At 71.9% G+C, this 198,109-nt stretch carries 181 protein-coding genes, 1 tRNA gene, 4 pseudogenes and 1 riboswitch; of the genes and pseudogenes, 82 read left to right on the top strand and 104 right to left on the bottom strand.

The features are described 5' to 3' along the window. Window positions 1-399: 399 nt before the first annotated feature. Genes AB0G84_RS22870 through AB0G84_RS22835 form a run of 8 tightly spaced genes read right to left on the bottom strand, consistent with a single transcriptional unit; the run spans window position 400 to window position 10,654 of the window. On the bottom strand, window positions 400-1,032 hold the full coding sequence (locus AB0G84_RS22870) for a TetR/AcrR family transcriptional regulator (RefSeq protein ID WP_361323649.1): 633 nt from the start codon (window positions 1,030-1,032) through the stop codon (window positions 400-402). After that, window positions 1,020-1,784: an enoyl-CoA hydratase family protein gene (locus tag AB0G84_RS22865; RefSeq protein ID WP_361323646.1), complete on the bottom strand. Its 765-nt coding sequence runs from the start codon at window positions 1,782-1,784 to the stop codon at window positions 1,020-1,022. The genes AB0G84_RS22870 and AB0G84_RS22865 overlap by 13 nt, the downstream gene beginning before the upstream one ends. Next, the gene (locus tag AB0G84_RS22860) at window positions 1,781-3,385 is read right to left on the bottom strand and encodes an AMP-binding protein (protein ID WP_361323643.1); all 1,605 of its coding nucleotides are present in this window, start codon (window positions 3,383-3,385) and stop codon (window positions 1,781-1,783) included. The genes AB0G84_RS22865 and AB0G84_RS22860 overlap by 4 nt, the downstream gene beginning before the upstream one ends. 52 nt (window positions 3,386-3,437) lie before the next feature. Further along, window positions 3,438-4,601, bottom strand: coding sequence for an acyl-CoA dehydrogenase (locus AB0G84_RS22855; protein WP_361323640.1), 1,164 nt, complete (start codon window positions 4,599-4,601; stop codon window positions 3,438-3,440). Between the two features lie 47 nt (window positions 4,602-4,648). After that, entirely contained in the window at window positions 4,649-6,490 is a 1,842-nt protein-coding gene (locus AB0G84_RS22850; RefSeq protein ID WP_361323637.1) for a biotin carboxylase N-terminal domain-containing protein, read from the bottom strand. Window positions 6,491-6,501: 11 nt separating this feature from the next. Then, window positions 6,502-8,100 (bottom strand): carboxyl transferase domain-containing protein, encoded by a 1,599-nt coding sequence (locus AB0G84_RS22845; protein ID WP_361323634.1) that lies wholly within the window; start codon window positions 8,098-8,100, stop codon window positions 6,502-6,504. Beyond that, on the bottom strand, window positions 8,097-9,797 hold the full coding sequence (locus AB0G84_RS22840; RefSeq protein ID WP_361323631.1) for an acyclic terpene utilization AtuA family protein: 1,701 nt from the start codon (window positions 9,795-9,797) through the stop codon (window positions 8,097-8,099). The genes AB0G84_RS22845 and AB0G84_RS22840 overlap by 4 nt, the downstream gene beginning before the upstream one ends. Further along, window positions 9,794-10,654 (bottom strand): TIGR03084 family metal-binding protein, encoded by an 861-nt coding sequence (locus AB0G84_RS22835; RefSeq protein ID WP_361323628.1) that lies wholly within the window; start codon window positions 10,652-10,654, stop codon window positions 9,794-9,796. Before AB0G84_RS22835 ends, AB0G84_RS22840 begins: the two co-directional genes overlap by 4 nt. A gap of 346 nt (window positions 10,655-11,000) precedes the next feature. Here AB0G84_RS22835 and AB0G84_RS22830 point away from each other — a divergent pair, with 346 nt between their 5' ends. Next, a complete protein-coding gene (locus AB0G84_RS22830; protein WP_361323625.1) occupies window positions 11,001-11,354 on the top strand; it encodes an SH3 domain-containing protein in 354 nt (117 codons plus the stop codon). A gap of 46 nt (window positions 11,355-11,400) precedes the next feature. Here AB0G84_RS22830 and AB0G84_RS22825 read toward each other — a convergent pair whose 3' ends face one another. After that, the gene (locus tag AB0G84_RS22825; RefSeq protein ID WP_361323672.1) at window positions 11,401-12,210 is read right to left on the bottom strand and encodes an EamA family transporter; all 810 of its coding nucleotides are present in this window, start codon (window positions 12,208-12,210) and stop codon (window positions 11,401-11,403) included. 276 nt (window positions 12,211-12,486) lie between these two features. On the opposite strand from AB0G84_RS22825, the gene AB0G84_RS22820 reads away from it, so the two are divergent. Further along, window positions 12,487-13,356 (top strand): LysR family transcriptional regulator, encoded by an 870-nt coding sequence (locus AB0G84_RS22820; protein ID WP_361323622.1) that lies wholly within the window; start codon window positions 12,487-12,489, stop codon window positions 13,354-13,356. A 176-nt stretch (window positions 13,357-13,532) separates the two neighbouring features. Here AB0G84_RS22820 and AB0G84_RS22815 read toward each other — a convergent pair whose 3' ends face one another. After that, on the bottom strand, window positions 13,533-13,940 hold the full coding sequence (locus AB0G84_RS22815; RefSeq protein ID WP_361323619.1) for a hypothetical protein: 408 nt from the start codon (window positions 13,938-13,940) through the stop codon (window positions 13,533-13,535). A gap of 802 nt (window positions 13,941-14,742) precedes the next feature. On the opposite strand from AB0G84_RS22815, the gene AB0G84_RS22810 reads away from it, so the two are divergent. From AB0G84_RS22810 to AB0G84_RS22800, 3 genes and pseudogenes are all read left to right on the top strand, one after another. After that, complete coding sequence (locus AB0G84_RS22810) at window positions 14,743-15,495, top strand: DUF6879 family protein (RefSeq protein WP_361323616.1); 753 nt, start codon at window positions 14,743-14,745, stop codon at window positions 15,493-15,495. Window positions 15,496-15,508: 13 nt separating this feature from the next. Continuing rightward, the gene (locus AB0G84_RS22805) at window positions 15,509-16,360 is read left to right on the top strand and encodes a helix-turn-helix transcriptional regulator (RefSeq protein ID WP_361323613.1); all 852 of its coding nucleotides are present in this window, start codon (window positions 15,509-15,511) and stop codon (window positions 16,358-16,360) included. 38 nt (window positions 16,361-16,398) lie between these two features. Then, window positions 16,399-17,010, top strand: a pseudogene (locus AB0G84_RS22800) (DUF5753 domain-containing protein); the annotation flags it as partial. A gap of 108 nt (window positions 17,011-17,118) precedes the next feature. On the opposite strand, the gene AB0G84_RS22795 reads toward AB0G84_RS22800, so the two are convergent. Further along, entirely contained in the window at window positions 17,119-17,313 is a 195-nt protein-coding gene (locus AB0G84_RS22795) for a DUF397 domain-containing protein (protein WP_361323610.1), read from the bottom strand. Further along, entirely contained in the window at window positions 17,310-18,194 is an 885-nt protein-coding gene (locus tag AB0G84_RS22790; protein ID WP_361323608.1) for a helix-turn-helix transcriptional regulator, read from the bottom strand. Before AB0G84_RS22790 ends, AB0G84_RS22795 begins: the two co-directional genes overlap by 4 nt. A gap of 208 nt (window positions 18,195-18,402) precedes the next feature. On the opposite strand from AB0G84_RS22790, the gene AB0G84_RS22785 reads away from it, so the two are divergent. Next, the gene (locus AB0G84_RS22785; RefSeq protein ID WP_361323605.1) at window positions 18,403-18,879 is read left to right on the top strand and encodes an ATP-binding protein; all 477 of its coding nucleotides are present in this window, start codon (window positions 18,403-18,405) and stop codon (window positions 18,877-18,879) included. Between the two features lie 367 nt (window positions 18,880-19,246). Further along, window positions 19,247-19,795, top strand: a complete 549-nt coding sequence (locus AB0G84_RS22780) for a hypothetical protein (RefSeq protein WP_361323602.1) — start codon at window positions 19,247-19,249, stop codon at window positions 19,793-19,795. A gap of 10 nt (window positions 19,796-19,805) precedes the next feature. On the opposite strand, the gene AB0G84_RS22775 is transcribed toward AB0G84_RS22780, so the two are convergent. Then, window positions 19,806-20,519 carry a GDSL-type esterase/lipase family protein gene (locus AB0G84_RS22775; protein ID WP_361323599.1) on the bottom strand — a complete coding sequence of 238 codons (714 nt, stop codon included), beginning with the start codon at window positions 20,517-20,519 and terminating at the stop codon, window positions 19,806-19,808. Between the two features lie 90 nt (window positions 20,520-20,609). On the opposite strand from AB0G84_RS22775, the gene AB0G84_RS22770 reads away from it, so the two are divergent. Next, window positions 20,610-21,608, top strand: coding sequence for a hypothetical protein (locus AB0G84_RS22770; protein ID WP_361323596.1), 999 nt, complete (start codon window positions 20,610-20,612; stop codon window positions 21,606-21,608). 227 nt (window positions 21,609-21,835) lie between these two features. Next, window positions 21,836-22,231 (top strand): hypothetical protein, encoded by a 396-nt coding sequence (locus tag AB0G84_RS22765; RefSeq protein ID WP_361323592.1) that lies wholly within the window; start codon window positions 21,836-21,838, stop codon window positions 22,229-22,231. Window positions 22,232-22,282: 51 nt separating this feature from the next. Here the strand turns inward: AB0G84_RS22765 and AB0G84_RS22760 are convergent, their stop codons facing one another. The 3 genes from AB0G84_RS22760 to AB0G84_RS22750 form a co-directional block, all read right to left on the bottom strand. Beyond that, window positions 22,283-22,705, bottom strand: a complete 423-nt coding sequence (locus tag AB0G84_RS22760; protein ID WP_361323589.1) for a PPOX class F420-dependent oxidoreductase — start codon at window positions 22,703-22,705, stop codon at window positions 22,283-22,285. A gap of 237 nt (window positions 22,706-22,942) precedes the next feature. Next, the gene (serC, locus tag AB0G84_RS22755; protein ID WP_361323586.1) at window positions 22,943-24,061 is read right to left on the bottom strand and encodes a phosphoserine transaminase; all 1,119 of its coding nucleotides are present in this window, start codon (window positions 24,059-24,061) and stop codon (window positions 22,943-22,945) included. Window positions 24,062-24,154: 93 nt separating this feature from the next. Continuing rightward, window positions 24,155-25,213: a WYL domain-containing protein gene (locus AB0G84_RS22750; RefSeq protein WP_361323583.1), complete on the bottom strand. Its 1,059-nt coding sequence runs from the start codon at window positions 25,211-25,213 to the stop codon at window positions 24,155-24,157. A gap of 54 nt (window positions 25,214-25,267) precedes the next feature. Between AB0G84_RS22750 and AB0G84_RS22745 the strand changes: the two genes are divergently transcribed. Continuing rightward, window positions 25,268-26,734, top strand: coding sequence for an FAD-binding oxidoreductase (locus tag AB0G84_RS22745; protein WP_361323580.1), 1,467 nt, complete (start codon window positions 25,268-25,270; stop codon window positions 26,732-26,734). 50 nt (window positions 26,735-26,784) lie between these two features. Further along, the gene (locus AB0G84_RS22740) at window positions 26,785-29,721 is read left to right on the top strand and encodes an FAD-binding and (Fe-S)-binding domain-containing protein (RefSeq protein ID WP_361323577.1); all 2,937 of its coding nucleotides are present in this window, start codon (window positions 26,785-26,787) and stop codon (window positions 29,719-29,721) included. A gap of 40 nt (window positions 29,722-29,761) precedes the next feature. Here AB0G84_RS22740 and AB0G84_RS22735 read toward each other — a convergent pair whose 3' ends face one another. After that, window positions 29,762-30,208, bottom strand: coding sequence for a hypothetical protein (locus AB0G84_RS22735; protein ID WP_361323574.1), 447 nt, complete (start codon window positions 30,206-30,208; stop codon window positions 29,762-29,764). Window positions 30,209-30,226: 18 nt separating this feature from the next. On the opposite strand from AB0G84_RS22735, the gene AB0G84_RS22730 reads away from it, so the two are divergent. Continuing rightward, the gene (locus AB0G84_RS22730) at window positions 30,227-31,225 is read left to right on the top strand and encodes an aldo/keto reductase (protein WP_361323571.1); all 999 of its coding nucleotides are present in this window, start codon (window positions 30,227-30,229) and stop codon (window positions 31,223-31,225) included. 201 nt (window positions 31,226-31,426) lie between these two features. Here AB0G84_RS22730 and thpR read toward each other — a convergent pair whose 3' ends face one another. The 3 genes from thpR to AB0G84_RS22715 all read right to left on the bottom strand — a co-directional run bounded on the left by thpR (window position 31,427) and on the right by AB0G84_RS22715 (window position 34,079). Continuing rightward, window positions 31,427-32,008, bottom strand: a complete 582-nt coding sequence (gene thpR / locus AB0G84_RS22725) for an RNA 2',3'-cyclic phosphodiesterase (protein ID WP_361323568.1) — start codon at window positions 32,006-32,008, stop codon at window positions 31,427-31,429. A gap of 118 nt (window positions 32,009-32,126) precedes the next feature. Further along, window positions 32,127-33,584 carry an MFS transporter gene (locus AB0G84_RS22720; RefSeq protein ID WP_361323565.1) on the bottom strand — a complete coding sequence of 486 codons (1,458 nt, stop codon included), beginning with the start codon at window positions 33,582-33,584 and terminating at the stop codon, window positions 32,127-32,129. 30 nt (window positions 33,585-33,614) lie between these two features. Continuing rightward, entirely contained in the window at window positions 33,615-34,079 is a 465-nt protein-coding gene (locus AB0G84_RS22715) for a MarR family transcriptional regulator (RefSeq protein WP_361323562.1), read from the bottom strand. A 156-nt stretch (window positions 34,080-34,235) separates the two neighbouring features. On the opposite strand from AB0G84_RS22715, the gene AB0G84_RS22710 reads away from it, so the two are divergent. After that, window positions 34,236-34,427 (top strand): ribbon-helix-helix protein, CopG family, encoded by a 192-nt coding sequence (locus AB0G84_RS22710; protein WP_361323559.1) that lies wholly within the window; start codon window positions 34,236-34,238, stop codon window positions 34,425-34,427. Between the two features lie 31 nt (window positions 34,428-34,458). Here AB0G84_RS22710 and AB0G84_RS22705 read toward each other — a convergent pair whose 3' ends face one another. Continuing rightward, window positions 34,459-35,928, bottom strand: coding sequence for an NCS2 family permease (locus tag AB0G84_RS22705; RefSeq protein ID WP_361323557.1), 1,470 nt, complete (start codon window positions 35,926-35,928; stop codon window positions 34,459-34,461). A gap of 372 nt (window positions 35,929-36,300) precedes the next feature. Between AB0G84_RS22705 and AB0G84_RS22700 the strand changes: the two genes are divergently transcribed. Further along, window positions 36,301-36,558 (top strand): DUF2530 domain-containing protein, encoded by a 258-nt coding sequence (locus AB0G84_RS22700; RefSeq protein WP_361323554.1) that lies wholly within the window; start codon window positions 36,301-36,303, stop codon window positions 36,556-36,558. A gap of 89 nt (window positions 36,559-36,647) precedes the next feature. Next, window positions 36,648-39,290, top strand: a complete 2,643-nt coding sequence (locus AB0G84_RS22695) for an HAD-IC family P-type ATPase (protein ID WP_361323552.1) — start codon at window positions 36,648-36,650, stop codon at window positions 39,288-39,290. A 251-nt stretch (window positions 39,291-39,541) separates the two neighbouring features. On the opposite strand, the gene AB0G84_RS22690 is transcribed toward AB0G84_RS22695, so the two are convergent. Further along, on the bottom strand, window positions 39,542-40,192 hold the full coding sequence (locus AB0G84_RS22690) for a hypothetical protein (RefSeq protein ID WP_361323549.1): 651 nt from the start codon (window positions 40,190-40,192) through the stop codon (window positions 39,542-39,544). Window positions 40,193-40,620: 428 nt separating this feature from the next. On the opposite strand from AB0G84_RS22690, the gene AB0G84_RS22685 reads away from it, so the two are divergent. Continuing rightward, a complete protein-coding gene (locus tag AB0G84_RS22685; protein ID WP_361323546.1) occupies window positions 40,621-40,806 on the top strand; it encodes a hypothetical protein in 186 nt (61 codons plus the stop codon). A gap of 139 nt (window positions 40,807-40,945) precedes the next feature. Here AB0G84_RS22685 and AB0G84_RS22680 read toward each other — a convergent pair whose 3' ends face one another. Continuing rightward, the gene (locus AB0G84_RS22680) at window positions 40,946-44,236 is read right to left on the bottom strand and encodes a molecular chaperone Hsp90 (RefSeq protein ID WP_361323543.1); all 3,291 of its coding nucleotides are present in this window, start codon (window positions 44,234-44,236) and stop codon (window positions 40,946-40,948) included. A 306-nt stretch (window positions 44,237-44,542) separates the two neighbouring features. Continuing rightward, complete coding sequence (locus AB0G84_RS22675) at window positions 44,543-45,448, bottom strand: DUF3027 domain-containing protein (protein ID WP_361323540.1); 906 nt, start codon at window positions 45,446-45,448, stop codon at window positions 44,543-44,545. Between the two features lie 464 nt (window positions 45,449-45,912). On the opposite strand from AB0G84_RS22675, the gene AB0G84_RS22670 reads away from it, so the two are divergent. From AB0G84_RS22670 to AB0G84_RS22655, 4 genes are all read left to right on the top strand, one after another. Beyond that, window positions 45,913-47,301 (top strand): MFS transporter, encoded by a 1,389-nt coding sequence (locus AB0G84_RS22670; protein ID WP_361323669.1) that lies wholly within the window; start codon window positions 45,913-45,915, stop codon window positions 47,299-47,301. A gap of 90 nt (window positions 47,302-47,391) precedes the next feature. Then, window positions 47,392-47,895 carry a hypothetical protein gene (locus tag AB0G84_RS22665; protein ID WP_361323537.1) on the top strand — a complete coding sequence of 168 codons (504 nt, stop codon included), beginning with the start codon at window positions 47,392-47,394 and terminating at the stop codon, window positions 47,893-47,895. A 37-nt stretch (window positions 47,896-47,932) separates the two neighbouring features. Continuing rightward, entirely contained in the window at window positions 47,933-48,715 is a 783-nt protein-coding gene (locus AB0G84_RS22660) for a futalosine hydrolase (protein WP_361323535.1), read from the top strand. Beyond that, a complete protein-coding gene (locus tag AB0G84_RS22655) occupies window positions 48,712-49,563 on the top strand; it encodes a 1,4-dihydroxy-6-naphthoate synthase (RefSeq protein ID WP_361323532.1) in 852 nt (283 codons plus the stop codon). The genes AB0G84_RS22660 and AB0G84_RS22655 overlap by 4 nt, the downstream gene beginning before the upstream one ends. Window positions 49,564-49,680: 117 nt before the next feature. Here the strand turns inward: AB0G84_RS22655 and AB0G84_RS22650 are convergent, their stop codons facing one another. Beyond that, a complete protein-coding gene (locus tag AB0G84_RS22650) occupies window positions 49,681-50,064 on the bottom strand; it encodes a cold-shock protein (protein ID WP_033266409.1) in 384 nt (127 codons plus the stop codon). A 223-nt stretch (window positions 50,065-50,287) separates the two neighbouring features. On the opposite strand from AB0G84_RS22650, the gene AB0G84_RS22645 reads away from it, so the two are divergent. Next, on the top strand, window positions 50,288-50,563 hold the full coding sequence (locus AB0G84_RS22645) for a hypothetical protein (protein ID WP_361323529.1): 276 nt from the start codon (window positions 50,288-50,290) through the stop codon (window positions 50,561-50,563). Here the strand turns inward: AB0G84_RS22645 and AB0G84_RS22640 are convergent. Then, window positions 50,503-51,165, bottom strand: coding sequence for a haloacid dehalogenase-like hydrolase (locus AB0G84_RS22640; RefSeq protein WP_361323527.1), 663 nt, complete (start codon window positions 51,163-51,165; stop codon window positions 50,503-50,505). The two genes, AB0G84_RS22645 and AB0G84_RS22640, sit on opposite strands and share 61 nt — an antisense overlap. Before the next feature lie 266 nt (window positions 51,166-51,431). Beyond that, window positions 51,432-52,682 (bottom strand): hypothetical protein, encoded by a 1,251-nt coding sequence (locus tag AB0G84_RS22635; RefSeq protein WP_361323524.1) that lies wholly within the window; start codon window positions 52,680-52,682, stop codon window positions 51,432-51,434. A 198-nt stretch (window positions 52,683-52,880) separates the two neighbouring features. Between AB0G84_RS22635 and AB0G84_RS22630 the strand changes: the two genes are divergently transcribed. Then, the gene (locus AB0G84_RS22630; RefSeq protein WP_361323521.1) at window positions 52,881-55,523 is read left to right on the top strand and encodes a helicase C-terminal domain-containing protein; all 2,643 of its coding nucleotides are present in this window, start codon (window positions 52,881-52,883) and stop codon (window positions 55,521-55,523) included. A gap of 171 nt (window positions 55,524-55,694) precedes the next feature. Beyond that, on the top strand, window positions 55,695-57,347 hold the full coding sequence (locus AB0G84_RS22625; protein WP_361323518.1) for a DNA repair helicase XPB: 1,653 nt from the start codon (window positions 55,695-55,697) through the stop codon (window positions 57,345-57,347). A gap of 160 nt (window positions 57,348-57,507) precedes the next feature. Here AB0G84_RS22625 and AB0G84_RS22620 read toward each other — a convergent pair whose 3' ends face one another. Both AB0G84_RS22620 and AB0G84_RS22615 read right to left on the bottom strand, forming a co-directional pair. Next, window positions 57,508-58,797: a glycosyltransferase 87 family protein gene (locus AB0G84_RS22620; protein ID WP_361323515.1), complete on the bottom strand. Its 1,290-nt coding sequence runs from the start codon at window positions 58,795-58,797 to the stop codon at window positions 57,508-57,510. Window positions 58,798-59,308: 511 nt separating this feature from the next. Next, on the bottom strand, window positions 59,309-59,581 hold the full coding sequence (locus tag AB0G84_RS22615; RefSeq protein WP_361323512.1) for a hypothetical protein: 273 nt from the start codon (window positions 59,579-59,581) through the stop codon (window positions 59,309-59,311). Window positions 59,582-60,100: 519 nt separating this feature from the next. Between AB0G84_RS22615 and AB0G84_RS22610 the strand changes: the two genes are divergently transcribed. Then, window positions 60,101-62,143 (top strand): AAA family ATPase, encoded by a 2,043-nt coding sequence (locus AB0G84_RS22610; protein WP_361323666.1) that lies wholly within the window; start codon window positions 60,101-60,103, stop codon window positions 62,141-62,143. A gap of 98 nt (window positions 62,144-62,241) precedes the next feature. On the opposite strand, the gene AB0G84_RS22605 is transcribed toward AB0G84_RS22610, so the two are convergent. Beyond that, window positions 62,242-62,853 (bottom strand): hypothetical protein, encoded by a 612-nt coding sequence (locus tag AB0G84_RS22605; RefSeq protein WP_361323508.1) that lies wholly within the window; start codon window positions 62,851-62,853, stop codon window positions 62,242-62,244. Window positions 62,854-63,164: 311 nt separating this feature from the next. Between AB0G84_RS22605 and AB0G84_RS22600 the strand changes: the two genes are divergently transcribed. Next, the gene (locus tag AB0G84_RS22600; protein WP_361323505.1) at window positions 63,165-63,731 is read left to right on the top strand and encodes a TetR family transcriptional regulator; all 567 of its coding nucleotides are present in this window, start codon (window positions 63,165-63,167) and stop codon (window positions 63,729-63,731) included. A gap of 141 nt (window positions 63,732-63,872) precedes the next feature. Here the strand turns inward: AB0G84_RS22600 and AB0G84_RS22595 are convergent, their stop codons facing one another. Next, window positions 63,873-64,613, bottom strand: coding sequence for a copper homeostasis protein CutC (locus AB0G84_RS22595; RefSeq protein WP_361323502.1), 741 nt, complete (start codon window positions 64,611-64,613; stop codon window positions 63,873-63,875). 119 nt (window positions 64,614-64,732) lie between these two features. Between AB0G84_RS22595 and AB0G84_RS22590 the strand changes: the two genes are divergently transcribed. Beyond that, window positions 64,733-65,431 (top strand): hypothetical protein, encoded by a 699-nt coding sequence (locus tag AB0G84_RS22590; protein WP_361323499.1) that lies wholly within the window; start codon window positions 64,733-64,735, stop codon window positions 65,429-65,431. 138 nt (window positions 65,432-65,569) lie between these two features. After that, entirely contained in the window at window positions 65,570-66,856 is a 1,287-nt protein-coding gene (locus AB0G84_RS22585) for a Cmx/CmrA family chloramphenicol efflux MFS transporter (protein WP_361323496.1), read from the top strand. A gap of 212 nt (window positions 66,857-67,068) precedes the next feature. Here the strand turns inward: AB0G84_RS22585 and AB0G84_RS22580 are convergent, their stop codons facing one another. The 3 genes from AB0G84_RS22580 to AB0G84_RS22570 all read right to left on the bottom strand — a co-directional run bounded on the left by AB0G84_RS22580 (window position 67,069) and on the right by AB0G84_RS22570 (window position 68,473). After that, window positions 67,069-67,614 carry a pyridoxamine 5'-phosphate oxidase family protein gene (locus AB0G84_RS22580; RefSeq protein ID WP_361323493.1) on the bottom strand — a complete coding sequence of 182 codons (546 nt, stop codon included), beginning with the start codon at window positions 67,612-67,614 and terminating at the stop codon, window positions 67,069-67,071. Between the two features lie 170 nt (window positions 67,615-67,784). Next, on the bottom strand, window positions 67,785-68,060 hold the full coding sequence (locus AB0G84_RS22575) for a DUF4031 domain-containing protein (protein ID WP_361323490.1): 276 nt from the start codon (window positions 68,058-68,060) through the stop codon (window positions 67,785-67,787). Window positions 68,061-68,110: 50 nt separating this feature from the next. Continuing rightward, window positions 68,111-68,473, bottom strand: coding sequence for a hypothetical protein (locus AB0G84_RS22570; RefSeq protein WP_361323487.1), 363 nt, complete (start codon window positions 68,471-68,473; stop codon window positions 68,111-68,113). Window positions 68,474-68,637: 164 nt separating this feature from the next. On the opposite strand from AB0G84_RS22570, the gene AB0G84_RS22565 reads away from it, so the two are divergent. The 3 genes from AB0G84_RS22565 to AB0G84_RS22555 all read left to right on the top strand — a co-directional run bounded on the left by AB0G84_RS22565 (window position 68,638) and on the right by AB0G84_RS22555 (window position 72,549). After that, window positions 68,638-69,537 carry a MurR/RpiR family transcriptional regulator gene (locus tag AB0G84_RS22565; protein WP_361323485.1) on the top strand — a complete coding sequence of 300 codons (900 nt, stop codon included), beginning with the start codon at window positions 68,638-68,640 and terminating at the stop codon, window positions 69,535-69,537. Between the two features lie 167 nt (window positions 69,538-69,704). Beyond that, a complete protein-coding gene (gene murQ / locus AB0G84_RS22560; protein ID WP_361323482.1) occupies window positions 69,705-70,667 on the top strand; it encodes an N-acetylmuramic acid 6-phosphate etherase in 963 nt (320 codons plus the stop codon). Window positions 70,668-70,842: 175 nt separating this feature from the next. Next, window positions 70,843-72,549: a PTS transporter subunit EIIC gene (locus AB0G84_RS22555; protein ID WP_361323479.1), complete on the top strand. Its 1,707-nt coding sequence runs from the start codon at window positions 70,843-70,845 to the stop codon at window positions 72,547-72,549. Window positions 72,550-72,774: 225 nt separating this feature from the next. Here AB0G84_RS22555 and AB0G84_RS22550 read toward each other — a convergent pair whose 3' ends face one another. Next, window positions 72,775-73,026, bottom strand: coding sequence for a hypothetical protein (locus AB0G84_RS22550; RefSeq protein ID WP_361323476.1), 252 nt, complete (start codon window positions 73,024-73,026; stop codon window positions 72,775-72,777). 119 nt (window positions 73,027-73,145) lie between these two features. Between AB0G84_RS22550 and AB0G84_RS22545 the strand changes: the two genes are divergently transcribed. Genes AB0G84_RS22545 through AB0G84_RS22535 form a run of 3 tightly spaced genes read left to right on the top strand, consistent with a single transcriptional unit; the run spans window position 73,146 to window position 74,621 of the window. Then, complete coding sequence (locus AB0G84_RS22545; protein ID WP_361323474.1) at window positions 73,146-73,985, top strand: helix-turn-helix transcriptional regulator; 840 nt, start codon at window positions 73,146-73,148, stop codon at window positions 73,983-73,985. Then, on the top strand, window positions 73,969-74,238 hold the full coding sequence (locus AB0G84_RS22540; protein WP_361323471.1) for a DUF397 domain-containing protein: 270 nt from the start codon (window positions 73,969-73,971) through the stop codon (window positions 74,236-74,238). Before AB0G84_RS22545 ends, AB0G84_RS22540 begins: the two co-directional genes overlap by 17 nt. Before the next feature lie 56 nt (window positions 74,239-74,294). Beyond that, entirely contained in the window at window positions 74,295-74,621 is a 327-nt protein-coding gene (locus AB0G84_RS22535) for a DUF397 domain-containing protein (protein WP_361323468.1), read from the top strand. Window positions 74,622-74,670: 49 nt separating this feature from the next. Here AB0G84_RS22535 and AB0G84_RS22530 read toward each other — a convergent pair whose 3' ends face one another. After that, a complete protein-coding gene (locus tag AB0G84_RS22530) occupies window positions 74,671-75,447 on the bottom strand; it encodes a DUF998 domain-containing protein (protein WP_361323465.1) in 777 nt (258 codons plus the stop codon). Between the two features lie 444 nt (window positions 75,448-75,891). Here AB0G84_RS22530 and AB0G84_RS22525 point away from each other — a divergent pair, with 444 nt between their 5' ends. Both AB0G84_RS22525 and AB0G84_RS22520 read left to right on the top strand, forming a co-directional pair. Continuing rightward, on the top strand, window positions 75,892-76,608 hold the full coding sequence (locus tag AB0G84_RS22525) for a response regulator transcription factor (protein ID WP_361323462.1): 717 nt from the start codon (window positions 75,892-75,894) through the stop codon (window positions 76,606-76,608). Next, complete coding sequence (locus AB0G84_RS22520; protein WP_361323460.1) at window positions 76,605-78,524, top strand: HAMP domain-containing sensor histidine kinase; 1,920 nt, start codon at window positions 76,605-76,607, stop codon at window positions 78,522-78,524. Before AB0G84_RS22525 ends, AB0G84_RS22520 begins: the two co-directional genes overlap by 4 nt. 181 nt (window positions 78,525-78,705) lie before the next feature. Here the strand turns inward: AB0G84_RS22520 and AB0G84_RS22515 are convergent, their stop codons facing one another. Beyond that, window positions 78,706-79,152 carry a hypothetical protein gene (locus tag AB0G84_RS22515; RefSeq protein ID WP_361323457.1) on the bottom strand — a complete coding sequence of 149 codons (447 nt, stop codon included), beginning with the start codon at window positions 79,150-79,152 and terminating at the stop codon, window positions 78,706-78,708. 472 nt (window positions 79,153-79,624) lie between these two features. On the opposite strand from AB0G84_RS22515, the gene AB0G84_RS22510 reads away from it, so the two are divergent. Then, on the top strand, window positions 79,625-80,077 hold the full coding sequence (locus AB0G84_RS22510; RefSeq protein ID WP_361323454.1) for a hypothetical protein: 453 nt from the start codon (window positions 79,625-79,627) through the stop codon (window positions 80,075-80,077). Further along, window positions 80,074-80,379 carry a hypothetical protein gene (locus AB0G84_RS22505; RefSeq protein WP_361323451.1) on the top strand — a complete coding sequence of 102 codons (306 nt, stop codon included), beginning with the start codon at window positions 80,074-80,076 and terminating at the stop codon, window positions 80,377-80,379. Before AB0G84_RS22510 ends, AB0G84_RS22505 begins: the two co-directional genes overlap by 4 nt. A gap of 230 nt (window positions 80,380-80,609) precedes the next feature. Here AB0G84_RS22505 and groL read toward each other — a convergent pair whose 3' ends face one another. The 4 genes from groL to thrC all read right to left on the bottom strand — a co-directional run bounded on the left by groL (window position 80,610) and on the right by thrC (window position 84,897). After that, complete coding sequence (gene groL / locus AB0G84_RS22500) at window positions 80,610-82,235, bottom strand: chaperonin GroEL (RefSeq protein WP_361323448.1); 1,626 nt, start codon at window positions 82,233-82,235, stop codon at window positions 80,610-80,612. A 349-nt stretch (window positions 82,236-82,584) separates the two neighbouring features. Further along, entirely contained in the window at window positions 82,585-82,788 is a 204-nt protein-coding gene (locus AB0G84_RS22495; RefSeq protein WP_003986833.1) for a cold-shock protein, read from the bottom strand. Window positions 82,789-83,274: 486 nt separating this feature from the next. Next, window positions 83,275-83,553: a MoaD/ThiS family protein gene (locus AB0G84_RS22490; RefSeq protein ID WP_361323445.1), complete on the bottom strand. Its 279-nt coding sequence runs from the start codon at window positions 83,551-83,553 to the stop codon at window positions 83,275-83,277. A 51-nt stretch (window positions 83,554-83,604) separates the two neighbouring features. Beyond that, entirely contained in the window at window positions 83,605-84,897 is a 1,293-nt protein-coding gene (gene thrC, locus AB0G84_RS22485; RefSeq protein WP_361323442.1) for a threonine synthase, read from the bottom strand. A gap of 17 nt (window positions 84,898-84,914) precedes the next feature. After that, window positions 84,915-85,059, bottom strand: a riboswitch (SAM riboswitch). A gap of 184 nt (window positions 85,060-85,243) precedes the next feature. Here thrC and AB0G84_RS22480 point away from each other — a divergent pair. After that, on the top strand, window positions 85,244-86,209 hold the full coding sequence (locus AB0G84_RS22480) for a glucosyl-3-phosphoglycerate synthase (protein ID WP_361323439.1): 966 nt from the start codon (window positions 85,244-85,246) through the stop codon (window positions 86,207-86,209). A 7-nt stretch (window positions 86,210-86,216) separates the two neighbouring features. Here the strand turns inward: AB0G84_RS22480 and AB0G84_RS22475 are convergent, their stop codons facing one another. Then, window positions 86,217-86,972: a GntR family transcriptional regulator gene (locus tag AB0G84_RS22475; protein WP_361323436.1), complete on the bottom strand. Its 756-nt coding sequence runs from the start codon at window positions 86,970-86,972 to the stop codon at window positions 86,217-86,219. Between the two features lie 247 nt (window positions 86,973-87,219). On the opposite strand from AB0G84_RS22475, the gene AB0G84_RS22470 reads away from it, so the two are divergent. Together AB0G84_RS22470 and AB0G84_RS22465 are read left to right on the top strand one after the other, a co-directional pair. Then, window positions 87,220-87,417 (top strand): hypothetical protein, encoded by a 198-nt coding sequence (locus AB0G84_RS22470; RefSeq protein ID WP_361323433.1) that lies wholly within the window; start codon window positions 87,220-87,222, stop codon window positions 87,415-87,417. 46 nt (window positions 87,418-87,463) lie between these two features. Continuing rightward, window positions 87,464-88,954, top strand: coding sequence for a trehalose-6-phosphate synthase (locus AB0G84_RS22465; protein ID WP_361323430.1), 1,491 nt, complete (start codon window positions 87,464-87,466; stop codon window positions 88,952-88,954). Between the two features lie 96 nt (window positions 88,955-89,050). Here the strand turns inward: AB0G84_RS22465 and otsB are convergent, their stop codons facing one another. The 3 genes from otsB to AB0G84_RS22450 form a co-directional block, all read right to left on the bottom strand. After that, window positions 89,051-89,965 carry a trehalose-phosphatase gene (gene otsB / locus AB0G84_RS22460; RefSeq protein ID WP_361323427.1) on the bottom strand — a complete coding sequence of 305 codons (915 nt, stop codon included), beginning with the start codon at window positions 89,963-89,965 and terminating at the stop codon, window positions 89,051-89,053. Window positions 89,966-90,172: 207 nt separating this feature from the next. Further along, a complete protein-coding gene (locus tag AB0G84_RS22455) occupies window positions 90,173-90,475 on the bottom strand; it encodes a DUF3263 domain-containing protein (RefSeq protein WP_361323424.1) in 303 nt (100 codons plus the stop codon). Window positions 90,476-90,533: 58 nt separating this feature from the next. Next, the gene (locus AB0G84_RS22450; RefSeq protein WP_361323421.1) at window positions 90,534-91,754 is read right to left on the bottom strand and encodes an extracellular solute-binding protein; all 1,221 of its coding nucleotides are present in this window, start codon (window positions 91,752-91,754) and stop codon (window positions 90,534-90,536) included. A gap of 279 nt (window positions 91,755-92,033) precedes the next feature. On the opposite strand from AB0G84_RS22450, the gene AB0G84_RS22445 reads away from it, so the two are divergent. From AB0G84_RS22445 to AB0G84_RS22435, 3 genes are all read left to right on the top strand, one after another. After that, window positions 92,034-92,990 carry an ROK family protein gene (locus AB0G84_RS22445; RefSeq protein WP_361323418.1) on the top strand — a complete coding sequence of 319 codons (957 nt, stop codon included), beginning with the start codon at window positions 92,034-92,036 and terminating at the stop codon, window positions 92,988-92,990. After that, entirely contained in the window at window positions 92,990-94,201 is a 1,212-nt protein-coding gene (nagA, locus tag AB0G84_RS22440; RefSeq protein WP_361323415.1) for an N-acetylglucosamine-6-phosphate deacetylase, read from the top strand. The genes AB0G84_RS22445 and nagA overlap by 1 nt, the downstream gene beginning before the upstream one ends. Window positions 94,202-94,396: 195 nt before the next feature. Next, on the top strand, window positions 94,397-95,323 hold the full coding sequence (locus tag AB0G84_RS22435; protein WP_361323412.1) for a 1-phosphofructokinase family hexose kinase: 927 nt from the start codon (window positions 94,397-94,399) through the stop codon (window positions 95,321-95,323). A gap of 75 nt (window positions 95,324-95,398) precedes the next feature. Here the strand turns inward: AB0G84_RS22435 and AB0G84_RS22430 are convergent, their stop codons facing one another. After that, window positions 95,399-96,310, bottom strand: a complete 912-nt coding sequence (locus AB0G84_RS22430) for a carbohydrate-binding protein (protein WP_361323409.1) — start codon at window positions 96,308-96,310, stop codon at window positions 95,399-95,401. A 275-nt stretch (window positions 96,311-96,585) separates the two neighbouring features. Beyond that, on the bottom strand, window positions 96,586-98,253 hold the full coding sequence (gene cdgB / locus AB0G84_RS22425) for a diguanylate cyclase CdgB (RefSeq protein WP_361323406.1): 1,668 nt from the start codon (window positions 98,251-98,253) through the stop codon (window positions 96,586-96,588). A 399-nt stretch (window positions 98,254-98,652) separates the two neighbouring features. Here cdgB and AB0G84_RS22420 point away from each other — a divergent pair, with 399 nt between their 5' ends. Further along, on the top strand, window positions 98,653-99,189 hold the full coding sequence (locus AB0G84_RS22420; RefSeq protein WP_361323663.1) for a flavin reductase family protein: 537 nt from the start codon (window positions 98,653-98,655) through the stop codon (window positions 99,187-99,189). 128 nt (window positions 99,190-99,317) lie between these two features. Here AB0G84_RS22420 and arfB read toward each other — a convergent pair whose 3' ends face one another. Then, complete coding sequence (arfB, locus tag AB0G84_RS22415) at window positions 99,318-99,746, bottom strand: alternative ribosome rescue aminoacyl-tRNA hydrolase ArfB (protein WP_361323403.1); 429 nt, start codon at window positions 99,744-99,746, stop codon at window positions 99,318-99,320. A gap of 343 nt (window positions 99,747-100,089) precedes the next feature. Between arfB and AB0G84_RS22410 the strand changes: the two genes are divergently transcribed. Next, a complete protein-coding gene (locus tag AB0G84_RS22410; RefSeq protein ID WP_361323400.1) occupies window positions 100,090-100,665 on the top strand; it encodes a TerD family protein in 576 nt (191 codons plus the stop codon). 489 nt (window positions 100,666-101,154) lie between these two features. Here the strand turns inward: AB0G84_RS22410 and AB0G84_RS22405 are convergent, their stop codons facing one another. Beyond that, a complete protein-coding gene (locus AB0G84_RS22405; RefSeq protein WP_361323397.1) occupies window positions 101,155-101,427 on the bottom strand; it encodes a helix-turn-helix transcriptional regulator in 273 nt (90 codons plus the stop codon). A 162-nt stretch (window positions 101,428-101,589) separates the two neighbouring features. Between AB0G84_RS22405 and map the strand changes: the two genes are divergently transcribed. From map to AB0G84_RS22385, 4 genes and pseudogenes are all read left to right on the top strand, one after another. Further along, a complete protein-coding gene (gene map, locus AB0G84_RS22400; protein ID WP_361323394.1) occupies window positions 101,590-102,357 on the top strand; it encodes a type I methionyl aminopeptidase in 768 nt (255 codons plus the stop codon). A gap of 370 nt (window positions 102,358-102,727) precedes the next feature. Further along, window positions 102,728-102,871, top strand: a pseudogene (locus AB0G84_RS22395) (sensor histidine kinase); the annotation flags it as partial. Next, the gene (locus AB0G84_RS22390; RefSeq protein ID WP_361323391.1) at window positions 102,868-103,560 is read left to right on the top strand and encodes a response regulator transcription factor; all 693 of its coding nucleotides are present in this window, start codon (window positions 102,868-102,870) and stop codon (window positions 103,558-103,560) included. The pseudogene AB0G84_RS22395 and the gene AB0G84_RS22390, both read left to right, overlap by 4 nt. Before the next feature lie 313 nt (window positions 103,561-103,873). Next, window positions 103,874-104,371: a hypothetical protein gene (locus tag AB0G84_RS22385; RefSeq protein ID WP_361323388.1), complete on the top strand. Its 498-nt coding sequence runs from the start codon at window positions 103,874-103,876 to the stop codon at window positions 104,369-104,371. A 42-nt stretch (window positions 104,372-104,413) separates the two neighbouring features. Here the strand turns inward: AB0G84_RS22385 and AB0G84_RS22380 are convergent, their stop codons facing one another. Next, window positions 104,414-105,058, bottom strand: coding sequence for a pentapeptide repeat-containing protein (locus AB0G84_RS22380; RefSeq protein WP_361323660.1), 645 nt, complete (start codon window positions 105,056-105,058; stop codon window positions 104,414-104,416). Between the two features lie 331 nt (window positions 105,059-105,389). Continuing rightward, window positions 105,390-106,493, bottom strand: a complete 1,104-nt coding sequence (locus AB0G84_RS22375) for an aminopeptidase P family protein (RefSeq protein ID WP_361323385.1) — start codon at window positions 106,491-106,493, stop codon at window positions 105,390-105,392. A gap of 340 nt (window positions 106,494-106,833) precedes the next feature. Between AB0G84_RS22375 and AB0G84_RS22370 the strand changes: the two genes are divergently transcribed. After that, on the top strand, window positions 106,834-107,814 hold the full coding sequence (locus AB0G84_RS22370) for an AsnC family transcriptional regulator (RefSeq protein WP_361323382.1): 981 nt from the start codon (window positions 106,834-106,836) through the stop codon (window positions 107,812-107,814). A gap of 122 nt (window positions 107,815-107,936) precedes the next feature. Beyond that, entirely contained in the window at window positions 107,937-109,034 is a 1,098-nt protein-coding gene (locus AB0G84_RS22365; protein WP_361323379.1) for an alkene reductase, read from the top strand. A gap of 496 nt (window positions 109,035-109,530) precedes the next feature. On the opposite strand, the gene AB0G84_RS22360 is transcribed toward AB0G84_RS22365, so the two are convergent. The 6 genes from AB0G84_RS22360 to AB0G84_RS22335 form a co-directional block, all read right to left on the bottom strand. Next, a complete protein-coding gene (locus tag AB0G84_RS22360; RefSeq protein WP_361323376.1) occupies window positions 109,531-110,595 on the bottom strand; it encodes a cytochrome P450 in 1,065 nt (354 codons plus the stop codon). Window positions 110,596-110,826: 231 nt separating this feature from the next. After that, window positions 110,827-111,567: an FAD-dependent oxidoreductase gene (locus AB0G84_RS22355; protein ID WP_361323373.1), complete on the bottom strand. Its 741-nt coding sequence runs from the start codon at window positions 111,565-111,567 to the stop codon at window positions 110,827-110,829. Next, on the bottom strand, window positions 111,558-111,998 hold the full coding sequence (locus tag AB0G84_RS22350; protein WP_361323370.1) for an FAD-dependent oxidoreductase: 441 nt from the start codon (window positions 111,996-111,998) through the stop codon (window positions 111,558-111,560). Before AB0G84_RS22350 ends, AB0G84_RS22355 begins: the two co-directional genes overlap by 10 nt. A 4-nt stretch (window positions 111,999-112,002) precedes the next feature. Then, on the bottom strand, window positions 112,003-112,197 hold the full coding sequence (locus AB0G84_RS22345; protein WP_361323367.1) for a ferredoxin: 195 nt from the start codon (window positions 112,195-112,197) through the stop codon (window positions 112,003-112,005). A gap of 47 nt (window positions 112,198-112,244) precedes the next feature. After that, the gene (locus tag AB0G84_RS22340; protein WP_361323365.1) at window positions 112,245-113,447 is read right to left on the bottom strand and encodes a cytochrome P450; all 1,203 of its coding nucleotides are present in this window, start codon (window positions 113,445-113,447) and stop codon (window positions 112,245-112,247) included. After that, window positions 113,447-114,172, bottom strand: coding sequence for a DUF3159 domain-containing protein (locus AB0G84_RS22335; protein ID WP_361323362.1), 726 nt, complete (start codon window positions 114,170-114,172; stop codon window positions 113,447-113,449). Before AB0G84_RS22335 ends, AB0G84_RS22340 begins: the two co-directional genes overlap by 1 nt. 432 nt (window positions 114,173-114,604) lie before the next feature. Between AB0G84_RS22335 and AB0G84_RS22330 the strand changes: the two genes are divergently transcribed. From AB0G84_RS22330 to AB0G84_RS22315, 4 genes are all read left to right on the top strand, one after another. Next, the gene (locus AB0G84_RS22330) at window positions 114,605-114,979 is read left to right on the top strand and encodes a tyrosine-type recombinase/integrase (RefSeq protein WP_361323359.1); all 375 of its coding nucleotides are present in this window, start codon (window positions 114,605-114,607) and stop codon (window positions 114,977-114,979) included. Window positions 114,980-115,440: 461 nt separating this feature from the next. Next, a complete protein-coding gene (locus AB0G84_RS22325; protein WP_361323356.1) occupies window positions 115,441-116,259 on the top strand; it encodes a nuclease-related domain-containing protein in 819 nt (272 codons plus the stop codon). Between the two features lie 175 nt (window positions 116,260-116,434). Further along, the gene (locus tag AB0G84_RS22320; protein WP_361323353.1) at window positions 116,435-120,964 is read left to right on the top strand and encodes an AAA domain-containing protein; all 4,530 of its coding nucleotides are present in this window, start codon (window positions 116,435-116,437) and stop codon (window positions 120,962-120,964) included. Window position 120,965: 1 nt separating this feature from the next. Then, window positions 120,966-121,925, top strand: a complete 960-nt coding sequence (locus AB0G84_RS22315; RefSeq protein ID WP_361323350.1) for a hypothetical protein — start codon at window positions 120,966-120,968, stop codon at window positions 121,923-121,925. Between the two features lie 91 nt (window positions 121,926-122,016). On the opposite strand, the gene AB0G84_RS22310 is transcribed toward AB0G84_RS22315, so the two are convergent. The 9 genes from AB0G84_RS22310 to AB0G84_RS22270 all read right to left on the bottom strand — a co-directional run bounded on the left by AB0G84_RS22310 (window position 122,017) and on the right by AB0G84_RS22270 (window position 131,002). Next, on the bottom strand, window positions 122,017-123,369 hold the full coding sequence (locus tag AB0G84_RS22310) for a hypothetical protein (RefSeq protein WP_361323347.1): 1,353 nt from the start codon (window positions 123,367-123,369) through the stop codon (window positions 122,017-122,019). A gap of 216 nt (window positions 123,370-123,585) precedes the next feature. Then, window positions 123,586-124,365 carry an aminoglycoside phosphotransferase family protein gene (locus tag AB0G84_RS22305; protein WP_361323344.1) on the bottom strand — a complete coding sequence of 260 codons (780 nt, stop codon included), beginning with the start codon at window positions 124,363-124,365 and terminating at the stop codon, window positions 123,586-123,588. A 7-nt stretch (window positions 124,366-124,372) separates the two neighbouring features. Further along, window positions 124,373-124,855 carry an NUDIX domain-containing protein gene (locus AB0G84_RS22300; RefSeq protein ID WP_361323341.1) on the bottom strand — a complete coding sequence of 161 codons (483 nt, stop codon included), beginning with the start codon at window positions 124,853-124,855 and terminating at the stop codon, window positions 124,373-124,375. Window positions 124,856-124,893: 38 nt separating this feature from the next. Continuing rightward, a complete protein-coding gene (locus AB0G84_RS22295) occupies window positions 124,894-126,486 on the bottom strand; it encodes a hypothetical protein (RefSeq protein WP_361323339.1) in 1,593 nt (530 codons plus the stop codon). Further along, the gene (locus AB0G84_RS22290; protein WP_361323336.1) at window positions 126,483-127,517 is read right to left on the bottom strand and encodes a glycosyltransferase; all 1,035 of its coding nucleotides are present in this window, start codon (window positions 127,515-127,517) and stop codon (window positions 126,483-126,485) included. The genes AB0G84_RS22295 and AB0G84_RS22290 overlap by 4 nt, the downstream gene beginning before the upstream one ends. Beyond that, window positions 127,502-127,999: a hypothetical protein gene (locus AB0G84_RS22285; protein WP_361323334.1), complete on the bottom strand. Its 498-nt coding sequence runs from the start codon at window positions 127,997-127,999 to the stop codon at window positions 127,502-127,504. Before AB0G84_RS22285 ends, AB0G84_RS22290 begins: the two co-directional genes overlap by 16 nt. A 74-nt stretch (window positions 128,000-128,073) precedes the next feature. Next, window positions 128,074-129,159 (bottom strand): hypothetical protein, encoded by a 1,086-nt coding sequence (locus AB0G84_RS22280; protein ID WP_361323331.1) that lies wholly within the window; start codon window positions 129,157-129,159, stop codon window positions 128,074-128,076. Continuing rightward, window positions 129,156-130,571, bottom strand: coding sequence for an FAD-dependent oxidoreductase (locus AB0G84_RS22275; RefSeq protein WP_361323328.1), 1,416 nt, complete (start codon window positions 130,569-130,571; stop codon window positions 129,156-129,158). The genes AB0G84_RS22280 and AB0G84_RS22275 overlap by 4 nt, the downstream gene beginning before the upstream one ends. 56 nt (window positions 130,572-130,627) lie before the next feature. Beyond that, window positions 130,628-131,002 (bottom strand): ATP-binding protein, encoded by a 375-nt coding sequence (locus AB0G84_RS22270; protein ID WP_361323325.1) that lies wholly within the window; start codon window positions 131,000-131,002, stop codon window positions 130,628-130,630. Between the two features lie 432 nt (window positions 131,003-131,434). Here AB0G84_RS22270 and AB0G84_RS22265 point away from each other — a divergent pair, with 432 nt between their 5' ends. Together AB0G84_RS22265 and AB0G84_RS22260 are read left to right on the top strand one after the other, a co-directional pair. Next, window positions 131,435-132,820: a hypothetical protein gene (locus AB0G84_RS22265; protein WP_361323323.1), complete on the top strand. Its 1,386-nt coding sequence runs from the start codon at window positions 131,435-131,437 to the stop codon at window positions 132,818-132,820. Between the two features lie 26 nt (window positions 132,821-132,846). Continuing rightward, a complete protein-coding gene (locus AB0G84_RS22260; RefSeq protein ID WP_361323320.1) occupies window positions 132,847-133,419 on the top strand; it encodes a GNAT family protein in 573 nt (190 codons plus the stop codon). 286 nt (window positions 133,420-133,705) lie between these two features. On the opposite strand, the gene AB0G84_RS22255 is transcribed toward AB0G84_RS22260, so the two are convergent. From AB0G84_RS22255 to AB0G84_RS22245, 3 genes are read right to left on the bottom strand one after another with little or no spacing between them, the layout of a single operon-like run. Beyond that, window positions 133,706-134,113, bottom strand: a complete 408-nt coding sequence (locus AB0G84_RS22255) for a hypothetical protein (RefSeq protein ID WP_361323317.1) — start codon at window positions 134,111-134,113, stop codon at window positions 133,706-133,708. An 18-nt stretch (window positions 134,114-134,131) separates the two neighbouring features. Then, window positions 134,132-135,418 carry a WXG100 family type VII secretion target gene (locus AB0G84_RS22250; RefSeq protein WP_361323314.1) on the bottom strand — a complete coding sequence of 429 codons (1,287 nt, stop codon included), beginning with the start codon at window positions 135,416-135,418 and terminating at the stop codon, window positions 134,132-134,134. Then, window positions 135,418-135,735, bottom strand: a complete 318-nt coding sequence (locus tag AB0G84_RS22245) for a WXG100 family type VII secretion target (protein WP_361323311.1) — start codon at window positions 135,733-135,735, stop codon at window positions 135,418-135,420. The genes AB0G84_RS22250 and AB0G84_RS22245 overlap by 1 nt, the downstream gene beginning before the upstream one ends. A 105-nt stretch (window positions 135,736-135,840) precedes the next feature. Between AB0G84_RS22245 and AB0G84_RS22240 the strand changes: the two genes are divergently transcribed. Then, window positions 135,841-135,981 carry a hypothetical protein gene (locus AB0G84_RS22240; RefSeq protein ID WP_361323308.1) on the top strand — a complete coding sequence of 47 codons (141 nt, stop codon included), beginning with the start codon at window positions 135,841-135,843 and terminating at the stop codon, window positions 135,979-135,981. A gap of 30 nt (window positions 135,982-136,011) precedes the next feature. On the opposite strand, the gene AB0G84_RS22235 is transcribed toward AB0G84_RS22240, so the two are convergent. From AB0G84_RS22235 to AB0G84_RS22215, 5 genes are all read right to left on the bottom strand, one after another. Then, a complete protein-coding gene (locus AB0G84_RS22235; protein ID WP_361323305.1) occupies window positions 136,012-137,718 on the bottom strand; it encodes a relaxase/mobilization nuclease domain-containing protein in 1,707 nt (568 codons plus the stop codon). Next, window positions 137,715-138,275 carry a MobC family plasmid mobilization relaxosome protein gene (locus AB0G84_RS22230; RefSeq protein WP_361323303.1) on the bottom strand — a complete coding sequence of 187 codons (561 nt, stop codon included), beginning with the start codon at window positions 138,273-138,275 and terminating at the stop codon, window positions 137,715-137,717. The genes AB0G84_RS22235 and AB0G84_RS22230 overlap by 4 nt, the downstream gene beginning before the upstream one ends. A 344-nt stretch (window positions 138,276-138,619) precedes the next feature. Further along, window positions 138,620-139,390, bottom strand: coding sequence for a DUF2637 domain-containing protein (locus AB0G84_RS22225; RefSeq protein WP_266734486.1), 771 nt, complete (start codon window positions 139,388-139,390; stop codon window positions 138,620-138,622). 471 nt (window positions 139,391-139,861) lie between these two features. Further along, window positions 139,862-141,151, bottom strand: coding sequence for a DUF3631 domain-containing protein (locus AB0G84_RS22220; RefSeq protein ID WP_361323300.1), 1,290 nt, complete (start codon window positions 141,149-141,151; stop codon window positions 139,862-139,864). Window positions 141,152-141,376: 225 nt separating this feature from the next. After that, entirely contained in the window at window positions 141,377-141,607 is a 231-nt protein-coding gene (locus tag AB0G84_RS22215) for a hypothetical protein (protein ID WP_361323297.1), read from the bottom strand. Window positions 141,608-141,699: 92 nt separating this feature from the next. On the opposite strand from AB0G84_RS22215, the gene AB0G84_RS22210 reads away from it, so the two are divergent. Both AB0G84_RS22210 and AB0G84_RS22205 read left to right on the top strand, forming a co-directional pair. Next, window positions 141,700-142,395, top strand: a complete 696-nt coding sequence (locus AB0G84_RS22210; protein WP_361323294.1) for a helix-turn-helix transcriptional regulator — start codon at window positions 141,700-141,702, stop codon at window positions 142,393-142,395. Continuing rightward, window positions 142,392-144,065 carry a tyrosine-type recombinase/integrase gene (locus AB0G84_RS22205; RefSeq protein ID WP_361323291.1) on the top strand — a complete coding sequence of 558 codons (1,674 nt, stop codon included), beginning with the start codon at window positions 142,392-142,394 and terminating at the stop codon, window positions 144,063-144,065. Before AB0G84_RS22210 ends, AB0G84_RS22205 begins: the two co-directional genes overlap by 4 nt. Window positions 144,066-144,110: 45 nt before the next feature. Here AB0G84_RS22205 and AB0G84_RS22200 read toward each other — a convergent pair. Then, window positions 144,111-144,184 (bottom strand) — tRNA-Thr (locus AB0G84_RS22200). A 181-nt stretch (window positions 144,185-144,365) separates the two neighbouring features. On the opposite strand from AB0G84_RS22200, the gene ugpC reads away from it, so the two are divergent. The 3 genes from ugpC to AB0G84_RS22185 all read left to right on the top strand — a co-directional run bounded on the left by ugpC (window position 144,366) and on the right by AB0G84_RS22185 (window position 146,922). Further along, complete coding sequence (ugpC, locus tag AB0G84_RS22195; RefSeq protein ID WP_361323289.1) at window positions 144,366-145,502, top strand: sn-glycerol-3-phosphate ABC transporter ATP-binding protein UgpC; 1,137 nt, start codon at window positions 144,366-144,368, stop codon at window positions 145,500-145,502. A 241-nt stretch (window positions 145,503-145,743) separates the two neighbouring features. After that, window positions 145,744-146,163 carry a hypothetical protein gene (locus tag AB0G84_RS22190; protein WP_361323286.1) on the top strand — a complete coding sequence of 140 codons (420 nt, stop codon included), beginning with the start codon at window positions 145,744-145,746 and terminating at the stop codon, window positions 146,161-146,163. Between the two features lie 30 nt (window positions 146,164-146,193). Further along, a complete protein-coding gene (locus AB0G84_RS22185) occupies window positions 146,194-146,922 on the top strand; it encodes a nucleotidyltransferase family protein (RefSeq protein ID WP_361323283.1) in 729 nt (242 codons plus the stop codon). Window positions 146,923-147,382: 460 nt separating this feature from the next. Here AB0G84_RS22185 and AB0G84_RS22180 read toward each other — a convergent pair whose 3' ends face one another. The 7 genes from AB0G84_RS22180 to AB0G84_RS22150 all read right to left on the bottom strand — a co-directional run bounded on the left by AB0G84_RS22180 (window position 147,383) and on the right by AB0G84_RS22150 (window position 154,584). Continuing rightward, window positions 147,383-149,005: a DoxX family membrane protein gene (locus AB0G84_RS22180; protein WP_361323657.1), complete on the bottom strand. Its 1,623-nt coding sequence runs from the start codon at window positions 149,003-149,005 to the stop codon at window positions 147,383-147,385. Between the two features lie 172 nt (window positions 149,006-149,177). Beyond that, entirely contained in the window at window positions 149,178-150,131 is a 954-nt protein-coding gene (rlmB, locus tag AB0G84_RS22175; protein WP_361323280.1) for a 23S rRNA (guanosine(2251)-2'-O)-methyltransferase RlmB, read from the bottom strand. 128 nt (window positions 150,132-150,259) lie between these two features. Further along, window positions 150,260-151,654, bottom strand: a complete 1,395-nt coding sequence (gene cysS, locus AB0G84_RS22170) for a cysteine--tRNA ligase (protein ID WP_361323277.1) — start codon at window positions 151,652-151,654, stop codon at window positions 150,260-150,262. A gap of 224 nt (window positions 151,655-151,878) precedes the next feature. Continuing rightward, window positions 151,879-152,283 carry a PPOX class F420-dependent oxidoreductase gene (locus AB0G84_RS22165; RefSeq protein ID WP_361323274.1) on the bottom strand — a complete coding sequence of 135 codons (405 nt, stop codon included), beginning with the start codon at window positions 152,281-152,283 and terminating at the stop codon, window positions 151,879-151,881. 181 nt (window positions 152,284-152,464) lie between these two features. Further along, window positions 152,465-153,016: a 2-C-methyl-D-erythritol 2,4-cyclodiphosphate synthase gene (gene ispF / locus AB0G84_RS22160; RefSeq protein ID WP_361323271.1), complete on the bottom strand. Its 552-nt coding sequence runs from the start codon at window positions 153,014-153,016 to the stop codon at window positions 152,465-152,467. Continuing rightward, window positions 153,003-153,749, bottom strand: a complete 747-nt coding sequence (gene ispD / locus AB0G84_RS22155; RefSeq protein ID WP_361323268.1) for a 2-C-methyl-D-erythritol 4-phosphate cytidylyltransferase — start codon at window positions 153,747-153,749, stop codon at window positions 153,003-153,005. Before ispD ends, ispF begins: the two co-directional genes overlap by 14 nt. Before the next feature lie 352 nt (window positions 153,750-154,101). Further along, on the bottom strand, window positions 154,102-154,584 hold the full coding sequence (locus AB0G84_RS22150) for a CarD family transcriptional regulator (RefSeq protein WP_003953493.1): 483 nt from the start codon (window positions 154,582-154,584) through the stop codon (window positions 154,102-154,104). 926 nt (window positions 154,585-155,510) lie between these two features. Here AB0G84_RS22150 and AB0G84_RS22145 point away from each other — a divergent pair. Continuing rightward, on the top strand, window positions 155,511-156,176 hold the full coding sequence (locus AB0G84_RS22145; protein ID WP_361323266.1) for a DUF461 domain-containing protein: 666 nt from the start codon (window positions 155,511-155,513) through the stop codon (window positions 156,174-156,176). Between the two features lie 109 nt (window positions 156,177-156,285). On the opposite strand, the gene AB0G84_RS22140 is transcribed toward AB0G84_RS22145, so the two are convergent. Both AB0G84_RS22140 and AB0G84_RS22135 read right to left on the bottom strand, forming a co-directional pair. After that, entirely contained in the window at window positions 156,286-156,966 is a 681-nt protein-coding gene (locus AB0G84_RS22140) for a response regulator transcription factor (RefSeq protein WP_033266349.1), read from the bottom strand. After that, on the bottom strand, window positions 156,963-158,231 hold the full coding sequence (locus AB0G84_RS22135) for an ATP-binding protein (protein ID WP_361323263.1): 1,269 nt from the start codon (window positions 158,229-158,231) through the stop codon (window positions 156,963-156,965). The genes AB0G84_RS22140 and AB0G84_RS22135 overlap by 4 nt, the downstream gene beginning before the upstream one ends. 593 nt (window positions 158,232-158,824) lie before the next feature. Between AB0G84_RS22135 and phoU the strand changes: the two genes are divergently transcribed. Together phoU and AB0G84_RS22125 are read left to right on the top strand one after the other, a co-directional pair. Further along, window positions 158,825-159,502: a phosphate signaling complex protein PhoU gene (gene phoU / locus AB0G84_RS22130; RefSeq protein ID WP_361323260.1), complete on the top strand. Its 678-nt coding sequence runs from the start codon at window positions 158,825-158,827 to the stop codon at window positions 159,500-159,502. Window positions 159,503-159,748: 246 nt separating this feature from the next. After that, the gene (locus AB0G84_RS22125) at window positions 159,749-159,907 is read left to right on the top strand and encodes a hypothetical protein (protein ID WP_361323257.1); all 159 of its coding nucleotides are present in this window, start codon (window positions 159,749-159,751) and stop codon (window positions 159,905-159,907) included. Window positions 159,908-160,204: 297 nt separating this feature from the next. Here AB0G84_RS22125 and AB0G84_RS22120 read toward each other — a convergent pair whose 3' ends face one another. Beyond that, a complete protein-coding gene (locus AB0G84_RS22120; protein ID WP_361323254.1) occupies window positions 160,205-160,453 on the bottom strand; it encodes an SCO4226 family nickel-binding protein in 249 nt (82 codons plus the stop codon). Window positions 160,454-160,600: 147 nt separating this feature from the next. Between AB0G84_RS22120 and AB0G84_RS22115 the strand changes: the two genes are divergently transcribed. Together AB0G84_RS22115 and AB0G84_RS22110 are read left to right on the top strand one after the other, a co-directional pair. Beyond that, window positions 160,601-161,038, top strand: coding sequence for a hypothetical protein (locus AB0G84_RS22115; RefSeq protein WP_361323251.1), 438 nt, complete (start codon window positions 160,601-160,603; stop codon window positions 161,036-161,038). Window positions 161,039-161,574: 536 nt separating this feature from the next. Continuing rightward, window positions 161,575-161,943, top strand: coding sequence for a hypothetical protein (locus AB0G84_RS22110; protein ID WP_361323249.1), 369 nt, complete (start codon window positions 161,575-161,577; stop codon window positions 161,941-161,943). Between the two features lie 189 nt (window positions 161,944-162,132). Here the strand turns inward: AB0G84_RS22110 and AB0G84_RS22105 are convergent, their stop codons facing one another. Further along, window positions 162,133-162,894 carry a phosphoglyceromutase gene (locus tag AB0G84_RS22105; RefSeq protein WP_361323246.1) on the bottom strand — a complete coding sequence of 254 codons (762 nt, stop codon included), beginning with the start codon at window positions 162,892-162,894 and terminating at the stop codon, window positions 162,133-162,135. A gap of 246 nt (window positions 162,895-163,140) precedes the next feature. On the opposite strand from AB0G84_RS22105, the gene AB0G84_RS22100 reads away from it, so the two are divergent. Next, a complete protein-coding gene (locus tag AB0G84_RS22100; RefSeq protein WP_361323243.1) occupies window positions 163,141-164,607 on the top strand; it encodes an MFS transporter in 1,467 nt (488 codons plus the stop codon). A gap of 269 nt (window positions 164,608-164,876) precedes the next feature. Here AB0G84_RS22100 and AB0G84_RS22095 read toward each other — a convergent pair whose 3' ends face one another. Continuing rightward, window positions 164,877-165,419, bottom strand: coding sequence for a putative immunity protein (locus AB0G84_RS22095; RefSeq protein WP_361323240.1), 543 nt, complete (start codon window positions 165,417-165,419; stop codon window positions 164,877-164,879). Here AB0G84_RS22095 and AB0G84_RS22090 point away from each other — a divergent pair. The 5 genes from AB0G84_RS22090 to AB0G84_RS22070 all read left to right on the top strand — a co-directional run bounded on the left by AB0G84_RS22090 (window position 165,418) and on the right by AB0G84_RS22070 (window position 169,908). Further along, a complete protein-coding gene (locus AB0G84_RS22090) occupies window positions 165,418-165,675 on the top strand; it encodes a hypothetical protein (protein WP_361323238.1) in 258 nt (85 codons plus the stop codon). The genes AB0G84_RS22095 and AB0G84_RS22090 overlap by 2 nt on opposite strands. Window positions 165,676-165,809: 134 nt before the next feature. Further along, complete coding sequence (locus AB0G84_RS22085; protein WP_361323235.1) at window positions 165,810-166,319, top strand: hypothetical protein; 510 nt, start codon at window positions 165,810-165,812, stop codon at window positions 166,317-166,319. 58 nt (window positions 166,320-166,377) lie between these two features. Continuing rightward, window positions 166,378-167,595, top strand: a complete 1,218-nt coding sequence (locus AB0G84_RS22080) for a helix-turn-helix transcriptional regulator (protein WP_361323233.1) — start codon at window positions 166,378-166,380, stop codon at window positions 167,593-167,595. Window positions 167,596-167,774: 179 nt separating this feature from the next. After that, entirely contained in the window at window positions 167,775-168,119 is a 345-nt protein-coding gene (locus tag AB0G84_RS22075) for a hypothetical protein (RefSeq protein WP_361323230.1), read from the top strand. 361 nt (window positions 168,120-168,480) lie between these two features. After that, window positions 168,481-169,908: a hydrolase gene (locus tag AB0G84_RS22070; protein ID WP_361323227.1), complete on the top strand. Its 1,428-nt coding sequence runs from the start codon at window positions 168,481-168,483 to the stop codon at window positions 169,906-169,908. Window positions 169,909-170,116: 208 nt separating this feature from the next. Here AB0G84_RS22070 and AB0G84_RS22065 read toward each other — a convergent pair whose 3' ends face one another. The 3 genes from AB0G84_RS22065 to mshA all read right to left on the bottom strand — a co-directional run bounded on the left by AB0G84_RS22065 (window position 170,117) and on the right by mshA (window position 173,135). Further along, complete coding sequence (locus tag AB0G84_RS22065; RefSeq protein ID WP_361323224.1) at window positions 170,117-171,067, bottom strand: methyltransferase domain-containing protein; 951 nt, start codon at window positions 171,065-171,067, stop codon at window positions 170,117-170,119. 159 nt (window positions 171,068-171,226) lie between these two features. Continuing rightward, a complete protein-coding gene (locus AB0G84_RS22060) occupies window positions 171,227-171,784 on the bottom strand; it encodes a YbjN domain-containing protein (RefSeq protein ID WP_361323222.1) in 558 nt (185 codons plus the stop codon). Further along, complete coding sequence (gene mshA, locus AB0G84_RS22055) at window positions 171,777-173,135, bottom strand: D-inositol-3-phosphate glycosyltransferase (RefSeq protein WP_361323654.1); 1,359 nt, start codon at window positions 173,133-173,135, stop codon at window positions 171,777-171,779. Before mshA ends, AB0G84_RS22060 begins: the two co-directional genes overlap by 8 nt. 329 nt (window positions 173,136-173,464) lie before the next feature. Here mshA and AB0G84_RS22050 point away from each other — a divergent pair, with 329 nt between their 5' ends. Then, window positions 173,465-174,289, top strand: coding sequence for a class I SAM-dependent methyltransferase (locus AB0G84_RS22050; RefSeq protein WP_361323219.1), 825 nt, complete (start codon window positions 173,465-173,467; stop codon window positions 174,287-174,289). 222 nt (window positions 174,290-174,511) lie between these two features. Here the strand turns inward: AB0G84_RS22050 and AB0G84_RS22045 are convergent, their stop codons facing one another. After that, on the bottom strand, window positions 174,512-175,420 hold the full coding sequence (locus tag AB0G84_RS22045; RefSeq protein WP_361323216.1) for a helix-turn-helix transcriptional regulator: 909 nt from the start codon (window positions 175,418-175,420) through the stop codon (window positions 174,512-174,514). 59 nt (window positions 175,421-175,479) lie between these two features. Here AB0G84_RS22045 and AB0G84_RS22040 point away from each other — a divergent pair. The 3 genes and pseudogenes from AB0G84_RS22040 to AB0G84_RS22030 form a co-directional block, all read left to right on the top strand. Then, window positions 175,480-175,557 (top strand): annotated as a pseudogene (locus AB0G84_RS22040) (aldo/keto reductase); the annotation flags it as partial. Between the two features lie 2 nt (window positions 175,558-175,559). After that, window positions 175,560-175,721: pseudogene (locus AB0G84_RS22035) on the top strand (Uma2 family endonuclease); the annotation flags it as partial. Between the two features lie 310 nt (window positions 175,722-176,031). Further along, complete coding sequence (locus AB0G84_RS22030; protein WP_361323214.1) at window positions 176,032-176,430, top strand: hypothetical protein; 399 nt, start codon at window positions 176,032-176,034, stop codon at window positions 176,428-176,430. Window positions 176,431-176,590: 160 nt separating this feature from the next. Here AB0G84_RS22030 and AB0G84_RS22025 read toward each other — a convergent pair whose 3' ends face one another. The 4 genes from AB0G84_RS22025 to AB0G84_RS22010 all read right to left on the bottom strand — a co-directional run bounded on the left by AB0G84_RS22025 (window position 176,591) and on the right by AB0G84_RS22010 (window position 181,668). Next, window positions 176,591-176,998: an NUDIX hydrolase gene (locus AB0G84_RS22025; RefSeq protein ID WP_361323211.1), complete on the bottom strand. Its 408-nt coding sequence runs from the start codon at window positions 176,996-176,998 to the stop codon at window positions 176,591-176,593. A 54-nt stretch (window positions 176,999-177,052) separates the two neighbouring features. Next, entirely contained in the window at window positions 177,053-178,099 is a 1,047-nt protein-coding gene (locus AB0G84_RS22020) for a CHAD domain-containing protein (protein ID WP_361323652.1), read from the bottom strand. A gap of 196 nt (window positions 178,100-178,295) precedes the next feature. Next, window positions 178,296-180,578, bottom strand: a complete 2,283-nt coding sequence (locus AB0G84_RS22015; RefSeq protein ID WP_361323208.1) for an RNA degradosome polyphosphate kinase — start codon at window positions 180,576-180,578, stop codon at window positions 178,296-178,298. 409 nt (window positions 180,579-180,987) lie between these two features. Further along, window positions 180,988-181,668 carry a LysE family translocator gene (locus AB0G84_RS22010; protein ID WP_361323205.1) on the bottom strand — a complete coding sequence of 227 codons (681 nt, stop codon included), beginning with the start codon at window positions 181,666-181,668 and terminating at the stop codon, window positions 180,988-180,990. Between the two features lie 82 nt (window positions 181,669-181,750). On the opposite strand from AB0G84_RS22010, the gene AB0G84_RS22005 reads away from it, so the two are divergent. Continuing rightward, on the top strand, window positions 181,751-182,464 hold the full coding sequence (locus tag AB0G84_RS22005) for an MOSC N-terminal beta barrel domain-containing protein (RefSeq protein ID WP_361323203.1): 714 nt from the start codon (window positions 181,751-181,753) through the stop codon (window positions 182,462-182,464). Window positions 182,465-182,502: 38 nt separating this feature from the next. On the opposite strand, the gene AB0G84_RS22000 is transcribed toward AB0G84_RS22005, so the two are convergent. Both AB0G84_RS22000 and AB0G84_RS21995 read right to left on the bottom strand, forming a co-directional pair. Further along, complete coding sequence (locus AB0G84_RS22000; protein WP_361323200.1) at window positions 182,503-183,564, bottom strand: ABC transporter permease; 1,062 nt, start codon at window positions 183,562-183,564, stop codon at window positions 182,503-182,505. Continuing rightward, window positions 183,561-184,649, bottom strand: a complete 1,089-nt coding sequence (locus AB0G84_RS21995; RefSeq protein WP_361323197.1) for an ATP-binding cassette domain-containing protein — start codon at window positions 184,647-184,649, stop codon at window positions 183,561-183,563. Before AB0G84_RS21995 ends, AB0G84_RS22000 begins: the two co-directional genes overlap by 4 nt. Window positions 184,650-184,752: 103 nt before the next feature. On the opposite strand from AB0G84_RS21995, the gene AB0G84_RS21990 reads away from it, so the two are divergent. Continuing rightward, window positions 184,753-185,361 (top strand): GNAT family protein, encoded by a 609-nt coding sequence (locus AB0G84_RS21990; RefSeq protein ID WP_361323194.1) that lies wholly within the window; start codon window positions 184,753-184,755, stop codon window positions 185,359-185,361. Window positions 185,362-185,627: 266 nt separating this feature from the next. Here the strand turns inward: AB0G84_RS21990 and mshD are convergent, their stop codons facing one another. Beyond that, the gene (gene mshD, locus AB0G84_RS21985; protein ID WP_361323191.1) at window positions 185,628-186,575 is read right to left on the bottom strand and encodes a mycothiol synthase; all 948 of its coding nucleotides are present in this window, start codon (window positions 186,573-186,575) and stop codon (window positions 185,628-185,630) included. A 166-nt stretch (window positions 186,576-186,741) separates the two neighbouring features. Here mshD and AB0G84_RS21980 point away from each other — a divergent pair, with 166 nt between their 5' ends. Further along, complete coding sequence (locus tag AB0G84_RS21980) at window positions 186,742-188,553, top strand: bifunctional metallophosphatase/5'-nucleotidase (protein ID WP_361323188.1); 1,812 nt, start codon at window positions 186,742-186,744, stop codon at window positions 188,551-188,553. Between the two features lie 142 nt (window positions 188,554-188,695). Here AB0G84_RS21980 and AB0G84_RS21975 read toward each other — a convergent pair whose 3' ends face one another. Further along, window positions 188,696-189,553, bottom strand: coding sequence for an NAD(P)H-binding protein (locus AB0G84_RS21975; protein WP_361323185.1), 858 nt, complete (start codon window positions 189,551-189,553; stop codon window positions 188,696-188,698). A 314-nt stretch (window positions 189,554-189,867) separates the two neighbouring features. Between AB0G84_RS21975 and AB0G84_RS21970 the strand changes: the two genes are divergently transcribed. Beyond that, complete coding sequence (locus AB0G84_RS21970; protein ID WP_361323182.1) at window positions 189,868-191,238, top strand: DUF2993 domain-containing protein; 1,371 nt, start codon at window positions 189,868-189,870, stop codon at window positions 191,236-191,238. A 241-nt stretch (window positions 191,239-191,479) separates the two neighbouring features. Here the strand turns inward: AB0G84_RS21970 and AB0G84_RS21965 are convergent, their stop codons facing one another. The 5 genes from AB0G84_RS21965 to AB0G84_RS21945 all read right to left on the bottom strand — a co-directional run bounded on the left by AB0G84_RS21965 (window position 191,480) and on the right by AB0G84_RS21945 (window position 197,085). Then, entirely contained in the window at window positions 191,480-192,916 is a 1,437-nt protein-coding gene (locus AB0G84_RS21965) for a HAMP domain-containing sensor histidine kinase (RefSeq protein ID WP_361323179.1), read from the bottom strand. A gap of 98 nt (window positions 192,917-193,014) precedes the next feature. Further along, the gene (locus AB0G84_RS21960; RefSeq protein ID WP_361323176.1) at window positions 193,015-193,752 is read right to left on the bottom strand and encodes a response regulator transcription factor; all 738 of its coding nucleotides are present in this window, start codon (window positions 193,750-193,752) and stop codon (window positions 193,015-193,017) included. A 78-nt stretch (window positions 193,753-193,830) separates the two neighbouring features. Then, window positions 193,831-194,931, bottom strand: coding sequence for a trypsin-like peptidase domain-containing protein (locus AB0G84_RS21955; RefSeq protein WP_361323174.1), 1,101 nt, complete (start codon window positions 194,929-194,931; stop codon window positions 193,831-193,833). A 255-nt stretch (window positions 194,932-195,186) separates the two neighbouring features. After that, complete coding sequence (locus AB0G84_RS21950; RefSeq protein ID WP_361323171.1) at window positions 195,187-196,212, bottom strand: LacI family DNA-binding transcriptional regulator; 1,026 nt, start codon at window positions 196,210-196,212, stop codon at window positions 195,187-195,189. Between the two features lie 33 nt (window positions 196,213-196,245). Continuing rightward, window positions 196,246-197,085 (bottom strand): response regulator transcription factor, encoded by an 840-nt coding sequence (locus tag AB0G84_RS21945; RefSeq protein ID WP_361323168.1) that lies wholly within the window; start codon window positions 197,083-197,085, stop codon window positions 196,246-196,248. Window positions 197,086-198,109: the final 1,024 nt, after the last annotated feature.

Here is a 198,109-nt window from a genome sequence, read left to right as displayed (position 1 = left end):
CTGGACACCCACCCCCGCAGGCCCACCCCCTCCCGTGGAAGGGAGAGAAAAACGGTGAGTGGGGGTGAGCGTGAGTGGTCGTCGACCGGTAGTCGAAAGACGGGCCCCGGCCCCCACCGGCCTTTGGTCTTTTCACCACCCACCAACGGGAGGGGGCGGGCCGGAGGGGCCTGGTGTGTGGACGTAAAGCGAAGCAGTCCACACACCAGACCCCGCAGGCCCGTCACCGCACCCAACAGCCCCGCGCAGCGGCACCGCCCGCCGCAGGCGCAACGGCGCGAAAGTCGACAATGCACGGGCCGCCGGCCCACCGGCGAACAACCCCCACGGCGGGACAGCCGAAGGCGTACGGGCCCGCCGGCCGCCCAGGCCACGGCGGGAAAGCCGACAACGTGGGAATCAAGCCGCCCGGCGCCTGAGCTCCGTGTCGATGATTTTGGCCCATTGTTCGACGACCCGGTCGCGGCGGGCGGAGTCGTCCGTTAGGAGGTTGGCCAGGCCCAGGCCGCGGGCCATGTCGAGCAGGCCCTGCACGGTCTCCCGTACGCCGGGCACGGACTCGTCGGCGTCCAGGAGGGACACCGCCGTGCGGTGTGCCTCGCGGCCGACCCTGGCTTCCAGGGCGGTCACCCGCTCGCGGAGCTGCTCCTCGTCGGAGGCGGCCACCCACAGGTGCAGCGCGGCCCGGAACAGCCGTCCCGTGTAGAGGCCGACCAGCTCCTCGACGATGATCCAGGTGCGGGCGATGGATCCGGCCGGGGGCAGGTTGTGGGCGACCGCCTGCACGGCGCCCTGGCGCTTGTCCGCGACGTGTTCGACGGCGGCGGTGAACAGGTCCTCGCGGGTGGGGAAGTGGTGCTGGGCGGCGCCCCTAGAGACGCCCGCCCGTTCGGCGACGACGGAGACGGTGCTGCCGCTCCAGCCGCGCTCCGCCAGGCATGCCACGGCGGCCTCCAGCAGCTTCAGCCGGGTGGCCCGGCTGCGTTCCTGCTGTGGCCCCTTGGCGCCCCGGGGCGGGGTCAGCGCGCCCATGCCGGGGACCGCCGCTCCAGGAACGCGGTCATGCCCTCGCGGGCCTCGTCGGAGGCGAACAGCGCGGCGGAGTGCTCGGCGAGTGCCTCGGTGTCGCGGTCGAAGGCGGCCAACACCTCGGCGGTGGCCAGCTTCTTGGACGCCGCCAGGCCCTGGGGCGAGCCCTTGCGCAGGCCCTCCAGTACGGGGGTGAGGCCGGCGTCGACGTCGTTGGCGGCCAGCGTCACCAGCCCGATCCGGGCGGCTTCGGCCGCGTCGAACTTCTCGCCGGTCAGGTAGTAGCGGCCGACCGCCCGCGGGTCGAGCCGCGGCAGCAGCGGCAGGGAGATGACCGCGGGTGCCAGGCCGAGGCGGGCCTCGGTGAAGGCGAAGGTGGTCTCCGGGCCGGCCACCGAGATGTCGCAGGCGCCCAGCAGCCCCAGGCCGCCGGCCCGTACATGGCCGGTGACCCGGGCGACGACCGGCAGCGGGAGCTCCACCAGGGTGCGCAGCAGCCGGGCCAGTTCCAGCGGTCCGCGGGTCGGTGGGCCGGAGGTGGCTTCGGACAGGTCCGCGCCGGCGCAGAAGGTGCCGCCGGTGTGGGTCAGGACCACGGCCCGGGTGGCCTCGTCGGCCGCGGCGTCCGCGAGCGCGCCGTGCAGCTCGGCCATCAGCCGGGCGGAGAGCGCGTTGCGGTTGTGCGGGGAGTCCAGGGTGAGGGTGGTGATGCCGCGCTCGTGGGAGCGCCGCACCAGCGGGGGTGCTTGGGTCATCGGTCCGTGGAGCTCCTTTCCCTGGCGCGCAGTTCACGCCGCAGGATCTTTCCGGTGGGGGCGCGCGGCACGCTGTCCACGAACTCCACCCGGCGCACCTTCTTGTAGGGGGCGACCTTCCCGGCAACGTACGCGATGACCTCGTCGGCGGTGAGCCGGGCCCCCTCCGCGCGCACCACGAACGCCTTGGGGACCTCGTTTCCGTCGTCGTCGAGGACGCCGATGACCGCGGCGTCGGCGATCGCGTCATGGCGGAGGAGCAGCGCTTCGAGGTCGGCGGGGGCGACCTGGTAGCCGTTGTACTTGACCAACTCCTTGACGCGGTCGACGACATGGAGCCAACCGTCGGAGTCCACCCGGCCGATGTCGCCGGTGTGCAGCCAGCCGTCGGGGTCGATCATCGCGGCGGTCTCCGCGGGCCGCCCCAGGTAGCCCTGCATGACCTGCGGGCCGCGGATGAGGATCTCCCCGGGTTCGCCGGGGCGGGTGAGGTCGGTGCCGGTGTCCGGGCAGACCAGGCGCATCTCGGTGCCGGGGATCAGCTTGCCGACGGTGCCCGGCGGCGGGTCGGCCGCCCCCAGGGGGACGACGTGGGTGCCCGGGCTCAGTTCGGTCATGCCGTAGGCCTGGAGGACCGGTGGCAGGCCGAGCCGGCGCGAACAGGCCGCCGCCAGGCCGGCGTCCAGCGGGGCCGCGGCGGAGACCACGTACCGCAGGGAGGACAGGTCGTAGGCGTCCACCAGCGGGTGTTTGGCGAGGGCGAGCACGATCGGGGGCGCGACGTAGACGGCCGTGATGCGGTGGGTGTCGATCGCGGTGAGGAACTGCCGCAGGTCGAAGCGGGGCAGCACCACCACGGTGGCGCCGTTCCGCAGCGGGGCGTTCATCAGGGCGGTCATGCCGTAGATGTGGAAGAACGGCAGCACCGCCAGCACCCGGTCGTCCGGCCCGTTGGAGATCAGCGGCTCCAACTGGGCGAGGTTGGTGGCGAGGTTGCGGTGGGTGAGCAGCACGCCCTTGGGGGTGCCGGTGGTGCCGGAGGAGTACGGCAGCACGGCCACGTCCCGGGCCGGGTCGAGGGTGACGGCCGGCTCGGGGGCGGTGGCATCGGCGGCCAGGTCGAGGACCGAGCGGTGGCCGGGGGCGCGGTCGCAGACCAGGATCTCGGCGACGCCGCCGGCCCGCCGTGCGGCGCCGCGGGCGGTCTCCAGCAGTGCGGCGACGGTGACCAGCCAGCGGGCCCCGGAGTCCGTCAGCTGCCGGGCGCACTCGTCCTCGGTGGCCAGCGGGGGGACGGTGGTGACCGCCGCCCCACAGCGCGAGGCGGCGTAGCAGACCACCGGGAAGAGCACGCTGTTCGGGCTGTGCAGGGCCAGTACGTCGCCCCGGGCGAGGCCGGCCGCGGCCAGGGCGGCGGCGAGCCGGCGGCTGAGCCGGTCCAGTTCGGCGTAGCCGAGGGTGGTGCCGTCGAGGCCGTCGATCAGGGCCGGCCGGTCGCCGCGCTCCGCCGCGCGCCCGAGGACGGCCTGGTGGATCGGCAGTTCTACGGGGGCGACGTCGTCGTACTCGCTGTGGAAGACGGGAGACCCGTCGAACGCCATGCTCTTCCCTTCGCCGGTGGGTGTGCGGCTGCATGCGGGAGTGCGGCGGGGCTCAGTACGACTTGGGCAGGCCCAGCGACTGGTGCGAGACGAAGTTGAGGATCATCTCGCGGCTGACCGGCGCGATCCGGGCCACCCGGGCGGCGGTGACCAGCGAGGCCAGGCCGTACTCCTGGGTGAGGCCGTTGCCGCCGAGGGTGTGCACGGCCCGGTCGACGGCGTGCACCGCGGCCTCGGCGGCGGCGTACTTGGCCATGTTGGCGGCTTCCCCCGCGGCCAGGTCGTCGCCCGCGTCGTAGAGGTGCGCCGCCTTCTGCATCATCAGCCGGGCGAGTTCCAGCTCGATGTGGGACTCGGCGAGCGGGTGGGCGATGGCTTGGTGGGCGCCGATGGGCTCCTTCCACACCTGGCGGGTGCCGGCGTAGTCGACGGCCCGGTCCAGCGCGTAGCGGCCCATGCCGAGGGCGAAGGCGGCGGTCATGATGCGTTCGGGGTTGAGGCCGGCGAACAGCTGGAGCAGCCCGGCGTCCTCGTCGCCGACCAGGGCGTCGGCGGGCAGCCGCACCTCGTCCAGGGTCAGTTCGAACTGCTTCTCCGGCGCGGACAGGTCCATCGGGATGGGGCGGTGGCCGAAGCCGGGGGTGTCGCGCTCCACGATGAACAGGCAGGGCTTGAGGCGGCCGGTGCGGGCGTCCTCGGTCCGGCCGACGATCAGCGTCGCCTCGGCGATGTCGACGCCCGAGATGAATACCTTGCGGCCGTTGAGGACCCAGTCGGTGCCGTCCTTGCGGGCGGTGGTGGTGATGCGGTGGGAGTTGGAGCCGGCGTCCGGTTCGGTGATGCCGAAGGCCATCTTGCGGGAGCCGTCGGCGAGGCCCGGCAGCCAGCGGCGCTTCTGCTCCTCGGTGCCGAACCGGGCGATGACGGTGCCGCAGATCGCCGGGGAGACCACCAGCATCAGCAGCGGGCAGCCGGCCGCGCCCAGCTCCTCCAGGACGAGGGAGAGTTCGGCGATGCCGCCGCCCCCGCCGCCGTACTCCTCGGGGAGGTTGACGCCCAGGTAGCCGAGCTTGGCGGCCTCGGCCCACAGGTCGTCGGTGTGCCGGCCCTCGGCAACGGCGGTGGTGAAGTACGCGCGGCCGTAGCGCCGGGCGAGGGCGGCCACGGAGGCGCGGAGTGCGCGGTGTTCCTCGGACTCGGTCACAGGGGCGTGCATGGCGGCTCCTTGTGTGCGGGGAGTGAGGTGCGGACGGGCGGCGCGGTTCAGTCGGTGACGACCGCCAGCAGGGTGCCCACCTCGACCTGCTGGCCGGTGCGGACGGGCAGGGAGGTGAGGGTGCCGGCGGACGGGGCGGTGATCTTGTGTTCCATCTTCATCGCCTCCAGCCAGAGCAGCGGCTGCCCCGGCTCGACCCGGTCGCCCTCGGCGAGCCCGTCGGCGATCCGGACGACGGTGCCGGGCATCGGGGCGAGCAGTGAGCCGGGTTCGATGCGGGCGGTGGGGTCGGGGAAGCGGGGCAGGGCGGTCAGGGCGGTGCCGTTGACGTACACCCGGTCGCCGTACCGGGCGATGTCGAACTTCCGCCGTACGCCGCCCACTTCGAGGACGACCAGGCCGGGGTCGGCGCGTACCACCTGCACCCCGTCGGCGGCCGGGCCGGTCCTGGTGTGGTGGTAGCGGACCTCGTGCTCGGTGCCGTCGGGTTCGGTGCGGTAGCGCTTGGTCTGCGGCTGGGACGGCAGGTTGCGGAAGCCGCCGAAGCGGGACCGGCCGTGCGCGTCGGCGAGGGCAGCGGCGAGCGGGGCGTAGGGGTCGGCGGCGGGCTCGGTGAGGGCGTCCAGGTGCCGTTCGTAGAAGCCGGTGTCCAGGTGGCCGCCGGCGAACTCGGGGTGCCGCAGGGAGCGGACGAGGAGGTCGCGGTTGGTGACCGGGCCGTGTACGGCGGCCCGCTCCAGCGCCCCGGCGAGCCGGCGCACGGCCTCGGCCCGGGTGGGGGCGTGCGCGACGGCCTTGGCGAGCATCGCGTCGTAGTGCACCCCGACCGGGTCGCCGTCGGTGTAGCCGGTGTCGAGCCGGACGCCGGGGACGTCGAGGCGGTGCAGGGTGCCGGTCTGCGGGGCCCAGCCGGCGGCCGGGTCCTCGGCGTAGAGGCGGGCCTCGACGGCGTGCCCGCACGGGGCCGGCGGCGCGGGCTCCAGGGGGCCGCCCTCGGCGACCTTGATCTGGAACGCGACCAGGTCGACCCCGAACACCGCCTCGGTGACGGGGTGTTCGACCTGGAGGCGGGTGTTCATCTCCAGGAAGTGGGCCCGGCCGTCGGCGACCAGGAACTCCACGGTGCCGGCGCCGGTGTAGCCGGTGACCCGGGCGGCGCGCTCGGCCATCTCGTACAGGGAGGCGGTGAGTCCGGGCGACAGGCCCGGTGCGGGCGCCTCCTCGATGACCTTCTGGTGGCGGCGCTGGAGCGAGCAGTCCCGGGTGCCGAGCACCCAGACGGTGCCGTGCGCGTCGGCGAGCAGCTGCACCTCGACGTGCCGGCCGCCCTCGACGTACGGCTCGATGAACACCTCGTCGTCACCGAACGCACTGCGCGCCTCGGCCCGGGCCGCGGTCAGCTCCCCGTCGAGGTCGTCCAGGTGCCGTACCACCCGCATGCCGCGCCCGCCGCCGCCGGCCGCGGCCTTGACCAGGACGGGCAGGTCGTCGGCGGTGACCGAGGTCAGGGAGGTGATGCCCATGAGCTCCTTGGCGCGGGTCTTGGAGGCCATCGCCTCGATCGCCTCGGGGGGCGGCCCGATCCAGGTCAGTCCGGCGTCGGTGACGGCCCGCGCGAAGTCGGCGTTCTCGGAGAGGAATCCGTAGCCGGGGTGCACCGCGTCGGCGCCCGCGTCCAGGGCGGCCTTCACCAGCAGGTCAGCACGCAGATAGGTCTCGGCGGGCGTCGCCCCCGGGAGCCGTACGCAGCTGTCGGCCAGGCGGGTGTGGCGGGCGCCCTCGTCGGCGTCGGAGTGCACGGCGACGGTGTGGATGCCCAGCTCGTGGCAGGTACGGAAGACCCGGCAGGCGATCTCGCCGCGGTTGGCGACCAGTACAGAGGTGATCATGTGCGGGGACCTCACATCCGGAAGACGCCGAATCCACCGCGCGCCCCTTCCACGGGCGCGGTGTGGATCGCGGACAGGCACAGGCCGAGGACGGTACGGGTGTCGCGGGGGTCGATGACGCCATCGTCGTAGAGCCGCCCGGACAGGAACATCGGCAGCGACTCGGCCTCGATCTGCTGCTCGACCATCGCCCGCAGCCCGGCGTCCGCCTCGTCGTCGTAGGGCTGCCCCTTGGCCTCGGCGGCGGCGCGGGCGACGATCGACAGCACTCCGGCGAGCTGCTGGGGCCCCATGACGGCGGACTTGGCGCTCGGCCAGGCGAACAGGAAGCGGGGGTCGTAGGCGCGGCCGCACATGCCGTAGTGGCCGGCGCCGTAGGAGGCGCCCATCAGGACCGACAGGTGCGGCACCGTGGAGTTGGACACCGCATTGATCATCATCGCGCCGTGCTTGATGATGCCGCCCTGCTCGTACTCCTTGCCGACCATGTAGCCGGTGGTGTTGTGCAGGAAGAGCAGCGGGATGTCGCGCTGGTTGGCCAACTGGATGAACTGGGCGGCCTTCTGGGACTCCGCACTGAACAGCACGCCCTGGGCGTTGGCGAGCACGCCGACGGGGTAGCCGTGCAGCGCGGCCCAGCCGGTCACCAGGCTCGGCCCGTAGAGCGGTTTGAACTCGTCGAAGTCCGAGCCGTCCACGATCCGGGCGATGACCTCGCGCGGGTCGAAGGGCGCCTTGAGGTCGCCGGGGACGATGCCGAGCAGCTCCTCCGGGTCGTACTTCGGGGGCGCGGCGGGGGCCGGATCGGGGTGTGCCTTGCGCCGGTTGAGGCGGGCGACGACCCGCCGGGCCTGGCGCAGCGCGTCCGGCTCGTCCAGCGCGAAGTGGTCGGCGAGCCCGGAGGTGCGGGCGTGCATCTCGGCGCCGCCCAGCGACTCGTCGTCGCTCTCCTCGCCGGTGGCCATCTTCACCAGCGGGGGGCCGCCCAGGAAGACCTTGGCGCGCTCCTTGACCATGATGGTGTGGTCGGACATCCCGGGGACGTAGGCGCCGCCGGCGGTGGAGTTGCCGAAGACCACCGCGACGGTCGGGATGCCGGCGGCGGAGAGCCGGGTGAGGTCCTTGAACAGCGCCCCGCCGGGGATGAAGATCTCCTTCTGGCTGGGCAGGTCGGCGCCGCCGGACTCGACCAGGGAGATCAGCGGCAGCCGGTTGGCCAGCGCGATCTCGTTGGCCCGCAGCGCCTTCTTCAGCGTCCAGGGGTTGGAGGCCCCGCCGCGTACGGTCGGGTCGTTGGCGGTGACCATGCACTCCACGCCCTCGATCACCCCGATGCCGGTGACCAGGGAGGCGCCGACCTGATAGTCGCTGCCCCAGGCCGCCAGCGGCGACAGCTCCAGGAACGGGGTGTCGGGGTCGAGCAGCAGCTCGATCCGCTCCCGGGCGAGCAGCTTGCCGCGCTTGCGGTGCCGGGCGAGGTACTTCTCGCCGCCGCCCGCGAGCGCCTTGGCGTGCTCGGCCTCGACCTCCGTCAGCCGGTCCAGCATCGCCGCCCGGCGCCCGGCGTACTCCTCGCCGGCCGGGTCGAGCCCGGTTGCGAGCACGGTCACCACAACACCTCCGGTATCTCCATGTGCCGCGCGCGCAGCCACTCCCCCACGGCCTTGGCCTGCGGGTCGAACCGGGCCTGGGCGGCCACGCCCGCGCCCAGCAGCCCGTCGACGACGAAGTTGAGCGCGCGCAGATTCGGCAGTACATGCCGCTCGACGGGCCGGTCGGCGGTCTCCGGCAGCAGGTGGCGGAAGGTCTCGACGGTCAACTCATGCGCCAGCCACCGCCAGCCGTCGTCGGTGGTGGCCCACACCCCGACGTTCGCCGCGCCGCCCTTGTCGCCGCTGCGGGCCCCGGCGATCCGGCCGAGCGGCCCCGACCGGGTGGGGCCGGGCGGCAGCGGCTCGGGCAGCGGCGGGTCCGGCAGCCGCACCGGCTCGCGGGTGGCCGCGGGCGGTGCGACGGCGATCCGTTCGCCGTCCGGGAGGACGGCCGTGTGCGGCACCCCGGCCGCCTCGACGGCCACCGCCTCGAAGACCCCGTAGGGGCTGCCCTTCCCGGGCGGGGCGGTGACGTGGAAGCCGGGGTAACTGGCCAGCGCCAGCTCGACGGCGGCGCCGCTGACCACCCGGCCCACCGCCTCCTGGTCGGCGTCCCGCACCACCAGCCGCAGCAGCGCGCTCGCCTCCTCCTGGACGTCGGCGTCCGCCCGGTCTGTGCGCACCAGCGTCCAGCGCACCTCGGCGGGCCGGCGCCCGGCGGCGTCGAACGCCTCCTCCATCTGCGTCCGCACCAGCGCGGCCTTGGCCGGCACATCGAGCCCGGTCAGCACGAAGGTGACCTCGTTGCGCCAGCCGCCGAGGCGGGTGAGCCCGGTCTTGAGGGTCGGCGGCGGCGCCTCGCCGCGCACGCCCGCGATCCGCACCCGGTCCGGGCCGTCCTGGGTGAGCCGTACGGTGTCCAGCCGGGCGGTCACATCGGGGCCGAGGTAGCGGGCGCCGGCGGTCTCGTAGAGCAGTTGGGCGGTGACCGTGCCGGTGTCGACCACCCCGCCGGTCCCCGGGTGCTTGGTGATCACCGCGGAGCCGTCCTCGGCGATCTCGGCGAGCGGGAAGCCGGGGTGCCGCACGTCGTGCGCGCCGAAGAAGGCGTAGTTGCCGCCGGTGGCCTGGGTGCCGCACTCCAGGACGTGCCCGGCGACCACCGCGCCGGCCAGCCGGTCCAGGTCCTGCGGGCCCCAGCCGAAGTGCGCCTGGGCCGCGCCGCTGACCAGCGCGGCGTCGATGACCCGCCCGGTGACCACCACATCGGCACCGCCGCGCAGGCAGGCGGCGATGCCCCCGCCGCCGAGGTACGCGTTGGCGGTGAGCACCCCCGTGTCCCACCCCCCGCGCGCCAGCAGGTCGTCGCCCTCGACATGCGCGACCCGTACGGGGACCCCGACCTTGTCCGCCAACTCCCGTACGGCGTCGGCGAGTCCGGCCGGGTTGAGCCCGCCGGCGTTGGTGACGATCCGCACCCCGCGCTCGGCGGCCAGCCCCAGACCCTCCTCCAGTTGCCGCAGGAAGGTCCGGGCGTAGCCGCGGGCGGGGTCCTTCAGCCGGTCCCGGCCGAGGATCAGCATGGTCAGCTCGGCGAGGTAGTCGCCGGTCAGCACGTCCAGGGGGCCGCCGGTGAGCATCTCGCGCAGCGCGTCGAAGCGGTCGCCGTAGAACCCCGAGGCATTGCCGATGCGCAGCGGCGCGCGGGCGCTCACGCGGGCGCTCCACCGGACGCGGACCCACCACCGGGCTCCGTTACGCCGCTCCCCTCCCCGGGCTCGCTCCCCTCCCCCGGCGCGCGTCCCTTCCCCGGCGGGCCCGCGAAGGCCTGGGCGATCCCCAACCACCGCTGCGCCTGTGCCCCTTCGGCCCGGAGGGTCGGCAGGTCGTCGAGGTGCGCCCGCTGGGTGACCAGCAGGCAGAACTCCAGCGCACTGCCGGTCACCCGCTCCCCGGCACCGGCCGGCCCGTACTCCCACACCGACCCGTCCGGCGCCGTCAGCTCGACCCGGAACTCCTCCTCGGGCGGCGTGATCCGGTGGGTGGCGAAGGCGAAGTCACGGGTCCGTACGCCGATCCGGGCGATGTGCCGCAGCCGTGCGGTGGGCACCCGGGTGACCCCCAGCGCGTCCGCCACGTCCTGGCCGTGCGCCCAGGTCTCCATCAGCCGTGCGGTGGCCATCGAGGCGACGCTCATCGGCGGTCCGTACCAGGGCAGTTTCCCGCCCGCCGGATGCGCGGCGAGCGCCCGCGCCAACACCTCCCGGCCGGCGCGCCAGTTGGCGAGCAGCGCCTCGGGCGGGGCCGCGGCCCCCGCCTCGGCGGCCTCGTCGACGAAGGTCAGCGGCGTGGCGAGCGCCTCCTGTGCGGCGCGGGCGAAGCCGTCGGGGTCGGTGGCGGAGAGCAGCGCCTGCTGGTCGGTCCACGCCAGGTGGGCGATCTGGTGGGCGACGGTCCAGCCCTCGGCGGGTGTCGGCGACGCCCAGCGCTCGGCCGGGAGCCCAGCGACCAGCGCGTCCAACTCCTCGCTCTCCGCCCTGAGATCGGCCAGTACGGGGCCGGGATCGGACACGCGACGCTCCCCTCGTCGGCCCAACTTCCGTGCGGACCGGGATCGTTGGCGTACGGGCGCGAGCCATGCGAGGCACTACGGCCGTACGGGTGCGGTGTGGTGCGGGTGCCCTTCGAGGGTGGCAGCGCGGGCAGAAACAATCAAGCACGCCTGCATGATTTCTGTCCCCACCTCCTCCCGACACCTCCGGTGAGCGGGGGAGGCAGCTGGTACCTGAGGAGGATGCCTGGCCACACCCGGTGACAGAGGGTGGAACGGTCCCGTCCGCGGGGGAGGTTGACGGTACGTCACACCACGGAAGTCCCCGCGGACGGACGCGAGTCGTTCCGTTCGAAAGGTTCTCCAGATGCGCACTTCGCCGAAGCGCAGCCTCCTGGCCGGGGCGGCTGCCACCGGCGTCCTCGTCGCCTGCGGCGGGGTGGCCATCGCGACACCGTCCGGAGCGGCCACCGACCCGGCGGCGCCCTCCCGCAACCTGTCGGTCGCCAGCGTCCACGGCGCCGGGGTCTACGCCAAGCCGTCGTCCTCGGCGCACAAGCTCCGGACCTACCCGTACGGCACCAGGCTGCGGATCGAGTGCCGGACGGACAAGACCCCCTCGGGGCACCTCTGGTACCGGCTGCACACCACCATGCCCACCGCGTGGGTCCCCTCGGGGAACGTCGTCTCCCCGGCGCACCCGCCCAAGGACTGCTCCTGACGGACGGCCGCGGCCGGCCCACGGCACCGCCGCGGACCCGCGCCGCTCAGGAGTGGGCGCCCGCGCTCCGCACCGCGCCCACACTGGCGGCGACCACCAGCCCGATCGCCAGCACCTCGGCCCACCCCAGCGCCTGGCCCAGGACCAGGAAGCCCGCGGTGGCCGCGGCGGCCGGCTCCAGGCTCATCATCACCGCGAAGCCGGAGGCCGGCAGCTTCCGCAGGGCGAGCAGCTCCAGCGTGTAGGGCAGCACCGAGGACATCAGGGCGACCGCGGCGCCCAGGCCCAGGGTGACCGGGTCGATCAGTGCACCGCCCGCGCTGACGATGCCGAACGGCAGGCTGAGCAGCGCCGCCACGGTCATCGCCAGCGCCAACCCGTCCGCCTGCGGGAAGCGCTGCCCGGTCCGCGCCGAGAGCAGGATGTACGCGGCCCACAGGCCGCCGGCGGCCAGCGCGAACGCGGCCCCGGTGAGGTTGAGCCCGTCGAACCCCTCGCGTCCCAGCAGCACCACGCCCCCCAACGCCAACGCCGCCCACAGCAGGCTGAGCAGCCGGCGGGAGGTCGCCACCGACAGGATCAGCGGCCCGAGGAACTCCAGGGTGACCGCGGCGCCCAGCGGGATGCGGTCGATGGCCTGATAGAAGAGCGTGTTCATACCGGCCAGGGCGACGCCGAAGGCGAGCACCGTCGCCCAGTCGCCGCGGGAGTGCCCGCGCAGCTTGGGGCGGCAGAAGAGCAGCAGCACCAGGGAGGCGACGACCAGCCGCAGGGTGACCACGCCCAGCGCACCGGCCCGCGGGAAGAGCAGCACCGCGACCGACGAGCCGAACTGGAGCGAGACGATCCCGCCCATCACCAGCGCCACCGACGCGATCCGGCCCCGGGCGCCCGCGGCCCCGGCCGAGGCCTGCGCCGAGCGCACCTCGGGCGAGGGCGGCACCGGCTGCGGTACGCCCACGGCCGCGTCGGCAGTGGCCGGGGGGAAGGCAGGGGCGGTGGAGGCCGGACGGGCGGAAGTGGCGGGATTCGACCTCTCGGGGCCGGTCGGCGAAGCGTTCACCCCACCACGCTACGGCCCGCCCGCCAGGTCCGTGAAATGCCTTTTCCCCTGTTGTTATGCTCCGCGCGCATGAGCATCGAGCTGCGTCATTTCCGTTGCTTTCTGGCCATCGCCGACACCCTGAGCGTGACCCGCGCCGCCGAGCGCCTGCACCTGACCCAGCCGGCGGTCTCCCGTACGCTCCGCCAGCTCGAACAGGAGCTGGGCCTCCGCCTCGTCGACCGCTCCACCCACCACCTCGCCCTCACCCCCGACGGCCTCGCCTTCCGCGACCAGGCCGCCATCGCGGTGACCGCCTTCGACCGCGCCCTGCGGCACACCCACCACGCCGTCTGGCCGCTGCGCCTGGGGCACGCCTGGTCCGCCGCCGGCACCGACACCACCGCCCTGCTGCGCCGCTGGCACGAGGCCCACCCCGACACCCCGCTGGAACTCCTCCGCATCGACGACCGCACGGCCGGCCTGGCCCGCGGCGACGTGGACGCCGCCCTGCTACGCGGCGAGATCCGCACCCCGGGCCTGGTCACCCAGCAGCTCACCACCGAGCCGCGGGTCGCCGGCCTGCCCGCCGACGACCCCCTGGCGCACCGCACCGCCCTCTCCCTCACCGAACTGGCCGACCGCACTATCGCCCTCAACATCGTCTCCGGCACCACCACCCTCGACCTGTGGCCACCGGCCGCCCGCCCGACCTCCACCCTCACCATCGGCAACACCGACGACTGGATCGCCGCCATCACCGGCGGCCGGGCCGTGGGCGTCACCACCTCCGCGACCGCCGAGATGCACCCGCACCCCGCCATGTCCTACGTCCCGCTCACCGACGCCCCACCGGTCCCCGTCATCCTCGCCTGGCGCACCGGCCCCGGCCATCCCCGCATCCCCGACCTGGTCGCACTGGCCCGGGAGGTGATGGGCCACGAGCGACCGGGGACGTGACCGGCTGGGGATGTGAGCGGTCGGGGACGTGACGCGTCGGGGAACTGACCGGCCGGGGCGTGGCCAGCCAGGGAAGGGACCGGCCGGGGGCGTGACCAGCTGGGGAAGTGCCCGTCTCGCGAACCTAGCCGACCGGAGGGCTCACCGACCCGGTCCCCACGCCCGTCTCCCACAGGTCACCGCAGCGGACACGCATACTCCCTCCGCACCCGATGCGGGCTGCAGGCAATCAGATTCAGCGACAGAAACCGCCCCTGGGTCACCCACCAGCCACCCACCCTGTCCTCCCCGGCGGACAGGATCCGCACGGTGTCCTCGTACGCGGGGTCCACCGCGTACGAGCCGGTGAACAGGTCGGCGTACTGGGCGAGTTGCCCCGCGTACCACTCCGCCCCGCGCCTCGGTTCGTGGAACGTCGCCTCGACCCGCGAGGCCGGCTTCAGCAGCCAGTCCGCGCACTCCAGCGGCATCACCTGAGCGGAGCGGAATTCCGGGTGGTCCGGGCGCCGGTGAGCATCGCCCGGCTTCACCAGGACATCGCCGTGGCCGAGCCACAGATACGCGTGGTGGTGGGGTCTGTCCATCTCTCTCCCTGCTGCGAAGTGAACGGCCCGAAGCGGCGGCCCACGCCCGGGTGGGGCGGGGCCGCCTGGGTTCACTGCGAATTACTGGCGACCGCAGCCCTGACCGTCGCCGCAGCCTCCATTGGGGTTGCCACCGTTGTTGTCGTCCTCGTCGCCGCCGTACTTGACCGGGTCGAGGCGGTATCGCATGGTGATCTCCTCGGGTGCCATGTCGGCGCGCGGCCTGTCCACGCGCCGTCGTCGTGCACGTGCCTGGGCCCCCTTGCGGGCCCGCCCGCTCCGGCCGTGTCCTGCCAGGGAATGACGGCCGGAGCGGGAGTCTTGGTGGGGCGTCCGCCGCCGTCTACGACTCCACCGCGTGCGTCATCCGATGCCGGACGATCAGCACGTTGAAGTCCGTCACCCGACTGAGATCTCGCTGCGCTTCGGCCCGCTTCCGGGCTCGCTCAAGGTCCTGGCACTCGGAGCATCGGTCTGGTGTACGCGGGAGTTCCGTCGCGGCTGCGCGAGTGCTCATTGGGAAGCCTTCGTGGGGATGCCTTCATTGGGGGTCGTCCGACCCGAGCGCGGCTTGTACGGGAGAGGGCGCGGCCGACGCTGCTTCGGTCATCGCGACAGTGCCCGTCCAGTACCCGTCCACCGCTACGCGCTTGGTGCGGTCATGAGCAGGACGTTAGGAAGCGGGAGAAGGCATCGCCACGCAATGTTCTCGCCTGTTCTCACACGAGAGAGTGCAAGCTGTGGTGCGGGGCTCCACGGTGCGGTGATGCTGGAGGCACACGCCTCACTCAGGAGGAAAGCCATGGCGCGGCGACTGCGTTTCAACGGCACGGACAGCAAGACAGGAGGCTGTCCAGCTCTCCACGAGGACATCGACACAGGCCAGTGGGTCGTGCAAGGTCCGCCGCTCACCGAACCCCAGGATCTCGACCAGCTTCAGCACTTCAATGACGGAGAAGTCGCGGTCGTCGTGACGCGGGAGCTGCTCGTCGACTTCGGCCCGAAGGAGATCAACCGCGTGCCCGAGATCATCGATCAGGACGAATTCGCCAACCTTTTCAAACAGTTCAGGTATACGGCCTGGCATCTGGAGTGTCGTCGCGGCTACGCCTCCGACCGCGAAGACGAGTCATATTCCGAATTCGTCGAGACGGGGAAACTCACGTGGGACCTCAACAGTGAGTGGTCCACGAACATCAAGGCGCAGACAGCGTCGGGTAAGCACGTCGGCCGTGTGCGTATCGTCGACGACCCACCGACAACCGGCCAGCTCTTCCTCCTAGCCTACGCGCAGTGCAACGCAGCCACGGGCGAGGACGTGCGCAACCTATGGCGTGCGGATGCCGAGCGACTGCGCTTGCTGCCCGAAGACTTCTGGATCTTCGACTCACGCCTGGTCGCGCTGTTGAACTTCGACGAAGCGGACACGCTCCGCAACGTTGAATTAATCACAGAGCCCGCAGAAGTGGTGCGCTACTGCCAGGCGCGAGACGCTGCAATGCATCAAGCCATCCCCTACGACCAGTTCGCGGCACAGGTGAACGCGACCGCGTAATGAGGCTCAGCCAGTGACCACGGACTACCAGCAAGCCCGTATCGCCCTCGGCGTGCGCCTGCGCGAACTCCGTAACTCGCGCCCTGGAGGACGGCTCACTGGTACGCAGCTGGCACGAAAGCTGGGCTGGACACACTCCAAGATCTACAAGCTGGAGAACGGGAAGCAGACCGCCACCACAGAAGATCTACGAGCGTGGGCAGCTGCCACCGAGCAGCCCGAGGCATTCGGCGAACTAGACGCCCGCCTGAAGGGGTTCGAGTCCCAGATCCGGTCGTGGCGACGCCAACTCGCCTCGGGCCATCGCCCAGTACAGGAGAACTGGAACGCCGAAATCGCACGGACCAAGGTCTTCTACGCATGGGAAGAATCCGTCATTGAGGGCATGCTTCAGACGGCCGATTACGCGCGACATATCTTCATCCGCTACACGGAACTCATGAACTCCCCACAAGACACGGACGAGGCTGTACGAGCCAGACTGAAGCGCCAGGAACTGCTGTACCAACCCGGCAGGAAGTTCCGCATCATCATGTGGGAGGCAGTGCTTCATGCTCGGGTCTGCCCACCCTCTGTGCTCGCTGCCCAGCTCGACCGTCTCACAGGGATCATTGGCCTGGATACGGTCGAACTGGGAATAGTACCCTTCGATGCCCCCTTGAGAATCCCGACAGCGAACGCTTTCTACATCCTGGACGACCGAATTGCAGTCACCGAGGACTGGCACGCGGAACTGTGGCTGGACGATGCGGACACCGTCGCCACGTACATAAAGGTCTGGAACACGCTCCGAAAGTCTGCCGCCTACGGCACCGAAGCACGGAACGTGATCAACAGGGCCCGGCGGTCACTCTGCCCCCTATGACACCTTTACCGGATGACAAGGAAGCACCAATGCCGCACAACGCCGAACACACATACACCGAATGGCGCCACCAAGTGCGCAATGGCCTGAAACCACTCCAGGAAACCCTGATTCCGTTATTCCGCGAGACCCATCTGTTCCGTGTCTACTCCTCCACCCTCGTGCCCGGTCTCCTACAGACCGAGGGCTACGCGGCCGCGGTGCTGAAAGCGGTCGCCAACTTTCGTGAACTTCCCTGCGACGACAGCGCGGAGGCCGCGCGAGCGCGAGTCGAGCGATCTCGCATCATCCATGAACCAGAGCGCCAATTCGTGCTACTCATCGAGGAATCAGTGCTGCACTGCCAGATCGGAAACACCGACACGATGGCCGCCCAGCTGAGCTACCTGCTCACGGCCGGCGATCTGCCGTCCGTGTCCCTCGGCGTCGTCCCGGCGGCTACACGCGAGCGGGCTCAGTGGCCACGCGAGACGTTCCACGTGTACGACAACAGGCTCGCGTCGGTCGAACTGGTATCAGCCAGCGTGGAGGTCAATCAGCCGTCCGAGATCGCACTGTATCTCAAGACATTCGAGCAGCTGAAAGGCATGGCCGTATACGGCGAGGGCGCCAAGCAGCTCATCCAGAAGGCGCATGAGGCCTTGCGCTGAACCACGTGTGACGGATGCGCCCTGGACCAGGTACCTCATCCCGGGCGCACCTACCTGCCGTCGCGTGGTGCGCTCCCCTCCATGACGCCGAGACCAGCGCGCGTGATCTCAGGAGCTCGCGGAGTCACCGGCCTTCAACCCCGCTATGAACGAGGCCCATGCGCCCACGCCGAGGACAAGGTGCGGGCCGTCGGGGTTCTTGCTGTCGCGTACGGCCGTGACCCCAGGGACGTTGTGGGCCACTTCCACGCACTCTCCCTGAGAACTGCTGTAGCTGGACTTGTGAAACTCGAATGCGATCACCGGATCTCCTTGATCAAGCTTGCCAGTCGGGCACGTGTGTCTTCGGGGGACAGCGCGATCCTGCGAACGCTATCGAACAACCTTCGATACCTGTTCGCGTCATCCTCACGCTCCAGCCAGAGCTTTGATCCAGCGGTGTCCAGGTAGACGACGTCCAGAGAAGCCGGTTCCTCAAAGCCCACAATCACGAACGGGCCGCTCATTGCCGCGTGGGCCGGAGCCTCAAAGGGCCATACCTGAAGCTTGACGTTGAACATCGAAGACGCCTGAAGCAGACGTTCCAGCTGCGCCCGCATGACCCCCGGGCCCCCGACCTGCTGCCGTAGGACAGCCTCGGAGAGAACCGCCCAGAGCTCCAGCGGCTGGTCGTCGGTGAGTCGAGCCTGCCTGCTGATCCGTGCAGCCACGAACTGGTCGACTTCGTCCGGGTCTTCCCATACGTCATCCGCCACGGCCACCGCGCGGGCATACTCCGGTGTTTGCAGCAGCCCAGGGACCAACTGGTTCTGGAACGTCCGGATTCTCGAGGCTCCCGCTTCGAGCTGGATGTACTCGACCAGGTCGCCCAGGTCTGTGTACTCCTCCCACCAGCCTTTCGCCCGGCGGCGTTCACGGTCGGTCTTGGCCAGGGCGATCAGGCGTTCCCTCTCAGGCCCTGTGCGATCCAGCCCGTACAGATCACACAGGGCATGAAGATCGGGATCACGCACCGGCGAGAACCCGCGCTCCATCTTGGCGATCTTTGTTTGCGTAGCAGTGAGATGCCGCGCGGCCTGCGGCTGAGTCAGCCCCTTGGCATCGCGGAGCCGCAGTAGCTCCCCGCCGAGCTTCCTGCCCAGGACGGTGGACTTCCGCCCGTCACCCACCCGTTGGCTCGTCACCTGTGACCTCCCGTAAACGGCGGGCTCAGTCTCCAGTTGCCGAACTCGACATCGCAACTTGCGACTTGAGGTCATCACTCTCGGGAATTAATTCCCGAGAACAACTTGCGAAGCGATTCGACGCGATGTCACGCTGAGTTCCAGCCCGTAACGCTGCGACGTTGCTCGACCGTGAGGGCTCTCCAGTCGCGCTCCCCAGGGGATAGCCATGTCCACACGCGCCCGACCAGCAGCAACACGACTGACCGCCAGCCAATCGCGCGCCGCCGCCCACCGTTTCCCCAGCGACGGCCGTAGTGCGGGCCGAGCCCGCGCGATACTCCGCCGTCAGCTCCTGACCTGGCGGATCGGAGGCGAAGCGGCCCACTCCGCAGCGCTGTTGCTCTCCGAGCTGGTCACCAATGCGGTCACGGCACAAGCACCCCCTGCCCCCGACATCGGCGTCCGGTTCGCGCTATCGGACGGCCGGCTGCGGCTGGAGGTGCGGGACACGAGCGATGCACTGCCTGAGATGAAGCAAGCCGAGGAGGACGAAGAATGTGGACGTGGGCTGGTACTGGTGAACGCCTTGGCAAGTGGCTGGGGCATCGACAGGGACGGCACCGGAAAGATCGTGTGGGCGGAGTTGGCCATCTCCTCCACCGCACCGGAAGCCCACGAGACACCACCACGACGACTGCCGTAAGAGGTCAGAGGACCGCGGCCTCGACGCACCTGTCCTTCCGGGTCACAGCAGAGGCGCGTTGTCCCGATGGAGCCGTGGTCGGCCTCGGCTGCTGGCTGTCGCACTCGCCTCACCGTGCGCTCGGCTGGCTCCGGAAGCGAGCGGAAGATGTCGCGCAGCAGTTAGGTGCGCCCTACGACCGCCCGGTGCACGCGTGGCTGGACGACGCGACCGCATGCCGCTGGGCCGCGCACGGACTCGCCGCTGGGATTCCCTTCACCCTCAGGGCCGTTGACGCGGAGGGGTGCACCTACGCACTCGCCGTCCGCCCCGACGCCGGTGCTCGCACGGCGGTGCCTCGCAGCGTCGGCTTTGGTCAGGGGGCGGCATGACACCCAGCGAACGGCAGTCGCCCACGCTCACCGCGCACGGAATCTGGTGCGAGCGGTTCGTGTACCGCTCGTCGTCCGCGGATGACCTGCTCTCCTGGACGGCCGTCGCCGCCTACGACCCGGTACGGGCGGTTCGGCTCATCGGCTCCGACGCGCGGAGGATGGCCTCCCGGCTCCCGGAGCCCGTGCGAGACCCCAAGCTGAGGTGGCTGGACGCCCAGGGGCAGGTAGGCGCGATGGCGGCACTCGCCCGCGGGGAGGCCTGCGGCCTTTCCCTCAACTGTTCTGGATGGTGGGTGGAGTGGGTGGCCCGGCCGGTCACCTTCCTCCCCCTCGTCCATGGCATGGAGCCGTCTGGCCCCTGTCGAGCTGATCTCGCGCAGGACGTCAACGAGTCGTGGCACCGTCACCCGACACAACGGGAGCTGGACGAGCGGGTAGAACGCCTCTCGCGCCACTTCCCGCAGGGGTGGACGACGTCGTTGGGGGATCTCCTGGCCGGGTTCCGGCGGCTCCGTGAGGCGCTGGCGAGAGGTGAGAGGTGAGTCCGCAACCTCACCCCGCCAGGACGGCCCGCGTCGCCCGCTCTTCGACGCGGTACGGCCCCCCGACCTCCCACCCCTGTTCCATCGCGTCCGCGAAGGCGCCCGCCAGCAGGTGTTCGCCGAGCTCCGAGGGGTGGGTGCCGTCGTACGTGGCGGTGTCGAGGTACCAGCCGGCGGGCTCGGAGGCCAGCAGCAGCGGTGACGCCGGGGTGTCGAGGTCGGCGACGGTCTTGGCGAGGAGTTCGTTGAAGTGCCCGCACTGGCCGGCGAATTCGGGGTCGCCGGCGGCCCGGACGTTGGGGATGACCGGCATCAGGACGGCGCGGAGGTGCGGTGCCGCGGCGCGGGCCCGGGCGAAGAACTCCCGTACGTTCTCCGCGGTCTGCTCGGCGTCGGTGTAGAAGCCGAGGTCTATCAGGCCGAGGGAGATCAGCAGGGTGTCGGCCCGGTGGCGGCGCACCGCGTCGCCGATCAGGGGGGCCATGTGCAGCCAGCCCTCGCCCCAGCCGGCGAGATGGCACCGCGCCGCGTCGGGGAAGTCCGGGTCGGCGTAGGCGTGTGAGGTGGCGGCGTCCTCGGCGGGCTCGTGGAGGGTCCGGCGCGGGCCGACGATGCGGTACGGGCCGCCGTACGTCGCGTTCAGGTGCTGCCACATCCGGTAGCGCCAGGTGAAGTCGCCGGCGCTGCCGATCGTCATGGAGTCGCCGACGAACATGATCCTCATCCGGACATGATGACCGAGAACCTTTACCGGCCGGTACGTGACGCTGGCCACGCCGCAGCGGTCGGCGCCCCGGGATGGCAGTCTGTGCCCATGCGTTCGCTTCTGTGCGCGGCCGGTGCCGCGGGGCTCCTGTGGGTGGCGGCGGCCGGGCCCGCCGCCGCCGATGAGCCCGACGGCTTCACCATCAGCGATTCCCGGATCACCGAGTCCAGCGGCCTGGCCGCCAGCCGGGCCCACCCGGGGATCTACTGGACCCACAACGACAGCGACGACGGCCCGTACGTCTACGCCGTCGACGGCTCCTCCGGCCGTACGGTCGCCAGGATCACGCTGCGCGGCATCGGTGCGCCGCGGGACGTGGAGGCGATCTCGGTCGGCCCGGACGGCAACGTCTACCTCGGCGACATCGGCGACAACCTCGGCGGGTCGTGGGACCACGTGTGGATCTACCGCTTCCCCGAGCCGAAGAAGCTGCACGACGCCACCGTCACCGCCACCCAGTTCAGCGTGCGGTACGCGGACGGCCCGCGGGACGCCGAGTCGCTGATGGTGCACCCCAAGACCGGGCGGGTCTATATCGCCAGCAAGAAGCAGGACGGCACCGGCGCGCTCTACGAGGGCCCCCAGCGCCTGGCCACCGGCGGCATCAACACCTTCCGCAAGGTCGCGCCGATCGAGCTGTGGGCGACCGACGGGGCGTTCTCCCCGGACGGCACGCGCCTGGTGATGCGCAGCTACTTCGGCGCCCGGATCTACCGCTGGCAGGACGGCCGCCCCAAGGACCTCGGCAGCGTGGGCGTCCCGATCCAGCAGCAGGGCGAGTCGGTCACCTTCACTCACGACGGCCGGACCCTGATGTACGGCTCGGAGGGTGCGGACAGCGAGGTCAAGCCGGTCGGTCTGAGCGACGACCAGCTGCCGGACTCGTCGAAGGACGATTCCGCGAACGGCGACGGTGCCAACGGCCATGGCGAGAAGGGGAGTTCGGGCGCCGACGAGCTGGATCCTTCCTTCGTCAAGGGCGCCATGGTCCTCGCCGTGGCCACGGCGCTGGTCGTCGGGCTGCGCAGGCTGCTGCGCCGCCGATGACGGTGAGAGCCGGGGCCTGACCGGGTGCCGGGTACCGGGTGCCGGTCCCGCCGCGACCGGTCCGTCCGGCCTGGTCGCGGCGGCTCAACCCGCGTCCGCTACACCTCCGTTGACAACACACCCGGCCAACGATCTGAAGATCCAATGAAAATGATCTAGTGTCGTCGCCGTCCCTTTCCGACGCGGTGTCTCCCCGCGGGGATGCACCGTGAGCACAGAGAAAACATGTGAGGAACGTGCGAAACAAGAAGGCCATAGTCGCGGGGCTCGCGCTCCTGGCCGTCGGCGCTCTGCAGACGCCGGCTTTTGCCACCGGCCACTCGTCCAGCCGGGGCGAGACCATCACCGTCCGCGGCAGCGGCACCTATGTGTCCTCGGTGACGACGACGCGGACGCCGCACGCCTTCAAGGACAAGGCGCACCTGATCCTGAGGGACAGCAGCAACCACTACCGCCAGGAACTGCGCGGCTGGACGGACACCAACAACTACCAGAACAAGGACTACCGCACCTGGTCGATCAAGCAGCACGTCCCGAACGGCTGGCGGGTGTGCGCCGAGTGGTGGGGCTACGGCTACAAGCACCCCTTCAAGGGCATGCCCTGCGTGATCGTCCACAAGTGACCGGGCCGTTCGCCGTCATGGCGGACTAGTTCCTCCAAGGCGGCGGCACGCCTATCCCTCGCCCGTTCCTCCCGCGCCCTCGGCCAGCCGCAGTTCGTAGTGGAGGGTCCGCTGCTTCTTCAGCCGGTGGGCGAGCGGCACCAGGAGGCCGTGGATCAGCGGGTACTTGCGGGTCAGCGAGCGCTCGGCCCGCCGGTACTCGCGGGTCTGCGGGTCCAGCAGCCGGGCCCGCGCCCTGACCGCGGGTCCGGTGGGGCGGCCCCGCCAGGTGGCGGGGCGGATCTCCACTTCGGGGAAGTTCCGCATCCGCTTGACCTTCCAGGCGCCGCTGTAGGTGCGGATGTACGCATGGTCGCCGTCGACGGCGATGTTGACGGGGGTGCCGACGCCGCTGCCGTCCCGCTTGTACGTGGTCAGCAAGACCGCTCCTTGCCGCTCGAAGGGGGCGAGGCCAGGGCTGGGGGGAGTCGTCATGTCTCCCATGGAGGCATATCCGGCCCGGTCCGGCATGCTCCGGGCCGGTCCGGCACGCCCTGGTGCGTCCTTTCGGAGGAGCCGGTGAGGACCTGGTGAGGAGCCGGTGAGGGGTCGGTGGCAAGGCGCGCCAGGTTCGGCGCGGGGCCCCGTAACGGCGACGGGCCCCGGCGGTCGTCCGCCGGGGCCCGTCGTCAGGGCGTGCCGCCGTGGCCGGCGTACGCTCCGCGGCCGTCGTTACAGCTGGCCGATGACGTGGTCGATGCAGCGGGTCAGCGCCTCGACGTCCGCCGGGTCGATCGCCGGGAACATCGCGATCCGCAGCTGGTTGCGGCCGAGCTTGCGGTACGGCTCGGTGTCCACGATGCCGTTGGCGCGCAGCGCCTTGGCGACCGCCGCCGCGTCGATGTCCTCGTTGAAGTCGATGGTGCCGATGACCTGCGACCGCTTGGCCGGGTCGATGACGAACGGGGTGGCGTACTTGGAGTCCTCGGCCCAGCCGTAGAGGGTGCGCGCGGAGGTGGCGGTGCGGCGGACCGCCCAGTCCAGGCCGCCCTGGCCGTTGAGCCACTCCAGCTGCTCGTTGAGCAGGAAGAGGGTGGACAGCGCCGGGGTGTTGTAAGTCTGGTTCTTGCGGGAGTTGTCGATCGCCGTGGGGAGCGAGAAGAACTCCGGGATGTGGCGGCCGGAGGCGTGGATGCGCTCGGCGCGCTCGATCGCGGCCGGCGAGAACACGCCGATCCACAGCCCGCCGTCGGAGGCGAAGGACTTCTGCGGGGCGAAGTAGTAGACGTCGGTCTCGGCGATGTCCACGGGGAGGCCGCCGGCGCCGGAGGTGGCGTCGACCAGCACCAGGGAGCCGGCGTCCGCGCCCGCGACCCGGCGGAGCGGGGCGGCGACACCGGTGGAGGTCTCGTTGTGGGTGAAGGCGTAGACGTCCACGCCCTCCTCGGCCTGCGGGTCCGGGTGGCTGCCCGGGTCGGCGGAGACGACGGTGGGCTCGGCCAGCCACGGCGCCAGCTTGGCGGCCTTGGCGAACTTCGAGGAGAACTCGCCGAAGGAGAGGTGCTGGGACTTGGTGTCGATCAGGCCGTGCGTCGCGATGTCCCAGAACGCGGTGGAGCCGCCGTTGCCGAGGACAACCTCGTAGCCCTCGGGGAGCTGGAAGAGGTCGCGCACCCCCTCGCGCACCTTGCCGACCAGGTTCTTGACCGGGGCCTGGCGGTGGGACGTGCCGAGCAGGGAGCTGCCGGTGGCGGCGAGGGCGTCGAGCGCCTCCGTACGCACCTTGGAGGGGCCCGCGCCGAAGCGTCCGTCGGCGGGCTTGATGTCAGCGGGAATCTGGATATCAGCCACGGGGGAAGCCTAATCCGTCGGGCTGCGCGGCTCGGCGGCACGTCCAGCGGGTGAGATGACGGTGGACCGTACGGTGGACGGCCGGTCGGAGCCTCAGGCGGGCGGAGTGTCCCCGGCGTAGAGGGCGGTGAGGTCGGCGGCGGCGTCGGCCAGCACCCGCCGGGCCTCGGGCGGGTCGAGCACCTCCAGGGAGTCGCCGAACTGCAGCAGCTGGCGGACCGCCCGGACCACGGGGTAGGCCAGCTCGATGACGGCCCAGCTGTCCTCCTCGGTGCCGCCGCTGCCCTCCCCTCCCGCGTCGCTGCCGTTCTCCCCCGCGTCGCCGCCGTCCCCCTCGCCCACACCCTCGCCGTCGCCCGTACGGGGCGGTCCGGTCAGCGCCGGGCCCAGGATCCGTACGGCCAGGTCCAGCCGCTCCCGGCGGATCCTGGCGGTGACCCGTACGCCGGCCGGCCGGTCCTCCACCTGGCGCCGCAGCTGCCGCCAGACGTCGCCGAGCTCCACGCCCGGGCGGCGCCGCACCGGGGCGTCGGTGAGCACCGCGGACGCCACCCGGTCGGCGCGGAACAGCTGCGGACGGCCGCGCCGGTCCGCGACGAGGTACCAGGTGCCGGCCTTGGCCACCAGCCCGTACGGGTCGACGGTGTAGGTGCGCAGCCGGGTCTCGCCGCCGTGGCGGTAGCGGATGCGCAGCCGGAGGTCGGTGTAGACCGCGGCGTGCAGGTCGTCCAGGTCGGCCGCGGGGCGGGGGCCGCTCAGCCAGCGGTCCGGGTCGACCAGGATGCGGCGGCCGGTCAGCTCCGCGGCCGGGCGGTGCGGTGCGGGCAACGCGGCCATCACCTTGCGCAGCGCCGAGCCGAGCGCGTCGTCCAGGCCGAGCGCGGTGTGCGCGCCCTGGGCGGCCAGGACGAACAGGGCGCGCGCCTCGTCGGTGGTCAGGCCGGTGACATCGGTGCGGAAGCCGGGCAGCAGGGCGATCCCGCCGTGCCGGCCGCGCTCGGCGTAGACCGGTACCCCGGCCGCGGAGAGCGCCTCGATGTCGCGGTAGACGGTGCGGGTGGAGACCTCCAGCCGCGCGGCGAGTTCGCTCGCGGGGACCCGGCCGCGGGTCTGGAGGAGCAGCAGGATCGAGAGCAGGCGGTCCGACTTCACAGCCCGATTTATATATGACGGCGGATGTCAAGTTATCGCTGGAGAGTGCCGGGCATGGAGAGCATCGACCTCGTACCGCAGACCGACCCCGCTTCCGCCCTCGACCCGGCCGCCGTCGCGGCCCTCGTCCGCCGGGTGCGGGGCCCCGTCCTCCTCCCCGGCGACGACGGGTACGACGCCGAGCGGTCCGGGTTCCAACTGGCCCGCCGGCACCGGCCGGCCGTCATCGTGGGCGCCCGGTCCGCGGACGACGTGGCCGCCGCGGTGGCCTTCGCCGGGGACCAGGGGCTGCCGGTCGCCGTCCAGGCCACCGGGCACGGGCTGTCCGCGGTCACCGACGGCGGGCTGCTGATCAGCACCCGGCGGATGTCCGGGGTGCGGGTGGACGCGGCGGCGGGCACCGCCCGGGTCGAGGCGGGCGCGGTGTGGGGCCGGGTCGTCGAGGCGGCCGCCCCGCACGGACTGGCGCCGCTGAACGGCTCCTCCCCGGGCGTCGGCGTCGTCTCGTACACCCTCGGTGGCGGGGTGGGGGTGCTGGCTCGGACGTACGGCTTCGCCGCGGACCGGGTGCGGTCGGTCGACCTGGTGACCGCCGACGCCCGGCAGCTGCACGTGACGGCGGAGGGCGACCCCGAGCTGTTCGGGGCGCTGCTCGGCGGGGGCCACGGCCTGGGGGTGGTGACCGCGATGGAGTTCGCGCTGGTGCCGGTGGCCCGGCTCTACGGCGGGCAACTGGTCTTCGCCGGCGAGCAGCTCGACCGGGTGCTGGAGGCGTACCTGACCTGGACGGACGCCGTCCCGGACGAGCTGACGTCGTCGGTGGCGCTGATCGCCTACCCCGACCTGCCGCAGCTGCCCGAGGCGCTGCGCGGCCGCTATCTGGTGCAGATCCGGATCGCGTACACCGGGAGCGCCGAGGAAGGCGAGCGCCTGGTGGCGCCGCTGCGCGCGGTGGGCCCGCGGGTGAGCGACGACCTGCGGGAGATGCCGTACGCCGAGTCGGGCACCATCCACCGCGACCCCAGCGACCCGCACGCCTACGACGGCGACAACGCGCTGCTCGGCGGGCTGGACGCGGCGGCGCTGCGCCGGGTGGCGGCGCTGACCGGGCCGGCGGCACCGGTGATGACCGTGGTGCAGCTCAACCACCTGGGCGGCGCGCTGGCCCGGGGCGGCGGTGCGGTCGGCCACCGCGACGCCCGGTGGGCGCTGCGGCTGCTGTCCCCGCTGACGGGCGACGACGCCGACGCCGCGCTGGCGACCGTACGGGCGCTGCACGCCGAGGCGCTGGCGGCGGTCGCGCCCTGGCGGCTGGGCCGGAGCGTGAACTTCCTCTTCGGCAGCCACGGGCAGCGGCCGGACGCGGAAGACGTGGCGCGCAGCGTCCACGACGCCGAGGAGCACCGGCGGCTGACGGAGCTCAAGGCCGCGCACGACCCGGAGAACCTCTTCCGCTTCCACCCGGCCGCGGCCGCCGACCGCGCACCGGCCACCACTGCCGTCCCTGCCGTAACGCACTGATCGGCACGCCGGGGTATCCATCCGGCCGTCGAAGTGGGCAGGCTGGGGGCATGGCTGATCGCACGGAGTCGGAGCAGCGGGACCTGGCGGAGGAGTTGGCGGCCGCGGTGCGGGGGGAGGTGTCCTTCGCCGCGGGGGACCGGGCGCTGATGACGATGGACGCCTCCAACTACCGGCGGGTGCCCCGGGCGGTGGTCGCGCCCCGGGACGCCGAGGACGTCGCGGCGGCGCTGCGGGTGTGCCGCGCCCACGGCGTACCGGTGGTGCCGCGCGGCGGCGGGACGAGCATCGCCGGGCAGGCGACCGGCGTCGGGGTGGTGCTGGACTTCACCCGGCACATGCGGCGGATCGTGTCGCTGGACCCGGCCGCCCGTACCGCCGTCGTCCAGCCGGGCCTGGTCCTGGACGACCTGCGGGCGGCGGCCGGCCGGCACGGGCTGACGTTCGGCCCCGATCCGTCCACCCACAGCCGCTGCACCCTCGGCGGCATGATCGGCAACAACTCCTGCGGTTCGCACTCGGTGGCCTGGGGCACCACCGCCGACCACGTCCGGACACTGGAGCTGCTGACGTACGGCGGGGAGCGGGTGAGCGCCGGCCGCGGCGCCGACGCCCAGGGCGCCCCCACCGGGCTGCCGCCCCGCCTCCGGGACGGGGTGAAGGCCCTGGTCGACCGGGAGTTGGCGCTGCTGCGCACCGGCTACCCCGACCTCCCCCGGCGGATCTCCGGCTACGCCCTGGACGCGCTGCTGCCAGAGGCCGGCACCGACCTCGCCCGCGCCCTGACCGGCAGCGAGGGCACCCTCGGCGTGCTGACCGAGGCGACCGTACGGCTGGTGGAGACCCCCGCGGCCCGGGTGCTGGCCGTCCTCGCCTACCCCGACGAGAGCGCCGCGGCGGAGGCCGCGCACACCCTGCTGCCGCACCGTCCGATGACCGTCGAGGGGATGGCCGCCGACCTGGTGGCCGGGGCGAGCGGGCTGCCGGAGGGCGGCGCCTGGCTGTTCGTGGAGATGGGAGGGGAAAGCCCGGCGGAGGCGACGGCCCGCGCCGAGGCACTCTGCCGGGCGGCCGCGGACGGCACCACCGGGCACGCGGTGGTCACCGACCCGGCCGGCCAGCGGGCGCTGTGGCGGATCCGGGAGGACGCCTCGGGCACCGCGACCCGGATGCCCGATGGCAGTGAGGCCTGGCCCGGTTGGGAGGACTGTGCCGTGCCGCCGGCCCGACTGGGCCCGTACCTGCGGGACTTTCGGGCCCTGCTCACCCAGTACGGGCTGCGCGGCACCCCCTACGGCCACTTCGGCGACGGCTGCATCCACGTCCGGATCGACTTCGACCTGCTCACGCCGCCGGGCATCCGCCGCTTCCGGGAGTTCTCCGGCGACCTGGCCGACCTGGTGGTCGCGCACGGCGGTTCGCTCTCCGGCGAGCACGGCGACGGCCAGGCCCGCGCCGAGCTGCTGCCCCGGATGTACGGGCCGGAGCTGGTCGGCCTGTTCGGGCGGTTCAAGGACCTCTTCGACCCGTCCGCCGGCCTCAACCCGGGCATGCTGGTGCGCCCCGACCGGCTCGACGAGAACCTGCGCTTCGCCCCGCTGCCCACCGGCCCGGTCCCGGTCGCCTTCGGCTATCCGGACGACGACGGCGACTTCTCCGCCGCCGTCCGCCGCTGCGTCGGCGTCGCCAAGTGCCGTAACGCCACGCTGCCGACGGGCTCCTCCGACGTGATGTGCCCGTCTTTCCGGGCCACCGGCGAGGAGCAGCACTCCACCCGCGGCCGGGCCCGGCTGCTGCACGAGATGCTCGCCGGCGAGGTGATCACCGACGGCTGGCGGTCGCCCGAGGTGCGCGACGCGCTGGACCTCTGCCTGTCCTGCAAGGGCTGCCGCAGCGACTGCCCGGTCGGCGTCGACATGGCCACCTACAAGGCGGAGTTCCTCCACCACCACTACGCGGGCCGGGTGCGCCCCGCCGCCCACTACTCGATGGGCCGCCTCCCGGAGTGGCTGCGCGCCGCCGCCCCGGCGGCCCCCGCGTTCAACGCCCTGGCCCGCACGCCGCTGGCCACCGTCGCCAAGCGCCTGGGCGGGATCGCGCCCGAGCGCCCGATCCCCCGCCTGGCCACCGAGACCCTCACCCGCTGGTGGTGGCGCCGCCGGAAGACGGCGGCTCCCGGGGCAGCGGCCGGCCGCACCGTCGTGCTGTGGCCCGACACCTTCACCAACCACCTCTCCCCCGAGGTCGGCCGCGCCGCGGTACGCGTCCTGGAGGCCGCCGGCCTGCGCCCCCTGCTGCCGCCCACCGCCCCGCCGCGCCCGGCCGGTGCCGCCCCGCTGCCGCGCCGGCACCGCCCGCTGTGCTGTGGCCTGACGTACGTCTCCACCGGCCAACTGGACCGGGCGCGGGCGGTGATGCGCCGCACCGTCGAGGTCCTGGCCCCGCTGGTACGCGCCGGCCGCCCGCTGGTGGTCCTCGAACCCAGCTGCGCCGCCGCGCTCCGCACCGACCTGCCCGAGCTGCTCGCCGACGACCCCCGCGCGGCCCAACTGGCCGCCTCCGTCAAGACGTTCGCCGAGGCCCTGGAAGAGCTGGCCCCCGACTGGCGGCCCCCGCGCCTGGACCGCCCCGTCGCCGGCCAGACCCACTGCCACCAGCACGCCGTCCTCGGCGACGCCGCCGACCGCCGCCTGCGCGAACGCGCCGGCCTCACCGGCGACCTGAGCGGCGGCTGCTGCGGCCTGGCCGGCAACTTCGGCTTCGAACGCGGCCACTACGACACCTCGGTGGCCTGCGCCGAGGACCAACTGCTGCCGTCCGTCCGCCAGTCGCCCCCCGGCACCGAGATCCTCGCCGACGGCTTCTCCTGCCGCACCCAGCTGGACCACCTCGGCGACCGCCCGGGCCGGCACCTCGCAGAGGTCCTGGCGGAGGCGCTGGACGCGCAGGAGGAGGCAGGAACACCCGAGGGGGGTGAGGGCGGCTGAGCCGTCAGACCAGTGGGGCGTCCCGGTCCCGCGGGACCGCTCAGGCGTTGAGGTCCAGCACGCGGACCGGTTCGCCGTCCCACCGCTTCGGCTCGGTGGTGGCGACGATCGCGCCGTCGGGACGGTCCGGTGTGGGCTGCGCCGCGTACTGGCAGTGAGCCGCGGCCCAGGTCTCCTGTTGGGCGACGGCCAAGGCAGTGGGCAGGCCCAGGTCCAGGACGGTGATGCCGGGCAGCGCGGCCAGCTGCTCCGCGGTGCCGGGCCGCCCACGGTCCGCCTCTGCGGGCCCTGGACGTGGGACTTCCCGAGCCCGGCCGAGATCGAGGCCGGACAGCGCGCACGCACAGCGTGGATGATCCGGTTGGCCGGGCTGATGGCCGCCGGCAACCCGGCCGACGCCGAGCCCGTGCAGGCTGAGCTGAACGGCCCACGGGTCCGGGGCCGCTTCGCCCGCCGCCCCGCGGTCCTTGCTTCGAGCACACTCCAAGGCGTTGGCTGGACGACCATGAAGTACACGCAGCTCGGACGCACCGGACTCAAGGTCAGCCGACTCGTCCTCGGCACGATGAACTTCGGACCCCAGACCGACGAGGCGGAGAGCCACACCATCATGGACGCGGCGCTCGGCGCGGGCGTCAACCTCGTCGACACCGCCAATGTCTACGGCTGGGGCGCCAACAAGGGCCGCACCGAGGAGATCGTCGGCTCGTGGTTCGCCAAGGGCGGCGGCCGGCGTGACAAGACCGTGCTGGCCACCAAGCTCTACGCGAACATGGCGCCGGACGACGGCAAGGTCTGGCCCAATCACGACAAGCTCTCCGCGCTCAACATCCGGCGCTCGGTGGACGCCAGCCTGAAGCGGCTGGGCACCGACTACATCGACCTCTACCAGTTCCACCACGTCGACCGGGACACGCCGTGGGAGGAGATCTGGCAGGCCATGGACGTGCTCGTCCAGCAGGGCAAGATCCTCTACGTCGGGTCGTCCAACCACGCCGGCTGGCACCTCGCCCGCGCCAATGAGACCGCCGCCCGCCGCGGCAGTTACGGCCTGGTCAGCGAGCAGTGCCTGTACAACCTCGCGGAGCGGCGGGCCGAGATGGAGGTCATCCCGGCCGCCCGGGACTACGGCCTGGGCGTCATCCCCTGGTCCCCGCTGCACGGCGGGCTGCTGGGCGGCGCGCTGCGCAAGGAGCGGGAGGGCGGCGGGGCCCGTACGGCGGGTGGCCGCTCGGCCGACTCGCTGGCGAACTCCACCATCCGCTCCCAGGTCCAGTCCTACGAGGACCTGGTGGACCGGCACGGCCTGGAGCCCGGCGAGGTCGCGCTCGCCTGGCTGCTCACCCGGCCCGGTGTCACCGGGCCGATCGTCGGCCCCCGCACCCTGGAGCAGCTCACCTCCGCGCTGCGCGCCGTGGACCTGGACCTGTCGCAGGAGCTGCTGGCGTCGCTCGACGAGATCTTCCCCGGACCGGGACCGTCGCCGGAGGCGTTCGCCTGGTGAGGCGGGGCCGCGCTGCGCCGGGGCGGCGGGGTCGCACCGCCGTCGGTGCACCGCCTCAGCGCACGGCCGCCGCCACGATCACGACGACGAGCAGCACGGCGAACAGGCCGGACATGATCCGGTTACGGGTTTTGGGATCCACCCTCGAAGCGTAACCGGGCCGGGCCGGAGGACCGCACCGGCCCGGGTCTGGGCCGCACCTTAGGACGGCACCCGGCCCGCCAGCGGCCAGGAGGCGATCTCCTCGTAGCGCGGATGGCTGCCCGCAGCACCCGGCCGCGGCAGGTGGCTGCGCATCAGTGAGAGCGACCCGACCGTCCAGGGGGAGCCGGTGAAGTCCTTCAGGGCGGTGGCGTACGGGGCGAGGCGTACGGAGGGGACGCGGTTGCGGGCGAGGGTGAGGTGGGGGGTGTACGGGCGGTGCTCGTCGGCCATGGCGACGCCGGCCCGGCGGGCCGCGGCCGTCGCCGCGTCGGCGAGCCGGCGCATGGCGGGGCGGTCGCCGTCGGCCCCGGCCCACACCACCCGGTCCGAGAACCGGCCGCCGCCGGAGAGCCACAGCTCGTACGGGTCCCGGCGGCGGGCCGCCCGCGCCAGGCGTTCCTGGAGTTCGGGGACGGTGTCGTCGGGGACCTCGCCGTAGAAGGCGAGGGTGAAGTGCCAGCCGTCCGGCCCGGTCCAGCGCAGCCGGTCGGCGGCCGGCAGCTCCTTCAGCAGCGCCACCTCGGCGGCCAGTTCCCTCAGTACGGGGGCGGGGGGCAGAACGGCGGCGAAGAGTCTCATGGGGCAGGCGTACGCCGTGCTGCCGCCGGCGTCAATTTCGGCGGGAAGTGCGCGCCGGGGGCCGGCCGCCGCGCTGGCGGCCGGGCCCCGTACGGAGCGGACCGGGGTGTCCGGTGCCCTAGACCGCCGGCGCCAGTTCCGCGTCCGCGGGCGGCGCCGGCTGCGGCGTCCTCGGTACGAACGCGATGTGCCGGCGGCCCCGCCGCAGGTCGATCTGGAGGCGGAGGCCGCCCATCCGGGCCAGGACCAGGCCGATCAGGCCGGCCGCGGTGAGCGAGATCACGCCGCCCGTCAGGAAGCCGATCCGGGCGCCGAAGGCGTCGGTGACCCAGCCGACGATGGGCGCACCGAGCGGGGTGCCGCCCATGAACACCATCATGAACAGGCTCATCACCCGGCCGCGCATCGCCGGGTCGGTGGCCATCTGGACGCTGGAGTTGGCGGTGACGTTGATGGTCAGGCCGACCATGCCGATCGGCGCCAGCAGGGCCGCGAAGATCCAGAAGGACGGGGCCAGCGCGGCGGTGATCTCCAGCCCGCCGAAGACCATCGCGGCGCCCACCAGCAGGCGGAGTCGGGAGCTGGCGCGGCGGGCCGCGAGCAGCGCGCCGATCAGCGAGCCGGCCGCCATCAGGCCGTTGAACAGGGCGTAGGTGCCGGCGCCCTGGTGGAAGACGTGGTAGACGAACGCGGTCAGCCAGATCGGGAAGTTGAAGCCGAAGGTGCCGATGAAGCCCACCAGGACGATCGGCCAGATCAGGTCGGGGCGGTCGGAGACATAGCGCAGGCCCTCGCGCAGCTGGCCCTTGCGCCGCGGGACCGGGTCGGCCTTGTGGAGTTCGGAGGTCCGCATCATCAGCAGGCCGGCGAGCGGGGCGATGAAGGACAGGCCGTTGAAAAGGAAGGCCCAGCCGCTGCCGAAGGCGGTGATCAGTACGCCGGCGAGGGCGGGGCCGATCAGGCGGGCGGACTGGAAATTGGCGGAGTTGAGGCTGACGGCGTTGCGCAGGTCGCCCTGACCGACCATCTCGGAGACGAACGCCTGCCGGGCCGGGTTGTCGACGACGGTGACCAGGCCGAGGAGGAAGGCGACGAGGTAGACGTGCCAGACCTGCACCTGGCCGCTGAGCGTGAGCACGGCGAGGGCCAGGCCGGTCAGCCCCATGGCGGACTGGGTCACCAGCAGCAGCCGGTGCTTGGGGAAGCGGTCGGCGATCACACCGCCGTAGAGCCCCAGCAGCAGCATCGGCAGGAACTGCAGCGCGGTGGTGATGCCGACCGCGGCCGAGGAGCCGGTGAGGCTGAGCACCAGCCAGTCCTGGGCGATGCGCTGCATCCAGGTGCCGGTGTTGGACACCACCTGGCCGGTGGCGAAGAGTCGGTAGTTCCGTATGCGGAGCGAGCTGAACATGCCCTGGCGCGGTGTGGCGGCGGGGCCGGGGGCGGCCGGTGCGCCCGCCGGGCCTGCGGCGAGGCCCGGGGCGGTGGCCCCTGTGGTCGCGGTCGCGTCGTCGGAAACCGTGTCGTGGTGGGAGTTCGGTGCGGGGGCGGAGGGTGCTCCGGATCCCGTACTCAAAGTGGGTTCGCCTCCTCGGGCTTGGCGTTTCTACAACTGGGCGAGCTTCTCCAGTACCGGCGCGGCGGCGCGCACCTTCGCCCACTCGTCCTCGTCCAGCCCGGAGGCCAGCTCGGCGAGCCAGGCGTTGCGCTTGCGGCGGCTCTCCTCAAGCATCGCCTCGGCCTGTTCGGTCTGGGTGACGACCTTCTGGCGGCGGTCCTCGGGGTGCGGTTCGAGCCGGACCAGCCCCTTGGCCTCCAGCATGGCCACGATGCGGGTCATCGACGGCGGCTGGACGTGCTCCTTGCGGGCCAGCTCCCCCGGAGTGGCGCTGCCGCAGCGGAAGAGGGTGCCGAGCACCGACATCTCGGTGGGGCTCAGCGACTCGTCCACCCGCTGGTGCTTGAGGCGGCGCGACAGGCGCATCACGGCTGACCGCAGCGCATTGACCGCGGCCGCGTCATCTGGGGTGCCCTCCCGGCCGTCGGGCTGGGGGCGGGACAGTTCCGGCATGGTCTTTAGCGTAACTCATTACCCTCCCTAAGGACAGCCGTGGGGTGACCCCCGGGAGGCGTCACCTGTAGGCGTCACCCGTCGGCATCACCCGTACGAGTGGGGACGCGGCGGAAAGTGACACGCCTGACCGCACGGGGACGGGACCGTGTCCGTATGGGATCGCGAGTGCTCAGCCTGCGCGTGGACGGGGAGCTGCTGGAGCGCCTCCAGCAGCACGCCGCGAAGCGCGGAATGAGCGTCCAGGACTATGTGGTCCGGACGCTCGTCCGCGAGGACTTCGACGAGCGGTTCAAGACGTCGGTGGACGAAAACGAACGGCTCGGGATCTGGGGCACCGCCACCTGATCCCGAGCCGCCCGGCCGCGCGCCCCGCCCGCTACTTGACCCCGAGGGCCATCTCGATCGGGTGCAGCAGGAAGTAGATCAGGAAGCAGAGGCCGACGACGTCCAGCAGCCAGGGGATCTGCTTGAAGCGGCCGGTGGCGGTGCGCAGCAGAATGAAGGCGAGGACGCCGATGCCGATGCCGTTGGTGATGCTGTAGGTGAACGGCATCGAGATGATCGTCAGGAACGCGGGGATGCCGACGGTGAAGTCGCCCCAGTCGATGTCCTTGACGTTGGCGGCCATGATCAGGAAGCCGACGACCAGCAGTGCGGGCGTCGCGGCCTGCGAGGGGACGACCGTCGCCAGCGGCGTGAAGACCAGCGCGAGCAGGAAGAGCCCGCCGGTCATCAGGTTCGCCAGGCCCGTCCGGGCGCCCTCGCCGACACCGGCGGTGGACTCCACGAAGCAGGTGTTGGCCGAGGCGGAGCCGAAGCCGCCGCCCGCGACCGCGATGCCGTCGACCATCAGGATCCGGCCCATGCCCGGCAGGTTGCCGTCCTTGTCGGTCAGGCCGGCCTCCTCGCCGACGCCGATGATGGTGCCCATCGCGTCGAAGAAGCCGGACAGCAGCACGGTGAAGACGAAGAGGCAGCCGGTCAGCACGCCGACTTCCTTGAAGCCGCCGAAGAGGCTGATGTGCCCGATCAGGCCGAAGTCCGGGACGTCAATGATCTTGGAGGGCACGTTGGGGACCGCCAGGCCCCAGGCCGCGTCCGGGGTGTTGGTGACCGCGTTGAGGACGATCGCGACCACCGCCATGGAGACCATGCCGATCAGGATCGCGCCCTTGACCTTCCGCACCACCAGCACGAACATCAGCGCCAGCCCGATGACGAAGATCAGCACCGGCCAGCCCTTGAGCTGACCGCCCTGCCCCAGCCCCATCGGGACGGTGGTGTGCGCGGCGTCGGGGTTACGGCTGACGAAGCCGGAGTCGACCAGGCCGATCAGCGAGATGAACAGGCCGATGCCGATGGCGATGGCCCGCCGCAGCCCGTTGGGGATCGCGTCCATCACCCGCTGCCGCAGGCCCGAGGCGACCAGGATCATCAGCACCAGACCGGCGAGCACGACCATGCCCATCGCGTCCGGCCAGCTCATCTTGGGGGCGAGCTGGAGCGAGACCACCGCGTTGATACCGAGGCCGGCCGCGATGGCGATCGGGACGTTGCCGACGACACCCATCAGGACCGTGCTCAGACCGGCCATCAGGGCGGTGGCGGTGACCAGTTGGCCGTTGTCGAGGTGGTGGCCGAACTTATCGACTCCGGAGCCGAGGATGATCGGGTTCAGCACGATGATGTACGCCATCGCGAAGAACGTCGCCAGGCCGCCACGGAGTTCGCGGCCAACCGTCGACCCCCGCTCGGAGATCTTGAAGAAGCGGTCGAAACCGTTCTTGGGCGGCATCGGAGCCGGGTTCTCAAGGGTGTCGACCGGCGTGGTGGCCGAGGGGGACATGCGGGGACCTCAGTCGTACGGGCCTGGGGAGGCGCGGGGGCCCGAGGGCCCGGAACACAACGGATCATGAATATCCGGATCACATTGGATGAATCGACGATTCAATCCGGTCAGATCCAGAAAGGTTCAGTATGAATAAACAAGCCAGTGATCGCTATCTCCGCGCGTAGACCCTTGGCGGGCCAGGCCGGGAAGCCGGCCGCTGCGGCCGTGGGCTCCCCCATCCGGCCGTACGCCGCACTCCCCGGACGTCCCGGCCCCGCCTCGGACCGCCCGGCCCCACCTCGCAGGGCCCTGGACCACCCCGCACCACCCCACACCACCCCGGACCGCCCCGGACCCGCCCGGACCGCCCCCGTAAGCTTGGGCACCATGTGGAAGAAGTCCGAACTGCGCGAGGCCCCCGCGCCGCTGGAGGGCCCGGTCGTCGGCACGGTCATCGGCGGCACCGTCATCTGGTTCGTGCTCTTCCTCGGCCAGCTGCCCTTCTACGGCTGGTATGCCGACCACGGCCACGCCTGGTGGGTGTGGACCTGCCTGGCCGGCGGCGGCCTGGGACTGGTGGGCATCTGGTACGTCCGCCGGCGCGACGCCGCCATCAAGCGCGCCGCGGCCGCCGCCGACTCCTGAACCACCCGGCGAACCGCCCGTTCCCGCCCCGGAACCACGCCGCCGCACCCAGCGGGTGAAGTGCGCCGTCCGCCCGTAACGTCGGGGGCATGACGGAGCGGGCGCCGACCGGTGCCGAACCCCCCGGCCCGGACCGGGCGCCGGCCGGCCGCAGTGCGCAGCAGCCGGTCCACCCCGGTCTGACCGCCGCCGAGGTCGCGGAGCGGGTGGCCCGGGGAGAGGTCAACGACGTCCCGGTACGGTCCTCCCGCTCCACCGCCGACATCGTCCGTGCCAATGTCTTCACCCGCTTCAACGCCATCATCGGCGTGCTCTTCGCAATCATCCTGGTCATCGGGCCCCTCCAGGACGGCCTCTTCGGCTTTGTGATCGTCGCCAACACCGGCATCGGCATCGTCCAGGAGCTGCGCGCCAAGAAGACCCTGGACAAGCTGGCGGTCATCGGCGAGGCGCGGCCGACCGTCCGGCGGGGCGGCACCGCCGACCGAATCCCCACCTCCGAGGTCGTCCTGGGCGACCTCATCGAGCTCGGCCCCGGCGACAAGGCCGTCGTCGACGGCGAGGTCCTGGAGTCCGACGGGCTGGAGATCGACGAGTCGCTGCTGACCGGCGAGGCCGACCCGGTCCTGAAGAAGCCCGGCGAACCGGTGCTCTCGGGCAGCTTCGTGGTCGCCGGCGGCGGCGCCTTCACCGCCACCAAGGTCGGCCGCGAGGCGTACGCCGCCCAGCTCGCGGAGGAGGCCAGCCGCTTCACCCTGGTCCACTCCGAACTGCGCAGCGGCATCAGCCGGATCCTCAAGTACGTGACGTGGATGATGATCCCGACGGCGCTCGGCCTGATCCTCAGCCATCTGCTCACCCTGGGGCTGCCCGGCGACGAGGCGATCCGCCGGATGGTCGCCGGGATCGTGCCGATGATCCCCGAGGGGCTGGTGCTGCTCACCTCCGTCGCCTTCGCCATCGGCGTCATCCGCCTGGGCCGCAAGCAGTGCCTGGTCCAGGAGTTGCCCGCGATCGAGGGCCTGGCCCGGGTCGATGTGGTCTGCCTGGACAAGACCGGGACGCTCACCGAGGGGGGGATGGACGTCCACGGGCTGCGGCCGATCGGCCCCGAGGGCGCCGGGGCGGACGACGGGATGGACGGCGGAACAAGCGACGGGGCGCCGGAACGCGGCACCCCGGAAACGGAGGGCCGGACCGCGGCGCCCGGCACAAGCCCAGTCACAGTCCCCGACACCGGCACCGGCAGCGGCAGCGGCACCGGCAGCGGCACCGGCACCGGCACCGGCAGCGACACGGGCCCTGGCACCGGCACCGGCACCGGCACCGGCCCTGGCACCGGCACGGCCCACCTCCGGCAGGTCCTCGGCGCCCTCGGCGCGTCCGACCCGCACCCCAACGCCTCCCTCCAGGCCGTCATCGACGCCTACCCCGCCGACGGTGGCTGGCGCGCTCTGCGGTCGCTGCCGTTCTCCTCCGCCCGCAAATACAGCGGCGCCCTGCTGGAGGGCCCCGACGGCACCCGTACGGCCTGGCTGCTCGGCGCCCCCGATGTGCTGCTGCCGCCCGACGACCCCCGCCTGCGCGAGATCGACGGCCTCAACGCCCGGGGGTTGCGCGTCCTGTTGCTCGCCCGCACCGGACGGGAGCTGGACGACCCCGACCCCTCGCGGGACGTCCGCCCGGCCGCCCTGGTCGTCCTGGAGCAGCGGCTGCGGCCCGACGCCCCCGACACCCTGCGCTACTTCGCCGAGCAGGGCGTGGCCGCCAAGGTGATCTCCGGCGACAACGCGGTCTCGGTCGGCGCGGTCGCCGCCGAGTTGGGCCTGCCCGGCGCCGACGCACCGGTCGACGCCCGCCGGCTGCCGCCCGAGCCCGACGCCACGGCCGATGTCCTCGACGCGGGTGCGGTCTTCGGCCGGGTCACCCCGCAGCAGAAGCGGGACATGGTCGCCGCCCTCCAGTCCCGCGGCCACACCGTCGCGATGACCGGCGACGGCGTCAACGACGTACTGGCCCTGAAGGACGCCGACATCGGCGTCGCCATGGGCTCCGGCTCCGAGGCCACCCGCGCGGTCGCCCAGATCGTGCTGCTCAACAACAGTTTCGCCACACTGCCCTCGGTGGTCGCAGAGGGCCGGCGGGTCATCGGCAACATCACCCGCGTCGCCACCCTCTTCCTCACCAAGACGGTCTACTCCGTCCTGCTGGCGATCCTGGTGGCCTGCTGGCAGATCCCCTACCCGTACCTGCCCCGCCACCTCACCCTGCTGTCCACCCTGACCATCGGCGTCCCGGCGTTCTTCCTCGCCCTCGCCCCCAACAGGGAGCGCGCCCGGCCGCACTTCGTCCGCCGGGTGATGCGGTACGCCATCCCCTCCGGCCTGATCACCGGCCTCGCCGCCTTCGCTACCTACCTCCTCGCCCGCGCCTACTACACCGGCCCGGACGCGCTGTCCGCCGAGACCAGCGCCGCGACCCTGACCCTCTTCCTCGCCGCCCTGTGGGTCCTGGTGATCATCGCCCGCCCCTACACCTGGTGGCGGATCGTCCTGGTCGCGGCGATGGGCCTGGCCTTCCTGGTCGTCCTGGTGACGCCGGGGCTCCAGGACTTCTTCGACCTGCGGCTGGTCGGTACGACGCTGCCGTCGGCCGCGGTGGCCCTCGCGGCGGTGGCGGCGGTGCTGCTGGAACTGGCCTGGCGCTGGGTGGCCAGGAGATTCCCGGCCTGAGGCTCGGAGGTTCCCGGCCTGCGGGCGGAGGCTCCCCTTAAGAGGGCCGGAGTTCCCGGTTCCAGGCCGGAGGGCGGGCCGGCGGGTGTCCCTGCCCGACGGCCAACCGGCCGGACGTCCCTGCCCGACGGCCAAACGGGCGGGTGTCCCGGCGCCGTCCCCGTGCATCCGGGGTTATGCGGGGGATGCACGGGGCGGCGCCGGGACGGGGAAGCCGCTGGTGAGGGAGTACAGCGGCCGGGCCTTCCGCGTCAGCAGTCGGGGACCGCCGGCGGATTGGCACCGCAGTTGTTCGGCGAGTTGAAGATGATCGGGCTCGCCAGCAGCGAGACGCTGCCGTTGTCGTTGAAGATGCCGCCGCCGTCGGTGGCGGCGGTGTTGTTGCGCACCGTGGTGGCGGTGAGCGACAGCGCGCTGTCGGTGTAGATCCCGCCGCCCTGGTCGGCCGCGTTGTCCCGGACCAGGCTGGCGGTGAGGATCACATGGCCGCCGAAGTTGGCGATGCCGCCGCCCACGCCATCGCCGGCGTCACCGCCGCGGACGGTGACCGTGGTGAGGGTCAACTTGCCCCGGCCGGACGGCTCGTGCTCCGGACCATCGACCTCGATGATCCGGAAGGGGTCGGCTTCGTCGTCCCGGGTGATCACGGTGCCCAGCCCGGTCAGCGAGATCGGGCTGGTGATGTTCGGCAGCCCCGTCGGGCCGTCGCCGTCGCCACCGTGCGCGCTGGTCAGCCGGTAGGTACAGAACGGCGCCAGGATCAGCGTGCCGCCGCCGGCGTCGTTCGCCGCGTCGATCGCGCTCACCAGCGCGTCCTCGCTGCACGGAACGATGGTCGGGCTCGCGGCCTGCGCGGTCGGAGCGGTGGCCGCGCACAGCGCCAGAGCACCGGCCACGGACATCAATCGGAGAATTCGGATGGCTCGCACTACGCCTCCTCGGAGGGTTTCTGAGCTACCCGCACCAGCCGGTCTCCTGCGAAACCCGGCGCTGATGCCACCTCCGGCAAGGCGCGATCGCGCACCGCGAACGGGGCCCCGGGGGGCCCTGGTGGCTGCCACACTGCACTCCCTGACGGAGGGATGGGCAGCCCACCTGGTCGGACACCGAAAGTAAGGCATCCGGGTGACATCGGCGGCAACCCCGCGGAACCAAGGCCACTCTTTCGGCGGAGCGCGCATGACCCTCACCACCCGCCCCCACGGGCCCTCGGGCCCGTGCCCCCCGCATGCCCCGGCCCCGACGGGCCCCGAGTACGCGCCCTAACGGCCCGGTCACGGAAGGTTTCCAGCCATGGCGTCCCCCGCCCGGTCCCCCTACCCTCCGCCCCATGAAGCTGATTCCGGGGGACCTCGCACACCAGGTGCTGGCCAGCACGCGGCACCACTACCAGCACCACTACCACTCCGACAGCGGCTCCTACGGGAGCGGCATCGACGGGTGGGAGTGGCTGATCGTGCTCGCCGTCGCGGCCGTGGTGATCTGGGCGCTGGTCAAGAAGTTCAGCGCGGACTGAACCACCCGTCGGCGGCCCGCCCCTCCTCCCCCGCGGCGGTCCGCACACCCCGGCTCTCGCGATCGCCCCGGCCCCCGTCACCCACCGACGGGGGCCGGACGCGTGCGTTACCCACCGACGGGGGCCGGACCCGTGCCGCTCAGTCGAACCAGCGCGCCCGCGCCAACTCCTCGACCCGTTCCGGGTCCTCCAGGAGGGCGGCGACCTCGAAGCGGCGGGGCCACTGGCCGGCGGACCAGGCCAGGCCGGCTGCCACGCCCTCCAGGGTGGCCGCGTGCAAGGTGCCGTCCGGGGTGCGGCGCCAGTCGAGTTCGGCGGGGCCGTCCGGGCCGTCGACCAGCAGCTCCTCGTGCTCCAGGTACGAGGTGGGGGTGGCGGCGCCGAGCAGTGCCCGTACCGCCTCCGGGACGTCGTGGCGGACGCCCTCGGAGCGCACTTCGGCGGCGACCGTTTCGCTCAGCCGGCGGACCTGCAGCAGCTCGGCCAGGGCGGCGGCGCGCACCGGGCGTACCGGCAGCACCGGTAGGTGTGCCGCCAGCGGCATCAGGTCGGGGGCGTCGGCGACCACGACGTCCGCCGCGTCCACCACCGTGGCCTCCTCGCCGAGCACCGCACGCAGCTCGTCGGGCAGCGTCACCTGCTCGGGGTCCAGGTCGGCCAGCATGCCGTAGAGCGCGTGGAGTTGGACGGTGGTCACCGGCAGCTCGGGGTCGGCCAGGCGGGCCAGCAGCTCCGCCGCACCGCCCGGTTCGTCCAGCAGGGCGGCCACCGAGGTCCGCACGCCGAGGGCCCGCAGCACCTGGGCGTCGACGTCGCCGGCGTCCGCGGACTCGTACAGCCCGGCGAGCAGCGGATCGCCGCCCGCCGACCGCAGCCCGGCCGGCCGCCGGCCGTCCAGGACCGGGTGGCCGCGCAGCCACCAGGCGGTGTAGGGGCGCACCGACTCGGTGGTGCCGTCCGGCAGCAGGACCCGCACCGGCGCGGTCAGGGCGTCGCGCAGCGGCGGCCGGGACAGCATTTCCAGCACCTGCGGCCAGGCGTCGTCGTCGACCAGGTCGAGGTCGCGGACCGCGACCAGCTCCGTCACGACCGGCGGGACCGGGGTCTCGGGGAGGGCGTCGAGGATGTCCTCGCACCACACGTCGACCGCGTCCAACAGGCCGACGTCGTCCGGCTCGGCGAAGTCGCCGTCCCGCGGCTCCATCTCGTCCGGGTCGAGCACCACATCGGTGGCCCGTACGAGGGCGAAGCCGGCCAGTACGCCGACCGCGGTCAGCGGCTCTTCGCCCCACCGCTCGGTCAGTTCCGCGTCGCACGCGGCGAGTTCGCCCTCCCGGATGACGCGTTCGAAGTCGCTGCCGGGGTAGACCAGTTCACCCGCCGGGGCCAGCTCGCCGTCCTCGTCCGGCAGCGCCAGCGCGCCGAGCCAGGGCTCGTCGCCCGGCGCGAGGCGGGCGTCCCGGACCAGGCCGAGCACCGTCTCTGCCAGCTCCTCCGCGTCCAGCGGGGCCCCGGGGCCGCCGCCGGCGAAGTCGTCGTCGAACAGGTCGTAGGCGTCCTCGTCCGCGTCCAGCGAGTGCGCAACGGCCGCCCGTACCTGGGGCGTTGTCAGCACCGCGCGGGGCGCGGCCGGGGTGGCGCCGAGCTTCTCCAGCAGCGGGTGCACCGCGTCGGGGTGAGCCACCTTCAGCCCGAGCCGGGCGAGCGTACGGTGCCGGGCCGTGGCCTCCTCGCCGTCGTCCGGGCCGCCGCCGGGCAGCGGCAGCAGCACCTGGCGCGGCCCGATGGTGGTGCGCGCCGTGCCCTCACCGGGGCCCTGGCCGGCGGTGCCCGCGAGCGGCACCGGCAGCCCGCTGAGCCGGTCGGGGTCGGTGCCCGCCAGGGCGTCGTAGAGCCGCCACCACCAGCCGGGCGACCGCTCGACGCCGGCCAGCCGGTCGACCATCTCGCCCAGCGGCACCCGGGCCACGCCCAGGGCCCGCAGCTCAGGGCGGCGTTCCAGTCCGGCCGGCAGCAGGCTGGGGAACAGCTCGGCCAGCACCGTCACGGTCGCGGCGCCGGCGCCCTCGACCAGTTCGGCGTCGACGGGGCGCAGCACCCGGTGGTCGGCGGTGTCCGTGCCCTCGTCCCAGGCGCCGGGCGCCGGCGCCGCGGGCTCGGCCGGCGGCTCCGTGCCCGCACCCGCGCCCGCGCTCGGCAGGAAGCGCACCCGCGGCAGCAGCTCCAGCACCTGCCGGCGCAGCTCACCGTCCAGGCCGCCCTTGCCCAGCGGGCCCGGCACCAGGTCGAGGGTGCCGACCGACACCGGCTGCCACTCGCCCAGCAGGGCCGCGTAGGTCGCCGCCGCCCGGCCGGCCAGGAAGTCCGCGAGCGGGCCCGGGGCGACATGGCGCCGGGTCGGTTCCAGCGGGAACGACGCGATCAGCAGCGCGGGCAGCCCCAGCGGCTCGTCCGTGGGCGTCGGCGCGTGGACTACCGGCGCGGTCGCCGGGCGGGCCGGTGCGCCGGCGTCGTCCACCGGCACCGCCCAGGTCACCGACCAGTGGGGGCGCAGCCGCTCCTCGACGGGCCGGTCGGCGAGCAGCGCCGGGTCCAGCGGCCCGGCGTCGGTCGCCACCCGCCACCGGGTGGCGCCCCGGGCACTGTCCTCGATCAGGACGTACGGGCCGTCCTGGCGGCGCCTCAACTCCCGTACGCCCTCGGGGGTCTCGACGATCACCTCGGCCAGGCCCGGCAGCGTCAGCAGCAGCGCCGCGTCGATGCCGTCCAGCAGCCGCTCGGCGAGGTCCTGCGCCGCGACGTCGCGCAGCGGCAGCACCACCGCGGTGTCGTACCCGTCCGGCGCGGTGCCCTCCGCAGGCAGCGGCAGCCGCAGCAGCGGTACGTGCCCGTCCCGGCGGCGCAACTCCCCGCCCAGACCGGGGCTGTGCGCCGCGACCTCCTGGGTCATCGCCCGGGCCTCGGCGAGCGACCAGCGCACTCCGCCGGTGCGTCCCACCAGCGCCGGCTCGTCGCTGACCGACAGCACGGCGGCGAAGCCGACACCGAACCGGCCCACCGCGCCTGCCGCGATGCTCGGTTCCCGCTTGGCAGAGGCCCGCAGCGTGGAGAGGGACTCCACGCCGGTGGCGTCCAGCGGGGCACCGGTGTTGGAGGCGACGAGTACGGCGGGGGCGCCGCCGTCGGCCGGGTGCAGGGTCAGCCGCAGCCGCCCGGGGACGCCGGCGCGGGCCGCCGCGTCCGCCGCGTTCTGCGCCAGCTCCACGGCGAGCCGGTCACGGTAGCCGCCGAGCGCGAGGTCCTCCTCCGCGTTGGCGTCCTCACGGAACCGGGCCGGCGAGGCGGCCCAGGCGTCCAACACGCCGCGCCGCAGCCGGGCCGTCCCGAACGGGTCTCCCGCGGCACCCCACACCCACGACGTTGCGGTCACGTCTCTCGTCTCCCTCGGTATGTCGATGCTCCAGACGGTATCGCCCTGCGTCGGCGGGCGCGGAGCCGCGGCCCCCCGGCCGTCCGCCGCCCGCTTCCGGCGGGTACGGGGGCGTTGCGTGCCGGTGGAGCGGGACTGGCGTGGCGGTGTCGTGGGAGGGGGAGGGAGAGGGGGCGCGACCCGGGGGGGGCGAGCGGGCCGGAACGAGCGGACGCCCGGCCGCGCCGGACGCGGCCGGGCGTGCACCGGCAGTGCGGGGCCGGACCGTTCACCGGCGGTGCGGGCCGGGCCGCCGCCCGGCGCCGGTCAGCTGTGGCCGAGCTCCTCGGCCGGCCCGGTGTCCTCGACCGAACCGCCGTCCCGTTCGGGGCGGAGCGACAGCGGCTCGATCACCGTCTCGTCCACCACCGGCTCGGCCGGCCGGGGCGGCTTGGGCATCACGGCGGCCTCGGAGTGCGCACCACAGCCGTACGACAGGGACACCACCCGGCCGTCGGCGGGGGCGAACTCATTGGCGCAGACGCCGAAGGCCTGGCGCAGGGAGCCGGTCAGCGGGGTGAGGAAACCGCAGGTCAGGCAGGTGGCGGGGGCCGCCTGGGCCATGGGGGTGCGGGCGCCGAAGGCCTCTTCCCAGCGGTCCGCTGCGGCGTGCAGGCCGTAGCGGGACAGCACCCGGGCGCGGCGCATGCCCAGTTCCTCGGCGACCTCCGCGATACCGCCCCGGGCGGGCGCGGGCTGGATCGCCGGCGAGCCCGGGAGGACGTCGGCCTCCTCGGTGTCCGCGACCTCGGCGGCCATGCCCTCGGCGACGGTGGAGTCCGCCGCCGGCGCCTCCTCCCCGGAGTAGCCGGGCTCCAGACGCAGGTCCTCGGCGTCGGTGGGCAGCAGGTCACCGGGGCCCATGTCGCCGGGACGCAGCCGCTCGCTCCAGGGCACCCACTCGGGCGCGAGCAGTGCGTCCGGGCCGGGCAGCAGTGCCGTCTCGTCGAGCGTGACGACCTTGGCGCGGGAGGCCCGGGCGACCGTCACGGCCCAGCGCCAGCCGCGGTAGCCGGGGTCGTTGGCGGCGAAGAGATGGGTGACGACGCGGTCCCCGTCGGCGACCGCACCGAGGTGCTCACCGACCATGCCGGGCAGGGCCGCTTCTTCCGCAGCGACTCGGGCAAGGTCAACCGCCTCGGCGCACAAGCGGTCCGGGGTACGGCTTCGCATCGCAGCACTCACAAGAATCGATTCTCTCTTCCACGCCGTCTCACGAGTGCGCCAGCCGGAGCTGTCCTGGTCCTGTCCGGACGACCGGCGGGGCCGGGGCGGGCGGAGCGGACCAGGGGACCGCGTCGACGTCCGCGCCCGATCGGTTCGGTCGAGCGCACCTCTTACGACCCATTCTGCGGGATCGCGGATCGCAATGAGACACGCGGCCATGTCCGACCGCCGGTGGCGCGCTACACACGCTACCCCTTCAACGGTGTACGACTCCTCGGTGGGAGCGGCAAATGTCCGCGGCGGCGACCGCGGAGCGGCGCATCCCGCGCGGCGGAGGGGAGAAAGTGCCCGCTCCTGGGCGAGTTGGGGCACTATGGCCGGGTGGCTGCTGCCGCACGGGCGCCGAGGTGACGAAGGTGGCGAAGGCATCGCGGAAGTCGTCGAGAGGCTCGTCGCGCGGGCCGTCCCGGGTGTCCCGGGCCGCCACCCGGGGCGGACCGGGAGCCGGCCGGGCGCGGCGGACGGGTCGGGCGGTGGGGCGGGCGTTGCGCCGGCCGTTCAGCGGCGCGGTCCGACGGGTGCGGCGCGCCACCCATGCGCACGGCGCCGGCGAGTCCGGGCTGGCCAAGCTGATCGAGCTGCACGCGGTGAACTCCGCCGGCGACGTGCTGATCACCGTGGCGCTGGCCTCGACGGTGTTCTTCTCGGTGCCCACGAACGAGGCGCGGGGCCGGGTGGCGCTCTATCTGGCGGTCACCATGGCGCCGTTCGCGCTGCTGGCACCGGTGGTGGGGCCGCTGCTGGACCGGGTGCCGCACGGCCGGCGGGCGGCGATGGCCGGCGCGATGCTGGCCCGGGCGCTGCTGGCGCTGACGATGTCCGGGGCGGTGGCGACCGGCGGTCTGCAGCTGTACCCGGCGGCGCTCGGGGTGCTGGTGGCGTCCAAGGCGTACGGCGTGGTCCGCAGTGCGGTGGTGCCGCGGCTGCTGCCCCCGCGGATCTCGCTGGTCAAGGCCAATTCGCGGGTGACGCTCGCGGGGCTGCTGGCGACCGGGCTGGCGGCGCCGGCCGGGGCCGGGCTGCACCTGATCGGGCCGGCCTGGCCGCTGTACGGGGCGTTCGTGGTGTTCGTGACGGGGACGGCGCTGTCGCTCTCGCTGCCGCACAAGGTCGACTCGGCGAAGGGCGAGACCCGGGCCCGGCTGGCGTCCCGGGAGGCGGCGGGGTCCGGCGGTGACCGGCCGCCGAAGCCGGGGCTGCGGACGGTGGGGCCGTCGGTGCTGCACGGGTTGCAGGCGAACGCCGCGCTGCGGGCGCTCTCCGGCTTCCTGACGTTCTTCCTGGCCTTCCTGCTGCGGGAGCACCCGCTGGGCGGGCTGGGCCCGGCGGCCTCGCTGGGGCTGGTGGCGGTGGCGGCCGGGACCGGCAATGCGCTGGGGACCGCGGTCGGGGCGTGGTTGAAGGCCCGCGGGCCGGAACCGATCATCGCGGGGGTGCTGGCGCTGGCACTGGGGGCGACGGTGCTGGCCGCGGTGTTCTACGACGTGGTGGCGGTGGTGGTGGTCACCGCCGCGGCGGCCACCGCGGGCCTGTGCCAGGCGCTGGCGAAGCTGTCGCTGGACGCGATGATCCAGCGCGATGTGCCGGAGGGGGTGCGGACCTCGGCGTTCGCCCGTTCGGAGACCGCGCTGCAGCTGTCGTGGGTGCTGGGCGGCGCGGTGGGCATCTCACTGCCGCTGGTCGGCGTGCTGGGGATGTCGGTGGCCGCCGGGCTGGTGGCGCTGGGTACGGCGCTGTCCGTACGGGGGCTGCTGGGCGCGTCCCGGCGGGGCGGTACGGCGTCGCCGCGGGTGGCCTGAGGGCGGGCCGGGGCGGACCGGCCGGGACGGGCGGCGCGGCACGCCGTACCCGGGCGTGGCGCGGGCAGGAGGGCCAGATAGCCTGCCCGTATGACCGCTGCGTTGATCTCCTGGGGCAAGGGCCGCCGTGCCGCTGCCGCCATCGGTGCCGTGTCCCTGGGTCTTGTCACCCTCTCCGCCTGCGAGAAGCCGTCCTCGCTCGCGACCGTGACCGTCGGTTCGTCGACGGTGACGGCCGAGGCCACCCCCGGCTGCGACGGCAAGGGCGAGGACCTGTCGCGGAAGGCCGTGACCGCCTGCATCACCAAGAAGGGCGGCAAGTCGCTGACCGTCCACCCCGGTGACAAGGTGCGCGTGGGCGTGGACCCGGCCGTGGCCAAGTCCGGCTGGATCGTCATCGGCGCCGGCCCGGTCATGCGGGAGCCCAGCAAGCAGACGTACCGGACCTTCGACGCGGACACGCTGTTCATGCAGCAGAACCCGCAGACCGGCCAGACGACCTACACCAAGGACGTCACCCTGCAGGTCGCGGAGATCGGCAAGGGCGAGGGCCCCACCACCATGTGGCACTTCACCCTGAAGCAGGAGAACTGAGCGACCGGCTCCGGTAGCGGGCAGTGAGGGCTGAGTGATGCGGGTCCTGATCGTCACGGCGGTGGCCGCCGAGCGCGACGCGGTGTGCGCCGCGGCGGCGGACGGCGCCACGGAGGTCCCGCTGCCCGGCGGCCACCGGCTGCACCGCGCCGGCGGGCGGCCGGTGACGCTCGACGTACTGGCCGCCGGGGTCGGCCCGGCCGCCGCGGCCGCCGGCACCGCCACCGCGCTGACCGCCGCCGCGCTCGCCGGCACCCCGTACGGGCTGGTGGTCTCGACCGGTATCGGCGGGGGCTTCGCGCCCGGCGCGCCGCTGGGCTCGGTGGTGGTCGCGGACGCGATCGTCGCGGCGGACCTGGGCGCCGAGACCGCCGAGGGCTTCACCCCGGTCACCGAACTCGGCTTCGGGACGGTGGCGCACCACCCCGACCCGGCCCTGGTCTCGGCCGTCGCAGCGGCGGCCGGCGGGGCCACCGGCACCGTCATCACGGTCTCCACGGTCACCGGCAGCGCGGACCGCGCCACCGAGCTGGCACGGCGTCACCCGGGGGTGCTGGCGGAGGCGATGGAGGGCTTCGGGGTCGCCGAGGCGGCCGCCGCGCACGGCGTACCCGTCCTGGAGCTCCGTACGATCTCCAACCCCGTCGGGCCCCGCGACCGCGCCGCCTGGCGCATCGGCGACGCCCTCGCCGCGCTCACCGGCGCCTTCCGTACGCTCCCTGGAGCCCTGGCGGCCGCCACCGGTCCGGCTCCGGAAGCTCCCCCACGCTCGACTTCGCTCACGCGGGGGGACCCCCACGTCCCTGAGGAGGACCCGTGACCCGGCCGCTGGACATCGCGTACTCGCCGTGCCCGAACGACACCTTCGTCTTCGACGCGCTGGCGCACGGCCGGGTGCCGGACGCGCCGGAGCTCGCGGTCACCTTCGCCGACATCGACATCACCAACGGTATGGCCGAGCGCGGTGAGTTCGATGTGCTGAAGGTGTCGTACGCGGTGCTGCCGTGGGTGCTCCAGGAGTACGCGCTGCTGCCCTGCGGCGGCGCGCTGGGGCGCGGCTGCGGACCGCTGGTGTTGACCCGTCAGCAGGGCGGCGCCGCCGACCTGGCCGGCCGGACGGTCGCGGTGCCCAGTGAGCGGTCCACCGCCTACCTGCTGTTCCGGCTGTGGGCGGCGGCCGAGGTGCCGGGCGGTGTCGGGGAGATCGTGGTGCTGCCGTTCCACGAGATCATGCCGGCGGTCCGCGACGGCAAGGTGGACGCCGGCCTGGTCATCCACGAGGCGCGCTTCACCTATCAGGACTACGGCCTGACCTGCCTGGCCGACATGGGCGAGCACTGGGAGCTGACCACCGGTCTGCCGATCCCGCTCGGCGCGATCATCGCCAAGCGGTCGCTGGGCGAGCGCGCGCTGCGCGGACTGGCCGCCGCCGTCCGGACGTCGGTGCGGATGGCTTGGGACGACCCGGAGGCCTCCCGGCCGTATGTGCGCGAGCACGCCCAGGAGATGGACCCGAAGGTGGCGGACCAGCACATCGGGCTGTACGTGAACGAGTTCACCGCCGACCTCGGCGAGGACGGCTACGCCGCGGTGCGCGGGCTGCTCACCCGCGCCGCGGCCGAGGGGCTGGTACCGCCCCTCGGCCGCGATGCGCTGCGCTTCGTGTGAGGTCCGACGCGCGCGGTCGGACGCGGGTCGTCAGATGCCGCCGGTCGTCTGAGGCGTGCGGTCGGACGCCTGTCGTGGGACGCGTGCGGTCGGACGCGGGTCGTCGGACGCGTGCGGTCAGACGTCCAACTGGTCGGCGACCGCCCGCAGCATGCCGGCGATCTTCGCGCCGTGCGCCTTGTCGGGGTAGCGCCCGCGCTCCAGCTGCTGGGTGACGTTCTCCAGCAGCGTGGTCAGGTCCTGGACGATCGAGGCGAGCTCGTCGGGCTTGCGGCGCTGGGCGGCGGCAACCGACGGGGCGGGATCGAGGAGTGTCACGGTCAGCGCCTGGTCGCCGCGCTGACCCGCGACGACGCCGAACTCAACGCGCTGGCCAGGCTTGAGTGCGGCCACGCCGTCGGGCAGCACCGACGAGTGCACGAAGACGTCACCGCCGTCATCGCGGGAGAGAAAGCCGAAGCCCTTCTCACTGTTGAACCACTTGACCTTGCCGGTAGGCACGTCTGTCCTCGTCCTCGTACTCGTCGGGAAAATCCGGGTTGGCTGATGCTGGACCTGCGGAGTGGGGTCCCCCGCTCGGACGGGGCCGAGGGCGGAGAGGGTCCGGACAACATTGCGGCGGGCCGCAGGACCCGCCACCACCAAGGCTAATGGTCCCAAGGCCGGTGACAAGACGCCGCCGGGTGGATCCTCGGTGCTCCTGGCCCCGACTTACCCTGGTCAGGTGTCTGACGAAACTCCCCGGGACGGGGATCTGCTGGTCCGAATCGGCGCGATCATGTTCCTTGTTGGCGCAGTGGCCACTCTCGCCACGGTGACGCCGCTGTTCATCGGAGCCCATCCGCTGCCGTCCGTCTTCTACTGGCTGTGCATGCTGATGGGCCTGGGCTTCCTGTTCGCCGCGGGCGGAGTGGTGCGTTCCGCCCGCGCGCAGCGCCGTCAGGCCGGGGCGGCCGCCGGAGCCTCCGGGGCGTCGCCGTCCGCGCCCTCCGCGCCGTAGCGCGCCAGCCACGCCGGGAAGGCCGTCAGGTCGGCGAGCAGCACATCGGCGCCGGCCTCCCGCAGCGCACGCTCGTCGCACGGCCCGGTGACCACGGCGACCGACAGTGCGCCGGCGGTGCGCGCCCCGCGGACGTCGCCGGTGTGGTCGCCGACGTAGATCTGGGCGCCGTGTGCGCGCAGCGCCTCGGCCTTGGCCTCCGCCCACAGGGAGCCGATGACCGCGTCCGGCTCGATGCCCAGGTGCGTCAGGTGCAGCTTGGCGTTCGGCTCGTACTTGGCGGTGACCACGATCGCCCGACCGCCCGCCGCCCGTACCGCGGCGATGGCCTCCCGCGCGCCCGGCAGGGCCGGCGAACCGGCGACCGCGTGCTCCGGGTACAGCTCGCGGTAGAGGGCGCTGATCTCGGCCACCCGCTCCTCGGGGAACCAGCGGCGGACCTCCTCCTCCAGCGGCGGCCCCAGCCGGGTCACCGCGGCGTCGGCATCGATGAAGGTGCCGGTCCGGGCGGCCAGCTCCTGGTAGGCGGCCTTGATGCCGGGACGGGAGTCGATCAGCGTCATATCGAGGTCGAATCCGACCGTCAGGGGGTTCGCAGCCATGCCGGCCATTGTGCCGGGAGGCCGGGGAGCGGCCGGAGGGGGACGGCGGGCGGCGGGGACGGAGGACGGAGGGGGACAGCTGGAGGGGGCGGGGCACCCGGGTGCCGTGCGTGCCGCGGTCGGCGGACATGTGCCGCGGCCGGCGGCCCGGTGCCGCGGTCGGCTGTCGGCTGTCGGCTGTCGGCTGTCGGCTGTCGGCTGTCGGCTGTCGGCTGTCGGCTGTCGGCTGTCGGCTGAGCGCACTGTCCGTCGCGGCCGGCAACCGCTCAGCGCACTGTCCGCCGCATCCGCCACACCAGGTACAGCGCGGAGGCGACGGCCGCGACCCGGGCCATGATCGGCAGGCCGTCGAGCAGCTCCTGGCCCAGCCGGCCCTGGGCGATCGGCTCGCCCCAGCGGCCGTCGAAGCGGCCCCACAGCCACACCACCATCCCGCCGGCGACCGTCCCCGGCACCCCGAGCGCGGCGAACTTGGCCTCCGTACGGGTCAGCGTCCGGGAGACATAGGCCAGCGCCCAGCCGCCGGCCAGCGCGAGCCACGAGCCGAGCACCGCGCCAGCCAGCAGGAGCAGCACTGCCAGCGTGGGAACGGGCCGCAGCCAGGCCCGCAGCGGGACGCCCCGCACGGCACCCTCGACCACCGCCCCGTCCGTACCCCCCACGGTGTCCGCCGCCTTCGCGGAAGCCGGTGGCAGGGCGTCCTCGGCGGCCCCGGCGTCCGGGCCGCGCTTCCTCAGCAACAGCGGGCCGAGCACACCCCGCCGCCCTCGCCCGGCCTTCGATCCCGGCCCGCCGCCCTCGGCCGCCCCGGTCGCCCCGCCCTCCTCGCCCTCCGCGTTCTCCTCATCCGTCTCGTCCGCTCCGCCCGGCCGCTTCCACATCTCCGGGATCTCGATGCCGCCGACGAATCCGGGCACCGACTCCCCCGCGCCGAACGGCGCCGGCTCCACCCGCCACCAGTCCGGTGCCTCGTCCGCATCGCCCAGCTCGTCCGCGCCGGCCAGGTGCGGGGGCAGACCCACGGAGGGCGGGCCGGACTCGGTGCCGCCGGGGCGCGGACCCGGGATCCGGCCGCCGTTCCCGGAGGACGCGCCGTCCAGGGGGACCACCGGGCCGGTGGGCGGGGCGGCGGCCGGGCCGCGGCGCCGGGCCAGGCCGGTGAGTTTGTCCAGAGCGGTGTGTTTGTCCAGCCCGGCGAGCTTGTCCCGGCCGGCGAGTCGGTCCAGGCCGGCGAGTTTGCCCAGTGTGGTGGGGCGGCGTGCCGGCGGTGCGGCGTCCGCTTCCGGCTGCCCCGGTGGTGGGGCACCGCCCTCCGCCGCGACCACCGCCTCCGGCGTCCCCAGCCGTGCCAGCTTCTTCCTGACCCCGGACACCGAATCGGCCTGTTGCCCGTCCAGCTCGGCCCGGAGCCGGGTCACCAGCCGCATCCGCGCGGCGGCGGGCAGGCCCCGCTGCTGGGCCAGGTCGCCCACCCGGCTCAGATAGTCGAATACGAGCTGCTCACTCTCGATTCCCACGAAATCCCCTGCGGCGTCCGCTGGTTGCTGCCCGCCCCGACGGTACCGCCTCGGGCCCCGGCCCGTCCGCCCGCCGCGGGCGGACGGCACGCGGCACCGCAACGGGGCGCGCCGCACCGGGTTGTGTCACACCGGGCCGGGCGGCGCCGGGCCGCCACTCCCTGCCCCCGCGGAGCTCGCCCCGCTAACGTAGGACGAATGACCGACACCCCCCGCACCCTCGCCGAGGAGCTCCGCACCCGCACCGACAGCGGGCTCGTCGGGCTGCTGCGGGCGCGGCCCGACCTGCTCAATCCGGTGCCGGGTGACGTCACCCAGCTGGCGACCCGGGCCGGGACCCGGGGGTCGGTGGTGCGGGCGGTGGAGCGGCTGGACCGGTTCGCCCTGCAGACCGCCGAGGCGCTGGCAGTGGCGCCCGACCCGTGCCCGTACGACACGCTGGCCGCGCTGATGGCCGGGGACGCGGGGGACGGGGCGGTCGCCGCCGAGCTGCCCCGGGCGGTGGCGGAGCTGCGGGCGCAGGCGCTGGTGTGGGGGCCGGACGACCGGCTGCGGCTGGTGCGCACCGCCCGGGAACTGCTGGCGCCCGGCCCCGCGCACCCCTCGCCGACCGGCCTCGGCCCGACCGTCGCCGAGGCCACCTCGGGGATGTCGCCGGGGCGGCTGCAGGAGATCCTGACCGCGGCCGGGCTGCCCACCACCCATGACCCGGTCTCCGCGGTGGCGGCGCTGACCGCGCTGTTCTCCGACCGCGCCCGGATGGCGGCGCTGTTGGACCGTGCGCCGGCCGAGGCCGTGGCCGTCCTCGACAAGCTGTTGTGGGGCCCGCCCTACGGCGGGGTCACCGACCGCCCGGCGCCGCATCTGCAGTGGCTGCTGGACCGGGGGCTGCTGCTGCCGGCCGGCGCCCGCAACGTGGTGCTGCCGCGGGAGGCCGCGCTCCACCTGCGCGGCGGGCGGGCGCACCACAGCCCCGAACCGGTGCCGCCCGCCCTCGCGCCGACCACCGAACGCGATCCACAGCTTGTGGACAACGCCGCGGCGGGCCAGGCCTTCACCGCGCTGGCGACCGTGGAGGAGCTGCTCAAGGAGTGGGACCTGGGCGGGCCGTCGGTCCTGCGCGCCGGCGGCCTGAGCGTCCGCGACCTCAAGCGGACCGCCACCGCCCTGGACACCACCGAGCAGCTCGCCGCCTTCTGGCTCGAACTGGCCTACGCGGCCGGGCTGATCGCCTCCGACGGCGAGGCCGACGAGCGGTACGCGGCCACACCGGCCGCCGAGGAGTGGCTGCAGCTGCCCGATCACGAGCGCTGGGCGGTGCTGGTGGCCGGCTGGCTGCCGTCGACCCGTACCCCGGGCGTGGTCGGCAGCGCCGACGCCAAGGGGCGCGCGCTGGCCGCCCTCGGCCCGCACCTGGACCGGTCGCCCGCGCCCGAGGTCCGCCGGCGGGCCCTGACCCTCCTCGCCGACCTGCCGCCGGGCACCTCCGTACCGGCGACGGCCGTCCTGTCCCGGCTGCGGTGGGAGCGCCCCCTGCGGGGCGGGGGCGCCGGCACGGTCACCGGGGCAGCCACCGGATCAGCCACCGGAACGAGGCCGCCCATGGCTGCCGCCGCCACGACCACGGGCCCGGCCGCCACCCCTGCCACCCCTGCCACTCCCGCCGCCGGCAACGCACCGGGCGCCCCGGAGTCCACCTCCGCCGGTGACGACCTCCGTTCGCGGCTGGCCCAAGAGGCGCTGACCGAGGCCGAGTTGCTGGGAGTGACCGGACGGGGCGCGCTCTCCTCGCACGGCCGCGCCCTGCTCGGCACGGAGCCCGGGACGACCGGAGCGGCGCCGGGAACGAGCGGTTCGGCGCCCGGGCCGGCCGGCACCACCGCCGAGGTGGCCGGCACCGCGGCCCGCGCCGCCGCCCTGCTCGCCCCGCTCCTCCCCGAGCCCCTCGACCACCTCCTGCTCCAGGCCGACCTCACCGCGGTCGCCCCGGGTCCGCTGGAGCGCCCGCTCGCCGAGGCGCTGGACGTCCTGGCCGACGTCGAGTCCAAGGGCGGCGCCACGGTCTACCGCTTCACCCCGGCCTCGGTACGCCGCGCCCTGGACGCCGGCCGCTCCGCCGCCGAACTACAGGAGTTCCTGCGCACCCACTCCCGTACGCCGGTGCCGCAGCCGCTCTCCTACCTGATCGACGATGTGGCCCGCCGGCACGGCCAGTTGCGGGTCGGCGCGGCCACCGCGTACGTCCGCTGCGACGACGACGCCCTGCTCTCGGAGATCCTCGCCGACCGCCGCGCCGCCACGCTCCGACTGCGCCGCCTCGCCCCGACGGTGCTCGCCGCCCAGGCGTCCCCCGAGCAACTCCTCGACGGGCTACGGGCCATGGGCTACGCCCCGGCCGCCGAGTCCGCCGCCGGCGACGTACTGATCGCCCGCGCCGACTCGTACCGCACCCCGCCGCGCAGCGCCCCCACCCCGGTGCCGGACGGCCCGCCGGCGCCGGACGGCACCCTGCTGCAGGCCGCGGTGCGCGCCATCCGCGCCGGCGACCTCGCCGCCACCGCGGAGCGCAAGCCGGTCCCCGCCCCGACCCCGGTCGCCGGCGGCTTGCCGCGCACCACCTCCGCCGAGACCCTGGCCACCATGCAGGCCGCGGTGCTGACCAACTCGGCGCTGTGGATCGGCTACGTCAACGCGGACGGCGCCGCCAGCCAGCGGGTGATCGCCCCGGTACGGGTCGAGGGCGGCTTCGTCACCGCCTACGACCACACCGCCGACGAGGTCCGCACCTACCCGCTGCACCGGATCACGGGCGTGGCAGAACTCGCCGACGACACGGTCTGAGCCCGCGGGAGGACGCCGGGTGGGCACCAGGAGAGCCCGCGGGAAGGGCCGCGAACGTCCCGGTCCTCCCGGCGCCCGCCTCGGCTTCCCCGCGAATGCGGCACACTGGAGGTTTGGCCCTACGGGACACTCCCGCGGCGGCCGGGTGTCCGAGCGGAAAGGGCCAGGCGCGTGAACGGACCTCTCATCGTCCAGAGCGACAAGACGCTGCTGCTGGAGGTGGACCACGAGCTGGCGGACGCCTGCCGGCGGGCCATCGCGCCGTTCGCCGAGCTGGAGCGGGCGCCGGAGCACATCCATACGTACCGGGTGACGCCGCTCGGTCTGTGGAACGCCCGGGCCGCCGGGCACGACGCCGAGCAGGTCGTGGACGCGCTGGTGCAGTTCTCCCGGTACCCGGTGCCGCATGCGCTGCTGGTCGACATCGCCGAGACGATGTCGCGCTACGGGCGGCTGACGCTGGTCAAGCACCCGGCGCACGGGCTGGTGCTGAGCACCACCGACCGCCCGGTACTGGAGGAGATTCTCCGGTCGAAGAAGGTGCAGCCGCTGGTCGGGGCGCGGATCGAACCGGACAGCGTGATCGTCCACCCCTCCGAGCGCGGGCAGATCAAGCAGACGCTGCTGAAGCTGGGCTGGCCCGCCGAGGACCTGGCCGGCTATGTGGACGGTGAGGCGCATCCGATCGAGCTGCGCGAGGACGGTTGGGCGCTGCGGCCCTACCAGCAGCATGCCGTGGAGGGGTTCTGGCACGGCGGCTCGGGCGTCGTCGTACTGCCCTGTGGGGCGGGAAAGACGCTGGTGGGGGCCGGTGCGATGGCCCAGGCGAAGGCCACCACGCTGATCCTGGTGACCAACACGGTCTCGGCCCGGCAGTGGAAGCACGAGCTGGTGCGGCGGACCTCGCTGACCGAGGACGAGATCGGCGAGTACAGCGGGACCCGCAAGGAGATCCGGCCGGTCACCATCGCCACGTACCAGGTGCTGACGACCAAGCGGAAGGGCGTCTACCCGCATCTGGAGCTCTTCGACTCCCGTGACTGGGGCCTGATCGTCTACGACGAGGTGCATCTGCTGCCCGCGCCGGTCTTCAAGTTCACCGCCGACCTCCAGGCGCGGCGGCGGCTGGGGCTGACCGCGACGCTGGTGCGGGAGGACGGCCGGGAGTCGGACGTCTTCTCGCTCATCGGCCCGAAGCGCTTCGACGCGCCCTGGAAGGAGATCGAGTCGCAGGGGTACATCGCGCCCGCCGACTGCGTCGAGGTCCGGGTCAATCTGACCGAGTCGGAGCGGCTGGCGTACGCGACGGCGGAGGCCGAGGAGAAGTACCGCTTCTGTGCCACCACCGACAGCAAGCGCGATGTGACCGAGGCGCTGGTCCGCCGGCACCAGGGCCAGCAGACCCTGGTCATCGGGCAGTACATCGACCAGCTGGACGAGCTGGGTGAGCACCTCGACGCGCCGGTGATCAAGGGCGAGACCACCAACGCCCAGCGGGAGAAGCTCTTCGACGCGTTCCGGGAGGGCGAGATCTCGGTGCTCGTCGTCTCGAAGGTCGCGAACTTCTCGATCGACCTTCCCGAGGCGACGGTGGCCATCCAGGTCTCCGGCACCTTCGGCTCCCGGCAGGAGGAGGCCCAGCGGCTGGGCCGGGTGCTGCGCCCCAAGGCGGACGGGCACGAGGCACGGTTCTACTCGGTCGTCGCCCGCGACACCATCGACCAGGACTTCGCGGCCCACCGCCAGCGCTTCCTGGCCGAGCAGGGCTATGCGTACCGGATCGTGGACGCGGACGAGCTGCTGGCGGCCGACGAGGACGTCTGAGCGGCGGCTGCGCGTGCGCGCCGGCGGGCGGCGGACAGCGGACAGCGCAGGGCGGCGGGCGGCGCGGGGGACAGACAGGCGGCGGGCGGCGTGGGCGGGGGCCCCGGCGCGGGCAGGGGGACGGTCGGGCTTGCGGGCAGGTCCGCGTGGTTCCCCGCCGTCACGCCGCGCGGGTGTGCGCGGGCTGCTCCTGGTCGGCGCGCGGTGATGGTATGCGGCTTCCGGGGGCGCCCGGAGCTCCGGGGAGACCGCCGGACCGCCGCGTCCACCACAGCAGGGCGGCCAGCAGCCCGAGCCCGAGGAGCGAGTAGGGCGCCGCGAGCGGCTGCTGCCACCAGGAGACGTGCAGATCGAGGTCGCCGGTGTGCGGCACGATCCACATCGTGCGCGCGGTGAAGACGACGGTGACGACGGCCAGCAGCACCCGGCGCCAGCGGCTGGTCCGGGTGTGCGCGGCGAGTGCGATCAGCAGCGGCACACACCAGACCCAGTGGTGGGACCAGCTGATCGGCGAGACCAGCAGCGCCGTGACGGCGGTGGCCAGCAGGCCCCAGGTGTCCAGGCCGCGGCGCAGACACACCCGGCGGGCGGCGTAGAGGCCGGCGGCCGCGGTCAGCGCGGCCGGCACCGCCCACAGCAGTCCCGGCTCGGGGTCGTGCAGAACGCGGCTGATCAGACCCTGGAGGGACTGGTTGTCGACGATCCAGACCTTGCCGACCCGGTCGGTCTCGAACATCCGCCGCGTCCAGTACTCAACGCTGGCATCGGGCAGCACCAGCCACCCCAGCACCGCCGAGGCGAGGAACCCGGCGAGGCAGCTGACGGCGGCCTTCACCCGGCCGGTGATCAGGAGGTAGACCCCGAAGATCGCCGGGGTGAGCTTGATGCCGGCCGCGATGCCGGTGGCCAGCCCCTTGCCGCGCGCCCCGTCCGGGCGTGCGAGGTCCCACAGGACCAGGCAGGTCAGCGCCAGGTTGACCTGGCCGAAGACGAAGGTCTGGAACACCGGCTCCAGCCAGAGGCCGAGGGCGGTGGCGGCGAGGATGGTGGGGGCGGTGTGCGCGGACTGCCGCAGGCCGGCCGCCTTGCAGGAGAGATGGACCAGCAGGGCGAGGAGGGCGGCGTTGACCAGGACGCAGACGACCTTGAGGGTGCTGAGCGAGAGCCAGGTCGTCGGGATGAACAGCAGCGCGGCGAACGGCGGGTAGGTGGCCGGGAGGTTCCATTTGGTGACCGTGAAGCCGTAGAGGTCACCGCCGGACGCCGCGGCCTCCCCCTCGGCACGGTAGACCGCTATGTCGGACATCGGCAGCGGCTGGAGCTCGTAGAGCGCCCACAGTCCGCCGAACGACAGCACCAGCAGCGCCACGGCGAGCACCAGTCTTCGGGGGTGCGCGGTGCTCAGGTGCCAGGTGCGTCTCCATGTCCACGTCCCGTCGGCGGCAGACACCGTTACCCCTCCTCGTCGCCCTGAGCGCGCCCTCTGCGGCGACGCTAGTGGATCGAGGCCGATCGTCTGCAACGGTTTCCGGTCGTCCGGATGTCCATGCGACTTCGCCACAAAGTCGGCCCGCTGGTCGTGATTGTGCGGTGATCGACCGAAGCATGACGTGATGTGTACGCGTGTGGCTACATGTGTGGCAACTACATCTGTGACTGCTGGAGGTGCGGCTGCTACACGGGTGACTGCTGGAGGTGCGGCTGGCTGCTACCTGTGCGGCGCGCGCAGGGTGGCTCCAGCGGGAGGGCACAGAAGGGCGTGGTGGCGGAACGGCGCGGGTGGCGGAACGGCGCGGGTGGGAGCAGGAGCGTCGGGTGTACGGAGGCCGAGCACAGGACGGAGGGGCGCAGGACGGAGGGGCACACGGCGGGCCGGCCCCGGACGAGTGAGGGCACGGCAGCCAGCGCCGCAGGGCAGCGAGGCGTCGTGCGGCGTCCTGCCGTACGGCTGCTCGGTACGGTCAGGTGTGGCGGTGACTGCGGCGCTCGGTGCGGTGCTCGGTGCGGCGGTCACCCCGGCGGTCGCTGGGGTCGTCCTCGCCGTACTCCCCCAGAACGACGACGCTGAAGGCGGCCCGGCCGAAGACCTTCACCGCGCGCAGGGCGTTGCCCAGGACGTAGCGGTGCCCGTGCGCCGGGGGCGCACCCTCGGCGAGGTCGGGGCTGAGGGCGGTGGCGCCCTTGGCCGTGTGGAGTGCGGACAGGGAAGCTGGTGGAATCGCTGCGCTACTCATGCCTCCATGATGGAATTCACGCGATTGCCGCACATCGGTCCACAGGCCCATCCCGAAAGGGCCGGACGTCCGTCTCCAGGCCCACCCCGTCCCCTACGGGAGACCGAACGGCCCTCAGGGTCGTACGCCCCCGGCACGAGCCCGCGCACCCCGCGAAATTCCGTTGGCGCGCCCCTCCAGTGCTGACTACAATCGCGCGTCTGCCTGCCTCCCGTCGGGAGTGCTGCCGTCCGGACGGAAACCGGACGGCTCTTTGCTTCACGCCGCTGACCAGCGAGGCGCCTGACCCGCGCTAAGCACCGACGCCGGCCCGCCCGCGCCCGCTTCCGCCGGCGCGCGCCCGCCGCTGTACCCGCTACCGGAGGCAACGCCGTGCCCGCGCACGCCCACCCGTCGCCCGACCACCACCCCTCACGGACGGCGCCCAGCGCCGACAGCCCACACCCGTCGCCCGACCACCACCCCTCCCAGACGGCGCCAAACGCCAACACCCCACACCCCTCCCCCGGCCACGACCCCCTGGAGCGGGAGAAGGCACACCTCGCCGACTCGCGAGCCGCCCTACGGGCCATGCGGCAGGACGCCGAGGCGCTGAACATCGCCGACGTCGCCGCGAACTGGGTCAACGCCAAGGTCCTGCAGGGCGAGATCGACGCCCGCATCAAGGCGCTCGCCGACCTCGCGCACACCCCGCTCTTCTTCGGCCGCCTCGACTACCTCCACGCACCGGGCATGGACCTCGCCGAGGGCGCCGAGGGGGAGAACTTCTACATCGGCCGGCGCCATGTCCACGACGCCGACGGTGACCCCATGGTCATCGACTGGCGCGCGCCCGTCTCCCAACCGTTCTACCGGGCCTCCAAGAAGGACCCGATGGACCTCCGGCTGCGCCGCCGATTCGGCTACACCGCGGGCGAGTTGACCGCGTACGAGGACGAGCACCTCACCGACCCGGGAGAGGCGGACCGCACCAGCCGGCTGCTGCAGACGGAGATCGAGCGCCCGCGCGTCGGTCCCATGCGGGACATCGTCGCCACCATCCAGCCCGAGCAGGACGAGATCGTGCGCGCCGGTATCGGCGGGTCGGTCTGCGTCCAGGGGGCGCCGGGCACCGGGAAGACCGCGGTCGGTCTGCACCGGGTCGCCTATCTGCTGTACGCGCACCGCGAGCGGCTGGCCCGTGCCGGCACCCTCGTCATCGGCCCGAACCGCTCGTTCCTGCACTACATCGAGCAGGTGCTGCCGGCCCTGGGCGAGTTGGAGGTCAAGCAGGCGACGGTGGACGACCTGGTGGGGCATGTGGAGGTGCGCGGCACCGACGAGGCGGCCGCCGCGACGGTCAAGGGCGATGCCCGGATGGCCGAGGTGCTGCGGCGCGCGGTGCGCTCGCACATCGGGCGGCCCGAGGAGCCCTGCGTGGTCGTTCGCGGCTCCCGCCACTGGCGCGTCCCGGCGTACGAAATCGAAGAGATCGTAGGGGAGTTGAGAGACCGCGACATCCGTTACGGGGCGGCCCGCGAGGCGCTCCCCCAGCGGATCGCCCATGCCGTCCTGGTCCGTATGGAGCAGGCGGGGGAGGCGCCGGACGACCGGGTGCAGAACGCGGTGGCGCGCAACGCCGCGGTGAAGGCCGTGGTCAAGGCGGTCTGGCCGGAGGTCGACCCGGCGAAGCTGGTGCTGCGGCTGCTGGGCGACGCGGACTTCCTGGCCGCGCAGGCGGAGGGGGTCCTCACGCCCGAGGAGCAGAAGACGATCCTGTGGGCCAAGCCGGCCCGCAGCGTGAAGAGCGCCAAGTGGTCCACCGCGGACGCGGTGTTGATCGACGAGGCGAGGGACCTGATCGAGCGCACCCCGTCGCTCGGCCATGTGGTCCTCGACGAGGCGCAGGACCTCTCCCCCATGCAGTACCGCGCGGTCGGCCGGCGCTGCACGACCGGCTCGGCGACGATCCTCGGCGACATCGCCCAGGGCACCACCCCCTGGGCGACCGACACCTGGGAGGAGGCGCTGGCCCACCTGGGCAAGCCCGGTGCGGCGATCGAGGAGCTCACCCAGGGCTTCCGCGTGCCGCGGGAGGTGATCGCCTACGCCTCGCGGCTGCTGCCCGCCATCGCCCCCGATCTGACGGAGGCCACCTCGATCCGGGAGTCGCCGGGCGACTTCGAGATCCGTACGGTCGAGCCGGCGGACCTGACCGCGGCGACCCTCGCGGCCTGCGACGACGCGCTGACGAAGGAGGGCTCGATCGGCCTGATCGCCGCGGAGGCCCGGATTCCGGTGCTGCGCGAGGAGTTGACGGCGGCCGGCGTGACCTGCCTGGCACCCGGCGAGGAGACCTCGGCCGTGGCCCGGCTGACGCTGGTGCCGGCCACCCTCGCCAAGGGCCTGGAGTACGACCATGTGGTGCTGGACGAGCCGGCCGCGATCGTCGACGGGGAGCCGGACGAACGGACCGGGCTGCGCCGGCTGTACGTGTGCCTGACCCGGCCGGTGTCGGGGCTGACCGTGATCCATGCGGCGCCGCTTCCGGACACGTTGACGGGCGGCCCGCTAGGTTCGTAGGCACCGCCGAACCGCCGCGGCCGGGCCCGGGGCGTTCCTTTCGGATCTTCGTGGGCTGGAAACGCCCTGAGACGCCGTAAGGACTGCCCCGGAAGCCCTTAGGACACGAAGCCCACGATGCCGAAACCGGGGCGCGCCTCCACATGGCGAAGCCAGCCGATGACGTCCATGACGGCGTCGACCACCTCGGGCTCCAGCGGCGGGGCGTGGCCGTCCCGCTTGGTCTGCTCGAACTGCTCCAGCGCCTCCAGGCACTGCTTGTGCGTCCACTCGCCGCTCCGCGGCAGGTCGTACTGCGGGACAGCGCTGGGTATGCCGCCGGAGTAGCCGAACTCCGCCACCGAGACCGCGGTGATCCGCAGCGCCCGCAGCCCTTCGTCGACAAGCTCCAGCCAGTCGCCCCGGAACGGGCAGAAGCAGGAGTTGTCGAGGAAGGATCCGGTCAGGGAGCACAGGCGCTTGTAGGCGTAGCCGTACTGGAAGGCGTACTGCTGGTTCTCGTGGAAGGGACCGCCGTGCACCACCGCGTGCAGCGCCTCGTACGCGGTGGGGGCGCCGTCCGCGATCTCGGAGGAGAACCAGCTGTCGTCCGATGCCAGGTCGTCGCCGAAGTTGTCGCGGACGGCCTGGAGCAACTGGTCGTCGCGAGAGCCGACGAGGGCACGTGCGGCCTCGGGGTCGAGCAGGTACACGCTCAGGGAAGAACTCATGAGAGCACGTTAACCACCGGCACTGACAACCAGGTTGGGGGCGGTGGCCGACGGCGGCCGGTCGAGGGCCGACCGTGCAGATCAGGACCCCACCGCGGCCCCCCAGCGGCGCCTCCCGCATGATCGGCGCCGCCCGTCCGGGCGCGGCGGCCGATGGCCTCCCCGATCGCCTGCCTGATCGCCACCGACCTCGCGCCGGCCCCGACCGCTGCCCCCGACGGTCGCCCCGACGCCCACGGCCCTACCGCCGTCCCACCGGCGTCCCACTACCGCCCCACCGCTGCCCCAGCACCGGTGGCACAATGACCGCCATGTCCAAGCCCCCCGGAACCCGGCAGAGCATCATCGACGCCGTCCTGCGCGTCATCGGTGAGGACGGCGTCGCCGGGGTCACCAACCGGCGGATCGCCAAGGAGGCCAAGGTCTCCCTCGGTTCGGTCACCTACCACTTCACGACCCAGCACGAGATGCTGCGCGAGAGCCTGCTGCACTTCGTCGCGGAGGAGACCCGGCACTTCACCGAGCTCGCCGACCAGTGCGAGACCGACGGGATGGACATCGATCGGGCCTCCGCCACGGTCGGCCAGGTCGCCGGGTGCACGCAGACCGACAGCAGGCGCATCGCGCCCTTCGAGCTCTACGTCCAGGCCGGCCGCGACGAGCGGTTGCGCACCGCGGCCGCGCAGTGCTTCGCCGCGTACGACCAGCTGGCCGCCCGGATCCTCACCGGTCTCGGCGTACCCGACGCCGAGCGGCTGGCGAGCACCGCCGTCGCGCTGGTCTTCGGACTGCAACTGCGCAGCCTGGCCACGGGTGCGCCGGCCGAGGAGCTCGTCGACGCCCTGCTACTGCTGGCACGCGGGGCGCAGCACGCCTGAGCCCCGGCACCGGTACCGGCGCACCGGCACCGGGCGCGGCAGCCCCCTGGAAAGCCGCCGCGCAAACGATCGGCGGCAAGAGGCACTTGCCTACGGGAAGCGCTCGGCCACGGGAAGCGTCCGGCTACGGGACGCGTCCGGCTACGGGACGCGTCGTTCACGGGCGCGGTCAGCGGGCACCCCGTCCAGCGCCGACCGCCACTCCGCCACCGCAGCCGCATCCACCGGCGCGGACCAGCCGCCGGGCCGGGCGGCGCTGCCGATGTGGAAGGCGTCCAGGCCGGCCGCGCGCAGTGTCGGCAGGTGGTCGAGACCGAGTCCGCCACCCACCAGGATGCGCGGCGCGTAGCCGGGGTCGGCCGCCGCCGTACGCGCCTGCTCGGCGAGCAGCACCGGCAGTCCCGCCGCCACGCCCCGCGGATCACCGGCCGTCAGGACGGTGTCGAGCCCGGTGGTGCCGGGCGCCCCCGCCAGCTCCTTGCGGAGCGCCGCGCGGTCGACCGCGTGGTCGAGGGCCCGGTGGAAGGTCCACCGGCAGCCGTCGATCACCTCGGCCAGCGCGGCCACCGCGTCCAGGTCCGGCCGCCCGTCCGGCGTCAGGAAGCCGAGGACGAACTCGTCGGCGCCCTCCGCCCGCAGCGCCGCCGCCTGGGCGCAGAGCGCCGCCAGGTCGCCGGCCGCGAAGCCGTCACGGGCCCGCAGCATCACCCGCAGCGGGAGGTCGACGGCCGCGCGGATCGCCGCGAAGGTGGCCCGGGAGGGGGTGAGCCCGTCGGCGGCCATGTCGGTGACGAGTTCCAGGCGGTCGGCACCGCCGGCCCGGGCGGCGACCGCGTCCTGCGGGCCGAGCGCGATCACCTCCAGGAGCGCGCGCTTGCTCATATGACCCCAATCCTTCAGCGACGACATGGCCCGGTGACCCAGCGCTCCACCCTACGGCAACAGGTCTAGTCCAATATCCCAGCGTACGGGTCCGCCGCCCCGGGGGCACAATGATGCGCATGACCCCCGTGTCCCGTACGGCAGACACCACCGGCCCGGCAGCGGAACTCCACCGACGCTGGGCCGCCACCGTGGCCGAGGCCCGCGGCGCCGGGACGCGCGCGGCCCCCGAAAGCGCACCACCGCCCGACCCCGCCCCGTACGCCGACAACCTCCTGTCCCGGTGGGGCGAGCCGCACCGCCGCTACCACACCGTCGAGCACCTGGCCGCGGTCCTCGCCCGCATCGATGAACTGGCCGGTCACGCCGATGACTTGAGCGTCGTCCAACTGGCGGCGTGGTTCCATGACGCGGTCTACCGCCCGGACCGCTCCGAGAACGAGGAGCGCAGCGCGGCCCTCGCCGAACGCGCCCTGCCCGAGCTGGGCATCGGCCCGGCCCGCACCGCCGAGGTCGCGCGCCTGGTGCGGCTCACCGTCACCCACGCCCCGGAGCCCGACGACCCCGACGGCGAGGTGCTGTGTGACGCCGATCTCGCCGTGCTCGCCGGTTCGCCGGACGACTACGCGGCCTACGCCGCCGCGGTCCGCGCCGAGTACGCCTTCGTCCCGGACCCGGACTTCGCCGCCGGCCGGGCCGCGGTCCTCCATCAACTCCTCGCCCTGCCACGGCTGTTCCGGACCCCGCAGGGTTACGACCGCTGGGAGCACCAGGCCCGCCGCAACCTGGCCACGGAGCTGGACCTGCTGGGCGGCTGAGGCCGGGCGGCGTCGCCCCGCCCCCGCGCCGGGTGCCCCCCCCGGGCCGCCGCCGGCACCCCGCCCGCATGGCCGAGGCCACGCCGGAAGGTACCGTCCGAGGGAATGTAAGGCCTCCTACCGTGGTTAGTAGCTGACATGCCCGCACCCGCTCCGCCCGCCCGCACCCGCCTCCCCATCGCCGTCTACGTCCTCGGTCTGTCCGTCTTCGCCCTCGGCACGTCCGAGTTCATGCTCTCCGGCATCCTCCAGCCACTCGCCCGTGACCTGCGGGTCTCCATCCCGCAGGCCGGTCTGTTGGTCTCCGCCTTCGCGATCGGCATGGTGGTCGGCGCCCCCGTGCTGGCCGCGGCGACGCTCCGCCTTCCCCGCCGTACGACACTGATCGCGCTGCTCGCGGCGTTCGGCCTGGGCCAGGTGGCCGGCGCGCTGGCCCCTTCCTACGGCGTGCTGTTCGCCTCGCGCGTGGTCAGCGCGCTGGCCTGCGCCGGATTCTGGGCGGTCGGCGCCGCGGTCGCCGTCTCGCTGGTGCCGGTCACCGCGCGGGCCCGGGCGATGGCCGTGATGGTGGGCGGTCTGAGCATCGCCAACATCGCGGGCGTCCCGGCGGGCGCCCTGCTCGGCCAGCACGCCGGCTGGCGCGCCGCCTTCTGGGCGGTGGCCGGGCTCGCCGCCCTCGGTCTGGTCGGCGTGATCGCGCTGGTGCCGCGGACGAGCGTGCCCACCGGTGACGACCGCCCGCAGCTCCGCCGGGAACTGGCCATCTACAAGGACAAGCAGGTCTGGCTGGCGCTGATCGCCACCGCCCTGAACGGCGCCGCGGTCTTCGCGCTCTTCTCCTACCTCTCGCCGCTGCTGACCGACACCGCCGGGCTGGCCGAGAGCTGGGTGCCCACGGTGCTTGCGCTGTTCGGCGTGGGCGCGCTGATCGGCACGTTCATCGGCGGCCGGATCGCCGATGCGCACCTCTTCGGGACGCTCTTCGGCGGTATCGCCGCCTCCACCGTGGTGCTGGCGGTCCTGGCGCTGACCGCCCACAGCCCGGTGGCCGCCATCGCGCTGTCCCTGCTGCTGGGGGTGACCGCGTTCACCACCGCCCCGGCGCTCAACGCCCGGATGTTCAACGTGGCCAACGCCGCGCCGACGCTGGCCGGCGCGACCACCACCGCCGCCTTCAACATCGGCAACACCCTCGGCCCCTGGCTCGGCGGCCTGGCCATCGGCGCCGGCTGGGGCTACCCGGCGGTGGCCTGGACGGGCGCGGCACTGGCGGCGGCGGCCGTCCTCACCACCGCGCTCGCCTTCCGGCTGCACCGCATGAACGGCCGCTCCCGGCTGGTGGCCGCCGCGACGCCGAAGGCCGCCGCGCCGGCACCGGAGGCCACCGCGCAGGCACCGACACCGGAGGCCGTGGAACAGCACTGACCTGCAGGGGGCGGGGCGGATCGCGGCGGATCGCGGCGACTGCCGGTGGCTGCTGGTGGCTGCCGAGTGCCGGGGACTGCCGGGCGCCGGTGGCTGCCGGGTGCCGGTGGCTGCCGGGCGCCGGTGGCTGCCGGGTGCCGGTGGCTGCCGGGCGCCGGTGGCTGCCGGGCGTCGAGGACTGTCGGGCGGCTGCCGCCGTCTCCGCCGTCCCGTCACGCCCCGCCGTCGAAGGTCCAGCGGGTCTGGCTGTAGACGGACTCGCCCCGCCCGAAGCCGAAGGCCTTGCGGGGCCGGACGCGGAAGACCACCGCCCGGCCGCCCTCCCCGTGGAACGCCCCGTCCCGGACGTCGAAGTGCCAGTCGCTGCCGTACTTCTCCTCGTACCGCTCGGCCAGCCGGTGCAGCGTGGCCCCGTCGTCGATCCGCTCCGCCACGCCCTCGACGACCACATCGAGTCCGGCGTGCAGGTCGTTGCCGCCGGCCGTCGAGGTGGTCAGCGCACAGTGCGGGCTGACCGCGAGGTTCTTGGCCTTGCGCTCGTCGGGGCCGGTACAGAAGTGGAGGGCGTCGTCCGCCCAGACGGCGAGCAACGGGGTGACGTGCGGGCGTCCGTCCGGGCGTACGGTGCTGAGCCAGAAGATCTCCGCCTCGGTCATCCCGCCGACGGCCGCGGACCAGGCGATCGCCGTGGCGTCCGGGCTGCTGTAGGCGGGGTGGAGCTCGGTGACCGGCTCCCTCCCCGGTGCGCTGGCTGGCATGACGGGCCCCTTTCGAATGCGGCACGCGGTCAGGGCCCATCGTGCGGGGGCGTGCCCTCGGCCGGCCGCTGCGACGCGCCGCAACGGACCGCGCGGGGCGCGCCGGACGGTACGCCCTACGGCGGTTTCCCCCGGTTCCCGCGAACCCGCCAGGGTCCGAAGGAGCCGCCCTAGAGACGAGGCGGCGGGCGGTGCTTGGGTCTGCGCAGGCCGGCCGCCGTCAGCCGGCGCAACAGCTCCTTGCTGCCGACCTCGACCGCGCCGGCCCGCACCGCATCGGCGTAACGCTCGGACGGCAGGTCGTAGTGATCGCGCTCGAACGCCCGCCGGGGCAGCCCGAGGCCCGCCGCGAAGGCGTGCAACTCGTCGAAGGACACATCGCTGACCAGATGCGACCACATGCGGCCGTGCCCGGGCCAGATGGGTGGATCAACGTAGACCGCCACCTCAGCGCTCCGGCCGCTTCGCCGGGGCGCCCCGGTGCACCGCGCGCACCTCAGCCCTCCGCCGGAGCGTGCAGCCGGCCGACCCGGGCCACCGCGACCGCGGTCTTGGGGCAGACCCAGTGCGGGTCGGGCCCCAACTCCGGTTCCACGCCGAGGGCATGGGGATCGCCCGACTCCGTGCATACGGGGCACAGCGGCCAGCGGCCGTACCGGTCCAGCAGGGCGTCCTGGACGTCCTGCGCTATCAGTCCCGCGACGAACTCCGCGCCCTCGGGCCACTGCTCCACCCACCACCGGCGGTGAACGACCGCGTCCTCCACGAGCGAGACGATGTCGGCATCGGCCACGTCGTCCGCGACCAGGTCGGCGAGCACCAGCGCCCGCGCGGCGTGCAACGCCTGTTCCAGCTCCATGCCCCCCATTGTCTCCCGACCGCACGGCGGCGCCCGGCGTTGTCCACAGGCCCCGGCGCGGCTCGCGCGCTCTGTCCACACCCCTCACCGAGGGTATTGACGTGAGAAGGTGCTGAAATTACTTTTCAGGAGTGAGTAACAGCGTGAAGGAAAGTTTCAGGGGCGTGCCCGTCGAGACCCGGCCGGCTCCGGCCCCGCCCGCCCCCGCGGCACTGGCCGCCAAGGTCCGTACGCTCGCCCCGACGATGACCCGCTCCATGCAGCGGGTCGCCGAGACGGTCGCAAGCGACCCGGCCGGCTGTGCCGCGCTCACCGTCACCGGCCTGGCGGAGCGCACCGGCACCAGTGAGGCCACCGTCGTACGGACCTCCCGGCTCCTGGGCTACCCGGGCTACCGCGACCTCCGGCTCGCGCTCGCCGCGCTGGCCGCCCAGCAGGCCGCCGGCGGCGCGCCCGCCGTGACCGCGGACATAGCGGTCGACGACTCCCTGACCGAGGTCGTCACCAAGCTGGCGCAGGAGGAGCAGCAGTGCCTGGCCGACACCGCGGCCGGGCTGGACGTCACCCAGCTCGAAGCGGCCGTCGCCGCGCTCTGCGGTGCCCGCCGGATCGATGTGTACGGCGTCGGCGCCTCCCACCTCGTCGGCCAGGACCTCGCCCAGAAACTGCTGCGCATCGGCCTGATCGCGCACGCCCACGCGGACCCGCACCTGGCGGTGACCAACGCCGTGCAGATGCGCACCGGCGATGTCGCCGTGGCCATCACCCACTCCGGCCGCACCACCGACGTGATAGAGCCACTGCGGGTGGCCTTCGACCACGGCGCGACGACGATCGCCGTCACCGGCCGCCCCGACGGCCAGATCGCCGCCTACGCCGACCACATCCTGACCACGTCCACGGCCCGCGAGAGCGAGCTGCGCCCCGCCGCGATGTCCTCCCGGACCAGCCAGCTCCTGGTCGTCGACTGCCTGTTCATAGGCGTCGCCCAGCGCACCTACGAGACCGCGGCCCCCGCGCTGTCCGCGTCGTACGAGGCCCTGGCCCACCGCCACCGGCCCTGACCCACCGGCCCCGACGCGGCAGCGCGCCGGCCGCCGTACCAGCCCGTTGGAGCACCGGCCCTGACGCCGCACCAGCCCGGCTGAAGCACCGGTCCTGACGGAGCACCAGTCCTGACACGCCCCCGGCGGGTCCGTCCCGCGCCCAACCGAGAAAGAGCCGCCGCCCGATGACACCCACCGAGCGCACCGAGCGCACTCACCCCACTGACCCCACCGACCTGCGCGCTCAGCTGGACACCCTCACCACCGAGGCCTTCCGCCCCGAGCTCGCCGAGATCGACCGCCGCTCCACCCTCGACATCGCCCGCACGATGAACGCCGAGGACGCCGTCGTCCCCGCCGCCATCGCCGCCCGGCTCCCGGAGATCGCCGCAGCCATCGACGCCACCGCCGCCCGGATGGCCCGCGGCGGCCGGCTGGTCTACGCGGGTGCCGGCACGGCCGGCCGCCTCGGGGTGCTGGACGCCAGCGAGTGCCCGCCGACCTTCAACACCGACCCCTCGCAGGTCCTCGGCCTGATCGCGGGCGGGCCGCCCGCGCTGGTCACCGCCGTCGAAGGCGCCGAGGACAGCGCGGAGTTCGCCGCCGAGGACCTGACCGCGATCGGCCTCACCGCGATCGACACCGTCGTCGGCATCTCGGCCTCCGGCCGCACCCCGTACGCGATCGGCGCCGTCGAGCACGCCCGGGCCCTCGGCGCGCTGACCATCGGGCTGTCCTGCAACGCCGGTTCGGAGCTGGCCGCCGCGGCGGAGCACGGCATCGAGATCGTGGTCGGCCCCGAGCTGCTGACCGGCTCGACCCGACTCAAGGCCGGCACCGCCCAGAAGCTGGTGCTCAACATGCTCTCGACCCTCACCATGATCCGGCTGGGCAAGACCTACGGGAATCTGATGGTCGACGTCCGCGCCTCCAACGACAAGCTCCGGGCCCGTTCGCGCCGCATCGTCGCGCTCGCCACCGGCGCCGACGACAAGGAGATCGAGGCGGCGCTCGCCGAGACCGACGGGGAGGTGAAGAACGCCATCCTCACCCTCCTCGGCGGGGTCGACGCCCCCACCGCCGCCCGGCTGCTGGACGCCTGCGACGGCCACCTCCGCGCGGCCCTGGAGGCCGCCGCGAAGCTCTAACCACCGCCGAGCCCTGGCCACCGCGAAGCCCTGACCACCACGGAGCCCTGACCACCGCGAGTTCTGACCACCGCGAGTTCTGACCACCGCGAGTTCTGACCATCGAGCCGCCGGCCCGGCAGGGCCCGCGCTCCGACCCGTACGTCCGGTTCGTCAGCACAGCAAGGCACCGCACATGTCCGAAGACACGTACCGCGCCACCGCCGCCGCGCTCCTCCCCCTGGTCGGCGGCGCCGCGAACGTCGCCTCCGTCGCCCACTGCATGACCCGGCTCCGCCTCGGCCTCCGGGACCGTTCGCTGGTCCGGGACGACGCGCTCCGGGCGCTGCCCTCCATCCTGGGCGTGGTCGAGGACGACACGTACCAGATCGTGCTGGGGCCGGGGACGGTCGCCCGGGTCACCCCCGCGCTGGAGGAGCTGGTGGAGCAGGCCCGTACGGCCGGGGACCCCGCTCCGGACCGCACCGGGCCCGCGCCCGCGAGCGCCCCCGACGCCGAGCAACTGGCCGCGCGGGGCGCCGCCCTCAAGGCGCGGCAGAAAGCCCGGAACGCCACCCCCGTCAAACAGTTCCTCCGTCGGATCGCCAACATCTTCGTCCCGCTGATCCCGGCCCTGATCGGCTGCGGCATCGTCGCCGGCTTCAACGGCCTGCTCACCAACCTCGGCAGCCTCCCCTCCCTCGTCCCCGCGCTCACCGCCATCGCCTCCGGCTTCCTGTCGCTGATCGCGGTCTTCGTCGGCATCAACACCGCCAAGGAGTTCGGCGGCACACCGGTGCTCGGCGGCGCGGTCGCCGCGGTCACCGTCTTCCCCGGCGTCGCCCACCTCACCGTCTTCGGCCAGCGGCTCTCCCCCGGGCAGGGCGGCGTCCTGGGGGCACTGGCCGCCGCCCTGCTGGCCGTTCAGGTGGAGCGCGGCTGCCGAAAGGTGGTCCCCGAGGCGCTGGACGTCCTGGTCACCCCCGCGCTCACGGTCCTGCTCACCGGCCTGGTCACGCTCTTCGGCCTGATGTACGCCGCGGGCGAGGTCTCCACCGCCATCGGCAGCTGCGCCACCTGGCTGCTGGCGCACGGCGGGGCGGTCGCCGGCTTCCTGCTCGGCGGCCTCTTCCTCCCCCTGGTCATGCTGGGCCTGCACCAGGCCCTGATCCCGATCCACGCCACGCTCATCCAGCAGCAGGGCTACACCGTCCTGCTCCCGATCCTCGCGATGGCCGGCGCGGGCCAGGTCGGCGCCGCGTTCGCCCTCTACCTCCGCCTCCCCCGCAACCGCTCGCTGCGCCGCACCATCAAGTCCGCCCTGCCCGCGGGCCTCCTGGGCGTCGGCGAACCCCTGATCTACGGCGTCTCCCTCCCGCTCGGCCGCCCGTTCATCACCGCCTGCCTGGGCGGCGCGTTCGGCGGCGGCTTCCTCGGCCTGCTCAACCAGCTCGGCGACACGGTCGGCTCCACCGCCATCGGCCCGTCAGGATGGGCCCTGTTCCCCCTGGTCAAGGGCGACCGGGGCCTTTCCAGCACGCTCCTGGTCTACGCCCTGGGCCTGGTCGTCGGCTATGCGGCCGGCTTCCTGGCCACCTACTTCTTCGGCCTCGGCCGACAGCAGCGGGCCGAGCTGAACGCGGACCCCGGGGCCGCGGAGGGAACGGAGGAAACGGAGGGGACGGAGGTGGCAGCCACGGCCGGGGCGACAACGGCCGGCGTGGCCCAGGCGGCCGGCACGGCCCAGGCAGCAGGCATGCCACAGGCGCCAGACTCGGCCCAGGCGCCAGACGTGGGCGCGGCCGGGGCGGCGGCCCGGGCCGGCGGTGAACCGTCCCCGGCCCCCGCCGGAACCCCCGGGACGCCGGTCACGGCATCCGGCTCTGCCAGTTCAACTCCCTGACACGGGCCGCCAGGACCGCGGGCGGCGGGGCGGGCCGCAGGGCGCCCGGCGGGCAGGCCCACTCCGGTCCGCCGCCCGGCGGCCGGAGCCGGACGCGCCCGCCGGCCGCGAGGCCCACCACCCGGCCGATCCGCCCGTCCCGCCCGTCCAGCACGTACGTGCCCGGGGCGGGTCCTCCCGAGGCAGGTCCGCCCCGGGCGGGTCCGCCCTGGCCGACGGCCGGCATCACGACCGTCGTTCCTCCGGACCGTGCCCGGCGGCGAGGGACCGCGCATGGTCCACCAGGACGCCCGCGAGCCGCCGCGCGGTGTCCAGATTGCACCGCCCCAGCTCGACCAGCGGCGCCAGATAGCCGCTCGCGCACGACACCGCGTCGACCCCGATCGAGGGCAGGGTGATCCCCACCTCCCGGAACGCGGTGTGCAGTTCGGCCGCGACCTCCTCGGCCTCCCGCTGCCGCTCACGCACCGTCAGCATCCCCATCATCACCTTCCACGCTGAGTGTTCGGATTGCACACATAGCGTGGCGGAATCGGGACTAGCCTGGACAGAGGCGCAGACCCAACAACCGCAGGTGATCAACAGGGAGTTACTGCATGCCCGGACCGAAACCCCTCGATCCGTCCTCGTCCCCCCGCGCCATGCTCGGCGCCGAATTACGTCACAAGCGGGAGGAGGCGGGGCTCACCCAGGAGGAGCTCGGCCGCCCGCTGTTCGTCAGCGGCTCCTTCATCGGACAGCTGGAGTCCGGTACGCGGCGGATGCAGATGGAGTACGCCGTGAAGTTCGACGAGATCCTGGGGACCGACGGCTACTTCGCCCGCAACTGCGAGGCCGCCACGAAGTCCAAGTACCCGGACCACTTCGCCGAGGCGGCGGAGGCGGAGGCGATGGCCACGGCGATCCGCGAGTACGCGCCGCTGCTGATTCCGGGCTTGCTGCAGACGGAGGGCTACGCGCGGGCGATGTTCCGCGCAGGCCATCCAACAGCGACCGAGACGGTTGTCAACGAGTTGGTAGCCTCCAGGCTAGAGCGAGCCCACCTGCTGGAAAAGCCAACCACACCATTGCTATGGGCAGTCATGGATGAGGCAGTGCTTCGCCGTCCCGTTGGAGGAGCGGCCGTCATGGCAGAGGCCCTTAAGCACATCGCCGATCTGGGAAGAAGCCACAGGATCATTGTTCAGATCCTCCCCTTTGCCGTTGGCGGTCACATGGCCCTCGGAGGGCCACTCAAGTTGATGGCCTTTGAGGACGCGCCGCCCCTCACCTACCTCCAAGGGCTGGGAACGGGAAGGTTGCTGGACGATCCAGCCACTGTGGCTCACTACGCACTGACCTACGATTTGGTCGGGGCCAGCGCACTAGCCCCCCAAGATTCCCTGGCTCTGATCGAATCAGTGGCGGAGGCTTACCTGCATGAGGATCAACCCTGAGTACGACCTGAGCACCGCCGTTTGGCACAAGTCCAGCCACAGCGATGCCAGTGGTGGCGACTGCCTGGAGATCGCCACCTGGCGCAAGTCCAGCCACAGCGGCGGAAGCGGCGACAACTGCCTGGAAGTCTCCGACGACCACCCCGGCATCGTCCCCGTCCGCGACTCAAAGGAGCCCCACGGCCCGGTACTCACCTTTCGGACCGCGGGCTGGTCGACCTTCATCCAACACATCAAGTCCGGCACCCCGTAAGGCCCCTGCAACCCAGAATCCCTGACCTTGATCGGATCAGTGGCGGAGGATGGCACATGAGGAGCAGCCCTGAGCACGACCTGACGACAGCCGTCTGGCGCAAGTCCAGCTACAGCGGCGGCAGCGGAGGCAACTGCCTGGAGATCGCCACCTGGCAGAAGTCGAGCTACAGCGGTGCCAGTGGTGGCGACTGCCTGGAGGTCGCCACCTGGCGCAAGTCCAGCCACAGCGGCGGCAGCGGCGGGAACTGCCTGGAGGTCTCCGACGACCACCCCAGCATCGTCCCTGTCCGCGACTCCAAGGACCCCCACGGCCCGGTACTCACCTTCCGGACCGCGGACTGGTCGACCTTCATCCAACACATCAAGTCCGGCACCCCGTAAGGGAGTCGTTCACGGCCCGGGGCCCGCGCAGTCCATGGCGCGGGCCCCGTCAGGAGCTCGTGGTGCCCGTCCCAGTGGGAGTGGCATCCTCACCGCCGCACACCACACCGCCATGCGCCACACCACCACGTACCGCGCCATCACCCACCTGCCGCGCACCCCCGTCGGACACCTCCGGCCGGAGCCCGCGTCCGTACAGCGAACCGCGCGCCAACTCGGCCGCCAGCAGCGCGAACCACACGCCCACCAGCAGCAGGTGGAGGCGCTGGGGGACGCCGTGCCAGCCGGGCAGGCCGAAGAGCGGGCCCACCGTGCAGATGGCGGCCGGCATCGCCACCGCCAGGACGCGCAGGCCCCAGCGGCGGATCAGCGGCAGCCCGGCACCGTCCGCCGCGGCGGCCCGACTGAGCAGCACCATCGAGGCGAAGAGGAAGAAGTGGGCCAGTGCGCTGGTCACGGTGTGCCAGGGGTGCACCGCTTCGCAGCCGGGTTCCAGCGAGGGCGCGCACCGCATCGGCAGCATGACGTCGGCCAGCGACGACAGCCCGAAGCCGACCAGCGCCAGCCGGCCCGCCCGGCTCCAGCCGCCCGCCGTACGGCCGTACACCAGGAGCGCCGCCAGCACGACGAGGACGGCACAGCAGCTTTCGATGCCGCCGAAGAGCGGACGGTAGGGCTGGTCCGCGGCGTACAGCTCGCTGACGTACGAGTGGCGCGGGTCCAGGCCGGTGGGCAGCCAGAACTCCAGCAGCCAGCCGTTGTAGAGCACCGCGGCCACGGCGAACAGCAGGGCACTCGCGGCACCCGCACGCACCGTAGCTCGCACCAGCATCCCTTCGGCCGTGATCACAGGTGGCGCGGGAGGCCCGGCAGCCGGGAGCCACACCCGCACACCCGCACATCCATAACCATTCGCAGCCACTTCGCCACACACGGTAATGACCACAGCGTAACCATGGTTCGTCGCAGGTCGCCGGAGGCGCTGCCCGGCGGTGTCACGGCCGGGCAGCGCCCCCTCGCCCCGCCCGCACCAGGGAAGGGGCGGTGCCGGGCAGGCCACAGAGAACCCACAAGATTGCCTCCTACGGTCGCGGCGCGGCTACCGTGCACGGCATGCCGTCGAGGGTGGGTCGGTGAACCGGAACGGCGTCGACAGTGAACTGCACACGATGCGGCAGCTCCGTCCTCCAGGGGCCGGACGGCCGGTGGTGCTGCAACAACTGTGGGGCGAGCGGATGAGCCGCCCGCCGAGACGAGAGCGGAGCCTGGAATGTGCGCGGCGGCGAAGCGCCTCGACCGAGTCCTGGTCGTCGACGACGACGCGATGATCCTGCGGTCCCTCGGGCGCGGCCTCCGGCTGAACGGCTTCTCCGTCGCGCTCGCCGAGGACGGTCCGGCCGCGCTGGCCGAGCTGACCGCCCGGCCCCCGGACGTGGTCGTGCTGGACGTCTCCCTGCCGGGCCTGAGCGGCACCGACCTGTGCCGCACCCTGCGGGCCAACGGGAACGAGGTGCCGGTGCTGATGCTGTCCGCGCTGGACGAGCTTGAGGACCGGGTCGCGGGGCTGCAGGCCGGGGCCGATGACTACCTGGTCAAGCCGTTCGCGTTGAAGGAACTGGTGCTCCGGCTACAGGCCCTGCTGCGCCGTCGCCCGCCCGGGGGCAGGGACGCGGTGCAGGTCGGTGACCTCGTCCTGGACACGGCCGCGCGGGAGGTGACGTACGGGGGCGTGGAGGTGCGGCTCACCCGGCGGGAGTTCGAGCTGCTGGAGGTCCTCACCCGGAACGCGGGCGTCGTACTCACCCGCGACCAGCTGCTGGACCGCGTATGGGGCTACGACTTCGAGGTGCGCACCGACGCCGTCGACACCTTCGTGAGCTACCTGCGCCGCAAGTTGGAGGCCGGGGGCCGGCCGCGCCTGGTCCACACGGTCCGCGGGGTCGGCTTCGTCCTGCGGGCTGACGGGCGGACGGAGACCGCGCGATGAGACTCACGACCCGGATCGCCCTCGCGATGGGCATCGCCATGCCGCTGCTGGTCCTGGGCTCGGGGGCGCTGCTGCTGCGCCTGGTCACCCATGATGTGCACACCAAGCAGGACGCCCGGCTCCGCGAGCGGGCCGCGGTGCTGCTGCCGACGGCCAGGGGGCTGCTGCGGGTCGAGGGCAGCGGCCGGCCGCAGCGGGTGGCGAACCAGGAACGGCGGCTGCTCGACGCGGGCCTCGACATCGGGGTGCGGCTGGTGGCCACCGACGACGGGGCGCCGTCCGGGAACGACGGGGGGCGGCCCGGGAACGCCGGCGGCGGGGACGGCTCGGCGCCGGGGCGGGACGGCGTACCGGGAGGCCAGAGCACCGCCGGGCAGAACGGCACCACGGGAAGCCAGAACACCGCCGGACAGCATGACCCCACGGAAGGCCAGAACCTCTTGGGGCAGAACGGCACCGGGGGCGGCGGCCCGGTGACCAGCGGCGGCCAGGTGGCCACGGCCGGGCCGAATGCTGTCGCCGAGCCGCCGCCGTACCGGGTGGTGGCCGCGGCCGGCCCCCAGCCGGGGGCCGACGCGGTGCTGCCGAGCGCGGCTCCCGACCCGATGACCGTACGGGCCCACGGACACACCTGGCGTGCGCTGTCGGTGGAGGTGAACATCGGGAACGGCGGGAGCGTCGGGAACGGCGGGAGCGTCGGGAACAGCGGGGACGGCGGGAACGACGGGGACGGCAGGAACGGCGGGAGTGTCGGGAACGGTGGGAACAGCGGAATCAGCGGGAACGGCGAGAACAGCGGGAACGGCGGGAACGGCGGGAACGCATCGTCCGGCCGGCGCGGCACGCTGTGGGTGTTCTCCCGTGGTTCGGCCGGGAAGTCCGAGGCCGACGCCGTACAGGGCCGCATCCTGCTGGTGGCGCTGATCGCCGCGCCGCTGACCGGGTTGCTCTCCCTGGCCATCGCCGAACACGCGACCCGGCCGCTGCGCCGGCTCCAGCGCCGGGCCGGCGGTCTGGACCCCCGCACCAGCGCGGCCCGCCTTGACCACTCCCCCTCCCGGATCACCGAGGTGGACGACCTGGCGCGCACCCTGCAGACCGTCCTGACCCGGTACGACGAGCAGGCGGCGCGCACCCAGGAGGCGCTGGCCACCGCGCGGGCCTTCTCCGCGACGGCCTCACACGAACTGCGCACCCCGTTGATGGGCATGCAGACCAACCTGGACGTCCTCACCGACCACCCGGACCTCGACCCCGCCGACCGCGCCGAGGTCCTGGCGGACCTGCACGCCGGGCACCGGCGCCTGATGGACATGCTGATCGCGCTCCGGGCGCTCGCCCAGGGGGACCTGGTGGAGGCCGACGCCTTCGCGGACGTGGACCTCTCCGAGCTGGTTGCCGCCGCGGTCGCCGACGTCGAACGGCACCACCCGGGCGTCCGGCTCACCCTCGACCTCACCCCCGGACTGCACCTGAGCGCCTGGGAGCCGGGCCTGCGGATGGCGGTCGACAACCTGCTCCGCAACGCGGTGGTGCACGGGAGCCGGCCGGGCGCGACGGCACGGATCGAGGTGGCGCTGCGGCCGGGCGGCCGGCCGGGGGACCCGGTCGCCGTACTCACCGTGGACGACGACGGTCCGGGGATCGCGCCCCAGGAGCGCGCGCAGGTCTTCGAGCGGTTCCACCGGCGCGCGGACAGCCCCGGCTCGGGGCTGGGGCTGACCCTGGTGGCGCAGCAGATCGCGCTGCACCGCGGCACGGTGGGGATCGTGGACCGGATGGCGGGCACCGGTACCCGGTTCGAGGTGCGGCTGCCGCGGCTCGACGCGGCAGACACCGACACCCGCACCCTCGAACTGCCGCTGCGCCGCGACTGGTTGAGCCAGCTCCCAGCGCCGGGGAGCACACCGGTGTAGGCACCAGGGGGCACACCGGTGCAGGCACCAGGGAGCACACCGGTGCAGGCAGCGGGAAGCGCATCGGTGCAGGCACCGGGGAGCACCGAGACGGGCTGCCCATCCCAGGGAATACACCGGGCACGCGCCAGGCCTGCCGGGGCGCGCCGTGGCCGGCCGGGGCCCGCCACGGCGCGCCCGGTCACCGCTCCCGGTCCCGGGGCTCCCTGACCACCCGCATCATCGCCCGGGTCGTCCCCGACGTGCAGGTCACCGAACGGAACCGGCCACCGACCTCGGCGACCCAGAACGCATCGGCGAAGGTGAGCGCCTGGACGCGTACGTCGCGCCGCCACCCCCGGAAGGACGCCTCGACGACATCAGCGCCGGGCGGCAGCTGCCCCCACGCCAGCGACCACCAGGCCCCCGCCCGGCCCCCGTACCGGCCGCCCCGGAGCGCGGAGACGCTGAGCGTGCCCGTCACGGACACATCGATCAGCCCCGCACCGCTGTGCACTTCCAGGGCGGGCCGGCCTCCGGAGCCGCGCCCGAGGCGCAACTGCCAACCACTGAGGGGCAGTCGCAAGGCACGCCGCCCATCGGCGGTGAGGGTGGTGGAGCCGCCCGCGGGGAAAGGCTCGTCCGGCATGAGGAAACCACCGCGGTCCATTGTGTCTCCCGGGGTTCGAAGGCTCGGCGTGTGGCGTGTAAAGGCTCGGCGTGTGGCGCGTAACGGCTCGGCGTGGAACAGCTCGGCGTGCAAGGGCTCGACGGGCAACCGCTCGGCGTACGACCAGCGGGCTGACGACCAGCGAGGGGGCGTACGACCGCTCGGCGTACAGCCGCCCGGCATGCGCCGCCGCTGACGCTCAACGGCCCCGAACGTACGGGCTTTCCTTGTGGATTCCTTGTGCCCCGGGCGGCCCGGCACCGGACCCGCCGCCTCACAAGGTCCCCACAAAGAACGTCCCTACCTTCTGCGAGGACGCGACGACCTGTCCGCCGGCTTTCCGCCGGCTCTCCCCCGCCTGTGCGCCACCGGTCCGCCGGCCGTGCGCACCGGTGGCAGGGCGGGCCGTTCGCGCCGAACCGTCCCCGTCCCCAGAAGAAGGAGCAGCACCATGCAGCGTCCCAAGACCGCCGTAGCCGGAGTCCTCGCCGGGCTCGCGCTCGCCGGTTCCGTGCTGACCACGGCGGCCCCGGCGAACGCGGCGGCCTCCGACGGCACCTCCCCCAAGCCCTCGGCGTCCGCCCCGGCGGCCGCCGGTCACGGCAAGGGCCACCGACACAAGGGCCTCTGCGCCCGAGTGCCCCGCCTGGAGAAGCGCATCGACCGGGCGCTGACCCGGATCAACGGCTCGGAGCAGACCCGCGGTTCGATCGCGCGGCTGGAGCGGCGGGTGGAGAAGGCCCGGGCCAAGCACCGCGACGAGGTCGCCACCTTCCTCCAGGACCGGCTGAACCACCGCAAGGAGATGAAGCCCTTCCTCACCCGGGAGCGCACCGACCTCAAGGCCGTCGCGACCTGGTGCGCGAAGAAGAAGGACGACGCCAAGGGCGGCACCGGCTCATGAGGCGGTCCCGGCGCGTCGCGCTGCTGCTGACGGCGGCGGTCGCGGTACCGGCCCTGGCGGCCACCGGCTGTTCGGGCGCCTCCGGTGAGCACGCGGCGTCGGGGGGCTCCGCGACCGGCGGGGCGTCCTCGGCGCCGGCCACCCCCGGCTCCGCTTCGGCCTCCGACGCCTCGACCGCCGGCTCCTCGGCCGGTTCCTCGACCGGCACCTCCTCGCAGGAGCAGGAGATGGCCAAGAAGGTCGAGCAGGCCGAGAAGGCGGCGGACGCGGCCGACTCCGACGCGGCCGCGGACACACGGTAAGAAGCCGCTGCGAACGGCGCTCCGCGCCCCGGAGCGCCACCGCACAAAGACACCACCCCCGCTGCACAGAAGCACCGCCGCACAGAAACACCGCCGCGCGGAGACACCGCCGGACAGCGGCACCACCGCGCAGAAACGCCGCCGGGGCGGCACCCCCTGGAAGGAGGGTGCCGCCCCGACGTGCGTGTGGACGTGTGGTCTGGGAGGACCAGCGTTCCGATCCGCGAGGATCAGAAGTCCATGTCACCGCCCGGCATGCCGCCCGGAGCGCCCGCCGCGGCGGCCTTCTCCGGCTTGTCGGCGATGACGGCCTCGGTGGTGAGGAAGAGCGCCGCGATGGAGGCGGCGTTCTGCAGCGCGGAGCGGGTGACCTTGGCCGGGTCGATGATGCCCTCGGCGACCATGTCGACGTAGTCGCCGGTGGCGGCGTTCAGACCGTGGCCGACGGCCAGGTTGCGCACCTTCTCCACCACGACGCCGCCCTCAAGGCCGGCGTTGACCGAGATCTGCTTCAGCGGGGCTTCCAGGGCCAGCTTCACCGCAGCGGCACCGGTGGCCTCGTCGCCCTCCAGCTCGATCTTCTCGAAGACCGAGGAGGCCTGCAGCAGGGCCACGCCACCGCCGGCGACGATGCCCTCTTCGACGGCCGCCTTCGCGTTGCGAACGGCGTCCTCGATGCGGTGCTTGCGCTCCTTGAGCTCGACCTCGGTGGCGGCACCGGCCTTGATGACGGCCACGCCGCCGGCCAGCTTCGCCAGACGCTCCTGGAGCTTCTCGCGGTCGTAGTCCGAGTCGCTGTTCTCGATCTCGGCGCGGATCTGGTTGACGCGACCCTGGACCTGGTCGCTGTCGCCGGCACCGTCGACGATGGTGGTCTCGTCCTTGGTGATGACGACCTTGCGGGCGCGGCCGAGCAGGTCGAGACCGGCGTTCTCCAGCTTGAGGCCGACCTCCTCGGAGATCACGGTGCCACCGGTGAGGATGGCGATGTCGCCCAGCATGGCCTTGCGGCGGTCGCCGAAGCCCGGGGCCTTGACGGCGACGGACTTGAAGGTGCCGCGGATCTTGTTGACGACCAGGGTCGACAGGGCCTCGCCCTCGACGTCCTCGGCGATGATCAGCAGCGGCTTGCCGGACTGCATGACCTTCTCCAGGAGCGGCAGCAGGTCCTTCACGTTGCCGATCTTGGAGTTGACGATGAGGATGTACGGGTCGTCGAGCGACGCCTCCATACGCTCCATGTCGGTGGCGAAGTACGCCGAGATGTAGCCCTTGTCGAAGCGCATACCCTCGGTGAGCTCCAGCTCCAGACCGAAGGTCTGGGACTCCTCGACGGTGATGACGCCTTCCTTGCCGACCTTGTCCATGGCCTCGGCGATCAGCTCGCCGATCTGGGTGTCGGCGGCGGAGATGGAGGCGGTCGAAGCGATCTGCTCCTTGGTCTCCACGTCCTTGGCCTGCTCCAGCAGGGCGGCGGAGACGGCCTCGACGGCCTTCTCGATACCGCGCTTGAGGGCCATCGGGTTGGCGCCGGCGGCGACGTTGCGCAGGCCCTCGCGGACCAGGGCCTGGGCCAGGACGGTCGCGGTCGTCGTGCCGTCACCGGCGACGTCGTCCGTCTTCTTCGCGACCTCCTTGACCAGCTCGGCGCCGATCTTCTCGTACGGGTCCTCGAGCTCGATCTCCTTGGCGATGGACACACCATCGTTGGTGATCGTGGGGGCGCCCCACTTCTTCTCGAGGACGACGTTACGGCCCTTGGGGCCGAGGGTGACCTTGACGGCGTCGGCGAGCTGGTTCATCCCGCGCTCGAGACCGCGCCGCGCCTCCTCGTCGAACGCGATGATCTTGGCCATGTGAAGTGGTCCTCCCGGACTAATGGGGTCTCCCCTGCTCGAACGCAGTTGAGAGCGTGGGGAAGGATTGCTCCGGACCGCGCTGGCGCCCGCGACGGACGACCTGCAGACCCGCGGTGGTTCCTTGCCCCACCCGGCCTACGGGCCTCACCGACCCGGTCCTTCGTAGCACTCTCACGCGGAGAGTGCTAACGCCAATGATTAGCACTCGTACCCCACGAGTGCAAGCGCCCCGGGGTGGGGTCCACCCCCGGGAGCGGACGACAGAAGGCCCGCACCCCCTCGACGACAGAAGGCCCGTACCCCCTCAGGGATACGGGCCTTCACTACGCAGCAGTCGGTCGGCGCCTCAGCCGGCCACCCGGACCATGTCCGCCTGCGGCCCCTTCTGGCCCTGCGAGATCTCGAACTCGACCCGCTGGCCCTCCTCAAGGGTGCGGTAGCCGTCCATCTGGATCGCGCTGTAGTGGACGAAAACATCCGCACCACCGTCGACCGCGATGAAGCCGTACCCCTTCTCCGCGTTGAACCACTTGACGGTGCCCTGAGCCATGCCTAACTCCCCTATTACTGGCCCTTGCGCAGGACCGCACTCCGCGGACCCGGGTCAGACCTCACCCCGCGAATGGCCCGTGGGGTGTGCGCCGGAACGCGTCGACCGCCGCTGAATGTATCTGGACCGATGCCCAGCGCAACAGGTCAATCGGACGAGAATTCTGGCGACGGTGAATCGGCTATATGCCTCGAAATCCCGCTTCTCCAGGGCAAGTCGGGCCGGACATCGCTCACATATGCGACGAATCCCGTGCACACTTTGGGCACAACTCGCCGCGATTTCCCTTGCGTTCGGCATACCCATGGGGATATCCGGAGGGGGATCACCCCAATGGTATCCCCTTTCACTAAACGGAATTGCCCCGTCCGATTTCCTTGGACGGGGCAATTCCGGTCAAGAAGGGGAAGAGATGGCGCAAATTAGCGCTCTCCCGATCTCAGTTCAACAGTTGTGGGCTAAACCGTTCGGCAGCGGACACGCCATTCAGCAGCCGCCGGCGACCGCCGGGATGATCGAAACACCCGCACCGTCCGGGGTTGGCGTCTGCAGACCCTGCTCGAATCGGACGTCATCGTCGTTGACGTAGACGTTCACGAAGCGGCGCAGCTTGCCGGTGTCGTCGAGCACCCGGGCCGCGATGCCCTGGTGGTTCTTCTCCAGGTCGGCGATCACCTCGGAGAGGGTCCCGCCCTCGGCGGTGACCTCGGCCTCGCCGCCGGTGTACGTGCGCAGGATGGTGGGGATGCGGACCTTGACGCTCATGGGTTCTGCCTTCCGGACAGGAGGTACGGGGTACGGGTGCGGGGCGGTGGCTCAGCCGGCCAGGCCGGCCGCACGGAACGCATCCAGGTTCGGACGGATCGTGGCCGTGGGCCCGGAGGTCGGCGCGACGGCGTCCAGCGTCTTGAGGCCGTCACCCGTGTTGAGTACAACGGTGGTCAGGGACGGGTCGAGCACACCGGCCTCGAAGAGCTTCTTGGTCACGCCGACGGTCACCCCGCCCGCGGTCTCCGCGAAGATGCCCTCGGTCCGGGCCAGCAGCTTGATCGCGTCCACGATCTGCTCGTCGTTGACGTCCTCGACTGCACCGCCGGTACGGCGCGCGATGTCGAGCACGTACGGGCCGTCGGCCGGGTTGCCGATCGCCAGCGACTTGGCGATTGTCTTCGGCTTCTGCGGGCGCACCACGTCGTGCCCGGCCTTGAAGGCCGCCGACACCGGGGAGCAGCCCTCCGCCTGGGCACCGAAGATCTTGTACGGCTTGTCCTCGACCAGGCCCAGGGCGATCAGCTCCTTGAGCCCCTTGTCGATCTTCGTCAGCTGGGAGCCGGACGCGATCGGGACGACGATCTGGTCCGGCAGCCGCCAGCCGAGCTGCTCGCAGATCTCGTACGCCAGGGTCTTGGAGCCCTCGCCGTAGTAGGGGCGCAGGTTGACGTTGACGAAGCCCCAGCCCTCGCCGAGCGGGTCGCCGATGAGCTCCGAGCAGAAGCGGTTGACGTCGTCGTAGTTGCCCTCGATGCCGACCAGGTCGCCGCCGTAGACCGCGGCCATCACGACCTTGCCGGCCTCCAGGTCGTGCGGGATGAAGACGCAGGACTTGAAGCCGGCCCGGCGCGCCGCGGCGCCGACCGCACCGGCGAGGTTGCCGGTGGAGGAGCAGGACAGCGTGGTGAAGCCGAAGGCACGGGCGGCCTCGACGGCGATGGCCACGACGCGGTCCTTGAAGGAGTGCGTCGGGTTGCCGGAGTCGTCCTTGACGTAGAGGCCGCCGGTGACGCCCAGCTCGGCGGCGAGCCGGTCGGCCTGCACGAGCTTGGTGAAGCCGGGGTTGAGGTTCGGCTTCTCGGCCACGTCGGCGGGGACGGGCAGCAGCGGGGCGTAGCGCCAGATGTTGTCGGGACCGGCCTCGATCTGCTTCTTCAGGCCCTCGGGGTCACCGCTCGGCAGGTCGTAGGCGACTTCGAGCGGTCCGAAACACGACGCGCAGGCGAAGATCGGGCCGAGGTCGAAGCGCTCACCGCACTCCCGGCAGGACAGTGCCGCGGCGGGGCCAAGGGAGACGGTGGGGGCGGGTGCGGTGACTTCGGTGCTGTGCACAGCCATGGAGGCGAGGCCCTTTCTCCTCATCTTCCTCGCGACGCATCTCGCCGCGAGACGGATTTGGCACCTTCCCTAGCCGGGAGCCTCGCGCGCTGGACGCCGAGACCGACTGGAGGGTTGCCGGGGCTTCAACGGGCCGTTTCCCTCTGCCCCTCTGGATGAGCGGTGTGGCACTGGGCCGGAACCCAGGCGTTTGTGGTGCGGTGACCCCGACATGCGACGGTCATCCGCGTTGTTCAAGACTGTAACCGAAGGCCCTGACGGTTGAGATAGTCGTCCGAACCGCGAGATGGATCACAATGGATCACACTGCGTCCGCTGCACCGGCGGCCACCGAGGAGTCGTAGACGTGCTGGAAGAGGTGGAGCGCTGGCTGAGCAGCCGCTCCTGGTCCGCCGCCGACCGCCCGCTGGACCAGTTGCTGGAGGCCAAGCGTCAGACGGGCCGGACGGTCAGCGTAGTGCTGCCGGCGCTCGACGAGGAGGCCACGGTCGGCGCGATCGTCGCCGCGATCCGCGCCGATCTGATGACGGACGACGTCCCCCTGGTCGACGAACTGGTGGTGCTGGACTCCGGCTCCACCGACCGCACCGCCGAGGTCGCGGCGGCGGCCGGCGCCCGGGTGGTGCACCGCGACACGGTCCTGCCGCAGCTGCCCGCGCTGCCCGGCAAGGGCGAGGTCCTCTGGCGGTCGCTGCTGGTCACCGGCGGTGACATCGTCTGCTTCGTCGACGCGGACCTGCGCGAGTTCTCCACCACCTTCGTCTCCGGGATCGTCGGCCCGCTGCTGACCGACCCCGAGGTCCAGTTCGTCAAGGCGATGTACGACCGCCCGCTGGAGAACGGCGAGGCCGGACCGGCCGGCCCCGCGCAGGGCGGCCGGGTCACCGAGCTGGTCGCCCGCCCGCTGCTGAACCTGCACTGGCCGCAGCTGGCCGGCTTCGTCCAGCCCCTGGGCGGCGAGTACGCGGCCCGCCGCTCCCTGCTGGAGCGACTGCCCTTCCCGGTCGGCTACGGCGTCGAGCTGGGCCTGCTGGTCGACGCCCTGCACACCGTCGGCCTGGACGCGCTCGCCCAGGTGGACGTCGGGGTGCGCAAACACCGCCACCAGGACGGCCAGGCCCTGGGCCGGATGGCCGCCGCCATCTACCGCACCGCCCAACTCCGCCTGGCCCGCGGCCACTTGGTACGCCCCCGGCTCACCCAGTTCGACCGCGACGAGACCGGCTTCGTCCCCCGCACCACGGCCGTGGACACCGAGGAGCGCCCCCCGATGGCCGAAATCCCGGAGTACGCGGCCCGACGGGCGGCGTGAGGGGCGCTCAGGCGTCGAAGTCGTACTCCAGCACGTAGGCCGCGGAGTCCAGGGTCATCTCGTTGACCTCGACGGCGCGTCCGTCCTCGGTCACTGCCGTCCGGCTGACAAGGATGACGGGCGTGCCCGAGGGCAGGCGCAGCCGTTCGGCCTCCTCCGCGGACGGCATCCGCACCCGCACCTCCTCCCGGAAGCGCGCCGGTCCGGCACCGAGGTCGGCGAGCCGCGCGTACACGCCGCCGGGGCCGGTGTCGGGCCGCGTGATCGCCGTACCGGCCACCAGTTCCGCGGGGAGGTACGAGGCGGAGAGCAGCACCGGCTTGCCGTCGAGCACGAACCTGCGACGGCGCACGCACACGGCGGCGCCGGGTGCCACGTCCAGGCGTGCCGCGACGGCATCCCCGGCCGGCTCCTCCCCGACGGCGACGTCGTCCACCACCAGATCGCGATCCGGGATGTCGGCCGACCACACGGAGTTCCCGGCACCCCACTGCTCCCGCGCCAGACGCGGCACGCTCCGCCGCCGGATCGGCCGGAAAGCCCGCACGAAGACCCCAGCACCCTTGCGGGCCTCCGCCAGCCCCTCGGAACGCAGCACGCCCAGCGCCTGCCGCGCCGTCATCCGCGCCACACCGTGCTCGGCCATCAGGTCGTTCTCACCCGGCAGCCGGTCCCCGGGCTGGTAGGCACCCGAAACGATCGCCTGCTTCAACGCATCGGCGATCCGCTGGTACTTGGGCGCTTGCTTGTCCCGGCCGGCCATAGCGATACATCCCTCCTGGCGATCTCTAGACATCCTAGAGATGTGTTCGAGTCACCGAGTCCGCCGGATTGAGGGAACTTCTCTAGAGACATCTTGACGCTGCGCACTCGACCCGCTTCGCTATGCAGTGAAACTTCTCTAGAGAACTCGGAGATGGTCATGCCTGAACCTGCATTCCTGCGCCTGCTCCCGTGGTCGAAACCCGGAGGGCAAGCCGTGTTACCTGCTCTCGTCCGACGACGGCCCCGTGGCTCGACGCGCAGACGCCGTGGAGCGGACCCAGCTCGAATCCGGTGAGACCCTCCTCGGGCACGCCGGCGAACTCCTCATCGACGACCGCACCACCGCGGCCGAACCGCGCTTCCTCGGCAGCTGCCTTCGAGAAGCCCTCAGGGACGCGCTGCGCGTGGCGCACAGCAGGGGTGGCCGACTCGGTCGTACCTGACCCGGACGTACGTTTGCGTGGATGCGGGGATGGTTAATGTCGCGACATGGTCTCCGAGCGCAGTGCAGTTCCTGCAGGTGCCCAGGTTCTGGTCGCGTCCAACCGCGGGCCGGTGTCGTACGCCCTGGACGAGGGCGGTGCGCTGACCGCCAAGCGGGGCGGGGGCGGGCTGGTGTCCGGGCTGTCGGCCATCGGCCCCGGCAGCAACGCGATGTGGGTGTGTGCCGCGCTGGGGGACGGTGACCGGGAGGCCGTGCGGAGGACCGGGGGTGCGCTGGATCCGGCCGACACCGGGGGCCAGCGGGTGCGGATGCTGGACGTGCCGGCCGAGGTGTACGCCGAGGCCTACAACAGCATCGCGAACTCGGTGCTGTGGTTCGTCCACCACATGCTGTACCAGACCCCGCTGGAGCCGGTCTTCGGCGCGGAGTTCCGGGCGCAGTGGGCCTCGTACGAGACGTACAACCGGGCGTTCGCGCAGGCGCTGGCCGACGAGGCCGCCGAGGGCGCGGCGGTCCTGGTGCAGGACTACCACCTGGCGCTGGTGCCGGGCATGCTGCGCGCGCTGCGGCCCGACGTGCGGATCGCGCACTTCTCGCACACACCGTGGGCACCGCCGGAGTACTTCCGGATGCTGCCGGACGACATCGCCGAGCAGCTGCTGCGCGGGATGTTGGGCGCCGACCGGCTGGGGTTCCTCACCCGGCGGTGGGCGGACGCGTTCAGCGCCTGCTGCGAGGCGGTGACCGGCGGCACCGGGGACACCGCGATCGGGGTGTACGGGCTCGGGGCGGACGCCGCGTTCCTGCGGGAGCGGTCCCGGCAGCCGGACGTCGAGGAGCGCAAGGCGGCGCTGCACGAGGAGATCGGCACCGGGCCGGACGGCGCGGCGCGCCGGACCGTCGTACGGGTGGACCGCACCGAGCTGTCGAAGAACATCGTCCGGGGGCTGCTGGCCTACCGGCAACTGCTGGCGGACCGGCCGGAGTGGCGCGAGCGGGTGGTGCACCTCGCCTTCGCCTATCCGTCGCGCCAGGACCTGGCCGTCTACCGGGAGTACACCGCGGCGGTCGGCCGGCTGGCCGAGGAGATCAACTCCGAGTACGGCACGCCCGGCTGGCGTCCGGTCCTGCTGCACGTCAAGGACGACTTCGCACGGTCGCTGGCCGCGTACCGGCTGGCGGACGTGGCGCTGGTCAACCCGATCCGGGACGGGATGAACCTCGTCGCGAAGGAGATCCCGGTGGTCTCCGACCACGGCTGCGCGCTGGTGCTGTCGCGGGAGGCCGGCGCCCACGAGGAGCTGGGCCGGGACGCCGTCACGGTCAATCCGTACGACATCACCGGCACCGCGCGGGCGCTGCACGAGGCGCTGTCGATGGACCCCGGGGAGCGCGACCGGCGGACCGAGCGGCTGGCGGCGGCGGCCACCGCGCTGCCGCCGACGCAGTGGTTCCTCGGCCAGCTGCGGGCGCTGACCGAGGGAGCCGAGGGGTCCGAGGGGTCTGAGGGGCCCGAGGTGTCCGACGGCATGTGAGCGGCGTCGCCCTGCATCTGTCGGGGCGTCATGGGGGTGGACGGCGGTCAGCGGTCAGCGGTCAGCGGTCAGCGGTCAGCGGTCAGCGGTCAGCGGTCAGCGGTCAGCGAGACGGTCCGCGAGGGCGCCGAGTAGCGCCACCACGCCGGTCGGCCCGTCGACCACCAGGTCGGCTCGGTCGGCGAGTTCGGTCACCTCGTCGCTGCCGCTGCAGACCAGGACGCCGGACAGGCCCTGGGCGCGGAGCTGGTCGACGGCGGCGAAGGCGGCCAGGTCGCCGAGGTCGTCGCCGGCGTAGAGCACCGTCGAGGCGCCGGTCTCCCGAATCCAGTCGGCGAGCGCGACGCCCTTGTCCATGCCCGGGGGGCGGAGCTCCAGGACGTAGCGGCCCGGTTCGACGATCAGGCCGTGGCGTTCGGCCAGCGCGGTGAGCGGGTCGCGGAGCCGCTCGAAGGTGCCCTGGGGGTCCTCGGCGCGGCGGGTGTGCACGGCGAGGGCCCGGCCGCCCTTGCGCTCGACGGCGGTCCCGGTCCAGGGGCCGTGCCAGACGCCGGAGGAGTCCAGGACACCGGGGAGTTCGGCCTCCAGGGCGGCGATGCCGGGGTGCGGCGGAGGGGCGTCAACGGCGCCGGTGGCCGCCTCCCAGCGCTCGGCACCGTAGTGGCCGAGCACGGTGAGGTGGTCGAGGCCGGGTACGGAGGCGAAGCCGCCGAGGCGGACCGCGACGGCGGCCGGGCGGCCGGTGAGCACCGCGGCGGCGCGCAAGCGGGGCACCAGGCGACCCAGGGCGGCGACGGCGCCGCTGTGGGCGCGGGCCTGCTCGGGGTCGGGGACGATGTCGGCGAGGGTGCCGTCGAAGTCGAGGGCGACCACGGCGCGTTCGGGGTGGGCCAGCAACGCGGCGAGGCCGTCACGGCCGGCGGGGGTGCGCGACGCCGGCGGGGAGCCGGGCGCACGCTGCGGTTCGGGGGTCGGCTCGGGGTGCGGCGCGGCGTTCTGGGAACTGCCCATGCGCCGACCCTACCGGCGCGGGGCGGGCGTCGGGGGCACCTCGCGGCGGCGGCTCGGGGAGCGCGCCGAGGTGCGCTGTGTCGGCGTACCAGGGTGCACCGTGACGGCGTAACAGGGTGGGTTGCGTCGGCGTACCAGGGTGCACCGCGACGGCGTAACAGGGTGCGCCGCGTCGGCGTACCGGGTCAGCGGCGGGCGCGCCGGGCGTCAGCGGCGGGCGCGCCGGGCGTCCCGTACGCGGCGCAGCCGGTTGACCGTGACGGGGTCGTGGGCGAGCGCGTGGGGGTCGTCCAGCAGGGCGTTGAGGAGTTGGTAGTAGCGGGTCGGGGAGATGCCGAGCTGCTCGCGGATGGCGCGCTCCTTGGGGCCGGGGCCGGGCCAGGAGCGGCGCTCCACGGCGAGCACGGCCTCGTCCCGGGCGGACAGGCCGGCGGAGGCCTCGGCGGGCCCAGGGGCCTCGGCCGGCCGGGCGTCGCGCGAGGCGTCGGGGTCCTGCGTACCGCTCGTCATCACGCTTCCACGATAGGCGCACGGTCGGACGGGGCCCGCCCGACCGGTGCACATCGCCTCACTCGCCGGAGTTGTCCGCCTCGTCCGCGGCGTTCTGGATGTCGGTGAGCACGCCGGCCGGGTTGCCCTCGGGGCCGACCGCGGTGCCCATCTTGGCCTTGACGGTCTTGGAGACCAGCGGCCAGGAGGTCTTGTTCGCCGGGTAGAACTCGGCGCTGGCCAGCTGCTTGAGGAAGCCGTGCAGCTTGGCGTACGAGTCGTCGGCGAGCATCTCCTGGGAGGCCGTGGAGGTGACCGGCAGCAGGCCGTAGTCACGGGAGAACTTCTCGACGTTCTTGTCGCTGTAGACGAAGTCGAGGAACTTGCCGACCTCGGCGCGGTGGCCGTTCTGCTTGAACGCCATCATCCAGTCCGCGACGCCCATGGTGGTCTTGGCCTTGCCCTCGATGCCGGGCAGTTCGACGGTGCCGTAGTCGATGCCCTTGGCGGCGGCCTGCTTCATCAGGGCGGGGTGGCCGTTGAGCATGCCGACCTTGCCGTCGGCGAAGCCCTGGAAGGCGTCCTCGCGGTTGAGCTTGGCCGGGTCGGTGCCGGTCAGGCCCTTGGCGACGAGGTTCTCCTTGACCCAGTTGAAGGTCTTGATGTTCTCCGGCGAATCGATGCGGTACTTGCCGATGCTGTCGGTGTAGCCGCCGCCCCCGCTGAGCATCCACATCAGCGTCTCGGCCTGGGTCTCCTCCGGGCCGAGCGGCAGCGCGTAGGGCATCCTGACGCCGTGCGCCTTCAGCGCCTGCGCGTCATGGGCGATGTCGTCCCAGGTCTGCGGCGGGTTGGTGATGCCGGCCTGGGCGAACAGCTTCTTGTTGTAGAACAGCCGCCGGGTGCTGGCGCCGAACGGCATGCCGTACTGGATCCGTTCGTACTCGCCGGCCTCGGCGAGGGAGGGGGTGAAGTTGGCCTCGGTGGGGACGGAGAGCAGCTTGTCGACGCTGTAGAGCTTGCCCTCGGCGGCGTAGTCGGCGTACGCGCCGATTTGCGCCAGGTCGGGGGCGTGGCCCTCCTTGACGAGGTTCTCGACCTTCCGGTCGACGTCCGTCCAGCCGTAGACCTGGACGTCGACCTTGATCCCGGGGTTCTTCTTCTCGAAGGCGCGGGTGAGCTCGTCCCAGTAGTGCTGGGAGCCGTTGGCCTTGCTGTCGCCGTAGTCCGCCGCGATCAGCTTCAGGGTGACGTCGCCGTCGTCCGATCCGCTGCCGCAGCCGGTGAGAGTCAGCGTCATGGTGGCCGCCGTCGCTGCCGCCGCCAGGCTCAAATACCGCCGCTGCACCCCTGTTACCGCCCTTTTCCGTGCTCGTGTTCTTCGTGCCTGCCGGGTCGCCCGACGTCGTCCCGTAGAACCGCCCTCGACCGGCGTGAACAGCGAGTTTCCCCCGTGTCCCCCATAAGGTCTACACCACCGGCGGTCTCGCTCCGGTGCCGGGCCCCCACCCGTTCTTCCCCGCGATCCGCCCGGTGAGTGGACTAGACCTTTCGGTGCGGATCGCGCGAAACTGTTCCGGTGAGACACGTCATCGCCCTTGATGTGGGCGGCACTGGAATGAAGGCCGCCCTCGTGGGGGTGGACGACACCGCGCCGTCCGAGGAGACCCCGCCCGCGCTGCTGTACCAGGCGCGCCGCCCCACCGGCCGCGAGCACGGCCCGGAGGCGGTGGTCGAGGCCGTCCTCGGCTTCGCCGCCGAGCTCCGCGACCTCGGCGCCGAACGCTTCGGGGCCCCGGCCGCTGCTGCCGGCGTCGCCGTGCCCGGCATCGTCGACGAGGCCTCCGGCACCGCCGTCTACGCCGCCAACCTCGGCTGGCGGGACGTACCGATGCGGGCGCTGCTGTCCGAGCGGCTCGGGGTACCGGTCGCCCTCGGTCACGACGTCCGCACCGGCGGCCTGGCCGAGGGCCGGATCGGCGCCGGCCGGGGCGCCGACCGCTTCCTGTTCGTGCCGCTGGGCACCGGCATCGCGGGCGCCATCGGCATCGGCGGCCGGATCGAGTCCGGTGCGCACGGCAGCGCCGGCGAGATCGGCCACATCGTCGTACGGCCCGAGGGGCGCGCCTGCGACTGCGGGCAGCGCGGCTGCCTGGAGACCGTGGCCTCGGCCGCCGCGGTGGGCCGGGACTGGGCCGCGGCCTGCGGCGACCCGCGGGCCTCCGCTGCGGACGCGGCCACGGCCGTCCGGTCCGGCGACGAGCGGGCCCGGACGGTGTGGCAGAACGCGGTGGACGCCCTGGCCGACGGCCTGGTCACCGGCCTCACGCTGCTCGACCCGCAGACACTCATCATCGGCGGGGGGCTCGCCGAGGCCGGCGACACGCTGTTCGCACCTCTGCGGGAAGCGGTCCGCCGGCGCGTTACGTTCCAGCGGCTCCCCTCGATCGTTCCGGCGGCCCTCGGGGACACCGCCGGGTGCCTGGGCGCGGGACTCCTCGCCTGGGATCTTCTCTCCACGGAGGTAACCGCCTGATGGCACAGCACCAGCCCGCGCAGCCACCCTCCGGCCCCCGGCGCACCGTCCTGGCCGGCGCCCGGATCGCCCGGCCCTCCGGTGTCGTCGACGGCGGCCGGATCACGGTCGAGGGCCACCGGATCGCCGCCGTCCACACCCGCGACCTGGACGGCTTCGAGAACGGCCCGGCGCACCTCGTGGACCTCTCCGGCCATCTGGTCGTCCCCGGATTCGTCGATGTGCATGTGCACGGCGGGGGCGGCGGCTCCTTCTCGTCGGCCGACCCCGGCGAGTGCATGACGGCCATCGACACCCACCGCCGGCACGGCACCACCACGATGGTCGCCTCCACGGTCACCGGTGAGCTGTCCGACCTCGCCCGCCAGGCCGCGGTGCTCGCCGAACTCGTCCAGCAGGGCGAGCTGGCGGGCATCCACTTCGAGGGCCCGTTCATCTCACCGCACCGCTGCGGTGCCCACCAGCCCGGGCTGCTGCGCGACCCGGACCCGTCCGACGTCCGCAAGCTCATCGACGCCGCGCACGGCACCGCGGCGATGATGACCCTGGCCCCCGAACTGCCCGGTGGGCTGGCCTCCGTACGGCTGCTGGCCGACGCCGGGGTGGTCGCCGCCATCGGCCACACCGACTCCTCTTACGACGCCACCCGCCAGGCCATCGACGCGGGCGCCACCGTCGCCACCCACCTGTTCAACGCGATGCCGCCGCTCGGCCACCGCGCGCCCGGCCCGATCGCCGCCCTCCTGGAGGACGAGCGGATCACCATCGAGCTGATCAACGACGGCACCCATCTGCACCCCTCGGTCCTGCAACTGGCGGTCCGCGAGGCGGGCGCCGCGCGGGTGGCGTTCATCACGGACGCCATGGGCGCGGCCGGGATGGACGACGGGATGTTTCCACTGGGCCCGATGCAGGTCGAGGTGCGGGAGGGCGTCGCCCGGATCAGCGAGGGGCCCACCGCGGGCTCCATCGCCGGCTCCACGCTCACCCTGGACCGCGCCTTCCGACGGGCCGTCACCCTCGACGGACTCACCGTCGACCAGGCCGTTGCGGCGCTCTGCGCCAACCCGGCCCGCCTGCTGGGCGTCGACGACCGGGTGGGGTCCCTGGAGGCCGGCAAGGACGCCGACCTGGTGGTCCTGGACGCGGCCTACCGCCTGGCCGGTGTCATGCGGCAGGGCGAGTGGTTGGTGCGCCCGCCGGGGGTGTGAGCCTCCACGGCCGCACCAGGTCGCCTACGCAGCGTGCCGCCCCTCCGGGTGGCCGGGGACCACCGGCGGTTATCCCGGGTCTGGGCCAATCACCACCGGCGATGGCATGATCGCTCGCGCACTTGTCCGCATGCCGCCGCCGCGCGCGGTTGCCCGACCACGGCCGCCCGGCCATGACTGCCCGGAGGGGCGACCATGATCCTCACGGTCACGCTGAACGCCGCCCTGGACATCACCTACCGCGTGCCACGGCTCCGTCCGCACAGCACCCACCGGATCACCGAGGTGTCCGAACGCCCCGGTGGCAAGGGCCTGAACGTCGCCCGGGTGCTGGCCGCGCTCGGCCACCGTACGGTCGCCACCGGCTTCGCGGGCGGCGGCACCGGCGAGGCGCTGCGCGCCCAGCTCGCGGACACCGATGTCACCGACGCCCTGGTACCGGTCGGCGGCGCCACCCGCCGCACCGTCGCCGTCGTCGACGAGGCCACCGGAGACACCACCCAGCTCAACGAGCCGGGCCCGACGGTCTCCCCCGCCGAATGGGACGCCTTCCTTCGCACCTACCGCGAACTGCTCACCGAGGCACGGGCGGTGGCGCTGTGCGGCAGCCTGCCGCCGGGTGTCCCGGTCGACGTCTACGCCCGCCTCACCCGGGCCGCGCGCAGCGCCGGCGTCCCCGTCCTGCTCGACACCAGCGGCGAACCGCTGCGCCGGGGCCTGGCCGCCCGCCCCGATCTCGCCAAGCCCAACGCCGACGAACTGGCCGCGCTCACCGGCAGCACCGAGCCGCTGCGGGCAGCGCGCGACGCCCGCCGCCGCGGCGCCCATGCGGTGGCCGCCTCCCTGGGCCCGGCCGGCATGCTCGCGGTCACCGCCGACGGCACCTGGCAGGCCGCCCCGCCCCAGCGGATCCCCGGCAACCCCACCGGTGCCGGTGACTCGGCCGTGGCCGGCCTGCTGTCCGGCCTGGTGGAGGAGTTGCCCTGGCCGGACCGGCTGACCCGCGCGGTGGCCCTGTCCGCCGCGACCGTACGGGCCCCGGCGGCGGGCGAGTTCGACCCGGAGACCTACGAAGACCTGCTGCCGCGCGTGGTGGTGACGGACCGTCCCTCGGCGGCGTGAGGGCCCTGGGCCCTCAGGCTCCCGGCACCGCTCCCGGCGCTCCCGGCCACGAGCCGGCCCGGGGCCGGCTCCGGCTCAGTGCTTGGCCAGCCAGATCTTGTCCAGGTTCACGTCACACTGGTTCCCGCTCTCGCAGGACAGCTTGACGGTGTTGGTGCCCTTGTTGAGCTGGACGTACGACCAGGTCTTGGTCCAGCCCTTGTCCCAGGCGCCCTCGGGGCCGTGGGCGAAGTTCTCCATGTTGATCGGCCGGGAGTCCGCCTTGCCGTTGACGCTCAGCGTGAGGTTGGCGTCCTTGCCGGGCACGCCGTAGCCGACCCAGAGCTTGTACTGGCCGGCGGTGTCCACGTCCACGCTCCAGGTGGCCGATGCACCGGGGGTGTTCATGCCCGCGACATACGTCCCGCCGGCCGACCGGGCACCGGGTATGTCCTTCGCCGTGGTGGCACCGCCGTCGAGCCGCAGGCTGCCCGCGTCCTGCTTGGGCAGTTCACCGGGCTTGGGCTTGCTGGCCGGCTCGTCGCTGGGCTTGACCGAGTCGCCGGCCGTCGGGCCCTGCTTGCCCGCGGTGGCGCCGTTGTCGCCCTTGCTGTTGGTGAGCATCGCCACGCCGATGCCTATGCACACCACCGCGACCACCGCGACGGCGCCGATCAGCAGGCCGTTGCGGCGCCGCGGCTCCTGGCCGGAGCCCTGGCCCGAGGACGGCATGGCACGGGTACGGTCGCCGCCGGGCAGGGTCTCGGGCGCGGCGTAGTGCGCGTTCTGCTGCCCGTAGGTGACCTGCTGCGGGGCCTGCTGGCCGTACTGGCGCTGGCCGACCGCGCGGACCTGGTTGTAGGACGTGCGCGGAACCCCCGGCTGCCGGGCCGCCGCACCGTCGCCCGCCGAGCCCGGTGCGCCGCCCTCGCCGCCTTCCGAGCGGTAGAGGTAGCCGAACGGGTCGTCGTTCTCCGGCGTGTCCGCGCCGTTGTTGCCGGCCGTCATTCCGTGTCACTCCCAAGCGATCTGTGCGCGTCATGTACGCATCGGTACGCGTGCGCAGACACCTCTGCGCGAAGCTGTCTTCCGGGCCCCCGGCGGCGGCGCCGCATCGGCGCAGCCTACCCCGTCGGACCCCCGGCACACCGGCCCCGGAGTGCCACAAGATCGCTACGGATCGGTGAACTGCTGGTGCGGGGGCCGGCGGGCCCCAGTGTGAGATGTGCGGCACCGTGCACGGGGCATCCCCGCACCGCGCACCGCGGTGCCGCGCCGGCCGGTCAGCCCGCCGCGCGCCGGTTCGCCTTGGACCGCGAGCGCTTCTCCACGTACATCCGCTGGTCGGCGGACTCCAGCACTTCCTCGGCCGTCATCCCGCAGTTGGCCCAGCCGATCCCGAAGCTGGCCCCGACCCGGACGGCCCGGCCCTCCACCCGGATCGGCGGGATGATCGCGTTGCGCAGCCGCACCGCGAGGTCCTGGGCGTCGGCGGTGCCCAGGCCGTCGGCGAGCACCACGAACTCGTCGCCGCCGAGCCGGGCGACCGTGTCGCCGTCCCGCACCCCGCTGGTCAGGCGGCGGGCGACCTCGATCAGCACCGCATCGCCGGTGTTGTGCCCGAAGCGGTCGTTGATCGACTTGAAGCCGTCCAGGTCGCAGAAGAGCACGGCGAGCCCCTTGGAGCCGTCGTCGGCCGGGCCGTCCGACGGGGCGACCAGGTGGACGTGGTGGTCGAACGGGGCGGGCACCCGGCCCTCGAAACCGTCGACCCCGTCGAACGGCTCCTTGCCGCCCGCCCGGAAGCCGTGCGGATCGCCGGGGTGGCCGCCGGTCGAGGCGTACGCATCGGCCATCGAGCCGGGCGCGCGGGAGCACAGCCGGGCGCCGAGCCGGGCCCGCAGCTCGGCGCTGTTGGGCAGCCCGGTCAGCGAGTCGTGGCTGGCCCGGTGCGCCAGCTGGAGCTCGTGCCGCTTGCGCTCCTCGATGTCCTCGACGTGGGTGAGCAGGAACCGGGGGCCGTCGGCGGTGTCCGCGACCACGGAGTTGCGCAGCGAGACCCACACATAGGTGCCGTCGCGGCGGGCCAGCCGCAGCTCGGCCCGGCCGCCCTCGGCGGAGGTGCGCAGCAGGGTGCCGATGTCCTCGGGGTGGACGAGGTCGGAGAAGGCGTAGCGGCGCAGCCCGGACGCCGTGCGGCCGAGCAGCCGGCACAGCGCGTCGTTGGTCCGTAGCAGACGACCGTGCTGGTCACCGCCCATTTCGGCCACGGCCATACCGCTCGGCGCGTACTCGAAGGCCTGCCGGAAGCTCTCCTCGCTGGCGCGCAGGGCCTGCTGCTCGCGCTCCAGCCGGACCAGGGCGCGCTGCATGTTCGCGCGCAGCCGGGCGTTGCTGATCGCGATGGCGGACTGGAACGCGTACATCTGGAGGGCTTCCCGCCCCCACGGGCCGGGCCGACGGCCGTTGCGCGGCCGGTCGACGGAGATCACCCCGAGCAGGTCGCCGCCGTTGCTGCCCGCGGTGTACATCGGTGCGAAGAGGCGGTCCATCGGATGCCACTCGTCGGGGAACCGGGGCGCGGGCCCGGCCGTGTGCCACTGCGGTACGTCGTCGTCATCGAGCACCCAGCCCTCGGTGTGCGGGATGAAGCGCAGCTCGCCCCAGCGCTCCCCCATGGACAGCCGGCGCTCCCAGGAGGACCGGGCACCGACCCGCCCGGCCATCAGGGCCTCGGCCCCCGCACTGCCCGCGACCGCCGCGACGACGAGGTCGCCGTCCGGGCGGACGAGGTTCACCGCGCAGAGCTCAAAGCCGAGGCCGGTGAGCGCACCGTCGGCCACGGTCTGCAAGGTGTCCGCAAGGCTGCGTGCGGTATTCAGCTCGGCGACCACTTGGTGCAGCTGCCGCAGGGTTGCAAGACGGACGTATGGCTCCGACTCGGTCTCCATCGCTCGCTCTCCCTGAGACCTCGACAGCAAACTCCGCGATTCTTCGTCGTCCGATTCCACGCTCACTGAATCACAGTGAGCTGTTCACTCGGTACACAGGGTCAACAATTAGCGCCTGCTGTGACTCAAGTCACAGACAGTGAGCGAGTGTTGATGATCTCTCGCGTACCCATTATTGGGCCACCCCTTCACCCTTTCTACACTTTCTGAACGCAAACCCAGGAAACTTCCGGCGCCCCGCCCCTCGGTCGGCAGACCTAGGACGCGGGTGGGCCCAGGGCCCGATGCGCACCGGAGAGTGGGGAAGTTAGCGTTCATGGCGTGTTCACGAAAAGCCCTGCCGATGCGGTGGCCGCCGGCCCCGCCGCCCCAGCCACACCCACCGTCACCCCGGCATCCGTGCCCGGCGACGGGCCGATCCCGCATGCTGTGGGGGTGAGTGACGACGAGTTCCGTGCCGCTTTGTCCCGTCTCGCCGCCGGCGTGGTGCTGATCACCGCCCACGATCCGGACGCCGGGCCGCGCGGCGAGGACGCGGGCATGACCGCCACCGCGTTCCTCTCCGTGTCCCTCGATCCGCCGCTCGTGATGGTGAGCGTTCGCAACGACTCCCGGATGGACGACCTGCTGGCGGAGCAGCCGCTGTGGGCGGTGTCGGTACTCTCCGGCCACCAGCGCCACGTTGCCGGGCGATTCGCAATGAAGGGCCGCATCAGCGACCGACTGCTCTTCGAGGACATTCCGCACGTACGGGGCGAAGCCTCCGGGGCGCCGCTCATCGAGGGCGCACTGGCGGCGCTGGAGTGCCGTACCGAGCAGCGGGTGGTGGCGGGCGATCACACCCTGGTCATCGCGCGCGTACTGGCGACCACGCTCCCCACCGAGGACGACGGGCCGCTGACGTACTTCCGGGGGAAGTACCGGCAGTTGGGGTGAGGAGAAGGAGCGGGGGCGGCGAAGCCGTGGGTCGGGGCGCGAGGCGGTGGGTCGGTGAGGCGGTGCGTCGGCGGGGCGGCGAGCCAGTGGGGCGGCGGGGCGGGCCCCAGGGGCTCGGGCCCTGCGGGTCAGGTCCAGTCGCGGCCGGAGCGCCCGCGCTTGGTCTCGCCGCGCTGCTTCTTCTCGCGCAGCCGCCGCTCATTGATGCCCCGTGGGATCCGGGACTTGCGGCGCGGCTTGGGCGGCGGTGCGCTCGCCTCGGCCAGCAGCGCGGCCAGCCGTACGGCCGCGGTCTCGCGGTTGCGCCACTGCGAGCGGTGGTCGGAGGCCCGCACGGACAGCACACCGCCGACCAGCCGGCTCGCCAGCCGCTCCAGGGCGCGCTCCTTCCACACCGGCGGCAGCGCCTCGGTGCCGGCGAGGTCGAAGCGCAGCTCCACCTGGCTGTCGCTGGTGTTGACGTGCTGGCCGCCCGGCCCCGAGGACCGCGAGAAGCGCCAAACGAGTTCGGCCTCGGGAAGGACAACCGAACCACGGATGACATAGGGCCCGGACATGGTCCTATGATCCCCCGGCCCTGGGAACACGTCACCTTCTTTTGCCTGGCGTTCCAGGCCCCGCCCGGCTCTGCTCCGGCTCCGCCACGTGCCACACCTCGGCACCGGAACCCGACATCGGGTCCGGGCACGCAGATCCGGCACCAGGGTTTGGTGCATCAGAGTCCGCCAGCAAAGTCCGGCAGCGGAGTTCGGCAGCAGAGTCCGGCATCAGGATTGGGCAAAGAAAGTAAAGGCCGCTGGAACCTCCCGGTCCCCCCGCGGCGTTGTGGTGGGTGACGGTAGCTTCGTGCGCGACACGGAGCCCGACGACCTGACGCGTTGACTAGGAAAGGGACATCCCATGGCTGTAAGCCTGTCCAAGGGCGGCAACGTCTCGCTCACCAAGGAGGCACCGGGCCTGACCGCCATCACGGTCGGCCTCGGCTGGGACGTCCGCACCACCACCGGCACGGACTTCGACCTCGACGCCAGCGCGATCGCGGTCAACGCGAGCGGCAAGGTCTACTCCGACCAGCACTTCATCTTCTTCAACAACAAGGCCACGCCGGACCAGTCGATCGTGCACACCGGTGACAACGTCACCGGCCAGGGCGAGGGCGACGACGAGCAGATCAACGTCAACCTGGCCGCGCTGCCGGCCGACATCGACAAGATCGTCTTCCCGGTCTCGATCTACGACGCCGAGAGCCGCAGCCAGAACTTCGGCCAGGTGCGCAACGCCTTCATCCGCATCGTCAACCAGGCCGGCGGCGCCGAGGTCGCCCGCTACGACCTCAGCGAGGACGCCGCCACCGAGACCGCCATGGTCTTCGGCGAGCTGTACCGCAACGGCGCCGAGTGGAAGTTCCGCGCCGTGGGCCAGGGTTACGCGTCCGGCCTGCGCGGCATCGCGCAGGACTTCGGCGTCAACGTGTAAGGCACCGAAAACCGCTGAACACCGCCGACCGTCGCCGACGCCTCCGCCACCCACACACCGGAAGCTGAGGCAGCACGGCGTAGAGGCAGCAAGCGCTGAGGCAGCACGGCGTAGACGCAGCACGGCGCTGAGGCAGCACGGCGCCGAGGCAGCACGGCGCTGAGCCGCCGAGGAGTTGCCTCGCCGAGGCGGGCATCCGCCGTTGTCCGAGGGCCGGTCCCCCACCAGGGGCCGGCCCTCGGCGCGTTCCGGGGACGTACGCACGCCGCCGGCGGCCCAAGAAGACGCCCTCACGGGTCGGACGGTCCCGCCTCACCGACCGGCCGACCGCACCCCTGCCCAGGCGACCGCTTCGCACCGTTCGGGCATCCGCGTCCCACCGCTCAGGCGGTCGTACCGCACCGTTCGGGCATCCGCGTCCCACCGCTCAGGCGGTCGTACCGCACCGTTCGGCGCCCCAGCCCACCCTCGGGCGATCGCGCCGCACCGTCAGGCGACCGCATCCTCGGCGTCCGTCCCGGGCGGGGTGGCCAGCGCCGCGACCTCGTCCAGCGACAGCCCGAGCACCCCGGCCAGCGCGGCGATGGTGAAGAACGCCGGCGTCGGCGCCCGCCCGGTCTCGATCTTCCGCAGGGTCTCGGCGGACAGTCCCGCCACCGCCGCGACCTCGACCATGCTCCGCCCGCCGCGCGCCTCGCGCAGCAGCGCGCCGAGCCGCTCACCGCGTTCGCGTTCCCATGGGGTCAGTGGAGTCCGCACCATGCCCGTGATACTAATACCGGTAAATAAATACCGGTAAACAAATACCGCCGAAGGCCGGGTGACCCACTGCCGCCCACCGGTTGGCATCGCCGATGGCGCACCACTGCGCGCGCACCGCCGGCGGGCGCTCACGTCGGCGGCCGACACTGGAAGGTCGTACTCATGGTGGAACTCAAGACCGATACCGCGCTGGACGCGATGCGGGTCGCCGGCCGGGTCGTTGCCGACGCCCTGGCCGCGGTCCGCGCGGCGGCCGCCCCCGGGGTGCGGCTACTGGACCTGGACGAGGTGGCCCGTACGGTCCTGCGGGAGGCCGGCGCCGACTCGCCGTTCCTCGGCTACCGCCCGTCCTTCGCCCCCACCCCGTTCCCCGCCGTCATCTGCGCCTCCGTCAACGACGAGATCGTGCACGGCATCCCGGACGCCACCCGGCTGCGCGATGGCGACCTGGTGAGCATCGACTGCGGCGCGCTGGTGGACGGCTGGGCCGGCGATGCGGCCGTCAGCTTCACGGTCGGCACCGCACGTCCCGAGGACCGGCGCCTGATGGACACCACCGAGCAGGCGCTGGCGGCCGCTGTCGCTGCGGCCGTGGTCGGTGCCCGGATCGGCGATATCGCCCATGCGATCGGCAGCGTGGGACGCGCCGCCGGCTATGGCATCCCCGAGGACTTCGGTGGCCACGGCATCGGCCGCCGGATGCACGAGGACCCGCCGGTGCCCAACGACGGCCGCCCGGGACGCGGCTTCGTCCTGCGCCACGGCCTGGTCATCGCCATCGAGCCGATGTTCCTGGCCGGCGGCGCGGACGGCTATGTCACGGACGGGGACGGCTGGACCCTGCGCACCATGGACGGCAGCCGCGCCGCCCACTTCGAGCACACGGTGGCGGTGACGGACGAGGGACCACGCGTGCTGACCATGCCGTGAGGGCACCAACCGGCCGTGGCATGAGGGCACCAACCGGCCGTGCCGTGAGGGCACGAACCGGCCGGGCGTGAGGCGGTAGCCGACCGGGTCGGCCGGCTGGGACGGGCGGGCAGTCGGGGCCTGGCGGATCTGGCGGATCTGGCCGGCCCGATGAGTCATGCGGGCCTGGCGGGTCTGGCCGGCCCGATGGGTCACCCGGGTCACGCGGGTCACGCGGGTCACGCGGGTCACGCGCTTCAGATCGGCAGGTGCGTCAGCCTGGCCAGGAGCAGCAACGCGGCACCGGCAGCCGACTCCCGCCAGCCCACATGCCCCACATGCCCCACATGCCCCACCCCTGCCCCGTACGCCCGTACGCCTGGCTGACTCAGCCCCCGCCGGCCGGTTACGCGCCCCCGGCCCGCCCGCCGTGCACGCCCGGATGCGGCAGCTCGGCGGCACCCTCACCATGGAATCCACGCCGGGCGAGGGCACCGTTCTGTCCGCCGCCATCTCCCTGGAGCACGTCCCATGACACCGTCCGCCGGCGACCCCGTACACACCCCCGTGCGGGTCCTGCTCTGCGACGACCACCCCGTCGTACGCGCCGGACTGCTGGCCCTGCTCAGCAGCGCCCCGGGCATCGAGGTCATCGGCGAGGCCGAGGACGGCGAGCAGGCGGTGGCGATGGCCGCCGCACTCCGCCCCGACGTCGTGCTGATGGACCTCCAGCTCGGCTCGGGCATCGACGGCATCGAGGCCACCCGCCGCATCGCCGCCCTGGGGGAACCGGAGCGGGGTCGTGGCCGGGCCGGGGAGGGGCCCACCACCCCACACGTCCTCGTACTGACCACCTACGACACCGACGCCGACATCACCCGCGCGATCGAGGCCGGCGCCACCGGCCACCTCCTCAAGGCCGAACGGCCGGAGGAACTGTTCTCGGCGATCAGGGCCACGGCCGCCGGCCGCACCACGCTCTCCGCAGCGGTCGCCCACCGCGTCCTCGCCCAGATGCGCAGCCCCCGCCCCGGCCTTACCGACCGGGAACGGGACATCCTGCGGCAGCTCGCCCGCGGGCTGAGCATCCGCGAGATCGCCCACGCCCTCTCCCTCAGCGAGGCCACCGTCAAGGCGCACCTGAACCGCCTCTACGACAAGCTCGGTGTGGACACCCGCGCCGGCGCCGTCTCCGTCGCCAGAGAACAACGGCTCCTGCCCTGATGCGGCTCCTGCCCAGAACGCCTCCTTCCGGTGCGGGGTCCGCGGTTCCCTGAGCGCTGCCGACCGATCCCGAGCACGGTCCGAGCAGTTGCGGGTGACCTACGGTCCGAGCAGCTCCGGGTCACCGTGAGCACCGGTCACGGCCAGCAGCGCGGCCGGTCTGACCACCGGGTGGGGTGACCGACCCATGACGGGCACCACCACCCCTGCTGGGCACCACCAACCCCGCCGGGCACCAACCCGCGCCGCGCACCACCGACCCCCGCCGGGCACCGCCGGCGGTCCGCCCGCTCCGCCGTGACACCATCAAGACGTGATCGACCTCGGCTACTCCCTCTCCCGCCGCTTCCCGGACCCGCCCCAGACGGACTACCGGACCGCGGATGTGCGCACCCTGCGCCATGACCTCTTCTGCGGCGACGTCTATATCGCCGATACGAAGGAGGACCGCGAGCTGTCTACGGCCTGGGGCTGGGTACCGGTACTCGACTTCGCCTGGGCGCTGTGCGACATCGTCGAGCAGCTCGACACCGACCCCCGGGGCAGCCGCTCCGCCCGCCCGATCCATGCCGAGCTGGACTTCACCGAGTCCGCGGACCGGATGCTCTTCGAGCGCCGCTTCGGGTGGGTGGACATCGACGCCGACTGGCTGCCGGCCGACGAGCCCCCGCTCAGCTTCAACCACGCCGCACTGCGCCGGGAGGCCCGCGACTTCCTGCACGACCTGATCGCCGACCTGACCGATATGCACGAAGGCCTTGGCGACAACCCGGCCCTCTGGGACCTCCAGGCGCGCTTCCCCCGCATCTGACCCCCCTCAGGGCGCCTCTGGCAGCACGCCGTCACTCCAACCTCACTCCACCCGTACGCCCACCTGTGCTGCGAACGCCGGTGCCAGGTCCAGCAGTTGGGCCGCACTGATCACCGCGCCCGACAGTCGGTCGATGCCCCGCGCGATGTCCACCGCGGCCGCTCCGCGCAGGTCCACGTCCTTCATCCGCACCTCGGAGAAGTCCACCCGCGCCAGGGTGCAGTCGTCGAAGGTGACCCGCTCCAGCTGCGCCCCCGCGAAGTCCGCCTCGACCAGCACACACCCCTCGAAAGCGACGTCCCGCAGCTTCGCACCCCGAAGGTTCGGGAAGTCGATCTTCCCTCCGCGCACCACGACCCGTTCCAGCACCGCGCCGTGCAACTGCACGCCGCCCAGCCGGACGTCCGTCACCTCCACATCGCGCAGTGACGCCCCGGACAGATCCGTCCCGACCCCGCGCACCCCGGCCAGCACGCTGTCGATGAACCGGGCCCGGCCGAGCACCGTTTCGTCGAGCCCGCAGCGCCGTATCGCACAGTCCATGAACCGCGCGCCGCGCGCAGACTGCCCCGCCAGGTCCGCATCCGCGAACTCCAGGCCGTCGTAGTCCCCTTCGACCTCCAACTCCCCGCCGTCGTACGCCACCAGCTCAGGCAACCGCACCTCCGGCCGCCGTACCGACCGCACCGTCCCGCTACCGCGCCCGGCCACGCGACCACCGCCTTTCACCGTCGTCCCACCCACGCCTCGTCCGCAGGCATCCGCCCCACGGCCGCACCGCGACAGCACCGCAACGGCGCCACAGCTGCCCTCAGCCTCACCGCCGTCGCACCGCAGCCATCTCGCCGCCGCACCGCCGCCGCACGGATCCATCCTGAACCACCCCACTGACAATCCCCCCGACCTGCGCACACACCTCCCCGCCGCCCCGCCCCGGACCGACCACCCGCCAGCCCGCCCGGGACGGCCCGCCCCACCCCGGACCGACCACCCGCCCGCCCGGGGCGCCCCACCCCGGCTACCGCACCACCGCCAGCTCCCGCTCCGTCCCGTTCAGCCGTCGACCGCCCGACTCCGTGCACGTCACGATGTCCTCGATCCGCACCCCGAACCGCCCCGGCAGGTAGATCCCCGGCTCGATCGAGAAGCACATCCCGGGCACCAGCGGCAGGTGCTCGCCCTCCACCAGGTACGGCGGTTCATGAGTGGTCACCCCGATGCCGTGCCCGGTCCGGTGGATGAAGTACTCGCCGTACCCCGCCGCCTTGATCACCTGCCTGGCCACCCGGTCGACGTCCTGGCACGCGATGCCCGGCCGTACCGCCTCGAAGGCCGCCTGCTGCGCCTCCCGCACGATGTCGTGGACCTTGCGCTCCTCGGCCTCCGGCTCCCCGACGTGCACGGTCCGGGTGGTGTCCGACCCGTATCCGTCCTTCAGCCCGCCGAAGTCGAGGACGACCATGTCGCCGTCCTCGATGACCCGCTCGCCCGCCTCATGGTGCGGATTGGCTCCGTTGGGGCCCGAGCCGACGATGGTGAAGTCCACCTGGCTGTGCCCGTGCTCGACCAGCAGCCGGGCGAGGTCCGCCGCCACCTCGGACTCCCGGCGGCCGGCGAACCGTACCCCCAGGATCTCCTCGTACGTCGCATCCGCGGCCGCCCCGGCGGCGGCCAGCCGCTCCACCTCATGGGCGTCCTTGACGGCGCGCAGCATCGGCAGCACCTCCGTCAGCGCCGCATACCCGCTTCCCGGCAGCGACCGCTGCAGCCCCAGCAGGTGCAGCGCCCAGGTCGCATCGGAAACCCCGTAACGGCCCTGCGGCTCCATCCACTTGGCGAACTCCGCATACGGATCCGCACCGTCGCGCCACCCGACCACCTCCAGCGCCGCGGCCCCCGGGGACAGCTCGGCGTCCGGCCGCTCCAATACGGGCACCAGCAGCCTCGGCCGCCGCCCCGGCTCGATCAGCAGCGCGGTCAGCCGCTCGGTGACCGCCGTCGGCCGGTACCCGCACAGCCACCCCAGGTCCGGCCCGGGCGTCACGACCAGACCGGCCAGTCCGGCATGGGCGGCGGCCCGCCCCGCCCGCTCCATCCGGCGCTCGTAGTCCTCTTGCGTCATCGAAATCACCATGCGGGCGAACTTACGCCGGAACCCGCCGCCCCACCCCGCAGAAACCGGCCGCCATGCGGCTCTTCACCCCACCAGTGCCCCACGGGGCCCACACCGCCCCCGCGCTCCGCCCCTGCGCCCACCGACACCAGCCACCCGCACCACACCGCCCCGCCCGCCCGGCCGGCCGTCCCCCGCACCGTCCCGCCGACCGCATCCGGGCCGTCCCGCCCACCACTGCCCCGGTTGGTAGAAAGGGCTGACCAGGTTGTGGAGAGGGCTGACCAGGTTGGTGGAAAGGGCTGACCAGGTTGTGGAGAGGGCTGACCCGGTTGGTGGAGAGGGACACATGCTGGACGTGGTCGGACGCGGGCTGCTGCAGGCGCTGCAGATCGACGGGCGGGTGCCGTTCTCGCTGGTAGGCGAGGTGCTGGGGGTGTCGGACCAGACGGTCGCGCGCCGGTACGCACGGCTGCGGGCCGAGGCACGGGTGCGGGTGCTGGGCGCGGTGTGGCCGCAGGCCGTCGGGCGGCAGCTCTGGGTGGTACGGGTGCGGTGTGTGCCGGAAGCGGCCGTGGGGCTCGCGCGTGCGCTGGCGCGGCAGGCGGAGACCTCCTGGGTGCAGATCGCCTCGGGCGGCGCGGAGATCTTCTGCATGGTGGAGGCACGGCTCGACGCCCCGGTCGAGGAATCGGCGCTGCTGTCCCGTCTCCCGCGCACGCCCCAGGTGACCGACGTGAGTGCGCACTGCGTCCTGCACACGTTCTTCGGCGGCAGTACCAGTCCGCTGACGAAGAACGGGCCCTTGTCACCCGATCAGTGCGCCCGGCTGCGACCGCAGCCGCCCGAAGCCGAGCCGATGGCCTCCCCCAGGGCCTCGCCGATGGACCTCTCCGCGGAGGACAAGGCGTTGCTGGGGGCCTTGGCCCTCGACGGACGGGCCGGGTTCCGGTCGCTGGCTTCGACGACCGGCTGGTCGCAGACGCACGTACGGCGTCGGCTGGCGGAACTGCGCGCGGGCGGGATCGTCTACTTCGATGTGGACTTCGATCCGGTGCTGTTCGGGCTGCGGACGTCCGCGACCCTGTGGCTCAACGTCGCGCCGGGCGACCTGGCAGCGGCGGGCGAGGCGCTGGCAGCGCATCCACAGGTGAGTTTCGCCGCGGCCACCACCGGTGCGTCCAACCTCTACGCGAGCGTCCAGTGCAGCGGGAGCGCGGCGCTGTACGCCTACCTCACGGGGCCGGTGGCGGCGCTGCCCGGTGTGCGGTCGGTGGAGACCGCGCCGAGCATGCGGCTGTTCAAGCAGGCTTCGCCGGTCGTCGGATAGCGCCGCCGGAGGAGCGGCAGGTGTCGGATAGCGCCGCCTCACACGGCTCTACCTGGGCGCGGGGGCGGGTGGGCGACGACTGTGGGGCCCCAGAACCCGCTCGTCACCCGAAGGACTGCCCGATGCCCACCGCGTTCGACCCGCTCACCGTCGGCCCGCTCACCCTCCCCAACCGGATCGCCATGGCGCCGCTGACCCGCCGCCGCGCGTACGGCGAGGGCCTGTCCGCGACCCCGCTCATGGCCGAGTACTACCGGCAGCGTGCCACCGCCGGACTGATCATCGCCGAAGCCGCCCAGCCCAACCGCGTCGGCCAGGGCTACACCGACACCCCCGGCCTGCACGACGCCCGCCAGGTCGAGTCCTGGCGCCCGATCACGCAGGCCGTGCACGAGGCGGGCGGCCGCATCTACGCACAGCTGATGCACGCGGGCCGCAACAGCCACCCCGAACTCCTGGGCGGCGGCCTCCATCCCGTCGCGCCGTCAGCCGTCGCGGCCGAAGGCCAGGTGCGCATCAACGGAGGCGAACCGGCCGTCCGCAAGCCCTACCCGATACCGCGCGCCCTGACCACCCAAGAGATCGCCGACACCATCGCCGACTTCGCCGACGCGGCCGCGAACGCCATCGATGCCGGGTTCGACGGTGTCGAGCTGCACGGTGCGTACGGCTACCTCATCCAGCAGTTCCTCTCGGGCAACGCCAACCTCCGCACCGACGCCTACGGCAGCGGTGTCGCCGGGCGGGTCCGCTTCCCCGTCGAACTCGTGGAGGCCGTCGCCGCACGCATCGGAGCGGAACGGCTCGCGCTGCGGATCAGCCCCGGTTGCACCGCGTTCGGCCTCGAAGAGCCGGACCTGCACGAGCTCTACCTGACACTGATCGATGAGCTGCCCGCGCAGCTGGCATTTCTGCACGTCTTCGAGTTCCCCGGCCACCGCGACCTCACGGAGCGACTGCGCCGCCAGTGGGCAGGGGTGTTCATGCTCAACCCGCACCAGGCCCCCGAGGACTGGCCCGCCGGCCCCCGCCAACTGCACCTGGTGGACGACGGGCTCGCGGACATCCTCTCCTTCGGCACGCACTTCATCGCCAACCCCGACCTCGTGGACCGCCTCCGTACCAACGCCCCCCTCAACGAGGCCGACCACCAGACCTTCTACCGCGGCGACCACCACGGCTACACCGACTACCCCACCCTCACGCAAACCCACCCATAGCCACCCCTGGGGCCCCGCCACCTCCCCTCAACTGCAAGTGGGGTCGAATCCATGATCGAGGGTTCCCGCTCCTGCCGGTGGTGCTGTTCTTGCGGATCAGCACCACCCTGCCGGACGCTGGGTCCGGCTTTCGACGCCTTACGTTCCGCCGTCCGCTCATGCACCGCTCACGCACGGAGAGCCTTCGGCCCAGCGGAATCCATGAGGTCAGCGCGTTGGGTACTGGTGGTCTCGCATGGTCTTGGGCGGGTTGGAGGAGCAGCTCGGCTCCCCCAATCCCCCAACGGCTGCCAGGGGAGCTCAGCCCGTAAGCGGGCGCACGGCGAGGACGGATCCGTCCGCGCCCGCGGTAGGCGGCCGGCGGTGGCTACCACCAGCGCAGATACCGCCCCGTCCGATTCCCGCGAGTCGCTTGACGCAGCCCAGCAGCCCAGCAGCCCCGCGCCGCCACCGCGCCGCCTGCGGAACGGGCAGCGGCGGCGGCGCGTAAGGCTGCCTACCAGGTCACGGGTAGCGAATGGACTCCGTAGACGAGCATGTCGTCGCGGAACGGCAGTTCCTCCGCCGGCACCGCCAGCCGCAGGTGGGGGAAGCGGGAGAACAGGCTGACCAGCATGATCTCCAGCTCGGCGCGGGCGAGGTTCTGTCCCAGGCATGCGTGCGGGCCGTAGCCGAACGCGACGTGCTGCGCGGGGGTGCGGTCGAGGTCGAGCTCTTCGGCGTGCGGGCACAAGGCCGGGTCGATGTTCGCGGCAGCCAGATTCGGCGCGACCCAGTCCCCGGCGCGGATCAGCTGTCCGCCGATCTCAACGTCCTCCACTGCTCGGCGGGTGAGACCGCCGCCGCTCGAGTTCCCGGTGAGGCGGCGCATCAGTTCCTCGACAGCCTGGCCCGCCCTGTCGGGATGAGCGGTGAACGTGGCGAGCTGGTCGGGGTGCTGGAGCAGCGTGATGATGGCCATCGCGGAGAAGTTCGCGGTCGTCTCGTGCCCGGCGATCAACAGCCCGGCACACAGTGAGGTCAGCTCCGCGCGGCTGAGGTCGGGGTGTTCGTGCAGCAGGCGGCTGATCAGGTCGTCGCGGGGGTCGCCCAGCCGGGCGTCGAACACAGACTCAAGGATTGCCGCGAGTCGTGCGAAGGACTGCTGCACTTCGTCCGCTGTGGGGTTCAGCCCCAGCATCTTGCTCGCCGCGTCCTGGAATGCCTGCCGGTGCTCATACGGCACGCCGAGCAGTTCCGCGATCACCAGCGACGGCACAGGCAGAGTGAAGGTGTTCACCAGGTCCACCGGAGCGGGACGCGCCGCGACGGCGTCGAGGTGTTCGTCGACGATCTGCTGGATGCGCGGGCGCAGCGCGTCGATCCGTTTGACCATGAACTGACCGGTCAGCTTGCGGCGGTAGTGCTGATGCTGTTCGCCGTCCGCGCGGTTGAACGCGGCGGGATTGTCCACCGGAGGCCTGGAGACCGCACGCATCTGCGGCTCTATCTCGTCCTTGCGGCTGCTGAACCGTTGTGGATCACCCATCACGGCGCGGAAGTACTCGTGGCTGGAGATCAACCAGGCGTCGATGCCGTTGGGGAAGCGGACCTTGCGTACCGGTTCCTCACGGAGCAGGCGAGTCGTCTCCCGCACGGGCTCCAGGGGGTGGTGACGTTCACGGGGCAGCGGGATGGGTTCCTGGGCGGGGCAGGTCACGAAAGCTCCTCGTGTAAGGGGGTAGGGGTTTTCCGGTGCCGGGCAGCACCGGCGTTCAGTGGGTCGGGGCGGTGCCTTTTGCCAGGGCCGGAGTCAGACGGCGGTGTGCTGGGCAATGTGCCCGCGGTACCGCAGCAGGGCGCGTGGGCTGTTCCAGCCGAGCGCGCCGACGACCCGGCCGCCCGTGCGGTACAGCGCGACGAACTTGCGGGACCGCAGGTCGCCGTCGACCACCTCGACATGCGCGTCCGGCGGGCACCAGCCATGGATTTGAATCTTGGTGTCGTACTGGTCGGTCCAGCCGAACGGCATCGGGGCGTAAGGCAAGGCACCGTCGGGGTCGGCGAGGAGGTTCTTGGCGGCGGTGACGGCCTGCAAGGTGGCGTTGGTCCGCTGTTCCAGCCGGATCCGCCCACCGACCAGGGAATGCGGCCAGTTGGCGACATCCCCGGCCGCGTACGCGCCTGGCGCCGCCTTGCAGGTGGGATCGCACAGCACCCCGTCCCCCAGCGGGATCCCGGAGTCGGTCAGCCAGTCGGTGGCCGGTACCGAGCCGATGGCCACCACGACCACGTCGGCAGCAAGGCGACTGCCGTCATCAAGCACCACTGCGGCGACCCGGCCGTTCTGCCCGATCACGCCAGTGATATGGCGGCGCATGCGCACATCAACCCCGCAATCGCGATGCATCTGTGCCACCAACTCACCCGCCTCGGCCCCGACTTGCCTGGCCAACGGAGTGGCCTCGACATCGACGAGGGTGACATCCAAGCCAAGGCCGCGCGCGGTGGCCGCGATCTCACTACCGAGGAACCCCGCGCCGATCACCACCACGCGGGGCCCGCCCAGCAGTTCGGCGCGCAGCGTGAGGTGTCGTCGAGGGTGCGCAGTACGTGCACCCCGGCCAGGTCGTGGCCGTACGGCAGACGCCGCGGCCTCAGACCGGTTGCGACGATCAGCCCGTCGTAGCCGATCCGTTCCCTGCCGTCCAGGGTGACGGCGCGTGCCACCGGGTCCACCTCGGTTGCCCGATGCCCCAACTCCAGTTGCAACCACAGGCGTTGGATGTCGCTGTCTTGGTGCAAGGTGGCCTTGTGGGGTTCCCAATCGCCGGCTAGGACCTGTTTGGACAACGGTGGCCGGTCATACGGGGGCCGCAGTTCGTCGCCGACCATGGTGAGCGTGCCGGTGAAGCCCTCGCGGCGCAGGGTGTCGGCCGCGGTCCGGCCCGCGGCCGAGGCGCCCACCACAACAATGTGGCCCATAGGGCTACTTCTCCACCTCGATGGCCAGCGCGGGGCAGCGAGCGGCAGCGTCCTCGACGCCGGCCAGGAGCTCTTGCGGCGGGGCGGAGTCGAGCAGGACGACAACGCCGTCCTCATCGCGCTGGTCGAAGACCTCAGCGGCGGCCAGCACACACTGACCGGCACCCACGCACTTGTCCTCGTCAATGGTGACCTTCATGGGGACTTCCTCTCGTGTTGTTCGACAGGTGACCGCGGTGGGGCGGCCTACCAGGTCACGGGCAGTTCGTGGACGCCGTAGACGAGCATGTCGTCGCGCATCGGAACCTGGTCGACCGGCACCGCCAGCCGCAGCGTGGGGAACCGGTCCATCAGGGCGGACAGGGCGGCTTTCAGCTCCACCCGGGCCAGCTGTTGTCCCAGGCACTGGTGGATGCCATGGCCGAACGCCAGGTGGGGGCTGTAGGGCCGGTGTACGTCCAGCTGGTCGGGGTCGCCGGGGAAGTACTCTGCGTCGCGGTTTGCCGAGGGCAGGCAGGCCACCACGGTGGAGCCCGCCGGGATCCGGTGGCCGCCGAACTCCAGGTCCTCCAGGGCCGTGCGGCGCGAGCCGAACTGGATGATGGTCAGGTAGCGCAGCAGTTCCTCGACCGCGCTGTCCATCAGCGACGCATCGGCGCGCAACGCCTCCCACTGATCGGGGTTCCGCAGCAGGCACATGGTGCCCAGCGCGATCATGTTGGCCGTTGTCTCATGCCCGGCCAGCAGCAGCAACACCCCGACTCCGGTCAGTTCCTCATCCGTCAGCTCACCGGAGCGCACCAAACCGCTGAGGATGTCATCGGTGGGGTTGTCCCGCTTGGCAAGGGCCAAGCGGTGGATGAACTGCCTGAGCGCCTGAGAGGCCTGTTGTACGTCCTCCGGACTCGCGTCGAGTCTGACGAGTGCGGCGGAGTTGCGCTGGAACTCCTCACGGTCGGTGTAAGGCACTCCGAGCAGCTCGCAGATCACCAGCGAAGGGACCGGCAGCGCGAAGGCTTGAACGAGGTCGACCGGCCCCGCGGCAGCGGCCATCGCATCCAACCGTTCTGCGACGATCCGCTCCACCCGGGGAGTCAACTGCCGCATCCGGCGCACGGTGAACTGGCCCGTGAGCAGCCGCCTGAACCGGGTGTGCTCCGGCGGATCCATTGTGATGAACATCCCCGGCGCGGGCGGCGGCATCGGCGCGTCGCCCGCGGTGGCGCCGCCGGTCCGCAACGGGCGGCGGCGGGAGCTGACCCGAGGATCGGCCAGCACCGCCCGGACCTCCTCGTACCCGGTGACCAGCCAGCCGGGCACGCCGTCGGGCAACGTCACCTCCGCAACGGGATCGTTCTCCCGCAGCACGCGGTACCCCGGCGGCGGATCGAAGGGGCAGGTCCGCGCCGTCGGCTGCGTCCTGGCATCAGCGTGTGCTTCGGTCACCATCAGGAATCCCTTTCCACACAAGGAGAGATCTCGGCGCTCGGGCGGTCATGGGCGGTACAGCGGTGTGCACCGACGGCGCGGCGGTAGATGCGCCACCCCCACAGCGCGGCCAGCGCAAGGACGATCGGGCCAAGAACGTCGACCGAGCCAAGGGCGACGGTCTGACCGGAGAAGAACAGCGGGAGCTGGATCGCCAGCATCACCAGGTGCCCGGCAAGGATCACCAGGTTCCCCTTGGTGAAGGCCCGACGGCGCACCTGGCAACGCCGCCACCTGGTCCGCTCTCCGGTCACCGCGCCGATCAACAGGCCCATCGGCGGCCATCCGAGAACCAGCAGGACCGGCGTCACCACACCCATCACGCAGTGCACGACCAAACTGGGCAAGAAGAAGTCGGTGGCCTGACCGGTGCGGGCGGCCAGCACACCCCCGACGCAGATCAGCCCCAGGGCGGCGAGCGGACGCCGGATCGGTTCCCCACGCACCATCCGGTGGACACAAACGGCAGCCCCGGCCGCGATGGCCAGCGCCAACGCCACGGCAAGCCGGTGCGTGACCGCAAAGCTCACGGTGAACCCGAACACCGGCGCGACATCGATCACCGTGCGAAGCAGCCGACGACGGACAGCGGTTGCGGTGACGTCCTCGCGATGTGCTCCAGGATCCACGACTGCTCCAGACTCCTCGACGGGCGGCGCTTGTTGCGCCGCTCGGGCACCATCCACCGTGCTATCCGGACGCCACGCTGTCGTCGTCCATCCGCAGACACTTGACCTGCCACGAACGCAGTAAGAGGCGGGCAGAACCTGCTATGAACGCAGACGTCGATCGCACGTCACCAGGGCCCCATCGCGGTGCCGTGGACAGCCATCAACCCGCTCGGCAAAGCCCTTCCTCCGGATCATCGGGACGGGCGCTCCGCCACCGCCCTGCCACCACGCAACCGGTCCACCGACGAAGGAACTGCCCCTCCCAGCGGACGCGCTCGGACGCCCCGTCCTGCGGATCAGAGCCCGCACCTGACACCCGCACCACCGACCCTGCCGACTTACGAGTTCAACCTCGCCAGAGAGGTGCCGAGCAGGCCGTTCAGCCGTCGGTAGCGCGGCGCCCGGCGAGGCTTCATCGGTACCCCGACGGGCTTCCATACATGGCCGGTGGGCACAGAGGGGCAGCGCTACTGCGAGGAGATCGACCTGCCGCCCGTCCGACTCCACGGCCTGCGACACGGCGCCGCCACACTCGCTCACCCAGCGGGCGCGGACCTGAAGGACATCCAGGAGGTGCTCGGGCACTCCTCCATCGCCATCACGGCGGACACGTACACGAGCCCGCTGCCGGAGACGGACAGGGCCATCGCCGAAGCCGCAGCCCGTCTGGTGCCGCGCTCACGCAAGCCGAACGATGCCGGCTCGTCCGAGGCAAACCCTCAGGCGGATGCGCCGTCCGCTCACGCAAACGCCCCCGGAAGAATCCCCCGGGGGCGACGATGGCCCCCCGGATGCCCCAAAACTGCAGGACATCCGGGGTGAAGCCGAGAGCCCCCTGTCGGATTCGAACCGACGACCTTCGCTTTACAAGTGGGGTCGGATCCTTGCCAGGGGGTGCTCGACGCTGCCGTGTGGTGCCGTTTCCCCTGTTCAGCGCCACGTGACTGCATAGTCGGTCCCGCTCACGACGCCTCGTGCCAGACCGTCCGCTCACGCATCGCGCACGCATGAAGGAGATGCGCACGTGCGGCTTGGTTGAAGTTGTGGCACTGCCACTCGTACAGCGAATGCGGGAGGGACGGGGGGATGCCCTGGAGCTTCATGGCGAAATATGGCGCTTGCCTGGGAAAACCCCCTCTCAGTACCTCTCACCGGTCAAAGCTGGGAAGCGCCTAGTTTCGACCACCAGCCGGCTTGGCGCAGAGACGAGGCCGTCTTGCTCGCTGTTTCCGTTCCTGGTCACATGGTCATTGGTCTTGGATGGGATGCGAAACGGGGGGCGCGTGAGCGGCTTACAGGTCTCCGCATGGAAGCGTTACGGACATGACCGCCTCTACGTGAATCAGTCGGACGGCAAGAAGGTGGCATGGCTCGACCGCAGCACGGGGTACCTGACGCTTCTGGTTGAGGAACAGCGGGATGCGGTACTTGATGTCCTTGCGCCCTATCTCACTGCTTCTTCTTCGCCCGTAGCGCACAAGGCACTGCTCCCTGAGAATGACCTTGCCGGGAACCGCCCGGGAGACGCGCTGCAGATGAAGGTGGACGAGCTGACGCCTGGCTTCTGGCGGTGGGCGCTGGCCAGGCTGTCCGGTCGACGCCTGGAAGCGGACAGTTGGCGCGCAGGACTGGCCGGCGAGCGCCGGGTGGGAGCAGAGCTGGAGAGGCTGGTACGGCGAGGCTGGCGAGTACTGCATTCCATACCCCTGGCGGGTGATGTTGACATCGACCACGTCTTGATCGGTCCTGGCGGGGCCTTTTGCATCAACACGAAGTGCCACCGAGGCGCGCGCGTTTGGGTGGGCGACGACTCTGTTCGCATAGGCGGCCAGTCGTACCCCTACGTGCGGAAGAGCCGAGCCGAGGCGCAGCGGGCCTCAGCTGCGCTGACGCGTGCGTGTGGCTTTCCCGTCGAGGTTCAGCCTGCGCTCGCCTTCGTAGCGGTGGCAGAGCTGAAGGTCGTGCCGTCGCTCAGAGACGTGCGCGTCCTCCAAGAGCGCGACATCACGGTGTTCAAACACCTCAAGGCTGACTGGCGACCGGACAAGATCGAGTTGGTGTACTCGGCGGCTCGTGATCGCCATACCTGGATTCGCTCCTGACGGTTGGCTGGGTTAAAGCCAACCTTCGCGAAATGTGGCTTGTTTGCGTCATTACTCACCGGTCTCTGTTGAAGACACCGTTCCTCTCCCACATCCTGGAAGGCTTTTCGTCGAGCCATGATCTGGGGGATAGGTGTCAATTCGCTCTGCACTCCGTGCGAATAATCCTGAGGCGGTGCACCACACGCGCCAACTTATCGAATACATGCGCGAAATCGTGCGGGGTTCGTACAAGCCGGTGCGGGACTGGCAGAAGTACCCGGAGGTCCTCTGGCTCTCTGGTCTGCCGGACGACAGGCTCCGGCGGCACCCGGACGACGACCGCACGCTGCTCAAGGTGGCGCACCGTCCGCCCCGTTCGGCTCCTGTCGTGCCCGAGGTGCTGACTGGGTGGGTCGATCCCGAAGCCGCCGTCACCGCGACGCCCGAAGCACCACCGCTGGCAGAGTCGGGACCCGGTCAGGGCTGGGAGGAGGACGAGAAAGGCGACCTGTTCGAGGTCTCCGAGATCCCCCGGGAAGAAGCGCACGACGTGCTGCGTGCCTACGCGCGATGGCTCGACGCGTGGCGCAAGTGGTCGGCAAAAGAGCGCGCTGACCGGCCATACCGCGATCTCTATCAGCAGCTGTACCGAATGGCGACCAGGCTTCAGCAGGACGGAGAGGAATACGAAGCGGTACTGGGCGCCGGATTGCTGACCATCGGAGCCGCACGCCCGTCGGCGCGTATCTCCCGGCACATTTTGACGGCGCCACTGATACTCACCGTGAATTCCACCAGTATGTCCATCACCGTCGCCCTCGCACCCGGCGACCCCGCACGGATGGAGGACAGCGGGTTCCTCGACGCGGACCAGGGCTACAGCACCCGTCTGCTGAGCCCGCTGCGGGACCGGGTCGACGCAGCAGGATTCCATCCGCTGTCCCGTGACTCCCAGGACCTGCTCGGTGACTGGTCGGAGAGAGCGTTCGGCACCGATCGCGCGGTGGCATTCCACCGTGGCTGGGGCCGCCCGTCAGCCGACCCGACGCTGCCGGTGCCCACGCTCGGGTTCGCGCCGGCGATCATTCTCCGTCAGCGGGGCCAGGGCGCCCTCGTGAACTTCTACGACGGCATCGCGAACCGCCTCGCCCAGCCCGATGCCATCGCTCCCCTGGGCCTGGCCCAGCTGCTGTACCGGCTGGAAGCGGAGGACCGCAGGGCGTGGGGTACGGCAGGGGGCCGTGAGGTGCCGCCCGCCCTCGGCCCCGACCCACTGTTCCCGCTGCTGTCGAACGAAGCCCAGCGGGAGGTGCTGAGGCGCCTGCAGACCGATACCGGCGTCGTCGTTCAGGGACCACCCGGCACCGGAAAGACGCACACCATCGCCAACCTCGTGTGCGCCTTGCTGGCAGACGGGAAGCGGGTGCTCGTGACGAGTGAGAAGGGCCAGGCGCTGAAGGTCCTGCGGCAGCAACTACCCCCAGAGCTGCGCAGCCTGTGCGTCCTCCAGGGCGACCGGCGCCAGGACGGCAGCGACGACCTGGAACAGTCCGTGCGCGCGCTCTCCCAGCTCAGTGCCACTCAGTCGACGGAGCGTCTCGGCGTAAGGATCAAGGCCCATGAGGCGCTGCGCTCGGAGCTGTCGGACACCCGCGCGCGGCTCCGTGACGAACTTCGCGCCATACGTGAGGCGGAGTGGTACGAACACCTCGACGTGGCACCCGGATACAAGGGGAGGCTCGCGGAGATCGTGGAGACCGTCGCTGCCGGTGCACCGGAGCACGACTGGATGCCCGCCCTGCCGGCCTCGGCACCGCGAGAACCGTCGCTGAGCCAGGACGAGGCCCAGCGCCTGCTGGGGCTGGTGTCCCGGCACGGGGCCGGCGTGCTGGGCGAGCATGCTGCCCGCTGCCCGGACCCCGCGGACTTCGTCGCGCCCGTGCTGTTCGAGGAGGCGGTCAATGCCCTGGACGCCGCTGTACGCGCCTGCGCCGGAGCCGCGTCCGACTCGCTCGCCCTTGAACTCGCCGACCAGGGCAGTGAGCTGATCATGGAGCTGGTCGGGCTGCTGGACGCGGCGGAACACGCGCTGCAGAGCGAGGGACTGCCGGGCGACCCCTCCGCCTGGCCGCCCGAGGAGTGGACCACGCAGGCTCTGCGAGACGGAATGGCAGGCCGGCGGCAGCAGTTGTGGGAGGGAGTACGTCAGTCGTCCGCCCGCGCCGAGGACGTGCAGAGCGCGTTTCAGCACATGCCCTTCGCCGTGCTCGACGTACCTGACGTGTCGTTTGCCGAGGAATCGCGTCTCATCGCCGCCGGGAAGGACCTCGAGCAGTACCTCCGCGGCGGCGGCAAGCTGCGCAAGCTGGCTCAGAGGCCGGTCCAGAAGGAAGCCCAAGTCCTTCTGCGGAACTGCAGGGTGGACGGGCGACTGCCCAGCACGCCGGACGAGATCTCCGCGGTGGTGGCCCATCTGGCGGCACGCCAGTGCGTCCGGCAGCTGAACGAGCGCTGGCAGAGCGTTGGCGCGCCCGCGGCCGGGGGCCCCACACAGGTGGCTCTGTCGGAGCTGCTGGACCGAGTACCGACGCTGCGCGCGGTGGACGGATTTACCCACTCCGTACGTACGCTGCACGACGTCCTGCTCAAGGCCCGGATCAAGGCCACGGTGCGGACGGAACAGCAGTGGGATGATGTCCGTACGTCGGCGAACGGTGCGGAACGACTGCTCCGTGCCCGTGAGGCGGAGGAACGGCTGCGGTACATCGCCGAGCAGTTGCCGCGGCCCGATGCCCGCGGAGTGGCCGAACTGGCGCAGGTGCACCGGGCTGTTACCGCCCGTGATCCGCGGGCGTACACGTCCGCGATCGACTCACTGACCGAGGCATACCACCGTGAGGCCGATCGCCGGGAGGCCCGCAAACTCCTGGACCGAATGTCCGAGGACCACCCCGAACTGGCCCGGAGTTTCGCCGAGTCTCCGACCGAGGCGGCCTGGGAGGCCCGCCTCGTGAACTTGGACGGAGCCTGGGCATGGCGGCGAGCACGCGCCTTCCAGGACACGATGCTGACACCTGGCAAGGAAGCCCGGCTGGAAGGTGAACTGGAAGCTGTCGAGACTCAGTTGCGGAACACGGTGACCCAACTGGCGGCCAACAGAGCGCTGTACCACTGCCTGGATCGGATGACGGTCGGGCAGAAGCAGGCACTGAGCGCCTATGCGTCGGCCATGGCGCATGCAGGCAAGGGAATGACGAAACTCGGCAAGCGGCATCTGAAGAACGCCCGTTCCGCGATGCGTGAGGCGCGTGCCGCGGTCCCGGCCTGGGTCATGCCGATCAAGCAGGTCGCCGAAATGATTGTTCCCGAGCCAGACGCCTTCGACGTCGTCATCGTGGACGAGGCGAGCCAGGTCGGACTGGACGGGCTGATGCTGCTATGGCTCGCTCCGAGGATCATCGTCGTGGGTGACGACAAGCAGTGTGTCCCGTTCTACACGGGTGGCAAGCATGAGCGGTTCGACGAACTCCTCGACTCACTCCTGCCTCATCTCATCGACTGGCAGCGGGACGGGCTCAGCCCCAAGTCCAACCTCTACGCCCTGTTGTCCGCCCGTTTTACCGAGACGATCCGGCTTACCGAGCACTTCCGGTGCATGCCGGAGATCATCAATTGGTCCTCCACTCAGTTCTACCCCGACAACGAACTCGTGCCGTTGCGGCAGTACGGAGCGGATCGGCTACGGCCCCTCGAAGTCGTCCATGTCCATGAGGGCCACTGCGAGGGACGGGGAGACACCCTGGTCAACAGGCCCGAGGCAGAACGCATCGTCGCCACGTTGCAGGAACTCGCGGAGGACGACGCGTACGCGAAACGAAGTTTCGGCGTCATCGTGCTCCGTTCTGGACACCAGGCGAGGCTGTTGGAAAATCTAATCGACACGCGGATCGACCCCGCGATCCGTGAGCGGCACAACATACGTGTCGGCACAGCCGAACAGTTCCAGGGCGACGAACGGGACGTCATCCTGCTCTCGCTGGTCATCGACGCCGGCCACACCCGAGCCCTGACCGGCCAGGGGGACGGAAGGCGGTTCAACGTGGCCGCCAGCCGGGCGCGCGACCAGATGTGGCTGTTCACCTCCGTCACACCGGACCAGCTGCGCAGCAGGGACCTGCGCCACTCTTTGCTCACCTATATGCAAGCGCCGCCGGAACTCCAGGGCACCTCTCCCAGCCTCTCCGCCGTCTCGCCCGACGAGCCGTGCAAGCCGTTCGAGTCCCTCTTCGAGCAGCGGGTTTTCCGAAGGATCAAGGAACGCGGCTACCACGTCGTCCCGCAGTGGAAGATCAGCGGCAAACGCATCGACCTCGTCGTCGTCGGAGAGGCGGGCCGTCTCGCCGTGGAGTGCGACGGCAGCCCGTATCACTCCAACCCTGACCAGATTCGTGAGGACTACGAGCGGGAGCGCGAACTGCGCAGGGCACGCTGGCAGTTCTGGCGTGTGCGCAGCAGCGAGTTCGCCCTGTCCCCGGAGGATTCGCTGGCCCCGTTGTGGAAGCGTCTCGACGCCCTGGGAATCCGTCCCGGAGTCACCGAGGAAGCACCGGGTAACGCGGGGAGCACCTGGACCCCGGTCGACATCGACGACGCCGATGACACCACCGACGAACTCGACGCCATGCTCGATGAGGATGCGTCCGTCTCTCCCGAAGGAGCCTGACATGAGCGAAGTCTTCGACGACAGCACGCTGACGGAGATTGCCCACCTGATCTGCGGGGACGAGCCGCCGCTGCTCTACCGCAAGGGGTACGAGATAGCCGCGTTCTTCCAGCGGGCGGGCTGGGACGACGTTCCGGAGTACGACGGTACGCCGAGGCACAAGTGGGCCCGGGAACTCCTCAGGGAACGGCAGGAGGACGGCACGGACGACGCCGAGCGCGCAATCCTGCGCCTGGCGAACCGTCTTGAGTACTACAACCAGCAGAAGGAGTACCACGTCGCGCTGAAGCGGCTCAACGAGATACTCGTGCTCGACGGACGCCGGATCGGCGAGGACGGAGGCCAGCCGACCCTCGTCCGCTGCGAAGCCGGCTTCGAGGACGAAGTGCGGCAGCTGCCGCGTGTCGAGCTGAAGGTCTCCGTGACGGAGGTGGTGAGCGACCCGGTACTCGCCGCCACCGTGCAACTCCGGCTGGACGAGGCGCGCACCTGCTACGAGCACGGCGCCTACACGTCAGCGGTCATCATGCTGGGCAGCCTCCTGGAGGGTGTGCTCGCGCATGCCGCGCAGGTCCGCGCTGCAGGCGAACGCATGCGGAAGCCGTTGGGGAAAATGGGGCTGAATGACTTCGTGGACTTCGCGTACGAGAACAAATGGATCGAACACGATGCCAAACTGGCCTCGGAGCTTGTCCGGCACTACAGGAATCTCGTCCATCCCCTGGCGGAGAAACGGACCGGACACAGCCCGAACCGCGACACGCTCGACATGTGCTGGCCGGTGGTGAACGCCACGCTGAACGATCTCGCGGCAACAGCGGCAGCACCCCCTGCTACGCCCCATCCGCAGGCACGCGCGAATGGTGGGCGAAGCCGAAACTCCAACAGCCCTGCGCAACGACCAACGCCTGCTTCTGTCGCACGTCACCGCCCGGGACAGGGAACTGTGTCGGGCGCCTGAATCCACTGGCAGGCCGCTGAGCCAGAACGGGATGGAGGAGCACTGGGACTGCACCAGGGCTCCCTCCATCTCTTGCCAGCTTGTGAGCAAGCTACGCCGAGGTTTCCTCGGTTGGCGGGCTCTTCCTCAGTCGCAGTAGACGCATTGCCAGGACGGTTCCGTCCTCTCGCACCGAAACGGGCCCTCCCCACTTCGGATCCCACGTTTGTTCTGGCCAGGTTCCGCGTCTGCCATAAATTTCTTCTCGGTATTCCTCGACCTCCCCTGCGGAGAGGAGCGAGAAGAGATCGGCTGCGACTCCGGAAAATGCCTCTACACGCTTGTTGTTCAGTCGGAACACGTGATCTGTGCCGACAAATGGGATGCCGAGCAACTTGTACTCCGAGTCTTGGACACTCCCTGCTGCCGCATGAGCAATACCGGTGTCATAGCGCCGGCTTCCCTGATCGGAGGTGAGGTAGCGAGCGACGGTGGCGCCATCGCCCGCGAAGGCAGCTACTCCGGCGGTCACCGTCCGGGCTACGACATGCTGGAACCATGCACAGTCGTTGCCCTGGACATGAAAGCCGGGTTCGGACGAGGGAGCGTCGTCACTAGGGGCGGGGATCTGGATCCCTGGCACGATGTTCCTGTTCTCGGCGGTGCTGTTCAAACTCCGCAGTGGGTGTTCAGGCGAGTCGTATAGCCACCCGCCCTCTCCACACGCATGCAGAGCGTGCACTGTGAGCGGCCCTTTAGACGGTAACTCGGTGCTGAACACAAGGCACGGTGTTTCGTTCCATGCGCCGATGTGCATGGCCTCGACGTGAGCTGAGCGCGCCGCGAGTTGGGTGTGGGAGAACTTGGGACTGCCATGGTGCCCTGCGCTCGCGATCGGGAAGACACGCGACGGTTCACCAGGTTTCCAGACCTCTGCGAAGAAGTCAGGTCGGTACGGGTACCTGGCCGATGCCTTAGACCACCCAGCGCGCATGACAATGTCCGCGCTAACGAGGGAAACGAAACGGTCCGGATAGCGCCGCCCAAGGATCTCCCTTGCCAGGGCAACGGAGAAACCCTGGCCCAGTTCTCGCGACTGCAGGCGCTTGTAGTCCCGGGCTATGCCTTTCGCTTCGGTGGACAACTGCATGTAGCTGTCGGACACGGGATCGAGTGCCTGGCTGTACTTGAGGCCTCCCCAATGTTCAGCAAGGCCGCGACCAGCACCTTGCCGAGAGAGGGAGAGGGCCTGGGCGAGATCATGCAGTACGTGCCATGGAGCCAGCTCTATCGAGTGCCCGATTTCTGCTCGCGGCAAGGCATCCAGGCCGCTCTTCCGGCGGACCGAGGTCCCCTTCTCCGCGCGCCTCTTGTCATCTCTCGCCACAGCTGTCTCGACACTGCCGGCCAACGCCGCATTCGACTGAACGGCCACGCTCGACAGCTGCGCGAGATCCCGTAACACGCCCTTCGTTGTCTTGGTTTTCGGTTTCAATCTACTTGCCTCACTGTCTGTGTGATCTGTACACATCGGCATCGGAAGCTACGTGCGGACTACGGGGCGCACGCAAGTGGGCATCCCCGCGTGACTGGGGCTTGGAGCCGTGAAGGACGCTTCGGCCTCGGCTCCCCGCCCCGCCCCGCCCCGCCCCGCCCCGCCCCGGTGGCGAGGATGCCGTGCTCACCTCCACCTGAGTAGCCTCCTGGCTGCGCGTTCCCGTACGACGCGGTCTGTGCTCAGTGCGGCGTCGGCGAGCAGGTGGATGCGCCAGTACAGATGGAGTCGGCCTTCGGCCGTGGCGTCGGGGCGACTGACAAGAGCGAGCACGGGCGTGGGGTCGTCGACGTCGAGGCGTACGGCGAGGCGAGCGAGATCGGACCGATGGTCCCCGAAGATAGCCAGCTCCCAGTCGATGAGCAGTCGTGAACCGGCGGGTTCGCGAAGGAGGTGGCCCGGCTGCAGGTCGTGATGGAGCAGCACCGGCTGGATGGCGTTGTCGCTGGCGTCGACTTCTTGGTGGAGGAGCCGGGCCACGGCGCGTACGGCCGGGGCGGCTGCCGCGTATGTGCGCAGGCGGTCGTGGAGGTAGTCGGTCCAGCTGTGGTGCTGTCGAGCGCCGGCGAGGCGGCCGAAGTGTGTGCCGGGGATGCGGTGGATGGCGGCCAGCGGCTCGGCGAGGTCTACCAGGAACCGGTTGATGGGCACAGGCTTCGCGTGTAGTACGGCCTGTGCGGTCCATGGAGGGGTGCTGCTGCCGCTGGAAGCGGCGAGCAGCTGTGGGCATGGGGCACGGTGGCTGGTCAGGAGCCGGAGAGCGGCGGCTTCGTTGGCGGCACGGCTCGGGTCGCCGTAGTGCTTGAGGATGTACGGCGTCGGTCCTTCCACCGACCAGACGCGGTTGGCCTGGCCGGTGGTGATCTCGCGGGCGCTTGGTGGGATGCGGCCGTCGATACCGTCCATAGCGCTGTCAGGCGACATCGCCGAGGTAGGTGCCGGGGGGCTTGGGCGTCTCCGTGAGGGAGGCGATTGGCTGGCGGATGGCCTGTGGCAGCAGGTTGAGGGCAGGGACTTTGCCCAGCGGTACCCACTCCAGGCCGGTCTGCACCTCGTCCTGAGCATGGCCGCCGAGCTGGCCGGGATCGCTGGTGGGGGTGCACAGGAAGATCGCTTCGATGCGATGGGTGTTGGCTTCGCTTTCGGGGTGGTCGTGGTTAGCGCCGATGTATTCACGGAGCCACAGCAGCCGCTCGACGGTGACGCTCAGGCCGGTTTCCTCGTCGACTTCGCGGGCGACGGCGTCGCCGAGACTCTCTCCGGGGTGTTGTCCGCCTCCAGGGAGGAAGTAGCACTCCTGGTCCTCCCAGACGGCACGCATGAGGAGGATCTGGTCGTCGTAGAGGACAACGGCTTTGGCGGAGGTGCGAATTTCGGGGGTGGCGGATTCAGTCACTTGCTGGTCCAACTTCCTTATGCGGATTGGGTGGTGCTTCAGCGCTCAGTCTTGCCGAAGGTGGTCGCGTGTCCGGTGATGCGGCGGAAGATCATCCACCAGGGGCCGACGAGACGGATGAACGGTTGGGCGGGGCTGCATGCGATCAACCCTGCTCGGCGGCCACGTGTAGGGCATAGGGCAGCAGCGATGCGACCGGTTGGGGGTACGACCGCGGCTTGGAGGGCAGGGGCCAGCCCGATGAGTCGGGCGGTCAGGACGGGGCCATGCAGCATGACGCCCGTGAGGGCAAGCGCGGACCACAGCGGACCGGCCCACCAAGCGGAGACGATCGCGGTGGCGATCAGCGGGGCGCCGGCAACCCAGGCCACCTCGTCGGCCCATTCCCGGAGTACCAAGAGCGCCTTGCCGATGCGAGTGAGAGCGCTCGGTAGGTGAGCGACGGCCTTCGCATGGCGGTCCGGTCGGGCTGACGTGAGGAAGGCGAGGGCGTGGAGGTTAGTCAGGCCGCGTGGCTCGGTATACGGCTCGTCCAGGACGGCGACGGTGGCGGGTGCGATGTCGGCACCAAGGAGGGAGAGGCGGTGGCCGGTGCCAAGATCCTCCATCGGTTCGGGGAAGCCACCGAGGGTTCGTAGGGTCGGCAGGTGGACGGTCATGCCACAGCCGACGCCGTAGATCATGGGCCGCAGCAGCGTCCTTACGAAGTTTGGGACTTGGGTGGTGGTGAGCCAGTGCGTCAGGCGGATTCGGGCGAGTTCGATGCCGAGTGAGCGGCGGAGCTGGTAGAGCCATTCTCCCGCCAGGAACAAGCCGGTGCCGCCGGGTGGAAAGGGGCGGCGGCCGAGCAGTGGCAGGCGCTGCTGCTGGATCAGGGCCGGCGGCCGGCCGGTGAGCGCTCTGTGGCGAGTAGCTGTCTCGGCGAAGGCGGTCAGTGTACGGACGTCCGGGATGGCGTCGGCGTCGTAGACGCAGAGAAAGGTGTTGTCCGCGTCGTCCTCGTCGTGCCAGCCGAGGGGGCTGAGGATCTCGCCGAGGCGGTCGACGGCATGGTTGAGCTGTCCGGCCTTGCGGCCACCGGTATCAGGCTGGTGCAGGTGTACCAGACGCAGTCCGACGCCTCTCTGGTTTTCGGCAAGGGAGGCGACGGTTTCGCGTGTCGTTGGCTCTGCGTCGTACAGCTCGGCGAGAAGGAGGAGGCGCTTCTTCCTGGGAGCGGCGTTGACCTCGTCGGCGACGTCGCTGCAGCGGGCGCGGGGGAACGTCCCGCGCAGTTGCACCTCGGTGAGGCAGCTGGTGTCCGCCAGTGCCGGAAGGCGATCACGGTCGCGCCGGCGGGCGTTCTCTTCTCGCTCGGTGGTGATGGCGACGACCACTGCACGTTCTCGTGGGTAGTCGAGGGCTGTGAAGGCGGCGATCGTCTCGGGGGCAAGGGTTTGCTCGCGGAGCATGGGCAGCAGGATCACCAGCCATGGCCCGCCCTCGCCGGCCGAGACGGGGCCTCGGCGTGCGTGGTCCAGCAGCCAACGGGAGCAGAGTTCGACTGCGACGAGTGCCCAGAGCCCGCGGGCCAGTAGGAGGGTGAGCAAGACGGGGACGGCATAGTGGAGCCACAGTTCGGCCAGCATCATCGTTCGCCCTCCAGCAGGCGGTAGACGGATCGAACTTGATCGGCGATGCGCGGCCAGGCGAAGAGTTCGGCGCGCTCGCGGGCCGCGGCCCGTCGTGAGGCATGGGCGGTGGTGCCGAGTTCGCCGAAGAGGGTTTCGATGGCTTCGGCGGCGGCAACTGCGTCACCGGGCGGTGTGAGCAAGGCGGCCGGGCCGTGGCCCGTGTAGTACGAGATGCCGCCGGTGTCGGTGGCGACCACCGGGGTTCCACAGGCCAGGGCTTCCAGGAGTGCGTTGTTGGCAGTTGCGTCCGTCAGGGGGAGGAACACAGCCGCGGCCCGGCGGTAGAGCAGGGCGAGAGTGAGTTCGCTGACTCCTTCCAGCACGCGCACGGCCGGGTGCCAGGTGCGCCGGTCGGCCTGGCGCGTGACGACAACCAGCTCGATGTCGTTGCCGTACCGTCGGTGGATCCGGTCGTGGGTCATGTCCAGGACGTCCCAATCGCGCAGCCACCAGCCCACGGTCAGGAGCATTGGCCGACAGCCGGTCTCTGGGCCCCCTGCCGGCGTGAAGACGGCGGTGTCGATGCCGTGCGGGATCAGGTGCACGCGCTCCTCGGACAGGTGGTTGGCAAAGAACGCCAGCTGGTCGGGGGCGAGGGCGATGATCTGGCTTGCGCGTGTGGCGAGCCGCCGCCAGTTCGTGGTCGGCATGAAGCCGGCCAAGTGTGCGGGCGGCTGGTGATAGGTGACGGCGGTCGGGCCCGGTCGGTGGCGGGAGAACCAGAACTGCTCGTCGCCGTAGAGGATGTGGGCGGGCCCGCGCCCGGCGAGGACGCGTGCATCTGTGGCGAAGTGTTCGGCCGGGTAGAACGGCAGAGGGCAGCGGCAGCGAAGCCAGTGATGGGCGGCGGTGGCGATCTTCTGGCCGGTGATTCCTCGTGGCGCGGTGATGCGCTTGGCTTCCGGCAGGTAATCAAGGAGCCGGTCGTAGCCCCCGTGGTGGCTGTGCCAGGGGACGCGGACGACCGAGGCGATCACGGTGTGCGGCACGGTGCCACCGCCCTCGCGGCTGAGGGCAGCAGACTCATGTCTCGGAGCGCCGGCGCAACTGCCGCGGATCTGGTGAGGTGCAGCACGGGCAGCTCATGGGGCTTGTTGGGGCCGAGATGGTGGTGCCAGCGACGGCGGTGCTGACGGTGATGGGCCGGGCCCCAGAGGAGAATCGAGTCCCGGGCGAACAGATGCCGGAACGTCTCCTGGTTGCCGGCGAACAGCTCCTCGCCACGGGCGGCTCGTCGTAATGAGCGCTTGAGCAGCCGGGGCAGGCAGGTGCGCAGGGGGAGGTCGAGCCAGATCGCCAGCTCGGCGTGGCCCAGCAGCATCTCGCCGACAGGCCCGCCGTAGTTGCCATCGGCGATCCAGGTCTCTGCGCTGAGCGCGTCCCTGGCCCGCTTCTGGAAGATCACGGCGTCGACGGGCGTCCAGCCCGCTCCCCAGAATAGGTTGTCGAGGTCCAGGTGAGGCAGTCCCATGTATCCGGCAATCTGGGCAGCGAGGGTGGATTTCCCAGAGGCCACGGGACCTACAACGGCGATGCGTTTCGGTATCACGAGAGCCTCCTGGCAATGGTGTCGGCGAGGCGTTCCAGCAAGTGGGGAATGCGAACGCCGGCGGTGATCCTGAAGACCGGGACTGTCGCGACCAGGTCGTCCAGTACCTGGCCGGCCTGAGCGCGCAGTCCGTCCACCGACCGGGTCTGACACGCGAACCACGGGTGGAGCCAGTCCTCGTCGTCCGGGGTGCAGCACGCGGCGGCCAGCTCGGTACGGGCGGTTTCGCCGTGCAGCGGCTGGATGCTGAGCGGGGTGTCATCGTCGCGAAGCCGCGGCAAAAGCACGAGCCGCAGTGGAGCGCCCTCGCGGACCTGGGCTGCGAAGGCGGCGGCGAAGTCCCGCGGGGTGCAGCTCGCCTTCTGATCCGTACCGAACGTGCGAGGGAGCACCCGGTGCGGTGGTAGGGCCTCGCGCGGTGTCAGAGCGGACAGTGTGCCTCCGGCGATGCGGATGGAAAGGGGGACGCCGATGACGTCGGCCGCGTTCTGAGTGAGCATCGCGCGGTCGGAGGCCACCAGATCCGCTCGGCGGTGACAGGCGAGAGCGGCGAGCACGGTGGTCTTGCCGGCTGTGGTGGGTCCGGCGATGAGCACCCCGTTTCCGTCGATGGACGCCGCGGCGGCATGGAATGCGGCCCAGCCCCGGTCTTCGCCGCACCGCATCACGACTTCCCGGACGATGCGCAGCAGATAGCGCTCTCCGCGATGTGCATCAGGGTGGAGGACGATGTGCAGGCGCCCGGTGGAGTCGTGCGCATAGAGATGGTCCTGGCACAGGTGCGAGCGGGGATGAGGGCGCCACCAGTCCACGTCACCCACCCGCGACCGCAGGTACGGCTCGCCGCGGAACGGCTCGACGCACCGGCTTTGCACCGTCTGGAGGCGGGCGGACCGGTCTGCGAACAGCTCACGGTTGTGGCGGATGCGAATGCTGGACAGCCGACCACAGGGTGGGGCCAGCGCGGCCTCGGGGACGAAGCTGTGCAGGTGAGTGCGCTGTTCGACGGCGAAGTCCTGGTCCACCTCGACATCGAAGACGTGTCCGGCGAAGGTGACGGACGTCGTCGTGGTGGTGGTCATGAGCGGCTCCCCGCGGGAACCGTGTCCTGGCTGCTGAGAAGCTCCTCGGTGGCACCCGTGACCAGTCGGCGTGCGATATCGACGCCCATCTTCACCGCGTGGTCCATGTTGCCGATCTCGTACCGCCAGGTACCGAACCGGCCGCGAGGGTAGATCGCTTGGTCTTCCAGCCACGGCACCGTCAACGCCAGCGCCTCGTCCCGGTCCAAAGTGGGGATCGGGTAGGCGTACGGGATCATCTCCACATGGGCTGTGGCCAGCTCAGCCAGCCCGGGAACCAGGCGATGTCGCCGCAGCGCAGCATCGGCGGCTTTCACCAGGGCACGCTGGTTGACGCGAGTCCCGGGCATCACGGAGATCTCCGTCATCCATGAGCTGAAGGCGGTGGTGTCGGCGCCGGGGACGTTGGCAGGCGCGTACTTGCTGAAGTTGGTGGCGCGGTAGAACGGCACGTCGTCCTCTGGGAAGTAGAACCATGACCGCTCGTCCAGGGTGGGGGCTCGGTATCCGAGGCCGACCATGGCGACGGTGGTGTGCTTCAGCCGGCGGGCCGCCTCCCGTGCGTCGGGTGGGCTCGTCGTCGTCATGGCGGCGAGTCGGTCCAGGGGCAGGGTGGCCACGACCTGGTCGTAAGGGACCGCCTCCCCGCTCTCCAGTCGCACGAGGCAGGCGCTCGGGTCGATCGACGTGGCTGGGGCTCGGGTGCGGATTCGGTTGCCGAGGCGGGCGCCCAGTCGTCGCCAGATTTCTCCAGTCCCCCCGGCGGAGGGGAAAGCGAACGTGGAGTTCGGCCCCCACTTCGGTGCGGGGGCTTTGACGCCGTAGAAGGCCGCCAGGATCTCGTCGAGGTCGACCGGTGCCACTCGCTCCGCGACCCAGCCTGCGCTCATCTTCTCTGGTGAGATCGCCCAGACCTTGGTGTTGTACGGGGCGAAGAAGCGCTCGACGAGGCCGCTTCCGTACTGGGCCTGTAGCCACGTCGCGAAGTCGGTGTCGGTCGGCAGGGTCTGTTCGCGCTGTTGGCAGGCGTGGGTCAGCGACACCAGGCACGCTTCGGCGTCAGCCTGCGGCAAGCAGTGGAGGTACTGCTGGAAGGGGTAGGGCACCCAGCGGTCGCGGAATCGGATGTACGAAGACCGGTCGTGGTGCAGCAGTTCATGCGGGGCGAAGAGCTCGCCCAGGATCCGGTCGAACTCTCCGAAGTGGGAGAAGACCACGTGGCCCCCCAGGTCCCAGGTGAAGCCGGCACGATCGACCACGGATGACGCCAGCCCTCCGACGGTGGGCGACGCCTCCAGCAGGGTCCAGTTGCGGTGGCCGAGACGGTCCAGTTCGTTCGCGCACGCCAGTCCGCAGGGGCCGGCACCGAGGATGACGATCCGGCCGGGTAAGGGATTTTGGGCTTTGGACATGGGTTCCTCTTTTCTGTATGGGCGTTGGTGCTCGGTGCGAACAGGTCGCATCGCCGTCAGATCTCGCGTTTGGGCGTGCGAGGGCCAGGCGCAGTGATCTTGAAGGTGATCCAGACGGTCTTGCCGATGCCGTGCTGCTCATCCACGCCCCACCCATCGGACAGTTCGTCCACCAGGAGCAGACCGCGGCCCGAGGTGTCATCAAGGCGCGGATGCTGCCGATGCGGCCGGTCCACCCCCTGGTCGTGAACCTCCAGCCGAACCACCGATCCGCTGATGGCCAGCCGTGCCCGAAAACCGACGCTGGGCGGACCCGCATGTACGAGCGCGTTGGTAGCGACCTCTGACAGGCACAGACACACGTCATCGAGGCGGTCCCGGACTCCCCAAGACGACAGAGCCTCGACGGCGAACTTCCGTGCCTCGCTCACGGACGAGCCGTGCGGAGAGAAGATCCGCTCGCGCCGCAGGGGTGGGCCGCTATCGCTCCAAACCTCCGCGCTCCGAATCCCGGTACGGGGCGCTGCCTGTCGCCGCATCGCACTGTCACCTGCTGCTGGCATTGCCGGAACACCACCTCGTCGCTCGCGTTCAGGCCGGGCATCGAGCCTGACGTCCAAGCGGGGCGCCTCACCACGACATGAGTGCCGACGTCTGATTCGGGCTTGGCGAGGTGGGCGACATGGGTACCGTCACGTTGCCGTCGTCTCCACCGTCATCTCCTCGCACACAGCAGCTCGCACTCCCGTATGCGGCGTTGCGGGGCTACCGTCGAACCGACGAGCCGACCGGAACCCATCGGGGGATTGATGGCTCAAAGGCCCACTCTTCTACGGACATTGATCACCAGGCGCCACTGGCAGGTGTTCGAGACCTTCAAGCTTCACTTCGAGCGCACTGCCAACGAACTCGCCGAACAGGACCGTGATCCGACGCTTGTCGGCCTGACGGTGTCGAAGCGGCAGTTTGAGCGGTGGTACGGGGGCGAGGTGAAGACCCGCCCCTACCCGGCCTTGTGCCGAGTACTGGAGGCGATGTTCCGATACCCCGTCGACGTCCTGCTCGGTCCAGCGGGCGAGGGCGTTGGCGCAGTCGATGCCGCTCCCCAGCTTCGGCTCGTCATGCCGACACCGTCGCCGTCGCCCTCGCTCGAACCCAGCGAAGGGGACAGCGGCTTCGACGGCATCGAGTTCACCAGCAGACCCGTTCCAGGCGACAACGCCGGCCGGGACACGTTAGAGAGGCAGGTCGCCATGGCAGCTCGCCGTGCATTCCGCTTCAGCGCGATGGCAGAAGGCAGCAACGTAGGCCCCGAGACCCTGGACGAGCTCCACCAGGAGGTACGTCGTCTAGCCGCCGCCTACCCGCAGCTGCCGCTGGCCCCCCTCCTCGGCGACCTCGTCGAAGTCCAAGACCTCTCCTTCCGCTTCCTCGAACACGGCCATGTCCGCCCCGGCCAGGCCCGCGAGTTGTACCTGCTCTCCGCCATCACCTCCGGCATGCTCGCCAAGGCCAGCCACGACCTCGGCGACCCGCGATCGGCGATGACACAGGCCCGGACCGCCTATGTCTGCGCGGACAACGCCGACCACCACGGCATGCGCGCCTGGGTCCGCGGCCTGCAATCCCTGATCGCCTACTGGGATGGCCGACACCAGGAAGCCTCCAAATACGCTTCCCTCGGCATCTCCCAGGTGGCAGGCGTAACCGGCACCAGCGCCGTATGGCTGTCTTGCTTGCAAGCCCGTGCCGGAGCCGCACTCGGCGATGTGGCAGCCGTAAGGGAATCCCTCGCAGAAGCTGAACGGGCCCGCGATGCGGCGTCCCCCGACGACCTGGACGAGTTCGGCGGCATCATGACCTTCCCCGTACCACGCCAGCTCTACTACGCCGCCGACGCCACCGCCTGGCTGCCGAACGCCCCCGAGGCGGCGCATCAGGCTGAAGCGGCCGTCGCCGCCTACCGCCAAGCGGAACCCGAAGAATGGGCTTTCGGCGACCAGGCCGGCGCCCACACCGACCTTGCCCTCGCCCGCATCCACGCCGGAAGCCTCGACGGTGTCGATGAGGCCATGCGGCCCGTTCTCGACCTGTCCGCCGATCAGCGCATCAACGGCATCGTTGCCTCGGTGCGGCAGGTCCACACCGCGCTGCGTGATCCCCGGTGGCTCACCGCACCCGAGGCCCGCGTGGCACGGGAGGAAATCGAGGCGTTCACCGCGGCCCCCGTCGCCGCCCTGCCCAGGTAACACCGCCCGCGAGTAGGGTCCCAACCATGCACCCGGTCGACATCGCAGGCCCCCGGCTCCAGTTGCGCGAACTCACCAGCGACGACGTGGACGCCGTACACGCCATCTACGGCGACGCCGAGGCCACCCGCCACCTGAGCTTCGAACCCCGAACCCATGAACAGGCCGGGGAGATCGTCGCCCGCTCCATCGCCTCCTCCGGCGAGCAACCCCGCATCGAATACGCCCTCGGTGTGGTCCGCCAGGAGGCAGGGGACCTGGTGGGCTTCGCCCGCCTGGCGCTCGACCCGCACGCCCAGAAGGCCGCCACTATCGGCTTTGCCCTGCGCCCCCATACATGGGGCGCGGGTCTGGGCACCGAAACCGTTCACCTGATGTGCGCCCTCGGCTTCAACCACCTTGGCCTGCACCGCATCTGGGCCGCTCGCGCTCCGCTGAACGCCGCCTCTGCCAAGACCCTGCTCCGCGCCGGCATGACGGAAGAAGGTCGCATTCGGGAGCACGTGTTCGTACGAGGAGCGTGGAGGGACTCGATCACGTACTCAGTCCTCGATCACGAATGGCGGGAGTCAGATGGATTCGCGGCAGTCAACGGATGAGACTCACTGCATCGTGACCAGGCGCAAAGCGCCCCGCCTGCTATGAGCGAGCCGTACGGTCAGGGGGCCGCTGCATCCCCACCGCGCTCGATCCGCCCCCTGCCCAGTCAACACATCCGCGGCCCGGTGCGCTCGACGTACCGGGCCGCGGTTGCTTGTTCTCAGATCAGAAGGTTCGCGCCGGTCGTCACTTCTGCACTGGTGAGCATCCGGGTGATTTACATCGGAAGGCTTCCGACTTCCGCAGCATCCACTTCCGTCGACGCAAGAACACCCCGAAATCACATTAGCCCCAAGGCGAAGGCCGCTTTGGGAACAGCTCGGCCATGATTTCTTGCGCGCGCTCGCTGGGTACGGCCGGAGCCCGATACTCCGATTTCCGCACATGTTCGAGGAAATCGACTGGAAGGGAAATATGGTAACGCGAAAGGTAATGGACGAGGTCAACGGGCCAGACCCATTCGCCATCTGTCACCAGTGACCCGGCGCCACCGACCCACTCGTCTCCGGAGATGACATCCCGCTCAGCACCCATGGTGCTGAAGATCTCCTCACCGTCTTTGAGGTACGAGAGAATTCGATCTTCATCAGGTGCGGAAGGGCCATCCATGGCTTGGGTCAGAGACTCGCTGTAGACAGCGGGGTCACCATCCTCGTTACCTTCGGCAAAGAAACCTACTCGGCGAATCATCATTCCTCGCAGTTGTGGGCGTCAGTCGGTGATGGGGAGGAATATTCGCCAGTATCCGCCCTTGTCGATGACGGGTTCCTGGATTCCCAGCGTGCGATCCACTCCCATGCGATTGGTTGGCGCGTAGACAGGGGCTCCCATTTCATTTGCCACGGACTGTGCCAGCGGCTCCGCCCCAGTTCCCGAGTGGCAGGATACCAAGCGAATAGGCCCACCCGTGTAGTTCGGATTGTTACGAATACTTTCCACTACCTGGTGAGGGCTTATCTCGTAAGTGGTCTTCGCTACGCCTGCTGGATTGACGTGTCCTGCGATGAAGACGTTGTCGGGCGTACCGTGCACGACAACGTCGTGGACACCATCAACACGTCTTACCCGTTCCAAATTTGAGAGAGTACGTGGATCGTAGCCGATGGTTGTCGTCTGCTTGCCGTGGTAGATCGGATGGCCGGACGGCAGTATGTCGTCACCTGCTTTGGCAGGAGGGGCCAGGGTTTCCGATTCCTTTGCGTGATAGAGCTGCCAGGTACGTCGCTTGCCCATCTGGTCGATCGCTGGGCGAAGACGGAGACCGTCGAGCTTTGTATTCGCAAGGACCGCCTTGAAGCCGCCGGCGTCTCCAACAGCCTTGGCAGTGCGGGCCGCGCCACCGAATGCACCACCCAGCAAGACGCCGGTGACCCCAGCATCTCTGGCCTCGGCAAGGTTGATGCCGTGTTGGTCGCCGAGGAGGTTGCGCCCGCCCTGGGCGACGACCACATCTACGGTGATGGCTTCGATGCCGCCGATGGCGGCGGTGGCCAGGACCGTTCCGGCGATCTCGGCGACGGTGGCGGAAACGGCGACGCCCGCCGTACTCGCTGCGGCGACGATCGCCTCGGTGGCGCCGACTGCCGCGAGCTCGGTGATGCCGCCGGTGAAGACAGCCAAGGCCGTACCGACGACCAGGACCGCACCGGCGATCTCCAGCTCGTGCTCGATCTTCTTCTTGGCCTCGGCGACCTGGTCGGCGTACTTGTCCAGGGCCTTGGCCATGTCGCGGGCGGCGCTGGCCACATCGTCGAGGTAGCCCTTGCCACCACCGTGGTACTTGCGCCAGAACCCCCCGAACGCCTCGATCGACTTGCCCTTGTTGTTGTCGATCACATCCTGGGCCTTCTTGTGGCAGGCGGCCGTGCAGTCCTCGACGTCGTCGGCGAAGGTGCGCCAAGCGCGGGCGGCGTCGCGGAGTTCGTCCTCGTTGCCCTCCGGCCACCACATGCCGGTGAGGTCCTGGACGACCTCCTTGGCCTTGTCGGCAGCGCCCATCACTTACCACCCTCGAAGCCGGACTTGGCCGAGTGGTCAGCGTCTTCGTGGTTGGCGGCCATGTCGTTCATGGCCTTAGTGATGCTGGACAAGCCCTTGACCAGGGCTGCGGCCGCCTTCTCGATCTGCGCCCGGTGCGGAGCGTAGGCGTGCTCGAACTTCTTGCCCTGCTCGTCACCACCCCACGGCTCCCCCAGCCCGCCGAGCGTGTGGCGAAGCTTGGTCGCCGCCCGTTCCAAGGCAACAGATTCTCGGTGGAATGTTGGAGCGGCGGACTTGAGTTGGTCGGTGTCTATGTCAAAGCCGTCGCCAGCCATGCCGTGCCTCCCCCTTGGCCGTGTACTCGTAACCCGTCGCGAGCCGCTGACAATTCATCGGCTCACAGATGGCGACCCTCGCATACAGCACTGACAATCGCCCTGGTGGGAGCGCATTTCAGCCACGGCACGACGCTGCCCGGCCAGAGGGCCCAGGGCAAGACCACAGCCCCCTACCGCCCCGATCCCAGCAGGGGGCGATTCACCGAGCGCACGTCCAACCGCTCGCTGCACGACCGCGGCTGAGCCACGGTCGTGCAGCGGCGTGTGGGGCAGCTAGCGACGCTGCTGCGCGGTCGGTGCTGTAGTTGCCGCCGTTGGCTGGGCGAAGTCAGGCCCGAGGGGCGGGTGCGGGACCGCGGTGGTGGTGCGGAGGCGGGCTGCTGCGGCGCGGCGGTTGGGGATGGGGTTGCGTCCGGTGTGCTGGATGCGGGTGATCAAGACTCGGGCGGGTTGGCGAGCGGTGGCCAGTTCGCGCTGGGCGGCTGCTTCCTTGAGGAGTTGGTGGGGTTTGTGACCGCGGGCTTCGGCGTCGACGAGGACGGTAGCAAGGGCCGGCCAGCCGGTGTCGGCGAGGATCTGCTCGGCGTGTTCGGGGATGGCGGCTCGTACGTCGCTGGCCAGAGAGCGACGGGTCTCCTCCTTCGGCTGGCGTTGCGCGAGGTCTGTGAGGTCCGGGGTGAGGGCGTGGTCGGCGGCGCTCTGGAGGTGCTGGAGGGCTTGGCGGGCGGCGTCGGCCTGGTGGGCGTGGCCCTTGGCCTCATGCCAGCGTCCTGCGACGATTGCGGCCCAGACGAGGGCTGCGACCAGGGCGGCGAGGGCGCTGCCGTCGGGGCCGGTGGCGGTGTGGGCGATGTCGCGGGCCGCGTTACGCAGAGTGTGGGCGGCTCGGTCTTCTGCCCGGATCTGGGAGCGCTGAGCGCGTGCGAACGCCTTCGAGGCGGCTTGGAGTTCAGCGCGCAGGTCGGCTGGTGCCTTCTGGGCGGTGGCTTCGATCAGTTCGCCGAGCGCGGTGATGTGCGCCTGGGCTCGTGCGTCGTCGGCGAGGTCGGTGTGGAGACTGTCGAGTGCGTCGGTTGCTCGGTGCCAGGGGGTGGTGGGCTGGGTGCGGCGGGCGGTGGGGTGCTCTTCGGGCTGGCTGGATTCGAGGCGCGCCTTGATCTTGGGCAGCGAGAGGTCGGGGGCGATCTTTCCGCCGGGGTGGAAGATCTGTTCGTCGTCCTTGTTGAGGTCGTCGGGGCGGCCGACGGCGTAGCCGAGGAGGTCGCCGGACGGTCCCCGCTTGGCCTTGACTCGGATGCCCTCGGCTTCGAGGTAGGCGAGGAGTTCCTCGGCGCTTGTGGCGTGGGGGATAGCGGCGCGGATGCGGTCCTGGAGCCATTCCTTGCTGGTCTGTTCCCAGCCGAGGCGCTGGGCTTTGTGCATTTCGGCCTGGGTGGGGCGTCGGGTGTTGGTGCGGTCGCCCTTCTTCAGGCGGCGCAGACCGTAGTCCTTCTCGATCTCGCGGCATGCGTCGCCGACGCGTATACCGCTGTCGTGGAGTTTGGGGCGGCGGCCGTCTTCGCGGACGGTGGTGGCGAGGATGTGGATGTGGTCGTCTGCGTGGCGTACGGCGATCCAGCGGCAGGCCAGGTCATCACCGGCAGGGGCTATGCCGGCCGCGGCGACGACGCGCTGGGCGATCTCGCCCCATTCGGCATCGGAGAGGTAGCGGTCTTCGGGTGCGGCGCGGACGGGGCAGTGCCAGACGTGGTCGGTAACAAGCTTGCCGAACTCGCTGTTGCGCAGGCGTACGGGCTCGTCGAGGTGGCGGGCGAGTTCGGTGAGGGTGGCCGTCTCGTCGCGGCCGGGGTCGGGCATGCCGAGCATGGCGAAGCCGGCCACGATGTGCGGGTCGAAGTGTTCGTCGTGGGTTCCTCGGCCGTAGAGGTAGGCCAGCAGGCCGCGGGTGTTGGCGCCGGGCGCCTTGATGGCGGCGATCATGCGGCGAGATCCTCCCGCGGGTCAGCGGGCTGGCGCAGGGCTTGGGCGATCAGTTCCAGCAGGTGGTGGAGTTCGTGGAGGCGCTCGCGTATGTCGGGTGGGGTGAGGTCGCTGTTGAGGGCGCGGGCGATCTGGTTGACGTTGACGCCGATGCGGTTGAGCTGACGCAGGACCTGGGCACGGAACATGTGCGTGCGGCGACGGTCCTCGGACAGGGGCAGGTTGGCGGTGAACCGGCCTGCGATGAAGGCCAGGACGACATCGGCGGCGAAGCCGGATTCCCCCTTGTAGCCGTGCTCGGCAGCAGCCTCCTGAAGGCCGGCGTGCTCGACGTCGGTAAACCGCAGCGGCCCGATGCGGACAGTGCGCTTGTTGCCGCTGAAGCGACGGATCGTGGGCTGGGCATTTTTCACGACGGGCTCGCCGGTGGCGGTCTCGGCGGCACGGGCGAGGCGGAGGGTCTCGCGTTGGACGGCGTGGAGCTTGTCCAGGTCGGGGCCGTCCTCGGCGCCGACCTCCTGGCCCGGCGCCCCCTGGCGCTGGGCCGTCTCCGCCACCCCTGGGGCGGAGATCCCCGAAGGCCGGCCTTGAGTCGGACTCGGGGTACTACTGGCTCCGCCAGGGGCCGCCCTTCCAAACGCCCGCCGCAAACGGCCCATCAGTCCAGGGGACTTCGTCAGCGGCAACGGCTCGTCGAGGGTGTCTTCGGCCTGGTGTGGGTCATGCGTCATCAGTGGTTCTCCGGAAGGGACGAGCGGGGGCAGGCGGGCTGACGGCGAAGGTTGGGCGGAGTCCAGGCGGTCACCGACCCGCCCACAGGTGTGGATGACCAGGCGGTGGGGGGACGGTGACCGGCTGGCGGGGTGACCGGAAGGGTTCCGGTCACCCCTTGGGCAAGCAGTCAGTCCCTATCGGGACCGGTGCCGGAAGCGGCTTCGAGCTCGCGTCGAAGGACATCCATCACCTCGGTCAGCCGTTCCCCGCTGACCGTCAGTCCCTTGGCTCGTATGGCCTTTTGGACAATGTCCCGGGTGACTTTGCCCTGCTCTGCTGCGGCGATACGACCGATCTCCACGAGTTCGTCGACCGTGGCCCCAGCTGGGCGGCCCCCACGTGGTTTGCTGTCCGGTTCGCGGAGCTGAGGTTCCGGCGACTGGGCGGAACTGCCGGTCGGTGGCTCAGTGGCGCGGACGGCAGCATTGGTCGCTGACTCCGGTCCCTCATCCAACGCCGGCTCCATTCGGCCGCTCGGCTGGTCGACCAGCTGGTGGATCTGCCGCATCAGGACGCCGAAGGCCAGCAGCGCTGCGGTCGGGGGTACGGCAGCGACCACATAGTCGAGCAGGGGCTTCGCTCCGGGCCCGCCGGCTCCGCTGACCCCAGCTACGTTCAGCGCGATGGAACCGACCGATCCGGTGGCCGTGAGGGCGATGGCCCACCCATCGGTGAGCCGCCGCAGGCCCGCGCGGAGCATCAGCAACTCCCCCGCGACGATGAACGCGTCCAACGTCGCGGGCCAGGCCCATTGGCGTACGGGGGAACTCTTGAGTCCATGCTGTCCGGCGACCTCGGCGAGGTGCGCGTAGGAGAGCCAGAACCCACCGGCGGTCAGGGCGACGATGACGGTTCCCGCCGCGACGAGCGCATACGTCTCGGCGGTCTGTTTGGTCATCACCAACTGCCCTCCTGAGCGCGGAGTGCGGCACGCACCGGTCTCCTGATCGGTGTGGTCGGCGAGTGGTACGAGGGTGGTCAAGCGGGGTTCTCCTGTGGTGGTGGCGTAGTCCGTCTTGGCCGTCTTGGCCGTTGAAACCGCAGGTCAGAGCAGGTACGGCACAGGTGCTGGCCTTCCGTCTCGGCGGCGGTGCCGACGTATTGCGGCACCGCCGCCCTCGGCGTGCACGTGGGGGTGGCAGTGGACGGGGCGGTCCGTCTTCCGTCTTGGTCCAAGCCCTTGTGACCTGCGGCGATACGGCGGGGACGCCTAGGACGGCACAAGACGGAGGTGGGAGACGTCCTGGCGGTCAGCGCGCCGTTGGTGATCGCGTTGCCGTCTTGAGCCCGGCTGCCGTCTTACCGGCATGCCCTTTGACCTGCGGGATCACGGCAGGGACGGCAAGGACGGCAACCGGAGGGGTGGGGCTCAGCCCGAGCTGGGCGCGGGACCGGCGTCGACCGGGTGCACGGTGGGGCAGTAGCGCCGCCACGCGTCGAGGAACTTGTTGCGCATGTAGCCCTTGAGCTGCATTCCGTCGGCCATGCGGACGTTGCCGGACCTGATGCCGAACTCGCGCAGCATCGCGCTCAGGTCACGGGCACCCAGCCCGTTCCGCCCCCACTCCGCCCACGGGCTCTCCGCGTCTTGGCGCAATTGGTAGAGGAGATCCGCGGTGGAGAGGCTGTCGACCTCGCGCTGGGCGACGAAGACCCGACGGATGTCGGCGAGGATCCGCGCTCCGCTGGGGTGCTCCTCCTCGGCCGCCGCTTCGGCAGCGACCATCTGCGCACACGCCGCCCGCGCGAGACGTGGCCAAGGTCCGGCAGCGAGATCCGCGACGATCACCAGGGGCTCCCAGGTGTCAGCGGCACGGTCCTCGACCGGCATGACCGGCTCCAGGTCAGCGGCCTCATCCAGCAACGGCCGGGCCCACGAAGCGATCCGGTCGCGCAGGTGGTGCAGGGCCGGAGTGTCGCGACGGGACCGGAACGGGCGGACGGTCTCGCCCTCGGCCCGGCGGCGCATGCGGACGACTACCGAACGGTCCATGATCGTGTCCGGCAGGTCGCCGATCCCCGCAAGAGCCGCCATGGCGAACGTTTCGAACTTGCGGGGCGTATGGTCGTTGCCCACCACCCGCGTGACGTAGCGGTTGCGCTGGTGACCGGCGTTGAGCAGGCCACGCATCTCCTCGTTCTTCTCCGCCATCTTCGGCGTGCCGAAGATCGTGTCCGCCTCGTCCACCAGGAGTGTGGGCGGCTCCTCCGTGATCGAGCGGAAGACCGCCGCCGGGGTGGTGTTGATGGTGAGCATTGGCTCGTGCACCGTCTCGGTCAGCACGTCCAGCAGCCGTGACTTGCCGCAGCGCTTTGCAGGGCCCACCACCGCCAGGCGCGGAGCGTGCTGCCACGCGGGCTGGAGGTGGGTGGCCGCAACCCACAGCGTGACGGCGTCCAGCGCCTGCTGGGTGGGCGGGATCACGAATCGGGCTATCTGCGCACGCAGTTCGTCCAGCAGCGCAGAGCCCTCGGTCGGCGCCGGATCCGGGACCGCCTCCTCCTCAGCAGGGTCAACGGCGCGCGCACGGGCCGACGCTGCGTCCTCGGTCGCCGGGGCGACCTCGGGTGTGGAGTGGTCGGGCCAGCCGGGCACTGCAACCGGAGGCCACACCGCTTTGCCGGCTGCGGAATAGGGCTCAGGTGCCGTAGGTTGCACAGGGCAGCTCCTTACCGGTGACGTCGGGCATGCAGGCCCAGGTCACCCAGGTCGTTCGTGGAATGCGGGCAGTGGAGTGTGCTGAGCCTCCGGCGTTGGCCCGCCGGAGGCTTCCTCGCTTCCTTGGCCGGGGCGAGGGAACACGGACAGTACGTCCACGCCTGTCCACAGTCCAGCGTTTCTGTGTCAGCTCAGCGCAGACACGCCTGCTAAAGGCACACGCGGTCATGCCGCCAGGCCCAGCAGCTCCAGTAGGTCGGCGGTCACAACCCGGTACGCCTTGCCCAGCCGCAACACCTTGCACGGGTACTGGCCCTGCTTCGCCAGCGCATAGCCCTTGCTCCGCCCCAGCCCCAGCGCCCGGTTACCCGTGTCCAGGTCAACAGCGGCAGGAAGGGTCAGCAACTCCTCCCGGGTCATCCCGTACGACTTACCGGCCATCTCGTTCTCGCGCATGCAGCGTTCCTCCATGTGAGCCCTCGGCGAACGCGACGATCACGTCCGTCTCCAGGCATGAGAACCACTGTGACCAGAGCTAATGTGTCTCCATGACACAACGTCGTTCAGACCATGGATACGAGAAGGAAGACGAGGACGACTTCCTTGAGTGGGAGGACCACGTCATGGCCACCGTGGCCGGCGAGGTCCGCAGACGGCGGAAGGAGCTGCGGTGGAGCGCACAGGACCTGGCCGACAAGTGCGAGGAGATCGGCTACCCCATCCCCCGCAACGTCATCGCCAACATGGAGTCCGGCCGCCGCGCCTCCCTGCCCCTGGTCGAGATCATGGTCCTCGCGAAGGCTCTGCTCGTGTCCCCGATCAGCCTGATCTACCCCGTCGGCTACGTCACCGAAGTCCGCCAGCTCCCCTTCGAGGACCCCCAATCGACCTGGGACGCCCTGCAGTGGTTCGTCGGCGACTCCCCTGCCGATGACGCCACCGACTACATGCTCGATCACTTCCAAGCCCACGACCTCGAACTCCGCTCGGCCCTGGCCGCCGTGGAGAGCGAGGACTACGAACGCTGGAAGGTGAAGACCGCCGCCAACCGCGTCCAACGGGAAGCAGCCGAGCGCGCCCTGGCCCGATACGCCGAGCAGGCCACCCAGGCCAAGTACGAACTGCGCCGGCACCGCGACGCCATCCGCGAAGGTGGCGGCACCCCACCCCATCTGCCCTCCCCACTCGCCGACGTCGACCCACCCGAACCCGACACCGTCACCACCGAGGAGAACGATCTTTGAAGGGCTCCACCCACCGCCGCTGCTACTGCCGCGACCCCAAGAGCGGCAAACCGCTCGGCAAGAACTGCCCCAAGCTCACCAACCGCAAGCACGGCTCGTACTCCATACGCCAGGAGCTCCCGCCCCGCGAGGACGGCACCCGCCGCTCCTTCAGCCGCGCCGGCTATGAGTCCCTCAAAGCCGCACAGGCCGACCTCGACCACATACGCGCCCTGCTCGGGCTCTCCGACGCCGACGACCCCGAGGGCCTGGCCCAGATCGCCGAGCTGCTGGAGAAGGTGGCGGACGAGAAGGCGCCCCTGCCGAACGTCGAAGAGACCCGGCGGCGCCTCAGCCACGGCCTGGACCTGACCAGCCGCCTTACTGTCGGCGACTGGCTGGACATGTGGCTGGCGGGCAAGAAGGGGCGACCGAGTGCCATCAGCCGTGACGAGGGCAACATCCGCCTCCACCTCAAACCGCGGATCGGGCACCTCCGCCTTGACCGTCTTCGCGTCAGCCACCTGTCGGAGATGTTCGAGGCCATCGCCGAGGCCAACGTCGACATCACCGAGGCAAATGCCACCCGTCGCAGGGCGATTGAGGACCTGGCCGAGATTCCCTGGAAGGGTCGCGTCCATCGCGCCCGCCGCCAGGTGTTGAAGGCTGCCATCGCTGAGATGGATCCCTTCCGCCGCGTCGTCACTCCAGCCACGCGTCAGCGCATCCGCTCCACGCTGCGGGCCGCGTTGAACGCTGCGATCGCCCAGCAATTGATCACCTTCAACCCGGCCGCCCACGTCGAGTTGGAGGCCGGCAAGCGCCCCAAGGCTCTGGTGTGGACAGAAGAGCGCATCCTCCACTGGAAGCGCACCGGCGAGAAGCCCTCGCCCGTGATGGTCTGGACGCCGGAGCACACCGGCCTCTTCCTCGACCACGTCGCCGAGGACCGCCTCTACGCGCTGTGGCACCTGATCGTCTTCCGTGGACTGCGGCGAGGCGAGGCGTGCGGGCAGAGGTGGACCGACACGCACCTCGACGACGGCCGCATCACCGTCGCCAAGCAACTCGTCGTGCACGGCTGGGAGGTGTACGAGGACGATCCCAAGACCGACGCGGGCGCTCGGACGATCGCGCTCGACTCAGACACGGTCCGGGCCCTCAAGCGGCACCGCCTCCAGCAGGACAAGGACCGCGAGGAGTGGGGCAGCGCCTGGGCGGAGACCGGACGCGTCTTCACCAAGGAGAACGGCGAGATGCTCCACCCCGCCAACGTCACCCGCCGCTTCATCGAGCTGTGCGAGGAGATCGACCTCCCGCCAATCCGACTCCATGACCTGCGTCATGGAGCCGCAACCCTCGCCCACGCGGCGGGGGCCGACTTGAAGGACATCCAGGAGATGCTCGGCCACTCCTCGATCGCGATCACGGCGGACACCTACACGAGCTTGCTGCCCGAGACCGACCGAGCAATCGCCGAAGCCGCCGCACGACTCGTCCCCCGCGCACGCCCGACGAAGCCGACCCGCGCGACTGAGGTGGACCTCGAAGCGGACGAAGAACCCAGAACCGAAGCCGAAGCTGTGGCGGACAGTGCCGGAGAATCCGCGGCCGAGGGCGGCTCTGCTGCCCCATCCGCTCACGCACCGCGCACGCAAACGGCCCCGGACGAGGAGTCCGAGGCCGAATAGAACGCCTCCCCAGGGAGAAATCCCAGGTCAGCGCGGTGTGCTCAGAGCCCCCTGTCGGATTCGAACCGACGACCTTCGCTTTACAAGAGCGGTGCTCTGGCCAGCTGAGCTAAGGAGGCGTGCGGGAAGAAGTGTACCCAGGTGAGGCGGGTGCCGGGCTCCTGAATTTGATGAGGGCCGGGCTACTGACAGCGCAGGGCTCCGCGGGTAGCGTCACAGAACCGGTTCACCTCTGTGGACCACACCACTCCTTTTACTCGGATCGTCCGGCACGTTCCTGCCGGTGAAGGGACTCTCACCATGGCTACGGTCACGTATGACCAGGCAACCCGCATCTACCCGGGTTCCGACAAGCCCGCCGTCGACAAGTTGGACATCGCCATCGAGGACGGCGAATTCCTCGTCCTGGTCGGCCCCTCCGGATGCGGCAAGTCCACCTCCCTGCGGATGCTCGCGGGCCTGGAGGACGTCGACGGAGGCGCCATCCGCATCGGGGACCGCGACGTCACCCACCTACCGCCCAAGGACCGGGACATCGCCATGGTGTTCCAGAACTACGCGCTCTACCCGCACATGACGGTCGCCGACAACATGGGCTTCGCGCTCAAGATCGCCGGCGTGCCGAAGGCCGAGATCCGGCAGAAGGTCGAGGACGCGGCCAAGATCCTGGACCTGACCGAGTACCTGGGGCGCAAGCCCAAGGCGCTGTCCGGTGGCCAGCGGCAGCGCGTCGCCATGGGCCGCGCGATCGTCCGTGAGCCGCAGGTCTTCCTGATGGACGAGCCGCTGTCCAACCTGGACGCGAAGCTGCGCGTCCAGACGCGTACGCAGATCGCCGGCCTGCAGCGCCGGCTCGGGATCACGACGGTCTACGTCACGCACGACCAGGTCGAGGCCATGACCATGGGCGACCGGGTCGCCGTCCTCAAGGACGGGCTGCTCCAGCAGATCGACTCGCCCCGGAACATGTACGACCGGCCGGCGAACCTCTTCGTCGCGGGCTTCATCGGCTCGCCCGCGATGAACCTCGTCGAGGTCCCGATCACCGACGGCGGCGTGAAGTTCGGCAACAGCGTCGTCCCGGTCAATCGCGAGGCGCTGACCGCGGCCGCCGACAAGGGGGACCGCACGGTGACCGTGGGCGTGCGCCCCGAGCACTTCGACATCGTCGAGCAGGACGGCGCCGCCGCGACGTCGCTGTCCAAGGAGTCCGCGGACGCCCCGGCCGGCCTGGCCATCACCGTCAACGTCGTCGAGGAGCTCGGCGCGGACGGCTATGTCTACGGCACCGCGGAGGTCGGCGGCGAGGTCAAGGACCTGGTCGTACGGGTCAACGGCCGCCAGGTCCCGGACAAGGGCAGCCAGCTGCACGTCGTGCCGCGGCCCGGTGAGACGCATGTGTTCTCGACCTCGTCCGGGGAGCGCCTCTCCGACTGAGGCACGACCGCGACGCGCCCCGGGCGGCCGGTGGCGCGGGTAGGTGAGAACGGCGGCGGTGCGGGGTAGAACCCGGCACCGCCGCCGCTGCGTTTCCCACCCTCGCCATGGCCACCTACGGGACAATTCACCGCTTTTCGCACCAGTGCGTCAACATCGCAACCGCACCGACGGGCAATTGCATCCCTCGATATGGTGACCAAATGTCGCCAAATCATCACCCCTCGCTACCATCACGACCGTGAACTCCGCAGCCCGCCGCATCGGCAGAACTCTCGCCCTGGTCCTCCCCGTCGTGCTTGTCCTCTCCGGGACCCTCGCGGTCACCGCCGTCCCCTGGGCCAAGACAACGACCACCGACTCACAGATGCTGACCGCGTCCTCCGGACGGCTCTCGTCGAAGGCCGGCCCCCGCAGCCCCGAGGACGCCCTGCGCAAGCGCCTGTTGGTCGAGCTCCAGGAGAAGGACCCCGGCGTCGCCCTGACCCACCTCCAGGAGGCGACGACCAAGCGGCCCTCGCTGGCCAAGGCCTGCGCCTCCATCGCCCGCGATCTCGGCCGTGCCGCGGTCGCCAAGTACGGTGCCGCGCACCGCGCCCAGGCGTTCTCCCGCCCGGTCTGTGACACCTCCTTCGCCACCGGTGTCGCCGGCGCCCAGTGACCTCGCCTCGCACCGCATAGGGTGCGATCCATGACAGGCGCCCACCATTCGCACCCCACGCAGGCCGTGGTCCTGGCCGGCGGCCAGGGCTCACGTCTCCGCCCGTACACCGATGACCGCCCCAAGCCGATGGTCGAGATTCCCGGCACCGGGACCCCGATCATCGGCCATCAGCTGAACTGGTTGGCCGACGAGGGCGTCACGGACGCCGTCGTCTCCTGCGGCCACCTCGCCGAGGTGCTCCAGGACTGGCTGTCGCAGGCCCGACTGCCGTTGCGCGTCACGACCGTTGTCGAGACCGAACCGCTGGGCCGCGGCGGCGGCCTGAAGTACGCGGCACATTCACTGCCCCGCCCGGACGAGCCCTGGTACGCCACCAATGGCGACATCTGGACGCGCTTTCCACTCCGTGAGATGGCCGCCTTCCACGAAGAGCGCGACGCCGAGGCCACCCTCGCGCTGGCCCGTCCCCGCATCCCGTGGGGCGTGGTGGAGACCGACGCCTACGGCCACGTACTGGACTTCATCGAGGCGCCGCCCTCCCCGTACCTCATCAACGCGGGCGTCTACGTCTTCTCCGCCGCCTTCACGGAGTTGCTCCCCGACCGCGGCGACCACGAACGCACCACCTTCCCCCGTCTCGCCCGCGAACGCCGACTGGCTGGCTTCCCCCTCCCCCACGGCGCCTACTGGCGCGCCATCGACACCACCAAGGACCTCACCGAGGCGGCCAAGGAACTGAGCCCCCGGGGGCGTTGAGACCACCAGGGGCACACCAGGACCAGGGGTGGTGAGTCCGTAGCGGGGCAGCGGCAGGGCCCAGGGGAACCTCCGTGGCGCCTGCGAGGGCCTGGAGGCGCCTGGGGCGCGCGGATGAGCGGGCAACGGCCCGGGGAGCCCGGAAGTCGGCCGGAGGCGTCGAGAGGGCCCTTACGGCAGCTTCTGAAGCCCGGTACTCCTCATCCTCCTGTCCTCCCGTCCTCCCGTCCTCGCGTCCTCGTGGCCTCGCGGCCCGTGGCTTCATCGCCTGGTGATGAGTGACGACTGCCGGGAGCCGAGCGCCCTCAGCAAGCCCCAAGCGACGCACACATGAAGCCGCCCACCCCCGAAGGGGTGGGCGGCGGGAGAGGCCAAGGGCTCAACGGTCAGCCGGTACCGGCCTCCGCTCCTGCTCCTGCTCCTGCCTCCGCTGCTGTTTTCGCTGCCGCTCCCGGAAGGCTCATCCCAGCAACCCTCCCAGCGTGCTTCCCCGTCCCCCGGAGTCCGCGGAGCCGGAGCCGGACGAGCCGGTTCCGGTCGTGCCGCCGCCGGTGCCGCCCGCCGAGGTCGGGACGTCATGGCTCGGGGCGGGGACGCGGGTCGGGACGGTCTGCTGGGGGGCGCTGGTGGTGGCGCCGGGCTGCTGGGAGAGACCGCTGGTGCTGCCCGTGGAGCGCCCGGTGCCGGGCGCGGAGGCGGCGGGCCGGTGCGGCTTGTGGGCCTTGTGCGAGGCGCCCGCGGAGGGCGTCCCGGGGCGGGGGGCCAGGCTGCCGGTGTGCTTCTTCCCGTGGTGTCCGGCGCTCTTGCCGGGGCGGGGCAGCGGCGAGCCGGGCAGGTTGTTGATCGCGGGCTCGCCGGGGCGCGGCACGTTCGCAACCGTCGCGGAGCGTACGGCGCCGCCCAGCAGCGATCCGATGAGCAGGGTCAGCCCGGCCACCATCGTGGTCATCATGGCGCCGCGGCGCAGTACCCGGCGGCGCAGGTCGGCGACCTCGACGCGCGGGCCGAGCCGCCGCCAGGCCTCGCCGGCCAGCCGCCCGTCCATGGAGTAGACGGGGGCGCCCGCGATGATCAGCGGGCTCCACGCGGCGAGGTAGATGATGTCGGGGGCGTCGTAGGCGGGCAGGGTGCGCCAGCTGACGGTCATCAGCAGCGCCGCGGACAGCAGCGCACCGATCGAGGCGGCCAGGCGCTGCCACAGCCCGCAGATGGTCAGGACGCCGACGACGACCTGGAGGAAGGCGACGGTCAGACCGGCGCCCACCGGGTGCGCGACCGCGAAGTCGCGCAGCGGCACGGCCAGCGCCCAGGGGTCGAGCGACTGCAGCCACTTGACCATCGAGCCCCGCTCGCCACCGTCGAAGTAGACGGGGTCGCAGAGCTTGCCCATGCCGGCGTAGACGGAGATCAGGCCGAGGAAGATGCGCAGCGGGAGGAGGACGACGCCGAGGTTCATCCGTCGGCCCGGGTAGTACGCGTGGCGCACGGTCTCGGGGACGCGGCGCCGGCCACCGGTGTCGTAGAGGTCGTCGCCCTCGAAGCCGTCGTCGTAGTCGTCGTCCCCGCCGGGGCCGCCGTAGCGGTCACGGGAGGCATGGTCGCTGTAGTTGTCGCCGTATGCACTGCCTACGGGGCGGACGCCACGCAGCAGGGCGGTGTCGGACTCGAGGGGGCCGCGCTGGCCGATGACGGTCCGGGCGCGGGCGGCGTCGCCGAGCCGGACCCGGGGCAGGACCTGGGTCGTGCCGACGTCGTCGCTCGGGCCGCCGTCGAGGCCGACGCCCGCGTTGCGCACCGCGTGCAGGAGTTGGGTGGTGGCGCCTGCCGTACCGCCCGGTGCGGTGCGGCCGCTCCACACCACGGGCGCCCGGCGTCTGGCACCGTCCGAGCCCCGGACTGCGGGGATGCGCGCGGAGTCGGCCAGGGTGCCGGCCGCCGAGGGCGCGAGCTGTACGCGGAAGCTGGCGTGGTTGACGATGACCTGCGCGGGATCGCACGGCACCTTGACCGAGCTCAGGCCCGGCTCGTCATCGAAGCCCGGCGAGCGTCCCCCCGTAGGCGTGCGGGGTGTTCTGGTGTCCACGCTCATCTAACCGAGTGACTTGCGGTTAAGACACTGCCTTGACCGGGGCTATCTGTCCGAGACCCGTCAAAAAATCACAGGAGCCGGCGAAGACACCACAAAGCCCTACGGAGGGTCAGGCCATGCCCCGGGGTGCGGTGCCGGACGGCATCCGGCCCCGGGGCGGGGTCGTTCAGCCGCGCCGGCGCGCGGCCTCCCACAGGACGACACCGGCGGCGACACCGGCGTTCAGCGACTCCGCGCCACCCGGCATCGGGATCCGCACCCGCAGGTCGCAGGTCTCGCCGACCAGCCGCGACAGGCCCTTGCCCTCACTGCCGACGACGATCACGACCGGGCCGTCCAGGACCTCCAGGTCCTGCAGCTCCACATCGCCGTCCGCGGCCAGGCCGACGACGGTCAGTCCGGCCTTCTGGTAGGACTCCAGGGTCCGGGTCAGGTTGGTCGCACGGGCGACCGGGGTGCGGGCGGCGGTGCCCGCCGAGGTCTTCCAGGCGCCGGCGGTCATCCCGGCGGCGCGCCGCTCGGGCACGACCACGCCGTGCCCGCCGAAGGCGGAGACGGAGCGGACGACCGCGCCGAGGTTGCGCGGGTCGGTGACGCCGTCCAGCGCGACGATCAGCGGGTCCTCGCCGTCGTCGAAGGCGGCGGCGGACAGGTCCTCGGGGTGCGCGTAGTCGTACGGCGGGATCTGCGCGACCAGGCCCTGGTGGTTGAGCCCGTTGGTCATGCGGTCCAGCTCCGGGCGCGGCGCCTCCATGAGGTGCAGCCCGCGCTCGGTGGCGAGCTGGAGCGCCTCGCGCACCCGCTCGTCGCTGTCGATGAACTGCTGGACGTACAGGGTCGTGGCGGGCACGCCCTCGCGCAGCGCCTCGACGACCGGGTTGCGGCCGACCACCAGTTCCGCGGTGCCCTTGGCGCCGCCCCGGCGCGGGGCCGGGCGACGGGAGGCGGCCTGCTTCGTCTTGGCGTTGGCGATGCGGTTCTTGACGTGTCCCTTCCGCGCGGAGGCGGGCGGGGTCGGGCCCTTGCCTTCCAGGGACCGGCGCCGCTTACCGCCACTGCCGACCTGGGCGCCCTTCTTGTTGGACGTGCGGCGGTTCCTGCGCTGGCTGTTGCCGGCCATGGGTCACCTGTTTCTTCACTGCTCTCGACGTCTCGCGACGTGGAGTGGGGACGTACGTATGGAATGAGTGTCGCCCGCGGCCACCGGGAAGGGCGAATCCGGGTGGCCGCACCCGGGGCGGAGTCGGGTCAGGACAGCGACCAACGGGGGCCCGAGGGGGTGTCCTCGATGGCCAGTCCCGACTGCTGGAGCTGGTCGCGGATGGCGTCGGCGGTGGCGAAGTCCTTGCGGGCCCGGGCTGCCTGCCGCTGGTCGAGGACGAGACGGACCAGGGAGTCGACGACGCCGTGCAGGTCCTGGCTGCGGTCCGCACCGCCGCCCGACCAGCGCTCGTCGAGCGGGTCCAGGCCGAGCACACCGAGCATCGCCCGCAGCTCGGCCAGGCGGGCCACCGTCGCTTCCTTGTCGTCGGCGGTCAGCGCGGAATTGCCCTGCCGGACGGTGGTGTGCACGATCGCCAGCGCCTGCGGGACGCCCAGGTCGTCGTCCATTGCCTCGGCGAAGGCCGACGGCACCTCGGGCGCGGGCTCGACCGTGCCGACCTTCTCGACGGCGCGCTGGACGAAGCCCTCGATCCGCGCGAACGCCGACTCGGCCTCGCGCAGCGCCTCCTCGCTGTACTCGATCATCGAGCGGTAGTGCGGGGTACCCAGGTAGTAGCGCAGCACGATCGGGCGCCACTGCTTGACCATCTCCGAGACCAGCAGGGAGTTGCCCAGCGACTTGGACATCTTCTCGCCGCTCATGGTCACCCAGGCGTTGTGGGTCCAGTACGCGGCGAAGTCGTCGCCGTACGCCTTGGCCTGGGCGATCTCGTTCTCGTGGTGCGGGAAGACCAGGTCGACGCCGCCGCCGTGGATGTCGAAGGCGGTGCCCAGGTACTTGTGGGCCATCGCCGAGCACTCCAGGTGCCAGCCCGGGCGGCCACGGCCCCAGGGGGTCTCCCAGCTGGGCTCGCCCTCCTTGGCGGCCTTCCACATCGCGAAGTCGCGCGGGTCGCGCTTGCCGCTCTCGCCCTCGCCGGACGGCTGGAGGAGGTTGTCCAACTCCTGGTTGGACAGCTGCAGATACTCCGGGAAGGACGCGACGGCGAAGTAGACGTTGCCGTCGGCGGCGTAGGCGTGGCCCCGCTCGATCAGGCCGCGCATCATCTCGATCATCTCGGGGATGTGGCCGGTCGCGCGCGGCTCGTAGGTGGGGCGCAGGCAGCCGAGGGCGTCGTAGGCCGTGTTGAAGGCGACCTCGTTCTCGTAGCCGATCGACCACCAGGGGCGGCCCTGCTCGTTCGACTTCGCGATGATCTTGTCGTCGATGTCCGTGACGTTGCGCACGAACGTCACGTCGTAGCCGCGGTACTCGAACCAGCGGCGCATGATGTCGAAGTTCAGTCCCGACCTGATGTGCCCGATGTGCGGAGCGGCCTGCACGGTCGCACCACAGAGGTAGATCGAGACACAGCCCGGCATGAGCGGGGTGAAGTCGCGAATCTGCCGGGCGCTGGTGTCGTACAGGCGAATCGTCACGGAACCAGGGTAGTCGGAACCGGGCAGTGCCCCGTGACGCATGGGCTCCGGGGACACAGATCCGTGATAACCGTCCGGTTTTGCCGGAAGTAAGGGACGGGCGTGGCCCGAGGGGCCGTGGCCGGAATCGGTGGCCCGGGCAGCGGCTGCCCCGTAGGGCACCCAGGCGGAGCCCCCCGGCGGAGCCGCCGACCGAACCGCCGACCGAACCGCCGGCCCGCCGATCAGATGCTGCCGACCACCTTGCGCGGGGTGATCCGGACCACGACCCGCTCGGCGTCCGCGCCCGCCTGCGGGTTGAACTCGGCGTAGGGCTTGCCGGTGTACTTGCGGGACAGCTCGTCGATCAGCTCCTGCCCGCCCTCGGTGCTGAGCGTGGCGGTGCCGCGGATCTCGGCGTAGGTGTACGGGGCGTCGAAGGGCTGCACCACAACCGAGACGCGCGGGTCACGGCGCAGGTTGGCCTCCTTACGGCGGCCGAGGGTGGTGGAGATCAGCAGGTCGTCGCCGTCCCGCTTGACCCAGACCGGCGAGAGCTGGGGGCTGCCGTCGGGCTGGATGGTCCCCACGGTCACGAAGACCGGGGTGTCGAGGAGCTTTTTGAGGTCGTCGGACAGGGTGGCACTCACGGGGGGTCCTTCCTGCGGGCCGTTCCGATGGACGCAATGACTCCGATGCTGCCCCAACACCCGTGCGGCGCCCGGCATTCCCGCGCCATACGGGGGAACGCCGGGCGCCGCCGGTGTCTCGTCGACCGCCGCTTTCCAGCCATCCATGCGCGGGCCGGGCCGGTGACCGTCAGGCCCTACGTCAGGCCGTACGGAAGACGATCGCGGTGGCGACCGCCGCCAGGCCCTCGGCGCGGCCGGTCAGGCCCAGCCCGTCCGAGGTCGTCCCGGAGACCGAGACCGGCGCCCCGACGGCCGCCGAGAGCGCCTTCTGCGCCTCGTCCCGCCGCTTGCCGACCTTCGGTCGCACCCCGATCACCTGCACCGCGACATTGCCGATGGTGTACCCCTCGGCGCGGACGATCCGGGCGGCCTCGGCCAGCAGCGTCACGCCGGAGGCGCCGGACCACTCGGGGCGGCTGGTGCCGAAGTGCGCGCCGAGGTCGCCGACGCCGGCCGCCGAGAACAGCGCGTCGCAGGCGGCGTGGGCGGCCACATCGCCGTCGCTGTGGCCGGCCAGGCCGTAGCCGTCGCTCTCCTCGGCGTCCCAGAGGAGGCCGGCGCACCACAGCTCGCGGCCCTGCTCGAAGGCGTGCACATCGGTGCCGATGCCGACGAGCGGAACGAGCGGCCCGTGAGACCCGTGGGAGGGGCTGTCGGACGGGGTGGTGGGGGTCGGCTCAGACGTAGCCATCGGTGGCCCTCCTGCGGGCGAGTACAGCCTCGGCCAGGACCAGGTCCAGCGGCCGGGTCACCTTGAACGCTTCTTCGTGGCCGGGAACGACCACGACGGGTGCACCGAGCCGTTCGACCAGCCCGGCGTCGTCGGTGGCGCCCTCGCCCTCGACGACGGTCTCATGCGCCTTGCGCAGGGTCTCCGGGGCGAAGCCCTGCGGGGTCTGTACGGCGCGCAGCAGCGCGCGCTCGGGGGTGCCCACCACCGGCTCGGGCGTCCCCTGGGGCTGCGGCTCGACCTGCTTGACGGTGTCGGCGAGCGGCAGGGCGGGGACGACGGCGGGCGCACCGGCCCGGACGGCGGCGATCACCGCGTCGACGGTGTCCACCGGCACCAGCGGGCGGGCGGCGTCATGCACCAGCACGACGTCGATGTCCGCCGGCAGCGCCGCCAGGCCGAGCCGTACCGACTCCTGGCGGGTCGCACCGCCGGGGACGACCACCAGGTCGGTGCGGTCGGCGAGCGGGTACTCGTGCAGCATCCGGTCGACCTCGGTGGCGCCGTCGGGCGGGGCCACCACGACGATCAGCGAGACGGCGCGGGAGGCGGCCATCGCGCGGACGGCGTGCACCAGCATCGGGGTGCCGCCCAGCGCGCGCAGCGCCTTGGGGGTGCCGGGACCGAGCCGGACACCACGGCCGGCGGCGGGAATCACCGCGGCAGTACGGATCGGGCGGGAGGGTTCTGACATCGATGGCTCCGGAGTCCGGGCCGAGCCCGGAATTGGCGCAGACAGGTTTGTTTCCTCGGGCGAGGTGGGTATGGCCTTGGGGGCACCCCCGGCCAGCGGCTTGGGGAGTGCCGGGCGAGAGGCCTTGACCGGACCCTTCCGTGACACCGGTCGAGGCAACCGCCGCGCCCGGCACATCATGGGCCGGCGGTCTCGCCGTTCCCGGCAGTCGCCGCCTTACCCGCAGATATGCCGCAGCGCCCGGCAACGGACCTCTCCTCGTGGAGTCGGTCGTCACTCGGGCACCGCGGCATTGCTACATCGTCGCTGCGCTGGACGGTGGGGCTTACCCCATGACCAGCGCACAGCAGCGTCAGGACGCGAGAACCTCGTCGAGCAGGGCCTCGGCCTTGTCCTCGTTGGTGTTCTCGGCGAGGGCGAGCTCACTGACCAGGATCTGACGGGCCTTGGCGAGCATCCTCTTCTCACCGGCGGAGAGCCCGCGCTCACGCTCACGCCGCCACAGGTCACGCACCACTTCGGCAACCTTGATCACGTCGCCGGAAGCGAGCTTCTCAAGATTCGCCTTGTAGCGACGGGACCAGTTCGTCGGCTCTTCGGCATACGGCGCGCGGAGCACCTCGAAGACCCGGTCCAGCCCGTCCTGACCAACCACGTCGCGCACGCCGACGAACTCCGCATTGTCCGCTGGCACACGAACAGTCAAGTCGCCCTGGGCGACCTTCAGCACCAAGTAGGTCTTGTCCACGCCTTTGATCTGGCGAGTTTCGATGGCCTCGATCAGCGCGGCCCCGTGATGGGGATAGACCACGGTGTCGCCAACCTTGAACGTCATGTGACAGGTACCCCTTCCGTGGCTATCCATGCTAACACGGGAACGGACCGTTCTGAATGGCGTTTTCGCAGGTCAGGGCATATCTCGGGGCTTGACAACAGCGCCCGGGACGTGCTTCGAAGGGCCCTTGGAAGCGGGTATTCGCAGGTCGGAGGGGCTGCGCGGGTGCGCGGAAACCTGCCCGTCACACACCAGGAAGGGCATGATCGACAGGCCGAACGTCCCGTTTTGCACGGATCCTGATGAGCGAGTTCCGCTACTCCGTTCGGCGGCCGACGCCTCTCTCGGGGGCGATTCTGAAATTGATCAACGGCCTCGCTCACCGAAGGTGTGATCAATTTCCCGCGGTCTTCACATTCTCTGCGAATACTGCTTTTCATCGGGGAAACCTGGTCGGCGGATTCCGGCGCGTCGTCACCCGAACGGTCGCCTGCCGGATATTCATCCCCGTTCTCCGTCGTTCCTCGGGGTTCTCCCGCGTTCGCCGACCGTTCTGCGACGCTCCCCAGTGTGCCCCGACCTTCACCGGCGTCGGCTGCGGTCTCCGGCGCTGTCCGAACGCTGCTCGCTGGGGGGCCGGCGGGTTCTCTTCCGGGGCTCGTACCGGACACGCCCCGAGCGCGGGACGGGGAACGCGGGGCGGGGAACGCAGGGTCGGTTTCGGTCGGCGATCGGCCCGGCGCGCCTGGCCTGCGACGGGCCCCGGAAACCGCGCCTGGGCAGCGACAACGGGCCCACGACGGCGCTGGGGGCGGGTCGGGTGCGGCGGCGCGGGGACGGCTCGGTAACCTAGCGGCGCTGACACACCCTTAGGGCGGCTTTACGCACCCGTCGTCATGACGCGTACGCAATGCCGCCCCAGCCGTCCATCCGCGACCGGGCACGAACGTTCGGCCGCCGTAGCTCGTCAAGGAGATGCCGCCGCCGTGAGCCGCAGCCTTCGACGCGGCGTCCTCGCCGCCACCGTCCTTTCGCTCTCGGTCGCCACGCTGTCCGCCTGTGCGGCCGGGAACGACGCCCAGACACTGCAGGTCAAGCCGGACAACGCGGCGACCTCCGTCGGGGACATCAAGGTCCAGAACGCGTCCGTGGTCACCCAGCCCGACCTGAACGCCAAGGGCCCGGCCGTGGTCACCGCGACGCTGTTCAACAACGGCGACAAGGACCAGAAGCTGACCGCGATCACCGTCGAGGGCAGCGGCCAGTCGGCCAAGCTGTCGCCGGCCGGCCACGGCTCCGGCTCGATCGTCGTCCCGGCCGGCGGCTCCGTCGTGATCGGCGGCCAGGGCAACGCCGCGGCCGTCCTCGCGAGCGGCCGGGAGGCCGTCCAGGACGGCAACGTACAGCCGCTGACCTTCAACTTCAGCTCCACCGGCAAGGTCAAGCTCGGCGCCTACGTCGTCCCGGCGAGGAACTACTTCCAGGGCTACGGGCCTTCCCAGGTGCCGCAGCCGTCCGGCTCGGCCTCCCCGTCCGGCTCCGGCAAGCCCTCGGAGTCGGGCAAGCCGTCCGAGTCCGCCTCGCCGTCCGGTTCGGCCTCCGCGTCCGCCTCGGGCAAGCCCTCGGAGTCCGCGCACGCCAAGCAGCACTGAGCGACTGCAAGCGCCAGGGGCGCCCCTCCCGTGTGGAGGGGCGCCCCTGAGGCATTTCCGGGCCGCGGCACGGCCGACGCGCGCCGGCCCATACACGCCGGCTCACGGCTCACGGCTCGAACTTGTAGCCCAGGCCGCGGACCGTGACCAGGTAGCGCGGTGCGCCCGGGTCCGGCTCGATCTTGGCGCGCAGCCGCTTGACGTGCACGTCCAGGGTCTTGGTGTCGCCCACGTAGTCGGCGCCCCAGACCCGGTCGATGAGCTGCATACGGGTCAGCACCCGGCCCGCGTTGCGCAGCAGCATCTCCAGGAGGTCGAACTCCTTCAGGGGCAGGTCGACCTTGCCGCCGGCGACCGTGACGACATGGCGGTCCACGTCCATCCGGACCGGGCCGGCCTCCAGGGCCTGCGGGGTGACCTCCTCTGGCTCGCCGCGGCGGCGCAGCACGGCGCGGATCCGGGCGACCAGTTCGCGGGAGGAGAAGGGCTTGGTGACGTAGTCGTCGGCGCCTATTTCCAGGCCTACGACCTTGTCGATCTCGCTGTCCTTGGCGGTCACCATGATGACCGGGACGTTGGAGCGGCCCCGCAGCTGGCGGCAGACCTCCGTACCGGGCAGGCCCGGCAGCATCAGGTCCAGCAGGACGAGGTCGGCGCCGTTGCGCTCGAACTCGTCCAGACCGTCAGGGCCCGTTGCCGCGATGGCGACCTCGAACCCCTCCTTGCGGAGCATGTACGACAGTGCGTCACTGAACGATTCCTCGTCCTCGACGACGAGCACTCGGGTCACGGAAGGACCTCCGGGGCTGGGTGAGCAGGGAGCGGATCGTTGAAGGTCTCGTACGGGCGGTCCTCGTCGTCGAGGCCCTCCCCGGTGAGGTCCGCGGGCCGTTCGCGGTCGCGTACGGCCCCGGCTTCCGGGAGACGCAGGGTGAAGGTGGAGCCCTGTCCCTCAGCGCTCCACACCGTGACCTCCCCGCCGTGCGAGGCGGCCACGTGCTTGACGATGGCGAGGCCGAGGCCGGTCCCGCCGGTGGCGCGGGAGCGCGCCGGGTCCACACGGTAGAACCGCTCGAAGATGCGGTCCCGGTCCCTCTCGGATATCCCGATGCCCTGGTCGGTCACCGCGATCTCGATCAGGTCGCCGCCGGGCGCGGCCACCCGGCGCGCGGCGATGCCGACGCGGGTGCGCGACGGGGAGTAGTTGACGGCGTTCTCGACGAGGTTGCCCAGGGCCGCCGCGAGCTGGCCGCGGTTGCCCCAGAGGCTCAGGTCGGCGGTGCCGCCGGAGGCCATGGTGATCTGCTTCGCGCCGGCCTGCTGGCGGCAGCGGTCGATCGCCTCGGCCACCAGCTCGTCGACCGGCACCGGCTCGGAGTCCTCCAGCGGGTCGTCGTTCTGGACCCGGGAGAGGTCGATCAGCTCCTGGACGAGGTTGGTCAGCCGGGTGGCCTCGTTCTGCATCCGGCCGGCGAAGCGCTCCACGGCCTCGGGGTCGTCGCTGGCGTCCATCACGGCCTCGGAGAGCAGTGAGAGCGCGCCGACGGGCGTCTTGAGCTCATGGCTGACGTTGGCGACGAAGTCGCGGCGGACGGCCTCTATCCGGCGGGCCTCGGTGAGGTCCTCGACCAGCAGCAGCACGAGCCGGGAGCCGAGCGGGGCGACTCGTGCGGAGACCGCCAGGGCCTCGCCGCGGCCGGTGCCCCGGCGCGGCAGGTCCAGCTCGACCTGCCGTATCTCGCCGTCCCTGCGGGTGTCGCGGGCCATCTGCATCATCGGCTCGACGGCGAGCTTGCCGCCGCGGACCAGGCCCAGGGCGTACGCCGCGGAGCTGGCCTTGACGACCGCGTCGGCCTCGTCGAGGACCACCGCGGAGGAGCGGAGAACCGACAGGACGGTGTCGACGCCCGGTGGCAGCACGGCATCGGTGTGCAGGGAGGTACGGGTGGGTTTGGCCTGGTCGCGCTCGCTCCAGCGGAACGCCAGCATGGCGAAGACACCGGTGCACAACCCGGCGATCGCTGCCACTGCGGCGACGGCCGCATCCACGTTCATGGCTCCAGAGTATGTGCCGGGTCGGACGCTCCCGAAGCCTCGCGGGGCGCCGCTCGGACAGCCGTCGCCCAGAGTTCACCGTGGCGTCCGCGACGGTTCACTCCGGAGGCCGGGAGGGGGCGCGCGGCAGGCGACCGGGTGCCCCTAGGGGGACCGGCGCGGGCGCCCCGTCCCACCGAGGCACGGCCGGGTGAACGGCGGTGGCGCCCCCGGGGCAGCGGCCATGTCGCCCAGAGTTCACCTTCACGTCGGTGCTGGTTCACCCCGGGGGGCAGCGCAGGACGCGATCCGGCCGCATGGTGAAGGTGCGGGTGACGGATCGTTTCGGCCGGAAGCGGTTCCTCCCGGCCCGCCCCGGGCCCCTCCCGGTCCCGTGAACCGTGCCGCCGTGCGACCGGGCGCCGGGGCGAAGGCGGGGCACCTGGGCCCGCCGGGACCTGGGCACCGCGGGGCATCGGCTCCGTAGGGCCCGCCCGTCCGGTACCCGGGCCGCACCGGCACGGACCGTGAGAGCGTGGGCACAGGTCACCCTGCACCCCGTTCGGACTCCCCCACCACCCCACACCACCACTCGACGCGAGAGAAGGTCACAGATGCGGGACGCGTACCACGAGGAGCTGGATTCGATCGGCGAGGGCCTGGTCGAGATGGCCCGGCTCGTCGGCTCCGCGATCGGGCGCGCCACCACGGCGATACTCGACGCAGACCTCAAGCTGGCCGAGAACGTCATCGCCGCCGACGAGAAGGTCGACGACCTCCAGCGCGACCTGGAGGCCCGGGCGATCGCCCTGCTGGCGCGGCAGCAGCCGGTCGCCACCGACCTGCGGATCGTCGTCACCTCGCTGCGGATGAGCGCCGACCTGGAGCGCTCGGGCGACCTGGCCCAGCACGTGGCCAAGCTGGCCCGGCTGCGCTTCCCGGAGACCGCCGTTCCGCAGGACCTGCACGCCACCATCCTGGAGATGGGGCAGCTGGCGCAGCGCCTGATGGCCAAGGCCGCCGAGGTCATCATCACCAAGGACGTCGACCTCGCGCTCCAGCTGGAGCAGGACGACGACGCCATGGACATGCTGCACCGCACGCTCTTCCAGCACCTGATGGACGACCGCTGGAAGCACGGCATCGAGACGGCCGTGGACGTGACGCTGCTGGGCCGCTACTACGAGCGCTTCGCCGACCACGCGGTCTCCGTCGCCAAGCGGGTCGTCTACCTGGTGACCGGCGAGCACGCCGACGAGATCGCCCCGCCGGCGTCGGTCGAGGGGGCGTAAGGAACACCGGCCGGCACCGGCCAGTGGCGCGTAACGACACCGGCCGGCACCGGCCTGTGACGCGTAACGACAACGCCGGCACCGGCCAGGCGGCACCGGCCAGCCAGGACGGGGCGGGGCGGGGGCGGTGCTCGGGTCCGCCCCATGCGCGACCGTGCGCCGTTGACGTGTGCCTCCACGCGCCGTTGACGCGCCTCGTCACCGGGGCTTGCAATGGGCGGGCAGGTGACCCCAAGGAGGCAATGCATGGCACCCACGGCGGACTCCCTCAACCCCGCGGCCCAGGACGACCCGACGGCGGTCGACCGCCCCCGGCTCCCGCTGCTCGGCGCCTGCGGCTGCGGCTCGGGCTGCAGCTGCGGCTGCCAGTCGGGCGGCCCCTGCCAGTGCGGCGGCGGCTGCTAGCGACGCCGGCGGCCTACGGCACAGCGCCACCACGGCCCCGGCCGGAGGGGCTTCACGCTCCTCCGGCCGGGGCCGTTGCCGTTCGGCCGGGACCGTTCAGGCCGCCACCGATGGGGCCGGGGCCGTTGTGGCCGCTGCCGTCGGGGCCGGGGCCGGTCGGGCCGAGGCCGGTCGGGCCGGGGCCGGTCGGGCCGAGGCCGGTCGCCGTGCGGTCCGGTCGGCCGCTCTGCGGTCCCTCATCGGTTCCCGCTCGCCCCTCCTCGTTCCGCGGTTCCTTTGCAGCCGCTCCGCGGTCGTTCAGAGCGAGACCGTCAGCGGATGGATCTCATCGGCCTTGTGGCCGGCCCGCTCGTGGATGCGTTGCACGGCCCCCGCCGACGGCGCGTCCGACAGACAGAAGACATCGCCGGAGTCGGTGTCGGCCCAGGCGTGCTCGAACGTCACGCCCTCGTCGCTCTGGATGGCGAGGTCGGCCTCGTGCGCCGCCTTGATGTCATCGGGGCCGAGGCCCTTCATACCGTGGTGGACGTCCATGAACTTGGGCATCGGGCTCATCCTTCCGGTTGCAGACGGACAGTGCCCCGCGCGCTCCCCACACGCCTCCCCTCCATGCTGCATCCGGACGCCGCGGACCTCGCCCCAACGGCTCACCTCCCGTTGCGCCGCCCCAGCCGGCCCGGCCAGATGGGACTCATGCAGCCGAATTCCCCCGCTCCGGACACCCCGCCCGTGCCGCCGGCCGAACGCTCCCACTGGGTGGTGTTCGCCGGGATCCTGCTGATGCTCAGCGGCCTGTTCGACATCATCAACGGCTTCGTGGCGCTGCTGGACCACGGCTACTACTCCACCACCGCCAACCACGGCAACCGCCTGCTGGTCTTCAACTTCTCCTTCTGGGGCTGGCTGTGGATCATCATCGGTGTCGCACAGGTGCTGGCCAGCCTGGGGGTGCTGCTGGGGGTACGGGCCGCGCGGATCACCGGCATCGTGCTGGCCGGTCTGTGCCTGGTGGGCCAGCTGATGTTCCTGTCGACGTTCCCGTACTGGTCGATCTTCGTGATGGCGATGTCCCTGCTGGTGATCTTCGGCCTGGTCACCGAGCCGCGGCACGTCCCGGGGGTGCGGGTCTGAACGCGGGCGAGGGCCCCTCCCGCCGGGGACGGTCCCGCCCGCCGTCCGAGCGGCCGGGCCCGCGGGGCCCGGAGGTCGGTGAGGAGGTGGGTGCGGGCGCCGGTGCGGGACGCCTCGGTCGCTGTGCGGTGGCGCAGGCGAACGGGCCGCGTGGGCGGAGGCGTTGACGTGGTCACGGGCCCATGGCCGCCACCGGCGAGCCGTTGTGGACGTCGCGGGTCCGGGCCGCTCAGTGCGCGGTGAGCCCGCTGTCCCGTTTTTCTCTTCTGGTTGGCAGCCTCTGCACCCCAACTGACCTGCTGCTGAGCGGACGTTGAGATGCACTGCCGGTCGTTGTCGGTCGTTGTCGTACGGCTCGGAGACGGCCCGGCACGGGGCCCGGTCGGCTGCTGTCGCTAGCGGCAAGCGTCGCTGGCGCTAGCAGCGGCCGGCCGGCTCCGGCCTGCCGCGGTCCGCAGCCTGTCTTCCTGCTCCTTGCAGTTGATCATGCTGGTAGCGTCGCAAGCTTGTACAACTCACCTGGAGAAAGAGGAAACATGCGTTACGCCCGGACGCTGGGGGCCGTTGTCTTCGCCGCGGCAGCCACCGTGCTCGCGACCTCGCCCGCACACGCGGCCTCGTACACCGCACACCCCCACTACATGAATAGGGGGAGCGCCGTGTTCAACAGCTCCACCAACACCCTCAAGGTGTGCGACAACGCCGCTGACGGCCTCACCGTCATGGTGACGATCGAGGACGACAACAACTTCTTCGGCTACGAAATGACCAAGGGCACCGGCCAGTGCCAGACGTACAAGCCCAAGCTCCGGAACGGACAGCGGTTCACGCTCCAGGCGTTCAACGGCAAGAAGGGTAAGGCCGTTTCGGGCTCCCACGGGGCTTTGGTCTACGGGATCGTGTAACAGACCGTACGGACCGTGCATGGGCCCTCTACCGCGATGGAGGCGGGCGGAGGGGCCTGACCTGCGTGGTAGCGGGGGTAGAGGGGGGTATGGCCGTAGGCGCGGATGCCTGGTCCACTGCCGCCAGCCGCTCATGAAAACGCCCCCGATCCGCGCCATAAGCGCAGCTCGGGGGCATGATCACGATCTCTACTTCTTCTTCCCCTGGTTCTTCACGGCCTCGATGGCGGCCTTGGCGGCCTCCGGGTCGAGGTAGGTGCCGCCGGGCTTGACCGGGCGGAAGTCGGCGTCCAGCTCGTAGGCGAGCGGGATGCCGGTGGGGATGTTCAGGCCGGCGATGTCCGCGTCGGAGATGCCGTCGAGGTGCTTGACCAGGGCGCGCAGGCTGTTGCCGTGGGCGGCGACCAGGACGGTGCGGCCGGCGAGCAGGTCCGGGACGATGCCGTCGTACCAGTACGGGAGCATGCGCGTGACGACGTCCTTGAGGCACTCCGTCTTGGGGCGGAGCTCCGGCGGGATCGAGGCGTAGCGCGGGTCGCCGCTCTGGGAGAACTCGGCGCCGTCCTCCAGCTCGGGCGGCGGGGTGTCGTACGAGCGGCGCCAGAGCATGAACTGCTCCTCACCGAACTCGGCGAGGGTCTGCGCCTTGTCCTTGCCCTGCAGGGCGCCGTAGTGCCGCTCGTTCAGGCGCCAGCTGCGGTGGACCGGGATCCAGTGGCGGTCGGCGGCCTCCAGGGCGAGCTGCGCGGTGCGGATGGCGCGCTTCTGGAGCGAGGTGTGCACTACGTCGGGGAGCAGGCCGGCCTCGGTCAGCAGCTCTCCGCCGCGGACCGCCTCCTTCTCGCCCTTCTCGTTGAGGTTGACGTCCACCCAGCCGGTGAACAGGTTCTTCGCGTTCCACTCGCTCTCGCCGTGGCGGAGGAGGATCAGCTTGTACGGTGCGTCGGCCATGGCGTCGAGCGTAATCCAATTCCGAATGCAGCCTGGAGTGGGCCCACGACCTGGACATTTCCGTGATCTTTGACGTGTTCCGGTAAATGGGTGGCAGGGGATGGCGAGCGGTCGGTAGCGTGCGATCAAGGGTTTCACCACTTACCGGGTTCACCGCTTACCGGTTTCACCACTTACCTGTTTCACCGCTTACTTCACCGGCGCGCCGCAGCACCTCGCCGGGCCATGCATCATCGGGGGAATGTCATGTCCGCATCCGCGCCTGCCCGGGGCCTCGCCCGCGTCCGGAGCGCCGTTCTCACGAGCGTCTCCGGACTGCCGCGTCAGTTCTGGTGGCTGTGGACCAGCACACTGATCAACCGCCTGGGCGCCTTCGTCGCCACGTTCCTCGCCCTCTACCTGACCGTCGAGCGCGGCTACTCGGCCTCGTACGCCGGGCTGGTCGGCGCGCTGCACGGCCTCGGCGGGGTGATCTCATCCGTGGTCGCCGGGGTGCTGACCGACCGGCTCGGCCGGCGGCCCACGATGCTGATCGCGCAGCTGTCCACGGCCGCGTCGGTGGCGCTGCTGGGCTTCATGGAGGACCCGGTCGCGATCGCGGTGGTGGCCGGCGTCGTCGGGATGGCGTCCAACGCCTCCCGCCCCGCCGTGCAGGCGATGATGGCCGACATCGTCGCGCCCGAGGACCGCGTCCGCGCCTTCTCCCTCAACTACTGGGCGATCAACCTCGGCTTCGCCATCTCCTCCACGGCCGCCGGCCTCATCGCCGAGCACGGCTATCTGGCCCTCTTCCTCGGTGAATCGGGGCTCGTGCTGGCCTGCGCCCTGGTGGTCTTCCTCAAGCTGCCCGAGTCCCGCCCGGAGCCGGTCCCGGACGGCGGTCCGCTGGACGGCGCGGCGGCCGGCGGCGCCGCGCAGGTCTCCCTGCGGACCGTGCTGCGCGACGGGCGGTTCATGACCGTCGTCGGCCTCAACCTGCTGCTGGCGCTCCTCTTCCAACAGGCCTACGTCTCGCTGCCGGTGGCGATGGGCCGGGACGGCTTCTCCAGTACGGAATTCGGCACGGTGGTCGCGGTCAACGGCGTGCTCATCGTCCTGCTCCAGATCCCCGTCACCCGCTTCATCGAACACCGCAGCCCGGCGATGCTGCTGATCGGCTCCGCGCTGCTGACCGGCTACGGCTTCGGGCTGACCGCGCTGGCCGACTCGGTTGCCCTGTACGCCGTCGCCGTCGCGGTATGGACCCTCGGCGAGATCATCAACTCCCCCACGCAGATGGGTCTGGTGGTCCGCCTCTCCCCCGTCCACGGCCGGGGCCGCTACCAGGGCATGTACGCGCTGTCCTGGTCAATCGCCGCCCTGACGGCCCCGCTGCTCGGGGGCGCGGTCATCGACCACTACGGCGCGGACGCACTGTGGGCGGGGTGTGCGGTGGTCGGCACGGTTTCGGCCCTGGGGTACGGGCTGCTGCTGCGGACGGTGCCGGGGCGGGCGGGCGCGGCGGGCACGGTGAGCGCCGCGGCCCCGGTTCGGGCGTCTGCGCGGGCGGGGGCCGAGGCCTCCACCAGCGCGCCGTCCGGTCCGGGAGCTCCGGGCGTTCCGGGTGCTCCGGGCGTTCCGGGTGCTTCCCCCGAGCCGTCCGAGCCGTCCGAACCCGTCACTCCGCCGGCTTCCTCCGGATCGCCTGCTGCGCCCGCTCCGCCCGCTTCCTGAGCGAGGTCAAGGAGCGGAGGGCGTACGCGGAGGGCGTACGCGGAGGCCGCCGGCGAGCCGTTCGCGCGGGCGCTGGTGCGGTACGAGGTCCGTAGCGGGCGGGCTCCCGTACGCCTGCTGCGCGCCTCGGCTCAGTCGTACTGTCGGAGGGCGTCCGTGAGCCGGTGTCTGTAAGCCGGTGCCTGTAAGCCGGTGCCTGTAAGCCGGTGTCTGTGAGCCGGCGGCCCTGCCGGGCTCCGTTGCGGAGCAGCGCCGAGGGAGAGGGGTCCTCAGCGGGGCAGGCGCAGGGAAGCGTCCAAGGTGGCCATGAGTTGCGCAACGCGGTTCTTGCCGGCCGGCGCGAGAGGGTACCGGCGAAGAACATCGATCAAGACCGGTGTGGCGCGCTGCCGGGCCTGCTCGATCATCTTGTTGCCGGCTTCGGGATCGTCGCCTGCGTTGATTTCAGCTATGCGCGCTGCACTCGCAGCGGCGCGCAGGATGTGGCCTACCTGGTGAGCCTTCGCGATCGGGTGGAGGTACGCGGCAGCCGCGGCATCGCCGGCAGCGCGCGCAGCGAGACATGAGGCTTCGGTGGAAGCTTCCTTCGCTGCTCGGTGTGCGTCCAACGAGGTGACACGCTGCAGCTTGGTCCTCCTCGCTCCGTTGGCGAACTCCCATGCGGCATCAAGGGCTGCACGAGGTCGAGGATCACCGGGGTTAGCGCCCTCGAACACAGGGAGGACTTCCTGAGCGGTCTCCGCTACGTAACGTGCCACGGCCCGCAACTCGTCCATGGTCAGCTCGAAGTCCCCGGACACGGTCGCCGTCATGAAATCCAGCATCTCACGGGTGCCCCATCTGATCACCAGCCGCGGCACGGGCCGTTCCCCAACCCGGTACGCGGATGCGGTCGAAGAGCTGCAACTCGGCAGAGGCGAATGCCTGTTGGAGCGTGCGCGGGCTCTGACCGGCGACCCGGCCGCCGACGCGCGGCAGCTGCGGTTCCTGTCGGTGCAGCTGAGTGCGGCCTTACGGGACGCGGTGCGGGTGGCGGAGAGTCGGGGAGTGCGGGCTGTTGGCAAGTAGGCGACCGCCCTCGTTAGCCCGGTCGGGGTGCCCTTCCCCTCAGGTCGGCCCGGGTGGGTCGACGAAGCGATGAGTTCGGCCGATGTTCTCGGTCATAAGGAGAGGCGATCTCGAGCCGAGTGGAGGAGAACCTGATGCGGCAACCGACACCCCATGGAGCGCTGCGAAAGCTGGACGTGCTGGTGGGCGAGTGGGAGATGTGGGCGGCCGGTCGCAGTGTCGGGCCGGTGCGGACGGAGTTCGGCTGGGTGGAGGGCGGCGCCTTCCTCGTCCAGCGTGCGGATGTGGGGCCGGAGACGGCCCTGCCTGACGAGTGGGCCTCGCACGCGCCGTTCCCCACCGTGGCGCTGACCGGCTACGACGAGACGGCCGGGGACTTCAGCACGCTGTACGCCGACGGGCGGGGTGTCGCACGTACCTACCGGATGCAGCTGACCGACGGCGTATGGACGCAGTGGCGCGCCGCGCCCGGCTTCCACCAGCGGTTCAGGGCCACCTTCAGGGACGGGGGCGACACCCTCGACGGCGGCTGGGAGCGGTCGGACGACGGGGAGTTGTGGAGGCTTGACTTCGATATGACATACGTGCGCATCGGCGCATCAGCGCGCCGTAGTGGCGGTGGTTCCGGTGGATGCGTGAATTGAGGGGCGGATGGCCGGGTGGGCGTAGCGTGGGTGGTACGTCCTTCTCGCGGGGGTGGCCATGGAGTTGTTCCACGAGGAATCCGGTATCGGTGAGCGTATCGCCCGGCTGCGCACGCGCCGGAAGCTGACGCAGGAAGGCCTCGCCGAACGCGCGGGCCTCTGTGTCGACATCGTCCGCAAGCTCGAACAGGGCGTACGGCAGACGGCCCGGCTGTCGACCCTCAATGCGCTGGCCAGGGCGCTGGACGTGGAGCCGTCCGCGCTCGTCGGCCAGCCCGCCACCTTCGAGGTGCGGGAGGAAGGCGAGCGCCCTTCCGTGCTGGCGCTGCGTCAGGCGGTCTCGCCGGTGTCCGATCTGCTGGGTGAGGAGCCGGATCCCGAAGACCCACCCGGTATCGCGGCGTTGCGGGCCTCCCTGAGGTCGACGGAGCGTATCCGCCGGGAGGGGCGGATGGCCGAGATCGGGGCGCTGCTGCCGCAGCTGATCAGGGACGCCCAGGTCGCGGCCCGCGCCTTCCAGGGGAGCGATGCCGCCGCGGCCCACGCGGTCCTGGCCGAGGCGTATCAGGTCGCCGCGACGACGCTGGCGGCGCTGGGCAAGGAGGACGCCGCGTTCACCGCGCTCGAACGGTCGATGGCTGCGGCGGCCAAGGGGGACGACCCGCGTCTGGAGACCGTCGGCCACTCCTGTCTGGCCTGGGTGCTCACCAAGCAGGGGCGACTGGCCGACGCGGAGCGGGTCGCGGTGCGCGCGGCCGAGCGCATCGAACCGGGCTTTCGCTCGCCGCCTGGCGAACTCGCCCTGTGGGGGATCCTGTTGCTTCGCGCGGCGACCGCGGCGGTCCGCCTGGAGAGGCACGCGGCGGTGCATGAGCTGCTGGCGATGGCGAGCGCGGCGGCGGCCAGGATCGGCACGGACCGGCTCGACTACGCGACGCCCTTCGGCCCGACCAACGTAGGGGTGGCGAAGGTCAACTTCCTGGTGGAGATGGCGGAGAGCGCCGAAGCGCTGCGCACCACCCGCACCATCCCCGCCCTGCACTCCCTCCCGCCGACCTGGCGGGCCCGCTTCCATGTGGACCGCGCCTTGGCATGCGCGGACCTGCATCGGGACGACGGTGCCTTGCAGGCGCTGCTCTCCGCCGAGCGCACGGCGCCGGAGTGGATGCGCTACCACGCGACCGGCCGCCGCCTCGTCGCCGAACTCCGCAACCGCGAGCGGCGCCGTACCTCGCCGCTGACCGAACTGGCCGGCCGGCTCGGGCTCGACGGGTAGGACACGGGTAGGACAGGGGTAGGACAGGGCGTCCCAGCAGCGGGGCAAAGTGGCACAGGATGTCCCTGTCCGGGCCGCTCCTGCCTGCCTAGCGTTGCCCGAGCCGTCCGGAGAGGACGCCCCCGGAGCCGTGAAGACCGCTCGGGGTCAACAGCCACGCCAGGAGAGCAGGTCGCACGATGACGTTCCCCGAACACGGTCCCCGCACACCCGGATCCCTTCCCCGGGCCCGCCTCCTCCCCTGGACCGCTCCCGGGGACAAGCCCTGCTATCTCGTCACCGACCAGGACGGTGGGTTCCTCTCCCGGTACGCGGATGAGGTCGAAGAGCTGCAACTCGGCATGAGCGAGGGCCTGTTGGAGCACGCGCGGGTGCTGATCGACGACCCGGCCGCCGACGCGCGGCAGCTGCGGTTCCTGTCGGTGCAGCTGAGCGCGGCCTTACGGGACGCGGTGCGGGTGGCGGAGAGTCGGGGAGCGCGGGCGGCGGATGCGGGGGCGGGGGCGGGCGGCTGCGTGTCGTAGGGCGGAGAGGGGAGGGCTGTGGGGCCGTGGTGGCCGCACCGTCGGTGTCGTGGTGGCCACACCCCGGAGACGGGGGGTGCCACGGTCGATCGCGGCGGGTCGAGTCCGGGAAGCTGAAGGCACGTCGGGAACGCCGGAAGCGACAGCGGACGGCGGTAGGCGGCGACCAACCGATCGAGGGGGAGCGGCAGTGGTGAGGGGAACGGGGGACCACAGGGTGGGTCGGGAGGGAACCGGCGCCGTGGGTCGGGAGGGAACCGGCACCGCGGGTCGGGAGGGAACCGGCACCGCGGGTCGGGAGGGAACCGGCACCGCGGGTCGGGAGGGGACCGGCGCTGTGGGGCGGGAAGGGACCGGCGCCGTGGGGCGGGAGGGGGCCGGCAACGCCTGGCAACGGGGGACCGGCGCCCGGCGGGTGGATGGCCGCAGCGCGCGGCGGGCCGGGGCGGCCGGGGCGCTGGTGGTGGCGGGGTTGCTGGTCGCGGCGTCGGTGGGGGGCTGTTCGGGGGCGGGCGCCGACGGGGCCGGGACCGGGGCCGGGCGTACGCCGCGCACCTCGGCCGCGGGAACGGGGGCAAGTGCGGGGGCGGCGGCGAGAACGGGGGTGGCCGCCGCCCCTCTGACGTTGCCGGCGCCCACCGGGCGGTACCCCGTCGGCACGGTCTCGCTCCATCTGGTGGACCATCGGCGGCAGGACCCGTGGGTGGGCGGACGGGGGCGTGCGGTACCGCGGGAGTTGATGGTCAGCGTCCGGTATCCGGCGGGGGCGGGGGCCGGGCGGTATCCGCGCGCGCCGCAGCTGACGGCGCGGGAGGCGGCCGGGTTCGACGGGCTGAACAACTTCTCGCCGCCGGTACCGCGGGGGAAGGTCGCCTGGGCCGCGACGCGTACGTACGCGCACGAGGGGGCACCGGTGGCCGGGGACCGGCAGGCCGGGCGACGGCTGCCGGTGGTGCTCTACTCCCCCGGCGCGGGCGACCCCCGTTCGTTCGGCAGTACCCTCTGCGACGAACTGGCCTCCCGCGGCTATGCGGTGGTGACCATCGACCACCCCTACGAGGCGCCGGCGGTGGAGTTCCCCGGCGGGCGGGTGGCGCGCAGTGTGATGCCGGCCGAGATGGTCAAGGCCCAGAAAGCCGGGCGGATGACCCAGCTGTTGAAGAAGGTCAGCGGGGTACGGGTGGCCGATACCCGGTTCGTGCTCGACGAGTTGGACAAACGGGGCGCCGCCTCGCCGCTGCCGCGCGGGCTCCGGGGAGTGCTGGACACGGGCGCGGTCGGGATGTTCGGGCAGTCGGCCGGCGGGTTCACCGCGGCGCAGACGATGCATGACGACCGGCGGATCAGGGCCGCGGCGAACCTGGACGGGGTGATGGGCTACACCCAGCGCGATGACGATCCGTCGAACCCGTCGACGGTGGGGCGGGACGGGGTGGACCGGCCGCTGCTGCTGATGGGGATGGCGGGGGACGACCACCACACGGTGGCCTCCTGGGGCGCGGTGTGGCGGCACAGCAAGGGGGCCTGGATGCGGGACCTGACGCTGCGCGGCGGCCGGCACGCCGGGTTCACCGACGGCCAGACGCTGATCCCGCAGGTCGCCCGGCAGGTGGGCCTGCCGCGGAAGGACGTGGAGAAGCTGCTCGGAACGGTGGATCCGGTGCGGTCGGTGGCGGCCCAGCGGGCTTACGTCACCGCGTTCTTCGACCGGTGGCTGCGGGGGCGGGCCGACGGCGGACTGCTGGACGGGCCGTCGTCGCGGTATCCGGAGGTGAAGTTCGTGCGGTAGGCGGGGACTTCGGATCACCGGGAGGGGCGAGCGGGCCGGCGGGGCAGTGAGGCCGGCGGGGCTTCGGACCGTCGGGGGCGAGCGGAGGCCGGCGGGGCAGGTGAGGCCGGCGGAGCAGGTGAGGCCGGCGGGCCGGGCGGGGTGTCTCCCGGCCCGCCCCGCCGGCCGTGCGCCCGCGGCCGGCGGGACGGGGCACCGCCAGAGCCGGTCAGGGCTGCGCCGCCGCCGGGGCCGTCCCGTAGTGCACGGTCTTCGCGGTCAGCAGGAACAGGTCCGGGCGGCGGTCGACGCCCGCCGGGTCGGACGGGTCGAGGAGCCGGTCCAGGGCCGACAGGTCCTCGGCGTCCAGGAGTTCGGCCAGTACGGAGCGGCAGCGCTGCACCGATGCCCGTACGAACTGCCGGGTGGCGTCGGACAGCGGCGCGGGGTGCTCCACGAGGAAGGTCCGGCTGCGGGCCCCGGTGAGCCCCGCGGTCCGCAGCATGCCGGGCCAGTCCTCGACCGCCCGGACCGAGCCGGGCAGTTCGTCCCGCATCCGGCGGAAGCGGTCCGCCATCGCCACATCGAGCCGTTCCTGGAGGCCGGGGCGTCCGAAGCCCAGGTCGCGCGGCAGCCAGCGGGGCGGCAGCCCGCCCTCGACGATGGCCAGCACGCCACCGGGGGCGAGCAGTCCGGCCATCGCGTTCAGGGCCGCCTGCTGGTCGCCGACGTGGTGGACCACCTGCCCGGACCACACCAGGTCCGCCGTGCCCAGGCCGGCCAGCCCCGCCGGGAACTCGGCCTGCCGGGTCCGCAGGGGTACGCCGAGCCGTGCGGCCCGCTGCTCGGCACGGGCCAGCAGCTCCGGGGTGCCGTCCACCGCGACGACCTCGGCCTGCGGGAAGAGCGCGGCGAGCCGGCAGGCCGCGACGCCGGGGCCGCTGCCGATGTCCAGGATCCGGCGCGGGGTGAGGTGGCTCAGCTGCTCGAACGCCTGCTGGACGTAGGGGGCGTGGACCTCGCCCTCCAGCTCCAGCAGGTCGGCCATCGCGGCCCAGTCGAAGTCGTCGTCGTGGCCCAGGTGCGGGCCGTGGTGGGCATCGCCGTGGCCGCTATGGGCGTCGCCGTGGCCGGTGTGGTCGTGGTGGTGGCCGGGGCGGTCGTCGGTGGTACCGGTCATCGCGTCTGCCTCCTGCGGGGTCGACCGTCGGTGCTTCCTGGCGCCGACCATGCGACCGGGGCGGCGACGGCGGCAAGCTTTGTTGCCGTTTCCGCAAGGGCGGACAGGCGCGGTCCGTCCGCCGGAGCGGGGACGGCCGGCACTGCGGCGCTCCGCCCGCTACGCCTCGGGGTGGCCGCCCCCGGCGCGCTCCCCGGCCTTCTCCCCGGCGGCGTCCCCGCCCTCCCCGGCGCCCTTCCGGGTCAGGTGCGCGAACGCCTCCAGGTTGCGGGTGGACTCACCGCGGGCGACCCGCCAGGCGTACTCCTTGCGGATCGCGGAGGCGAAGCCCATCTCCAGGAGGGTGTTGAAGCTGCCGTCGGCGTTCTCCAGGACGGTGCCGAGCAGCCGGTCGAGCTCCTCGGGGGTGACCGCGGCCAGCGGGAGCTTGCCGACCAGGTAGATGTCGCCGAGCCGGTCGATCGCGTAACTGACGCCGTAGAGGCGGGTGTTGCGCTCCAGGAGCCAGCGGTGCACCGCCTCGTGGTTCTCGTCGGGGCGGCGGACGACGAAGGCGTTGATCGAGAGGGAGTGGCTGCCGACGACGAGGGAGACCGTCGTGGAGAGCTTGCGGGTGCCGGGCAGCTTCACGACGTAGGAGCCGTCGGACGGGGACTCCCAGGAGAGGTCGGCGTCGTCCAGTGCCGCCTCGATCACCTGTCGCGCATCGTCAGCCATGGGGTGATCGTAGGCGACGGCGCCGCTCCTGCATGGCCGCGGTGTACACCTCCGCGGTCGCCGCGGCGGCGGTGTCCCAGCCGAAGGACTGGGCGTGCCGGGCCGCGTCGGTGCCCATCCGGACGGAACGGTCCGGGTCGTCGAGGAAGCGCCGCAGGGCCCGGGCGTAGTCGGCCGGGTCGTGGCCGGCGACGAGGAAGCCGCTGACGCCGTCGCGGACGGCCACCGGCAGCCCGCCGACCGCGGCCGCGACCACCGGGGTGCCACAGGCCTGCGCCTCGATGGCCACCAGCCCGAACGACTCGCTGTACGAGGGCATGACCAGCACCGATGCGGCGCGGTACCAGTCGGCCAGCTGCTCCTGGCCGACCGGCGGGCGGAACTGCACCAGGTCCGCGATGCCCAGCCGGGCGGCCAGCTTCTGCAGCCCCTCGGGCTTGGCCAGACCGCTGCCGCTGGGGCCGCCGACGACCGGTACGACCAGCCGGGAGCGGAGCGAGGGGTCCTCGGCCACCAGGGCGGCGGTCGCCCGCAGCACGATGTCGGGGGCCTTCAGCGGCTGTATCCGGCCCGCGAAGAGCGGTATCAGCGCGTCCTGCGGCAGGCCCAGCCGGGCGCGGGCGGCGGCCCGGCTGCGGGCCACCCCGCCGTCGGCGGGCCGGAAGCGGTCGAGGTTGACGCCGGGGTGGACGACGGCGACCGCGGCGGAGTCGGCCTCGTAGTGCCGGACCAGCTCGTCGGCCTCCTCGGCGGTGTTGGCTATCAGGCGGTCCGCGGCGGCGACGATCTGGGTCTCGCCGATGACCCGGGCGGCCGGCTCGGGGGTGTCGCCGGCGGCCAGCGCGGCGTTCTTGACCTTGGCCATGGTGTGCATGGCGTGCACCAGCGGGACGCCCCAGCGCTCGGCGGCCAGCCAGCCGACGTGGCCGGAGAGCCAGTAGTGGGAGTGCACCAGGTCGTAGTGGCCGGGGCGGTGGCCGGCCCAGGCCTGCATCACGCCGTGGGTGAAGGCGCAGAGCTGGGCGGGCAGGTCCTCCTTGGCCAGGCCCTCGTACGGACCGGCGTCCACGTGCCGCACCAGCACACCGGGGGCCAGCTCGACGGCGGGCGGGAGGGTGCCCGTGGTGGCCCGGGTGAAGATCTCCACCTCGATGTTGATCGCGGCGAGCTTCCTGGCCAGCTCGACGATGTAGACGTTCATGCCGCCGGCGTCGCCGGTCCCGGGCTGGTGCAGCGGGGAGGTGTGCACGCTGAGCATGGCCACCCGGCGCGGGCGGCGCGGGCCGCCGGTCAGGCGCAGCCGGGACTGCCCCGGGAACGGGCCATGGGGACGGCTGCGGAGCCGGGACACAGATGGGCTCACGTCGAGCTACCTCCTAGGCGGGGCGGGCGGCACGCCTCCGAACCCCTGCAACAACAGAGCCCCGCCATCCATTTCCGTCCGGCGCGCCGGCTGCGTACTTTGCCAAAGCGTGACCGGGGGCGGGTACGCGGGTTCGGGTGTGCGGTTGCGCATGCGGAGGGGTGGCTTCCAGGGCTACGTCGTCCGGGACACCGGCGGGTACACGCTCGGGTGCCGAGGCCGGACGGACGTCCCGGGGCGGGTACGCAGGCACGTACGCGCTCGGGTGCCGAGGCCGGACGGACGTCCCTGCGCGGGCCTCCCATACTCTCGGAGCCATGCCCCGCCGCTCCGCCCCCGCCAGCGCCCCGACGTCCCGCCCCGTCGGGAACGCCACCCGCGGGACCACCAACCCCAACCGCCTGCGCCGCATGGACCGCTGGATCGCCGCCGAGCACGGCACCGCGCTGCGCCGTGCCGCCGACCCCGTCGCGGTCGACCTCGGGTACGGCGCCGCACCCTGGACCGCGGTGGAGCTGCTGGGGCGGCTGCGGACGGTCCGGCCGGACGCCCAGGTCGTCGGGGTGGAGATCGACCCGGCGCGGGTGGCGGCGGCCGACCGGCACCGGAGGCCGGGGCTGGACTTCCTGCACGGCGGCTTCGAGGTGCCGCTGCCGGGCGAACGGGGGCGGGCGCCGGTACTGATCCGGGCGGCGAACGTGCTGCGGCAGTACGACGAGGACGAGGTGGCCGCGGTGTGGCGGCGGCTGTGCGCCCGGCTGGCGCCGGGCGGGCTGCTGGTGGAGGGCACCTGCGATGAGATCGGGCGGCGGCACGTCTGGGTGGCGCTGGGCCCCGAAGGGCCCCGTACGGTCACCTTCGCGGCCCGGCTCGGCTCCCTGGAGACCCCGTCCGACCTGGCGGAACGCCTTCCCAAGGCGCTGATCCACCGCAATGTGCCGGGCGAGCCGGTGCACGCCTTCCTGCGGGACTTCGACCGGGCCTGGGCCGCCGCCGCCCCGCTCTCGGCGCTGGGCGCCCGGCAGCGGTGGCGGACGGCGGTGGCGGCCCTGGCCGCGGACTGGCCGCTGGCCGGCGACCCGCGGCGCCGGCGGCAAGGCGAGGTGACGGTGCGCTGGGAGGCGCTGGCGCCGCGCGGGTAGAGCGCCTCTTCCGGAACGTCGTGGGCTCGCGGGGCCCGACACGCACCTCTGCGGCGTGCCCGCTCAGACCGCCTCGTCGGGCTTCTCCCCTGCCCCCTTCCCCCCGTCTCTCTTCCCCCCGTCTCTCTTCCCCCCGCCCTCCTTCCCACCGTCCGTCTTCTCCCCCTCCACCGCCGCGGGCCCGAACGGGTGAACGCGCCCGCCGCTGCGTCCGGAGGCCCCTCAGGCCGCGCCGGCCGGCACCGCCCGGGGCGGCACCGTGGCCTGGGCCTGGGCCGGGACCGGCAGCGACGCCAGTTCCCGCAGCCGCCGCTCGGACTCCGAACCCCGCGGCGCGCTGTACGTCACCAGGGCCTGGTCCGCGTCGGTGGCGAGCCGGAAGCTCTCGAAGGTGACGGTGATCTCGCCGACCTCCGGGTGCTGGATGCGCTTGGTGCCGCGCAGGCACTCGTGCACCGACTGGGTCTCCCAGATCCGCCGGAACTCCGCGCTGCGCACCAGCAGTTCGTTGACCACCTCGCAGATCCGCGGGTCGTCGGGGTGCCGTCCGCTGTCGGCGCGCAGATTGCCGACCACCTCGACGGCCTTGGCCTCCCAGTCCGGGTGCAGGGTGCGGGCCGCCGGGTCGAGGAAGACCAGCAGTGCGGTGTTCCGGCGGTCCGGGGCGAGCGCGTCCAGGTCGAAGGCGATCCGGCCGGCGAGGGCGTTCCACGCCAGGACGTCCAGCCCACGGCCGATGACCATGGCCGGGACGGTGGAGTCCATGGCGTCCAGCAGCTGCCGGATCTCGGGCCGTACGGTGCGCTCGCGGGCGGCGCCGGCGGCACAGGCGTCCGCCGCGCTCCGGCGCCGGGGCACGGCGACGTTGCGGAGGTAGGTCACCTCGCCGCCGGACAGCCGCAGCGCCCGCGCGATGGCGTCCAGCACCGAGTCGGAGACGGCGTGCGCGCGGCCCTGTTCGATGCGGGTGTAGTAGTCGACGCTGATGCCGGCGAGCTGGGCGACCTCCTCGCGCCGCAGCCCGCGCACCCGTCGGCGGCCGATCCCGCCGGGCAGGCCGAGCTCGGCCGGGTCGAGCGCGGCGCGGCGCGCCTTGAGGAACGAGCTGATCTCGATTTCCGCATGCAGCATCCGTCCAGTATGGCGGCGGGCACCCGGCCGGGTGGTTCCGCCGGACCCAGGCTGGGACGGGCCACGTCCGCTTCCGCACCGAGCAGCCGCCCTACTCGATGCTGGCCCGCGGCATCGAGGGCTCGGTGCTGCCGACCGGGCACGCATCTACCTGCTGATCGACCGTCAGGAACGGTCCGTCACTGTGTACTCCGAGCCGGGCCGCCTGGGCTACACCCGTGCCGACGGACCTCACCCCTATGGCACGCCGGTGCATCTGCCGGCGCCGTTCGACCTCGATCTCGAAACCACCGGCCTCTAGCTCGTCGAGCCGGCCGGGCTCCCTCAGGCCGGTCGCACGGCCGCCAACGGGCGGCAGGAATCGACGCCACCGTGCCCGAATCCTTTCGGCCGGATGCGGCGGAGTGTCACAGTGGATGTCGGGCAAGCCCGGTTGGCGCTGGTGTGCTGGTGGCGAGGCGGCTGCCCCGGTCGACCGGACGTGACGGGCTTCTGTCCGGTTGGCGGATACCGGACCGCATGGTTGCGGCAGCCCCGGACGGATGCGTGACTTGAGCAGTCCGATACATGTCTGGTCGCGCCCGGGAACGGGCCGCAACACAGGGGGGAACATGCATCAACGCGTACGCAAGGCTGCCGCCGTCACGGCCGCGGCACTGCTGATCGGACTCGTCGGCACTCCCGCCGCCCATGCGGAGGGGCACAAGACCTCGTACATCAAGGGCTGGACGCCCTTCACGGAATCCAGCAGGTGGACCGACCGCAACGTCGACTCCGCCAAAACCACTGTCAAGCTCAGTGGTTGCGCCACGGACTCGGACTTTCGAAGCGCAACGCTGACCCTGTACCGGAACGTCGACTGGGGTCGCGACACGAAGATCAAGTCGATCACCCACAAGTGCGGCACGTACTCATGGGGGCATCTCTCCAAGGGGACGTACTACTTCACGCTCTCCGGCTTCAGCGGCGGAGGGCAGTTCTGGGCCAAGAAGGTCGTCATCAGCTGGTAGCACGCGTGGGTGTGGCCCCGGTCCGACCGGACCGGGGCCACACGTGTTGAGGCGCAAGGGCGGTGCAGCCGCCGGGCCGACGGCGGGCCCGGCGAGGTGCGCACCGTGTGGTTCCGGACCGGCCCGGTGGCCCGCTCGGGTCCCCGGTGGCCCGCTCGGGTCAGTGCCGGGTGCTGAGAAAGGCCTCGACCAGTTCCCTGTCCCGGTCCTGGGTGAGGTGTCGACAGGCCTCGGCCGGGGACAGCCAGAGCATCCGGTCGACCTCGTCGTTGGGGGTGAAGGCGCCGCCGGTGGCCTCGGCGGCCCAGTAACGGACCTGCTTGGGGCGGCCGTTGGCGAGGTAGCGGGAGGTGGGGAGCGGGGTGCCGGGGCGGCAGTCCATGCCGGTCTCCTCGGCCACCTCGCGCACCGCGCCGGCCAGCGGGTCCTCGCCGCGCTTCAGCTTGCCCTTCGGCAGCGACCAGTCGTCGTACTTGGGGCGGTGGACCAGGGCGATCTCCAGGCCGTCCGCCGAGGCCGCCCGGCGCCACAGTACGCACCCGGCCGCGCGGATCACTGAGTCAGGCATCTCGCCCCCTCGGGTCCGGTCTCCCCCACCCTCGTGATCATCCTGTGCCACCCGTCAGGCCGTGCGGTCCGCCGGCGGGCGGGAGTGCCACACCAGGGTGAAGGCGAAGCAGGCCGCCTCCACCTGGTGGCGCTGGTCGGCGTGCAGGACGCCCAGGGCGTACGCGGTGGCCGGGGCGATCCTGGGGGTGCGGGCCGCGGCGGCGGCTGCGGCCGCGGCCTCGGCTGCGTCGCGGTGGGACTCCAGGGCATGGGCGGCCTCCGCCAGCCGGGACTCGGCGTACTCCGGCGCGATCAGCTCCTGGGCGTAGCGGCTCAGCCGGACCAGGAACCGGACCTGGTGCCAGGGCGCGTCCTGGCGGTGGTCGGCCGCGAGCGCCGCACCGTTGTACGGGTATCCGGCGCGGGACAGCGGCAGCGCGGCGACCGCCTCGACGAGCCGCCGGTGGGCCTGCTCGGCGAGCGGCGGCAGCGCCTCGGTGGCCGGCAGCTCCGCGGCGTTGCGGGCCAGCGGCGCCTCGGAGGCGAGCACCGCGACGGAGTCCGCCACGGCGTGGAAGCGGGAGGAGCCCAGGGCCTGCAGCGCAGCCGAGTGGGCACGGGTGCGGGCGAGGGTGAGCTGGCGGTCCAGCAGCGCCCCGGCCCGGGCGGCGCCGGCGGCGAGCGCGGCGTCGGGGTCCGGGTCGGTGGCGGTGGAGCCGGCGGGGGCGGGCGCGGGCGGTGGGGTGGTGGCCGCGCCGCGGTCGCCGCGCCGGCTCCGGTCGCCCCTGGTTCCCCTGGCGCTCCGCTCGGCACGCTCGGGCCGTTCCCCCCGGCCCGTCAGCCGCGCGAGCGCCGTCATCAGCCGCTCGCGACGGGCCGCACAGGCCTGTTCGCGGGCGAGCGTTCCGGACAGCCAGCCGAGTTCGGCGAGCAGCTGGTCGGCCCAGGCCTCCTCGGTCAGCGGCCGGAAGGTGTGCAGGGTGGCGCTGATCCGGCGGGCGGCGTGGCGCAGCTGGCGGGCCGCCTCGCCCGCGGCCTCCGCGTCCGAGCCGCTCTCGCGGTGCAGCCGCAGGCTCCGCAGGAACGCCGCGGACTGCTCGTGGAGGTATTCGGCGAGCACCTCCTCGGCGGTGCGGGCGGCGAGGCCGGCGCCGAGCGGAGAGCCGGGGGCGGCGGGGTCGGTGTCCGCGCCGTGGAGCAGCAGCGGGCCGTACGGTCCGCCGTACGGGCCGTCCACCACCGCGGCGGGGGCTCCGGGCGCCCCGCCGGGCTCGTATCCGGTGCCGAGGAGGCCGGTGGGGCCCCCGGTCGGCTGGTCATGTCGCTGGGCCACGCCGGCGCCTCCGGGCGTCAATGAGCATTTCCTGTACGTTGCGCAGCGGCGCGCCGTCCGCGTCCACGGCGTGCCGGGTCCAGTCGCCGTCGGGGCCCAGGTGCCAGGAGGACGTGGTGTCCGAGGCACCGGTCTCCAGCAGCCGGTTGAGGGCGGCGCGGTGCGCCGGGTCGGTGACCCGGACCAGCGCCTCGATCCGCCGGTCGAGGTTGCGGTGCATCATGTCGGCGCTGCCCAGCCACACCTCGGGCTCCCCGCCGTTGCCGAAGGCGAAGATCCGGGAGTGCTCCAGGAAGCGGCCGAGGATGCTGCGGACGCGGATGTTCTCGCTGAGGCCCGGCATCCCCGGGCGCAGGGCGCAGATGCCGCGCACCCAGACGTCGACCGGTACCCCGGCCTGGGAGGCGCGGTAGAGCGCGTCGATGATGGCCTCGTCGACCATCGAGTTGACCTTGATGCGGACGTAGGCGGGGCGGCCGGCGCGGTAGTGGGCGATCTCCTTGGTGATGCGCTGGATCAGGCCGTCGCGCAGGGACTTGGGGGCGACCAGGAGCCGGCGGTAGGTCTCCCGGCGCGAGTAGCCGGAGAGCCGGTTGAACAGGTCGGAGAGGTCCGCGCCCACCTGCTGGTCGGCGGTCAGCAGGCCCAGGTCCTCGTAGAGCCGGGCGGTCTTGGGGTGGTAGTTGCCGGTGCCGACGTGGGAGTACCGGCGCAGCATGTCGCCTTCCTGGCGGACCACCAGCGAGAGCTTGCAGTGCGTCTTCAGGCCGACCAGGCCGTAGACGACGTGGCAGCCGGCCTCCTCCAGCTTCCTCGCCCACTTGATGTTGGCCTGCTCGTCGAAGCGGGCCTTGATCTCCACCAGGACGAGGACCTGCTTGCCGGACTCGGCGGCGTCTATCAGGGCGTCGACGATCGGGGAGTCGCCGGAGGTGCGGTAGAGCGTCTGCTTGATCGCCAGTACGTCGGGGTCGGCGGCGGCCTGCTCCAGGAACGCCTGGACGGAGGTGGAGAAGGAGTCGTAGGGGTGGTGGAGGAGGACGTCGCGGGTCCGCAGGGCCGCGAAGATGTCGGGTGCGGAGGCGGACTCCACTTCGGCCAGGTCACGGTGGGTGCCGGCGACGAACTTGGGGTACTTCAGCTCGGGCCGGTCCAGGGCGCCGATGCCGAAGAGGCCGGTGAGGTCGAGCGGGCCGGGCAGCGGGTAGACCTCGGCGTCGGAGATCTTCAGCTCCTGGACGAGCAGGTCGAGGACGGCGGGGTCGATGGACTCCTCGACCTCCAGCCGGACCGGAGGCCCGAAGCGCCGCCGCATCAGCTCCTTCTCCAGGGCCTGGAGGAGGTTCTCCGCGTCGTCCTCCTCGACCTCCAGGTCCTCGTTGCGGGTGACCCGGAACATATGGTGCGCGCGCACCTCCATGCCCGGGAACAGCTCCTCCAGGTGGGCGGCGATGACGTCCTCGATGGGGACGTAGCGCTGCGGGGAGGCCTCCAGGAAGCGGGAGAGCAGCGGCGGCACCTTGACTCGCGCGAAGTGGTCGTGGCCGCTGACCGGGTTGCGCACCACGACGGCCAGGTTCAGCGAGAGTCCGGAGATGTACGGGAAGGGGTGCGCCGGGTCGACCGCCAGTGGGGTGAGCACCGGGAAGATCTGCTGGCGGAAGAGGGTGAACAGCCGGGACTGTTCCTTCTCGGTCAGCTCCGGCCAGCGGATCAGGTGGATGCCCTGGTCGGCGAGCTCGGGGGCAATGTCCTGCTGGAAGCAGGCGGCGTGCCGGGCCATGAGCTCGCGCGAGCGGGTCCAGATCAGGTCCAGCACCTCGCGGGGCTGGTAGCCGGAAGCGGAGCGGGTGGCCACTCCGGTGGCTATCCGGCGCTTGAGTCCGGCGACCCGGACCATGAAGAACTCGTCGAGGTTGCTGGCGAAGATCGCCAGGAAATTAGCCCGTTCGAGGAGGGGGGTGGCCGGGTCCTCGGCCAGTTCGAGCACCCGCTCGTTGAACGCCAGCCAGCTGCGCTCGCGGTCCAGGAAGCGGTCGCTGGGCAGCTCCGCGCCGTCCGCGCCCACCACGCCCTGGTCCTCGTACGCGTCCGGGTCGGCGTCCAGGTCGGGCTCCAGACCCGGCACCGTCCCCCGAACCGCCTGCGGACGGTGCGCGGCGATGGAGCCCACCGAGGGCTGGGCCGAGGGGCCCGGGCCCTGCGCGGGCTTCGGGGTCGGCTTCTCGGGCTGGACCTGTGCCTGAGCGCTGGGCTGCTGGTTCATGGCCTTATTGTTCCGCGTTCCGGGGGTTCCAGGCGCGTCAGGAGGTGGGGGCGCGAGATGAAGCCGTGTTTTCGGGACGTTCGACACAGCGGGCTGCATTCACCGATGCTCGCAAGTGACCTTGAATCGCCGGTAACGCGGATATGGCGGCCAGGCAAGCGGGGTACTACGGCGAGGCGCACGGGCCCGCCGGGCACGGGGCCGGGCGGGGCCTGCGGGGCCAGGTGACGCCTGCGGGCCGGGTGGTCCGTACGGACGGCCGTGGGGTGCCTCCCCTTCGGCGGGCACCGCTACACGCTCCGTTATGCAGGCGAAATACTTTCAGGATCAACCAAGTCGGGTGGGGTGCCACCCGTCCCGGCCGCCAGCCTTCCCCGCCGCCACCCGGGCGGGCGGAGGCCGGTGACGCTCAGTCGCTGAGGGCGAGGTGGATGCCGAAGCCGGCGATCGCCGTCCCGCTGATCCGGTCGAGGATCCGGCGCGCCGAGGGGCGTTGCAGGGTGCCGCGGAGCGCACCGGCGCAGGCGATCAGCACGCCCGACCAGAGCGAGGCGAGCAGGATGTGCACACCGGCCAGCAGGGTGCCGGTCATCAGGTGCGTGGCGCCGGCCGGAACCAGCTGCGGCAAAACGGCCATGTAGAAGGCGCCCACCTTCGGGTTGAGCAGGTTCGTCACGGCGCCTTGGCGCCAGCCTCCGGCGAAGCCGTCCGCGACGTCCGGGGCGTCCGGGGCCGCCGGCTCCTTGGGCCCTGTCGACCCAGCGGCGTCGGACGGGGCGCCCTTCGCCCCGGATCGTCGGCGCAGCGTCGGCAGCAGCATCCGGCCGCCCATCCACACCAGGTACGCCGCCCCCGCCCAGCGGAGCACCGTGTAGGCGAGGTGGGAGGCGGTCAGCACGGCGGTGACACCGAGCGAACTGAGTACTCCCCAGACGAGGGTGCCGGTCTGGATACCGAGGACCACGCCCCAGGCGCGGTTGCGACGGCCCAGGGCGGCGGTGCGCAGGATGAGGGCGGTGTCGAGGCCGGGGGTGAGGGTCAGGAGTCCCGCAATCAGCGCGAACGACCCCAGTGCGGAGGCGGTGACCATGGACAGTCACTGTACCGCCGGAGACGCCAACTGCCCATTTCCTGCCCGAAATCGGGCAGGAATCTCTTGTAGCATCGGGTGAATGACCTACACGGTGGGAACGGTGGAGCGCATCTGGCGGTATCCGATCAAGTCGACGGGGGGCGAACGGCTGGTGCGGGCGGAGGTCGACGCCCGCGGCCTGGTCGGCGACCGGCTGTTCGCGGTGCGCGACGGCGAGGGGAAGTTCGGCTCGGGGAAGAACACCCGGCGCTTCCGCCGGATGCCCGGTCTCCTCCAGTTGCGCTCCCGCTACCCCGACGGGCCGGAGCAGCAACCCGAGTTGCTGGATCCGCACGGGGCGGCCGTCGTGGACGCCACTGCCTACCTCCGCCGGTACCTCGGCCGGGACGACGTCGAACTCGCCCGCGAGCAGGCGGTCTCGCACTTCGACCAGCTCCCCCTCAGCGTATTGACCACCGCCACCCTCGACTGGGCGCGCACGGCCGTTCCCGGTGTCCCGGTCGACGAGCGGCGTTTCCGGCCGAACCTCCTGATACGCACCCCGCCGGGCACCCGCCCGTTCGTCGAGGACGACTGGTTCGGATGCACGGCGCGGATCGGCAGCGCCCTGTGCGTGGAGTTCGTGCGCTCCAGCGAGCGGTGCGTCATGGTCAACGAGGCCCAACAGGATCTGCCCCGTTCCCCGTTGGTGCTGCGCGCTGTCGCCACGGCGCATGACACCCGGCTCGACGCCCTGGCCACGGTGGTGGCGCCCGGTCCGGTGCGTTCCGGGGACACCGTCGCTCTGCTGTGACCGGGCCGTTGCCCGCGCGCTTACCCGCCCGCCGCGGGTCAGCCGTGCCGGCGCCGCATCACCCGGAAGGCGAACACGGTCAGCGCCGCCGCCAGAGCCACCACGAGTCCGGCCTCGATCCAGGCCAGCGGCCAGTGGTGGGACACCGGGTGCTGGTCCAGGTACTGGCTGGTCACCCCGTGCCGGCGCAGGCAGGCGGAGAAGTCCCCCGCGCCGCACTCCAGGTCCACGTCGGTCAGGCGGGCGCCGGAGCCGGTGAGGTAGCCCTGCCCCTGCACCCAGCTGCTGTCCGGCACCTGAACCGCCTTGTCACGAGGGAACTCGACGGTCGTCACCGGCAGCAGAAACCGCCTCAGCAGCTGGAAGAGGGACTGCAGCACGATCATGGCGGCCAGCGTGACGGCCATCGACGTCACCGTGCGGCGCAGCCGCAGACCGATCAGCGTGCCGACCGCCAGGCCCAGCAGCGCATAGGCGACCGGCACCGGGCCGAGCGAGTGGAAGCCCAGCAGGGAGTACCAGTAGGAGCCGGAGACCTCGTCGCCGCCGACCTGCCAGAGCCAGCTGAAGGCGACGGAGAGCACCGACGTCGCGGCGAACACGCACGCCGCGGGCACCGCGAGCTTCGCCGCGAGCCAGCGCAGCGGACCGACGGACTGCGTTAGCACCAACTGGTGGGTACCGGACTCCAGTTCGCGGGCGATGAGCGGGGCGCCGAGGAAGACCCCGATCAACGTGGGCAGCAGCGTCAGACCGAGTTCGACGAGCCGCAGCGAGGAGCTGTAAGCGGCGCGGAAGGCGATGACCGCGTCCTGGGTGCCCTCGCAGCGCGGCACCAGGGAGATCATGGAGCACCCGGCGAGGTGGTGCTGGTCGATATACCCGGCCATCCGGCCGCGCAGGACCACGCACCAGACCGCCGCCGCGGCCGCGCCGGCGAGCAGCACCCCCAGGATCAGCCGGTGCTGCCGCCAGGTCAGCCAGACCGCCCCGCGCAGCGGGGTGCGGCCGGCCCCCTTCCGGCCGACCCCATTCCGGCCGTCGCCCTGCTCCGCGGCGGGTCCGGGGCCGTTCTCCCCGAGTCGTGCCGTGCTGGTCATGCCGCCGCTCCCTTGCTGCTGGTGTGGTGGTGGTGCCGGATGGCTGGTGCGCCGCCCGGGGTGCCCGGAAGGCCGGGCGTTCCGTTGCGCGGTATGCCGGGGATGCCGGGCCGGCCGCTGGGCCGGCCGTACGCCCGCGGGGAGACCGGCTCGGCGCTCGGCGCGATCAACGCGGGCGCGTCCGGGGCCCGCAGGTACCCGAGCAGCAGCTCCTCCAGGGACGGCTCGGCCACCTCCCAGGGGCCCGGGACGAGCCGCCCCTTCCGCCGGACGACCGCGGTGAAATGACGCCCCGCCAGCTGCGTTTCGATCACGGTGTGGGCGGCGATCTCCGGCGGCAGTGCGCCGCCCCGGCACTCCCCCATCACCAGCGCGTGCGCCCCGATGACGTCATCGGCCTCGCCCGCCAGCCGCACCCGGCCGCCGCCGAGCACCAGCAGGTAGTCGCAGAGCCCGTCCAGGGCGGCGAGCAGCCGCGAGGACAGTACGACGGTGCTGCCGCGCTCGGCCGCCTGGGCCAGCAACAGGGCGGCCACCTGGTGCCGGGCGAGCGGATCGAGGCCGTCCAACGGCTCGTCGAGCAGCAGGAGTTCGGGGTCCCTGGCGAAGGCCAGGGCGAGCGCGAGGCGGATGCGCTGCCCGCCGGTGAGCGCGCCGGCCCGGGCGTCCAGGGGAAGCCGGCCCTCCCGCACGATCCGTTCGGCGCGGGCGGCGTCCCAGTGCCCGGGGTTGAGTGCGCGGCCCATCCGGAGCGTCTCGGCGACCGTCAGCCGCGGGTAGAGCGGCACGCCCTGGGTGACATGGGCGACCCGGGCGCGGCCGGCGGGGGTGGCAGGGCTGTCGCCGTGGATCCGAACGGTCCCCTCGGTGGGGCGGGCCAGCCCGGAGGCCAGGGAGAGCAGGGTGCTGATGCCGGATCCGGCGGGGCCGGTCAGGGCGCAGATCCGACCGGCCGGCAGCCGGAAGGTGCAGTCGCGCAGTGCCCAGCGGCGGCGGTACCGCCTGCCCAGACCGACCGCCTCGACGGCGGTGCGCCCCGAGGCCCGGCCGGCCCTTCCCCCATTGACCACCGTCGGTGTCGCCATCCCCACGCCCCCTGCCCCGCCCCTCATCATTCCACTAATTAAGTAGTGGAAGGGTGAGGGAAGTCGGGTGCACCTGTCAACCTCCGCTCCTTAGGCTGACCGCGTGTCTACGCCCGCCACGCCTCCCGCGCCCACCCCGCCGCCGCTGCCGTACTCCCCCGCGTACCCGATCCGTACCGCCCGGCTGGACCTGCGGCCGGTCACCGCCGACGACTTCCCCGCGATCCACGCCTACCAGCGGCTCCCGGAGGTCTGCCGCTACCTCTACTGGGGCCCGCTCGACGAGGCGGGCTCCCGCACCTCCGTCGCCACCAAGTCCACCCGCACCACGCTGCGCGCCTCCGGCGACGTCCTTCAGCTCGCCGTGGTGGTCCGCGGGACCGGAACCCTCGTCGGCGACGTCACCTTCGTGCTGACCAGCCAGGCACACCGCCAGGGCGGCATCGGCTATGTCTTCCACCCCGACCACTCCGGCCACGGCTACGCCACCGAGGCCAGCCGGGCGCTGCTGAAGCTGGGCTTCGAGGAGCTGGGACTGCACCGCATCCAGGCCGAGTTGGACGGCCGCAACACCGCCTCGGCCCGGCTCCTGGAGCGGCTGGGGATGCGCCGCGAGGGCCATCTGCGGGAGAACGAGTTCCTCGACGGCGAGTGGACCGACGAGGTCATCTACGCGCTGCTCGCACGCGAGTGGCGGGCGCAGCAGCAGTGAGGGACCGCCGCCTGCGGCAGCGGTGCGGGCCGCCCTCGGCAACCGTGCGGCACGGCCCCGACCAGCCATAACGTTCGGCCCGGACCGGCCATGACGTTCACCCCGGGCCGGCCATGACGTCCGCCGTGGAAGACGGCCCGGAACGGCGGAGCGGGGCGGACCGCCGAAGGTCCGCCCCGCTCCGCTCCGCCGCCGCTCCCGGCGCCTCAGCTCTCCGAGCAGTACGTCAGGTCTCCGAGCGGCACCTCAGGTCTCCGAGCGGCACCTCAGGTCTCCGAGCGGTACATCAGGTCCGTCTCGTGGGTGACGAACCCCATCCGCTCGTACACCGACACCGCCGCCGCATTGTCCGCGTCCACGTACAGCATCGCCGTCGGCAGCCCCTGCCCGGCCAGGTGGCGCAGTCCGACCGAGGTCAACGCCTTGCCCAGGCCGCCGCCCTGGGAGCCCGGCCGCACCCCGAGCACATAGACCTCACCGAGGCCCTCGTCGGCGTGCACCTTGGTCCAGTGGAAGCCGACCAGCCGGCCCGCCTGCTCCGCCAGGAAGAAGCCCTTGGGGTCGAACCACGCCTCGGCCTTGCGGTCGTCCAGGTCGCGCTGGGTCAGCGAGCCCTGCTCGGGGTGGTGGGCGAAGGCCTCCGCGTTCACCTCCAGCCACGCCGCGTCGTCCGTGCCCGGCTGGAAAGTCCGTACGGACACGCCCTCGGGCAGCACCGGCTCGGGCAGCTCCAGGTCCGCCAGCGAGCGCCGCATCTGCCGCAGCTCCCGGAACATCGTCAGCCCCAGGGTCTGGGCCAGGTGCCGGGCGGCCGGATGCCCGCCGTGCGCCCAGACCCGCACCCGGCGCCCGGACTGCACCAGCAGCTCACCGCCCAGCGCCCGCCCGTGCCCCCGCCCGCGGAAACCGGGGTGCACCACCAGCTCGGCGGCCGGCGCCTCGACCGGGTCGGTGTCCTCCAGCTGCCCGTAGGCGACCAGTTCCTCGGCGCCCTCCCCGTGGTCTCCGCGGGCGTACACCAGCACATGGCGTACGCCCGGGCGCGCGCCGCCCCGCAGCTGCAGACGCCCCTGCTCGGACACCGCGGGCTGCCCGTCGGTACGCGCGGCCCGCTCGATCAGCGCGAGGGCGGACGCGGCCGCGTCCGGCGCGAGCGCGTCGACCACCTCGATCCTGCGGCCGGTCCGGCCCATCTCCTGTGCAGCGTCAGTCATGTGTGAAGCGTACGACCGGCGGCGGCCTTCCGTCGGGCCGCCACCCGCACCGGCGCCCGCCCCGCCGCCGCTCCCCGGCAACCCGTCCGTAACCGGGAAACCCTGTCGCACTACGCGCGTCGACAATAAGCTGCGGTCCGCTCAGTGACATCCGGGAGGGGACCACATGCCAGCGACACCGCAACGGCGCCGCAGAATCAGCAGATTGACCATCGGGACCGCCGTGCTGGCCACCGCCGCGACGGCCGCCGTCACCGCCGCCGCCCTGCCGGCGGGCGCGGACACCGGCCACCGGGACCGCTCCGGCCGCACCGTTGACGTCCAGCTGCTCTCCTTCAACGACTTCCACGGCAACCTCGAACCGCCGCAGGGCTCCTCCGGCACGGTCGAGGAGCTCCAGCCGGACGGCACCAAGAAGACCGTCCCGGCCGGCGGCGTGGAGTACCTGGCGCAGTCCCTGCGCACCGCCCGCAAGGGCCACCCGTACTCGGTCACCGCGGCGGCCGGCGACCTGGTCGGCGCCAGCCCGCTGCTCTCCGGGCTCTTCCACGACGAGCCCACCATCGAGGCCATGAACAAGCTGGGCCTGGACGTCACCTCCGTCGGCAACCACGAATTCGACGAGGGCCGCGCGGAGTTGACCCGGCTGCAGAAGGGCGGCTGCCACCCGAAGGACGGCTGCTACCAGGACGGCCGGAAGTACCAGGGCGCCGACTTCCCCTACCTCACCGCGAACGTCACCGACGACAAGACCGGCAAGCCGCTGCTGAAGCCGTACACCGTCTGGCGGCACAAGGGCGTCAAGATCGGGTTCATCGGGGTGACGCTGGAGGGCACCCCCGACATCGTCAATGCCGAGGGCATCAAGGGCCTGAAGTTCCACGACGAGGTCGAGACGATCAACAAGTACGCCAAGGTGCTGAACCGCCAGGGCGTCAAGGCGATCGTCGCCCTGATCCACGAGGGCGGGATGCCCGCCTCCACCTCGTACAACTACGACTGCGACAGCCCCGGCCCCGGAATCTCCGGGCCGATCACCGAGATCGCCAAGCATGTGACGCCCGCGGTCGACGCCCTGGTCACCGGCCACACCCACCAGGCCTACGCCTGCACCATCCCCGACCCGTCCGGCCGCCCGCGCACCGTCACCTCCGCCGCGTCCTACGGCAAGCTCTACACCGACACCACGCTGACCTATGACCGCCGCACCCAGGACATCGTGCGCACCCGCGTCAAGGCGCCCGGCGCGGTCAACCACGTCGTGGACCGCACCCAGCCCAAGGCCGCGGACATGACCTCGCTGATCGCCCGCTGGAACAAGCTGGCCGCGCCGGTCGCGGGCCGCCCCGTCGGCCACATCTCCGCCGATATCGCCGGCCGCGGCGCGAACGCCCCCGAGGCCCCGCTCGGCGACGTCATCGCCGACGCCCAGCTCGAAGCCACCAAGGCGTCCGACAAGGGCGGCGCCCAGCTCGCCCTGATGAACCCCGGCGGCATCCGCTCCGACCTCGCCTTCAAGGCCTCCGGCTCGGAGGGCGACGGGGTGGTCACCTACGGCGAGGCGTTCACCGTCCAGCCGTTCACCAACATGATGAACGTCGTCGACCTCACCGGCGCCCAGCTGCTGGCCGCCCTCCAGCAGCAGGTCAGCGGCCCCAACGAGGCCTCCCCCAAGATCCTCCAGGTCTCCCAGGGGCTCACCTACACCCTCGACATGACCAAGAAGGGCGCCGACCGCGTCGTCAAAAACTCGGTGAAGCTGGGCGGCGCCGCCCTGGACCCGGCCAAGACCTACCGCGTCGCGATGAACGAGTTCCTGGCCGGCGGCGGCGACGGCTTCCCCGCCTTCAAGGACGGCAAGAACAAGTACGTCGGCCCCTCCGACCTGGACGCCCTCACCGCCTACCTGACCGCCCACTCCTCGGCGGACCACCCCCTCACCCCGCCGAAGGCGGACCGCATCACCGTGGTGAAGTAGCCCGTCCCACCCGGCCGCGTCCCCCTCCGGCAGCCCCCGCCTCCGCCGTGTGGCGGAGCCGACCGCGCCCGGAGGGGGACGCGGCCGGTCGGCCGGTCCCCAGCGCGGGGGGGGCTCCACCAGCGGGAGCTGCGCGCGCCGGTCAGGAGAAGTCGGCGGCGTGGTCCTCCGCCCACTGGGCGAAGGTGCGGGCCGGGTGGCCGGTGACCTTCTCGACGGCGTCGGTGACCGGGAAGGGCGGGGCCTCGACCGTCCCGCCGAACATCCGGACCAGCTCCAGCGCGGCCTCCTTGGGCAGGTGCGGCCCGGCCATCGCCTCGGCGGCCGCCTCCTCGGAGATCTGCTCGACCCGGGTCTCCCGGCCGATCGCCCGGCCGATCGCGGCGACCTGGTCGGCGACGGTCATCGCCGCCGGGCCGGTGACGGTGTAGGCCCGGCCCTGGTGGGTGCCGCTGCGGTCCAACAGGGCGACCGCGGCGACGTCCGCGAGGTCCGCCTCGTGGACCGGGACGCCCTGGGCGCCGGGGTGGGCGTCGCGCACCACACCGGTGGCGCGGATCGCCGGGGCCCAAGCGAGGGCGTTGGTGGCGTAGTTGGCGCCCCGTACGAAGGTCCACTCCAGGCCGGAGTCGCGGACGGCACGCTCCAGGTTGGCGTGCATCCGGGCGATGAAATCGGGCTGGTCGGGGTCGGCGTCGTCGGTCGCCATCGAGGAGTTGAAGACGATCCGCCGGACGCCGGCCGTCACCGCGGCGTCGACCGTTCGGGCCGCGGCCCGCTCGCCGCCGGCCGCGAGGTTGAGGAAGAGGGCGTCGGCGCCGGCCAGCAGCGGGACGAGGTCCGCGGCACCGCTCAGGTCGGCGCGCACCACCTCGGCGCCGGCCGGCAGCCCGGCGCGTTCCGGGTCGCGGGTCAGCGCGCGGACCGCGACGCCGTCCGCGAGGAGCCGTTCGACGAGCCTGCGGCCGATGTTGCCGGTCGCTCCGGTTACCACGATCATCAGGGCATCTCCCAGGAGAAGAACGGTCGTTCGGTGGTTGCCGGGCACGGACCCCGAAGGGGAGCAACGGGCCGGGTCCACGGGCATTCCATCGGCCGGTCGCGGCTCCCGCCTGAGCGGAGGGGCGCGGCCGGGCCGGAGAAGTCGCCGTCGCGGCGGGCAACCGGCCGCTTCTGCACGAGGTATGACGGTAGTTCAGTCGGTATCATGAGGGAGGCAATTTTTCGCCAAGAGCAACGAGGCGACTGTTAACTAGCCGACATACCCCCGGTTCAACTTGCGTTCGAGGGTCCCGCTCGTGGTGGGATGTACGGATGCGAACCCCCATACGCATATCTTCGCCCTCGCCCACCGGTGCCGCGCCCACGTCCGCCGCACCGGGCTCCGGGGACGACTCCACGGGCGACACCAGAAGGCTCGCGCGCGTCAACCCGTACGCGGATCTGGCCGCCCTCGCCGACCCGGACCCGGAGACGGGAACCGGGTCGGAGTACGACGGGTTCGACGTCCCCGGCCCCACCCGCCGGCGCACCTACCTCAACGAACGCGACGACAGCGATGACCCGTTGGGCCTGGGGCTGCGCCCGGACGACGAGGACGAGACCTGGGCGAAGCCCAACCACCGCCGCAAGAAGCGCGGCATCAGCCGCTTCGCGGCCGTCCCGATCACCCTGAAGCTGCTGGTGGCGGTCGTGGTGTGCACCGCGTTCCTCGCCCTCGGCGACCGCTTCGCGGTGCTCTACGCGCAGAACGCCGCCGCCAAGAAGATCAAGGACGCGCTGCATCTGAACGCCACCCCCGAGGTGGAGATCGCGGGCTTCCCGTTCCTGACGCAGGTCCTGGACAAGCGGGTGGACCAGGTCAAGGTCTCCATCCCCGACGTGGCCGCCGACCGGGTCTCACTGGCGAAGTTCGACGCGACCGCGAAGGACATCCGGATCGACGGCGACCTGCCGGACTCCATCAAGGGCGCCACCATCGGCACCATGAACGGCACCGTGCTGCTCGCCTTCGACGATATGAACCGCGAACTGGGCGCCTCGCAGGTGAAGTTCAGCGAGATGGGCCCCAACGCGGTCCGGGCGGTCGGGCAACTGCCGGTGGCCGGGCATGACTTGCGGGTGCACGCCGAGGCGCGCATCCAGCAGACCGGCGACCGCGGCATCTCCACCGACATCAGCAAGATGCGCCTGGACATCGGTGACCTCGCCGTCTACCGCCCCGGCACCGGCAAGGAGGAGGGCCTGCGGCTGACCCACAAGGCCGCCGCCGACCTCAGCCGCGAGGCCGCCAAGGCCAAGGCGATGCTGGGCATCCCGGCGATCGTGGACCGGATCGGGATCCCCCGGCAGTACGTCCAGGAGGCGCTGCGCAGCGACGACAAGCTGCACCAGCTGACCGGCTCGCCGCGCTTCGTGCACGACCTGATGAAGGTCAACCTCGTCGATGTGGTGGCGGACCACCCCTGGCTGCTGCAGAAGGTCGGCATCGACCCGAAGATCCTCGGCACCCTGACCGGGCTCACCAAGCCCCAGCTCGCCGACCGGCTGTCGCTCTCCTTCCAGCTGCCCAAGATGCCCGGTGACGTCCGGCTGCGGCACATCTCCGTGGAGCGGGACGGCATCCGCGCCGAGCTGTCGGGGTCGGAGCTGCCGTTCGGGGACTCGGCGAAGAAGAAGGGGTGAGGACGGGGGCGTAGCCCCGTACGGGCACCGGCCACCGGGCGCCGACCACCGGTCGCCGGGCGCCGGGTTGCCGATTGCCGGATTGCCGGCTTGGGGTGCCGGGTTCCCGCCCTCGGGCTGCGGGCTCCGGGCCCCGGGGACGGGCCGCCGGGGCGCTCCGGCGGCCGGGCCCCGGGCGCCACGGGTTCCGCTGGGGAAGCGCCCCCGAGGACGGGCCGCCGGGGCGCTCCGGCGCCGGACCTCAGCCCGCCCGCCCCGGCTGCGCCGGCGGCTCCTGGGGCGTCCCGGGTGGCGGGGTCGGCGCACCGGGCAGGGTCAGCACCGCCTCGGTGCCGCCCAGGTCCACGGACCGCAGCCGGACCGCTCCGCCCGCCTGCTCCGCCGTGCGCGCCACGATCGACAGCCCCAGGCCGCTGCCGGGCAGGCTGCGGGCGGACGGCGAGCGCCAGAACCGCTCGAAGACGTGCGGCAGTTCGTCCTGCGGGATGCCGGGCCCGTGATCGCGTACGGTCAGCTCACCGCCGGACAGCCGGACCTCGACGCTGCCGCCGGACGGGCTGAACTTCACCGCGTTGTCCAGCAGGTTGACCACCGCCCGCTCCAGCCCGGCCGGCTCGGCCCGTACGTACCAGGGCTCGATCTGCGCGGTGAGGGTCAGCGACGGCCCGCGCAGCCGGGCCCGCTCCAGCGCCGAGCCGACGATCTCGTGCAGCGCCACGACCTCGACGGCGCTCGGCCCGGGCGCCGGCGGCCGGGACAGCTCCTGCAGGTCGCCGATCAGCGCCGCCAGCTCCCCCATCTGCGCCTTCACCGACGTCAGCAGCGCCTCCTTGTCGGCGGCCGGGATCGGGCGGCCGGAGCGTTCGCTGCGCACCAGCAGGTCGATGTTGGTCCGCAGCGAGGTCAGCGGCGTCCGCAGCTCATGGCCGGCGTCCGCGATCAGCTGCTGCTGGAGGTCGCGGGAGGCAGCCAGGGCCGCGGTCATCGCGTTGAAGGACCGGGACAGCCGGGCGATCTCGTCCTCGCCGTCCACCGGGATGCGGATGGTCAAGTCCTGGGTCCGGGCGACGTGTTCGACGGCACCCGTGAGCCGGTCCACCGGTTTGAGGGCCGCGCGGGCCACCCACAGGCCGGCGGTGGCCGCCCCCAGCACCCCGACGCCGGCGACGATCAGCAGCACCAGCGCGAGCTGGTTGAGCGGGTCGGTGACCTGCTTCATGGGCACCGCGACCGAGATCGCCAGCCGGTTGCCCTGGGCGTCGGTGAGCGGGCCGGTGTAGGGCCGGGTCCACACCCGCATCTCGGCGCCGTTCTCGGCCCGGGCGGTGTGCAGCGTGCTCGCCACCCGTCCGGCGGCCACCGCGGTGTCCGCGCGCTGGGCGGGGATCGGCGACGACTCCGGCGAGGTGCAGACCGAGCCGCCCGCGGAGACCAGCTGGATGGTGTACGGCGTGGGCGGGAAGTGCGCCCCGTCCGGGTCGCCGCAGTAGGCGCTGAGCGCCTGCGCATAGCCCGGGTTCACCTCGACGCTGCTGAGCTGCGCGTCGAGCTGCTCGGTCAGCCGGTCACGGGTGATCAGCCAGCAGGCGGCGGCCGAGAGCGCCACCGCGAAGGCGACCGCCACCGCGGTGAGCATCGCCAGCCGGGAGCGCAGCGGCAGCTGCCGGAAGCGGGCCATCGGGCCCGAGGGGCGCCCGCCGGTGGGAGAGGCCCCGCCCGTGGGCGGGGTCCCGCCGGTGGGAGGGGTCCCGCCTGAGTGAAGGGTCCCGCCGGTGCTCATTCCGCCCCGCCCTCCGCGCGCAGGACGTAGCCGACCCCGCGCACCGTGTGCACCAGCCGCGGCTCGCCGCCGGCCTCGGTCTTGCGGCGCAGGTACATCACATACACATCGAGCGAGTTGGAGGTGGGCTCGAAGTCGAAGCCCCAGACGGCCTTGAGGATCTGCTCACGGGTGAGGACCTGGCGCGGATGGGCGAGGAACATCTCCAGCAGGGTGAACTCCGTACGGGTCAGCTCCACCTGCCGGCCGCCCCGGGACACCTCCCGCGTCGACAGGTCCATCCGCAGATCGGCGAAGCTCAGCGTCTCGCCCTCCTCGGGCTGGGCACCGGTGGCCGCCGGGTAGGAGCTGCGGCGCAGCAGCGCGCGGATCCGGGCGAGCAGCTCGTCCAGTTCGAAGGGCTTGACCAGGTAGTCGTCGGCGCCGGCGTCGAGCCCGGTGACGCGGTCGCCGACGGTATCCCGGGCGGTCAGCATCAGGATCGGTACGGTCACCCCGCTCGCCCGCAGCCGGCGGGCGGCGGTCAGCCCGTCCATGCGGGGCATCAGGACGTCCAGCACGATCAGTTCGGGGTCGTAGGACGCGACCTTCTCCACCGCGTCCAGACCGTCGACCGCCTGCTCGGTCCGGTAGCCCTCGAAGGCGAGCGAGCGCTGCAGGGCCTCGCGGACCGCGGGCTCGTCGTCGACGATCAGGATGCGGGCGGGCTGGTCACCGTGCTCGGCGGGGCTCATGTGCGTGGTTACCTCGGAGGGGTACGGAACGGACGGCTGGTGCCTTCAGCCTTGCACGCCGGGGCGCGGCGCGGAGGCTCAGACGCCGCTGTTGCCGCCGCCGCTCCCGCCGTCCCGCAGCCCGTCCAGATCGGCCTTGACGGTGTTGATCGGGATGGCGAAGCCCAGGCCGACGCTGCCCGCGGTGCTGCTCGACGCCGAACTCGGCGAGTACATCGCGGAGTTGATGCCGATGATCTGGCCCTGCATATTGATCAGCGCGCCACCGGAGTTGCCGGGGTTGAGCGAGGCGTCGGTCTGGATGGCCTTGTAGGAGGTCTTGGACGAGCCGGTGTCGCCGTTGTACTGGTTGCCACCGAACTCGAACGGCCAGCCGCCGCCGTCGTCCGGATTGCCCTGCTGCTGGCGCCGGCCCTCCTCCTTGGGAACGGTCACATCCCGGTTGAGGGCGGAGACGATACCGCTGGTCACCGAGCCGGTGAGGCCCTCGGGCGAGCCGATCGCCACGACCTGGTCGCCGACCGAGAGCTTGTCGGAGTCGCCGAGCGAGGCGGCGGTCAGGTCCTTGGCGCCCCGCACCTTGATCAGCGCCAGGTCCTTGGCGGGGTCGGTGCCGACGACCGTGGCGGTCTTCCGGCTGCCGTCGCTGAAGGTGACGGTCACGGTGTCCGCGCCGGAGACCACGTGGTTGTTGGTGACGATCTCGCCGCTGCTGGTGACCACGACGCCGGAGCCGGTGGACTCCCCGCCCGTAGTCCGGGCCTTGATCTCCACGATCGCCGGGCTGACCGCCTTGGCCACCCCCGAGACGCCGCTGCCGCTGTTCTTGCCCGCGTTGACCAGCGGGGTGGAGACGCTGTTCTGGCTCTGCCCGGTGGTCGCCCCGGCAATCAGAGCCGCGCTGCCGCCGCCGATGAGTCCCGAGGCCAGGGCCACCGCCGCGATCAGGGCGACCGGCCGGCGGGCCCGGCCGCGCCGCGGCTCGGACGGTCCGGCGGGCCCGGGGGCGTACGGCGGGGGCGGCGGAACCGCCGGTCCGCCGCCGCCCGGGTATGCGCCGTGCGCGCTGCCGTAGTCGGTGCCGTAGTGGGCGGCCTGGTCAGCGCCGTGGTCGGCGCCGTAACCGTACGGCCGGTCCTGGGGCATCTCATCGCCGCTTCGGCGGTAGCTCTGGGTCATGTGATGACCATGCGGCCGGTCCATGAGAACCGCCTGAGAACGCCCTGAGAGACCCAACAGAAGTAGGTATGCCCGGTATAAGGACTGCCCCGCGCATCCGGTCGTGCGCCGTCACCCGGCCGTCCCCCCAGGCCCGCACCCGCCGCCCGGCACCGCCCTGCCACCCCGCCGCCCGGCAACGCCCCGCCGTCTGGCCGCCCGGGAACGGCCCACCGCCCGGCCGCGTCCCTCGCCCGGCCGCGTCCCGCCGTCCGGTCAGTCCCGACAGCCGCAGGACTGCCGTACGACCAGCCGCGACGGGAACTGCCGCAGCCGCTCCCGCCGGGAGCCGACCACCCGCAGCCCGTCGTCCAGCACCAGATCGACCGCGGCCCGGGCCATCGCCTCACGGTCGGAGGCGACGGTGGTCAGCGGCGGATCGGTGAGCGCGGCCTCCTTGACGTCGTCGAAGCCGGCCACCGCCAGCTCGCCCGGCACATCGATCCGCAGCTCACGGGCGGCCCGGAGCACACCGATCGCCTGGTCGTCGGTCGCGCACATGATGGCCGGCGGCCGGTCCGGGCCGGCCAGCAGCTTCAGCGCCACCTGGTAGGCGTCATAGCGGTTGTAGGCCGCTTCGAAGTAACGCCCCTCCGGTGACTTCCCCGACTCCAGCATGGCCCGGCGCCAGCCCTCGACGTGGTCGGTGACCGGGTCGCCGGACTTCGGGGTCTCCTCCGTACCGCCGAGGAAGGCGACGTAGGGGTGACCGTGCTCCAGCAGGTGTCGGGTCGCCAGCTGGGCGCCCCAGATGTCGTCCGTCATCACCGCGACGTCGTCGATGGCGTCCGGCCGGCGGTGCAGCAGCACCACCCGGGCGTCCCAGGCGTCGATCTCGGCGGCGGCGTGCTCACTGGGGCCCTGGCTGATCAGGATCAGCCCGGCCACCCGCATCCCGAGGAACGCGCGCAGATAGTGCACCTCGCGCTCGTCGAGGTAGTTGGCGTTGCCGACCAGCACCATCTTCCCGCGCTCGGCGGCGGCCTGTTCGACCGCGTGCGCCATCTCCGCGAAGAACGGCTGCCGGGTGTCCGGCACGATCAGGCCTATGAGGTCGGTACGGCGGGACGCCATCGCCTGGGCGACGCGGTCCGGCCGGTAGCCGAGCTCCTTGATGGCGGCGAGCACCCGCTCGCGCGTGGCCGGGGCGACCGGCCGGGGTCCGTTGTTGATGACGTAACTGACAACGGCGGTGGACGTACCCGCCAGTCTTGCCACATCATCCCGCGTCACCTTGGCCACGCGCGGCAGTCTACGCGGGTGGGCCGCCGGGCCCTACCGGCTGGCGGCGGGTACGTCCGCGGAGTCCGCGCGGGCCGTGGCCGGGGTCCCGGCGCCGTTGCCGTCCTTGCCCGCGCGCCCCTTCGCCGCGCCTCCGCCGCCGGCCGCGTCCGCCGCCTTCGCCGCGCCCTCCTTGGCCGCGGACTCGCCCGCCCGCTCCGCCTTCTCCGGCGTGACGAAGCGGTAGCCGACGTTGCGGACCGTGCCGATCAGCGACTCGTGTTCGGGGCCGAGCTTGGCGCGCAGCCGCCGGACGTGCACATCGACCGTGCGGGTGCCGCCGAAGTAGTCGTAGCCCCAGACCTCCTGGAGCAGTTGGGCGCGGGTGAAGACCCGGCCCGGATGCTGCGCCAGGTACTTCAGCAGCTCGAACTCCTTGAAGGTCAGGTCCAGGACCCGCCCCTTGAGCTTGGCGCTGTACGTCGCCTCGTCCACCGACAGATCACCGTTGCGGATCTCCATCGGGCCGTCGTCGGTGGTGATCTGCTGGCGGCCCATCGCCAGGCGCAGCCGCGCCTCGACCTCGGCGGGGCCGGCGGTGTCCAGCATGACGTCGTCGACGCCCCAGTCCGCGGTGACGGCGGCCAGGCCGCCCTCGGTGACGACCAGGATCAGCGGGCAGCCGGGGCCGGTGGACCGCAGCAGCTGACAGAGGGAGCGGACGTGCGGGAGGTCGCGGCGGCCGTCGATCAGTATGACGTCGGCACCGGGGGTGTCGATCAGAGCCGGGCCTTCGGCAGGGGCCACCCGCACGCTGTGCAGCAGCAGGCCGAGCGCGGGGAGCACCTCCGTCGACGGCTGGAGTGCGTTGGTCAGCAGCAGGAGCGAACTCACCTCCGACCACCTGCCCGGTCCTCGGCGCCTTCCACCCTGATCTGCTCGCGGTCCTGCCTGCTTCGCTCGCCCATGACGTCTGGTTCCTCCTCGGTCCCTGCGACGGGGCATCTCCCGGCCCTGGCCGGGGGAGTCTGCGGCACTGCTTCGTACGGGGTCCTCGCAGCCACACGCAGTGGTGGCTGAAAGCACAAAAGGACCCGGGGGCAACGCTGCCCGGATCCTTCTTGCCCAGCAGAATAGCTCACATGACTTCCGGACCCGAGGCCGATTTTGCACGTTCTTGTGTTCCGTCGATCACTTCGAGTGGTCATCGCGTGTTTCCGTTGACGACCCGCGGAGTCTGATTCCGGGCCACCCGCACCCCCGGGAAACCCCCTGCTGAAGCGGATCCGGCCACCCCCGGCGCCGACCCCCGCGACCCTCCGCGCCCGGCCGCGCCGGTCCCCGCGCACGGCGCCCGCCGGCCCCTCCGCGCGCCCCGCACTTTTTTGCCCGGCCACCGCATCGTCCCAGCATGCGGACCTGATCACGCTCGCTTTCCGGGCCCTCCCGGCCGACCAGGGGCCGCTCCACCGCCCACGACCACGAGGCCCTGCCCCCGACCACCGCACTCCGCCGGGCCCGCCCGCGGGGTCGCCACCGGGGCGCCGCCAGGGCCCCCTCGGCTCGCCACCTCCGGCCGGCCCCTGGGCGGCAGGGCCAGCTGCCCCCGTACGACGCTTTACGGCCAGGGGGCGCGCGAGGGGCGCACGGTTGCGCGGCGTCTGCCGGGGCGGCGGGCTTCCCACGTTGTCGGCTGACCCGCCGTGGTGGTTGTTCGCCGGTGGGCCGGCGGCCCGGTTGTTGCCGGCTTTGCCGCCGTGGCCTGGCGGCTGGGTGCTTTCCAACGTTGTCGGCTTTGCCGGCGTGCTTGCTACTCGCCGTTGCGCCTGCGGCGGGCGGGGCCGCTGCGCGGGGCTGTCGGCTGCGGTGGTGGGCCTGCGGGGGTGGGTGTCCAGACTGCTTCGCTTTACGTCTGGAC

It is taken from the genome of Streptomyces sp. NPDC020742 (assembly GCF_040641675.1).
In the GTDB taxonomy this organism is placed as follows: Bacteria; Actinomycetota; Actinomycetes; order Streptomycetales; family Streptomycetaceae; genus Streptomyces.
The sequence above is the reverse complement of the archived record's forward strand: the minus strand, read 5'-3'. Positions and strand labels throughout refer to the sequence as shown.

Excerpts from the sequence above, each read along its gene's own strand:
- AB0G84_RS22455 (WP_361323424.1), bottom strand. The coding sequence starts at position 90,475 with ATGACGAGCGGTACGCAGGACCCCGACGCCTCGCGCGACGCCCGGCCG.
- AB0G84_RS22515 (WP_361323457.1), bottom strand. The coding sequence starts at position 79,152 with ATGCCGGACGAGCCTTTCCCCGCGGGCGGCTCCACCACCCTCACCGCC.
- AB0G84_RS22115 (WP_361323251.1), top strand. The coding sequence starts at position 160,601 with ATGCAGCCGAATTCCCCCGCTCCGGACACCCCGCCCGTGCCGCCGGCC.
- AB0G84_RS22350 (WP_361323370.1), bottom strand. The coding sequence starts at position 111,998 with ATGGGCCACATTGTTGTGGTGGGCGCCTCGGCCGCGGGCCGGACCGCG.
- AB0G84_RS22050 (WP_361323219.1), top strand. The coding sequence starts at position 173,465 with ATGCCCCGCCGCTCCGCCCCCGCCAGCGCCCCGACGTCCCGCCCCGTC.
- AB0G84_RS22830 (WP_361323625.1), top strand. The coding sequence starts at position 11,001 with ATGCGCACTTCGCCGAAGCGCAGCCTCCTGGCCGGGGCGGCTGCCACC.
- AB0G84_RS22225 (WP_266734486.1), bottom strand. The coding sequence starts at position 139,390 with ATGACCAAACAGACCGCCGAGACGTATGCGCTCGTCGCGGCGGGAACC.
- AB0G84_RS22135 (WP_361323263.1), bottom strand. The coding sequence starts at position 158,231 with ATGAACGTGGATGCGGCCGTCGCCGCAGTGGCAGCGATCGCCGGGTTG.
- AB0G84_RS22100 (WP_361323243.1), top strand. The coding sequence starts at position 163,141 with ATGTCCGCATCCGCGCCTGCCCGGGGCCTCGCCCGCGTCCGGAGCGCC.
- AB0G84_RS21965 (WP_361323179.1), bottom strand. The coding sequence starts at position 192,916 with ATGGCCCGCTTCCGGCAGCTGCCGCTGCGCTCCCGGCTGGCGATGCTC.
- ispF (WP_361323271.1), bottom strand. The coding sequence starts at position 153,016 with ATGGCTACGTCTGAGCCGACCCCCACCACCCCGTCCGACAGCCCCTCC.
- AB0G84_RS22215 (WP_361323297.1), bottom strand. The coding sequence starts at position 141,607 with ATGCGCGAGAACGAGATGGCCGGTAAGTCGTACGGGATGACCCGGGAG.
- AB0G84_RS22590 (WP_361323499.1), top strand. The coding sequence starts at position 64,733 with ATGACCCCCGTGTCCCGTACGGCAGACACCACCGGCCCGGCAGCGGAA.
- AB0G84_RS22475 (WP_361323436.1), bottom strand. The coding sequence starts at position 86,972 with ATGGCCGGCCGGGACAAGCAAGCGCCCAAGTACCAGCGGATCGCCGAT.
- AB0G84_RS22850 (WP_361323637.1), bottom strand. The coding sequence starts at position 6,490 with ATGATCACCTCTGTACTGGTCGCCAACCGCGGCGAGATCGCCTGCCGG.
- AB0G84_RS22665 (WP_361323537.1), top strand. The coding sequence starts at position 47,392 with ATGACCGCTGCGTTGATCTCCTGGGGCAAGGGCCGCCGTGCCGCTGCC.
- AB0G84_RS22695 (WP_361323552.1), top strand. The coding sequence starts at position 36,648 with ATGACGGAGCGGGCGCCGACCGGTGCCGAACCCCCCGGCCCGGACCGG.
- AB0G84_RS22860 (WP_361323643.1), bottom strand. The coding sequence starts at position 3,385 with ATGGCGTTCGACGGGTCTCCCGTCTTCCACAGCGAGTACGACGACGTC.
- AB0G84_RS22430 (WP_361323409.1), bottom strand. The coding sequence starts at position 96,310 with ATGACGGCCGGCAACAACGGCGCGGACACGCCGGAGAACGACGACCCG.
- thrC (WP_361323442.1), bottom strand. The coding sequence starts at position 84,897 with ATGGCTGTGCACAGCACCGAAGTCACCGCACCCGCCCCCACCGTCTCC.
- AB0G84_RS22780 (WP_361323602.1), top strand. The coding sequence starts at position 19,247 with ATGACACCCAGCGAACGGCAGTCGCCCACGCTCACCGCGCACGGAATC.
- AB0G84_RS21995 (WP_361323197.1), bottom strand. The coding sequence starts at position 184,649 with ATGGCGACACCGACGGTGGTCAATGGGGGAAGGGCCGGCCGGGCCTCG.
- otsB (WP_361323427.1), bottom strand. The coding sequence starts at position 89,965 with ATGGGCAGTTCCCAGAACGCCGCGCCGCACCCCGAGCCGACCCCCGAA.
- AB0G84_RS22630 (WP_361323521.1), top strand. The coding sequence starts at position 52,881 with ATGACCGACACCCCCCGCACCCTCGCCGAGGAGCTCCGCACCCGCACC.
- AB0G84_RS22280 (WP_361323331.1), bottom strand. The coding sequence starts at position 129,159 with ATGACCACCACCACGACGACGTCCGTCACCTTCGCCGGACACGTCTTC.
- AB0G84_RS22365 (WP_361323379.1), top strand. The coding sequence starts at position 107,937 with ATGCCCACCGCGTTCGACCCGCTCACCGTCGGCCCGCTCACCCTCCCC.
- AB0G84_RS22025 (WP_361323211.1), bottom strand. The coding sequence starts at position 176,998 with ATGCCTGACTCAGTGATCCGCGCGGCCGGGTGCGTACTGTGGCGCCGG.
- AB0G84_RS22015 (WP_361323208.1), bottom strand. The coding sequence starts at position 180,578 with ATGAACCAGCAGCCCAGCGCTCAGGCACAGGTCCAGCCCGAGAAGCCG.
- AB0G84_RS22080 (WP_361323233.1), top strand. The coding sequence starts at position 166,378 with ATGGAGTTGTTCCACGAGGAATCCGGTATCGGTGAGCGTATCGCCCGG.
- AB0G84_RS22435 (WP_361323412.1), top strand. The coding sequence starts at position 94,397 with ATGATCCTCACGGTCACGCTGAACGCCGCCCTGGACATCACCTACCGC.
- AB0G84_RS22865 (WP_361323646.1), bottom strand. The coding sequence starts at position 1,784 with ATGACCCAAGCACCCCCGCTGGTGCGGCGCTCCCACGAGCGCGGCATC.
- AB0G84_RS22250 (WP_361323314.1), bottom strand. The coding sequence starts at position 135,418 with ATGGGCGCTGCCGACAAGGCCAAGGAGGTCGTCCAGGACCTCACCGGC.
- AB0G84_RS22450 (WP_361323421.1), bottom strand. The coding sequence starts at position 91,754 with ATGACGCTGACTCTCACCGGCTGCGGCAGCGGATCGGACGACGGCGAC.
- AB0G84_RS22045 (WP_361323216.1), bottom strand. The coding sequence starts at position 175,420 with ATGCTGCATGCGGAAATCGAGATCAGCTCGTTCCTCAAGGCGCGCCGC.
- AB0G84_RS22375 (WP_361323385.1), bottom strand. The coding sequence starts at position 106,493 with ATGACGCAAGAGGACTACGAGCGCCGGATGGAGCGGGCGGGGCGGGCC.
- AB0G84_RS22085 (WP_361323235.1), top strand. The coding sequence starts at position 165,810 with ATGCGGCAACCGACACCCCATGGAGCGCTGCGAAAGCTGGACGTGCTG.
- AB0G84_RS22505 (WP_361323451.1), top strand. The coding sequence starts at position 80,074 with ATGAGGCGGTCCCGGCGCGTCGCGCTGCTGCTGACGGCGGCGGTCGCG.
- AB0G84_RS21960 (WP_361323176.1), bottom strand. The coding sequence starts at position 193,752 with ATGAGCCCCGCCGAGCACGGTGACCAGCCCGCCCGCATCCTGATCGTC.
- AB0G84_RS22600 (WP_361323505.1), top strand. The coding sequence starts at position 63,165 with ATGTCCAAGCCCCCCGGAACCCGGCAGAGCATCATCGACGCCGTCCTG.
- AB0G84_RS22095 (WP_361323240.1), bottom strand. The coding sequence starts at position 165,419 with ATGACGGCGACCGTGTCCGGGGACTTCGAGCTGACCATGGACGAGTTG.
- AB0G84_RS22545 (WP_361323474.1), top strand. The coding sequence starts at position 73,146 with ATGCCCGGACCGAAACCCCTCGATCCGTCCTCGTCCCCCCGCGCCATG.
- AB0G84_RS22810 (WP_361323616.1), top strand. The coding sequence starts at position 14,743 with ATGGCGCGGCGACTGCGTTTCAACGGCACGGACAGCAAGACAGGAGGC.
- AB0G84_RS22125 (WP_361323257.1), top strand. The coding sequence starts at position 159,749 with ATGGCACCCACGGCGGACTCCCTCAACCCCGCGGCCCAGGACGACCCG.
- arfB (WP_361323403.1), bottom strand. The coding sequence starts at position 99,746 with ATGTCCGGGCCCTATGTCATCCGTGGTTCGGTTGTCCTTCCCGAGGCC.
- AB0G84_RS22775 (WP_361323599.1), bottom strand. The coding sequence starts at position 20,519 with ATGAGGATCATGTTCGTCGGCGACTCCATGACGATCGGCAGCGCCGGC.
- AB0G84_RS21980 (WP_361323188.1), top strand. The coding sequence starts at position 186,742 with ATGCCAGCGACACCGCAACGGCGCCGCAGAATCAGCAGATTGACCATC.
- ugpC (WP_361323289.1), top strand. The coding sequence starts at position 144,366 with ATGGCTACGGTCACGTATGACCAGGCAACCCGCATCTACCCGGGTTCC.
- thpR (WP_361323568.1), bottom strand. The coding sequence starts at position 32,008 with ATGAGACTCTTCGCCGCCGTTCTGCCCCCCGCCCCCGTACTGAGGGAA.
- AB0G84_RS22525 (WP_361323462.1), top strand. The coding sequence starts at position 75,892 with ATGTGCGCGGCGGCGAAGCGCCTCGACCGAGTCCTGGTCGTCGACGAC.
- AB0G84_RS22390 (WP_361323391.1), top strand. The coding sequence starts at position 102,868 with ATGACACCGTCCGCCGGCGACCCCGTACACACCCCCGTGCGGGTCCTG.
- AB0G84_RS21975 (WP_361323185.1), bottom strand. The coding sequence starts at position 189,553 with ATGATCGTGGTAACCGGAGCGACCGGCAACATCGGCCGCAGGCTCGTC.
- AB0G84_RS22295 (WP_361323339.1), bottom strand. The coding sequence starts at position 126,486 with ATGATGCTGGCCGAACTGTGGCTCCACTATGCCGTCCCCGTCTTGCTC.
- AB0G84_RS22580 (WP_361323493.1), bottom strand. The coding sequence starts at position 67,614 with ATGCCAGCCAGCGCACCGGGGAGGGAGCCGGTCACCGAGCTCCACCCC.
- AB0G84_RS22715 (WP_361323562.1), bottom strand. The coding sequence starts at position 34,079 with ATGCCGGAACTGTCCCGCCCCCAGCCCGACGGCCGGGAGGGCACCCCA.
- AB0G84_RS22345 (WP_361323367.1), bottom strand. The coding sequence starts at position 112,197 with ATGAAGGTCACCATTGACGAGGACAAGTGCGTGGGTGCCGGTCAGTGT.
- AB0G84_RS21970 (WP_361323182.1), top strand. The coding sequence starts at position 189,868 with ATGCGAACCCCCATACGCATATCTTCGCCCTCGCCCACCGGTGCCGCG.
- AB0G84_RS22675 (WP_361323540.1), bottom strand. The coding sequence starts at position 45,448 with ATGCGAAGCCGTACCCCGGACCGCTTGTGCGCCGAGGCGGTTGACCTT.
- cdgB (WP_361323406.1), bottom strand. The coding sequence starts at position 98,253 with ATGGAGACCGAGTCGGAGCCATACGTCCGTCTTGCAACCCTGCGGCAG.
- AB0G84_RS21955 (WP_361323174.1), bottom strand. The coding sequence starts at position 194,931 with ATGACCCAGAGCTACCGCCGAAGCGGCGATGAGATGCCCCAGGACCGG.
- AB0G84_RS22245 (WP_361323311.1), bottom strand. The coding sequence starts at position 135,735 with ATGGCTGGCGACGGCTTTGACATAGACACCGACCAACTCAAGTCCGCC.
- AB0G84_RS22260 (WP_361323320.1), top strand. The coding sequence starts at position 132,847 with ATGCACCCGGTCGACATCGCAGGCCCCCGGCTCCAGTTGCGCGAACTC.
- AB0G84_RS22820 (WP_361323622.1), top strand. The coding sequence starts at position 12,487 with ATGAGCATCGAGCTGCGTCATTTCCGTTGCTTTCTGGCCATCGCCGAC.
- AB0G84_RS22760 (WP_361323589.1), bottom strand. The coding sequence starts at position 22,705 with ATGACGACTCCCCCCAGCCCTGGCCTCGCCCCCTTCGAGCGGCAAGGA.
- AB0G84_RS22490 (WP_361323445.1), bottom strand. The coding sequence starts at position 83,553 with ATGAGCGTCAAGGTCCGCATCCCCACCATCCTGCGCACGTACACCGGC.
- AB0G84_RS22340 (WP_361323365.1), bottom strand. The coding sequence starts at position 113,447 with ATGGTGACCGAAGCACACGCTGATGCCAGGACGCAGCCGACGGCGCGG.
- AB0G84_RS22535 (WP_361323468.1), top strand. The coding sequence starts at position 74,295 with ATGAGGAGCAGCCCTGAGCACGACCTGACGACAGCCGTCTGGCGCAAG.
- AB0G84_RS22815 (WP_361323619.1), bottom strand. The coding sequence starts at position 13,940 with ATGGACAGACCCCACCACCACGCGTATCTGTGGCTCGGCCACGGCGAT.
- murQ (WP_361323482.1), top strand. The coding sequence starts at position 69,705 with ATGACACCCACCGAGCGCACCGAGCGCACTCACCCCACTGACCCCACC.
- AB0G84_RS22005 (WP_361323203.1), top strand. The coding sequence starts at position 181,751 with ATGACCTACACGGTGGGAACGGTGGAGCGCATCTGGCGGTATCCGATC.
- groL (WP_361323448.1), bottom strand. The coding sequence starts at position 82,235 with ATGGCCAAGATCATCGCGTTCGACGAGGAGGCGCGGCGCGGTCTCGAG.
- ispD (WP_361323268.1), bottom strand. The coding sequence starts at position 153,749 with ATGTCAGAACCCTCCCGCCCGATCCGTACTGCCGCGGTGATTCCCGCC.
- AB0G84_RS22660 (WP_361323535.1), top strand. The coding sequence starts at position 47,933 with ATGCGGGTCCTGATCGTCACGGCGGTGGCCGCCGAGCGCGACGCGGTG.
- AB0G84_RS22065 (WP_361323224.1), bottom strand. The coding sequence starts at position 171,067 with ATGACCGGTACCACCGACGACCGCCCCGGCCACCACCACGACCACACC.
- AB0G84_RS22540 (WP_361323471.1), top strand. The coding sequence starts at position 73,969 with ATGAGGATCAACCCTGAGTACGACCTGAGCACCGCCGTTTGGCACAAG.
- AB0G84_RS22550 (WP_361323476.1), bottom strand. The coding sequence starts at position 73,026 with ATGCTGACGGTGCGTGAGCGGCAGCGGGAGGCCGAGGAGGTCGCGGCC.
- AB0G84_RS22255 (WP_361323317.1), bottom strand. The coding sequence starts at position 134,113 with ATGATGATTCGCCGAGTAGGTTTCTTTGCCGAAGGTAACGAGGATGGT.
- AB0G84_RS22510 (WP_361323454.1), top strand. The coding sequence starts at position 79,625 with ATGCAGCGTCCCAAGACCGCCGTAGCCGGAGTCCTCGCCGGGCTCGCG.
- AB0G84_RS22075 (WP_361323230.1), top strand. The coding sequence starts at position 167,775 with ATGACGTTCCCCGAACACGGTCCCCGCACACCCGGATCCCTTCCCCGG.
- AB0G84_RS22105 (WP_361323246.1), bottom strand. The coding sequence starts at position 162,894 with ATGGCCGACGCACCGTACAAGCTGATCCTCCTCCGCCACGGCGAGAGC.
- AB0G84_RS22640 (WP_361323527.1), bottom strand. The coding sequence starts at position 51,165 with ATGGCTGCGAACCCCCTGACGGTCGGATTCGACCTCGATATGACGCTG.
- AB0G84_RS22615 (WP_361323512.1), bottom strand. The coding sequence starts at position 59,581 with ATGAGTAGCGCAGCGATTCCACCAGCTTCCCTGTCCGCACTCCACACG.
- AB0G84_RS22210 (WP_361323294.1), top strand. The coding sequence starts at position 141,700 with ATGACACAACGTCGTTCAGACCATGGATACGAGAAGGAAGACGAGGAC.
- AB0G84_RS22090 (WP_361323238.1), top strand. The coding sequence starts at position 165,418 with ATGAAATCCAGCATCTCACGGGTGCCCCATCTGATCACCAGCCGCGGC.
- AB0G84_RS22030 (WP_361323214.1), top strand. The coding sequence starts at position 176,032 with ATGCATCAACGCGTACGCAAGGCTGCCGCCGTCACGGCCGCGGCACTG.
- AB0G84_RS22285 (WP_361323334.1), bottom strand. The coding sequence starts at position 127,999 with ATGGGACTGCCTCACCTGGACCTCGACAACCTATTCTGGGGAGCGGGC.
- AB0G84_RS22825 (WP_361323672.1), bottom strand. The coding sequence starts at position 12,210 with ATGGGCGGGATCGTCTCGCTCCAGTTCGGCTCGTCGGTCGCGGTGCTG.
- AB0G84_RS22700 (WP_361323554.1), top strand. The coding sequence starts at position 36,301 with ATGTGGAAGAAGTCCGAACTGCGCGAGGCCCCCGCGCCGCTGGAGGGC.
- AB0G84_RS22870 (WP_361323649.1), bottom strand. The coding sequence starts at position 1,032 with ATGGGCGCGCTGACCCCGCCCCGGGGCGCCAAGGGGCCACAGCAGGAA.
- AB0G84_RS22710 (WP_361323559.1), top strand. The coding sequence starts at position 34,236 with ATGGGATCGCGAGTGCTCAGCCTGCGCGTGGACGGGGAGCTGCTGGAG.
- AB0G84_RS22060 (WP_361323222.1), bottom strand. The coding sequence starts at position 171,784 with ATGGCTGACGATGCGCGACAGGTGATCGAGGCGGCACTGGACGACGCC.
- AB0G84_RS22605 (WP_361323508.1), bottom strand. The coding sequence starts at position 62,853 with ATGAGTTCTTCCCTGAGCGTGTACCTGCTCGACCCCGAGGCCGCACGT.
- map (WP_361323394.1), top strand. The coding sequence starts at position 101,590 with ATGGTGGAACTCAAGACCGATACCGCGCTGGACGCGATGCGGGTCGCC.
- AB0G84_RS22305 (WP_361323344.1), bottom strand. The coding sequence starts at position 124,365 with ATGGACGGTATCGACGGCCGCATCCCACCAAGCGCCCGCGAGATCACC.
- AB0G84_RS22595 (WP_361323502.1), bottom strand. The coding sequence starts at position 64,613 with ATGAGCAAGCGCGCGCTCCTGGAGGTGATCGCGCTCGGCCCGCAGGAC.
- AB0G84_RS22010 (WP_361323205.1), bottom strand. The coding sequence starts at position 181,668 with ATGGTCACCGCCTCCGCACTGGGGTCGTTCGCGCTGATTGCGGGACTC.
- mshD (WP_361323191.1), bottom strand. The coding sequence starts at position 186,575 with ATGACTGACGCTGCACAGGAGATGGGCCGGACCGGCCGCAGGATCGAG.
- AB0G84_RS22745 (WP_361323580.1), top strand. The coding sequence starts at position 25,268 with ATGGAGAGCATCGACCTCGTACCGCAGACCGACCCCGCTTCCGCCCTC.
- AB0G84_RS22235 (WP_361323305.1), bottom strand. The coding sequence starts at position 137,718 with ATGATCGCCGCCATCAAGGCGCCCGGCGCCAACACCCGCGGCCTGCTG.
- AB0G84_RS22110 (WP_361323249.1), top strand. The coding sequence starts at position 161,575 with ATGCGTTACGCCCGGACGCTGGGGGCCGTTGTCTTCGCCGCGGCAGCC.
- AB0G84_RS22315 (WP_361323350.1), top strand. The coding sequence starts at position 120,966 with ATGAGCGAAGTCTTCGACGACAGCACGCTGACGGAGATTGCCCACCTG.
- AB0G84_RS22275 (WP_361323328.1), bottom strand. The coding sequence starts at position 130,571 with ATGTCCAAAGCCCAAAATCCCTTACCCGGCCGGATCGTCATCCTCGGT.
- AB0G84_RS22405 (WP_361323397.1), bottom strand. The coding sequence starts at position 101,427 with ATGGTGCGGACTCCACTGACCCCATGGGAACGCGAACGCGGTGAGCGG.
- AB0G84_RS22690 (WP_361323549.1), bottom strand. The coding sequence starts at position 40,192 with ATGTCCGTGGCCGGTGCTCTGGCGCTGTGCGCGGCCACCGCTCCGACC.
- AB0G84_RS22000 (WP_361323200.1), bottom strand. The coding sequence starts at position 183,564 with ATGACCAGCACGGCACGACTCGGGGAGAACGGCCCCGGACCCGCCGCG.
- AB0G84_RS22555 (WP_361323479.1), top strand. The coding sequence starts at position 70,843 with ATGTCCGAAGACACGTACCGCGCCACCGCCGCCGCGCTCCTCCCCCTG.
- AB0G84_RS22740 (WP_361323577.1), top strand. The coding sequence starts at position 26,785 with ATGGCTGATCGCACGGAGTCGGAGCAGCGGGACCTGGCGGAGGAGTTG.
- AB0G84_RS22770 (WP_361323596.1), top strand. The coding sequence starts at position 20,610 with ATGCGTTCGCTTCTGTGCGCGGCCGGTGCCGCGGGGCTCCTGTGGGTG.
- AB0G84_RS22730 (WP_361323571.1), top strand. The coding sequence starts at position 30,227 with ATGAAGTACACGCAGCTCGGACGCACCGGACTCAAGGTCAGCCGACTC.
- AB0G84_RS22685 (WP_361323546.1), top strand. The coding sequence starts at position 40,621 with ATGAAGCTGATTCCGGGGGACCTCGCACACCAGGTGCTGGCCAGCACG.
- AB0G84_RS22570 (WP_361323487.1), bottom strand. The coding sequence starts at position 68,473 with ATGGAGCTGGAACAGGCGTTGCACGCCGCGCGGGCGCTGGTGCTCGCC.
- AB0G84_RS22520 (WP_361323460.1), top strand. The coding sequence starts at position 76,605 with ATGAGACTCACGACCCGGATCGCCCTCGCGATGGGCATCGCCATGCCG.
- nagA (WP_361323415.1), top strand. The coding sequence starts at position 92,990 with ATGGCACAGCACCAGCCCGCGCAGCCACCCTCCGGCCCCCGGCGCACC.
- AB0G84_RS22785 (WP_361323605.1), top strand. The coding sequence starts at position 18,403 with ATGTCCACACGCGCCCGACCAGCAGCAACACGACTGACCGCCAGCCAA.
- AB0G84_RS22185 (WP_361323283.1), top strand. The coding sequence starts at position 146,194 with ATGACAGGCGCCCACCATTCGCACCCCACGCAGGCCGTGGTCCTGGCC.
- AB0G84_RS22465 (WP_361323430.1), top strand. The coding sequence starts at position 87,464 with ATGGTCTCCGAGCGCAGTGCAGTTCCTGCAGGTGCCCAGGTTCTGGTC.
- AB0G84_RS22585 (WP_361323496.1), top strand. The coding sequence starts at position 65,570 with ATGCCCGCACCCGCTCCGCCCGCCCGCACCCGCCTCCCCATCGCCGTC.
- AB0G84_RS22120 (WP_361323254.1), bottom strand. The coding sequence starts at position 160,453 with ATGCCCAAGTTCATGGACGTCCACCACGGTATGAAGGGCCTCGGCCCC.
- AB0G84_RS22410 (WP_361323400.1), top strand. The coding sequence starts at position 100,090 with ATGGCTGTAAGCCTGTCCAAGGGCGGCAACGTCTCGCTCACCAAGGAG.
- phoU (WP_361323260.1), top strand. The coding sequence starts at position 158,825 with ATGCGGGACGCGTACCACGAGGAGCTGGATTCGATCGGCGAGGGCCTG.
- AB0G84_RS22855 (WP_361323640.1), bottom strand. The coding sequence starts at position 4,601 with ATGCACGCCCCTGTGACCGAGTCCGAGGAACACCGCGCACTCCGCGCC.
- rlmB (WP_361323280.1), bottom strand. The coding sequence starts at position 150,131 with ATGGCCGGCAACAGCCAGCGCAGGAACCGCCGCACGTCCAACAAGAAG.
- AB0G84_RS22150 (WP_003953493.1), bottom strand. The coding sequence starts at position 154,584 with ATGACGTTCAAGGTTGGCGACACCGTGGTCTATCCCCATCACGGGGCC.
- AB0G84_RS22495 (WP_003986833.1), bottom strand. The coding sequence starts at position 82,788 with ATGGCTCAGGGCACCGTCAAGTGGTTCAACGCGGAGAAGGGGTACGGC.
- AB0G84_RS22370 (WP_361323382.1), top strand. The coding sequence starts at position 106,834 with ATGCTGGACGTGGTCGGACGCGGGCTGCTGCAGGCGCTGCAGATCGAC.
- AB0G84_RS22705 (WP_361323557.1), bottom strand. The coding sequence starts at position 35,928 with ATGTCCCCCTCGGCCACCACGCCGGTCGACACCCTTGAGAACCCGGCT.